This is a genomic window from Paenibacillus sp. FSL H7-0326 (assembly GCF_001955535.1).
GTDB classification, from domain to species: domain Bacteria; phylum Bacillota; class Bacilli; order Paenibacillales; family Paenibacillaceae; genus Paenibacillus; species Paenibacillus shunpengii.
Genome location: NZ_MPVN01000001.1, coordinates 1,266,845 through 1,497,530 on the forward strand (window position 1 = coordinate 1,266,845; position 230,686 = coordinate 1,497,530).

Genomic DNA, 230,686 nt, shown 5'->3' on the forward strand with positions numbered 1-230,686 from the left:
GCCGCTGGCCTGATGCTTCTATTTAACTGGACTTTTATCCTTATCACCGCCGGCAAGCTTCTGAAGCTTACTACATTTGGACAGATCAAGAGATACGGTGGCATCCTTCTCATCCTGCTTGCCATAACAGGAACATTGTTTCATAGCACAAGCCGGCCCGGTTTCTGGATCAGTTTCTTGTTCATCGCCTGTATTGGGTTGATTACCTGGTTTATGCACAGCAAGATCTGGAGTGACAAAGGAAAAAGTAATCAGAAACACAAGACGGATAAACATCTCATTGAACAGTTAAAGAAAGATCGGCATCGCTTCCCTGCCCGAGTCAGAAAAGCAAAACAAAATCGATAAAATGGGATAAGCCACAGTCAATCACGAACGACTCTATGCTTCAGATAGAACATCAAGGCTGCCCGGTCGATATCCGAAAACTGAAGAGGATTCTGTTCCATCATGGAGGCGATATTCTTTACGTTTATCCAGGCCGGGTTCAGCGATTCATCTCCTGCTTCGAGGAGCTTCCCTTCCGCCTTGCATATAAAATACATTCCTATCGAATCAATGGGGCCCTTCGTTGTTTGATGGGCACAAAAGGGCTCGACAACCTCTACTTCAAAGTCAGGATTAATACCGGTCGTGTCGATTCGCTTGGAAGCGCCCTCAATGCGAGTCACCTTAAGCCCGGTCTCCTCTTCCACTTCCCTGATCAGCGCTTGATAAATCGGTTCGTACAGCTCGATTCTGCCTCCAGGGAGTTCAAGACATTCCTGCCCGGGTTTGTTGCGGCTCTGAATAACAAGCTCAGTTCCTTGCTTGCTGTCCCGCTCAACAAAAGCTCTTGCGTTGACGTAGAACATGGTCATCCTCCTTCTCGAGATATTCTCTAAAATCATCCAGCTTCCATAACCTCGAGTCTTTATTTCGTATAAATACAGCACTCTTCTGCTTGATGGCTCGCTCGTACGAGCCCATCTCAAAGTCGCCAGCTGAACGTGACAGCTCGATATAGCGTATTGCTGTGTTATTCTGGACAAAGACAAGCAGCGTTATGGAGTCTAAATATTGAACAGCATCAGGCACTTCATCCATATTGCGAACATCAATTGACGAAGGATCTAGATAAGGACCGAATATGTACAGCTCTTCCCAAGAAAATGGGGTTAGTTCTTCTAATTCAATACGATCTCCAGCTTGAGCTCCGGTTAACCTGCTTACCATCTCAGCATCGTCGAAGGGACGCGGACTTTCAATCCAATCCCATAGGAAGATGAATAAGGTTATCAACCATAATAACATATATATCCACTTTTTCATGTAATGGTTCTCCCCTTATATGTTAAATTTTTTAGTAAAAACGCAAACACACCTGCTACCTGCTGTCTTATTGTGATGAGAAATGGAGTTTACTTATAGGACTTGTGTAACCTGAAATAAATAGCATTCATAATTTTTTCACGAGTAAGAAAATACAAAAAAAGACGGATCCCTGTTCGGATCCATCTTCTCTCATCTCAACATATTGGGTTAGATTACAGCAAGCCTGCATACTCCAGTCCTCTACGGATGCCCTTCTCGTCTACCGAGCTTGTCACATGATTGGCATAGGATTTAACCTCATCGTTCGCATTCCCCATGGCAATTCCAAGTCCGACATAAGACAGCATTTCCACATCATTCAAGCCATCGCCAAAGGCAACAACCTCTTCCTTGGATCGTCCGATATGCTTAAGGACCGCCTCAATTCCCTTAGCTTTTGAACCACCTGCCGGAATGACATCCATTGCATACTTATGCCATCTAACAAAATGAAGATCGTCATAACCCGCTTCCTTCGCCGTATACAAATGCTCTTCATGCTCCTGGCAGTACAGGAGTGCTTGGTAGATTGGAGCTTCCTTCCAGTAACCTGTCTTGTACCCCGGTACTTCAACTTGAAGCGTTTGAAAGGAAGCGGCTATGAACTCGTGAAGCTCCATATTGGAGAATCCAGCCTCAGCTCCCTGCATGACAATGGGATGATTGTACGACAGAGCGCTGTTCTCCAATCTCTCAAGTGTGTTCGTGTGTATAGGATGCGAATATATCATCTCGCCTTTATAGACAACATAAGAACCATTAAGACTAATGAAAGAATCAATACCCAGCTGGGACATATATTTCGTAAAATAGTACGGTGCTCTTCCGGTAGCAATAAAGACGTCAGTCCCTTTTGCCTTCAATTCGTTGATCGCCTCGATCGTATCTTGTGGAATTACCTTCTCATCATTGACTAATGTTCCATCGATATCAAAAAACACTACTTTATAGGTCATGGTTGTAACATCCTCCATCGCTGCTGTGTTGTTGTGTGTATTAAGTACAATTTTCGCTTGTTATCGTCAGGTGCAAGGCAAATGCAGCATGTTTATTTTCTCCCGTAATCAGCCTTAATCTCTCCCCACGCTTTGGTTTCCCACTTCAGTATTTTATTATTGTAAGTATGGGTGGCAAGCCATTTCTCGGCCCGATCAATCATATCCCAAATCTGCTGGGTGGAAGTATCCCGCTTCAGTGTCGTTGCAGCCTTCTTCTGCCTGACCCACTTCATTGCATTCACAGAATCACTATAAATAGTCTTGCTGCTGCCCTGCTGCTGTAAATACGCCAGAGCATGTACAATGGCAAGGAACTCTCCAATATTATTCGTCCCATTCGGAATAGGACCCACACTAAACAAGACAGCTCCTGTCCGGGTGTCTACACCCTTATACTCCATCGGTCCGGGATTGCCTCTTGTTCCTACGTCCACAGATATACTATCGTAATCGATTTCAGAGGCAATTGCCTCAGCAGATGCCCCCTTGCTGCTGACACTGCCTTGAGATTTGCCCGCGGTGTTCCCCCATATGCCTTTCCATCCGCTTGTATAAGCTTTTTCAGCCTCTGCCTTGGATTCAAATGCTTTATATTTTGCACCGGTCACTCCGTTCACCTGCTGCTGGCATGCTGGCCAGCTGGTATAGATCCCGGGTGTTTTTCCTTCCCATACCACATAATACTTTTGCTTCGCCATATTTTCCTCCATATCATTCCCTAACACGTTATTATCTACAATACCTTCTTACAGCCTTGGATGCAAAAAAAGAACACCTAAGTTCCAGAAGTTATTGAACTCGAGTGTCCTTATATGACCTATCACCTAGATAATTTAAGCATTTGGTTCGCTCCACGCTGAAATTCGTAAGATACATTAACTAGCTCACTCGTCCATCCTTCTCTATCTACATATGAAAGGACTTCATCTAGTAATGGATATCTCCTGCCATCCAGCTGAATAATGGGATAAATCCGAATTTCCTCTTCAGCCACTCTCATCATCTCTTGTAATGTATCTAGATGAAATTGAAGAGACAAACGCTCACCATACATGAACAAAAAATGTGCACTTAATATCAGATCAAACTGCTTATCTTGAAAGGGTAACTGAGGAAGTGCCGCCTCTATGTAATTCTCTGGATTTGCTCGCCTATCTGTTGTACTTAAGTCAAGAGCATGGGTTCGATGGTCTAAGAGATCGGCCAAATTGGAAAAATAATTCCATTTGTACTGATCCTGAGCCTTAGACATTTGCTCTATCGCATGTTTGATATCTTCTTTGCCTTTGGCATACAGGATATCCCATGAATAAGCATAGGCAATGTCCACGGATTTCGCCTTACCTCCACGTTGATTCGCAACAGCCGTAAAGGAACAAGCTCCGCCTGGACAATCCAAAATACGCTTTGATGCAATGTCATCGTTAGAAAATTGAAACATGTGTTCATATTCTTCATATGAACGCCCAATAAATATAATACGATTCAAGTCTAGGCCACTGTTCTTCATACTTCGCTCAGCTCACGATATGTTTGATGCCATTGGCAGTATTAATATCTTTCAACTCAGGAACAACAAATTCAGGCACAACCCAATGCCGCTCTAATTCATCCAGCGGAATCCATTTGTACACGTAATCTTTGTTCGCTCCTGCAAACTCGCATGTCTTTTTGAAGATCGGATGCTTAAGGGGAAGCTCTAACAGGAAAAACATTCCTGACTCATGAATTTGTATCGTCGGCGAGATCGGCAATTCAATCACATTCTCGATCAGCCATACCTGCTGTTCACTGATGACAGGTACACCAAGCCATTCATATATCATCTTACCAATCGTGTACTCCGGAGAATCATCAGCCTCTACACTGCCTCCAGGCAAAAACCAATAAGGCTGGTTTCGTTCTCTTTGCAGCAGCACTTTGCCTTCGTGAATGATTATTCCCCCTGTTGTTGTGTGATATTGAATCGATTCATGTTCATAGGATATCATCATCACTATTCCTCCTTAAATACAAAGCGACTGAATGAAAATCGGGTCCTTTTGTCCCACACCATACATAGCTTCTCTCAAACCCGTTCTATCCATGCCTACAGTAAAAGACATTCGTAAATATAATAACAAGCCTGGTCAGGGAATAGTTTGATTTTTTCAAAATTTATTTTTATTTTTTTATGAAATTGATTCAATTGCTGAGATACTAAATAAAAAGAAGCAGTGCACTATTGCATCTGCTCCTTTATCTAGGTACCATTCATTCCGGCTGTCTCAGGGTAATGTGAAATATCCGCATGAAGCATGACTTCAGGCTTGTTCTCTTCATCAAATACAATCTTGCACAGGGAAACAGGGTGAATATAAGGCAAATCCCATAACGTATCAAGCGAGCGCTGCTCGATCCATGTCATCAGCAGCTTAACCACTACCGTGTGGGTTACGATAAGAACCGTCTTTCCCTGATTTACGTTTAGAATATGCTTCAGTTCTTGCTGCGCTCTGGTCATCGTTTCGATGTAGGTTTCTCCACCGTCTGCAGCGAACACTTCCGGTTCCTCCCAAAATAGCTGGTACTTCACCGGCTCCTCCACTTTCAGCTCGTCTCCGGTTCGGCCTTCCCATAGCCCCAGATTCATTTCCCTCAAGTTATCCGTTAGATTCATAGGTATCTCGCGGCAGCCGCGGATCAGCTCTGCAGTATGAACTGCTCTGCCGCTTGAGCTTGTGTAGATTGCATCAATAGGCTGCTCAACGAGCGCTTCACCGAGCCAGCGTGCTTGACGGATTCCGAGCTCCGTTAACGGCGAGTCTTGATGTCCCTGCATTTTGCCCAGCACGTTCCATTCTGTCTGTCCGTGCCTTACGATGTATATCGTCGTAACTGACATATTGTTCCTCCATTTAGTAGGTTCTATCTTCTAATTCCTTCAGTCTGCGTTCGACGACCACAAACAGGAGCAGATTGAACATCAGCATAAGTCCGACCAGAATGCCAAAGCCCTCCATACCGCGAACAAACCTGGATACAAACAAACCGATAATAATATAGAAGATACCTATTCCGACCATCCAGACTGCACTATAACGATTGGCTTCCTTCCACATGCGTTCACTTTTCATGGAACGATTCGTCCGATAACCATAAATGTGGTTCATTCGTTTAGGAGGTCTGATTCGCATGAATAGTCCTAGAATGATAAATATAACCCCAACAAAGCTAAACACCACAAGATTCTCCACATCCATAGGCACCCTCCTTTTCACTGCTTAAGTTAGAGGAGCTCTTTGCTGAACTTTGCCGTCAATTATCTACTGGATAACTGCATAGGCGATAACTCCATTTTAGCATGAAGCTGCCATTACCAGAACCTCTGTTAATCATTTATAACGCTTGTTATATCTATATCGGGCCTGTGTATCCTAATCAAATCCAACGTTTCGTAGATGAGCTCCGACAGCAGCTCGATGGACTCTTCCATAGGCAGCTGCCACACCATATTCATCCGATGTTCCAAGTTAATTGGTTTGATGCTCATCTGCTCATAAATTTGCCGCACACTTTTCCATTTTCCCGGATGATACATTCGGTTTAATCCGCACAAAATGGACAGCAGCTTATCTTGGTTTCGAAGCTTCCCTTCTATTACGTATAAATGATCACTTCGTTCCATATAGGATGCTTTAAGCACTGGCTCGGGGAAAAAATCGAGATTTGATTTTATTAAAACAGTTGCAAGTTCCTCTGGATATTGACTCAGCCTAGCTTTCCAGCCTTTGATTAATCCCACAGGATCATATAATGTTCTAGCCTTAAGGAGGCCAGTCGCAACCGTATGAGTGTTCAAACTAATATCATAATCTTCTAGCAATGAATCCAGCTTACGACAGACAAATCTTTCAGAGAAATATACGACTTCACATTTGATCTGATGCACCCAATAATTGACGGCCAGAACTTCTTCCGTTACAGCTATGATCTTGCCCTGACAGATCTGAAGATCTTGATCTACATACTTTTTTAACTGATCAGAAATGGTGTTTTCTACATAGGCGATAATATCAATATCTGAGGAAGGATAGACAAACCCGGAAGCAACTGAACCTGTAACAGCAATCGCTTTAATATCAGGCACATGATTCTTTATGCTCTCTGACTTCTCTTGTGCTATGGCAAATAAATAACTATGCAAGTCCGATTGAATCATTCTGCACGCCTCCTGTTCAGCAGCATCATTCTACATCCGTGTCAGAAGAACGAAGAAGAACATCGTCACGCCCGGTCCAGCCCATACGAGACCAAAAAGCCTTTCCCGCCTCATTCGAGTCGAGCACCATAATATGCGCACGCTGTATGCCTGCTTCCCGCAGTAATGCTATAGCATGGCGAACTAAATTTTTGGCAATGGATTGTCCCCGAAATCCAGGCTCCACTGCTAAATGATACAGATATCCTCTTCTTCCGTCATGACCGGAGAGCAGTGTTCCAATGATCCTTCCATTGTTCACCGCTACCTGACTGAAGCCTTGATTCCGCTCGAGGTACAGCTGTATAGACTCCCTGGAATCCGCACTACTGAGTCCCATCCCTTCTGTCCTATTCCAAAGAGCGAAGCTCTCCTCATAGTCTTCTATTACCATCTTACGAAATTCAATCATATTAAGCTTCCTCCACTGTTATGCTGTCCAGGTCAACCATCTCTTTAAGTGCATACGGAAAAAGGGGTTCACATAAATTCAAAATGGCTTTGGCATACAGCTGTATTTCTTTTTGAGCATCATGCATCAGACGTTGGTTCAGGAAATGACACACGGACTGAAGAGATGCCGTCCAATACCAGCGGATGTACATTCCGTATGAAGGCAAGAACAGTCTGGCCTGCTCGGCACACACCCCTCTCTTAAGTGCTTCCTCATATTTTTGTACCCCCAGCTCTATGTAATCTATTAACTCCTGAGTCAGCTTCGTTCCTTCTTCGGTCGTTAGCGATGCTCCGCTGCCTTGCTTCGAATTCTCCGGTGCACTCCTCCACTCATGATGTTGTGGAATGTAGAATTCCGGTTCTTCCGTTATGTACCTGCGGCTGGATTCGTTCCAGGCCTCCATACTATCCCCTGTTCCTTCCATATGACTAGACCCAATAACATACTTCCACCACTGTCTGGCTACCATGAGAGGGGCATAAACCTCAAACTGAAGCATCACGTGCCGAAACGGAGAGGTATGTCCCTCTCTTGCCAGAAACTGAACAAGCCGGACATCTCGATCTGATAATGTGGTAGACTCCTTCGCATAGGATACTCTAGCCGCGTTGACAATGGTCAGGTCAGAGCCCATATGATTCACCAGCCTGACGTAGCCTTTGTCCAGCACTTGTTCAAATGACATGAATATACCTTCTTTCTCTGCTTTATCCTCACATTTTACTGGATTTCCCATTCTCGTTCCAGCTCATTTTTGAAATCAAAAACACCTCCTTTGCTTGTACAAAAGAGGTGTTCATTCCTAGTTTTTAATCAGCACCATTTTTGATTGGAATGCTAAGCCGTTACGATATCGCGTTGTCTATAAGGGTAATCCATTTGCTTTCTGATCTGCTGGACCTGTTCATCTCGAACAAAGAGACCCAGCACATACAGACCAAGATCAATGGAAGCGGCTACCCCTCCGCCGGTAATGACATGTCCATCCCGTACCAGCCGGCATTTAACGACTTCTTTGCAATAAGGAGCAAGCAGATCATAATGAAATGGATGGGTTGTCGCCCTCTTATCCGTCAAAAAGCCAGCGGCTCCAAGTAGTAATGAGCCTGTGCATGCGGACACCTTGAACTTCGTGTCTGCCGCTCCTTTAAACCAATTCATAAACTCATCATTGGATGGGAGGGTTCTTGTTCCTGATCCCCCGGGAACAAATACCATATCATAATCCTTTAAATCGGGTTTTACTTTCGTGACCTTCACCGTCATTCCATGCTCATCACTAACTTCCTGCTGAACTCCGCATATGTCCCATGTGGTGTCATTCGTTTCTGTACAAGATTTTAATCTGGAGATTACATCATAAAAACCGATAAAATCCAAAAAAGTCATGCCATTGAACACTACCATAGCTATCTTCACATCGAACACCTCTCTCAAATAATGATCTGGAAAAGGCACTACACCTTTATTATAGGTTAATTTGTATTATTTGCATCATTTCATAACTCAAAAGGTGGTTTTGAAACCTCATCAATGTACATTCACCAATGATGAGGGTCAAGAATCACCAATGGCAAAATGATCGAACCCAAGCATTCGTTGATGGAGCCTTCTACAGCAGGTCCAACTCAAAATAAAAAGGTCCGACCTCTGCTTCGCCAAGCAATGCAGTATCGGACCTATTTACTCTCCCCCACTTCCTCGGATAGGTGGGGGCACCCTTTCAAGCCGGCTCATATGCGAAGGAAACGAAATGCTCAGAGGGAGAAGCGCCAGCGTTCGTATTTGGCCTGGAATGATTACATCTTAAAATCCAATCCTATCATTCCATGCCAAGAACGATCGTACTTGAGCATTCGTTGACGAAGCACCCAAGAGCCGGCCCTCGACGCTTCCCTTGGCCTGTATTTACCTCTCCCACTTAGGCTCAAACGGATAAGGACATGTCGCCTCCAGCACCTTCGCCTTCAATGGAATGAGACAGCCGCAATATCGGCAGGTCGTTCCATACATGAAGCCGTCACAGCTCCTGCATGCAGCAAGGCGCTCTCGGTATAGCTCGCGGCTGGCTTCTTCCTTACCTGTATTGCTCTCGGTATAAGCCTCCTCCAGCTGCTCCAGTTCAGATTCACTGACATGAACGCTTGCGGTACAGCCCTTGCAGAGCTCCGTTTCAGATCTCGTCGCCATCTTAGAAGTCACCCTTTCTTAAGAAACGATCTTAATCACCGCCACGGAAGCGGCAGGAAGTGAGAATCGCACCGAGTTCTGTTCTACAGTGATTCCTTCCAATGCTTTTGGCGCTACTTGCTCTGGGCTGCCAAAGGAATTGTGAGCATCAAGCTCACTTGCTGTCAGTACTTGACCACTGATCTCTACTCCGCTTAAGCCTACCAGATCCAAATCTACCGTAAGGGAATCCGCATGGCTGAGATTACAAGCAGAGACATGAATATGTCCATTCGCATCTACCGATGAGGAGATGCTCAGCTGCGGAATCTCATCTGTTCCATTGGAATAGGAAGGGCTCACATAATGGGTTTGCAGCAGATGTGCGTCCTGATGCACCTTAAACATGTTAAACACATGATACGTCGGTGTAAGTACCATATTTGCACCTTCTGTCAGAATCATCGCCTGAAGCACGTTAACGATCTGCGCGATGTTCGTCATTTGGACACGATCAGAATGCTCATGGAACAGGTTAAGATTAATACCTGCTACAAGTGCATCGCGCAGTGTATTTTGCTGATACAGGAAGCCCGGATTGGTCCCTGGCTCAACCTCAAACCATGTGCCCCACTCATCAATGATGAGACCTACCTTTTTCTCAGGATCATATTTATCCATGATGGCAGAATGCTTAACAATGAGCTCTTCCATATATAATGTAGCTTTTAAAGTCGTAAACCAATCCTCTGCCGTAAATCCGGTTGCACTGCCCTTCTTCTCCCAGATGCCTGTGCCGGTTGTGTAATAATGAAGGCTCAGCCCATTCATAAATTTGCCCGCTTCCCGCATGAGCACTTCCGTCCAGTGGTAATCTGCTGTATTCGGTCCGCAAGCGATTTTGTAAACCGACTCAGAAGTGTAGTTACGTACATACGTCGCATAACGACGATACAGATCCGCGTAGTATTCCGGTCTCATATTACCGCCGCAGCCCCAGCTTTCATTGCCGACACCAAAGTACTTCACATTCCACGGCTCTTCTCTTCCGTTCTGTGCCCGCAGACTCGCCATCGGGGATTGACCCCCGTTATTCATGTATTCGACCCATTGCTGCATTTCATAAACGGTCCCGCTTCCCACATTGCCGCAGATGTAAGGCTCGGCTCCGATCAGCTCGCACAAACGCATAAACTCATGTGTGCCAAAATGATTATTCTCTTCTACTCCACCCCAATGTGTATTCAGCATCCGAGGACGGTTCTCATAAGGACCGATTCCGTCCTGCCAATGATATTCGTCGGCGAAGCAGCCACCCGGCCAGCGAAGCACAGGAACCTGTAATTCTTTAAGTGCTCCAATTACATCATTACGAATCCCATCCGTGTTCGGTATCGGTGAATCGTAACCCACCCAGATGCCCTCATATACGCAGCGTCCCAGATGCTCCGAGAATTGACCATAGATATTTTTGTTAATCTGACTCTTTCGAACATCCGTATGTACAACGACTTTAACCATGTAATTACCTCCGATTGAATTAATAAAATAATAAATCCATTGAATTTAATTATCCAACTATGTATCCATAATAAACCTAATTTTATTAATGTGTAAACGCTTATTTTAATGTTTATAGAAATTATATTTTCATTAATCCAATATATAGTGAGCCATACAACCTACTTGAAGACATATCCCCATTCTGAATCTGAATTTGCACAAAAGGATCCTGTTAATTAAAAACAGGAAAGAGTCAATTGACAAGTAACGATATATCGTATAAGTTAACAGCAGATCTGTATATTTAGAATAAAATAACGATTAAAACACATTGAAAGGTGAATTTTATGTCCAGACTGCTTCCATTTTTGAGGCCTTATCTTGCGGCCAGCATCCTTGCTCCGCTTCTAATGCTGCTTGAAGTATGCATGGATCTTCTCCAGCCGCGACTAATGGCGAGCATCGTTGATGAAGGCATTATGAAAAACGATCTTGCCCATATCCGGGATACGGGACTGCTGATGATTGGAGTAGCACTGATCGGGCTGATTGGCGGCGCGGGGTGCAGCATATTTTCCAGTATCGCTTCCCAGAGCTTTGGCAAGGATCTGCGAATTAAACTGTTTGAACGTATTCAATCCTTCTCCTTTCTCAATCTGGATGTACTGAAAACAGGATCACTTATTACCCGTCTGACGAATGACGTTGTTCAGCTCCAAACCTTTGTGCAGATGATTCTTCGTACTTTTGTCAGGACGCCGCTGCTGCTGGTAGGCAGCCTTGTAATGGCTATACTGCTCAGTCCAAGCTTGACCACGATATTGTTCGTATCCGTACCTGCACTCTTTCTCATCCTTTTTATATTGATGAAGCGTTCTTTCCCGCTCTTTACCAAAATGCAGGCCAAGCTGGATAGCGTTAATACGGTGCTTCAGGAGAATTTATCCGGCATTCGTGTAATCAAGGCATTTGTTCGTAAAGGTCATGAGCAGCAAAGATTCGGAAACGCAAATGAGGAATATACCGACGCGGCGATTCGCGCCAATCGACTGATGGCACTTAACATGCCGCTGATGACGCTCATTCTTAACTTCAGCATTGTTGCCGTATTATGGTTTGGCGGCTTGCAGCACTGGGGCGGCGGGCTCGAGATCGGTAAGCTGATTGCATTTATCAATTACGTGACCCAGCTCCTGATGTCCATGCTGATGCTAAGTAACATGCTCGCTTTTGTCTCGCGTGCCAAAGTATCGGCTGATCGGGTAAATGAAGTGCTGGAGACCCAATCCGAAATTATGAATCCTTCAGCTCCTGTCGATCCAGATCAAGCTAAGCGCGGCAGTGTTGAATTCAAAGATGTATCTTTTGCCTACAGCTCTAATGGCGGTGACCTGACATTAAGAAATATCAGCTTCACCGTCCAGCCAGGAGAGACTCTGGCCATACTCGGGGCTACAGGATCAGGCAAATCCTCGCTCGTCAGTCTGATTCCGCGTTTATATGAAGCTAGCAGTGGAGAAATTCTGGTGAACGGTGTGAATGTCCAGCAGCTTGATCTTAACTACCTCAGACAGGAAGTAGCCATGGTCATGCAGCAGGCTCTTCTCTTCAGCGGTACGATTCGGGATAATATCCGCTATGGAAATCCGGATGCTTCCGAAGATGATATCCTGCGGGCGGCAACGGCTGCAGAAGCTGATCCATTTATCCAGCAGCTGGAGCATGGATACGATACGCAGCTTGGACAACGGGGGATCAATTTGTCCGGCGGACAAAAGCAGCGGATATCTATAGCCAGAGCACTCCTCACCAATCCATCCATATTAATTCTGGATGACAGCACCAGTGCAGTAGATTTGAAGACGGAGGCTCGAATTCAGCAGGCTCTAGAGACCGAAATGAAGAATACGACAAGGCTGATTATTGCTCAGCGGATCTCATCCGTCATGCGGGCAGATCAGATTCTTGTGCTGGACCAAGGGGCCATCGCTGCCATGGGTACTCATGAAGAGCTGATGCTGACGAGCCAAGTCTATCAGGATATTTATCGCTCTCAGCGTAAGGAGGAATCATCTTATGTCTGATAAGCAGCAATTGAACAAACCCGCTTTTGCCATGCCCGGGCCGGGGCCACGAGGACCTGCCGGCGGACAGCCCGCCGGCTCAATTAAAGTAAGACCCAAAAATACGGCTGCAACCATCAAGCGAATATGGAATTATCTGAACAAGCAGCGGTCTGCCTTGCTTATCGTCTACCTGTTCACCATACTAAGTGCACTCATCGCTTTGGCTGGACCTTATTTAATCGGGGTGGCGATCGATGATTATATTGTTCCTGGAGATTATACAGGACTAATTCGTTTATGCATGATTATGCTGGCCTTATACTTGTTAGGCAGTATCGTTACCTGGATTCAGTCATATGTCATGACCAGTGTATCGCAAAAAACGGTACTTCATCTTAGAAATGATCTCTTCGGCAAATATCAGGACCTCCCGGTTCAATTCTTTGACACTCGGAACAATGGTGAGCTGATGAGCCGGGCGACGAATGATATCGAGAACGTGTCCAACACACTGAATCAAAGTGTCACTCAGCTGCTGAACAGTCTCGTTACCCTTATCGGGTCCTTAGTGATTATGCTCAGCCTGAACGTGCCGCTAACACTCGTCGCACTAATCAGCATTCCACTCGTCCTGATCTCAACCCGTCAGATTGTGAAGTACACCCGTATTTATTTTAAGGGACAACAGCAGCAGCTCGGCCAGTTAAACGGCATGATTGAAGAAACGATCAGCGGTCAAAAGGTCGTCAAGCTCTACCGGCGGGAAGAACAGGAAACCGTACGATTCAAGGACATTAGCGAACAGCTTAACAAGGTTGGAATTAAGGCTCAGATCGTATCAGGTATGATGGGCCCCTTCATGAATGTCATCAATAACTTAAGCTTTGCGCTTATTGCTGCTGTAGGCGGATGGATGGTGTTTCAGAATGAGATGGTGTCTGTCGGGATTGTTGTGAGCTTCCTGAACTATTCCAAGCAGTTTGGCCGACCGATCTCAGAGCTTGCCAATCAGTATAACCTGATACAATCTGCGGTAGCTGGGGCTGAGCGAGTATTTGAGATTATGGATCTGAAATCTGAGTATGAGGATGAGCAGGATCACGGCAAGACCCCTACAAATATCCAAGGCTCTGTTAAGTTTGATCAAGTAAACTTCCATTACAAACCGGAGAAGCCGATTCTAACGGACATCAGCTTTGAAGCTCATCCCGGAGAGAAGATCGCCCTTGTTGGACCGACTGGAGCAGGCAAAACGACCATCGTCAATTTGCTTACCCGCTTTTACGAAACAGCGAGCGGGGATATCTTAGTGGATGGCAGATCAATTCGTTCGCTGGATAAGAAGAATCTTCGCAAGCAGCTCGGTATGGTGCTGCAGGATGCGCATGTGTTCTCCGGAACGATTCGAGACAACATCGCCTTTGGCAGATTGGATGCAACAGATGAAGAGATCCAGCAGGCAGCCGTAATGGCAAATGCCGATCCATTTATCCGCAGATTACCGGACGGCTACGATACGAAGCTTAGTGCAGAAGGCGGCAACCTAAGTCATGGTCAGCGTCAGCTGCTCACGATCGCTCGAGCTATACTTGCGAATCCGGCTATACTGATATTGGATGAGGCCACGAGCAGTGTCGATACTAGAACCGAGATGTATATTCAAGAAGCGATGAAGACGTTGATGCAAGGCAGAACCAGCTTTGTAATTGCTCACCGTCTCAGTACGATTCAAGATGCCGACCGTATTCTTTACATGGAGAATGGATGCCTTGTTGAGCAAGGAACTCATGAGGAGCTGCTCGCAATCGGACCGGAAGGCCGTTATTACAAGCTGTTCACCAGCCAATTCCATCAAGCCATCTGACATATAAGCTCTATAATTAAGTTAGATTTATAGCGCATCACATAAAAAAGCACACGCTCTGCAGATCTTCCTTGCAGAAACGTGTGCTTCTTTAATTATCAGTTTACATTGCAAAAACCAATTATATGGTTACAGAAACACCGGAGTGATCAGAGACGATCGGGCTGTCTTTGCCATCAAGAACAACCTTGGAGGACTTAACTGCAAGCTTACGATTACTGAATACATAATCAATACGCAGCTTCTGCTTATTATTCTCCCAGCCGGCGATGGCTTTGACAACGGTATAGCCCTCATCCTTCTCTTCTGCCAGCTCGTAGCAGTCATGCCACCCGCTCTGTGTAACATAATCGTAGCCTTCGCCTTCCAGATGGGCTGCATTATTAAAATCACCCATAATGAATGCCGGCTGACCCTTCACCTTCTGCTTGAGCACATCCAGTGAATTATCCCATTGTCCTCTGAAGGATTCGTCATCATGCCACCAGCCATAATGACCATTCACAAACCAGGTTTCTTCTCCCGAGATGACCGTTTTGATCCCTAATATTTTGCGGGTACGGTAATTCTCATAGTCCCTCATTTCGGAAACATAGGCTTCAAAAGCATCAAGGATCGGAGTCTTCGATAAGAAAGCTAGCCCTTCATCATACTTCTCAAATCCTACATGGATCGGAATATACGTCCAGTAATATGCTTGACCGATCTGTTCGCGCAGTACATGTGCATAATTGTCGGCCTTCACCACCGCTTGATCGTCTGTAACATAGAACGGAGACAGATCGTCATCAGATAACGGTGCCTCACGCTGTGACTGATTCACTTCTTGCAGCGCAACGATATCAAAATCCTCTGTGCGAATGAATTCGGCCAGCTGATCAATCTTGGTCAGCTGATCCTCCTCCATCCAGGCATGCGTGTTCAACGTTAGAATCTTCAAAATGTAATCACCCTAGTCTGTCTTGAATGTCGGACTTCAGAACGTCGGCTTTTGGACCATAGATCGCTTGAATTCCGTTATCCTTCTTGATCAATCCAAGAGCCCCGAGCTTCTTCCATTCCTCTTCATTACCCACTGCATTCACATCATTAACTGTAATTCGCAAACGAGTCATGCAGGCATCCACATCGACAATGTTAGATGGGCCGCCGAGCGTGGCAATGATTTGAGCAGGGAGATCATCTCCAGCGGTTGCAGCAGCAGGAATGTTCTCTCCCGCAGCTTCTGCAGTAGCAACTGTTTTATCGGACTCTTCATCCGTATAATTCCCAAGCCGTCCTGGTGTAGCCATCTTAAATTTCCCAATCATGAAGTAAGCGATAAAGTAAGAACCTGCAAAGAATACAACCGTTGTAATGACAAAGTTAATAATATCGGCAACAAGGCCTGCATTGATCGACAGCGGAATTCTAGTAAGCAGCTCGATCATACCAAACGAATGAAGTCTCAGGTCAATAATATCAGCCATACCAAAGGCAAGGCCAGTGATGACCGCATATACACCGTAAAGTACAGGTGCAGCAAACATAAACATAAACTCAAGCGGCTCTGTAACTCCGGTCAGGAATACCGCAAGACCGGCAGACAAGAACATGGATTTGTATTTGGAACGCTTGTCCTTATCCACTCTGCGATACATTGCAAGTGCAATACCCATCAGAATACCAGCGCCTGCAATCATTTGTCCTACTTTGAAGCGTGCTGGTGTTACGGTGTCCATAAGCTGCTGATACGCCATTGGATCCGATCCATGCAGATTGGCAAGGTCACTTGCCCAAGCGAGCCATAGTGGATCTTGTCCAGCAACCGTACCGCCGGCATTGCCGCCAGTGAGTACCGTGTAAATTCCGCCAAGCTCTGTATAGTTGATTGGAATCGTCAGCATGTGGTGAAGCCCGAATGGCAGCAGCACACGCTCCAGCGTTCCGTACAGGAATGGGGCAATGAATGGAGCAGACTCACCTGAAGTCGCTAACCATTTACCGAAGCTGTTAATTCCGGTTTGAATAAACGGCCAAAATGCTGCCATCACTACCGCAACAATAACGGACCATAGAATGACAACAAACGGAACGAACCGTTTACCGTTAAAGAAGGCCAGCGCTTCTGGAAGCTTACGATAGTTATAATATTTATTGAACACAACGGCTCCAAGGAAACCAGAAATTATACCGACAAATACACCCATATTCAGTGCAGGAGCACCAAGTACAGAGGTGAAGTAACCATCTACCGTAATCATTTGACCAAACAGCGTCGTAGTGGTTGCACCTTCCTGGCTCAGCATATCATTGGATACGCCAAGTATGGTACCGGTTGTAATATTGATCAGAATGAAGGCGATAAGTGCCGCAAACGCCCCTCCTGCTCTTTCTTTAGCCCACGATCCACCGATCGCGACAGCGAACAAGATATGAAGGTTGTTAATAATCCCCCAGCCGAGGTTCTCCATGACACCACCGACAGTGACAAGGAATGCGATATTTTCCGCAAACATCGCGATCACTTTGCCAAGCGAAATCATGATCCCTGCAGCCGGCATAACGGCAACGACGACTAGCAAGGCTTTACCGAATTTTTGCCAAAACTCAAAAGACAGAAGTTTTTTCATATGCGTTACCTCTTGTGTTTTTTATTGTGCAGCATGGTCTGAACGCCTTGTTCTTTGTTGATATCGCATTCAGAAATCCCTTACAAAATCCTATGTTTATAAAGCCGGTGACACAGTGATTGATAAAAAAGCGATTACATCTTCCTTAAAAATGTGCCATGGCTTTTGAAAAGGAGTTATTGCAAGATCGTGCAACTTTAGTGCAATCGGTTGCAGTGCTATTATAAAATCATTCGCTTTCATTTTGCAACCCATTTTTTTAACTTGCCAATTTTTTTATTCCTCCTGCATTGTTTTATATGTCTAGGTGTGTGTATGATAAATACATCAGAATAACGCAAATTAAAAGGAGATTCAGCGATGGCAGTAACAATTAAAGATATTGCTAAACGAGCCAATGTTGCTACTTCCACCGTATCCCGGGTCATTCAGGACAGCCCCAAGATTAGTGAGGCTACCAAGGCACGGGTTCGCAAAGAGATGAAAGCGCTTGGATATGAACCCAATTATTCGGCGCAAAGCTTGGCCAACCGGATGACGCAGTCCCTAGGCATTATTATGCCTGAAGCGGATGTATCTATATTCCAAAATCCGTTTTTTCTTGAGAGCATTCGGGGCATCAGTGAACTATCGAATGAAAAAAACTTTACAATGGCCATTGTGACCGGCAGAGATGATACAGAGCTCTTGTCTCGTGTAAGAATGATGACGAGGGCTAACCGGGTGGACGGTTTTATCGTCCTGTACTCCAAGCCCGAAGACCCGGTTGTTGATTTTTTTCATCATGAAAAAATCCCCTACACGGTTATTGGTAAGCCCCAGCAATACGTCAGCGAAACAACCCATGTAGATAATGACAATTTCCAAGCAGGGAAAGATGTTGTTACATTCCTCTATGAGCTTGGCCATCGCCGGATAGCTTATGTTGGAGCGGATACAGCAAGGACTGTGCACAAGGAACGGGTTCGCGGATATCAAGCCGCACTTGGCGAACTGAATCTGGAGTGGGATTCCCGTTACTTGATCGGGACATCGTTCACCAATGACGATATTGCCGCCCTGTTCCAATTGGATACGCCACCTACGGCCATGATTGTCGGTGACGATATTATCGCGCTGCCATTGCAAAGGACGCTTCAGCAAATCGGGGTACGTCTTCCGGAGCAATGCTCCCTGATCAGCTTCAATAACCTAACTCTTGCCGATATGATGAATCCGCCTCTCACGTCTGTAGATATCGATATATTCAAGCTCGGTTACCAGGCCGCCAAGAGCCTCATCGAGAAGATTCAGGATCCGAAAGAAATGACCAAGCATATTATCGTGCCGCACCGAATTGTAGAGCGTGCATCATGTACAAGAATAAATGAATAGCTATCCTAAGCTGAAACACCATGAGCAAGCTGTTTGCATTCATTCATGCAGACAGCTTTTTTTCATACAGGCTGTTTTTTTAATTGACAGGGCAACCGGTTGCACTATATACTGTAATCGCAATCAAATGATAACACTTACATTTTGGGTATAAGCTTACGAACTCTGAAGTAAAATGAAGACTTACGACATATGCTGACAGAGAAGCGCCAAGTTTATAATTTCCACTTAAGTGAATCAATTTCATAATGCCTTTGGCTGCTTCAATCAAGAGTATATATAGATCAAAACGATTTTGTTTATCTATATATAGTTTCAAATTCACCTTTTTTATGATTTATGAAATTGATTCAAGTTTCATCTTATTATTTCTAAACCAACCAAATAGGTATAGCGTGCTTATACGCTGCCCAAGGAGGATTCAAATGTCATATAAACGAATTTTTGATATTGATGCCTGGAAGATCTCCACAACGGAGCTTCACAAAGAGGACCTGCGCTTGCAGGAGAGCATGACTTCCATCGGTAATGGCTATATGGGAATGCGTGGTAATTTTGAAGAAAAGTATTCCGGTGATCATCATCAAGGTACTTACATTTCCGGTGTATGGTTCCCGGATAAGACGAAGGTCGGCTGGTGGAAAAATGGCTATCCGCACTATTTCGGCAAAGTAATCAATGCCATGAATTTTATCGGGATCCGTGTTCTTATCAACGGTGCTGAAGTCGATCTGTATACAGATACAGTAACTGATTTCTATCAAGAGCTCGACATGAAGGAAGGTATTCTTCGTCGCTCATTTACGGTAAATGGACAGGTTCGAATTGAAACCGAGCGCTTCCTCAGCATATCGAAGCTGGAGCTGTGTCTGATTGATTATCGTGTCACCAATCTGACGGATCAAAACATGAATGTGGAGCTGATCCCTTATCTGGATGCAGATACAAAGAATGAAGACTCGAACTACGAGGAATCGTTCTGGGTTGAAGCGGATCGCAAAGTCGGCGAGCCCTATGTCAGCCTTGCAGCAACAACAAAAGAAAATCCATTTGGTGTAGAACGCTTCACCGTCAATTCAACCATGGGTATAGTCACAGATAACGTAACTTCCAAAAAGATAGAAGAAGCTGCCCTCTTCGCCGCAGTTCATTATGTCTATGACGTTGCTCCACAGGCTGCTGCAGCGATTCAGAAATTTGTGATTGTCACGACTTCACGTGATATGAATACAGAGCAGCTGATCCCTACTGCAGAGAGCATGATGATGGAAGCGATGAATAAGGGCTATAACCTGCTCAAAGAGGAGCATGTCAATGCTTGGGCTGAGCGCTGGGACAAGGCGGATATCGAAATCTCTGGCGATATTGAGGCTCAGCAAGGAATTCGCTTCAACATCTTCCAGCTCTTCTCGACTTACTATGGTCATGATGAGCGTCTGAATATCGGTCCTAAAGGCTTCACAGGGGAGAAATACGGTGGTGCAACGTACTGGGATACCGAAGCTTATGCCGTACCTATGTACTTGGCGCTTGCTGACAAGCGCGTAACCGAGAACCTGCTGCGTTATCGCCACAACCAGCTGGCAGGTGCACATCACAATGCACGTCAGCAAGGACTGAAAGGCGCGCTGTATCCAATGGTAACCTTCACAGGGGTAGAGTGTCATAACGAGTGGGAGATTACGTTTGAAGAAATTCATCGTAACGGTGCTATTGCTTATGCAATCTATAATTATACAAACTATACCGGAGACACCAGCTATCTGGTGAATGAAGGTATCGAAGTACTTGTTGAAATCAGCCGCTTCTGGGCAGATCGCGTTCATTACTCCAAGCGTGCCGGCAAGTATATGATACATGGCGTAACCGGACCAAATGAATATGAGAACAATGTTAACAACAACTGGTACACGAACAAGATGGCAGCTTGGGTACTGAAATATACAATGGACAGCTTGTCTAAAGTATCCGAAGCAAGATCACAAGAGCTTGGATTAACGGAGAGCGAACTGGCGAAATGGTCAGATATCGTAGAGCATATGTACTTCCCGTATGACGAAGAGCTGGGTGTATTTGTACAGCATGATACTTTCCTGGATAAGGACCTCCGTCCGGTATCCTCGCTTGCGAAGGAAGATTTGCCATTGAACCAGAAATGGTCTTGGGATAAAATTCTGCGTTCACCTTTCATTAAGCAGGCAGATGTACTTCAAGGAATTTATTTCTTCGGAGATCAGTTCACATTAGAAGAAAAAGAACGGAACTTTAGCTTCTATGAGCCGATGACAGTACACGAATCATCTCTGTCCCCTTCCATCCATGCCGTGCTTGCTGCCGAGCTGAAGATGGAAGAAAAAGCAGTAGAGATGTACAAACGCACCGCGCGTCTAGACCTGGATAACTACAATAATGATACAGAGGACGGTCTGCATATTACTTCGATGACAGGAAGCTGGCTTGCAATCGTTCAAGGATTTGCCGGGATGCGCACTTATAATGAAACACTCAGCTTCTCTCCGTTCCTTCCAAAAGGCTGGACGAAATACAAGTTCCATATTAACTACCGTGATCGTCTGCTGAATATTAGTGTAGAACAAGATGAAGTGAAGATTACACTGGTATCCGGTGAACCACTCACGATGGAATTGTATGGAGAGCAAGTTGAGATTACGAATGAATCTGCATTAGTAACAACAATCGCATCTTAAGCGAAGAAACGGGTGAATTGTAACATGAAAGCAGTTATTTTTGATCTTGATGGCGTGATCACCGATACGGCAGAGTACCACTACCTTGCCTGGAAGAGTCTTGCGGATGAGCTCGGCCTTCCTTTCGATAAAGAATATAACGAGAAACTCAAAGGCGTAAGCCGAATGGAGTCTCTTGAGCTGATCCTTGCACTTGGAAATGCTCAGTATACAGATGAACAGAAGTATCAGCTTGCCGATCAGAAGAATGAGCTGTACAAAGAAATGATCAAGAAGGTAACACCGGCAGATCTTTTGCCCGGCATTGAGAGCCTGCTCAAGGAATTAAAGGAAGCCGGCATCCTTATCGCGCTGGCCTCTGCGAGCAAGAACGCTCCATTTATTCTGGACCGGCTTGAAGTGACGCCTTACTTCGATCATGTCGTTGACGTAACACAAATTAAGAATGGCAAGCCTGACCCAGAAATCTTCTTGACTGGCGCAGCCAAGCTGGGCGTCCTCCCTTCGGATTGTGTGGGCGTAGAAGATGCTGAAGCAGGCATCGAATCTATTCGATCCGCTGGCATGTATGCCGTGGGTGTCGGTACACCTGCTCAAATGCAAAAAGCCGATCTTATTGTAGCTTCGACCTCAGAGCTAACTCTTGACTTACTGAAGTCTAGTCATGCAAATAGAGCTTAATATGGAAATAAAATAAGAGCCGCTTCCTTAATGAATTGCACCCTGTTTACTCGACAGGAAACACTCATTAGGGGAGCGGCTCTTTTTTCATCATTCAAGGGTACATTGGCTGTGCTTCAGCTTTTCGCAATTTGTTTATACTTCTTAAGCGCGTTTACAGACACATCTGGCTGAATCCCCGTCATTTTATATATTCGCTCGGCCCAATCCTCTATCTGATCAAGGGGAGATTCGGTGATGAGTTCTCGATTGTTGCTTATAAAGCTTCTTCCTCCTTCATACTCCCAGTGGACAATTTCATTCTCCATCGGAACTCTCATCTCTACAAGTGCATTACGTAGTAAGGACTGCGAATGCTCTCCTGCAGCGATCAAATCCTGAAGATCAACCGGTGTAAGATCAAAGACCTGACTGCTCGTCTTGCCATTCGGCCTAACCCAAGTGAAGGATAAGTGACTGCTTCCGTGATGATCAAGCTTTATTTTGCCTCCTGTAATATATCCGCTGAGCACCTCTCCACCGTATTCATCTGCCGTGAAGTCCATGAGAATCGGCTCAATCCATTGATCTCCCAAGTCGCAAAAATATCTACGCCCCTGCTCGTCAAGCGCACACACAGCTGCATGAGCCTCCTCTGTACCGAGGCCTTCTCCTATGGCATAAGCTTCAATCCCGGCCTGCTTGAATTCCTCAATGAGCCAGATCGCCAGATCAAAGCAATTTCCCGAGGTGCCGAATCTCTCGCGATGCTCCTTCATCTCTTCTACACTGCGCTGACGGACAGAGGACTGGTCATAATACCATGCCTTGGTCAGCGTTTCCATGGGGAAAGAATCGAATTTATGCCATACCTGAAGAATTTGAGTTGGTGCCTTCATCTTCATATACCCTCCTATAACCCAAATGGAAATGCCAAGTCTATGCTTCAAGCTGCCCCACTCCTTCATCTATAACAATTCGGAATGTCCACTTCAGCCTATTATGCGACTTACCATAGCTGTCTAGTTCGGATATAGGTCTTCCCTTCAAATGGAAACTTCAGCATAAACTGAAGATCCTTCTTGATATACTCTTTAACAGGCTCTAGCTCTTTAATGTCAGCGGATAAATTATAAGAACAGTTCAATAGAAAGGAGCTTACAAAAGTGAAAAATTTCTCACCCAGTTCCTTAGGTTCTTCGGGAAGATGGCATATCCATTCCACATCTCGAACTTCAACAGCTCCGATATAAGGCATAGTATCTGCGTATTCATATTCCTCATGTTCATAATCCTCGATCACGCTTGCTTTCAAGACTTGAATGAGCGAAGGATTTTCTTTCCTCACATCGATCAAGGTACATTTGAAGGTGAATTCATCTTTCCCGTGAATGGTCACATGTGCATAGTCTTCATTAACTCCTCGAGAGACAAGAATGATATGATCGTCTATATAACACTGGAAGCTGTACTCTCGATCCGGTCCAAAAACAGGATCGATATGATCCTTTGACGGTTTATAAGAATACTTACTCTTTTTCACAAGCTCACTTAAACTTCTGAAATGCATAGAACTGCTTTCGTAAACAACACATGCCTGCTTGATCTGCTCATCCGTCCAGTTCTCTATTTCAAACATGGCCTCATAGGCATTCCCTTTTCCTTCAAGCCCAAGAAGCATCGAAAATGCCGGTTCTGTCTTCGTTCCCTTTCTCTTCATGGATACAACTAGACTGCGAAAGTCTTCACCAGCAAACTTCAATACCCGGTCTTCAATGAGCATATGCCGATAAGCATTTTGTTCAGAAGTAGGAATCGGCTGACCAAATACCTCAATACCCCAACCCTCTAATCTAAAACTGGCCTTCATTCGTTTGATGCCGTCTACGATTTTCTCGGATATTTTAAAGCCTTCGTATTCTCCAAATTGGTCTGTGAGCCGCTGATTAAATTCGGAGAAATCATGTACCTCGCAAATGATATCCAGATCGCTTCCCTCTATGTCAACTGCAATGGGAACGGTTCCTGTAAGAATGGGATCATAGGCTTGCAATCTATCCATGATTTTGAACTGTGTTAGGACTCGATATACTTCCTGTTGCACTTCATTCCCTTCTATTAAATAACGTATGTCTTTATATAAATGTTTGTTTTGCATTGGTGGTTTAACTCCTTCCATTTATCTGTACAACAACCGGACTACACGATCAACACAGGCCAGCAGCATAGGGGGCAATTCATCGTTGTGTATTTTAATTTGTCTGGTGAGCATCGGATGATTTGATCCACCACTCTCTATCTCTGCCACCAGCATTTTTCCTGAATTATGAACAAAACTTGTTTTGTCTAATAATTCTTTGGTATAAGTAAATTCCTCGTTCTTGTATGTAAAAATAAATCTAGGAGATAATTTGATTTTGGTGCGATCTTGTAGAATATTCTCTTCATCACCATCAGGACCAATAGAACATATACTCCACTTATTACGACCTAACCAAATCATCTTATCCTGGATGGATACGCGGAAACCTGTTTGAAGATCTTCTCCGTCAACACTAATCTCAAGACTATTTATAAACCAGTTCGCAGCATCCAATCCTTTATTACGATATACACGCCTTAACGAGCCCAAGTCTTGATTGACCTCGTTTTTCAGTATAGATGGGGCCTTAGAATGTGTCATAAATGGGATTTTATAAGAGTACTTCCTCTCCATTGACTCCGCTCCCTTTTTGAGATGAATATCACACATACATCTTATGTACTCCATTAGAAGTATAATGTTGCGCAGCCCGATCTACAAATCAAAAAAACCTGCACGGAGCGCTCCATACAGGTTTTCAGACAGGTTAATGTTTACGATTCGATTACTTGTTAAAGCTGACTTGCTCAGCACCATCTCCAAGAATAATGGATGCCTGCTCGGGCTTTGTTTCTGCAATTTTACGACCTTCTTTGAAGGAATACAGAACAGCAGCCTGTTTGCGTACAGCCTCATATTCATTCTCCGCGGAGAGTACAATAAAGCTCGCCGGTTTGCCGGCTTCGATACCATATTTATCTTCAATGTGCAGTGTTTTTGCACTATTACTCGTAATAAGGTCAATCGAATTGACGATCTGATCGTAGCCAAGAAGCTGTGATGCATGAATTCCCATATGCAGCACTTGCAGCATATTGCCTGTTCCAAGCGGGTACCATGGATCAAAAATATCATCATGCCCGAAGCAGATATTGAGACCTGCCTCCTGAAGCTCCTTCACACGAGTCAGTCCTCTTCTCTTCGGATACGTATCAAAACGTCCTTGAAGGTGGATGTTCACGAGTGGATTGGACACAAAGTTCAGTCCGGCCATTTTTAACAATCTGAACAGCTTATAAGTATAAGCATCATTGTAGGAGCCCATTGCTGTCGTATGGCTCGCAGTTGTGCGTGCACCGTATCCGCGCTCATAGGCTTCCTTCGCCACAACCTCTACGAACCGGGACTGCTCATCATCGATCTCATCACAGTGGATATCTACGAGCCGGTCATATTTCTCGGCAAGATCAAACGCAATCTTCATCGACTCTACACCGTATTCTCTCGTAAATTCGAAGTGTGGAATGCCGCCAACCACATCAACGCCCATCTTCAGTGCCTCTTCCATCAGCTCGGCCCCATTCGGATACGAGAGAATGCCTTCCTGAGGGAAAGCCACCAGCTGGATATCTACATAAGGCGCCATCTCTTCCTTCACTTCGAGCATCGCTTTGACTGCAGTCAGGCTTGGATCCGTTACATCGACATGCGTACGAACATGCTGAATGCCTTGAGCAATCTGCCATTTGAGTGCAGTCTTGGAGCGTGTCTTCACATCCTCATGCGTCAAAGAAGCCTTGCGCTCCGACCAGCGCTGAATTCCTTCAAAGAGCGTACCGCTCAGGTTCCACTCCGGCTCACCTGCTGTCAAGGTTGTGTCAAGGTGAATATGCGGCTCAATAAATGGAGGCAGTAGAAGGGAACCGTTGACGTCGAGTACCTCATCGTTCGTGCTTGTTATGGATTCCTGTGTAATTTGTTCGAACTTTCCATCTGTCACGAGGATATTCCACAGGCCCTCTTTACCCCGCAATTTCGCGTTCTGTATGATCATTTGTCATCACCTTTTCATTAGATACTTTTGTTGAGAATACGGACATGAGTACGATGTATACGACGGCTGTGCCCAATAACGCATTAAGCGGCGTAATGCCTGGAGCGAGCTGTGCAAAAGCAACCCCGATCGCCCAAGCGAGCATTGCTAACCAGTTTACCTTTTTAAAGCTCATGCTGGCATATTCCTTGTATGTTCTGCGTTTGACGAAAAAGTAGTCAGCGATAATGATTGCACCGATGGATGGTACCGCAGCACCCAGCACATTCAGAAAGCCGACAAAATTGTTGTACATCCACATCGCAAACACCGTGCCGACAATACCATTTATAATAACAAAGAACTTCTTGGAAATCTTCGTAATGTTCGCAAAACCTAATCCTGATGCATACAAAGCATTGTCATTGGTCGTCCAGATATTTAAGCCAAGTACGATAATCGCTGGAATGAGCAGCCCTTGCAGGAACATGACTTCGGAAATATCGGCCAAGTTATAGGCCATGGCGCCAACCGCGCCGAACAGGAACATTAACGAGTTTCCCAGGAAAAAGGCGATGACGGTTGCAATAACGGCTTGCTTGGATGATTTGGCGAAGCGGGTGAAGTCGGGTGTAAGCGTCCCTCCGCTAATAAAGGACCCGATACAGATCGTCATGGCCGCAGCCACAGACAAGGTTTGTGTTGGTGTGTAATCAAGCAAGCCTTGCATGCCGCCAAGTGTATCGACACCCTTAAGCATCGAGTAACTACCCAATATAGCGATCGCTGGAACCGCGATATAGCCAAGGATTACCAACGATTTCATACCAAAGATTGCAGAAGCTGTCATCGCCAGACCGAAGATGAAGATGAGTAAATTCACATCCCAGTTCATCGCCTTTGCGACCGGAACCGCAAACATCGCTACACCTACGCCGAACCAGCCGACCTGTGTAAAGCCAAGCAGGAAGGAAGGCAGATAGGAGCCTTTTTCACCAAAAGAATATTTAGCCAGCAAGTGGGTTGAGAGCCCCGTCTTGGCGGCGATATGTGCGAGTGCGCCCGTGTAAATACCGAGCACCAAGTTCCCCGCCAGCACGATCAGCATAAACTCAGTGAAGCTCAGGCCAATGCCCAGCTCTCCGCCTGCCAGCATACTGGCCGAGAAGAATGTGAAACCCAGCATAACAGATAGTGTCTTCAAAAATTGATTTCTCTGCGTTTTCGGTACCGCCTGCAACGAAAACTCTTGATCGTTCTTACTCATCAGAATACCCCCAAATAAAAGTTTCCTGATACCAAAAAGAGCAGAAAAAAGAGGCTAATCGCCGTCGTTAAACTGACAATTAGCCTCATTTGTACATCATAATCCGCGCGAATATAGAGAGCATCTCTAAATAGACTATGCCCTGCTTCACGCCGATTACGAAAATCCGCTGTCCTTGCCAGCCTCTCTGGACTGATTTAAAGGTACCAGTATTTAATTATGTTCTATTATTTTAGAAAATCAACCCTATGTCAATGTAATTATTATCCATTTATAAAATTTATCAAGATAATGTTAAAACAAAGTCCCCTCGTTTAAAGGGGGTCAAAAGGTCTTTTTGCTTGTGAAATAACCCTGTTCATTCTAATCCGATTATATCTTTGCAAACAAATGGGATAGAAGTTAACAATGATATTTAAAAGAGAAGAAATATGATGTCTAGCAAACTATCCACAGAAATAATAATTCTAGATTGATACAACAAAATGACGATCGCAATGAGGACGTGCATCCTTTCACTCTTCCTGGTTCGCGTCTCAAACTGGATCAATCCGTTTATTGAATATTCGCCAATAAAATAGTTTTTGAATGGTATATCATGTCTTCTTTTCATGGCCAAAAAAAGCAAAAATTTCTTATATCGCTTTATCCCTATATGCTCATATATCTTTCCGTCGCATTCAAATCTCTTGATACGAAAGTACTTATCATTAAATATTTTATCTAATAATCTCATACTCGTATTCTTTCTCCAGCCACTCCTTTAGCCGTTTATTCCGATGCTCCAAGAATCGCTTCATATACGACTCAAGTACCCAGCGTTCTGCCATTTTCCCAAATACACCAAAGGGAGCCTCAAATATTAAAACATCCTTCATGCATCTCGTCCGTAAAATAGATCGGGCGCTTGTAGGCAGTCACTTCGGAAGTCAATTTTTGTCTGACACCAAAATGAGTGGCCTCAAAGGTTACTGTCTGTCCAGATTCAATGAAGCCGTCCGTAATGCCTGCTACAGCCTTCTCTTTGGTATGCTTCCATACCGTTACGGGATGAAGACTGATATTTCTCGCGGCATCGAAGCAATGTTCTATTGGAGCCTGGATAATGATGCTCGTGTCCAAAGTAACCATGCTGGGTTCAGCTCCTTATTTCTTGAAATATAACAGGATATCAAAGGATTGAAGCATCGCATGATGATTAACCGACTGTTTGTACTGAGGCATCATCATCGGTTCATACAGCAGAATGAGGATAACGAATCCGATCCACAAAAGTGCATGGGATAAACGAAGCTTCAACTTTCTGATGAGCAATAGATTGGCTGGTATCCACGCGAACAGCATAAGGAGTAAGGAAGCAATAACCAGCAGTGGCGGCACATATCCTTCAATCAGCCAACTAAGTAAGCGGAGCCAATAATAAGTAAGTAATGTGAGCAAGAAATTATATAACAATAAAACCGCAATCCTGCTATAAGCTTTCATTCAGAGACTCTCTCCTCCGCCTAAAACGAATAGGCATAAGTAATTCATACCTATTAGACGTCATTCGTTAACGATTTGTTTTAGTCATCCTGAAATTTGAATACATATTCATGAGTCCTTGGACTGCTTAATCAAATTACCTCTTACAACAAGCCAGCTTATGAAAGAAGTTATAAACATGCCGACAAACAGCACATAAATGTTATAAAAAACAGTATTCGTATATTGATTCAGCCAACCAAACCGATAAATGACAGATCCCGGGTCATCCGCAAAACCTCCCAGTTGAGTTTTTAAATCTGCAATTTCCATAAATGCCATAAAACTAAAAATAAGAATAAAACAGATCAGCAGGATGGGAACCCTCATCGTAGCCACATATTTATCATGAACAGAAGCGAATAGCTTCTTCATAAAGAAGAAACTGTATATAAACAAGCCGATGGAGTACAGCAATGCCGGAACTAAGATTAATAGTCCTGGATTACCATTTCCTGAAGTGGAGCCGCCGGGCTCATATTTAAAAGTGAACAAATCAACAAGAAGCACTAGCACTAAACTGATCAGTACGTTTACGCTAAATACCACCATATCCCTATAGATCACTTCATCACCCTCTTATTGGCTTATATCTCGATTTGCTGCTAGATAGACACATGCCTCCTTGGAATCACACATCTCCTAAAAAATATATCACACTTATATATGGTTTTACTTCTAATCTATGGATGATATGGTTGGAGATACACTGTTGACGTTGTACTTTTGTGTGTTAGAATCAGAATACAAAGAAAGCATAGTAGTTTACTAGTATTTAGAATGAATGCTATGAAAAATAAGGAGAGTGAGCAAGTTGTTACAAATGGTCATTACAGGACTTTTGTGCGGCGCCTTGCTGGGATTCGTTATGCAGCGCGGCCGGTTCTGTCTGACAGGCGGATTCAGAGATATGTACATTGCCAAAGACAACCGCATGTTCTATGCGCTGCTTATCGCAATATCTGTACAAAGCATCGGGGTATTCGCATTAATTCAGACAGGTGTCCTTCAATATGATGCTGGGGAATTTTCATGGGTAGCCACCATTCTTGGTTCATTTATTTTTGGTATTGGCATTATTCTGGCTGGCGGCTGTGCGACAGGCACTTGGTATCGTGCAGGTGAAGGACTGATTGGCAGCTGGATTGCCCTGTTCGGTTACATGGCGATGGCCGCAATTATGAAATCCGGTCCACTGGCTCCGGTTAACTCCAGTTTAAGTGAGGTCGCTACGACCACAAACTCTATTCCGGCAACGTTTGGACTGTCCGTATGGCCGTTTATTGTATTACTGGTAGCCATTACGGTATTCTTGGTAGTAAGACATTTGCGCAAGCCGAAAGTGTTCATTCCAACATTGAAGCCTAAACGCAAGGGTCTTGCCCATCTACTGTTCGAGAAACGCTGGCATCCATTTGTCACTGCTATTCTGATCGGACTCATTGCCCTGCTTGCATGGCCGCTCAGCGCAGCTACAGGCAGAAACTTTGGCTTGGGTGTAACTACACCTTCCGCAAACATTTTGCAGTATCTCGTAACTGGCGATGACGGATTTATCAACTGGGGCGTATTCCTCGTGCTCGGTATCTTCGTTGGTTCCTTTGCTGCTGCGAAGGCAAGCAAGGAGTTCCGTTTCCGCGCTCCGGATGCGAAGACAGCTGTAACCAGCTTCGGCGGAGGACTGCTAATGGGTTTTGGCGCAAGCTGGGCTGGAGGCTGCTCCATCGGTAACGGTCTCGTCATGACGGCAATGATGACATGGCAGGGATGGATTTCTCTGGTCTTTATGATTCTGGGTACATGGACTGCATCCTATTTTGTATTCATACGTCCACGCAAAAAAGCGAGCGCAGGTGCCGCCGCTTCAACAACTGCAACTGCTTAGGAGGAATTTAACATGCAACAAAAACTACAAGTTCTCGGAATGGTTTGCCCATTCCCACTGATCGAAGCAAAAGAAGCAATTAAAACGATAAACAGCGGCGACGAGCTCGTCATTGATTTCGATTGTACACAAGCGACGGAGAGCATTCCGCGCTGGGCTGCTGAGGATGGACACTCCATTACCAACTATGAGCAGCTGGACGATGCTTCTTGGACTATCACTGTGAAGAAAAAATAAGCTGAGCTTATATGAAAAGCGATCCTTTCAGGTTAACTGATAAGGATCGCTTTTTTTGAGAGTAAAACCCTTGAATTATTGAAGATGGTCCTGATCGTTGTTAAAACCTTGATGCTTGTCGATATAAATATCCAAAGCTTGTATGCCCCGTCTGGCCAGCTTGACAAACAGCACAATCAAGTAAATGGCGACAACAATAGAAACCAGGTAAATGAGTATTCCAAACAAGCTAAATGCCGAGTAAAGAGCCATATCTATCCCCTTCTTCTATATTCTTATTTTGTAAACTCCGATCTCCCTTAAGAAATCTCCTCTCGTGAGGCCTGACTCCCCAAGAAATTGCCGGTAGCTGTTAATGGTCCCATCGTGGGTGACGCAATATACATTGCCTTCAAATCTACTGATCCACTTTAAAAATTTATCTGCTTGAAATTCAAAGCGCTCATTGGAGAGTGTATTAATTCCTTCCTTCCATAGCTCCTGCTCGGACGGCACAACTGTATAATCAGGATAGTCAGCAGATATCTCTTCCAAAGTATAAATCTTATCACAGCCAAGGGGCTCCCACGCTGGATTTTGCGGAAACATTCTTGGTCCGAGAAGCGGCGTAACATATTTGTGTACCGCAACGTCCTTGCTCCATATATTTACCGTTTCCATGGTTCTTCTGGTAGGACTTGTTACGACGACATCTTCGGAGCATAGTGGATACAGATGACGTAATTTTTCTGCTTGTTGTATCCCACTCTCTGTTAATGCAGGATGCTGCATATGCAGCTGGTTGGGCCAGTTCAACGTATGCTCTCCTTGAGCATGTCTGATAAATACCAATTCCATGTACAATCACTCCTGCTCACAGCCTTCGTTCTCAATCCAGTACCTTTGAATTTGAATTCCCTCGATGATGACTTCTGACTCAAGGACTCCCCCATTCGAAATGATTGTCTTAGCCGAAGCGATGTTGTCTTTATCACAAGTAACCAGTACATTACGGATACCTAGTGTTTTGGCTTGTTCAAGCGCGAGTGAAAGGAGCATTGCTGCGTATCCTTTTTTTCGCTCACTTGGTCTGATGCCATACCCAATATGTCCGCCACGCCCTAATAGAAAGTCATTCAGTTCATGGCGAATATTTACAGCACCTAGCACTTTACGATCTGATCTTACAAGCCAAAAAGTGCTGCTGTTCACCGTTAAATGGTCCAGTTGGCTCCCATTTTCTAACTCGCTTAACTTAGCTAAAAAACAGTCAAAATCAGAAGGATCGTATCTCAGCACAAAAGGAATCATTCGCTCTCCGGCCTCTGTCCATTCGAGGATCATATCGAGATACTCTTCCCGATATTCGTACGAAGGCTCCACGAGAAAAACCTCCTCCACTCTCTCTCACCTCTCCTTTTACAGCCTTCGAAATAGCAGCCAATTCACCGCATCCAGCAGGTTCTCCGCTATATAATCCGGTACAACCTCCGCCCAGCTTGATCGATAGTCGGTTAGTGATCCCATTCCCCACCCTGTCTTGACAAGCACTTTCAGTGCCCTAACCGCATGTGCTGCTAGTATATCCGTATCGCCGACGTCACCAATGACAGCGCACTTTGCTAGATCGAGGTCATATACTGCTGCAGCCGTATGCAGCATGCCGGGCTTCGGCTTCCTGCAATTACAAATCTCCGTACTTCCATGCGGACAGATAAATGCATCATCAAACCCATACGATAGAAACTGCTCTCTGAACTCTTCTTCACTTGCTTGCTGCTTCGATATTCGATGCTGGTTCGTAAACGCAAACACCTTGATTCCCTTTCCCTTTAGCAAATGGATAGCATCAAGCGCTCCGTCATACAACACAAAATCGCGCGGATGGATAAAGTGCCCCGTCCCCCCAATGGTTCCATCTCGATCTATAAATACAGCCTGCAGTTCCAGTTCAAACACCTCTCACTTGATCCATCATCACAGAATCTATTTCAGTAATTCCATTCTTAATAGTCTCTCAGCAGCTGATCATAGATGATCTTGGCTATTCTTTGAATCACGGGATTGCCGATACGCTGAGCTTCTTCATATATTTCCGTTGTCATAACCTCTGTCATCACTGCCACGGCAAGCTCTCTACCTGGTATCAAGAAGTAACCTGCATCATGTGTAACATTACTCGCTTCTCCTGTCTTGTGTGCGATCAGCATGTCACCAAGCACAGCGCCAAATTTCGTATTCACCTCTTGCCTGGACATCCATAGAAGCAGCAGCCGTCGAGAATATTCAGAGAGCACCTCCCCTTGATATACAAGCTTGAGTAAATATGTGAGCTCTCGGGCATCCGCATAATTGTCCAGCTCCGGGGACTGAACAGGTGCAAACATCTTGCGTGCAAGCTGCGTCTGGTGTATCCCAAGTCCTTCCAGCATAGCTCTTACCCGCTCAAAGCCAATCATATCAATCAGGACATTCGTTGCCGTATTATCCGACTGCGCGATCATGAGTTTTGCCAGCCTTCCTATGTTAATACTAAGGGGCATAACTTCCAGCTGAAGCGATCCCGAGCCTCCTACTACATCCTTATCCCTCACGACAGCCTGATCTTCAAGACGAACTTCACCTCGATCAACCATTTGCAGCAGTGCACAGGCAATCGCCAGTTTGATCGTGCTTGCTGATCTGTACCGCTCTTCTGATCCGATCGAGAACCCTAAGTTACCAGCGGTAACGCTTAGATCAGCCACACTGACTGTTACGCGTACTCCGTTTAGATTGGCTTGTTCTATTAACGGACGAAGTGGTTTCATGATGTGATGAAGCGAACCTGCATACAGCTCCTCTGACGATAATTGCGGCATGAATAGCAGCTCCTTTACATGATCAAGTTACAGCAGCTTTCCACCATGTTACCATTGACGAAGATATTATTACCATATTTTATTTAAAAAGGGATGAGATCCCTTCCCCCTCTATTTACATGTTCTTCTCATAAAGCTTCGTTCATCTGCACAAAATAAGTTATACTTTTAAATAGATAGTTTAGACAGCCGTTACTCTGAGAATGAACACACTGGAGAGGGAAGTAATGTACCAATTATCCGAAGCATTAGCACAAGATATTGTGAACCGCATGATGAAGGACATTCCGTACAATATCAACATTATGAATGATAAAGGCATTATTATAGGCAGCGGGAATCCAAGCCGTATTGGCACAGAGCATCGTGGAGCCATTAAAGCGCTTGAGAGCGGAAAAATGGTAGAGGTATGGGAGGATCAGCGTTATGAAAAAAAGGGCACGAATGAACCCATCGTTATTAATCAAGTCCGCGTAGGCGTTATCGGGATCTCGGGCAGCCCGGAGGAGGTACGTCCCTTCTGCAGCATTGTAAGAACAACCGTGGTGCTTCTAATAGAGCAAGGGATGGCACTAGAATCGATGCAAAATGAAGCTAATCGTAAGAAGGCATTTCTAGAGGTCCTGCTAAATCATCAAGGGATTTACTCACAGAAGCTGCAAAAAAAAGCGCTCGCCTACAACATTGACCTGTTATTACCGACAACAATTCTCTACATCCATCATTCTGGGATGAATGCTGAAATTTCCAATATTCTTCTTATGTATCCTTCATTTATTATCGAGGAAGATATATGCATCGTTCTCATGCAGGATGTCAAGGAGATCAAGAAGGTAATCAAGCAGCTGCTGCAAAGTCAGCCCCTGCTTAAGATCAGTGTTTCGCGTCATGAAATCCATATTGCTGACAGCTATGATCAGGCCAAGTCTGCGATGAGGACAGCCCGGGCCCTGCATCTCCCCGAACGAATTATTCTGTATGATCAGATCGAGTTCCTTGTGAAATTAAGCGAGACAGTGCTTAACGGCTCCGAGCATCTCATCACCAAGTTGGAGGATAAAGAGTCCGTGGATCTGCTCGATACCCTGAGAGTATACATCAATAACAATTGCAGTGTATCCGACACTTCCGCAGAGCTGAGCATTCACCGGAATACACTTCAATACCGGCTCAAACGGATTTACGATCTAACAGGCAAGGACCCACGAAACACGTTTGATCTGTTTGAACTAACTTATGGACTACTTGCGCTGTATAAATAGCTGTATTCTGCATTATTGGCGTACAGATTTAGTCACGGGCGTGATCCTTACATATTCCAACCAAAGCTGGAGCTCCATAGCGATATAAACTCTTATACGCATTTCCCAAGGTATTGACTACAACCTATAACTTATAGCAAAACGAGGCAGACCCGCGAATACCATCGCTACGGACTGCCTCTATTGTTTGTTTTTCTGTCACATTAGATTAAATCTCATACTTATCATTCTCTCCATTCATCCGTAGCGACAATGAGCTGGATACACTGCTTCTTCTGAAGGAGATCGATTTATTAATTGATCATTGAGTTTGTGACAACGTCTCTGACGAACTCGGTGTAAACGTATACGTTGCGCCAGCTTCTGTGTTGAATGAAATTGGCTTTAGGCCAGGACCTTCCAACTGACAAAGCCCAGCAATTGAACTTCTTACGGTGACTTCAGTAATTTTCGATTTCGCCCAGGAAAATCCAATGGTATATCCGCCACGAGCCCTGAGCCCCTCTACACTTCCTTCACACCAATTGTCTGGTAAGGCAGGCAGAAGCCGGATCAGATCGGTGTGGCTCTGCAATAACATCTCAGCAATGCCAGAGGATCCCCCGAAGTTGCCGTCAATCTGAAACGGAGGATGATTGTCAAAAAGATTGGGCAACGTGGAGTTCTCCAGGAGAGCTCTTACATTTTCATAAGCCTTCTGCCCATCCTGAAGTCTTGCCCAAAAGTGAATGATCCAGGCCCGGCTCCATCCGGTATGCCCCCCACCATTCTCCAATCTACGTTCGAGCGTTGTACGTGCGGCTTTTGCAAGTTCCGGCGTGTATTCTGGAGTGAAGCTTTCTCCAGGGTACAAACCAAATAGATGTGAGATGTGCCGGTGTCCCGGTTCCACTTCTTCGTAATCCTCCATCCATTCCTGGATTTGTCCGTATTTGCCGATTTGAGTCTTGGGAATTCGCTTCAGAGCAGCAGCAAGTTCTTCCCTGAATGTATGGTCCCTTCCGATCAACTCGGCACTTTGAATGCAAGCAGTGAACAGAGCTTCAATAATCTGAAAATCCATCGAAGCGCCAACGCATAGAATCCCCACCTCACCACTTGGCAGCTTGTAACTGTTCTCTGGAGAAACGGAGGGACAGGTAATCAGACGGCCATCCGCATCCTCAATCAGATAGTCAAGAAGAAATTGCGCAGATTCCTTCATGGTTTCGTATGCTTCTTCCAGAAAATTGAGATCCTGACTATAGCGATAATGCTCCCATAAATGCAGGCATAACCAAGCAGCGCCCATCGGCCAGAAGGAAGCTGGCAGGTAGGTATCCTGAGGGGCCGTGTCTGCCCAAATATCCGTATTATGATGTGCGGTAAACCCCCGGCAGTCATACATCTTTTGTGCCGTAATTCGGCCAGGCTCCCGCATTCGCTCAATCAGATCGAACAAAGGCTCATGGCACTCGGCTAGATTGCAGTTTTCGGCGAGCCAGTAGTTCATTTGGGCATTAATGTTGATCGTAAATTTGCTGTCCCAAGGCGGAGTGAAACTGTCATTCCATATTCCTTGAAGATTAGCAGGCAGGGAACCTGGCCGGCTTGAGGATATTAGCAAATAACGACCAAACTGAAAATAGGTTTCGATCAATTCGGGGTCTTCTTCTCCCCTTTGGAACTGTTGTAATCTCTCATCCGTCGGACCATCATGACGATCAGAACTTTTGGACAGGTTCAACGAAACCCTGCTGAACAGTTCATTATAATCCGATGTATGCCGTACAAGCAGTGTTTCATAAGGAATTCGGCTGAGCTCTTCCATACGAAGTTTAGTGTATAATTCCGGATCTTCCTGGCGGAAAGTCGTTTCCGCAGCAAGCAGCAGTGTGACCGAGCTCGCATCCTTGAGTAGCAAATACTCGCCAAGGAGCTGACAGGTACCTCCATCTGGTATCGCTTTCAACACAGCTGCGAAGGAACTGCCGTCTTTACCACCGCATTCACCACGCATAATGAGTCCATTCTGCTCCCACTTTTTGGTTTTCTCCAGGTATCTCCAATTCTGACGATTGAATCGGGCTTTCATGGACAAGGCATTCTTCTTGTCTGTTGAGATTCGGATGATGATGGCTTGATCCGGATGGCTGGCAAACAGCTCACGAGTATAACGGACACCATTAACGTTATAGCTAACCTTGGAGATGCCCCGGTTCAAATCCAGCTCACGTACATAGTCCTCAACAGGACCATCATGATTGCCGAATGATAACTGCAGCTCACCAAGTGGCACATAATGTCTCTGGGCTTCAGGAAGCCCGGCCATCGTCATGCTGGCCATCTCTTCAGCCTCTTGGAGTTTCCCTTCCATGATTAACTTGCGGATATGGGGCAGATTGGGCAGTGCATCTTCGTTATTCCGATCCCGGGGCCCCCCATACCACATCGAGTCTTCATTTAACTTCAAACGCTCCTCCGCTACGCCTCCAAATATCATTGCCCCAAGCCGACCGTTTCCGATTGGCAAGGCCTCGTTCCATATCTCTGCCGGTTTGCTGTACCACATGCGATGATTGTTCCGATTCGATTCTTTCATTCTGAACCTCCACTATGAATTTCAATGAATGATAAGAGATTAATCTCATAATAACATCGTAACAAAGAATAAAAATAACGTATTCATGCAGATCCATACTCTTTCATGATATGAGAATCGAAAAGATCATATATTGGGAGAGTTTCTTCGATAAAAATCAATGGTGGGTGGCTGTCTGCCATAAAAGATTAAGGACCTGATTCGCAAAAATGCGAACCGGCCCGTGTTTGATAATAATGGATGAAAGTGCCGCCCAGGATGGGTATAAACCTCCCCTTTCTCCCTACTTGGAAATGGATGAAGTATCATACGCTGCCTGCATAATTTCCAGATAACGCTTGATGTTGAGGCCTTCCAGCCCTTTTACGTAATCGTCCCAATCCTTTTCCAGACTCTTTGCTCCTGTAATGAATTGCAGGGCATTCTGGTCAATATAATCCTTGAGGTTCGTCTGCATCATGCTTGTTTCGTCCGCATTTGCCGGATCGACCCATAGTGCCCAATGCGGAAAAACTTCCTCGGGTTCTTTTCCTTCCATTAGGAGTGTTGCCTCATAAAGTCGGCGCTCATAACCGTCACCTGCATAGATGTCCTTGCCTTGTACTTCGGCATCCCGATATGCTCTGTGGTGATTATACTGACTCAGTGCACCCCAGCTGTCATTACGAGGCTCCTCTCCTGTGGAGAGGGGAATGGCTTTGTAAAGCGGCTCTACCTGATCATTAAGGGCCACATCGCCTTCCTCCGGCTTGCGCCAGCTGGTGCCCTCCTCACCCAAATATGCACTCATGGCTCCCTCTTGTGTATAGAGATAATCCAGCATTTTTATGGCTGCAATCTGTGTCTCTTCACTTGCCTTGTTCGTGAGTACAAACGATGCTCCAGGGTCAATTGGATAGTTGTAGGACGCATAATTGGCATGCGGCCCTTTCAAAGGAGGAATCGGATTATAATCCTTTCCATAGGGAGCACCCTCAGCTGTATTTACAAAAAGAGATGGATGCATGGCAGCACCTGCGCCAAGAAGCTGCGCATCCGCATTATCTCCAATTTTTTTAAAGGCCCCAACATTTTGAGTGAACGCACCGGGGTCAATCAAACCTTCATCGTATAGCGACTTGATATAGGCCAGTCCTTCCTTCCACTCCGTTTTGTTCGCAACCGTATCAACCCGGCCATCCTTTGCAATGAGATAGGTTCTGTCATCGTCGTAGATAAACCCGTTCATCAAATAGGGAATGATGTGAACGCCGAAATTTTCAATGGAACCGCTCAGAGGCACTTCATCCGCTTTGCCATTGCCGTTCGGGTCCTTGGTTTTGAATGCTTTTAGCACTTCCTTAAATTCTTCCGTCGTTGTAGGCTCGGATAAGCCCAGCTGCTCTAGCCATTTCGTATTCATCCACATTTTGTTCGGATATGAGCAGTGGAAGCATTCATTCAAGCCCGTCAGTCCGTAAATATTGCCGTCCGGTGCTGTATTCATTGCTTTATAATACTCATTGCTGTCCAGTACCTTTTTGATATTCGGTGCGTATTGCTCAATTAGATCATTGAGCGGTACAATGACACCTTGCTGTCCAAATTTCAACAAGTCCGTTTGAGAGAAACGGTCAACCCATGGAATGAGAAAATATAGATCCGGGTAGTCCCCCGAAGCTAATGATATCTGTCTCTTTTCAGCTGCACCGTCAAAAGGAACCGTCGTCCAGTTTATCTTCATGTTAAACTTCTCTTCCATTTTTTTGGTAAACTTGTTCGTTTGAAGGTTGGTATCCGAACTTTGGTGCGCGAACACATTAATGGTCACGTTGTCTCCGGATGAAGGGCCGCTCCCCTCTTCTCCGCTGCCCTTTGAGGATGAACATCCCGCCAGTGCCACAGACAGGAGCAGTATAAAAGCAAGTGCGAATGACCCTGATTTTCTCAAATAGACCCTCTCCCTTACAATTAATTGTAATGAACTAGCCCTTGACGGAGCCAATCAACATGCCCTGAACGAAATATCGCTGCACAAACGGATAAATGATGAGTACCGGCAAGCTGGCCATCACAATGAGTGAGAACTTCATCAATTCGGCCATTTGCTGCTGCTTCACCATCTCTCCTACATCCATATTTCCCGTACTGTTACTCAGAATCAGAATGCTGCGGAGAATCAACTGAAGCGGATAGAGCGATTGTGTTTTTAAATAGATCAGAGCATCAAAATACGCATTCCACTGCCCAACGGCATACATCAATGACAAAACAGCCACGATGGGTTTGGCGAGAGGCAAAATGACGCTGAAAATGAAACGGATATCACTGCATCCGTCAATATCGGCTGCCTCGGACAGCTCATCCGGGATAGAATTCTGAAAAAAAGTACGTGCGATAATCACCTGCCACACCCAGATGGCATTAGGAATCAACAGAGCCCAGCGGGTATCGATCATTCCCATGGATTTAACCACTAAGTAAGTTGGAATTAATCCGCCGGAAAATAGCATGGTGAATGTAATAAACATCATGAGAGGGCTGCGCCCAACAAAGGTTTTTTTGGAAAGCGGATAAGCAATCATAATGGTCAGTGCTACACTAATGATTGTTCCTATTGTGGTGTAAAATAACGAATTGGCATAACCCATGATAACCTGATCGTTGCGCAATACAGACTTATAGCCGTCGAGTGTCATATCAACAGGCCACAGCCAGACTTTTCCGGATGTAACTGCAGCCGGGCTGCTCAGAGAAGAGCTTACGATATAAATCAGTGGATAGAGCACTGCAATCAAGACAACCGTCAGAATGAGGTAGATGATGGCTATAAACACCCGGTCCCCAAAAGATTCTCTGATGGTGCTCCTCTGACTAACCGCTGAACCGGCTTGGGACTGCAACTTGCTCATCGGATTCCTCCCTTTCCTAATGCCGCATTACCATAAGCTTGTATTGGACAAACGCTTGGCGGCAGCATTGACCGTTAACAACAGAATCAGGTTAATAAGCGAATTAAAGAGTCCAACTGCGGTAGCAAAGCTGTAATTGGCATTCAGTAAACCCATTTTGTACACATAGGTGGAGATAATCTCGGAAGCAGATAAGTTCAACGGATTTTGCAGCAAATAAATTTTTTCGAATCCGACGGCCATGATATTACCAACGCTCAGAATCAGGATAATGACTGCCGCTGGCAGCAGACCAGGCAGATCGATGTTCACCATTTTCTGAAACCGGTTAGCACCATCAACCTTGGCTGCCTCGTACAACGAAGGATCAATACCTGCGAGTGCTGCCAAATAGATGACTGCGGAATAACCCATGCTCTGCCAGACATCAGAAAATACATAGATGGAACGGAACAGCCCAGGCTCTCCAAGAAAATTGACCGCTTCGAAACCAAGCATCCCTGCAATCGTATTCACAATGCCGAGTCTCGGGGATAGGAACAGCATGATAATGGATACCATGACAACCGTTGAAATAAAGTAAGGTGCATAAGTAACCATCTGTACCGTTTTTTTGAATTTGGCATTCTTGACTTCGTTCAACGCCAGTGCCAGCAGTATCGGGACTGGAAAACCCACGACCAAACTGTAAAACGAAATATACAGTGTGTTTTTGATCAGGGTAACGAACGCAGGGTTTTGAAAAAGCAACTCAAAATATTTGGTGCCTACCCATGGACTTCCCCAGATCCCCTTAATCACGTTGTAATCCTTGAAAGCGAGCACTGCATTAACCATAGGCACATACTTGAAAATAATGAAGTAAGCGACGGGAGGAATGATCAACAGGTAGAGCTGCCAGTGCCTCCTCCAGCTTCTGGACAAGGCAAGTTTCAATGCGGACCGCCTGCCTTGTTTTACTACTGTTCTGCCATTCGAAATAGTGGTTCTCAGAGTCATCCCCCCAGAAGGTAACCTATTATGAATAAGGCCCTCTTTATTTTGGTAGCGCTTTCTTGTTTGTAATCATAAGAGGGTTCCCTTATTCACGTAAAGGTACACTTTACTCGATGAGGTACGATTCAAGGACAAGAAGGCCGAGAAGCCTGATATGGCTTTATTTTCGCAAGAATTTTTTTAATGTTTTTTCTTGGATTGATATTCATAATGGTGCCAGCTTCATTTCAATTCGTTCTCCATTTGCCGGAATGAACTAGGCAAAACCCCACGGACTCGCTTGAAGGCTCTCCGGAATGAATGTGCGCTGTTGTATCCGGTGGTCATAGCAATCTCATCGATTGTCCGCTCAGTCTCACACAGCAGTTCAGCTGCTTTGTTAATTCGTACCTTCTCCACATAATCGGAAAGGTTCTCACCGGTATACTCCTTGAATAACTGCGAGATATATTTTTCCGGTTTCCCCATTTGTTCCGCAATGCGATACACTGTTAAGGTAGCATCGGCATAGCGTTCCTGAATGTAAGCCATCGTTTCGTTGATAATTTCAGCATGCATATTGGATTTTTTGCGTTGTATGTCCAGGCAGACGTCTTTCGCCAGTTGATGAAACTTGTCCCGGAGTACGGTAACACTGTCCGTTGCCTGAATAGCCGCAATCCGATTCTTAAACTCATCGACAAGCGCTTCGTCCAGCATGATCTTCGGTTCCAGCTTCAGAAATGTTCCCTTCAATTCCACAACGAACTGCTGTGTCATGTCATAAGACAGCTCCCGCTCGGTAAAATTACGGTGGAACAACTGATCCAGAACCCGATCCGATTCTTCCATTTCACCCGCCTTCAGCGTATTGAGCAGACGCTGTTCGGACTCCATCGGATAGTAATACAATTCGGTTTCCTTGACGGTGTCCTCGAATCTCACCAGATGCTCTGTTCCCATATGAATGGCATATTCCAATGCTTGCCTTGCCTCGTTAAACGAACGGCCAACATCATTCCACACCTCATAAGAAGCACCCATTCCAACAGTGGTCGCTACCCGGTATTCCCGGTAAACTGCATCCATCTGTTTGCTCAGTTCGGAAACCGTTGTGTGCATGGCTAAATCCGAGGGTTCAACACTAAGCGGTTGTATAAAAGCAATCTGATCTGTACCCCAGTCTGTTATCAAGATCTCTGAATTCCATGTCGTCAAAGCTTCACGCACGATAAGCCTCGCGACGCTTAGTTCTTGAATAATTTCTTCGCTATCGGGACTTCCATAACCGTCTACCTTCACAATCCCTACAACCCCTCGGCTCGTATGAAGAGGTATATCGGTCTGGGAAGAGAGCGCCTCCAACTCGGGGATGGTGTAAAACTCACCTGTCAGCAGACGTTTGATAAATCCATCCCGTAACATGGGAATCTGTTCATTTAATGCATTCTTAAGTACATGGTTATTGGTAATTAAGCTAGTGATATTGCTTGCCAAAAAATCATATTCGTTGCTTGTCTTTCCGGGCAGCCCTATATCCTGTTCCCGGAACACCGACAGAAGCCGATGAATCGGTGCGCTGTGTCGGTAAGCCAGCATTAGCCCAATCAATAATCCAATACCAAGTGTTGCTAGCGTAAAGGTTAAGGTAACCCGCTTGATCTGATCGGCCTTGACCATAAGCGCACCTTCGGGGATGCCAGCCATGTAATTCCAGCCGTTTTGATTGGAGTGAATGGAAATGAGTAGCCGTCCGTCGTCCATTGGCATCACTTCATCGTTCTTGTTAGCAGGCATACCTTTCAATTTTTCAGCCTCTGCTTCATCTATACCACGCGAAAAAATAATATCCCCATTCGAATCTGTCACCAATGTCCACCCCCCATATTGCTCCACAATATGTTGAGTCAAACTCGCCATCTGATTCTCATCAATCATGACGCCAATGGTAGCCTGCGGCTTGTTGAAGCTGTTTAAAGGAATCGACTGAAGAAACGTGATAGCTGGAGCGTCCTCAAACACACCACTGAGAATCTCCTTCTTATAAATTTGTAGGGGAATGATTTCGTTTAAATGCGGCTTTTTTAATACATTCTCTTTCCACTCTGCAAACGTGATGCCTTCCAGGCGGTTGGCAGCAAAATAATGCTCAGGTCGGTAGTAAACCGTCGTAGGCGTAATAATGACATTATAGTTGGGGATATAGATGAAAAAACGAGACAAATAATCATTCGTACTGCTGTACATGGACAGGCTGCGCTGCATGCGGCTCAAACCATAGACATTATTAACGTCAGGCGGCTTGGGATCAGCTATTAGACGGTTTAAATCCTGATTAATGGCCAGTTGTCTCGTGAAATCCTCAACCAGCATCAGATTTCGTTCGATAATTTCCTTGCTCAGGTTGAGCGATTTGAGGCTGTTCTCAATCGAGCTGGTCCTCGCTGCTTCAATGGATGTTCTGTAGGAGGCATATCCGGCAATTTGAGGAATCATGAGAACAATAAGATACGAAATCATGAATCTGCGAAACAAAGGCGAGAATTTGGACCATAAGCGCTGCATATGTACCCCCTTCTTTCGTAAGCGTTTACAAAACTGTTTTGTTAATGATACACCTATCATTTGCACAAGGTGAAGGTACAACTTCTGCTTTTGGGTACAAATCCATAAATTTCGACCCAAGACCGAAATCATTATCTGAATGAGTGCACTGTATGACAAGGAAAACAAGAAATAAAGCGCTCAAAAAGGACGAAACAGCTTAGAACACTGCTTCGTCCCTTTTCTCCATATACGAAAATTAAGTTTCTTGCTTACGGACTTCAGAATTGAACCTATCCTTTTATGTCTTTTCGATGTTAGTTATTTTATACAAAAAGTAATCAAAATCAGCGTGTTTACGGGTACCGCCAAGATCCTGCACACAGAGACCAATGTAAGTTCCTGTAAATCGGATGTATTCCGGAGATTCATCGGACAGATGTGTGACATCCAGCCATCCACCTGCTGGATACCAGGATGAGTCATCATCGCATGCAAAGTAAAAGCAGGCACGGTCATACTCATACACAACCTTCAACCGAATTCGATTCTCGGATTTTAGTGGAATATCCTCCAACAGTTCGTCGTATATTCCGTATCTCGACTGAAGAATTCCCAAGCACATTCCCTTCTCTTCATGATAGGTGACCCGTAGATAGAGGTAGTCTTTGGTATCGTAGTACAGAATCAGTCCTGCCATTTGCTGCGGATGGTCCGGCGCAAATTCCAGGCAGGTTTCAACTTCACATCTGAAATCCTGAAGCCTCCGGGCGACCATGCTTTGTCTGTGTGTCGAGCTCATGGATTCCATCCCGCGCAAGCGCAAGTAACCGGGTCGTTCCGTCAGGCTGAGCCAAGATGAATCGGGTGGTATACGAAGGGTATTCCAATCGTTACGTAGCTCTGATTGATCGAAATGATCCATTTCCGGGACCGGTTCAAATGGAACTGACGAGATTTTCGGTGCAGGCACCGAAACCTCCGGATGCCGACCACCGTTAGACAGCTTCAGCCAGCCTTCATCGCTCCACGTACACGGTTGAAGAGCAGTCTCACGTCCAAGGATGCAAAATTTCTCCTGAACTGGCCTTCCGACCAGATGAGCCATATACCATTCACCCATGTGAGTTTCGACAAGACTGCCGTGACCAGCCTTCTGCAGAGTCAACTCCGGCCTGCCGTATGATGTAAGAATTGGATTCCCCGGATCAACTTCATAAGGACCTTGCAGGGAACGAGAGCGGGCTACCGTAACGGCATGTTCATAACCCGTACCGCCTTCAGCCGTAATCAAGTAATAATAGTCTTGGTATTTATATAGATGAGGCGCTTCTGTCAGCCCCAGTTCTGTTCCCTTAAAAATGTTAATGGCAGGTCCGATCAGTTTTTGCTCCTGAACAGAATATTCCTGCAGCACGACGCCTGCAAACCGATTTTTGCCCTTCCGGTGATCCCAGATCATGTTAACCAGCCACTTGCGACCATCTTCATCGTGAAACAAGGAAGGATCGAAGCCGCTGCTGTTCAGAAATACCGGTTCGGACCATGGCCCTTCGATATCTGTTGCGGTCACAAGGTAATTGTGAGTATCTTTGAAAGCCCCTACACGACTTTTGACATCTGTGTAGATCAGGTAAAATACGCCGTTGTCGTAGCTAAGGCATGGCGCCCATACCCCTCCGGAATTAATGTTCCCTTCCATGTTCAGCTGAGTGCTACGGGTCAGCGGAGAAGTTATCGGCCGCCAATGAATCAGGTCCCGGGAATGGTGAATACGTACACCCGGGAACCATTCGAAGGTGGAAGTGGCGATATAATAATCTTCCCCCGCCCTGCATATGGACGGATCGGGATGGAAACCGGGAAGAATGGGGTTGGTAATCATATTCATTATAGAAGCAACCTCCGGTATTCAAATAATGGCAGATACAACAAATGATAAAAATGCGTCACCATGCCAGCGCTTTTTTGCCGGCTTCCAGGGCAGTTATGATCCGGTCTACATCATATATATTCCCTCTCCATGTTCCGCCGCTGACAGCTTGCAGCGCAGCCCAAAGCCTGGTATCATCCGGCAAGTTTTCATCAGGACGCATATCTGGATGAAAGGTCCTTAGAGCCAGAATGAAAGCTCCTTCTTCTGGCGAAAACTCCGTATCTCCTTCTCCAATGAAGTTCACGCTGCCCTCCAGCTTGCCCCGATCCACAACGATGTCAATCAAGTCGCCGTTCCGGAGTTTGCCTATGGGCCCTCCTGCCAGCGCTTCGGGCCCAACATGGCCGATACATGCTCCGGTTGAAACCCCCGAGAAGCGAGCATCAGTGATGAGGGAAACATACTTCCCAAAAGACAAATGCTTGAGCGCAGAGGTAAGCTGATACGTTTCCTCCATCCCGGTTCCTGAAGGTCCACGACCGAGCAGTACAACAACGTCGCCAGCCAGAACCCCGCCAGTCTTAATGGCACGGATTGCCTCGCGTTCAGTTGTAAATACCTTTGCCCGTCCACGATGCCGGTACACGCCATGCTCATCCAGCACATCAGGATCAATGGATGTGGATTTGATGACAGAGCCTTCTGGCGCGATATTTCCGGTTGGAAAGGTCACCGTCGAAGAAATCCCAAGACGCTGCGAGTGCTCTCTGCTCATGATCACACTGTCCGGATCAATGCCGTCTTTCTCTTCCAATTGCTTGCGTATGAGATGACGACGTTCCGACGATTCCCACCAATCCAGCACTTCATCCAGTGATGCACCTGTTACTGTAAGTACAGATTCATCCAGCAGACCAAGCTGTCTAAGGTGAAGCATAACCTCAGGAACACCTCCGGCCTGAAAAACCCGTATGGTCGGATGAAAGATCGGTCCGTTCGGCAGAGCACTAACCAGTCTTGGAACGTTCTTGTTCACCTGTATCCAGTCCTGTACCGTTGGCACAGTTAAACCCGCTGCATGGGCAGCAGCCGGGATGTGAAGAAGCAGGTTAGTAGATCCGCCGAACGCGGCATGAACGGCCATGGCATTGCGAATTGACGCATCTGTAACAATGTCTGCCATCTTGATCCCTTGGGACTCCATGTTGATCAGTGCACGCGAAGATTGGCGCGCCATCTCGAACCAGATCGGCTGCCCTGAAGGTGCCAGAGCGGCATGCGGCACCGTCATGCCCAATGCCTCTGCTACCACCTGGGCAGTTGCCGCGGTCCCCAGAAACTGACAGCCGCCGCCGGGTGTAGCGCATGCCCGGCATCCCAGCTCCGATGCCATTTCAAGAGAGAGCTCTCCATTCGCGTACCTTGCACCAATGGTTTGAATTTTACCTGCATCCTCCCCATCGGTAGGCGGAAGCGTAACGCCGCCGGGAACAATAACTCCGGGCAGCTGCGGCATACCTGCAAGTGCAAGCATCATGGCAGGCAGCCCTTTATCACAAGTTGCAACACCGAGCACGCCTTTTCGCGTGGGCAGGGATCGAATCAATCTGCGGAATACCATCGCGGCATCGTTTCGGTATGGCAGTGAGTCGAACATGCCGGTTGTTCCTTGAGACCTTCCGTCGCATGGGTCGCTGACATAGCCAGCAAACGGGATTCCTCCGTGGCTTGATATTTCTTCTGCGGCAGCTTTCATCAGTAAACCGACTTCCCAGTGTCCTGTATGGTAGCCAAGAGCTGCGGGACTACCATCTTCATTACGGATACCGCCCTGTGTACTTAAGATTAGAAACTGTTTTCCGTTCAATTCTCCAGGCTTCCAGCCCATTCCGACATTCTGAGACATGCCGAACAAGTCGCCGCTTGGAGCGTTCCGCAGCAAATCATCGGTTAAAGGCAGACGTCCTGTTGCGCCTGGAGCATGCGCTATAATATCATAGCTGCTTGACTCCTTTTCCCCCATAATCGACACAATCTGTTCGTACATGGTAGCCTCCCACAGTTTATGACTTCACAAAGACTGTTTTGATCGCCGTAAAAAACTCGATTGCCGCTTGCCCCTGTTCTCTGGAATGCGAGCTTGACATCTTCATTCCACCGAACGGTGCCTGCAGTTCTACGCCAGCAGTTTCCGCATTAATTCTTACGAGTCCGGCATCCATATCCCGGATGAAGGAGAGCATGGCCCCGACGTTTTGTGTATAGATTGAAGCACTCAAACCATAATCGCTGTCATTTGCGAGCGCGATGGCCTCTTCCAAGGAATCCACCGGAATCAAGGCCAGGACCGGTCCGAATATTTCTTCCCGGGCAATGGACATGTGCGGTTCGACACCTTCAAATACCGTCGGCTGTACATAAAATCCTTCTGCGAGCTCAGGATTGTCCGGTCTTTTTCCTCCAGCGAGCAGAACGGCACCTTCATCCTGCCCTTTTTGAATGTAACCAAGCACGGTATTAAGCTGACCTTCACTAGCACATGGCCCCATCCAGCTTCCTGAAGACATGCCGTCCCCCAAACGGATTTCCTGGATTTGTGACAGAAGTTTTTCTTTAAAGGCATCGTATACTTTTCGTTCAATAATGACCTTACTAGTGGCTGTGCATTTTTGGCCGGTTGATTTCAAGCCGCCGCTGATGGTGGCCTCAACAGCCAAATCCAAATCAGCGTCTGCCGCGATGATAATCGGGTTTTTGCCACCCATCTCAAGCTGATACTTGGCTCCGCGAGCAAGTGCAGCGGCACCGACCCGCTTCCCAACTTCATTGGACCCTGTAAACGTTATTCCATTTACATCGGGGTGCTCAGCAAGTGCAGAGCCGATTACCGAGCCTTTTCCGCTCACGAGATTGAGAACACCAGCTGGGATGCCGGCTTCCTCAAAACATTCCAAAACCTTGGCTGCTGTAACCGCCGTTTCCTGAGCTGGCTTCAATACAACGGTGTTGCCATAGATCAATGCCGGTGCTGTTTTCCAGATGGGAATAGCCACCGGAAAGTTCCAAGGTGCAATTACACCTACTACGCCAAGCGGCACACGGGTCGTGAACATTAGTGCTTCTCTATCCGTCGAGGGAATCACATCACCCGTTTTGCGCATGCCTTCCCCTGCGTAATATCTCAAAATGGCGACGCCGCGCATCGTTTCTCCTTTGGCTTCCGGGAATGTTTTCCCCATTTCTCTGGTCATGGCTTCCGCCACCTCGTCAGCCCGGCGTTCCAGCACATTTGCGGCTTGGAAAAGATAATTTCCCCGTTCCGCACCCGTTAAGTTCCGCCAGGCCTTTGCTGCTTCTTTTGCGGATGTGACTGCATTGTTCAGGTCCTCTACACCCGAGGCGGGCACATAACCCACAATTTCTTTTCGATTCGCCGGATTAATGCTCGGTTCCGTCATTCCGGATGTTGGTTTCACCCATTCCCCGTTAATAAAATTGTTATAGGTCTGCTCTAACTGAAATGCGCTCATCGCATTCACCCTCCTTCTAAACTAGTTTGAAATGACAGGATTGATTAGTGTCCCGATATCACTTATGGATATTTCAATGCGGTCTCCTGGTTCAAGGGTGAAATCATTCGGAGGCACGATGTTAGTGCCTGTCAAAAGTACCGTACCGTCATACAAATCGTTATCCCTTGCCAAAAAGGAAACCAGTTCATCCAGCTTACGGTTTAATTCACTCGTACTCGCTTCACTTTTAACAACCACTACTTCATCGCGATAGATCTGGCAGACGATGCTGAATTCATATGGATTCTTGACCGTTTCTGCCAGTCGAATAGCAGGACCTATGGAACAGGAATTGCGCCATATTTTGGCTTGTGGCAGATACAACGGGTTTTCCCCCTCGATATCGCGGCAGCTCATGTCATTTCCGGCGATGTATCCCACAATGCTGCCATCTGCGGCAAGCACCAATCCAAGCTCAGGCTCCGGGATCTGCCAAGTAGAATCGCTGCGTAGCGTGACAGCCTCATTCGGTCCAATAGTCCTGGCTGCTGTGGATTTAAAAAAAATCTCCGGTCTCTCTGCGTCATAGACCTTATCGTAAAAAGTTTCCGCATCCAACTTTCCATCTGTAGCTTCATAATTCCGCGCTTCCCGGCTCCGCTGATAAGTAACACCCGCTGCCCACACTTCCGGAGCTTCCACTGGTGTGGTCAGGTGCAGAGAAGTCCAATCATCGGTCAGCTTGTTCAACGGTATAAGAGCGCTTTCAATCAATTGAACCGGAGTAACATCTTTCTCCTTTGCCTGATAAATTAAAGTCATAAAATCTGCTTGCGGCAAACGATACGCTTTTTCATCATCCGTAACGGCTGCCAACCACTTCTGTTGTCCATCCAAAAATCGAATAATTCTCATTACAGCTTGCCCCCAATCTCCCTACCGGGTTGATAACACTACCTTAACACCAGAGATGATTCATGACGATATACTAATCACTCCGGCAACTTATCCTTTTCACGCATTATTTTTCTGTTAAGATAAATCTATCCGCATTTGGAATACAGAGCATTACAAGGAGGTAGCTGTGACCAAAATTTCAGAAGCCGTATATTTAGGCCGTCTGCCTGATGTTCGCATGTCTTTTCAATTGTTGGGACTGCATGCAAGACAAGTAGATTCCAAATGGACGTATCCGTCTCATGAGCATTCCATGTATGAAATTCACTGGATGCTCGACGGTGAGATGAACATGGTGGTCAACGGTCAGTCGTACAGTCAATCCATTGGAGACCTTCTGTTTATCCGTCCAGGTATGACTCACTCCTGCACTGGTGCCGGACCGCAGGGTTTCACATACTTCTCCGTTCATTTCAGCGTACACGATACCTCTTTCTGCAGAGAACTCAACCGCTGCAAGGACATTTATTATCCGGCAAATTCGAGCCTCACTTTAGGATTGTCCTCTTCACTGTGTACCTTGTATGATCTGGCCAGAGAGCACTTATCCATGCCGTTGTCTTCCTCCAAACAGATGAAGGTTCATGCCGCCGTATTCGAACTGCTCGGCTCCCTGGTTGGCCAGTTATCCCAGAATGTATCCGTTACCTTATCCAGAAAAGAGACCATTGCCCACCAAATTGCCGAGCACATTGAGGACTCCGTAAGATATATCCACCTTCATGGTGACGTTCGGGAAAGCGAACGAACCTGGATCCAAGACATCGCCAAGTCGCTGAAGATTAGCCCTTCACAGATCAACCGGATCTTTCGGGAGGTATACGGTACAGCCCCGCGCAGGTTTCTGTCAGAAACACTTCTGAACGAAGCTCAGCGGCTGTTAAAACAAACAGACTTGAATATTGACCATATTGCGATGATGCTTGGATACAAGACCAACGCGCATTTCAGCCGTCAGTTCAAGCGATGGACAGGCATTACGCCAAGCGAGTTTCGTATCCATTCCCAGCGAATTGCTGCAGAGGAGCATTTCGGTGATTGAAGAACCTTTCCACAGAAATAAGCAGCTGCCGGGTTACGGCAGCTGCTTATTTCATAACAGAGTTCGAATCTGTGCAGCCCATTGCCTCATATTCTCTTGCTCTAGTCCCTGCCCTTATCCTGCTTGTCAATCAGGATTATTGCTCAAGCCAGCTTCAAGATCCGACCAATGTTCTCACAGGTTCTCTTCACATTTTGAGGTCCTTCAGCTAACAGCTTCTCAATGTCTGAAGCGCCTGGCACGATGCCAAAGATTGCGTCAATTCCTTCTTCGTACAACACCTCAACACCTTCGCCGATATACCCTGCCAGTGCAATCACTTTCTTACCTTCCAGCTTGGCCGCCTTCGCAACACCATATGGTGTCTTGCCAAATTTGGTCTGGAAGTCCATACCGCCTTCTCCGGTGAAACAGTAATCCGCCAATGCCAGCTTGCTGCGAAGCCCCGTGTACTCAATCACGATATCGATGCCACGCTGCAGGGTTGCCTGGGTAAAGATAAGCAATCCTGCTCCAAGACCGCCTGCTGCTCCTGCACCAGGGATATCACGAATATCTTTGCCGAGCTGTTCTTTGACCACAGCTGCATAATTCGCAAGATTCGCATCGAGTGTGAGTACCATTTCAGGTGTTGCTCCTTTTTGCGGTCCAAAGACATGAGAGGCTCCCGTTTCTCCACACAGTGGATTTGTCACATCACAAGCCACGATGATCTCTACATCTGCAAGGCGGGCATCAAGCTCACTTATATCGATCTTGGCAAGCTCACCAAGACTTCCTCCGCCGCGCGGCAGTGTGTGCCCCTCCGTATCCAGAAACTTCACACCAAGTGCCTCTGCCATACCTGCACCGCCATCATTGGTTGCACTGCCGCCAATACCAATAATGATCTTCTTGATGCCTTGATCCAGACATTCCTTAATCAGTTCACCTGTTCCATAGGTCGTTGTAATCAGAGGATTCTTTGTTTCCTTGGTCACAAGATGGATCCCACTCGCAGAAGCCATCTCAATCGCAGCGGTCACACCATCCCCCATGATTCCGTATTTGGCAGTAACAGCCTGGCCAAGCGGGCCTAGCACCTCTTTTTCAACAATTTTACCCCCTGTTGCATCAACGAGAGATTGAACCGTTCCTTCGCCACCGTCTGCCATAGGAACATGTACATAAGTCGCTTCTGGAAATGCTTTACGCAAACCTGCCTCCATTGCTACACAGACTTCCTTTGCCGTCATGCTTTCTTTGAAAGAATCGGGTGCAAGCAAAAATGTTGGTTGTTTCATCCCTCTCACCTCATAAATTCATTTAATAATATTCACTTCACCTTATAAGAAAAATCCGTAGAGCAATGTAGCTACAATCGTCATCGTTCCACCGACAATCGCTTCATATGGCACAAGTCCCATACGCTGCTTAATCGACATGTTCATACTTCCTGCCGTAACATGGAAATAGTTACCTTGTGGCAGGGAGTCAATAACAGTAGCACCTGTGTGGACCATTGCTGCCGCTGCGAGAGGTGCTGTACCCATATTCAGGATCGCTTCACCGAATGATCCGGTTGCCAGAATAACACCTGTTGAAGTTGAAGCGGTTGCGGCTGCCATCAAAATACCTGCAATCGGTGCAAGGAAGGTACCGGAAATACCGGAAGCTTCGATAATACTTACGACCTGTGTGGATAGATCCGAATTCGAGATTAGTCCTGCAATACCACCTGCACCCAGCAGGATAAGAACGGTTGCGGTCATTTTATTAAGCCCGGATGCGGAGTAGTCCAGAATTTTGTTTGCTTTTCCCATCGCCAGCATCCCGATGATCCCTGCGATCGGCAGGATAAACATAGCGTCTACTTTAAAGCTAGCAAGCAAATCGATGCCCAAGATGGAACCGATCGGGTTAATCATCAGCAGGATGACAGCTACGAGCGGTGCCACAATGGCCGTTTTGAGAGGTGGATATTTGGAAGCATCCACTTCTTCATCATTTACCGCTTCTTCAGCCGACACCATTGCTCCTTTATTCTTCAGCAAGGACGCTACGATAACGGTTACAGCTAGTCCAAACAGAGCAGGAATGAACCCTGCGATCATGACTTGACTCAAATCTAAATTAAATCCGTTTGCTGCTGCAATCGTATTCGGATTAGGAGAAATGATATTCCCTGCTTTACCCCCTCCTGAGAGCGCAAGCAAGAGTGCAATCTTCGAAATGCCCATTTTGTTACCCACTGACAAGGCAATGGGTGCAACGATCAGTACTGCGACTGGAATAAATACACCTACGGCTGTAATAATCATTGTGGCAAGTGCAAGTGCGAGAATCGCCTTGCCGCCGCCAAATTTTCTCACGATCGCCTGCGCGATTGTTTCGGCAGCACCGGACTCCATCATCACGCCAGCCAGTACACCTGCGGCGAGTACCCGGAGAACCGTACCCATAACACTTTGTGTTCCACCAACAAGCACATCAATCGTTTCTTGCAGATTGGCTCCACCAATCAATGACCCAATTATGGCTCCCAGAAATAATGCATACACCGGATTTAGCTTTCTCAAGATGAGGATGATCGCAATGGCAAGTCCGACGAGCGCCCCGATCCAACTGATGGTTAATCCGTCCATCTTTGTATGCCCCCTTATGTTTATTTATGAATTCGCTTTCTTGTTGAATACGCTTTCAGTATAAGATGAATTGAAGTTAAGAGATATTGATAAACGGACGATTTTTATTGTGCAAATGCACAACCACAGCTTCATTTTTCTTCCAATTAAAAAACGGAGCACTGCGCTCCGTTCTGATCATTCCCTTATAAGTAGATAATTATCTACTTAGGGAAGAATGATATATTCTCCGTCACCTAGAAAAAGAATAGGATCCGGAATCTCTTCCATCGCCTTCTTCACGACAGTCTCATAGGAAGCTGTACGATATCGGTTGCTATGAGGCAGAATTGCCGCTCGAAGCACACCGAGTCCACTAAATTCGGTCAACAGGGTCTCGTTCCATTCAGGATGAAGAATATCGGCATGCTGAATAGTGCTTCCGAATATCGCAGCCCCTGCACTTTGCCCAGATACCAGCTTACCTTCTGACAGCAGAAATGCCAGAATTTCATGCGCACCGGAATCTTTAACTCGAGCCAGCAGATATAAAGGGTTCCCCCCATTAATATGTACAACATCATAATTTAGCAATAAATTTGCAGGGTCTGTATCCAAATCCACATAATCGACCTTCGCAAAACCAATGGCGTAGAACAAATCTTTTGTTCTGACCGCGTGCTTGCTTTTATTTTTATATTGAACATCCGCCGTTGTTATAATACAAGCAGTTAGACCTGTCTTCACCTGGGGAAGCAAACTTAGAAATTGTGCCATTGTGTGCTTCGAATACAGTCCGCTCGCCGTTAGAAATAGCGGCATTAGTATAATCCCCCTATCTAGTCATATAAGAGACCTATATTCAGCTGCCAAGTCAGAACTCTTTCTCTATGTATTTCTGCCGCTCAGGCATTACTCCATTCAACTTCCATCATTTTGAGGTCCTCCATTAGTTCCGAAGGAACTGCTTTTTTATAGCTACCATTTGGGCATAGTGATGACGGCTGTGATCGGCGACATGCCATATTCCCCAACGGATCGAGGCTGTGTTTCCATTCTCAAATGGCACCTGATCTTCTAGCTGATTCTCCTTGATGTTCATACATACGTTCTCAAGCATATCTTGTATTTCCTCATATTCCTGGATTAAAGTGCTTACGGAAACACGATGAACCGCTGGAAGTTTGCCTTTCTCATCTACCATAGGACCAAGCTTCTCTACCCAATCCTTAGGAACCTCCATAGACTGCAGCCGATACACCCAGTTCAGATCGACAACGGTCAAATGACGGAGCAGCTCAGCAATGCTGTTCTGATCCCTTTCTTTACCCTTGTAGTCGATTTCTTCTTGTGTAAGTCCCTGAACCTGTCTCTTTAATCTCTCAAAGTTATAGCGCACCATGGAATGCAGGAGTCCAACTGTTCCCGTCATTTCTGGTTTGATGTTAAAATCATACTGTTTCATACGATCACCTTTCTCGGGGATGTTGATAGATAGGAGTTTCATGGCAGTCTTCATGTGGTTACCTGTGGCTACTTCTAGAAAAGGCTTAATTCTGTAGGATTACATTGTTCGAGATTACTGTGACTAATTAGATATTAGAACGGTTATTAATGTGAATGTTAACGGAATGGAGCGGGAAGCTTAAGATGTGTGGCAGGACCGAAAGGTTATAAAAAAGGTCCGATCCCGCCATGGGGAATGATCTGCAAGGTGTGTTAGGAAGCAACTCTTACTTAACCTGCTCTGGCTGGCAATCGGTCTACACGGGAATTTAAACCCCTGCTTCCTTCATGCGCTGGAGAATTCCCACAATGCGTAATCCTTCTACATCGCTGATCGTAATTCCATACTTCTCTTGAATGCGTGTGATTTTTTTGAGAAGGGCAAATTTAGAGTCACAAAAATCAAACAAGGATGCATCATCTGAAATGAACATGCCGTAGTATTCCAAGCCAAAGATCTCTTTGAAAAAAATAATGCCTTCCGGCTCCAATTCATTAATCTGGTCTACGCTTGCATATACGATGCCCGCCTTGCTTCCCGGTCTAGGAAGTTCTCCACCGCGAGCTAGATAGGCTTCAAAATTTCGTTGCAGATTCGCGCAAGCCTCTTCCTTCGTATCTCCTTCCCCTCGCATCCAGTACCAATTAAGTACTCTGGCTTGCCAAGGATACTTTTTGGAGTAGGAGTCTGACTCAGGTTGAATTTCTTGATTTATAATTTCAATCGGATAGTCACGAAGAGACCAATTTGACTTAAAGAAGGAAGCCGCCATCTTATATGCTGTTTTCCATGATTCTGTCAGTAATTGTTGTTTCATCGTTCATAACTCCCTCATTTATATGCTTGGGTGATATTATCCTCTATTATAACAAGCTCATACCTAATCTTCGAATGTTTAGGCCTGAAGATGAAGCTTGTATAGGTATTAGACAAAAAACCATCACATTTAACGAGATATTTAGAACTTTTTAATCATTTCCATTAATTTCGTAATCTATAATTTAGATGTTTATTTCTGATCTTCTTCATGCATTTTTTGCAGTTCCGCTTCTATCTCTTCATCCGAGGGCGGTGTATCTTTATCCGCAATATTAAGCTTCCGTTTGATTGCCTCCATGTCGGCTTCCATGTCTTTTAATCGGGAACGATTCGATAGCGCAACCAATAAAGTAATAAACAAAATGATGAGAATAATCACCATGTTAACTCCCTTCAAATAAACAAAGAACGCACCTCTAACAAGTTTGAACAAGTATAGTCTGGCTGCACTTCATTTCTTCTCATTTTATTCAATCGATTCAACCACACGGCAGCAATACCTGCATTCTGCGCTCCCTGGATGTCACTCTTTAGCGAATCTCCAATATGGATGACTTCATCAGCGGCCAGACCGCTAAGCGCAAGTGCCTGATAAAACATTTCGGGCCGAGGCTTATATGCTCTTACGCTTTCGCTCGTTATGATTCCATCCACTTCAATCCCGTGATAAGACGCAGCCGATTGGACGTCATATGTGTCTATATTAGACAGAATATAAGAACGAATCCCTTCTCTTCTCAGGCATTCTAGAAAAGGCACGGTATCCTCATAAAGTACGGGTTTCACCCAATGTTCGAACTGGGATGTGATCAGATCCTTCGACTTAAGAGGACAAGCATAATGTGTAAGCGTTCTCTCCAAGGACTCAATGCCGATATCCCTTTGCAGGCGGTATAATTCTCCAAAGCTCTTATCATACATAGCTGAAGCATTTGCCCACCAGAAGCTTCCGATTTCTTTATGCGAGCATTTACGTGCAGCGGTGGTCCGGATCTGTTCATAAATAACCGGCAAAATGTCGTCATCTTCATGGACCAGAGTTCCGTAAAAATCCAGAAAGAAGGCCTTGATCTTCATTATATCCGCTCCTATTCAAACAGGTACATAACCCCTATTCCTCTTCTACCTGAAAGATCGAATCAACGATAATAGGCAGATTATCACGCACCGAAACGGCTCCAAACACAGACCTTGCATGAACTCCTTTTTCCCCAAATACGTCAGACATCAAATCGGAGTAACCGTTCAATACCTTGTGATGCTCCTCAAAGCTCGGCTCAGCATTAACGAAACCCTGAACTTTAACGACTCTCTTGACACGATCCAGTGTACCAAGCGCATCCCTCACAACTGCTAGGACCTCAATCGCCGCATCGCGGGCAAAGGTATAACCCTCTTCTGTCGTAAAATCACTGCCAAGCTTCCCCTTCGGGCTGCCTGATGGACCTTTACCTGAAACAAACATCAAACCATTGACGATAACAACATTCGTATATTGCGCAGCCGGATTACTCGCCGCAGGAAGCTCGATTCCGAGATCTTGTAAACGCTCTTCCGTAGTTTGTAGTTGTGACATATAGACCGCCAGCCCTTCGATATAAGATAGATGCTTCATTGACTGCTTCTTTCGTTCGATTGGATTCCCATATTATAACTTGATTGAATTAAATCTTCATCCCGTATTTCAGCTGATACGCCAGTCAACCACCAGCTGAAGCTGCTATTTCTGATACAATGAAAATCAATGTGTATGTATCTTGAGTTATTTAATGAACGGAGGAATATCATGTCCCATTCCGAAACCAAACCTATAAAAATCGCCAAACCTAAGCTTCCTAAGCAGCTCTCATTGGTTAAGCTTGCAGATTCTACCATTCTGGATCGCGCTGAATATGGCCAGGCCATGTGTCAGGAGGAAGAGATCATGGATGTCATCGCCGAGAAAGTAACATTTGATCAGATGGTATTCGAGAACATCACCTTTAGCAGCACCTCTCTTCTGCATGCAGAATTAACAGATGTCGTCTTCAAGAACTGTGATTTATCCAATGTGAACTTCAGCGACTCTGTCCTGCATCGAGTTCAGTTTACGCATTGCAAAATTATCGGGATTGACCTTACCGCTGCAACCATGCGAAATGTATCTTTTCAAGAATGCGCCGGAGATTATGCAACGTTTCGTTTTGCCAACATGAAAAACATCTCGTTTCAGGAGTGCTCGCTCATCAAGTCGGATTTCTATCATTCCGAATTTGCCGGCATTGAGCTCATCGGCTGTATGATTGACGGTACACAGTTCACGGGTGCGAAGCTAAAAGGCATTGATCTTAGCCAAACTGAATTTTTTAACCTCGGTGTGACCATGGAGGATTTGCAGGGCTGCATTATTGCACCGGCACAGGCACTTCTGTTCTCCAAAATATTTGGTCTCGTCATTAAGGAATAACTTCACAGAAAAAATAATTTAAACGGTTTTTTATCCCTGTCAGATATGGATCAATGTTATATTATTACAATCATGGTTTTTCGCGTTTGCAAAGTAAAAGGAGTTATTCATATGATTGAATCAATAGGAAAATACAACACGGCTAAAATTTTTACAGATACGATCGATGAAAAGGCTTATGCTCAAGTCCTTGAGCTGTGTAATCAGAAGGCCTTTGAAGGTGTACAGATCCGCATCATGCCAGATACCCATGCAGGAAAGGGCTGCGTAATCGGATTTACGGCTGAGCTTGCAGGACGCGTCGTCCCTAATCTCATCGGTGTGGATATTGGCTGTGGAATGGAAGTTACTTATCTCGGTCCGATCGATATCAATTTTGAAGAGCTGGATCACTTTATACGTCATAAAGTCCCTCATGGTCATTCCATTCATCAAAAAGTCGCCCACCCTATTCATAAGCCCGTGCTGGAGCAAAAAATCGAGAACCTCGCAAGCAAAACAGGTACGATTTACGAGAAGCATCTAAGAAGTGTGGGAAGTCTGGGTGGAGGCAATCATTTTATTGAAATTAATAAGGATTCTTCAGGTAACAAAATCTTGGTGATCCATTCCGGAAGCCGCAATCTTGGACTTCAAGTCGCCAAATACCATCAGAAAAAAGCAGAGCTCTATTGTACAGACCGCATGAAAGACCTGACTCTTCAGCAAAACGAGGAGATCGGACTGCTCAAAAAATCTGGCAATCTTGATGCGATCCCTGCCGTTATTGAGAAGTATAAAGCACTCATGGAAGTGTACCAGGTTCCAAAGCCGCTTATGTACCTCGAAGGGGCTGGGGCTGACGAATATTTAGCGGACATGTACGCAGCACAGGAGTTCGCTCTCTTAAACCGCCAAGGGATGTCGAAGGCCATTGCCGAATTCTTGAACTTGGATTACCGTCAACTGGAGAAATTCACAACCATTCATAACTATATTAATCCAGAGGACAAAATCATCCGCAAAGGCGCGATCTCAGCCAAAGCAGGTGAAAAGGTCATCATACCGATCAATATGCGAGACGGTTCTATTATCGCCATTGGCAAAGGTAATCCTGATTGGAATCATTCCGCCCCCCATGGAGCAGGCCGCTTGATGAGCCGATCCAGAGCCAAGGATATTTTGCATATGAACGATTTCAAGGACACCATGCGCGGCGTATGGACCTCATCCGTAAGCACCGCTACGCTGGATGAAGCCCCAATGGCCTACAAACCAATCGAAGAAATTCTGGAGAATACGGTGGATGCATTAGAGATTGTTGAGATTATTAAGCCGCTATACAATTTCAAAGCGAGTAATTAATTTGAAAGAAGCACTCGGTTACAATCGCAGGTGGCCGAGTGCTTCTTTTTTTGTGGCTATCTATTCATTCTTTGTAAATCCTTTCCCAACAACGGTTTCCTTATCCAAGTCAACATAGACTACGAGATCTCCCGAAGTATTCGTACCGGTATGATTAAAAATCACAGCATAAACTTGGTCATGGTCGACGTTACGATTCATATAAGACTCGTTCTCCTCATTAACTCTTACTTTCTCAACGCTTGAATCCTTCGGGCTGGCAGGTATTAAAGCTTGTTCTTCATGTGTAAGACTGCTGAAGGCCACCATTTCGAGAGGTGTTTGTTCATGAGTTGAATTCAAATCACAGGCTGCTAGAGATGATAGAATCAACAATAAGACTGGAATGAATATTAACTTTTTCAGTATCAACACTCTCCTTTGACTTCCTCAAAAGTCGTTCTTCATCCATAGACCCACGCTAAATATAGCCTCGTTGATGAAGGAGCTTAAGGTAGGTCTCGTAATTGTCATTGCCTAAATGACTTTCTTCTTCTTGGAGGCCCCTTAATATGTATAATTCCTGCTGTAGCTGCTGGCTCATCCCCTGAAGTGTATATCCGGTAATGTATTGTTTATCTGCACTTTCCATAATAATGCGAAGCAATCTTCCCTGCCTGATCTTTCTCCACAACCGTTCTGCACCCGTCAAGGAATCCTCCTCAGAAGAGACTGTTGCATGAATTGCCTGCATTTCATTTATCATTTCTTGCTCTTGAGATGTAAAGATGGATGATAGAATTTGATTGTCGTTCACATGATAGATTTTTACGATATGATTGTAATGGATTAGAGGGTCTTTTTTCAGGTCGGATACTTCCAATGGGTTCACAACAACAACGCCATATTTACTTTTCAATAGGTGATCAGCTTCCTGAAGAGTATACCGCAGTGGCAAATTAGATGCCTTAAACCGCTCATGCAGCTCGCTCATTTCAATACCCACGTTTTCTATATTCAAGTAAACTCCCCCTTTGAACTACTTTATTTCTTCAAAATATTGATTATAGTCACTAATCCAGGTCCAATAACTTCAGATTATTCACAATATAATGAATGCCGGACAGAAGCGTCACCAGCGTGGCAAACCACATCATGAACTGATCAAGAATTCACATACTAACGTATTCATTTAGAAAGCGGAAGATTCCTGGCTCAGCTTCAATAGTTCATTGACAGTCTTAATCCACTGTCCTTTCGAATCTGCCAAAATGGTCTCCCAGCCCATCTCTCTTGCAGGAAGCAGATTACGCTCTTGACCATCCTTCCGGATATGATTGGTGCTCTCCAATTACTTCGGGATCACCTCAAGTTTAACGACATAAGTACCTGTCCCAGCCGGCCACTCCCCATATACCACGATGAAATAGGTCCCCGGCTCAGAAGGGGTTCGGATCGTATTATCCTTTACAGGAAGTGTGCTCCGCTCCATATCTGTCACTTGTGCGACCGAATACTCGGAAGGCTGAATAGAGAAAGAGAGAATCATGTCGGTGCTGGGAGCTACTTCATATCCCTCATATTGGTTGGCTATTTCTGTTAGTTCCGGCGCATCTGCTATCCCACTCGTCGAGACATACGAGCCTTTGTGAAAGAGAAGCTCCTGCTCATCCAAGCGCCCAATCAGATCCGGAGGCTCCGTTAGAAAGAAGGACCTGGATGTGATGTAAATGATACCAAGAAACAACAACACTCCCACAGAAATAAGCAGCCTCTTCTTCATTTTATTTTTACTCTCTCTCCTATTTGGATACAGACTCTATTAAATTCTCAATCGTCCCTACAAATCGTTTGACTTCAGGCAAATGATAGAACGTACTGGACTGCTCCGGTTCATAGACATGTTCTGATTCTGAGTATATCCATACTTCCTTTCCTGTACCCAGGGCAATACCCAGCTCAATATGACTTCCCTTGCCTGCAGGCATCATCATAATGAACACATCGGAACGGATGACTCCTTCCATTTCCGCTTCTCCAATTGCAGCGAGCTCTGCATGCGTAGCAGCTTTCCCATGTCTGGTCCAATCATAGGTATGTGTATGCCCTCTCAAAACAAGCTGTTCAGCAGTGTAATGAACATGCTCTATGTTTCTAAAGCTCGAAGCAATATAGAATCTCATAAGTTCCCCCTGATACGTTAATATCTAACCTTTAGATTATATTGAAAATATTGGATTTTATATTGTATTCTACACTATTGTACACAGCTCAAAAACCCCCGTATTCGCACGCGGGGGCATTCAAGCTGAAGCTTATATCATATTTTCGATCCTAAACATCTACAGCCGTAAAGTTACCAAAATAATAGAGCATGAATGAAGCTAACAATAGAACAGCAACAATAACTCCAACGGTAATCTTCTTCTTGCGTTTGGTTAGGTGTTCTCTATTTCCTGCCATATGAAGTCTCTCCCTTAATTGTTCATCTTGATAGATATATAAACGTTTGAAGAGAGTTATAAACGAAGGCAGGACCGAAATTCATTCCATTCTACTTTCTTTTTGGTATGGAAGCCGTAATGAAATCCTGATCTTTAAACATTTTGGCAAGGTATAGCATCTGCCCCAAATGTTCTGAAAAATGCGTTGCACACGTAAGCAGAACTTCCAGGTTACTCCGTTCCTTATTCCGAATCACCTGTGTTTTCATCCAATCTTCTTCACTCATTCGCTCAATGGTTTGTCTATTTGGTAAGATTCCTTTGTGATCTCGATAAGCTCATCTCTTGTACGGGATAACACATCGAATTCGGCGTCTCTGTCTCTCGTTACATCGGATCCCCGAATACCTCGACGAACGCGTTCATCCACATTGCCGCTGATATGCACAACCAAGTTGGCAATGCTGTTGGATGCTTCATTGCAGCGATAGTTCACCTCATCATCATTCAACTGATGAAGCACATGCAAGGTTCTTTTCTCGATATCATCGAGCTTTGTACATAGCACTTCTTTAAACAAATGAATATCCATTTGGATCATCCCTTCCTGCTCATCGATGAATTTTACTAGAGATAATAGCATCCTCCCTGTTGCAGTCCATTCCTGAGCTGAGTATATTTATCTTTAGTTATAAGAAACAACGCCATTTTCCTCTATTTGATATATAATTTCTTTTAGCAATATCATAGGCCGCACGAATAAGATATATCAGGAAAGGAGAGCTTGCTATTCGAACCTTGGTCATCAGTGATATTCATGGCTGCTACGATGAATTTAACGCATTGCTGCATACAGCAAATTACATACCAGAGCAGGACAAGCTCATACTCCTCGGCGATTATGTAGATCGCGGACCGAACAGCAAGGAAGTACTTAACCAAATCATACAGCTTCATCAGGATTATGGTGTCGTTACACTAAGGGGGAACCACGATCAGCTGTTCCTGGAGGCGATGCTGCTGCAGGAGGATGATCGCTGGCTAAAAAACGGAGGATACCAGACGGTCGAGAGCTACATCGGCCCTTCCTACTTCGAAGATCATTACTTTAACAAAAATGCCTATGCAGAAGCAAAGGCCTATATTATGGAGCATTATCCTCATCACTTGGAATTTCTTCAAGCCTTGCCTTATTACTATGAAACGGATACCCACTTGTTCGTCCACGCAGGCATTAATCCATTCTATGCAGATTTTAGAGAGCAGCCGAAGGATGATTTTATATGGATACGCGATCTCTTTCACGATCAGCCCACCAGTCTCGATAAGCCGGTTGTATTCGGTCATACGCCGACGGTGCATCTGCATGAATCTCCAGGCGTGTGGTTCCAGAAGGACAAGATCGGTATTGACGGTGCGTGCGCCTATGGCAAACAGCTGAACTGTCTCGAAATTGCAGAAGACGGAACGTATAAGACCTACGCGGTCTACAAGGGAACCAAGCTTCCTGCAAGTACATAAAGCCTTCTGTCTTGTTTAATCCTACCGTATAAGGGTACTAAAATGATGTATGTCTCATTTTGACCTTAATTAGGAGGTGGATGCAGGTGGAAGAAAAGAAGCTCTTGCCTAAAGAGGAAGGCCTGGATCACAGCTTAAGTGTGCTGCGTGAAGGCTACCTATACATAACGAATCGTGCAATCGGATTCCAATCGGATATTTTTGAAACACGTCTTCTTGGTGAACGCGCAATCAGTATGCGGGGAGAGGAAGCTGCGAAGCTGTTCTATGATAATGATAAATTTGAAAGAATTGGCGCTGCACCGAAGCGGGTCATCCATACTCTATTTGGTGAGGGAGGCGTTCAATCCTTGGACGGAGAAGAACATCATCATCGCAAAAACATGTTCATGTCCGTGATGTCCACTGAAGCCCTTGCCCAAATGAGGACGATCACTCGCAAGCATTGGGCCCTTGCCGCTCAGCGGTGGGAGACTATGCCGAAGGTACAGCTATATGAGGAGGCACAGGAGCTCCTGTGCCGGGCTGCCTGCGAATGGGCAGGCGTGCCTTTGCGAGAAGCTGAAGCACAAGAAAAAGCAGCCTGGTTTGGCGCCATGATTGAAGCCACCGCTGCGATCGGTATCAAGCACATGAAGGGGAAGAACGCCCGCTCTAAGGCGGAGAAATGGATTAGCAGCCTAGTTGAGCAAGTTCGCACAGGTGAAATTGAAGCACCCGAACAGAGCACACTGCACACGTTCGCCATGCACCGTAATCTGAAGGGAGAGCTTCTCGATTCACAAACGGCTGCCGTAGAAATCATCAACATCCTGCGCCCGATCGTCGCGATCGCTATTTATATCTGCTTCACGGCACTGCCGGTCATTCAGCAGCCTGAGGAGCGCAAGAAGCTGGCGACGGCAGAAGAGGATTATCTTCAGAATTTTGTGCAGGAGGTACGCCGTTTCTATCCCTTCTTCCCGTTTCTGCCTGCACGCCCAACCAAGGATTTTACTTGGCAAGGGTACGGATTCGAGAAAGGTGTTCTTACTCTCCTTGATCTGTACGGTACGAACCATCACCCGGATCTGTGGGATAATCCCGAGAAGTTCAGACCGGATCGCTTCCGGGATTGGAACAGAAGTCCATTCAATTTCATTCCGCAAGGCGGCGGAGATCACTATACAGGACACCGCTGTGCCGGTGAATGGATCACGATCGAAATCATGAAGGAAAGTCTCGATTATCTCGCGAACAAGATGGAGTATGACATCCCTCAGCAGGATTTGAGCTTCAGCTTTCATGAGATGCCCTCTTTGCCGCACAGCCGGATCGTCATGATCAACGTGAAGGCAGTTTAGGGGATATTTTAAGCAGTACGGTTACTGTAGAAAATAAAAAGATGGACTTAAACTTCTGCGTCCATCTTTTTATTTTCTGGCTTAATTCAACTTAATGTTGATTTATGCTCAAAAATGGGAGTTACACTTCCCAAGTTACTTTTTTCTTTAATTTTGACTCAACTATAAGAACGAAAGGGAATGCAACTATTAAAATGAGGGTGAAAAAAGTGGATTTTTCAAAAATGTCTCGAAACTTATCCTGAGACCAGCCGTCATCACCAATAATCGAGTACGCCACTTGATTTGATATTCCAATTCCATCGTTTGCTTCTGGGATTTGGCTTTGAGTATAGTTTTGAGCAAGACAAACAATAGCTACAATGGATAAAACAATAGCTAGGGCGAAACCTTTAGAATATGGATTTGAAATCCTGACTTTTCTAAACGTAAATATTGAGACAATAATAAAAATGAGAGATACAAACATAAATAACATCCTCACACCTCCGTTCTTACAATGACTGAAATGAGAAGATCCCTGCAATGACAGCAAGCACATACCCTAGAAATATCAGTAAACCGATGATGTATAGAATTCTAAACCTTTTCTTTCTTCCCTCTAATCTCGCTCTGTTTTTCATAGAGCTAACGCTCCTCTCTCCTTGATCTCCATACGCCTCCTCTACATCGCTTAAATCCACCCTCTATGTAAAATGATTCATGCTGATCTGCAAAAGTTACAGTTACTATAGGTATTCGTGCATCCTCTGCCGCATGCAGCAACGCCTGAACCAACTGCTTGCCCAGACCCTGTCTCTGAAAATCCGGATGGATCATAATATCCTCCATATAACCATGCTCGAGTCCTGTCCCGGTAATATAACCAAATGCAATAAGCCTGCCGTTCATAGCTCGTGCACTTCCCCATAACAAACATCGCTCGAACAAAATCGGATAATCCTGCTCTCTCCTGTCCCACCCGACAGACTGCCGCAAATCAGGCACTTCATGAGCTTCAATCAAATCGTTGATTAGCATTGGAAATACAACAGAATCCACAGCTGCATCCTCCTCCTTCTCCGCTCTCACCCTAAAATATGAGGGGGTCCTTCAGTTCCGACCATTGCATTAAGGGTTTTCCCAGCTTATTTAGGGTAATCGTCCCCACCATAATGTGCTGACTGGGAGGACTGGTGAGGTAGTGCTCCAGCATGAAGCTATTAATTCTGGACATGGTGAGATGAAGCAGTTCCTTTTTCGGTACCCAGATCAGCTCTCCTTCATCACAAGCTGCTAGATCTACCATATCCGTTTTACCAAAGTACACATACTGGAGTCGTATCTCGCTGTTCTTGATTCGATGTAAAATATACTTCAGCTCTAAATCTACAATGTCACTCCCTTGGATGCCGGATTCCTCATAGACCTCACGAATACACGCTTCTTTTGGGTGGGACAGCTCCTCCGGCTCGAGATGGCCGCCAAGCCCGCTCCAGAAGGCCTCGTCATGAAGCCGGCTTCCTAATCTTTTTAGCATGAGCACTTTATCCTCGTTTAACAGATACGCTGTTGCCATCTGCCGAACTTCCATAGATCTTCCTCCTAACTACTTCAACAATTTCGCAATACTGCCGTTAACACCTAATCTGCTGGCAGCTTCTATGTATACATCCGGCGCAGGCTTTCCTTTGGGCACTTCCTCTCCATAACATACTCTCTTTTGAGAATAGAATATAGCGCAGCATCTACCGCTGACTTATTCTTCATCAAGCCTTCGCGTAGAACCCCCTCTTGCTTAAATCCGGATTTATCTAGCAATTGTCTTGAAGCGCTATTATCAACATGGACTAGGGCCTCTACTCTATTTAAATCCATCTGTTCAAAGCCATAAGTCAATATTGCAGAGACGGCTTCCTTCATGAAGCCCTGACCCCAGTATTCTGGGTGAAGATCATATCCAATCTCCGCCTTTAGATGCTTCTTCTTCAAGTTATGATAACCGCATGTACCGATCAGTAGATCAGATGATTTCAACGTTATGCCCCAGCGAACCACCTCTTGCCGTTCATATCTGTCCTTCCAATTCTGAATTAATGCAAGAGCCTGATCTCGATCATCGAAGCTCTCCAGATCATAATATCTCGTTACTTCATCACGGCTGAAATAGGCAAATAAAGCTTCTACATCGGTATACTCAATCGACCTAAGAATAAGTCTATCTGTTTCAATCACAGGTAAGGTAAAAACCATAGATTTAATCCTCCCTTGCATTTGGGCATGGTTATTTCAATAGCGGCTGATACATCATCAATGCGTGATTCTCGGTAATATACTGGTCGTCTACAAGCTCCTCATGAAGATTAAAGACCCGCCTGTGCAGAACATTATGGCGCATGTAACCTCCCCAATATTCTTGAGTGATTTTATGCTCCTTCTCATAGACTTCATATTTAAATTGTTGTGGAATTACACTGTTCCAGCTGCCGACGAGCTGTTCTTCTGTCATATATAGCTTTAGCTGATAAGGAAATGTAGTGGGGTTATATATTCGCAGGTCCAAATAATTATAGGCACAGGTAGCTCCGCTTCCGAATGGCTGACTTCGGTTAGAATCCAGAAATACATCATAGCTGTGTCTGTGACGCTCGGTGACCACCAGTGGCGTGTGAAGAGTGATCCAGTAGATGAGGTTAGACAGCTGACACAGTCCGCCGCCTAGGCCGGGCTTAAATCCCCCGTTGAAGAGAACCATGCCCTCTACATATCCTTTTCTACGGGATGGGTTGCCAATCCGCTTCCAATAGGACAAGGTCTCTCCTGGATGAATAATGATCCCATCGAGCTTAGGAATCGCAATCTCCAGATTCTTAATCTTGTTGAATTGAAGCCACATCTCTACATTCTTCAGGCGGCGAAGGAGCGGGGTCTGGTGTCTCGCCAGTTCATGAGGATAAATCGTGCTGCTCTGTTCTTTAGCAAAATTAGTCCTGCCAAAGTACCACTCTGTATATCGTTTTGTTCGATAATAGGCTGTACCCAGCTTGATGCGAAGCTTCGATCTTGGAACAGGTTTCAAATGATCCCCTCCTCTAACCTCATTTAGACATCTCTTGATACAACAGAATGACAACCCTAGAAAATCGTATTCAAAAATCCTACAGTATTTACTTTATACACCGTGCCATCTTCTAAGAGCTTATATTTCATCTCACGCTTGGTGAAAATCATGCCGCTAAAGGTAGTCCCAGAATCGAGAATCATTTGTCCGTCTTTCACACAGCCAAGTCCATCCAGGTAATTATATTGATCACATGAAATACCGTGTTCCTCATGCAGCCAAGCATAATAATCTTCTTGTGTTGACCCGCTTCTAGAGTTCTTCGTACGAAACCCTTAGCGTTTTGAGCTATCCCTTTTTTAGTTACGTACGACTTCGGTTCCTGCAATAAAATCATGAAGGGAGCGCTTATCCTCTCGGATCGCTACCATCAGCACACTGACAATCGTTCCGATTCCAAACGTGATTGCATAAACCAGACCGGCAACAACATCACGCAGCAGCATCGTGCCAATCCCGGGAGGTCCTTCGTCCGATACCTTGCGAATCTTAATTCCGCAAATGTATTTCCCTATGGTATACCCTCTCCAAAATACAGGCAGAAGCAAGGAATACAGAAAGCTAACCGTATCATTCAGCCAATTCTCTTCTACGTTCCCAACAATGAAAGAGGTCACAAATGCCAAAGGAATACCCACAATAATTGCATCCAGCAAAATAGCTCCAAAGCGAATCCAAAACCCAGCCGGCTCGTTTACCATGCCATCACTCCATTCGTAAGCATCTTCTAAGATTGTATTCAGAATGATCATTCTTAATTTACAATAACGATGCGACAGAGGTATAAGTTTCGTTTGAATAAAAAAAAGCATCATCCGAATCAGATGAGCTTTTCTCATAATGATGGAGCAATCATTGTTAACCCCAACGACGGTTGGCGTACTTCTCCACGAATTGTCTAAATTCTGTTTGCTGCGCAGTGTTAGCAAATCCTCTTTTCGGAACACCAATGCCCTGCGTATCATTCACAAACACATAGAAGTATTGAGGATCTTCACGAAGATGCGCTACCTTGCTCCATGGGTAATTCGTTTGGTTAATCGAGGTTGTTTCCGTAAAGCCCTGATCGTTTACTTCAATCGTATGCTCACCGATAAGGCCTTTGTTCGTCTTCACATGTCGCTGCACCTTTAGCTTCACAGAAAAAACAACATAGAGATCCGCAAGTATCCCAATAAGCAGACCCAGTACAATCGAGACCTCCCAAGATCTGCCGAGCACTTTTAATGCAGCGCACATCAGGATTGGCAATAGGATCATGACCAGGAGGATCATATTCTTAAATTGAGGCATATGAAACATCACATACTTATTGAGCTTCCAATAATCGTCTTTTGTAAAATCTATGCTAATCTTCATCTACAGTACTCCTCTTGCCTATTCAAGATTCAAACCAGTGACAGCTCGCTTCTGCCAACTCTTACAATGATACTCTATTGTAACTGGGTAGCACCAGTATTTTAAGAGATTGCTGTGGCAATAAATTTTTCCTATGTGATCATTGGTCTATAGAGTCTTCTTGAGGTTTTCGCAATTCTTCATCTCTTTTTCTCAGATATTCATTCATCTCTCTTAATTCTCTTAAGATGAGCTTGTTATATCTGGTGTTCTTGGAATCATCAATTGCCAGCTTAATGATGAAAAAAGTAATAATAACCCCTATAATCCAAATAATAATACTCAACTTAATCCCCTTTCCCTGGTACCCTTGTTAGTTTTGATCACTTGGCATTGTACTTTTGAACTCTTCCCAAGCTTCAGTGGGCCCAAATGCATATCCGTCCATTATACTGTATTTGGTATCAAAATCATCGGATTTAATCCATATCGTGCTGAAATCCTTCGAAATATGAATGGCCCCTGCCGTCCGTGGCACTTTGTCTTCACCCCATTGCACTATGTGATGAATATAATCCGTACCATCCAGGTCTGCCGTGATGGGATATGTCAAATCCTGATCTACTGTGACACTACCGACAATTCGATGCTCGCCGGAGAGCCGTTTATACCGCACACCTTCTATATGGATCGTTGTATTCTGCTCATATGAATCTTCTGTGGAATAAATTACGCTATCGAATATTCGCTCAAACGGAGTTCCCCGATGATACAGGACAAGGCCAAGGATAAGCGCAAGACAGGCGAAGATAACATATTTCTTATGTGGGGTGACTTGATTTGCAGTAGAAATGTTTGACCCTCCTCTTTAGAATTGCACACTAAAATGGCCAAAATGATGTACCCCGGTTCCGAATTTAACAAGATCGTTCTCTTTCATGTACGTTGTCGCTCTCTTTACTTCCTCTAAAATACTAGGGTCAAGCCCTAATGTATTATGAGAACCATACACCATCTTGACACCTGGAATCTCTGCAATTCGTTCTAAGGATTGAACCAAATCAACCGGGCTTGTTGAAGGGTAAAAAGCATATACAGGGGTCTCATCATAGAGCAGATCACCGGTAAACAAATACCCATTAGCTTCGTCAAATACAGAGATGTGACCTGGGGAATGACCAGGCGTATGATATATGACTATTCTTCTGTTACCTAGCTCGATGATATCCCCATCCTCTAACAAACCTGATGGCTGTCCCTGAAAGGGTCTATATGTACTCGGATTAAAGGCAGATGGTGTGGGGAGTGTAATGTCTCTGCTCATATCCTTTCTGATCTGCTCGATGGTTAAGCCTTGAATTCCGTTTATTAACCAGTCTTCATCGGCGGGATGCACGTAGATTCGTTCAAATTCACCATGACTTCCAATATGATCTGCATGGACATGTGTTGTAATGACATCTACAGGCAAAGTCGTCAACTGGTCGATTACTCTCCTTATATTATCAATGCCAAGACCTGTATCAATCAATGCGGCCCGCTCTTCCCCCAATAATAGAAAAGAATGCACCTTCTCCCAATGCCCGTATTCACTGATTGCATAGGTACGATTGTCAATGCTCTGTACTGTAAACCATTCATCCTTAATCATCGTAGAAGCCTCCTTTTAAAAATAAATGTAAAAGGAACAGCTACCAACTGGCAACTGCTCCTGACTGTTTTAACTAACGTTTGCCATTAGATGAACAAAGGCATCCATCCTTTTCGCCAGCTGCCTTCGTGAAATCTATCTCATAGATAAATCTCTTCAGTATTGAAATTCCTCTTTCAATAACCCCAGCACAACAGTATCATGGTACTTTCCATCTACAAAAGAATGGTTCCGCATCCGTCCTTCGACAACAAAACCGCATTTTTCATAGGAACGAATAGCTCGCTCGTTTCCACTCCAAGTATCAAGCTGCACACGGTTTAAGTTCATCGTTTGAAATAAATAACGGATCAGTGTCTTAAGAGCATCAGATCCAAATCCTTTGCTCCAATACTCTTTGTCACCAATCCCCATACCAATCGTGCACCGCCGTGCAACAATATTCATTTCACGGTAGACAATGAAACCAATATGCTTTGGATTTTCCTCCTGCGTATAAATGGAGAATTCACCTTTTTCCCGTCGATCAAGTGTTCTAATTTCCTTTTCATACGTGGACTCGATCTGGTCCAAGGTAACATGACTATATCGGAATAAGTCTGTGCCTGCACTCATTTTCGCAAATTCTTCGTCGTTTCGCCATTCGAACGTCCTTTTAAAATCCTCTATCGAAACAGGGCGTAGCTGGACTTTTCTTCCCGTAATCAAGAGTGTGATCATCCTTCCATTTATTTTTTTCAATTTTTGTAGCAAAATCCATAAAATAATTACCTAACAATTATAGCAAAAAATCTTCAGATAGATTGCTCTACATTTCCCAAATATTACTTTCAAGTAACTATATGAGTTCAAAGTGCGTACTTTTCTTCAGTTCCCTTCCCACTCATAATAGCTGTTATAAGAGAAGGAGGAATACTTTATGGAACACTTTGAAATGAAAGCAGATAAAACCGCTCTTGTAGTTGGAGCTAACGGAGTCATCGGACGGAATCTTATCGACTATCTGTTAACACTCCCCGAATGGAATATCATTGGCGTTTCAAGACGTGGCGGCAAGAACGCAGATCGGTTACGATATGTAGCAGCAGATTTGCTTAATGAAGAGGATACCTTTGAGAAGCTGGGCAATCTAACCACAGTCACACATATCTTTTATGCGGCTTATCAAGATCGCCCTACATGGGCTGAACTGGTTCCTCCTAACTTAGCCATGCTTGTAAACGTGGTTAATGCAATCGAACCGATTGCCCCGAACCTTGCACATATTAGTCTTATGCAAGGCTACAAAGTGTACGGAGCACATCTCGGTCCCTTCAAAACACCGGCACGGGAGACGGATGCCAACCATATGCCTCCCGAGTTCAACATCGATCAGCAGCAATTCCTCGAAGAGCGCCAGCCAGGAACCTCATGGACCTGGTCGGCCCTTCGTCCGTCTGTCGTTAGCGGGTTTGCATTGGGAAATCCGATGAACCTCGCAATGGTTATTGCGATTTATGCTTCGATGTCCAAAGAGCTTGGCCTGCCGCTTCGTTTTCCCGGTAAGCCAGGCGCTTATAACAGCCTGCTGGAAATGACCGATGCAAACTTGCTAGCTCGCGCGACAGTCTGGGCTGCAACAGATGAACGTTGCGCGAATCAGGCATTTAATATTACGAACGGTGACTTATTTAGATGGAATGAGCTTTGGCCGAAGATCGCGAAATTTTTCGAACTCGAGACCGCCCCTCCGCTACCTATGGCATTAGAGGTTGTCATGGCTGACAAGGAAGCTCTATGGGACTCCATGGTGGAGAAATATGATTTAATGAAGAATAGCTATAAGGACGTTTCATCCTGGAAATTCGGGGACTTCGTGTTCTCTTGGGATTACGACTTTTTCGCAGACAGCTCAAAATCTCGCCGTTTCGGCTTCCATGAATTCGTCGATACGGAAAAAATGTTTATGGACATCTTTGAACAATTCCGCCAGCGCAGAGTGATTCCATAAATAACTTAGAAACTTGCCATACCGGTTCCTTATAATCAGGGACCGGTTTGTTATCTCATTCGTCCGATGGAGGCGGTTCAAATAATACCTTTCCTCTATCCCCATATACCTTATCGATGTGCGTATCTCCCCATCTGCACATGAGATGAAGGATATCTTTTAGGCTCCAACCATAGTCCGTCAACTCATATTCGACCTTTGGCGGCACTTGGTTATAAGAAATACGGAACACGACTCCATCATCTACGAGTTCCCCTAGCTGCTGAGTCAGCACTTTTTGGGTTATGGCAGGCATCAGGCGCTTCAGTTCGCCATTGCGCCTCTTTCCAAACGTGAGATGGAACAAAATAACTGGCTTCCACTTGCCACCGATTACTTCTAGAGTAGCTTCTACCGCAGTGTTATAAATTTTATCGGGCTGCTGCATAATCTGAAATTCCTCCTTCACTTCAATGGTTACCCTGATCCGGCAAAGGATCTCTGATTACTGCCGGTTTGTTGTTTAAAACTAACATTTCTACGTTAGTTGAATGCCTCAACTCTAATATTGGCTTATAACCATTCTAACGTCATTTGGAGAAATCATCCATTATTTAACTGACCTGCCCATTAACTTAAAGAAAAAAGAGCAGCTGCCAATCGGCAAACTGCTCCTTACTGTTTTGAACTAACCTAACGTTTCCGTTAATTTAAGTAATGTGTTTGGTGAAAATGGTCCCAAGAAAGATACATACAAAAAATCATTAAAATGAAAAATAAGACGGAAATTTTAGTGTTGCTTCTGTATTTGAATCCGTATGCAAAGAAAAAGATAGCCGCAGCTAATTTAGCAGCGCTTTGGTAATATTCATTATGCGAAAAAAAGGAACTGCTAAATAATATCGAAATAATCAGAGTTGAGAGGATGAGAGACTTAAACCACAGTGGTTCCCTTAAAAACTGTTTATACATAATTTTTATCCTAAACATCATAAACAAAAACACCTCCATCTCTCCATGCTACTAATTATATCTTCATTATATTCGGCGATGAGAAATGTTTCCCCTTTAACTTACAAATCACACCTTACTCTTGAAGGGAAGCAACCTGCTATTTATATCCATTAAACTGTCCTGTCCGTTCGTATTATGAGGCCAACCAGGTCATTAATCCGCTCATCTCAAATCGACTTAGAAAGTCCAGCCTTCGTAAACGGGGATGCCGCGAGCAGAAGGAAAGCCACATAAAGTAGCTTTAGTCTCATGTGCAAATAAGCTAGTTCATTGGCTTTATGTCGTCCTGAAAAGCAAAAAATCTTTCCGCACTGTCTAAATTTTTGTATAATCTTCCAAAAAGGGATAACATGACTTAAGTCCTTTTTACTGGTAATATTGACAAGCTATTAGCTGGTATAGCTTAATGAAAAAGGAGAAGCTGCCAACCGGCAAACTGCTCCTTGCTGTTTTATACTAACGTTTCCCGTCGTATTATGAGGTCAGCCAGTTTTTACTGGTTGACCACTTTTATTCTGTGGTGTATTTGTCAGTAGTCGGGGCAGATCGAACGTTTCCCTGGGTCTGTAACCCGTTGCTAAAACTGATCGCCCCCTACTTGTAGAAACCATGTTTAAGCTGGTTGAGACGAATAGATCTCGCATAACAAGCGATGTTGTGGAACTATGAGCTTTCTTAGGGGTACCGGCAATTCTTAGGAGAGGAATAGTGCTATATGATCCAGTCAATGGTCTGAATATTTCTAAAGGAAAAAGTGATGGACAAGTATTCTTAGACAAAGGTCAGCCCTTCGGTCGTTCGTTTTGCTTTCAGCATAATCAAGAGGGGCTTGGACAGCTTTTAAAGGTTATACCATGCGTTCAAAATAAAACTGGTGTGTCCCCCACCGTCATCTTGGAGTCGACAGGACACTACCATCAGGCCGTTATTCAGTTCCTAGAGGAGCACAGTATTTCGTTTTTGGTCGTTAATCCTCTTATTTCTCATCAGGCTAAAAAATCAAGTTTACGCAAAGTGAAAACTGACACGGTAGATGCCTACCGATTATGTGAACTGTATTACAAAGAGGATTTTGAGGATCACAGACAACAAGGAACGGAGCTCATTAATCTTAGAAATTTAACACGTCAGTTTGACGCGCTTACGCAAACGTATGTACAGATAAAACTGCAGTTTCAGGCTGTGTTGGATCAAGTTTTTCCGGACTACAGAGGCATCTTCGGTGATCTCTATTCAAGTGTTTCTTTGCTGCTCCTTAAACAGTTTCCAACACCGAGCGCTTTTCAATCTACAGATGAGGACAATATTGCACTGGCCATTGCTCGCCTGTGTCCAAGTCGTTCTGATCGTTGGGCTAGCGATAAAGCAAGCCTTATCGTATTGCTCTTATAGCTTGTGTGAACAAACTGCTTCACTGGATCTATGCACTATTAGTGAAGCAGGAACGCTTTGTCGATTTAGTTTAAGCCACCACATTTATCACTTAAATGAAAAACCTTCCAGCGTCCACTGAAAAGGTTATTTGGAAAGCCTATTTTTAGTATACAGCCAACTCTCATTTAATTTAAGAGACGGATTGTAATATGAAGTGCGACACCTAGTTCATAAAATATAAAAATGGCCCATGGCCTGATTCGTGTAGAATAAAGTTACCACACCAAATTCACACAGGAGAATCAGTCCATAAGCTACTCACATCTTACCATAATCGAACGAAGTAAACTAGAAGCACTCCATCAACTAGGGCTGTCTGCTCGAGCCATTGCTCGTGAATTGGACCGGCACCACTCTACGATCAGCCGAGAATTAAAACGAAATCAAAGTTCAGATGGTTATCAGGCGGTAGCTTCAGACGAGCGGTATCAGTGTTTTCGCCAAGCCCAACGTTCACGAGGAAAGTGGACGAAGGCGCTTGGTGAAGAGATAGAGAAACGACTTCATGAAACCTGGTCACCTGAGCAAATTTCAATGAGCTATGCTTCAAAAGGCAAACTCATGGTTTCGTTCAAAACGATCTATCGGTGGCTCTATAAAGGTCGCTTGGCTCGTACGACAGTTCAACAGCTAAGGCACAAAGGCAAGAGACGAAAGCCTCAAGAAAGAAGAGGTCGATTCCTCGTAGGCACTACTATCAAACAACGCCCTAAAGAGATTCGTTCCCGAGAAACCTTTGGTCACTGGGAACTGGACACGGTCGTGTCTAGCCGAGGAAAAAGCAAGGCTTGTGTGGCTACCTTTATCGAGCGAAAAACGCGGTTGTACACGCCCATTAAAATGCCAGATCGCACGGCATTATCTATGGAAATCGCTGTGGGCGTAGCTGCTGCACAGCACCCTTTGGGCACCTTCCAAACGGCTACCGTTGACCGTGGGAAGGAGTTCGCATGCTTTCATGATCTGGAAGCAATCCACGGCGTGAAGGTGTATTTTGCAGATCCTTATTCCTCATGGCAACGAGGATCCAATGAGAATGGAAACGGCCTCCTACGAGAGTTCTTCCCAAAAGGAAAGGACTTCGCAGAGGTATCTGAAGACGAGTTAGAACATGCCCTCCATCTCATTAACAACAGACCAAGAAAATGTTTAGGTTGGAAGACGGCTCACGAATCTTTTGAGAATGAAGTGTCGCACTTGGATTGACAATCTGTCGGTTTAAAAAAGTCTTAGCATCTTTTTCTGTTAAACTTCTGATAAATTCCATAGTGTTATCGTTTGAAAAATTCTCTTCCTTCGTCTCCATAACTGTACCTCCGTATCTAAGTATCTTTTTAATGCACAATATTATAATTCGTCGTTACCAAGCTAACTCCCTTGGACATAACGCTTTTTGTGAATCAAAGATCGTTTTAACCTGCGCGTTAGTAAAAAAAAGCAGCCGGTCTTTTGAGCGGTTGCTTACTTGTTCATATTGAACTATCGTTTCTACGTTAGTTGAATTATTGTTACAAAGAAAGACCGGATTTACTGTGCTCCGGTCTTTTCCTTATTACTATTTTAAACTCACCATTAATATTCGACTCTCCGTTTTATCACTACTTGTGATACGGTTCTCCGCGCTGTCTGCAACGGCAAGTTTTTAAGGCCATCCTTTTGGGGACGGCCTTTTCATTGCATCGAGTTAGCTTCTCAAGTTTTAGATTTGAAGTAATGGATCGGACGAATCTCAATACCCCATCCAAATTGCTCGCCCGCATCTAACTGTACGGCTGGATGTAAGGAGGCGATCTTAATCGCTTCCCCTATGTCACGTGCTTCTATGAGAAAAGCACTGCCTATCATCTCTTTGGATTCGATAAAGGGACCATCCATAGCCTTTACCTTCCCGTTCACATGCCGCAAGCACTTCGTTTCAGAGGAGAGGCCGGCATCAACAATCACTTGGCCGCTCTCGTACAGAGCTTCTAGGTGAGGTGGACATTCGCTCAGTATGGCATCAATCTCTTCCTTTGGGCAGGCATCCATCTTCTCAACATCCAAATAACCTAAACACAGGAATTTCATTTTCATTTCCCCCTTTTCATTAATAGAAGCATTGAAGCATTAATTCTTGCCTCTATTTAATCGACGAACGACACATATAGAAATCGACATGCCGAAAAAAATGATCTTAAAAAAATGAACGCAATTTTATTCTTCAGTGCACGCAGCAGCACGTTTCAACAGCAGTTCTTGCTCTCGGACGTTGCTCGTAAGCGCTGCAGCGCGTTTAAATTCCAACAAAGCATCGTCAAGTCGGCCCAACTTCATCAGTAAATCGCCACGGACGCTCGGTAATAAATGATAGTTTTTCAATGATGGCTCCGAAAGCAACGTATCGACGATTTTGAGTCCAACCTCCGGTCCATGCGCCATCGACAATGCCACCGCACGATTCAATTCAATGATGGGAGTTGGGACTATCTGGAAAAGCGTATCATATAGCCCGGATATCCTCACCCAATCCGTCTCCGAAGCGGATTTGGCTCTGGCATGACAAGCAGTTATAGCCGCCTGAAGTGTATACGGGCCAAGTTCGCCGCCAAGCCGCTCAGCACGCTCAAGAGCAGCCAGGCCACGATTGATACGGAGATCATCCCAGAGTTCCCTTTTTTGATCCATTAGTAGAATGGGCTCCCCAGCCGAGTCGACCCGCGCTTTAAACCTCGATGCTTGAATATCCATAAGTGCAACTAGTCCGTAGACCTCTGGCTCGTCGTGCACGATTTCCGCAAGTATACGACCGATTCGAAACGCCTCTTCACAAAGTACGGGCCGTAACCATCTGTCTCCGGCAGACGCGGAGTATCCCTCGTTAAACATGAGATAAATCACCTCAAGAACGGAGGACAGTCGAGCTTTAAGCTCGGACTCTGGAGGAACTTCGAATTCAACGCGCTTTTCCGAAAGCTTCCGCTTCGCTCTCGTTATTCGTTGTGCGACCGTAGATTCAGGAACCAAGTAAGCTTTTGCTATTTCCTCGGTCGTAAGCCCTCCGAGTAGTCGCAGCGTAAGCGCCGAACGCGCCTCTTCCGACAAAATGGGATGGCAGGTTATGAATATTAGGCGTAGAAGGTCATCGCCAATGTGATCATCAAGGGCAGAGTCAAAATCCGGTTCGTCCTGAGCATTCAACTCATAGCTAAGCTCTTCATATTTGCGTTCTCTCAATTTATTTCTACGCAGCAGATCGATAGCCCTACGTTTTGCGGTTGTCATCAACCATGCGCCGGGATTGTCGGGGATGCCTGATAACGGCCATCGCTCGAGAGCGATGAGGAGAGCATCTTGCGCAAGATCTTCGGCAAGTCCGATATCTCGTACGATACGTGTCAAACCTCCAATGATCCAAGCCGACTCGCTCTTCCAGATTGCATCGATGGAGCCATTGATCGACATGTTATCTATGAAAACTCCTCCTTCCATTGGATCCCTGTCAAAACAGCCGTTAATTGTGATACGGTTCACCGTGAATGATCTTAAACTATCCTGCTGGTTAGCTTAATGAAAAAGGAGCAGCTGCCAATCGTAAACTGCTCCTTGCTTTTTTCAACTAACGTTTCTACGTTAGCTTAATTAAGAAATCCCTCGGGCTGACCGAGGGGAAATAGCCCCTATGCTTGATATGTTGTTATCTGATCAATTCGCTTTATTATGAAACACTAATCTCTCTTTTACTTAATTTTTTAAATGCAGAGTAATCCTGCTCGGACTTAATAAAACCTAATATTTTATCAGCACATTCTGTTGGACTCAGCTCTTCCGTATTTACTTCAAGGTCATATTCATCAAAGGAATATACTTTGTCGAACTGAGAATGTGCTAGTCCAATTGCCCGATTCCCTCTAATTTGCTCTCTTCTCGTGAGTTCTTCTCTTGAACACAATACACCTACAAACAATGTAGGATGATCATACAGCAGTGCATGAAAATCATTAAAGCGCTTGTCATTGTCAATAACGGTATCAACGATGACATTCAAACCCATTTCAGAAAACAATTTAATCGTTGCATAGTACACTGAGCCTATAGGATCAAAAAGGATTTCTGCGACAACTTGATCATTCACTTCCCTTGTAGGTTCAATATCTGGATATGTATTATCAATAAAATCATTGTAGTTACCAAAAAAATTATCTATGGATAGATGATGAAACGGCATCTCTTTCTGATTTTTTAGTTCCATTGAAATACTAGTCTTTCCTGAACTTGAAGTTCCGTTCAATAACACAATAAGTCCTTGCTTCAAACGAATCACCCTCACATATTAAGATTTGAGTATTAGATAACGTTATATTCACAAATTATATAAAGTTATCCAGCTGATAAAATATTCGAGGAACGATTCAACTATCCTGCCCCCGTTAGCCTTAATGAAAAAGGAGTAGCTGCCACCGGCTAACTGCTCCTTCTATTTTGATCTAACGTTTCCCGTTAGTTAAACGATCAAATTAGAACAACTTGGCAAGTTTGATATCTTCAAAAGGTGTGTTTGTCTTTATATCAAATACCCGCACGAATGTTACATCAAAGCTTGGAAAAGAAGATAATGCTTCTCTCGCAGCCAATTTCATTTCTATAATTTCTGCTTCATTCATGCCCCATTTTGTTTGACCCAAAGTCAAATGTGGAATGAAGTTATCCAACTCTATATGCCTATCAATAAGTTCGGGCGGTGAGGAAACCGCAGCTAACAAGTTTTTGTGTAGATTATGTATTTCTTTCGATTCAACGCTAAGGAATGTAACTGCTGTTCCGAATGTTGCTGGTTCAGACAAAGTTAACTGAAAGATTGGAAATGAAGAACAAGTTTCTCTTACTTTTTCAAGCCAATTCATATCCTCCGTAAGTCCACTTTGGGCTTTAACAGTAATATGGGGCTCCACAGGATCTCTAAAGCCGTTAGTATCCCATCGATTTCGAAATGCCTTAGCCCATTTATTACGAAATACCGAAATTTGTTCTTTGTAATCTTCAGGTGGAACGATTCCTATGAAAAAATGCATTATTAACACCCCTTTATACTTTTAAACAATTCCATCCATTTACATTAAGTCGAACCAATAATATGTATTTTTCTAAGAGCATTCCTATTCATTTCGATCATCACTTTCCGAACATTTATGTTTTAGAAATCATTCCACAATATTTTCAAAATCCTAATTCAGTGTTAAACTGTCCGTTAGCTTAACGAAAAAGGAGCAGCTGCCAACCGGCAATCTGCTCTATACTGTTTCTAAACTAACGTTTCCCGTTAGCTTAGCGAAGTAAATTTTAAAACTGTGTTGCCAATTTATTGAGGTGCTTTCGTTGCAAGTAATTTTAATCCTAATCCGATAAATATAATCCCAGTTATTTTGTTTAAGTAGGTACCAATTCTTTGGTTTACATTAATCTTCATAGTGATGAAAGAGGAAAAATAAGCAATAAAAAGGCACCACATCAATCCAGTGAATGAAAATGTTATTCCTAAAATTATGAATGGCATTGGACCAGAAGACTTTGTATCAATAAATTGTGGAAGAAAGGATAGGAAAAATAAAGATACTTTGGGATTTGTAAGACTTGTCAACATCCCTTGTATGTATATTTTTCTGGGGTTAAGGTTATTTGTTTTCGATGCACTGAAATTTAAATTTGATTTATCAAGTAACATTCTAATGCCTAGATAAACTAAATACATAACTCCGACTATTTTTATGATATTGAATATTACAATGGACTTTGTAAGTATAATCGACAAACCAAAAGCAACTAACAAAGTATGTATTAACGATCCACTAATAATACCGAAAACAGAATATACTCCAGCTTTTCTACCCTGCGAAACACTTCTTCCAACAATATACATTGTATCTGCCCCAGGAATTAAATTTATAAGAATTCCTGTAGGTAAAAATATTTCGTAATTTATTATTCCAAACATTTTTTTTATTCCCCCTCTCCATTATGAAATACATAAAGAAGAAACAATACTATAGATAAAATATTAAGTCAATCATTGATTAACATGCTATCTTGTTAATATCCTGCCCGTTAGTTGAAGCATCTAAAAATCAAAATCCTATTCGTTAATTCTCCCCATTAATATAGTGCTATAGAATTTATTATCAGACAAAACTTTGTCATTTTTTAAAATCCCTTCTATTTCAAAACCATTATGTTTATATAGCTCAATAGCTTTTTTATTTATTTCTAGAACATTTAAACTAATCTTTTTAATCCCATTAGATTCAGCCCACCGAATAGATTCTCTTAATAGATTTTTACCTATCCCATACCCCCAGTACTCTTTTAATACACATACCCCAAACTCTACTTTATGAGAAAATCTTTTTAAGATATTCCCTTCACATCTAGAGAAACCAACGATTTGCTCATTAGCTTCAACTACTAAGAATAGATTATTGCTGCTCTTAGAATCGTTATCGATTAATTTTCTAAATCCTAATTCATCTATGTATCCTTCACCCTGTTCCCTGTCTAGATATTCAGTCTCTCCATCTATCTGTATTCTTACTTCAGAAAGCTTCTTTGCGTCCTCTTCCTTAGCGGATCTTATAAAGTAATGTAAATCATTCACATAATATTCCACTTGATTAATCCTCATTGGGCCCTCCCTCTTAAAAATCTAATAATATTAATAATCATACTATATATTTTGAATGCACAGTAGAACAATGAAACTATCCTGTTCGTTAGCTTAACGAAAAAGGAGCAGCTGCCAATCGAAAACTGCTCCTTGCTTTTTTCAACTAACGTTCTCCGTTAGTTTAACGTCGGTGCGTCTTAGTTCATTTGCCTTCCTCATCGGCCGTGGGACCGTAGAGGCCTGGTAATGGAATGTCGAGAAGCCGCAAATAAACTCCGAGCTGCGCCCGGTGGTGAATCATGTGGCTAAATCCGAAGGTGCGAAGCGCGATCGCCCGCGGTTGGCGCAGGATGATATGGTCACCATTCCGCAAGGTCCATTCCTCGCCGAGCATATTCTCGTCGCATTCGGCTAACAGCTTTTTAAGCTTGACGACGTTCGCGTCGAATTCCTCTAGCACGTCTTCGCGTGTTTCCAAGGGTTCCCGCCGAAGCGGAACGGTCGAAAGATTAAATTCAGGGTAAAGAAAAATAGCCATCTGCCAGTTCAGCAGGTTGATCAGGTGCGTGGCCAGCCCGCCCAACGTCATCAATTTCACGTGTGGTTTCCACGTCATATGCTCTTCAGGCAAGCGCTCCAGGATGCGGCGCGTAGGCTCAGTTCATGAACGGCGTCTCCGACGATCAGTTGTTTCACCATCGATTCTCCTCGTCTCTCTTTATTTGAAATGTACTCAATATATACTGGCATATATTGTAAGTAACCTGCCCGTTAACTTAATAAAATAGATGTAAACTTCAGTTAGATATTTATCTAATCAGTAATCGGCCCATGTTCTTGTCCTTTTCGGCAATCGGTACAAGTTCTTGTCCTTGGCTTGGGACAAGAACTTGTACCGATAAAATGAAAAAGCCGCTAAATAGCGACTTTCAATGGGAATATGTTCTTGTCCCCCGACATCTGCGGTGATCGGTGACTTGTGCTACTCATCTAGATTAATATTTTTCAAATTCAGTCTCAATATCCTCAATCAAAGTGTTAACTTCTAGCACGGCTGAATCATCATTATTAAAGAAAATAGAAGGTTTGATACCATCTTTTTTTAATTGCGGCAAGAATTCTTCAATAAATCCACTTAGATCAATAGATTCAGCATTATAATTCTTCCATTCCTCAATTGCACATGCCTCTGCAAATTCTTTCTTGGGCCAGAAAGGAAGTAATAAATCCCCGTTTGGGTCTGATGTTACAGCCCATCCGTTATCATACAGCCCCCATACTTCTTCATAGTCAGCCACTTTTTTTATAAAATATTCGTATCGAACATTTGCTGGTAACTTAATTACAGCCTCAAACTCTTTTTTATTCATTCTTATAAACCTCCAAACTTATCGTTTCCTACCATATTTATCGTGTTTATGTTGAGTACGATGGTTTTTAATTTTCTGTAGATCACTATGCTTATAACCATACCTTTTCTAGCTTCGTAACACACGTCTGTGTGCTAATTCATAACACGACTATCGAATACCGCATAGGTTTGACTAGGAACATAAAGCACGGCAAATTTATCTGGAACCTGTTTTCCTTCCGGCAGTTCCGCTCCCAACAAATAGCTTTTTGACCCATCCTCGTCAAAGTCGAAATGATAACCGTACAGCAGTGAACCCCCTGGTCTCCGGTACCAACTCGTTAATCTGATTATGAATACCATTCCTCCAAATTCCCTCCACAAACACGGGTATCTCCTTGTAGGCAACCGTAAAGATAGTAACGTTCTTACCAACTACTGTTGATTCCATTTCCTCTACGATCCGATAATTCATCTCGGTTTCCCCTGTTTAGAAATGCTCCATTTTGTCTGGAATTTAAGTACAACAACGAGAGATCTAGTAAAGCTTCAATTCCTCATCAGGCATTACCGACCAATTAATAAGCTTCTAATATCTTTGATTTATATTAACACATGTTGAAAGAGCTCTACCCAATAGGCAACTGCCGTAGGTAGTAAACTGTTCTTGGATTTTCAAAATAACCTGCCCGTTAGCTTAATAATTGAACATGATGGTCATTGATCATTATTTCCTCATATTACCAGCACTCTTCTATAGACTTCTACAAATAGTTCCAGTATCATTTCCAATGTATCTAATATGTGGGGTGGTTTAATGCAGGACATTGCAGTAGTCTATGGTTTGCTTCTTATGCCTATTTTTTTATTCATTTCTATTTACCTTTTACTTAACGAGAAGAGAACAACAGCAAACAGAATGTTTGTCTCCTTTAGTTTAACAATGGCAGCCTGGTCTTTATTTGTGGTTATCCTTATCGGAAAGTAGAGATATGGGTTCTTTTAGGGTTTATAAAGCAACCTATTTAAATTAATCAACCTTTACTTACTGATCTACCGTATATACTCAACATACCCTGGTGACTCTTAACTTACTTAAGTATATCTCATTAAACTTACCTGCCGGTTAACTTAATGAAAAAGAGCAGCTGCCAACCAGCAAGCTGCTCCATGCTATTTTGAATTAACTTTTTCCATTAGTTTAAGCATATATCAAGACAATCATTAGTATATTTCTCCTTCATCCCCTTGTACTTTTGCATTAAGTTCACTCGCAATTTCCTTCATCTTATCAATCACATCGCCTTCATCGGCTCCTGAGAGTGTAAGCTTACCATCGGATAATTGAAAAGGAATCATTCCTTCTCCAGATTTCCAATTAAAAAAATCACCGCCAATCGATATTTCTCCGAATGGACCAGATACTGAGATTTTATCAGAATACTCGAATTCATTTTTATCCGCAAAAAACGACTTCAATTCATCAATTGTAATTGGGCTTTCCGCACTCTCTGTCCAATGTTTTGCTCTCGTAATATGAATATCATAACTCATTAACTTATTCTCCTTTAGATAAACTTCACTCTAATTATAACTATATAAAGTAAGTATTCAATCAAGACTGCTGTTACGCTAACCTGCCCGTTAGCTTAGCGGAAGATGAGCAGCTGCGAACCGGCAAAACTGTTCCACGCTTTTTAATTAACGCTTCGCGGTAACTTAATGAGTTAGAGTCTTTTTGCGTTGTTAAATCTATGTATCCCATATCCTTTGAAGTCCGAAGCTAATATTGCTTCCCTAAGCGGATATAAATTTGTTGTGAATCTTAATTCAATTCCTTTTACCAGTAATCTCTCCAATAAATTCTCGTATTTTTCAACTGATTTGGGTTTCACTGTTTGGCGAGAAATGTAGTAGCCAGCTGTTTTATCAAAAAGCTCAAAACCTTCATCGTCAAAGCAATATTTAAATATGCTTTGCTTTAATATCTTCGTATACCAGTCACTTTCTACAGTAACTATTGTATTGGTAATCGAATTATTAAAAAAGAGTTGTAATTGTTGGTCTGTTGTAGCCTCATCTTTCCTACACACAATTCGAGGACAATCTCTAGGGAAATAGTACGAAAACTCGTGCTCTTCATCTATTGCCCAGACTACCGCAGGAAAATCAGGACGATTTTGCTTCTGTTTTGGTACAAAAATATTAATACTATCGTCTTCACTGAAGTGAAAAAGCATGTGTGTTCCCCCTCATCTCAATTATCCCTATATTCCATAATGTTGAACTAACCTGCCCGGTAGCCTTAATGAAATAGGAGCAGCTCCCAACCGGCTAACTGCTCCTTGCTTTTTTCAACTAGCGTTTTCTGTTAGCTCAATGGTAGTCCGTCAGAATATTGCTCGTTGCGCGTACCATTGATTCAAATCAACAGACCCTTGTACTCCTAATAAGCGGTAAAAATAGCGGTACACCTTGCGATATTTCGATATATCAGGGGGATCTAGGATGGTCGAATAACCTTTAAGGAAAGAAGCTGCAGATTTCTCATCTAATACATACTCTAGTCCCACAAAATCAAATTCTCGCGGCCCTATTGCATATGCTTCAACATCGACGACTGCAGACAGCATACCGTCTTGAATTAAGAACTGAGACGGATCCAGATCAATAAACACGGGGCAAAAGTAGTCCGGTACAGGCAGAACAAAAAGCTCGTTGATAATGGATTCGACCTGCGCCTTGATCTTGCTATCATGCTTATAATCGCGCTCAACAAGCTGCCGAATGGTTTGGGACATATGAGCATGGAAGGATTCTTTTCGATCAACTTTTCCAGAGGAAAGGTTTCCGAAGTAATCGTAACGATTTAAATGTACTTGGGCAAGCCAGGTACCTAACTGATGAAGCAGCGCATCCGATTGCCCAATGAATGCCCTACATGCCTTGCCATTCATCTTCTCGACAACGAGATATTCCTTGCTTTCGATAACCGCACGCGAATGCACCCTAGGAGCCCGAATGCCCAAGATGGAACCGAGCATGTCAGCGTTTGCTTCGAAATGCCGCATTCGTCTAGGATCGATCCCGAATAGATTGAGACACCCCCACCAAAACTCACGGGTCGGTGCTTCTGTCAATCTTGATGTACGTACGACGCACTCTTCACGAGCTGTTTTGACTAACCACACATCGCTAGCGTGCCCAGAGTAACCAGGATCTAGATATGTGATCCTTTCGATAGGTTCGTAAAAGAGGTGTTGGAGCAGAGAATCTCTAGCCATGGATTAAATTCTCCCCGTTTAAATATTTGTGCCATTTGAATTGACTAACTAGTTCAAGATATATCCACGTTATCCTCCCTGTTAGCATATTTAAATAGCTTTAAACTTCCATTAGCTCAAACATATATTCAGTTAGTGAGGTCTTCTATTCATAAAACGTTCAGTATTTTTCATAAATCCATACTTCTCGTAAAGCCCATGACCGTCTAACGTACCGAGTAAGCCCATCATTCCTTCATATTCTTCGATTATAACTTCAATTAATTTCTTCCCTAGCCCCCTACCTCTATATTCTTCATCTATGAAAACATCACATAAATAATAAACCGTTGCCCAATCAGTAATGATACGTGCAAAACCGATTTGTCTATCTCCATAATAAATTCCCTAGCAAACCGAGTTGTTTATTGACTTTTCTATTATTTCAGCTGGTCTTTTATTCGCCCAATAACTCCTAGATAAAAAGCCAAGAATAGTATCAATTTTAAGCATTGCTTTATCATTGCTTATTAGAAATTCATCATACGTTAGTTCCATATAAACACCCCAATCACTCAAGTAAATACGATTAACTTATCTTCTCCAAGTGATTTACAACTCCTGCCTGTAGATCGTGCTCAACAAAACGGCCCGTTAGCTTAACGAAAAAGGAGCATATTGCTTATTCAAAATTCATCATGAACTAACTTAGTAAGTATCACCTTATATCCATCTACACTGAAAACTTCTTCTGCTTCGTAGTAGTTATAAGCTTTTGATGCGTCGTATCGTTCTTTAATTATTCTTTCGGCTGATTCTTTACTTTCTGCCACCACTAGCTCAATATCTCGATAACCGTTGTGAAGATACAAGGCAACTTCATAAAGTTTCATTATGTTTATCACTCCCGAGAAACCCTTATAATCATCAAATATCATACCAACTTTACTTTCACTCAAATCTTACATTAATGGAACTAACCTTCCCGTTAGCTTTAATAAAGCAGCCACGTATCAGTTGGCTGCCTTCTTGTTCTGTAGCTCCCTTTTCATTATCTTCTCACACCGTAACTGATGATTTCTTTTGTATCAGCATTAAGAAATACTTGAATGGGACCTAAAATAAGATCATTGGTTGTTTTGAAAGTCACTTTGTACAGGTTATCAATTTGAGGCGGTTCACCACCGTTTTGTACTGTAGGCAGCTCACTCAACTCCACTTCTGCAACATTTGCTGATTTCCAGTCACCTTTTACTTCTTCTTTAGCACTTTCAGTTAGGCTATTCCATGCTACTTCACGAAGAACCGAAACATTGCTAATTTTGTTCTCCTCATTTGAACATCCAACAGAACTGATTATCACCAAAAGAAAAGCTAGGAACACCAAAATATTTTTCATCTATACTCCCCCATAATCTTGTTGTCATAATATAGACGAAATGAAAAGATTAGTAGTTCCGTAACTTTACAATCAAATATTATATATGTTCAACTAATCTGCCTGTTAGTTGAATGCTTTAATAGAATTAAATGCAAACATTATTTCTGCTTCACAAACCAATTCATTGTTTACCGTTGCGATGCCTGTTCCTTTGACAATCTGTCCCTTGGTTCGGATCACTTCGAATTCAAGATGGAGCTGATCCCCTGGTTTAACTTGCTTTTTGAACCGACAATGATCAATACCAGTCAGTAACCCTATCTTATGGTTATTGCTCTCTAAGTTAGACATAACGATACCACCCATCTGTGCCAATGCTTCTACAATCAAGACTCCAGGCATGACAGGATAGTCAGGAAAGTGACCAAGGAAATAAGGTTCATTGAAAGTCACATTTTTAATTCCAACAGCTTTCTTTCCCTCAACAATTTCTAAGATTCTATCGACCAAAAGAAAGGGATACCTATGGGGAATAAGCTCTTTAATTTGATTAATATCCAGCATGGATTCTCCTCCTCTAATATTGGCTTATAACCCATTCTAACGTCATTCATTTAGAAGATGGTTAGATCAATAGACGAGAAACTAGTGCGTCAGCCTCATGATTATACCCTAATAAACAAAGATTATTGGCAATCCGATCAATTAAATTTTTCACCAGAGCAAGTATGTTGAAGATGGCGAACGAGAGATAACATGGCTATAATTTCATTAGACACTGCTGGTATGAATTGTTTGATACCTACTGAATCTTGAGTATATTTACAGTTACTTGAAATGATCTTTCTAGACGAAGCTTCTTCTTTGTTAAATAAAATTAAAAGGATTGATTATGTGTTAAAGTTAGAGGAATGTTTTAAGAAAGTAATAATTTATTTTAATGAGGAGCATATGTTTATATGCCCACATCAGCCGGTACTTAATGAAGCCGGAGAGTTTCAAAATTTTTTAGATGATGGACCCGTTCTAGAATTAAAGCGTAATATTACTATTGAAGAGTTACAGAATGCGATATTCGAAACTCTTGAGAAATCCAATTTGTATATTCTCAGTCAGCGCCCTAAACGTTTAGGGATTGAAAGACATCTAAAAGTAAGGAGCTACAAAGCAGCTACAAAAGATAAGAGCTTAATTTCACTAGGTTATTCTCCTGATGAGTCTATTGAGTATAGAATAATTGCTTATAGGAAGGAAAATAGTCTCGTCTATCTCAAGGAAAAAGAACTTTTAATAAAACAAGAAGATGCAATGCAGGATAATCAACTTGCTAAAACAGTGATTGAATTTATGGAACTATTACGAAATAAATGAACATTAAAATTAATTTTTAACTGTTATCAGATTCATCTCTTTTAACTGTACATCATTGAAATTACTTAAATAATCTAATGAAATTGATTCGTAATGGGTTAAACCCAGTTTTTGAGCAATGAGATAAGCTGGTGGGTTGGAATAGTCGATTTTGTTAACTTTAAAATCAAATATTTCTTCAATGTGTTCCGTGGAGTTGCCTTGCTGTACAACTAATTCATTGATTAAATCAAGATCGAATAATCTCTTTTCAATAACTAGAGTATCTCCGGCCCAATCGGCAGCATAATCAAATACAATTTCGTCTTTGTTGTATATTTTAATTTCCCACATATGATCTTCGAGATAAACGTAATACAATAATATACCCGGGTTAAACTCACTTATTATTTCATCTACATTTCCCCCTCTATAATCAACTACAAATGTAACCCAGCCGTTATTTTCACCAAACACATACCCTGGTATTTCAACATCTGATAAAAGATTCATTACCTTTGCTTGGTCAAAAGTCCTTAGGTGAAAGCTATCAGTAAAGCCACTCATTATATTGTCCCCCAAATAATTTGATTAAACTATCTCCTTCTAGTGAATGTCGGTTATGAACCAATATTCATCTACTGTGCTTAGATGGACATGCATTTATTCCTTATGCGAACAGTGAAAGACACCTCATTTTATTTCTTTGCTTGTTTAGACGCAAAATTTAATAATTCGTTGCATTAAACTGCCCGTTTTAACGAAAGGAATAGCTGCTAAACGGCAACCTGCTCCTTCCAGTTTTTGAACTAACGCTTCACCTCGGTTTAATCATGACCTGATTTAGAAGTCACCTCTTCATTTTTCTTTCTTCCATATAGCAGTTACTACAAAAGCAAATGCATAACCAATCACTTTAAATACAGCGTTAATAATCTCCATCTTTAACCATCTCCTCTATGGAGATTATATGCGAAACCCCGCGTTAACCTGCCCGTTAGCCAACGAGAAAAGGCGCAGTTGTCTTCTTACTACAGCTAACGTTAATCTTCAAATGATATCTCTTTGTCTAAAATGAACTCTTTATTTCGAGAACGTTCCATTGGTGGAGCATATGGAATCAATCTGAGTTTTAATTCTTCTATACTTTGAGGAAGTCGTGGGGTAACTATAAAACTAATTTGGGCATGTCCACCACCGCCACCTGCACTATTTTTACTGACTCTGTATTCTTTTTCTCCACTTATATCTAGGAGTAGTTGTGGGCGGATACGGCCTGTAACTTCACTTTTGTTCGATTGGTAAATTTCTAAATATACAATGCTTCCACCTTCATGCTGCATTGAATGTGTGATTTCATATTCAAATCCATTAACTATTGCCCTTTTCATAATGGGTAGGACATTGAGTAGTTTACCAGGTCCAATGGGTAAAGTTGGAGAGGAAACCTCAGCAAGATTGTGTAGAAGTCCATTAATTTGAGGGATACTTAATCCGAACTCAACTGCCCATTCGCCAACTATTTCTTTCGGTGGGAAAAATCGTTTCCCTTTTGTAATGTCTGTACGTTCACTAATTAAACCGATGATCCTTTTATCAATAGCTTTAACCGTTTCACTGTATTCGTTAGGAATTGACTTAAACTCACTCCAATTCATAAGACGCCTCCTCTACTTATCTAACTATACTCAGTATAACAAACAACCCAGTAATCATTATAAAAACAGCAAGTATATTCAACTATCCTGCCCATTTAGATTAATGAAATAGCAATGAAAAACTGTTAGATATTTTTCTAATTGATCAAATAATCAAGTTCTTTTCTATTTTCCCCTATACTTTTTTATGAGTGATTGTTAATATATTTTAATAATTAACTATTTGATGAAGGAGCTTTGTTTTGGAAAAAGTAGCAAAGATCGTTGGCGGAGCCTTTCTATTAATTGCATTTATTGTAATTTGTTTTATAATTTATATCTTGTACTCTCTTAACACACCACCGAAGAGTAATCCGGAACTTGTCACATATACTCAGGACAGGGTTAAAGATTACTTAATTGAGCAAAAGGGATATTCCGAAAGCGAAATCTTACATGTTGAATCAAAAAAAGAGCCGAAAGACGCAGACACTACAGCTGCAGGGTATTCAATTGCAGTTGTCTTCTCGGATGAGCCTAACGGATATTATTTTTATCAACTAGTTGATGATGAAGTCAGACAATTTGGAACGAATGGCGGAGTTTATAAACATGAGGATATTGAATATTGAATATTGAGTTTTCAAAAATATAAGCTTTATTATTTACCTCCCATAAACCATCCTTCTAATTTCTTTTGTGATGATAGAAGTCCTATGTGGCATTACAACTCATGATTATGGAGCAGTGCTAGACTGCTCCATATTATTAGGGATAAAACTAAACTTCCCCCAGTAGCTGAATGAAAACCCGTACCTTGATTCACTTCCTAACGTTTATATACTGACGTTCTTTCCACACGAACTCATTCCCCAACTGAAATGTGGCTAGTTCAATCACCAGATCTAGTTCTTTTTTAGGAGCATCCAAAAATCTCTCCTGCCCGTGCGCCCAGCAGCAATACAGCTCTAAGTCTTCACCTACTTCCATATTACTGCGTATATATTCAAAAAGTTCTACTAAGCACTTTTTGCTTGTCTGGTATAAAATCGGATGAGAATGTTTAAGCTCGTCATTAATCTCGAAAGAACCACCTTCGGGATTCACTTGGTAAACATACGGATGACGGAACAGATGCGAGGGTTGTCTGGTTATGGGACCGCTTATATATAATCCTGCTGCATCCTCTTCGGTATCGTAGACCTCCATAAGTTTATCCCCTTTTGGGTATTTTTCCAGTAATATTTGCATATTGAGATGATCCTTAGCGGCAGGGTTCACATTCGTTACATAATCATTAATTGTCATAACTGTTTTTTTCAGTCCAAACGAGCCTGTCGGAAGCTCATGGCTTGCAGAAATATAGTAAAATAGAGTCACGTGTCAATCTCACCCCACTCTGGAACTATTTTTAAAGCTTTTTATACCAATTAATCTATCTAACTACTCCATTGAATATTAAATTGATGATCATCAACAAAACCATTACAAGAATCATTCCTATAACCCACGCAGTAACACCGAGGTCTTTCCACGCATTTTAATAATTTTCCATTTTACTGGAATATATCAAAGACACTAATTTTATATAAGAATCATGATTAAAGAAATCACAAATCCTTGCGCCGCAGCTATGATCAAATCATTTTTCCAGTAGGTTTTTGTGTATAGACTAAATAATCTGAAGATAATAAAACCGCAAATTGCCACTAGAAACCAGTTCATTAACATTCCAACCACTCCTTAGTGAACTTTTGGTAAAGTCCCGTCGGACCGTTATGTCATCTCATTCTATTTATGTAATATGATTCGAATTCAGTGACAGAGTCAAACTTGTTTACAGCTACACCTTCTGTTTTGAGGTGATTCTCTAGCTTTTCCATTAATTGCAGTACAGCTAAACGCAACGGTTCAAAATTTGTGGGATCTAACAACGCAATTAGATCGGGGTATCCATAACTATCATAGAATTCACGATATTCACCTTGGTCAGCAGTACTAGGCCAACGCCCTTTCTCTGCAGCATACAAAATTCGAGATAAACTGTCTTGTACACTTATTGCTACGAAAAATGCCGTTTCGTAGTGGCCTGTTTCGCATGCGGTTAGTAGTTTATTCATCATCCCTCTCTCTTCTTCGTAATATCCACTCATGTGTCCTTTATAAGAGCGCACCACTTCTTGACTATTTCGTCGCATCGATATAAGACGAAGTGTATCTGTTGTTAATTTTTCACACGCTAACATTATTTCTTCTGGAATTAAACTAAACATTAGGGTATCCAGGTGCTTGTCCAGTTGCTCCGGTTTAAGAGAAAGATTTCGGACTTGCTCACGATAGTGCCCCCACATACGTGTATAATAGGTTTGATTCAACAACCCAAGAGACTTAAAGATATTTGCCGCGATCTCTTGAGATTGGGTTCGGAAATAACTCAGATCTTTGGCATTCTCAGCAATTCGCATTTTAGCTATGCTAAAAAGACAATTGTTCAATACCGATTCGGCTTTGGTGATCATTTCAGCAGCTTTGGATTCACTTCCCATGCTTGATATGGTCTCACGTAGTTCTATAAATCTTGCAAGATCATCATCTGATCGGACATATAACAGCTCACAGTCTGCTATAATTGTCGTGCTCCACTCTTCAGCAGCTGCCATTCTCTCAGCACGCTCCCAACCAATTGGCCAGAAGTCAAAACTTATACCATCAATAATGAACTGACACTCCACTTCTCTCCCTCTGGTTGTAGCTGGAATAAAAAAGAAATCCAAATCTGATCGTTCAGTCGCATGGCCCTGCAGATATGACCCATAATATCCTACAATCGCTACATCTTGAGGGTAATGATCCTTAATATGCTTGACAATAATGTCAGCAACAGCAAATACATCAACCATAAGATAACCTCCCTGGAATCAACTACGTGGCTGTCCGAAGTACTTTATTTCTAGAGTAACTTGCAACGCTGAGGAACAAAACGGAGAGATTACATATAATTATTATCTACCTGTTGTTTTATGAAATGACAATAAGGTTTATGAATGTCAATCCCTTGATAGAGTCAACACTCCATTTTTCAAAAATCATTAGTCGGAAAGAATTTTGCATCACCTTCGAAATCCCACCACAACTCCTGGTTACAATACCCAAGCTTGCATGAGAAAGACGAAAGAGAATGCATAACATAGGATAGCGAATACACGTAATCCTTTGTTATATAGGTTTCTCCCAATAAAAAGTACAGTAAGCGCAGCCGCACAGAAAAACAGATACAGGTACTCGTCTATACCGAGCACTGTAGAAACCATGATACAGACGGCTATAACAGCCATTGCAATACATGCATACAACAGACTATTAAAAAATCGCATATTTACCTCCTGTAAATCTATTACTTTGATATAAAAAAAAACAGCCAGGTCCCTCATGGAAATGGCTGTTCATATCGTTGAAGTTTATTATGTTAACAAATTAAGAGCTTATACTTTCTGCTCGGTTAGCCTGGCTTGCATGAATCTTCTTCATTGCAAATCTTGCGATCGGCTGTGCGACAAGCAGTTCAATCCAAAAGGCAACACCAAAATTTTGAAACCATGTCGGAAAGAAGTTGTGGAAAGGTTCTAGACTGATTTGTCTCATCCCCACCCAGGTACCGATAATCGTTAACAGAACCGATAGAATCGTCACATTCATTACAATGTTCAATAACACTCTGGCGTTAAAACCATCCGTTTGACCCACAAATTTGGGTAATACCTTGCGAACCAAAGGTCCTGCCACCAGCTTCACTAACAGAATAACGATAATCCACATGAACGGGATGACCTTCAATGTTTCTACATAATTGGCTACGCTAAAGCCTCGTTCCAACCCCAATATGATGGGCCCAATGGTGTTTACTGAAATAATGGACACGATCAGCATAAAAATAATGCCTTCTCTAGCATTCTGCGGAAGTCTATCTTCCTTGAACAAAATAATCCCCTCCGAAATTAAAATTAAAATTTCAGATGGTAGACGTATCTTGCGACATATATTTTTGGCATTAAAAAGTGCCAATATCTCTACACACCCTGAATCAATTTCATATCGCGTTATAACGAACGAAATTGGTTCAACAACTGAACAATTATAACATTTTACCTTAAGTTTAGGTAAGAGCGAATTTTGAATAACTCTTAATAATGATTCATTTCTCTTCCAACTCTGCTACACTGAGCTTAGAACTAGAACTCAAAATCTTGAAGAAGGTGCCTCCATGCAGCTCGAATTTGCTTATCTCCCCCCGACCTATTATGCTAATCTGCCTAATCCAGGTGGATATTTTCCGTTCACTTTTAATCAGGAGTATGTTCCATATGTTATGGATTTCATAAGTACGAACTCAGTCTGGTTCAATGAATCCAGTGCTCCGCTATTATTGGAGTGGATGCACAATCTGAATGCTTATCCGATCTGCTTCTGTCTGAATGTCTCACGTGTTTGGCAGGAGGATATCACTCAGCTATGCACACAGCGTTCGATAGAACACGTGGTGCTTAATAAATGGTTTTCTTTATTACATGTTACAACCACGGTACAGCTTGCCAGTGCCCTGCCGCTACTTCTAAATATGGCAAGCTGTAATGAACTGGTGATCTGGTCTATTGGCACTAGCGAGCCTCCCTTTACCATTGAACCAATATTAGTGGCAAATCATGGCGGTAGTCAGACCCAGCATACGGTTGTCATTGACATGACGAAAGCCAAAACGATTTTCTGGCCGGGATACGATGGTGCTTTTATCTCTGTTCTATCGAATGAACCGCGTTTCACTAATATATCGAAGGTCAAAGCGACCTTTCCTCCAGGTGTTGAACTGATCGAGATTGAATTGTCATCTTAGCTGAAGTACCGGAATAACGATCACAGCCACCCTCTGCGATGCAGCAGTGCCTCGATTTGAGCGGTGTGATGTTTATTGTGCCAAATGAATCTTTGCAGTGCCGTATCAAGTGTGATCTTCCCCAGCACTTCGGTACGGAGCATTCGGCTAAAATCTTCATCGGACAGGCTGCTTACGAGAACATAGAAACGTTTATGCAGGATGGCAAGCAGAGTTATGGAATCATTCACTTCTGCTCTCCTATAATCTTCGAGCTCGGCCCATAAGTCCTCCCTGTAAGAGCTGGCGATCGGCACATCCTCGGTCAGAGCACGTTTAAACCGAATATAGGCATTCATATCATTATCCGCCATATGATGGACGACCTGCTGAATGCTCCATCCAGCTTCTCGATAAGGGGTAAGCAGTTGTTCTGGATTTAAAGGTTCAGTGAGTCTCTTAAGATGACGCGTTATATCCAGTAATTCATCCATTCCATTCATTCTTGCTTCTGCCGACAATAGCCCAACAGGTACAAATCGACCTATAGGATAACGTAGTGGATCCATGAAATCACCAACTCTCTCTCAACATGTTATATAAAAAATAACCCAGCCTTAAACCACGTGGATTACAGGCTGAGTTATTTTCCGAGAATATCGAGAATATCCTTTATAGCTATTGTATCTGTTATTCACTGCTCATGTAGAGTTGAAACATCCTTGGTCCGTTCCATATACCACATGTAAAAATGATCTGCTGCTTGCACCGGCACATCCTGAGCCTTATGATGAAGAACAGGCTTTGCACGATTGGTGGTTTGGATGGAAGCTAGGTCAAGACGTCGCTGAAGTATGCCTTGCGTTACTTTGACTTCGGTGATCTTGGCTCTCTTTGAAATAAACAGACTTGTAGCAAATCCTCCGCTCTTAAACTGAACAAAATGCTCTCCAATGCTGTATCTGCAGTTAAGATAATCGAGGACTCTCCATAGCACGACACAGACAAGCAAGCCAGCGGATAATACCCACCAAGCTTCATCCCAGCCAAATAGGTTCGGCTTAAAATAAACGAGTAGCGCTGTTGCAACGATCCAGATCCAGCTTGGCCTCACAAGACGCAGCCATAACGATGTACGAGGCAAACGCTGCATATCGAGGGATACTTCATAGGCCGGCAGCATCTCGGGGATCATGGCGTGAACTTTACTTACTGGTAAAAAAGGATACAGGCTGTTCACTTCATGCTCCGCTTCCCCCACACTGCCTGCCGTGACCAGCTTGACCTCTGCCAGTCCGAGCAGCCTCTTGATGAAGGATTGCGAAATTTCAATTGCCTGCACCTTTTCTTTTGCAATGGAAAACGCAGTTTGCTCCATGACTCCTTTGGCAATATAGATCCGTTCCTCATCTGAAGAAATTTCAAAGTTTCCGTACTTAAGAAATGTAGTCACGATCCCGAGAATGACAGCCAGCAGGACGATTCCGGCAATAACCAATGAGGTCATCCACCAAGAGGATAACACCGTGGACAGTATCCCCTCGGCCTGCTCCTCGATATCGATAAATTCCTGCACATTAGAGTACAGTGTCCCCACAATGGGAATAAGGACCAGGAAGCTGAGCGATGTAAAAGAAGCCTTTAATACTTCCTTCCTGGTCGGCTTGAAATGGAGCGTGCGCTGCTGTGCTTCAGGAGCTTGTTCAGAGGTAGCAGCATGGACCGTGTCGCGGATCTCCTCCGATGATTCTTGTATCTGATCTGCTGTCAATTCGATCTCGTTCTCATCATTTGGAGCGCTGTCCATTTCGTTAGATGTGTTCTTGGAATGCATAGCAGAAGCGACACGCTCTTTATTCACTTGGTCAGCGATGTACTTCTCAATGCGATCTGCTTCGGCACGAGATATCACTTGAAACTCCACAGCCGCTTCGTCCCCCGTCATCCCTGTCTCGAACCTGATGGAGGTCACCTTAAAAATTCGATGAAACAATGAAGCATGACGGTTTACATTTTGAATTTTTCTGAATGGAATCGTTCGCTTCGATTTGACGAATACCCCTTGCGCAAGATGAAAGGAGGTATCATCGAGGCGGTAACGCTCGGTGATCCAGCGCCACACAATAGTAATAAGACAACCCACGATAACCAGATAAAAAATCCATCTTCCGTATATGACCCACTTCGCTTCGGAACCCATTTGGATGACAAACAACAAAATAATAATGGAGAAAGTATTTTTGATCAGCTTCCATACCTCAAACAGAATTAGCAGTGGATGATAGCGTTTATCTTCGGTCATTCATCCACCTCTTTTATTTTGGCATAATAAGCGATTTGATCTCTCAGGTCCAGCGCAACCTGCTCAGGCAGAACTGGAATACTGTGTGAAGATCCCATCGTATCTACCGATAAAGCGTACAAATTATATTTGCGAAGCAGCGGACCCTGACGGGTAGCCACCGATTGAATCTTGGTCATGGGAATTAGCTGATGGACCTCAGTCAGCGTACCGAACTTCAGCTGGAGAAACTGCTCTGTTACATCATAGCGCCAGTGTGCGTATAGCAGCTTGGGACGGATCAAGATATCCCAGACAGCATAGAGCACCGAGATGATCGTGAGTCCGATGAGAACCCAGCCGATCCAAGCATACCAGGAGAAATAATAGTCGAGATATAACAACACCCCGAGTACTACAAACCCGATCACATTACTGATTACTGCACTGATCCACCATATTTTGACCGCATTGTCTGCTAATCGCTGCTGCGGCTCTTTCGTTTGCGAGTACAATGTACCACCTCTTATTCCGACCACCCTTATGTCTTGGTCTTCGTTTCGTCTGAATGATCGTCTAATGACAATTTTTCATATATACCTTCATCTAATTTAACAAAATAAGTGTAAAATTAATTCCTCTCTGTCTCATTTACCCTCCTTGCTCTTCAAGTGGATTCTTCGGTGTTCTTCCAGCTTTAATTTGATCTGACCGATGTATGTATCCAGCACACGGATCCGGTGACAGCTAACGAAATGAATGCAATGAAGCAACACATATAGTACGGTGAGGAAGTCCCCGTTTGCCCTAAGCTTCTCACTGCTGGAATCTACTAGCCTTTCCATATCCACCTGCCTCCTACATTACTTTATTTCACGGTCATGAATGACGCCGAACATGCCGGTCATACCTTGATGCACATTAAAACCGTATTTCTGATAAAAGCTTTCTTTGCCCTGAGCGGAAAATAGCCCTACAAATGCCTTCTCAGCCGCATGCTCACTTAAATATTGCTGGATCGCCTTCATGATCAGCTGTCCCAGCCCCTTACTCTGATGCTCCGGCTTCACGACAATATCCTGGACGTAGAAATACATGATACCATCGCCCACGATTCTGCCCATGCCGACAGCCTCTCTATTATATTCTATAACAACGCCATAGCAGGAATGCTGCAATGATTGTTCAGCTGCATCAAAATTCATGACCTCTTGCCAGCCGACTGAACTGCATAAATCAATATATTCCTTCACATTCGGCATTCTGTGAATCGTTTGATATTTATGTTCGGACATGGTCGTTCGATCTCCTATTCATTGTCTTGTTGTCTGATCACTCGTCTTAATTTGGATCTCTGTAAAGAATAGCTCTCACTGCAAATCTTGGCAAGATCAGCTGCCTTCTCCACCTTGAAGGCTGATTTATAAGTCTGTACATCCACTCCAGATTCAGCCTCTGCCAGATGCGGGGTGCTCTTTTTACTCTTCCAGCTATAATATCAAGCGTGCCACCAACACCGATAGCGATTCGTGCATTCAGTTGGTCCCTGTGCTTATGTATCCACTCTTCCGCATAAGGCGCGCCGAGTGCAACGACAAGGATATCCGGATTCGCTGAACTGATCTCCTCTAGGATTCGCCCTTCCTCGGAAGGATGGAAGAAACCATGATGCCTCCCCTTTATGATGGCACCAGGGTAGGATGTTCGTATGTTCGCTTCCGCTGCTTTGCTCGTCTCCTCATCCGCTCCTAGCAGATAGAAGGACCACTTCTTCTGATGCCCGGCGTCTAGAAGATGATAAAGAAGATCACAACCCGTTACCCGCTCAGGAAGGGGATCTCTTTTGACCCTTGAGACCATCACAATTCCTGCACCATCGGCGGTAAGCAGCCCGGCACGATCTACAATCTGACGAAGCGCAGCATTATGCTGACAGGACATCGCGATCTCCGGGTTTAAGGTAACTACATGATACAGCTCTTCTTGCCTTTTCTCTATGACCTCACTCAAGATTTGGACCGTCTCTGTCATCGTGAGCTTTGGAACTGGAATGCCCATAATTTTCGAATAGTTCTCCATGATGATAACCTCGCTTCTATACTTTATGTCCTTCGTTCGTTGCATTATTTAATCCTAACGCGTTCTCATATATCGGCACTAACTCTTGCAGGTTTCTGATCGACTTGTGTGGCTTATGCTCGAGCTGATCATCCCACACCTTGTCTCTTGCCATCCATATGGCCTGTATGCCGCATTTAACAGCACCGGCTATATCATTCTGAGGATGATCTCCAACGAACCACACATCCGCTGGGGCCATGTTTAACCTCTGTAACGTGATGGCATAGATATCCGGATGAGGCTTCTTAATCCCTGCTTCGGCGGAAATGATGATTGTATCAAAATAATCCCGAATCCGAAGCTGAACAATCTTAGCACCTTGCACCTGGACCGAACCATTCGTGATGACAGCCATGGGTACGCCTTTGGACTTAAAATAATCCAGAACCGTATATAGATGCTCCATAGGCTTGATGCAGCGTGGCAGCTCTTCTTTGAAGAAGGCAATGTACTCCTCAGCCGTGGGCGGATCAGACCAGCTGAGCTGACTTACCAGCATATCGTATACTTCTTTTTTATCACGGTAGCCATTCTGATCCGCTTCTCTAAACCGTTCAGCGATGAAGGCTTGCCTGCTTACATCCGCTTTAGGGAAGTACGTAGTAATGAATCTCGAAATATAGTCTTCAATGGAAGCCTGCCGATCGGACAGCGTATCGTCTAGGTCAAAGATCAATGCTCTTACTGGCACGAAGCTCCCTCCGCTTCTTGATTCCAATGGGTATCTGTATAGCCGCGATTTATATTCCACTCTGCCAGCAATGCTCTTTGACGCTCTTCTAAATCTGGATACGGTGCGGCGTTGAACTCAATCTGATTAAACAAATTATCATATACTGGGAGTGGACTGCCCGCATTTTTAAATCTTCTGAACGCACCAATCTCTTCATCATTGGCTGCCCACACCACTTTTCGAATCAACGACAGCACGATTGTACCTGTACACATCGGACAAGGCTCACAAGTAGTGTATAACGTCAGACCATTGTTGGGTATGAATTTACGGGTTGCTGGGTTTACGATAACCTGTCCTGCTTGTCTAATTGCGTCCACTTCAGCATGAGCTGTTGAATCAGAATCCGAAAATACCCGATTTCTTCCCCTACTGATGACTTCACCGTTCGCATCCACAATGACTGATCCAATGGGGAAGGTTCCTTCATCTCTTGCTTTCATCGCTTCTTCAAATGCCATCAGCAAGTATGTATAATCCTTGTCCATCACTACACTCCTCTGTTTTAAAGATCGGCTTTGCTGTGTGCTTGCATTGTTATGTAAAAAAAGACCCGGCCTCAGATAGCTTCTATCTTGGGCCGGGCCTCGGAAGTCATTACGAGCTTATGTACATAAAGCCCATCATTCCATTATTATACAGTTATTGATGCAGCTTGGAAACCTAATCTTGATATCCCTCTATTTCTACTGATAGTTGAATCTATTACTTAACTTATCTTGTGACTTTATCAAATGAATTCGGTTGAATAAAATATCCAATCTCCACCGCATGATCAATCAGCTTATTAAAGTACGCCTCATCTGGCTCGGCACACTGTACCCCGGTGCCTGCAAGGAACTCCATCGTTTGGGGACATGTGTACCGGAACATGGAATTCTTCGCTCCATCCCCTTCCAGCTGGGCCATCGCGAGTTCAACTCCCGCCGAATCCTTCGGTTCGTTCGGATTAAGCAGCCAGCCTTCGAACTCACTCAAGTCCATTAACGTGATGTCATAGCCTGCAGCTGTAAAGTACTCGACCATACGCTCATAAGGAATCGTAACCGGATTACATATGTGAAAGACTCTTCCTACGGTCTCATCCTGAAGCGCAAGCGCTGTTACTGCTTGTCCCGCATAGTCAATCGGAGTCATATCCACTTCCCATCTGACCCGAGGAGCTCTTCTCAGCAGCAGCATCGCCTTCAGCATGCGGTAAAAGGCGTTGTTATCGATATTATGTTGGAATACCCCGTTATCTGAGCGGCAGGATAAATTGCCGACCCGATAAACATTCACCGGCACTCCTTCTTCACCCGCCTGTATTACCAGCTTCTCCGCTTCAAGCTTGCTATTCGTATATACATTCTCGACATATGATGTCATATAGCCATTTCCTTGAACGATGTCAGTCCATTGCCCATTCTCAGCAAGCTCTTCCGGAATACCCAGTGTGGAAATAAAGTGAAACCGGATGCCGCTTCCTTCTCTTGCCAGAGACAGCAGGCGATTCGTGCTCTCTACATTCACATTAGCAAAATGCTTGGCATCTCCAAAGTGTCTCACATCCGCACCACAGTGGATGATAGAATCAATCTGCTTATCCACCAGCATTTGGTCTGCCTCACTAAGCCCCAGGTTCTCCTTCTCCAGATCTCCTTCCAATACAACAACCCGGTTCTCAATCCATTCTGCAGATTCACTGCCGAAGTAGCCCTGCATGATGTGAACCAAGCGTGCATATGGATCCATTCCCGAAGAAGAGCGGACGAGACAGTACACGATAGCATCTGAACGCTGAAGCAGCTCTGCCAGCAAATGAGAGCCTAAGTATCCGGTTGCTCCAGTTAGTAGAATGTTTTTCTGTGCAGACCTCTTTATGCTGAAGTGATCTGCAGTACCAATGACTGCCGGATGTTCTGCTAAATCCTCAACTGGACGATTTAGGATATCTATATCCCTGTCATCCTTCTCTACCGCCTGATTAAGCTCCTCAATCCGCTCAGCTAATTTTGCAATCGTTGGATACTGGAAGAAGTCATTGATTTTGAGTAGTGGATAACTTGGCTTCAGCTGAACCAGAATCTCAAGAATCTTGAGCGAGTACCCGCCAATCTCAAAGAAATCATCATGAATACTGATTCTCTCTAAGTCCAGTACCTGCTTCCAGGACGCTGCAACAGCTTGCTGGGTATCATTCTCCGGTGCTGTATATACCGAATCATTCTCATCTGCCTTAAGTTCATAGGCTGCGAGTTGTTTACGGTCAATTTTGCCAGTAGGAGATAACGGCATTTCCACTACATGCTGCATATACGTAGGAACCATATATCCCGGAACCTTCTTACTTAGATATTGCACAAGATCCTTCTTAGGTATTGCTGCCCCATCGTTCGTTGTATAAAATGCCGCTAACAATTTGTTGCCATCCTCAGTAATTGGAATGACTGCAATGTCCTTGATATTCTCGTGCTTGGCAAAACTATTTTCAATCTCACCAATTTCAATTCGGAATCCTCTGATCTTAATCTGCGAATCCCGTCTTCCTCTGTATTCAACCTGTCCATTCGGCAATAGCCGCACCAAATCACCAGAGCGATAAAATTTCTTCCCTGAACCCGGACGGATCGGATCTGAGATGAATGCTTCCTTCGTCTTCTCCGGCTGGTTCAAGTAACCTTTGGCTACACCTACAGAGCTGATTAGCAGCTCTCCTGTAACTCCGATGGGACACAGGTCATTGTTCCCGTCCACAATATACAGCTCGTAGTTGGCAAGCGGAGTCCCGATCACAATCGTGGAGACATCCTCCGGCACTGGATAATCTACCTTATGTCCGGTTGCAACAACGGTAATTTCGGTAGGACCATAGAGATTCGTCACGGGAATCTGCAGCTTTTTCTGAAACATCCTTACCGTCTCTCCCGTCAGGGCTTCTCCCCCGACAGTGATGCTCTTAATCTTCTCATATTTAACTGCTGCATCCTCCGGCAGATAGGCGGCAAGTCTGTTAAAGAATACGGTTGGCAAAATGGCAATTCGGGTCGCTTCTAGCTGCTCCACAGCTTCTGTAAAAGCATCGATCGAGAAACGTTCTTCATCGGACAGCAGATGCAGTCTGGCACCGCTCCCGATCGAACCGAAGATATCATACACGGAAGCATCGAAACTGAAGGTAGAGTATTGCAGAATCACATCCTCTTCCGTCAAGCCAAGATCCTGCTTGGTCGCCATCGCCAAATTGACAACCCCTTTATGGGCAATCAAGGCTCCCTTCGGCTTGCCGGTCGATCCCGATGTATAAATGACGTAGGCCAGATCATCCTCGTCAATGCGGATCGCTGGCGCCGTCTCGGAATAGGAACCGTCAAGCTGATCCAAACAGACGATTTCCGGTCTATGCTCGAATCCGGCAAGCAGTGAATCCAGCTTCGGAATATAGCTGCTCTCGGTCAGGATCACCTTTGATTTCGTATCTTCGATGATATATGCATTTCTCTCCTCCGGATGGGTCGGATCAAGCGGGATATAAGCTCCTCCAGCTTTCATTACACCCAGCAGGCTTACAATCGTCTCTAAGCTTCGCTCCATAAAGAGAGACACAAATTCACCCTTGCGTATCCCCTTCTCCACGAGCATGTTTGCAATTTTGTTTGACAGCAGGTCCAGCTCTTGATAAGTAAGCTCATCCTCATTCGCGGACAAGGCGGTTCGATCTGGAAACTGCGCAGCTACTGAAGTGAACATGGACACGATGGTGGCCTGCTCCGGGAGACTCATCTTCGTGTCGTTCAGCACATCGTAGACTCTCCAGTCTTCTTCTGTCAGAATGGGAAGACTAGAAATCGTCGTATCCATATCTCCATCTTCAAGCACACCGCTCATTAACCGCTCAAAGTGCTGAATGTATCGGCGAATGGTATCTTCCTTGAACAGCTGCGAATCATACGAAACATGAAGGAGCCAGGTATCCGGCCCCTCCTGCACGTACCAATTCAGTCTGCTGGCTTCATGATGAAGCTTCATGCCGTATATGGTTTGATATTGAACCGTGTATCCAGCTATATTCTCCACATCCGCATGGCTCAGCTCTGATGAATCCAGTTGTACAAGCTTATCCAGCACCTGCTCATACACACGTCTGAACGAATCTGTTCTACTTATGGAGATACGCATAGGAAGAAGCTGTTCTCTTCTGTTTTGCACACCAATCAGCATATCATTGTCCTGAGTCATTCGGTGCAGGAATACCGCGTATCCGGCAAGCATCCATGCCTTCATATCATATAGTTCACTGTAACGCTTCAGCATTACGGGCTCAAGGTTCAGTACCTGCTCTGTCCGAGCTGCTGCCTGCTTGGCATAGTTCAATGACCCATCTGTATACAAATGAAATCCGGGCAAAGGCAGCTGCAGCTCGTCAGACCAATACTGCTTGGTTTGTTCTAACAACATGGTGGTATTCAACAGATATCAGCTCCCTTTATTTATTGCACTCTAAGTTTGTCTACTAATGTCTCTAATTCGCCTGCAACCTCGTTCATTTGTTCCGCTGAATCAAAAATCTTGGCAAAAGCAGCCTGCTGCTCTTGAGCACTACGCTCAATTTGACCGGAGACTACTGAATTCTTCTCAGCCATATCCGCAAGTGATTTGATTGAAGCCGTAATTTGCTCCGTTTCTGCAACCATCTGCTGTGTAGCGGCAGATACTTCTTGAATTTGGCTTGTGACGGAATCGGTTGAAATTAGAATGCCTTTGAAGATCGAGCCGGTTTCTTTGACGATCTCAATACCTTTGGCTACATTTTGCTCTCCATCACCAATGGCCTCTACAGCGAGAGCCGTCTCATCCTGGATGTATCCGATCAATTCTGCGATCTGATCTGCTGATTTCTTAGAGGCTTCGGACAGCTTCTTCACTTCATCCGCTACGACTGCAAATCCTCGTCCCTCTTCACCAGCTCTTGCCGCTTCAATACTAGCATTCAGAGACAACAGGTTCGTCTGTGAAGCAAGCTCTGTAATCACTTGAACGATCTGGCCAATTTCGCCGGAACGCATCTGCAGCTTCTCAATAATATCTACCGAGTTCTTAACCGAACGATTGATGGAGTTCATCTGCTCAATGACCTGATCTACATTCTGATGTCCTACCTCAGACTGCTCCTTCATCTGCAAAGAAATCTCGGACAGCTCGGAAGTATTCCCGGCAATCGTGGTTACACCCGATGAGATCTCTTCGAGCGAAACGACGCTCTCTGATATCGACACACTTTGCTTCGCAACACTATTGGTCATTTCTTCAATATTTTTCGTAATATCTACCGTATTTTCGTTGTTAACTTCAACCGCACTGAACAAGAATTTGGATTGCTCCGCGGATTGCTCGGATACCTTCTTGATCGTAGTCACCAAACGACCAATGTTACTTGCTGTGGTGTTGAATTTCTCGTTGACTTGTCCAAGCTCATCATCACTCGTTCTCAGCTGTACGGTAAAGTCACCCTTACTCAATTTGTCTAGTGCTCCCATCAGCTCTTTGATCGGCTTGAAGGTCTGTCTAATGGTGATATATTGCAATGCCAGAACGACAACTAGAGTAATAAGCAGCGCAAGAAGGGTATAAGTCAGCAGCTCCTGCTTGCCCGTTGCAATCAGACTTGCATCCACATCAATTCCCATATATGCAAATACTTCGCCTGCTCCATTCACAAAGGGATACAGTACCGTAATCCATGTACCATAATCATCGTTATAAGCAGCGGTGTAGGCTATTTCCTTGCTTTCAAGCATCTCCTTCACGCCGTCTGCATGAATTTGAGGCTGTGCGTACATGTCGCCAAGTGCCATATCTTCTGCAGCGAACATCTCAAGCACTGCCGTTGGCAGTGCAATGATCGAGGTTTGCGTACCCTCTTCCAGCTCCGGTCCAAAGATATAGCCTTGTGCTACATTGGGATGGGTCTTGGATAACTCATCAAATACAGCTGTAATTTGCTGTTGAATCGGAGAATTCGGATCCGGGTTATTTTTCGCTGCTTCCGCATCTTCCACAGATACCTGGCTTCCCAGAGCCTCCATTAATTTTCCGGAATCGGATTGAAGCTGTTTGGTCAATACATTACCTTGAATAAACTGACTGCAGCCAATAACGACAGCACCTGTAATAATGATATAGAAGCTTGTGAGTATCATATTTCTAGCAACAATGCTCAGGTTTTTGAAGCTCCACTTTTTTAACTTACTCATGTCTGACAGTTCTCTCCCTACTCATCCATATGTAGTTTCTATTTCATCTTAAATTGCATGGTAAACCTTCCAGCCTTGGTCGTTGGTGTTGCTTCCTCCTTTCTCATAGTTCGCTTTAAGAAACAAAAAAATGAACCTATGGACAAAATAATGCCATGGCTCATTCAAGCAACTGGCTGACATTTCCTTACGGAAGTAGTCCCTCTAGCTTTGCGTCACTGCTTTTCAACAGCTTTGCCACGTATTCAATTTACAAGTAGTGCTTAAGAACTAGAAAATCTATATACACTAAAAGTAAACTGGTGTTCACTTTTACTAATCGGCTTTTTTTGTTAGTTTTTTAATACTATAAGACTATTTTTTGCATAAAATCTCTATTCTTAATTTAAATATGTACCCCCTCATGACCAGTTTCTAATTGCAAGGAATTATTTCACATTTCGACAAAAAAAGCCCCTATCCCTAAATGGATGGAGCCTTAAACCTATTTTATAATCCCTAAACTAAAAATTTGAAACGATCTTTGAAAGGAGATTACTCCTTCTCATATAAATTGATCTTCCAGCCGTTATCCCAGTGGAGCAGCTTCTTATGGATATATCCAGAAGTTACATAGTACTGATTTAGCCTCTCGTTATCTGCCATGCAGTCCAGCCTAATCTGCTTCTTTCCTTTCCTTCTTATGTAATCTTCTGCCCACAACAACAGCTCTCTGCCTACGCCTTGACCCAAATGTGATCTCTTGACGGCAAACCTGTGAATATATCCGGACGACACCGCATCATTCAGATCGCCCCAGACAACCGGGTCAGACCAGCAAATGTACAGCGTACCTATAATGATCCCGTCCATTTTTGCCACAAAAAGCTCCAGCTCACGATCCACAATCAATTGTTCGGTCTTCGCGAGGTTAAATTCATCAGGATGCCACTGGTTGATCCCTTTGGCCTGTATCCAGCGAGCCGCACCTGTCCACAGCTCTAATATTTCTGGACCATCCGTTAATCTTGCAGGAAGTACTTCAAGCATGAACCGATTCCTCACCTTCTGTGTCAGCGAATTGTAAAGCTCTGAATTCTCTTGCCTTGTTCGTATCTGACCGTAAGATCCTCGCCAGCGGCTTCGGAAATTACCCGATTCCAGAATGCAATTGCTGGATAGTTATTTTCCAGCTGATTTAATACCCATTTCCCTGTAACGGAACTAAATATGGCTCTGGCTGCCTGCGTGCCGACTCCGGCTCTTCTAAATTTACGTAGAATGAAAAAGTGAGCCAGCTTATGGCTTCGCTCATCCTCCAATTGCTTAACAAGTACAAAGCCGGCAATCTCCCCGTTGGCTTTAACTATGTAAGCATTATAGCCGTCATAATGTTCCCAGTATTTATGGAGATCCGATAATATGGGATAAGTACCTTGTTCACTAATTTTCTCGTTCGTAAACTCTGTAAAATCATATATATAGAACTGCACCAGATTCTTTATTACTGTTTTATCTGTCATCAGTGCCTGTAATACTTCTACTTTCACATTTGTATCGGGTTTAGCTGCTTTGTTCCCTAGAGCATTATTCTCTTTAGGCAGTTTCTTTACCATCTTATATCTTCCCGGCACCGGCTTATATCCCAGCAGGTCTCGATTAATGTGAAGCATGGGATGGTTCAGAGAGTCATTATTCGTACGCAAGTACTTGATCTTCAACTGCTTCGCAAGCTGTACAGCGCTTACCTTCAATGCAAATCCGATTCCTCTGCCGAGGTACGCTTTATCTACCCCTGTATATTCATGGTACATACTCTCCGTGGAGGTCTGATGCAGCAGATGCGCTACTCCGACGTACCGATCTCCATCCAGGGCGATCAGCACATACTCGGGCCTTGAGCCGGGCAGCTCCAATGTCCACTTCTTCCATTCTTGAAAATCAAAATAATCTCCGCTAATTCCCGGAATATCTCGGCTCGTTCCTTTATACAGCTCATAGAGCTTCTGTTCGGCCTCTGGCTCTAGCATCTCGGATAAAGGCTGAATAACAATTGAAGACTGTGAAGGCATCAATGATTCCAGGCCATCATTCGATAGCTCTAGGACAGATTCGAACTGATGTCTTTCTCGATCAAATCGACGATGCTCGGCAAATGCGATAGAGGAAGCATCATTATCATTCACTTCATAATTCAGCTTGCTTGCTCCGTTCAGGACAGCCCAATTCTCAAGCTCTCTGTACAGTGCTCGGCCAATGCCTTGCTTGCGGTAATCCGGATGAACAGCCAGAAGATGATTCAGCTCTCCTGCCTCGGTCCAAGGCGCTCTCCAGGATATTCCGTAGCCCACAACCTCTCCCTTCTCATTCACAGCGACCAAGCGATACCGGTCGAATCCGGCAAGATGTCCGTCCTCATTGATCCATAGTGATCCGGCAGCAGGAATTTTGGCATCCTCGTCAGCCAGATTCTCTGCAGATGTCGGTTCAGAGAAAACATAACCGAGAATCTCCGCGATGGAAGAATAGTCTTCTGGAGTTCTGATTTTACGAATGATATAGCTCATCATGTTCCCCCAATCTCATATTCAGCAGCATATAAAAAAAGCCCACCGTGTCTCATTTCTTCGGGTGGGTAAGGCTTGCTGCGAATAGCTCAACGACAGTATAAGATATGATCTGCCTGTCACGATATGTCGTTTGAACTGCATCTTCTCTGGAGCTCAGAATACCGCCTTGCAGAACCGCCGTGTTGAAGCCTCTTTCGATGGCACCATTATATGTGAACAAGACACAGTGTTCTGCCGCAAAACCAGAAACGATGACAAGCTCTACTCCTTTGTCTTTGAGAATCGATTCCAGCTCCGTTTGCCAAAATGCATTGGAATGGACCTTGTTAACGGTGATATCTCCAGCTTCTATATGTATCTCCGGTATAAAATCATAGGCTGCATCGTCTGGATGGTCTGCACCTTCTATATCCTTGATATGGACGACGACCTGATCATTCTCGCGAAGCCGATCCGCTACGTAATTGATATACTCACAGGCATTGTGCTTATCCTGCGGTTTAACCTGGTCCTTCAGTAATAGCTCCTGCATATCCACGATCAGTAAAGCAATCTTCAAATCGTATCCTCCATTCATTTTTCAAATCCTGTAATTCACTATACTTCATCACGGCTCATTCCGTCTTGGTAGTAAATTTCTATAACCATCTTGCCTTCTGCAGGCTAACCAATGTCTTGCTTATCTCCACTTGATCTAATTATACGCCGTACCTGCTCCACTACCTGATTCATTGTTACATTACTTGTATCTATTCGGTTAGTTTGCATATTCTTATAACCTTGGAGTCTATCTACGCTTCGCTTAATCTCTTCCTCGGTTCGCTGATCCTGCTCCATTCTCTTCCTTAAGGCAGTCTCCGAGCAAGTCAGCGTGATCGTTTCTACCTGAAACTCCAACCCGCTGAGTCTGTCCAACAGTTCATCCCTGATCTCTTCCTTATGAAGAACCCAGCTTAGGATGACGTAGTCAAATGTGGAATTCGTAAGATAATTACGAAGCAAATAGGTAATGTTGTCCATGACCATCTGAATGTTCTCTTCGCTGAACACCCAAGGATTCATCATCCAGCACCAGTCTCCATCGAGCCAGACGGATCTGTCCAGTGATTTATGGACCTCTTTACTTACCGTTGTTTTACCGACACCCATCGTTCCGTTAATAATAATTAATTTTTTCATTGATCATGTGTCCTTCATTTTCGTAAATTAGCCAAGCCGCCAGGAAGCGCACATACTCCATCGATATTTTCATTTACCATTAGAATCTTGTTGTCTTGAGTAAAAACCGGCGGATGTCCGCCTCTCCCAATAGACTAGATCAAGATATCAAGCCCTTGCTACGCAGTCTTGCAATCAATTCCTTATCTTCCCTCGCCTGCTGGATCGTCTGGATAATAAAATCCGATTTCCCTTCGGTATAGGCCACACGGTCATAGGTATGCGCTGCTTGCAGCTTCTTTTTGAGCCGATCATATTCCTGCTTGACCTCTTCATGGGATTTCAGATAATCGCGAAACAGCAACTGGTTAATCCAATGCGGACCCTTGAACTTGTATACATGCAAGTGATGGGTTCCAGCTCTCCATTTTCCCTTTCGAAAAAAGAGCCGCTCTGGAAATTCAGGCTTATGTACATATTCATATCCGATCCCTGCCAAACGTTCAATCACCGCCTCATTCACAAGACTAAGCTCTTCTACTCCGGCCATCATATCAATGGTAGGCTTGGAGTCCATACCAGGAACAGCGGTGCTGCCGATATGTTCAAGGAAGACAGGAAGACCTTCGAAGCTATATCGTATTTTCTTCTGTTCATGCTCGTAGTCCTGCATCCATTCCGCGTTGTATGAAGAAATAATGACTTGTTCCATAAATGTTTCCTTTCGTGAATACATATGTGTTCAGCTATTTGTCTGCACGGGTATGATCTCAATACTCAAATCGCTGGCTATAATGTAAAAAATATTCATGCTGTTCATCAGCATTCGAATCTCAAATAAACCTCCTTCAGTTATATCAATTTCAGGGTATAGCACGACATCATTCATAATCCCCGGGTAGTTATTAAACACCTTCACTCCGGTAAAGCATAATTGGTACTGGTGCTCAGGATATCCGACGAGGTCAAGAAGAATATCCACCTGTTGATGCTCCGTCCGTACATCTATAATACTAGCATCATGCAAGTGAAATTCCTTATCTAATCTTCGAACCTCTGCTGGCAGCTGCTCTTGTATGGAGTTATAGTGTTCCCAGTACCTGTCGCGAATCGTTTTCCATTTAAGGTCCCACTCCTTCTTCCATGTACCGATCTCTGCCTTCATTTCAGGGCTGTGAATATAGCAATCCATAATGCTCTCGTCATATACGTACTTTAACAAGTGAGCAGGCAAGAATTGCAGCATATGAGGGCGCAGCCATTCAAATCGGTCTCGTGACTCCTGATAGAAGTCCCTGCCTTCTGCAGCGAGCCATTGCATCTCCTCTTGGCGCTGTTCCTCCGATTCGAAGTAACTTCCCATGCAGCCTCTTACCTGCATTTCGTTGTATAAATCCACCGTAAAATATCTCATTTTTTCTACTCTCCGACCTCTCCTATAGCGGATATTGAAGAAGAATCTGCTCACTCTTCAGCCCTTCATGAAAAAGATAATTATGGTCTGCGCCAACGACACATAGTATTTTTCGTTGCGTATTCGCCTTGATCGCATTCTTTGCCCGCTGAATCATAATCTGATTCCTGACGATCCATCTAAAATTCACTGCTGCCGAATTAACTTCATACATCCATTCATATTTTTGCTTCGTTACTTGATCAAATTCTGCGGAGTTAAATGGAATATTGCCATATGACCAAGTATCCATCTGCATCTGGAACCATTCATCATCCTGCTTCTCAAGCACAAGACGTTTCTCTTCTGGAAAAGGCAAAAAAGGATCAAAATCATTCCATACATCCAGCTCAAACCAGTCAATCGGAACGAACTCTACCCCATGCTCCTCACAATAAGGAAAGATCAGCTCCCAGTACTCACTTGCTGGTTCGCCCCAATAGCCCTGCTCATGCTTGTTATTTAAGTACTTCTGCCAACTGTCAGGATGAACTTCACCGCAGATCAGGTCAGGCTCAAAGCGATGGATCACTTCTCGATATAGATCAAGAGAACAATGATACTGCTCTCTCAGGCTCTCATTATGAATCGTTCCCAGAATTCCAACAACGGGTCTCATAAGCAATACCCCATTCATTTTAGTGTGTTATACATCTGGATATAAGGCGGTAGATAAATATCTCTCACCTGTATCAGGGAGAATGACGACTATCAACTTCCCTTTATTCTCAGGCCTCTTTGCAAGGGTTAATGCAGCAGACACTGCTGCCCCTGAGGAAATACCAACAAGAAGCCCTTCACTTCTAGCCAGCAGCCTTGAAACTTGCATCGCTTCATCATTTCTGACTGTAACAATCTCATCAATGACAGAGCGGTTAAAGTTGTCTGGAATAAATCCGGCACCGATGCCTTGTATGGAGTGCAGTCCCTTTTGGCCGCCTGACAGTACTGGAGAATCGTAAGGCTCGACAGCAACGACTTGAATGTTCTTGTTCTTATTCTTCAGAAATTCACCTACCCCGGAGATGGTACCTCCAGTACCTACACCCGCAACGAAGATATCAATGTTGCCTTCTGTATCTCTCCATATTTCTTCTGCTGTCGTTTGTTTATGTATTGCTGGATTAGCCGGGTTCTTGAATTGCTGAGGTATATAGGAGCCTGGTATTTCTGCCGCCAGTTCCTCTGCCTTCTTGATTGCTCCTGCCATTCCCTCTTGTGCCGGTGTAAGTACTAATTCAGCTCCAAGTGCAGTGAGCAGCTTACGACGCTCTACACTAAAGCTTTCCGGGAGCGTAATTATCAATTTATATCCTAGAGCAGCCGCAGCAAATGCCAATCCCACACCAGTATTGCCGCTGGTCGGTTCGATAAGAATTGAATCCTGTGTAATAAGCCCGAGTTCCTCCGCATCTTTAATCATGGCATAGCCAATTCTATCTTTTACACTTCCTGCTGGATTAAAGTACTCTAGCTTAGCATACATAGTAGATTCAATCTGTTGGACTTTTGAAAAATGACTTAATTCTAAGAGAGGTGTATTTCCGATAAGCTCGGTAAGGTTTTTGGCGATACGGCTCAAGTTCATCCCTCCAGCTAGATAATACCAACCAACGAGGTTGGTTATACTAAAAAGCTAACATAGATGGAAAATAAATACAAACAATACTTGAATAATGAATTAGAATCGAGCATATCTGTCCCCAGCGGAAGGAAATTTGGTATACTGAAGGACAACTATACACTAGTAGACTTACTGAAAGAGGTTGGACACATGGAAAAAGCGACATTTGCAGGCGGATGCTTCTGGTGCATGGTTACTCCATTTGAGGAGCTGCCCGGCATCCACGGTATCGTATCAGGTTACACAGGGGGTTCTGTAAAGAATCCTACATATGAACAGGTCAAGACCGGAACGACAGGTCACTATGAAGTCGTCGAAATTACTTTTGATCCAGAGCTGTTTCCATACGAGAAGCTGCTGGAGTTGTTCTGGCCTCAAATTGATCCGACAGACGAAGGCGGGCAATTCCAAGATCGTGGCAGTCAGTACAAGACGGCTGTTTTTTATCATAATGAGCATCAGCGAGAGCTTGCTCTGGCTTCCAAAAAAGAGGTAGCAGAAAGCGGGCGGTTTGATAAACCGATTGTCACTGAGATCCTGCCAGCGGCTACATTCTACCCTGCGGAAGAATATCATCAGGACTACCATAAGAAGAATCAGAAGCATTATAAGGAAGACCGGGAGAAATCAGGCCGTGATGAATTTATTGCGGAAAATTGGAAGTAGAAGATTTCTGATCGTATAAACTTCAAAAAGAGAGCCAGACACTGTACAGCAAAGTGAATGCTTCGCCCTTATAGGTCTTGGCTCTTTTTTCAACACCTACATTACATTCTGCTTCTCTGACCTGACGTTATACGATTGGTCTCTGATAACGACTGTTTCCGGTTCAAAACAGATGAGACTATTCTCTTCTCCCATATGTAAAAACCTAGGATCCCATAAACTCAAATCTGGACCTAAATAACGGGCTAGCAACCGATTAGCTAATTCTTGATTATACGCTTTCACCAATGCCTTTCCTCTAAACCCTGCATGCAACACCAACCCACTTCGCGGATTAAATTCTATTATGCCTATAGCGCATTTAGGTTCTTTCTGGATTCTTACCGGAAAAGTATCGTCAGGGGTTCCGATGATCCACAAACGATCTTCTTCCCAATGAAACCACACCGGGGATTCTCTCGGCCCTAATTCTGATACAGTTGCCAGATGCGCAAACAAAGGTTTTTGAAGAAAATGATTAAGATCAAAGCTCTGATTTTTATCTCTAATGATCCGCATTATTTAACCGCCCGTCCATATTATTTTTGTGAAAGCAGTTCTTCTCTCGCTGCAACTAACCAAGGATGCACCAGCTTCAATTTGTCGCGTTGATCCCAGATATGATTTAAGTAGATCAGGATCGCTCCATCCAGTTCATCTTTATTTTGGCTCGCATGTCCTCCAAGTACAGGTGTTCTCCAGGCAAATTCCAGGAGATCTTATCGGAAATACACAGTATTTTATCAACTATGCCAGCCCCAGGTTTATGAGTTGTATGACTTTCTATCGCGGCGAGAACCTCAGGATCTGTTATCTCAAATATTTGGCAGGCCATTACCTTAGACAGCTTCTGGTGGACACTTCGATCATATCTTCGTTCCTCTACGAGAATCTCAATGCCCAGCTGCTCGCTCGTCTCCAGCATCTTCGATACAGGAATTACGTTACTGACATCATGCAGGAGTGCCGCTTGAACAGCTTTAGTCTCGTCAGCCTGATACATTCGCGCAAGTCTTTTCGCCTCAGCTGCCACGGCATAAGTATGCTCTAATGTGCTTAAGTCATCATTCAAAGTGAAAAAAGAGGATATATTGCTCTCTCCTCTAGAAGCAGATATCACACAATAACATCTGATGTCAGATACTTGTTTTCATTAAGTATGTTTCTGACCCGCTTCATCATGTCCTTTCCTTTTAAAAGATCGCTCCCTCTGCTGAGCAGCACTCCTCTGAGTGTCGCAATCGCTTCAAACAGCTCCAGCTCTTCATCCGTATAAGCGGTTGCAGATAAACAAGCGGCTCGATACACTGCTGCATTCCGTTCTCCTGCAAATATCCGCATAACAACGACAGACCAGGCGATATCATACCTTGCATCTCCCAGCTGCCCATTGGTCCAATCGATGATCTTGTATTGACCTTCCTGCTCCAAAACATTGCCGAGATTAAAATCACCGTGAATCACACTGTGATGATTGAGATTTGCACGCTCAAGCAGCGGAATCAGCAGCCGCTTGATATCCTCATGCTGATCGATAGACGGATAAAAATAAGACATAAAATCGTATTCCGGCAATAAGTCGCCAAACTCCGTATCTACCGGCAGCTTATGTATATCGGTCAACATTTTGGCGAGCTTACGAACAACCGCTGCACCCAATCGGGTAACCGGTGCTCCATCATAAGGAGTAAGCAGAACCTGATTGCCGTTCAGATCATAACCCCAGCCAAGCGGCCTGGACACGGGCATCCCATAGCTATGCAGAAGCTCAAGCAGTTTATATTGGCGCCGGATATCCGGTCTGGAATCGCGATTCCATATTTTGAGCACAAGGCTGTTTTCCTCTTCATCGGGCACGATCTGGAAGACTTGGGCTTCAAGACCCGCTTCTAACGCCGTCATCTCGGGAGAACTGCCTGGCTTAAGCAGAACATCTACCTTGTCATTCTTTTCTTCCCAACGAATATCGAGCAGATAATGACTCATCGCAATACTCCTTTTTATCCGTGTTGTAATCTATCTAATGCATACGTTGCTGCGCCAAACATTCCTGCTCTTCCACCAAGCCGGGCTGGTTCAATTCTGCAGGCTTCTCTCGACAGCTTCAACGCATGACGATGAACCGTTTCTCTCACCGTCCCCAGCAAACGCTCTCCTGCTGCAGACATACCTCCTCCAACAATAACAATCTCGGGATTAAATAGATTAATGACGTTAGCTAAACCGAACCCGAGAATTTCACCTGTCTCCTGCATTACTTCCCTGGCGGTCTGATCCTCCAGATCGTAAGCATCTGAGATCATCTTGGCTGTGATGTGGGTATAATCCCCCTGTACCCAATCCTGAATCATACTCTGCTGACCAGCAGCCAGCTTCTCAAGCAGCGTATTCACCATCCCGACTGCCGAAGCATATCTGCCAAGACACCCTGAGCTGCCGCATTTGCAAGGACGTCCTTCTCTATACATATTCATGTGTCCAATCTCACCTGCGCTGGAGGTCGTGCCATAGAGAACCTGTCCACCGCAGACAATCCCAGATCCAAGCCCTGTACCCAGTGTAATCAAGAAAATGTTCTGGTACCCTGCACCTGCCCCATGACGCCATTCACCATATAGATTTACACGTACATCATTATCCATATAGACAGGGAAATTGAAATGCTCCTTCATACGATCCACAACCGGGATGTCTGCCCAATCTGGAAAATTCGGCGAAAAAATAGAGAACCCTGCTTGAGGGTCCAGCAGCCCTGGAATTCCCATTCCCATAACCTCAATATCCGCCTGCGACAAATTTACGGAAGCGAGCAGTTTTTGCACCGTTTCTGCGATATTGGATAATACATAAGCTGGCCCTTTTGCAGCTTTCGTCGCCGCGCTCAGCTCTGTTACTGTCTCAAATTGTGTAGTGTATATCGCTGCTTTCGTATTGGTTCCGCCGAGATCAACACCGATTAAATATTTGCTCATCTGTCTGCTCCTACACTTACTTTATTATTTTTTAAGCTATAAAAAAGAGATCCCTATCCGGACCTCCTCTTCTGCATATGCTTCATTATTTTCTATAAGCCTTGAATCCAAAGTAACATAACAGAGAAACTATTGATATCCCCATTAGAAGCTCTACGTTCTCATTATAAGTGCTTGCTGGAAGGAGCTCTAATATAAAACTAAGTCCTCCGCTCCAAGTGTCGTTCAGCAAAAAAACACTCAGGATCAAGGAATACCCAAACACAAAAAGAGCTAGCTTAGACCAATACTGTCCATCTTCCGATTTGAAAATAAAAAGTAGAGATAAAATAGAACAAATAAACAATAATGCCAGCAACATGTCATCACCTGCTTCGATTAAGACTACTTGTCGATAAAATCGTTCACCTGACACAGCCATACCATGTGCACGGAGCCTGGTCCCCAATAATCCCGTACGCTAACATAAGGCTTGCCGAATTTTCGCAGCCACTTCTGCTGTGCCAGCTTATATCCGCTGTCCAGGCAAAACTGTTCGACTCCCTGTTCATTCAGTAGAGTCAGCAGCGCCTTGATCAATGCAGAGCCTATCCCCTGCCCCTGATGACTGGGGAGCACATATAAACTGCCGAGCTCACCCACATGATCCAGTGCATGCTCGGTGCACACTTTAATATCCTCTCCACAAGGCGAATACGAGATGGTGCCTACGACCATATCATCCTGCATTGCTGCGAGAAAAAGAGTATCTGCAGCATCCGATTGAAGCGCCCTTTGAAGGAGCTTTTTCTTAAGCTCAATTTCCCCGGAAAGATCCTCTTCCAGATGGGCGATGCCTTCTTTTTCAAACGTATCCGGTATGGTCTTCTCAAAAATATAATTAACCCTTTCGACATCAGCCGAACCCGCCGGTATGACCTGTACTGTGCTCAAGACATTGCTCCCTTCCTCCACATTTCAGATCTGCGATTATGAATTGCACTTGGCAGTCTATCTTTTTGGCGTGGCATGTTATACCCTGCTTAATTTCTCAACCGCCTGCTCCTCATGATCCAGGAAAAAGATATGTCGGCCCTTATTGCTCTCATATATAAAGTCCTTCAGACTCTTGCTCTCATAGATTGAAAAATCCCCCACGATCGCGATCGTCGTCTGGTAATTTACAAACTTCTGCATGATCTCACCGGCCAGCTTCGTCTTCAGATCAAAAAACGGCTCCGCTATCGCTGATTTATGCAGGACAATCCGGCTGGAGCCCGTCTCATACTTCACTGTTGCCATAAGATCCAAGGCAGATTGAACGTCTTCAATTAATACATCCATATCACGTACAATAGCAATCTCAACTCCATTGTTCTGAACAATCGATATTTCCATCTTTATTCCTCCCGACTTCAATAGGACAAGTTCCTATGCGCTTAGAGGACCAGCAGCACGCTTATCCCCACATTCTCATTAAACACGGAATATCCATTTTCCACAACCAATCTCCTCAAGCATTTAAGCTAATCGGTTGATTAATAGACGAACCTGCGCTGTGCCCAGTAGCTGAACACAAAGATGGATGCCTCCGTCAGTATCTTCGCAGCAAGCAGCGGAATAATTAATTTTTCATTGTAAAAGTACAACAGTCCATAATTCAGCAGCAATATGAGCAGGACAAGTGCAAAGTACTTGGGAAAGGATTGATAAACTCTCTTCGTATGTCCTCCCGTGAACACATATCTTCGATTCATAGAATAGTTGAATACAGAGCTGCACAGCCTTGCAACGACCACTGATAATAATAGACTGCTGCTGAAATAATGCACGATGAACAATAAGGCAAAATCAAGAAGTGCAGAGATCAGCGACGAAGTGCTGAACAGCAGAATTGGATAATAGATCCGCATCGAATCGGCAACAGGGCGAAAGTGAGAAGATTTATTTTCATCCAAATAAACCGTATCTATATATTCCTCCGTAATGGGATAGCCTGCTGTGTTCGCGGTCAGCAGCATGTTCATTTCATATTCGAATCGTTCACCAGGGAGATCTGAGAGCCAGCTCACCATGGATAAGGGAAATCCGCGCAGTCCTGTCTGTGTATCGTATACTTTGTTTCCTGTCGTCAGTGTAAAAACAGCTCTCGTGACCGTATTGCCGAACCGGCTTCGGAGAGGTACCTTGCCGCTGAAGCGCCGGCTGCCGAGCACCATGCCGGGTACTGTCTGCTTCTGCACGGCTTCATATATCCGCTGTATATCATGCGGAAGATGCTGACCGTCACTGTCGGCCGTAATGATGGGGCCCGGGAGTCCGGCTCTCTGAATATGCGCAAAGCCTGTTTTTAATGCGCGTCCTTTACCCAGATTGGCCTCATGCGTGAGGACGGTACATCGGAGAGATTTCACCAATGCAAAAATCCTGCTGTATGCCGGCCCGCTGCCATCGTCGATAACGACAATTGGGCCCAGCTCACAGTTTAGAAGCTGAATGATTAAATCAAGCAAGCGATCATCCGGTTCGTAGGCTGGAATTAGAATGGTCATCTCATTCTCCCTCCGCTACATACAGGATATCGCTGACCCCGCGTTCTTCATTTTTACCTTGAGGATTGTTCACGACCCTGCCCATGAATACCATCGTAGAGGAACCGCCGCCGTCCAGATTATAAGCCTCTGTTGCACCGAGGTCATCCATAAGCTGTGCAAGCTCGTCCAGCGTCATTCCGCGGCTGTAGCCTTTATTTCGCCCATCCACCACGACAAAGACATAATGATTCGGTTCAATCATGCCAATCGCTGTCCGCGGGTTCGCAGCCTGAATGGAACGGTTGCCGAAATTGCTGTCAATCTTGACATGACTAAAATCTCCCGTGATTTCACCGTCCTGTATGAGAATCGGTCCAAAGGAGAGCGTATGGACTGCCCCGTCAGCCAGCAGCTCAGAGGAAGAAACCTCGGTCTCGTTATACGTCTGCATAGAGCCATCCGCAAACAATGCCATCGCATCTCTCACCGGGCTGTCTCGATAGAGCGTTCCATTGCGGATAATGACTCCATCGCTTCGGAATCCATAGTAGTCTCCATTGATCGCGAAGATCGCATTTTTGCCTGAAGCAATAGCCGAGGTATTCTCGATAATATTCGTTCCAAAGCTGTCATTCGCGAATGCTGTGCGTAAGAGATCCGCATTTTTAAGTATCACATCGGCAACATAGTAAGTAATTTGGTCCTCACCCGTACCCGTTTGTACCTGGTCGATCTGAATCTGAATATCATCACTCGTATAATTCCAGTCATCATACTCCGCGTCTGTAGTAGTTGCAGAGGTATCGCTAGACTCGGCTGTACCAGCTGCTTGATTAGACTCCGCTGTCTCATCCGTGACCACGACCTCAACGTGCTCAATAAGATAGCGATCAGCAAGTCCATATAATATAACCCCCACGATAATTAGAATCATTATGGAGATGAACATCCCTTTTCTTTTCCGTATTTGACCAAGCTTCAGATCGGCTCTCATAAGAAGTCCCCTTTACATATATTCTAAGGCTGAGTATATAAAGGGTTGCTTAAATGAATCTGAAACAAAGATCCAATGCACTGACGGTTAGAACGAATCTCGCATCGATCTTCAGATACGGAAGTGCAAAAAAAAGATGGCTTTCTCTCCTTAATAGAGAACAACCATCTTGTATACTTTTCACAATCAGCTAAGCTTTTGCTGCTAAATATAAGGCAACCCTATGCTCCTTATGAATTGTACCCCCTGCTCGGTCAACGGACTCCTGGATTCGATGGAACAACTCATCTTTAACCGATTTTGGAAGCTGTCTGTGCTTGGAGTTTGTATTCAGCAAGGATACATAAGCGGAGCTGGTGAGTGTATGTATTTCCCTATACTCTTTTACACGCAGATTGTTAAAGAACCCCGACTTGTCAGTAATCACTCTTCTGTCTTCAATGATCTCCTCAGGAGTAGGCAGCGCAGCGTCATCCAAATGAGGAGCAAGTTCGCGGTAGTGAAGACGAATTTCCTGGTGGAGGTCATCATACATCGGAACATGTACCGTCCAGAAGAAAGCCATTGAGCCGTTATGTTTAAGCAGCTCCCACACTCTCCGGTATCCAAAATCAGGCTCAATGAAATGAAAGGCCGTTCCCGAAATCGCGAGGTCAAAAGGTGAACCCTCTCCATTCCAATCCTCAAACGCGGTATGAAGTACTTTTACTGAGGGATATCCTTTGAATTTCTCTGCAGTAAACTGTGCTAGTTGGTCACCAAGCTCAACACAGGTGATGTCCGTAAAACCTTTATCTACGAAGCCTCCAGTCGCTTGACCTGTTCCGCAGCCAATTTCTAGGATCTTTTGGCCTTGTTTCAGGCTGGAATAATCAGCAATATCATCGAACATTTCTTTGGGATAAGCGGGTCTGAACCTCTCATATTCACTAACGATATAATTGAAGGTTTCTTTATTCTCCATACTGCTCCGCCTCCAGTCTGAATTAACTTCTAACTATACATAGCTTGATATCGGTCGAGGTCATTGATTGCTCTTAGTCAGCTCTTCTTCGTCATTAAGATGAGTCCTGTTGACCAATTGAGCTTAGACAGATGGAAATCCTCTCTTGATTCCAGATACGATACTAGCTTGGATACCTTATCCTCATGGTCTTCAGGCCAATTCGGCTGCGGGTTCAGATCATCAATGATATACAGCCCTCCAGGCTTGACCATATCAAGCACCTCTTCCGCCAGATAAAACTTGCCCGGCCATGTATCAGCGAAGATGACATCATATTGTTCGGATTTATGTTGTTCTATGTATTCGCCGCCATCCTGAGCAAATAGATGTAACCGAGGATCATCCCCCAGCACTTCCCTCGCAATATTCGAGCATTGCTCATCCATCTCAACAGAATACAGCCTGCTCTCCTGATCCATTCCATCAAGAAGCCAAGCTGTAGAGTGACCTACACCTGTTCCTAATTCCAAAATGGTGCTCTGCTTGCGATTTGCGGCTAACATCCGAAGGAAGCTGCCTGTTAGATCATCACACGAAGCCGTGAAGCCATATTCTGCAGCACATTTACTCACTCGTTCAGCATGGATCGGGCGCTGAATACCTTGTAATTCGTCCATGGATAAGCCTCCTTGTATGAACTGCGTAGCTAACTTATCGTTATACCTTCATTCTCTTTTTGATCATTCTGATTTGTCCTCTATGATTGATTTCATCTTCAAAGACGTGGAACCACATAAAGTAATAATTTGCTTGTTTGTCATACCAGAATTGCTCCTCATGATGAAGCCAATCATCATTTACGGACTTAAAATACTCAAGTGTTCTATTTCTTACTTCTTCCAATTTGTTAAGGTAAAATGTCAGTTCATGCCCTCTGATCTGTTCTTGCCCGGTCGAACCCAACTCAAGTGCTGGACCCCAGATAGACAGTTCATCATCATTGAAAAACCTTTTTTCAAATGTCGAGACCTGATACGCATATTCAACTGCTGCAAAATGTAATAACAAAGCACCTATGGAATTGCTCTCTGCATCCAGCAGGTAATCAAGCTGTTCCTTCGATAAGCCCTTCACTTCTTCTAAGGTTGTATATCTCGCATAATTCATCATGGAAATAAGCCGACTGATCTGAGGAGTATATCCAGGGATGCTGGTGATTAGATAGATTTGATCCATATTCATCATCGTTCGCCCCTCCAAATCTTTTTATCCTATTACTGATCACAGCGTTCAACGCTGCTACCTATTAACAATCCCGAAGGAAATCTTCATGTTGGGTGCGTAGGTTAACCAGGATTGATCATTAAATTGTTTGGAGAATAACCGTTCAGCATCGTACTGCCTTCTTGCCCCTTCCGCTGTCAACCCTCTCTCTATCAGATTGATTTCAACCTGTTTATCATCACCTGGATCTTGGCCTAATCCATCTGCACTTAATGCTTCGAAGAGCTTATTCTTCATGTCTAAATCCATATGCTGATCTAAAAAGTTCACCCGATCACTGACCCGGCACTGTACATCCTGTAAACCTAGCTGGCTAAGAAGTACAGGTAATCTCATGCCGATATTTCCGTCTTTGCTCTTACTTCTTCTGTCTGCTTCAAACAATCTCTGGAGTATTCCCAGCTGTATGATATCGGATTGTTCCTGCCCTTCGAAATAATAGTTCGACATATTTGATATCCAATGAGGCTCAAAGCATATCACCCTGCCCGAATCTACTACGCTATCGATCATCCTCTGTAGAATAATAGATGGTTCAGCGATATGTAACAAAAAGGCGTGACTCATCGCAATATCATACTTGCCATCTACGGACTGTTCTTCAAGATCAGCTACGATAAATTCTGTTGTATACGGTAAGCGAGAGAATAATTCTTTTGCTTCATCAATCAAATCCTGGCCTTTATCTATTCCCGTATAAGTTGATCCTTCTGGCAATAAAGGCAGCAGCTTTAAACCGAGGTATCCATATCCGCAGCCGTAATCCACGACATTTACAGGCTTTTGAATGTTCCACACTTTTTGCACCAGAAATTCTAGATAATCATCGTTGTAGTACAGCCATCGCGTATTTCTAAGGTATTCGATTTGAGTATCCCAATAATATTCGGACATTGTGCAGCCCCTTATTCATTGTTATTTATTATATTTAACACGCAGCATTTTTCTATGGGGTTAAAATTAGACCATTAGATGTGTAATAATTGTAAATTTTGTTCAAACAAAATCTACTTGAAAACCACTTTTAATTCAACAAGTGATCCCCATAAAGCTTAAGCTCTCGAGTTCTAATTGTTCCTGTAAGGTTCGATTAGGCCTGAGAGCCTCATCCTTCTAAAAACCATTCACTATAAAAATCAAACTCATAAATAATATCAAGCCAATCGTTCCAACAGCCGCAAGGATGTTAATAATCTTGTCAGCTCTGAACTTCGTCCGGACTAGCTTTAGCAGTAAATGATACAGCCCAATTCCAATAACACCACCAAGCGTATTGTTGATTAGATCCGTTATGTCACTGGCACCAATGGCAAACAAATATTGAAGCAGTTCATATACCAGACTTATAGCTGCAATAGTCGCTGCTCTTTTGAGAAATGACCACTTCGTCAGCATGCTTAGATATATCCCAACAGGAACAAAAGCAATCATGTTATATAGCAGCTCTTGTATATCTAATTCATTGTTAACGATGACCGACTCACCAAATGGAATCAGGTTAATGTTTCTGATCTCCGGTAAATCCTGCGCTGAGAATGCCATTTTAAATACGATAATCCAGGTTAACAGCAAAATATTAACTGCAAATAGCAACCAAGTTAGCTTCATGCCTCGTTCTAGTTGTGTTGTTTTCATTTTCTCTCCCTCTCTAGACAATCATCTCACTGATGAATCAACTCTATAACGATTGAAGCTGCGAATAAGTTTGATTCTCTATATTGAAATTATTGTCAGGGGGGGATTGTTCAAATATTGTTATTATCCATAAATTCAATACAAAAAGGCTGCGTTTCGGGCTTCAAACAATACTCTATTCTTTTTCTAAAATCTTTCCATTGTACTTTCTCTAACGCTTCTTCAATGGGGAAAAATCCACATTCCAGGCTCTCCGGTGAACATGTTAATTCGCCTCCGATGGGCTTTGCTAAAAATAGTGTATTACAAATCGAGTTCCCAACATTCTGAAATATCCCGCAAAATTTAATAATTTCAATATCGATCCCTGATTCTTCCTTCGTCTCTCGTATTGCGGCCTGACTCAAAGATTCTCCTATCTCTACTTGTCCTCCAGGCATTTCCCACCCTCTTCTTGGTCCTCTGATCAGTAATATTTCGTTATTATCATTAACTACAACGGCAGCTGCCGAAACAATATGCTTTGGTGGGTGCATGACGCTACTCCTTCATTTTTGAGATTACTTATTTATATTTGCAACCATGGTTATGGATGTGCCTACCTTACCTGTCTCTTCGAAGCAAAATCGCTGGTAAAGTTTCATTGCTGCTTCATTGCGTGGATCTACACTTAATGAGATTCTTTCAATGTTCTTCTTCCTGGCTTCTTTAAAGAGTTCATTCATCAAAGCGCTTCCAATTCCGATTCCTCTGTATTCTTCTAAGATCGCCATTCCGAGCTCCGGCACGTCATTATCGACATATCCAAATCCTTTGTTACTCTCATGAAAGTATCGAGCTGTTATTGATCCAACTGGTTTGCCTTCTTCGTTGATTGCGATAAATCCAAAATCTCCCTCTCGTCCCCAGCCTTCTACATACTTCGAAAGGTGTGGGTCATTGATCATTTCTCTGCTAAACGGCTCCTGTCCCTCTGGAACATACAACGATTCGTATAACATTTCCCATAGAAATCCAATATCCTCTGCTTCAATAGGTCTGATTCTATAATTCATCGTTTGTTACCACCTTCACCTATAATAAAGTCTTTAAAATGGTCCGTTCCCTGTCTACTGTTGTTATGAAGAACTCTTGTTTAATATCCTGCAACGCTTCCTTTAGTCTATCTCTTCCAATCCCATCAAATCGTTGCTGAACCTTGCTCACATGCTCTACATCAGACTTAATCTTGCTCTCAATTTCATCATATTGCTCTAACGTATCATATTCCCACATGGCAAAGATCTCACTAGTATCTTCATTTAATGTAGTTTGCCATCTTCCAATCAATCTGGCTCCATACTTCAGCTTGCTTGGTAACAAGACATCATTAAATAAAGAATTAAACTCATCTACAATCGAATTAGCAACAATATACGTCTTCCTCCGATAGATCATTATTTTCCACACCTACTTTCGCAGTCTGTATATAAGTTCGTTTGCTGAGTTAAACTTCGAAATCTTGTATCTTACCATTTTTCGTGTAATAGATAAGCCCTTCCACTTCTTTCATTACTCTTTGAGTACCTTGCTGACTTTCCCACCAGTTCGTAGGTCTCGTGCTCTTATCTTGAGCAGGACATAATGAGTACTCAATATGTTCAGGCAAATAGGTCTTCAATGTTAAGTAGCAGCGTCGGATATGATAAAAAGTAGTGACGATCAGAATTCTTTTTATATGATTTAATCCGAAATACTCGTCCAGTACTTCTCTGGATTTCAGGACATTATCTATCGTGTTCTTGGATAGGGTCTCAACGATAATATCTTGTTCAAGTACCCCGAGCTCGATGGCTCTATTCTTCATTGATATGGCTTCGGGCACCTCGAGTGCTCCACCAGACATTAATATCTTTGCGGAGCGTCCAGATTTATATAATTCAACGGCATGTGGGACCCGATATTTATTGGCCGACACACTGCCAAATACAAAAATAACATCACCGTTCTCGCCATCATCCTCAATCCCACTGAATAGAATGCGGGTTAGCAAATCTTTATTATCCAATGAGATACGATCCAAAGACATATCCGATATTTTCATTTCCCGACCTCTCGTATTGTTATTGTCAACTTCGGCCTAACGATCCTGAATTTCTCGGCGCATTGGATTCAACAAATTTTTCCTCCGATTTTATACTAAATACCTTGATGCTACCTGCCATTATTCATACTCGACTTGATATCATATTTCATATGCGCTTATGTATGCCTGGCGCTTCATTGTTTGTCTTTAATTTCATCAATACAAAATCAATTTCTTCTTCTCCTACTCGACTTTTGAACCATTGAGACTTTACAAATCCAACCCGTTCATAGACTTTAATTGCCCGTTCGTTAAATGCAGCGACGACAAGTTGAATGTTAGATGTTTGATACTCCTCTATAATAAACTTGATAGAATCAGCCATGAAGTGTGCACCATTACCCATCCCCGTGCGTGAAGGAGCTAATCCCAGGCCAAGGTCAATACAGTTATCATCATTGTAAATCCCTACTTCATATCCTCCAGATACACGGGCTGATTCTCCAATACAAATAAATCCAAACAACTCATTATCATCATTCAAAACGTAGTAATATTCACCGTTCATTAACTCCGAGATCGTTTCCTCGCTGCCATCCATGTTATAGAAAGAGTAAGATTCTTCATATGTCCATTCAGCAATGGACGCAGCGTATTCTTCTGTCATTAAATAGTAGCGAAAGGATTGCATAACTCTTTTTGCTCCCTTCTTTTAGAATACACTTTCATAAATCTCTTTAGCTCCCTTGTTTATTTCGCTTAATATTTCGCTCGGTGTTGGATTCTGAATGATTCTCAGCAGATCTTCTCTTACTTCGTTATGGACATCCGTATTCAATTTGGGAATGAGAAAATAGATACATGAATATTGCCAGCCTTCATCGTCGCTATTTAAAACCCTGTGTATTCTAGGAAGCAGATCATCCGCTTTGAATCTTGGAAGCACCGTACATAATTCTTGTGCAACAGGCCAGTTAATATCCTGCAGCCATTCAAACAAGTCATCCATGATTGAACTAACATCCATTCTGGGATCAAGTTCTCTCAGCTTATCAATGACCTCTAAATCATGTTTATGTTTTGGAACTAGCTGTTCGAGATTATTCATTTAGCTCACCTTGACCCTTAACTTTTAACGCCAATACCATAATTTTTGATCGTCTCATCCAATGTCTGATCGCTTTTCTCATTCCATATAAAAACTCATTTCAAAAGTTCCCTCTTCAAAGAACAAAGGAAATCTTCGTTTAAACCAATCTTGCATAGGTAACTTAGGTACATCTTCAATCTCTACCCACCGTAACTCCCCTTCTGGCGGATGATCAAGCAGCTTCCCCTCAAAAGAAGTCGCCAGATAATTAAACACCATATATCTTAAGCCTTTATCCGGCTCACAGAACTCATCGAGACCTTTGTATATGATGTCTTTAACGATTAATCCGGTCTCTTCACGCACTTCACGAATTGCACCATTAACTATACTCTCTGGAAAATCCACCTTTCCCCCTGGAGCTATGTATCCTGGAAATCCAAGCTTATCAGGTCTATTCATTAATAAAACCTTCGATCCATCCTGTATCATGCACATCGTATATATTTTATGAGTTACTTCGGCTGCCAAATGGTTCAACCCTCTCTTTATATTCATTCTCTAAAATAGAAAACAAATAGGAATCATGGAATACTCCTTTAGCCCATATATGCTCCCTTAAGTGACCTTCCATTTTCATTCCTATTTTTCGCAATACCTTTTCTGATCCCGTATTCTCTGGTCGACAAGTTGCAAAGACTCTATGTATATTGAAGTTCTCAAATGCTAGTTTCAATAACACTTTAGATGCTTCGCTAGCGTAGCCATTGCCCCAATATTCAGAATTAAAACAGTAACCGATCTCTGCATTTTTCTCTCTGATATACATTCCACAGCCACCAATTAATTGGTTTGTTTCTTTTAGAATGACAGCAAATTCATAATCTGTTCGCTCATTTAATTGTTGCATTGCAATTTGATGACTTACATAAGACTTCGTCTCCTCTTCGCTATTGGGTCCCCACAGCGTATGCTCAGTTACCCGAGGGCTGGATGCATACTTATGTACATCAATCCAATCATTCATGATGAACTCACGAATATTTAATCTTGCGGTTTCTATGTGCATTTATGAATTCTCCTTAATGTAATTTAGTGTCTTCTTCAATCTCACACTCTTCCTAATATCATAAGCTGTGTAGGTTTATCTCGACTTTCTGATCATGTTTGTGCATAATTAGCACATAAGTTTGTTTATTACATTTTTATACATATCAATATGTTTCACACTTTATATATCGCAGGAGGGTTTTCCATTGAAAAAAACGTTCGCTTTTTTGCTGGTATCCACTCTATTTATTGGATCCGTTAGTTCTGCCGCTGCCAAACCTGAGGTGATTACTTACAAGAACTGTACTGAGTTAAACAAAGTCTATAAAGGCGGAGTAGCCAAATCTGCTTCTATTAAGAACAAAGGCGGGAAAACCAAATATAAGCCCTTCGTATCCAAAGAATTATATGAAGCGAATAAGAAAAGCGATCGAGATAAAGATTTCATTGCGTGTGAAAAATAATATATCACGGGACCTTCTCTATCGAAGGTCCAACTATTGTCAAAATATCAGCTCTCACTCTTCTAGGCAAGTTCGATTAGCCTTTCTTCGTTTCCCAGATTGTGCTTAAAGCACGTAATCTTTCATATTCCATACTTACTAGTAATTTCCTTCAATGTACCAGACAAAACAAGACACTGTATAACAAAAAAAGCCGCATTCAGCGGCTGATAAGCGTTCGGTGACCATGTACTGCGGCTCACCCAGTTTGAAATGAATATTGTGTTAGACAATGATTGTCTTCCTGATTCTCTTAGTTCAGGTTCTTATTCAAGAACACCAGTCTATCGATCTCTGCAAAACCAAGCTTTTTATAAAAAGCTTCAGCAGGAATACCTCGATCCGTTAACAACGTTATATTACCTACCTCATCAGACTCAAGCTTTTCTATTAAAAATCTTATAAGTGCTGATCCTACACCGGATTTCTGCTTCTGTACACTGACACACATCTCGTTGATGAAAAACTCTTTTCCACTCCACCAATGCTTTGTAGCACCAAAGATAAAGCCTATGATTTCTTCCCCATCTACAGCAACAACACCTATGAATCCAGGGGTATTCGTGAAATCTATTAAGTATCGATATGCAGTATCTGGTGACCATTCATCATTCCACGGCTCTTGATTAAAAACACTTATAAACGTATTTACACACGATAAGAGGTCATTTCTATCGAATAATCTAAGTTCCATAGCTCAGTCCACTCTTTTCATAGATTTATTATGTTCATTGATGTAACCTCATTGATGACTCCGTGTTCCCCATATGGTTCTACATAATTTATATGCTCTGATTCAAAAAGTTTCATTAGTTCATATTCTTGAGGAAAAGGCACCTAACGTTTCTCCTGTTCGTTGACTTAACTCAACAATAACTTCAAATGTCTTTGCAGAAAAAACTATACTCCGTTCTCCATTCATCCGCTTTCAATCCATAAATTATTCTATCTACAAATCTTCCATTTATATATTCGTAATCTCTTAACTCCCCTTCACGTTTAAAACCTAATTTCTCAGGAATAGCACGGCTCTTCGTATTATCTGTAGCTACTCCTATTTCAACTTTATTTAGTTTAAGTTCAAGAAATGCATAATTTATTAGTGCTTTGACCGATCTAGTTATTATACCTTTGCCCTCATATTCTTTCCCGAGCCAATATCCAATTTCTGTTTTTTTATTTTCTTGATCTAAATATACATAACCTATAGAGCCCACTAGTGTATCTCCACACCATATTCCTAACCAGTAACCTTCATCTTTAGCATATCTCATGCGTGTTCTTTCGATAAAGGTTTTTGAATCTTCCGGTGCCAAAGTCATACTGGGAAATTTCAACCACTTCCCTATATGATCCCTATTCCTATTGATCAAATCATATAATTGTTCTGCATCTTTAGTCTCCAATAATGCTAACAAAGAAGAATCGTCAATTTCGTATTTAAACATTGTCTTATCTTCTCCTTCATTTCTTTGTATTTGATGCATTCAAATGATTTCAGCAAAAGACTTCTTACCTCTTTGAGTAGGCATATAAATTATATCCATCATACTTTACATAAAATCCTTCACTTATTAATTCTTGTTCTTCAGGTCTTATCCCAAATGAAAATGATGCCTCTGGACCAGTACCTGTCTGACCCACCGAAAACTCCTTCATGTTTATATCATATAATCTCACTTTAGCTGACGGAGTAGTAAAGGTTCCATCATCATTAAAGAATCCATTATATATGAACTCCCCTGCTTTGTATTTCATATTGAAAGTAGTCTTAAAACTAAAATATATATCATTACCTCTATTCCATACATCATCCAACAATAAATTGGTGTTATAGGTCTCTAGTAACTCTATATCTTGTTCTTTTCTTTCCTCTGGATTGAATGTAATCCATTCGGGTTTTATAAATATTTCAATAGGAATTTGTTCTACTTGCAATGTGAGTGAATATCCATCTTGATTTATAACATTGCTAGTTATGCTCTCATTTGTATAATTTAAATTGTAATAATTATAAATGAATATAAAGATTATTATTGCACAACATACGAGAATTACATTTCTTCTTTTATTCATATTTATTCCCTTCTATTAGAGGTCGTTCGGTGCTTCTTCTAACTCTCATTCTTTATCCTCTTTAGGCCCGTATCTCAATGTCTCTCCAATCCAATCATTGGCATCTCTCCATTTCACTTTCTTGGAGCAAATCCAATTGACTTCAGCAAATTTATTTTCTTTATCAGGACTCCATTCATTATCGTCTGCCCAATAAAACAAGCCGTCCTTATGTAAAAATGTCGCACCGAAGATAATAGAATCGTAATTTTCTGGACTTGGATTAATATACAATTGAATCAATTCATCAAATATCAATTCAATCGCAGTTGGATTTGTATTTTGTCTTTGAATGAGTAATCTAACTCTATGGTCACGTTTTGCTGATATTGACATGGAAAGGTCTTTATTTACATAATGATCAGTCCACATATAAAGCCCTTTGATACATGAATCGTGAAACCAGCCAAACAAACTCATTAAATTCTCAATGTCTTCTTGATTATTTATTTCTTGCCATTGAGATGTTGTCATCCTTTCACCTCATTTCGATAAGAATTATTTATGTAGTGCCGAATGAATTTTATCTAACGTTTCTGTATACATGACCTCGTCCTACCGATTTAAGTCGACGAAGTCGCTGGCCGACATGCGGTTAGTCGATGCGGATGTGTCTGCCTGTTTTCGCTTCTCCCCCATATACCTCGGGCTGAGCCAGTAACTTGTAGGTTCCGATGGGTGAATATAATGTTAGATGTAGTTCATCTGCTTCTTCGTGCAATCTTACTAAATAATCTTGGTTTATAAATTTCAAAATTCTTTATCAATTCTTCTCCAAAAATACAAATTGTTTTTTCCCATGGATGACTAAGATACCCCCAACTAAAATCACTTTTTAAAAACAAATAGTACTCCCCATCTGGATAAAATCTGATTGTTTGCGCTACCCTGCTTGTTTCTAAATGAGGATTATATAAAAAAGATTCATGCTGCCAATCAAGTGCATACATGAATTCATCGATATTTGTGCTTGCTTTGAATGCTGATAAACATTTCTTTTCTAAATCATCTATATCATCTTCATTAAAGTCTGAGACGTCATAAGTTATAAAAGGAGATTTCTCAAAAAAAGTAGGCCAATCCCTTGGAGAAATGCTTGGTCTGAAATGAAACTCTCTGCCAATCCTGTCCCACACTTGGTTGTATTCCTCATCACTTAAAGGTATCCAATTCATAAATGATAACTCCCGTTTGTTATACTTTGTGTGTTGATTGATGGCCTTGGATTACCCACTAAGCTTTTCCAAGATTATAGCCACTCCATCATTATTATTAGTTTCTGTTATCTCTTTTGATCTCATTTTTAATTCATCTATTGCATTCCCCATTGCCACGGGCCAACCACAAAGATTAAATAATCCTATATCATTAAAATCATCGCCAAAAACCATGACGTTTTCGAGAGGAACATTCATCTCCTTACACAAAGCCGCTACTGCATTTTCTTTAGAAGCCTTCAGTGATGATACTTGAACAAGATTTCCATTGTCTGTGATCAGAATGTTTAATTTCATTTTAAATCTTTCTTGAAATGAGATCATATCCATTTTTCCTGTAAACATGATTTTTGATGCCTCAAGCCGTCTAAGTTCTTCCAATGGTTTTACGCTAGCTTTATCTTTCACTTATATCACAGCAGAATAATCATATTCCATCAAAGTCATCCATTCATCTTTTACTTCTAAACTTAAGTCGAGATCCGGATTACAATGAAAACAGTAATCTAAGAGCTCTGCTGTAACTTCAGATTCAATTGATATGTACTTATTAATCCCTGTATGCTTACAATCAATGTAGGCTCCATTGTAATAAACAAAAGAACCTAAGTTGAGCATCTCCTCGTTTATAAACGACCTGACTGCTCTTGGAGGACGTGCTGTTGCAAAAATAAATTTCACCCCCATATTCGAGCAATTCATAATCGCATTATAGTTTCGCTTTGATATTTCTTTTTTGGAGTTGAGAAGGGTGCCATCTAGATCTAACACTATAATTGGAAACTTCATTGAGATCTCCTCTCTGAAGATATATCTGGTTATTTCTCACACAATGCCTTCATTAAAATAAGTTACTTCAGAGTTCTTTTGTACTAGTCCACTTAAACCTTCTTTATAATAAGGCATCAATCCATTAGATTCTTCAAGACTAATCCATTGGATATCCATTATTTCATCAGGTCTTATGATCTTTTTATTTCCTCCAACAATCTCTGCATTAAACGTAATAAATAACGCATGTTCGTTACTATGGCTTATTTTCGCTTCATTGACCGCAACAATACCGTGAACATTTATGTCAAACCCCGTTTCTTCCTTTGCTTCCCTGACTGCTGCTTCATCTAAATATTCACCTTCTTCAACTGCTCCACCAGGAAGAGACCACCGATTGTTGTCTTTATTCTTCACCATTAATATGTGTGTCTTTGTCTCGTCTAAAATCAGAGAATAAACTACATTAATTCTGTTCATCATTGATCTCCCCCACATATGATTCGGAACCTAAATCATTCTCCCAGATCTTTGATTAAATACAGCAGCAGATCATCATCAACTGTCACCTGGTGCCCAGGTTTTACTTCCATATTTTTATATACAATTCCTCTACCATCCATGACATATCCGCGCTTGTTATACATCATTTGAGCGTTCCCATAATCTTTATATAGTCCTACTCCTAGACCTACTGATTTGGACTTCTTTGATGCTATTCTTTCAAGCTCATCAAACAGTACACTTGCGATTCCCTTTCTCCTAAACTCCTGAAAAACATTGAGGTCATTTATCTCCGGTATGTTTTCTCGTTTAAAATAGGGATAGTCGGATTCAAACAATAAGTGGCAGCAGCCGGCCAAGGTATCTCCATAGTAAGCTAGTAAAGTAACTCTCTTACCTTCCAAATTCTCTTCTAAACAATTAGAAAAATAATCATTCGAGGTATACCATGGATATCTCTTTGCGAATTCTATGTCCAATAGGGATACCTCATCATCATTTGAAAGTTTTCTTAATGATATTGAGTCTTTCATCTTTAGTCCCCTTTCTCTTGATTCATAGAAGGGGTGATACCCAATGGATGGATATGTTTTAAATTTGACATCACCTCTGGAATTGCATCAATAAAATATTGTATTAACTCTCTCATCTTCTCTTCAAAATCTTCACGATCTGGTGCTCCAATATTTACCGGCGTATTCTGCTCTAAATATACTTCATTGAATAAGTGAATGTCTTTATTATATTCATTCTTTACAAATTCCTTATGTAGCTCACTCATACCAATGATGATGTCATAATGAAGAAACGTATCATTATCAAATTGAGTTCGCTTAAATTCGGATGTATCGATATTCATGTCATTCATTATTTTAAAATGAAGATCCGAATATTTACTTATGTCACTATTTGCTCTTATCCCTGCAGAAGCCACTTGCACATTCGAGATCTGATTCTTCCTCAGATAATCCTTACAGATAAATTCAGCTATGATGCTGCGAGTATAATTATCTGTGCATAAAAATAGAACCTTCAATACATTCACTTCCTTTCTATTTCATGCTTCCTAACAACCTTACGAATTCAGCCTCATGTTTGTATAATATGAATTAAATCCGATCTCTTCCCAAAATCTTCTGCCTATTGGGTTACTTTCTAACACATCAATAATGAGCGTTGAATTCTGAAATAACTCGGTCCTTAATTTATCTATTCCTTGTTTTCCTAATCCTCTTCTTCGATATTGCCTGCTGATAAAATACTGTCTTATATAGAAAGTTTTATTCTTCCTATTGTTTGTGTCCTCTCTTTCCTGGTATAAGACATATCCTACAGTCTGTTCACCTAGAACAAGTAGAACTGCCTTCCAATCATTATTCAGAAAATCTGTCATTCTGTCTTTCAATTCATCTAATGTCATTTGGTTATCGCTTTTTTCGTCTTCAATAAGTTCTTTGTTCATTTGGCTTAAAATATGTACATCACCTAGTTGCGCAGGAATGATACTCAAGGTTTGCATGTTTTAAATCCCTCATTTTTATAAAATGATTCCCCTGATCAAACAGGAGCGTTAATCTAATTCCTTCAAGAAGTAATAATGTTTGTGCCCTCGAGGTGCATCATGAATTGTTGCTATTATCTGGTATCCATGTTTTTCATAAAAACCAGGTGCTTGAAAGCTAAATGTATTTAGCTTAATAAAGGTACACTGCTTCTTCGCTCGAGCAATTCGCTCGATTTCACTTAATAGACTTGATCCATGCCCATTCTTCCTATGTTTCTGATCAATCCACAGAATATCAATCTCAAGCCAACTCCAGTAAAACACGCTAAGAAGTCCCCAACGATATTTTCTTCCATATCCTTAATGTGTAAGTTAATCTCTTCATAATTGTTCTTAATGTCATCTGATAGTTGATTTGCATTAAACTCGATAAGTTTATTCCTTACATATTTGCTATCCTCATCTGTGCTCCTTAATATGCTGGTTTGATTGGACATCATAATCCTCCAAGATAAACGAAGTGTGTGTTTTATTTGAATATAAAGGAACTGACTTCGTTGAAACATTTTCACTGGCTTGTTTGACTTGAACTTAGCAATTGTTTCTTCAGTAGCATGATCTGTCCTATATGATAAGCATTATGAATACATAAATTGGATACCACTCCCCACCATGGAGCATTATAATATGACGGGATTACAGATATTAGTTTTGCATCCGAGCTTTCCTCAATTGCCCTATTCCAATCTATAAAAACAGTTTCAAGCCTCTGAAGGGTCTTCTTCCATTCAAGATCATTTATAGAATGTGGATTAACATAAAACGTATCCTCATTGTTTATGGTGCTGTCCAATTCAAATTGTCCGGCGTTATATCGTTCAAGCCATTTTTCATTCCAAAAAATAAGGTGGTTCACGATCGACCAGATCGATTGTTTACTCTCTGTCTCCCACGCAGCTTGTGCTGCATTTAAGTCGATTAGGATCTCATGAAGAGGAATAAACCAGCTCTTATCGTTATAACAAGCGTTTAATTGATCTAACAGAATAGATTTATAACTCACACTTGTACCTCTTTTCTCGAAAGATTTTCCGCTTCTGTTCAAAAACTACTGTCGATTCTTAGGAGTGGGAACGGCTGGATCATTATCCCCTCCCATTCTTCTTCTCGAGGTCTCCATTCTACCGACTGCGGGTATATGTGTTCCGGCCTTGGCCAAACCAAATTTAGGCATATTTCCATAAATACATTCATATTGTCCGGGCTGAATCATGTACGTCTCGTGATAAATTCCCACCGTTCCATTCGTTCCCACGGATTGATTGAATTTTTTCCATTCTACAAGATGAGTCCCTCCTCGTGCATATTTCTCAAGTTGCTCGTAGGTTCTCCAGTATTGTAATAAGGTAAGCCCTCGCCAATTCCAAAAAAACTCTGTACTCATAAATCCAATCTCAGGATTCTGGTATAGCTCTTTGATCATAGGCCCCATTGCTTTTGCTACAGGAACCCACTTATGAAAGGCCAATAGCCGATTTATTCTCATACCAATAATGAATACAACAAAAGGACCCTCCATTTCAGCAGTATATCTACCGTGAATTACATCCGGCACGTAGTTCTCTCCTTTTTTGGGTCTATATTGGGGTTTAATTATAAAGTATATTTATCCCTTTATATTTCCTTTCTTGTTTATATACATCATTAGAAAATCCGCGAATTTTAATTGTATTCTTATTGGCCCAAGAAGCACTAAATTCATGATCTGATATAAAAATATTGGCTGTTGTATTTTCTAATGTCGAGTTTTTCTTAATTACTGATAATTGATAGCTATAATCGGTTGTGGCCCCACAATCCCTTTTAAAGAGCACGATGTCATAAGCTCCGTCATCTGGTTGACCTTCTCTTCTAATCTCTTCATTCCCACACATTCCGGAGGCAACGTCTGAGCCAAGATCATGCAAAAAGTATATTGCGGTACCTAGTATTAGTACAGAAGAGAGGAATGCAATAATTAACGCACGCCTACTAAATCTTTTCTTATGAGATTGAACTTCTTCATCTGATAGCCATTCGTCTGTTTCGTTCATCGTAATTCTCCTAGGTAACCTGTTGCTTTGGTAACTCGTCAATAATGGATTCATTTCTACGAATATCCTTTAATAAATCTGCTAATATAGATAATTGATTACTCTCGATTTCAAAAGGGGGCTGATCCAAAAAACGGGTTACGGAACTTTCATTAGATAATGGATGAAGATTATATATTTTATGAAATTTAATTTCTTGTATACATGAGTTGCTTTTGAATCTCTTCAATGCAACCGATATCTGACCCACGGTTTTTCCATATTCCTTAATATCTGATATCCGTAATAGGTCAGGAACTTCACCTTCAATAAAGCGCATAACTGAACCGAATTGACCATTTGATAGCTGGACAAATCGATCTCCTGTCTTTGCAATTAGAAACCCTGGAAGCTTAAACGAAAGATGAAGTTGTTCAAGGAACGTTGTTAATTCAATTTCAAATTTTAATTTTTCTAGATTTTTAGAGTGGCGATCATATATTCTTGCAACATACTTTTTATTGTTAACGGTTAATACTTGAGAGTAATTCGTAAGACCGAATGGCACTGATTCCATGTTTTCCACTGTCTCACTAAAATAAGATAAAATCAGTTCTTTGATTAAATGCTCCAATATAGCTTCCTACTCTCTTTTCCATATATCGTATAACGTACATTTCTTATATTCACGAAAGAACCCCGCCTTAGATAGCTCTTATCTTAGGCGGGGTTCGTGTATTTTGTGTGGGCTAGGGCTATTCCCATTATTATACATGCAAAAACCAGAGGACGATAGATTTTAATGCGTGAGTGTAATGTTAGATGATGTTAATGACTTCTTTCAGTTTCTTAACATTAAGAAGTATGTGCCAGATCCTACAAACTTATTGATCTAATTCAATTTATCGAACAAATGCAATTATATTGTTGAACTTCTCTACATCCTTTGGACTGATCTTTAATGTTGATTTGGGAGTTCCTGTTCCCCCATATATGAATGAATATCGATTTAATTGGCGATCAATAATTGTCGATAATCCATGCCCTATTAATGGTATGGCTCCTATTGTATATCCGATAATTTGTTCTACCTCTTTAGGTTTAGCCAGCTTGAGTTCATTACATTTCAATATTGCTTTCAATTCCTCAAAATCGATTCGTCCATAATCTCCTGAAATAATTATTGCAAAATATTCCCTTTCCGATTTCAATACCAATGTCGGGGCTGTTTGACCAATCTCAATTCCAAAATAATCAGCACCTTCCTGGGCGGATTGAATAGAAAATTCATGATTAATTATTTCATACTCGATCTTATTATCTTTTAGAACCAGTTCTAATTCGCTCATAAACATGTACTCCTTTGTAAATACTTTGTAGTTCTTGTAATAGGGGAATTTCTTATAACGTAACTGTAATTACAAATTACGACGTCCGTTTGCCCTGAAAATAACTTCTCTGCTTGGCTCTTCATGGAGGGACCGAGGGCCAGACAGACACCGATGGGTGAATATTGAGTTATACAATGTATTCTACTATGAAAGGCTAGCAAGTATATCTTTAATTTCTATTAGGTTCTTAATTGATCTGCATTCATATGAAGGTCTTTCAAAAAAGTCTTCTTCCTTCCATACGCCTATAATTCCAGACTTTATACTCGCTTCAACATCGTTAACTGGATGATCCCCTACAAATATTCCTTCGTACGGCTCTATTCCCAAGCGATTTAATGCTCTCGTAAATATCTCAGTATCGGGTTTTCTCACACCTTCAATTTCTGAGATCAAAATCTCATCAAAATAATCATGAATCTTTAGACCCTTAATATTATTCATTTGAAATCGACCAAACCCGTTGGTGATGATGGCTAACTTGATATTTTCTTCCTTCAAGTAATCTAGTAATTCAATCATGCCTGGGAAACCAATACAATGATTTTGAAATGACGCAATATAATCTTCTAATAACTCTTCCCAGCTTAAGTCAAGGTTCATTTCTTCAATGAGGCTTTGATAGACCTTATCCTTCCACACATATCCCTTCTGATCCAATTCGATAAATCTTTGAATGAAAACATCCTTTTCAATATTATGTAAAGCATGAATACGATTATACTGATGGTCAAGAAAAGCAATCAATGAACGATCGCGATCAAGTAATGTGCCATCTAAATCAAATAGGATTCCTTTGATCATTGCTCTTCGTCTCTGTAAAAGCTTAGCAGCTTCTGATCTATCTCATCGATGTATCCAATATCACTTACTTCATCCCAAAATACAATATCCCCCGCCTCTTCATTCTCTTCAAATGGTCTTGGTTCAGTAATGAACGCACTAAATAATCCCCCATACTCTGTCTTTCCATTATGTAGTGAAAACCTCATTAAGCCTAAAAAGAATAAACGACTAGGTATTTGATTCGTTTCTTCCCTCAATTCACGCAGTGCACACTCACGTAATGTTTCGCCTTCTTCGAGAATGCCACCCGCAACTTCCCAATTCTTCTTCCACTTATTAAACATCAATAAAAATCCTTCAGCGCTCTTGGCCACGACTAATGCATGGGTAATCGGATATTCAAATTTCATTGAACTCATTTCTTCTTCAGAAACTTCCATGAGTTCTTCAAATACATCCCCGCGTTTATTTACACATATAGGCATCACTGAATCTCCTTTTATTTATTTGAATTGTTATTCGTAATTTTTTTATTAGGCAGCTAAGCTGACGGATCCGATCTAGGTACGGTGAATACTCTAAAGTCTCTATTTCTTTCTCCATAACGACGTCCATAAGAATGGTACTCCAAAAAGACAGCTATCCTCATCCATAGGATTCATCATTCTTAATTCTATACATTCAAAATAATCAGACATTATAAATTTTATTTTTTCTTCAGTGAATGCAAGACCACCTTTCATGCTCTTCTCTTCATATACTTCCCAATCAATCATTGTGAATTGTGGTCCACCAATTTCTCCAAACCCAGATGCAAAGCAGGTCAACCCCAAATACCCTCCTGACTTTAATCCCTTATGAATCATGTCCAAATATTGAATTCTTCGATGGGGTAAGATACCATGCATACAACCAGAATCATATATCAACTCATATTCATTAACTGGTTTCAGATCAAATACTGATTCGCACTTAAAATTAATGTCGAGCTCTAATTCACTCGCTCTTTCTTTAGCCCAATCAATAGCTACTTGTGAAATATCGTAAGCATCCACATCATAGCCATTCAATTTAAGATAGATGGCATTCCTCCCTGGACCGCAGCCCAGTTCTAACGCCCGTCCTTTATTAATCATTCCTGACTTTATATACAGATCAAGATTCTCATCTGGCTTATTAGGAAAGAATTGAATTGGTTTTTGACGATCTGAATGAAACGGATCCCAAAATTGATTGGAAGGTCGAAACTGAGTATCTAACATTTCATATAGATCATTTAGGGTTCTAATTGTTTTGTCCATCTTCGAAAACTCCTCCCTTAATCTTGAATTACTTTACCTTAATTGCATATCAAGTTCCTGAATCTAAAATGTGACCCGGCCTTAGTTAGCTCTTACCTTAGGCCGGGTCACATGTTGTCTGAATTACTACCTATGCTTTTGCTTTTGATAAACAGAAGGTCAATACCCCGAAGCATAGGCGTATTTCCCACCTTCTCAGAGTTACCTTAAAATTATCAATTCTTCATTACTGGTAGTATTTTATGGGTTATGAATCTTCCTGGACGATGTTCGTCAACAGAATAAAACATAGCAATTTCTTTTACCTGATAGCTTATTTCATTAAATTCTTCATCTAACTTGCTCTTCATCTCTGAAAGTTGATTATATTGATTGTATCCATAGGTTAATGTCGAATGGAAATGATAGGCATCCCCATCAAAGCCAGATTTCTGAATTTGAAATTTGTTCATTAAGTCACTATTCAATCTATCGTGTACAAATCTAGTCTGTATTGAATAAGTTGACTGTTCCCGCCTAAGTATTCTTCACTACCAATTCTACTAATTTCTTTGAAGCCTATTCTCTCAAGCATTTTTCTCGATCTAATATTCGAATCGTTTGTTTCTGCGTTAAAGACGGTAATCCCTAAATGCTTAGAAGCGTGGTCGATCATTGATTTTGCTGAATAAAATCCAAATCCCTTCCCCCACAGCGTACTTTCGCCAATTGCAATACCTAACTCAGCAGAATTGTCTTTAATACTGGCCAAGTCAGCATATCCAATAAGCCTTTCATTAAATTCTATTCCCATTCGGATAAAATCTTCAGCTTCGTTATTTACACATTTCCGCCACCATATATATAATTCTTGTGGACTTCGATCTTTCTCCCATCCATTTGCTGAACAGAAGGAATCATCCTTACTCCAATTCAGAACACTGTTATAATCATCTACTCTTAAATTTCTTAGTTTCACCGCTATTGGATTGTCATTTAGGTTCATTTTCTTTCTCCTAACTTACGACAGCTTGAAGCTATTATTTATCTTTGCAGTACGTATAACATGTTCCTGTATTGGGTATCCGACTCAGGCTAAATGTCCGCAGCGTGAATATTACGTTATATTGAAGGACTCTCTTCTATAGAATTATCCTAATAAATTGGTATTCAATGTCCACTCTAATCTTCTAAGCCACTCATTTTTTACATTGGGATTCGCATTCTTTGTTCGATTCAAAATATGAATTACTCTAGAAAGTGCAAATGCTTTTACAGCTTCCTCTGTTATTTGTATGGGTGAGCGTAAACGATATGCATTTAAGAAAATTTCAGATAGCTCTTCACAAATATCGGGATAATGGAGATGAACAAACCATAGCACCCATGCGATATCTTGAAGTGGATGCCCCCATCCTCCCCACTCCCAATCAATAACAACCATTGAATTCTCAGATAAAATCGTATTATGAGGTCCAAAATCACCATGAATTAAGGTACTTTCTCCCTCAACATGAATATCCAGGAGATCTCTCACCCTACCCTTTATATCACTGGAGACGAAATCGACTGAATCAATTCCTCGTTCCATAAGCCCAACGATGGGTAATTCCCATTGACTCTTTTTCTGTTTTATTGAATGTATTTCAGTGGATAAACGAACACCTAATAACTTATAGATCTCTCGAGCCTTATCCATATCACCTTGATCTAGAAAACGCTGGCCGTTGATTCCATGTATGTAATCCATAATGATGTACCCGGATGTATCATCTTCAAAATAATCATGAATTATTGGAGACACACCTGAATGGTTTAAAAGAGTCAGTGTATCCCTTTCACTCTTACCATTACTATTATTTTTATTGAAAATTTTCGCAATAACCAGAGGGTTTGATCCTTCGAGAAGAAATGAAGAATTGGTATACCCTCCTGACAATGCAGTCAATTTTATATTTGGAAACTTACGCAACAAGATGTCATTAGCCATCAACTGTAAACCTTCTTCCTCTATTTTTAAAGTCTTTCGCTTAACGTTATTGTGTTCACAACGCCCGGCAAATGTCGGTTGTGTCTAGCTGATTCTGCTCCCCTGCTCATATCTTCTACTAGATTGAGGAGTGCAAGCAACAATGCTAAAATATATTATTAATATAATATGTGAATTTAGACTCATCTTTGATAGATTACATAAAACTACTCATCCCACATTCTTATTACTTCTTTTAATTCTAGACCTTCAAAATGCATTTTATAGATATCTGGTTTCTTTAATTGATCTAAGAATTCTAAGCCATAATTTGAATCAAAATAATTTATCATCAATGTCATTACAAGACCGTGTGTTCCAATTGCAATTTTCTTCCCTTGGTGTTGTTTTAATATGGTGTTAAGTACTGAAACTGATCTATTCTGACAATCTGCGTTTGATTCGCCACCTGGTAAGGCATATTCAAAGTTGTAAAAGTGATGTCTAATATTAGACATCAAATCAATAATTTCGCCTGAAGCAAAATGGCGTTCCCTGAGATCTTCAAATGTTTCTATCTCTAAGTTTAAGTGTTCAGCCAATCCCTCAACACTCAATACTGCTCGAGAATAGGGACTTGAGATTATGATGTCTATTCCTTCACCAATAAGTATCTTTGTTACTTTATCAACATCCATTTTACCCTTTGCAGTAAGCCCTCTTGTTCTTTCATTTCCTTCATCATAAGGCGATTCAGCATGTCTAACCATATAAATAATGGTTTCCATCATATATACCTCCCTAGAGATGTCCGCAGAAATTGCTTCCCCGAAATGCACCTTTGAAGACCGAGGTTAGCAGCTGCCAGCACTTCGCGAATGTTTTATTATCCGCTGTCAACGACAGCATTGAGATTATCTTCACAGTCTCTATTTCTTTCCGAAATCATCCTAATATCTCTCAGCTATAGATCTTAATCTTTCTAGTTCAATACTCTTATGTAATTGATCATAGAATTCTAGTTCAGCGGCTTTGATATATAGAACACCAAATTCATTTAAGTTATTCGGACTACAAAAGACTTTAACTACACCCTCATTTATTTCTGTTTATAAAATCTCAATATACTCTCTTAATATGCGCTTGACATTCTTTTTTCCAATACCTTTTTTATGTCTAACATTAAATCTCTGTGAGTCTCTTCATTCCATTGGTATTGATCATCTGTCCAATTTGATTCCGGATAGGTCCATACAGGGTTTCTTCGATTGTACTCCGGTTCCCATTCATATCTCGGAAATACATGAGCATGTAAGAATGGAGCCTCATTACCATAAATTGAATAATTGATTCTCATTGGTTTACATACTTCTTTCAAAGCATCTCCTAATAGACTCATATCAAGTAAAAAATCATTACGATCTCCATACTCTAGATCTGTTAGCTCGTTCACTTTCGGTGCTCGAATAAGCAAACAATAGCCCGGTAAAAATTGTGTTAATCCGATAACAGCGTAGCCTGATTTCATCTTGGTTATGACAGTAGGATTTTCACCTCTATCTGCAAAACCTATAGGATCTGACAGAAAATTATGCTTCATAAACTCATCTCCAAGATATGATATTTTACTTGTATTTACATCACATAACGTTCGCGTATGTACGACGGCTGCGCAAATGCACTGTTAGCCTCGAATATCCGACTTAGTCCACTTCCGGAGATCCTCGGTCTGACCAATGGTCGTGAGCTCATAGCTTTTAGATAGAGTCTATCTTCACTAATTTTCCTCTAGTGTCTTATATAAATTCCTTACTAAGTATAGTTTCAACTACTTTTTTATTGTCCTTATACTGCAACTTGATAAGTGATATTTCTTGCACCTCGGCTTGTATACTCTCTAATCTTTTTGTACTGTATTGTAATGCTTCTAATAACTTCTGATCGCTTAAACGGTTTGCAATTGTACAGTGGGGTATCCATTTTTCAGGGTTGTACGTTGAATTGGAGAATACATTATATTCCTTGAAGTGATGATGATGATTGAAGTGAAGTTCTAGCAATTCCATTGTTGGATTCGGAGATAAGAATAAAGCTCCACTCTTTATGAACGTCCCTAACATGCTAAAGGTTAGACAGATCCTTGGAGTTGAATCGTAATATTCGCAGAACCTATTCTTGAAACTAGACTCTTCCAAATCTGAATAATCAGCTATGGTTAGATGTGGCTTTCTATTCTCTATTTCGTTAGCATAGCTAGATATACCTTCCTCATTCAATTCCCCCCATAGATTATTGATTTTATCATTTGTTTCTGAGTCAAAATGAAGTACTATCCCATACAAAATATAATCACTACTTTCTATTCTATTTAAGTTTTAAATTCTTGTTATATTCATTCGTTTAAGATCTCTCACGCCTTCCGAACAGCAGGCGAGTAAAATACGTCACTATGCATGTGCTGAATTCTGTCCCAATTCCCAGGATTGGTCGTGTCTTGCGTACGGTGCTCCAGAATGGCTTGATATAGGGCCGTTTTTTCTTCCAAATGGGCAACGTGCTGTTTGGCTTCTTCGAGCTTAGCGAGTGCCGCTTCCTTATGTTCCATCATGAGTTCGAAGCGTTGCGGAATGGTCGAGTCTCCTTCTAAACAGAGATCGATGTACGTTTTTATGACTCCAATCGGCATCCCGGATTGCTTAAGGCATTTGATGCCATGCAGCCAATTGATCGATTCTTCGTCGAACATCCGTATATTATTTTGATTGCGCTGTATGCTTGGCACCAAGCCTTTATCCGTGTAAAAGCGAACTGCGTGCTCGGTAAGTCCTGTTATTGAAGCAGCTTCTTTGACTGTATACATGTGAAATCCTCCTTGGAAAATAAATTAACGAAGACGCCTTGACTTCGTGTTATACGAAGGTCCTAAGCTTATTGTAATGCAGATGAACCGTATGTGGAATCCCTGCTGCTGTGCCAGACTCAGGAATACGTGCCGCTTGCTCTACTATTACATTTGAATATTAGGAGGAATTACAATGCAAACCGTAACATTAAACAATGGTGTAAAAATGCCGATCATCGGCTTTGGTGTCTACCAACTTCCGAACGCTGAAGAATGCGAGAACGCGGTATATGAAGCGCTGATGGCAGGTTACCGCCTAATCGACACCGCCGCCGGTTATCTGAACGAGGAAGCGGTCGGGCGAGCGATCAAGCGCAGCGGCGTGCCGCGTGAGGAGTTGTTCATCACGACCAAGCTTTGGGTTCAGGATGCCGGTTACGAGAGTGCCAAGCAGGCATTTACCAAATCCTTAAAGAAGCTGCAGCTCGACTATCTTGATCTGTATCTTATTCACCAGCCGTTCGGTGATTACTACGGTGCTTGGCGTGCGATGGAAGAGCTGTACCGGGAAGGCATGATCAAGGCGATCGGTGTCAGCAATTTCCTGCCCGACCGTCTGATGGACCTTATTGTGCATAACGAAATCTTGCCCGCGGTCAACCAGATCGAAACGCACCCATTCTACCACCAAATCGAGAGCGCCAATTTTATGAAAGAGCAAGGAGTGCAACACCAGTCATGGGCCCCATTTGCTGAAGGACTTAACAACCTGTTCAGCAACGAAGTGCTGGCTTCGATTGCAGAAAGACACAACAAGTCCGTGGCTCAGGTCGTGCTTCGCTGGCTTGTTCAGCGTGGAGTCGTTGTTATCCCAAAATCGGTGCACAAAGAGCGGATTGTTGAGAACTTCAACATTTTCGATTTTGAGCTGAGTGCGGACGATACTGAACAAATTTCCACTCTCGATATGCGGGAAAGTCTTTTCTTATCGTACCGTGATCCGGAAGTAGCCAAGATGATGGGGAACTGGAAAGTCGATCTGTAACGCTAGATCGATCCGTAAACTCATCATGCGTTTATCCTCATCTATGTAAGAAAGGACAAGGAGGGTTCTCCTTGTCCTTCTTCTGATTTGATTGAAATTCCAAGAATATATAACTGCATCCTGATGTTCCACAGCTTACATATGGTTTTATCGTCCCAAGACTTGATAGCTCTAACGCATCTTCAACCTTTATTCCGGCAACCTTTAAAACATCTACAGCCGTCGTAGGATATAAACAGGATGTCCCGCTGCTGATAAAAAGTTCATCATTTAGAATCTGTGCTCCTTTGTGTCGTTGCTCCCAGAGTCTTGGCGGGAACGTAATCTCGGTGAAGAAGTCGAGTATTACGTAGACCGCTGAACTGTAGACTGTCAGATCTCTGCCGAAATCGTCTCACACCCGTTGAAAATCGCAAACCTTTGGATACAGTTGTTCAGGGCTGTTCGCAACTGCGTTGTTTGCTTCACACCGTTCTCGTACCAGATGTTTTTAACAACGAGTGTTCCTGTTTTTCGCTCCACGATGATCTCGGCTCGTCCAATGAAGCTCTCTCCATATAATAGTGGCAGCACATAATATCCGTATTTTCGTTTAATTGCAGGAGTGTAAATCTCCCAGGTGTAATCGAAGCCAAATAATTCGTTGATAAGTCTTCTGTCCCATATGAAATTATCTAGAGGGGCAATAAGCTCGCAACGCAGTTTCGGCTCGTGATCTTGCAGAACGTCTTCAATTAGCAGTAAATCCTCCGTAAGGCAGTACAGCATATCCTTAATTTGTTCCACGACAACAGCAACAATGCGTTCTTCTTGTAATAGCTGGCGAAAAACTTCATTACGCTGAGCCGTTTTCAACCCCCATATATTCATCCATGCATCGGACGCACGATTCCATAAGAGGCCAACAGAGCCGATTCGACGCAGCACCCGCCACTTATAATGCTCAAGCTCATCCTCGAGCGGCTCTGATGCATTCAGCAGATTTGGCTGTATGTACTTCTTGGCTATATCGTAATACTTACGAGTTCCTTTTTTATGATGGATAATCAACTCACCCGTCGAATACATCTGTTCCAGCACCGAACGGGTTGTATTGTTTCCGCTGCTCCAGTGGATGGCCGATTGCCAAGAGAAATCTCCTTCCAATTTCAAATCATTTGAACTTAGTGCACCGTAATTTTGGATATGAGCTCTTACTTGCGCTGTCAACGCTTCCATTTCTGGATAGCGTGCTCCATGTAGCCTCGCGGCTTGTCTGAATCGCTCAAAATACGGCCAATCCTCGACAGGAATAATGGACAGATTCTTGTCAGGATAATCGACAAGACTTCTATTCTCATACAGCAGCTCGGCGAGCATTTCCTTCGTAAATCCCTTAATACGCGACTGCAGCACCAGTTCGGCGTTTTTACCGCAAACATCGATGGGGTCATATTGAATACAGCTGGCCTGCCGAGCAAAGTCCAATACGCCCTGCTTCCCACTAAATTTATATTCGCCCAAAAGCCCATGCTTCAACAACAGAAATTGCCGTGCCTGGCGTTTTGTTAATTGGATCATGTACGCACCTACCTTCTAGTTTAGTAAAGTATTACTTCACGAGTATCCAAATTGAAATCTCCTGCAATTTGCTCCTGGAAATATTTTTATAACAGTAATCCTTCTCCAATCATCGAAACCATATCTATTATCATAATATTTCAATATTAATGACAAAAGGTTTCCATGGGTAACAACAGCAATATTCTGTTAAGGTCATTCTAACAATTCTTTAATGCATACGATCCCCCGTTGCATTGCTTCTTGTGAAGATTCCCCCGAGAGGTTTAAGGCAGTTTCTGTTGCGGGTTAAAGACTTAGCCTCGCTGGATGTGTCCGTCTGAATTACTACTCTGCAACGGAATATACTCCGTAGTGATTATGCTTCTTCACGCTTCTAGCGGACCAAGGATCACTTGCGATTTGATGCGTTAATGTCATGTTAGATGATGCAGTCGCCTTCTAAGCCTTACTTTCTAAATTTAAGGTTTTTCGATTTTTTTGTAGTTTTCTCTTCTAAAGCAATCCCAACTAATCCTAGTAGCATATTTCTAATAAGTAATTTAAAAGATACATTAATAAAGAATAATAGAATTGCAAACAAAGGAACACAGTACAAGAGAAAAAAAGGAAGCCACGTGAATTTATCACTGTCTACTGCCGACTTCATTAAGATAGTAGCCACTGAAAATATAAATGAAAAAATAATTCCTATGTATTGATTATTTTTATATAGTTCAATTGCAGCTTGGTAGTTTACCTTTGCTATTTTAAGTTTTTCCTCACTAAAACTTCTGTAATGGTTTAATAATTCCTTGTCATATGACAGATCTGAGTTTTTATTGCGTTCGTTTTTTATAACTTTCTTTGTTATGTATCTTGAAATAATTTTTATCATTTATGCTTTTCCTTTCTTAAATTATTTGCAACTATTTCGCCTAACTCTTTTATCTCTGAACTTCGTAAATAACACTTCATATTGATAATTCCTAAACCTATTAATTTTCATTTTGATTATACTTTATTACCATATATTTGTAATCCTCAGTTTTTCACCCATCGCTTATCCGATCCAGTCGGCTTTGAATTTTGCGAGTATGTTTATATACTTACGTGAGTGTAGCTTTCAGTTGTCGAGGAGTTTAAGTGACCAAGCAGCTCCTGAATATATCTTAGATCCGTGCCTGCTTTAAGCAGATGGATAGCGAAGGAGTGTCTAAGTACATTTATTCCTGCTTCCTTCTTAACTCCTGACCGCTTCAATCTAGATATAATCGAATGATTTCTTTGGATTTATACAAAATACACCAGGCATGTGAGTGCCCTTGATCAAGCAAATACTGAGTATACCACTGTACATCGAGATCCCCAGAATAAACAGCTTTTTCGTTAGTCTCATCTTCGACAGAGGTTGTCTCTGGCTTATTCTTGGGGCTATCGGAATATTGGTTCTCTCGTTTATCACCCAGAGCACGATCAACATCCCTTGGTTTATTTTTATTCCGGTGGTGATTCTTGTCTTCTGGATCGCTTCTAAGAAAAGTAAAAAGTAAAAGATCTTACAGTTTCCGAAGGTATCGGCACTGACAGGCTCATGTTGAGGCTGTCTTTTTCGTGTTGCAGAAGTGTTGGAATCGATATTTCCACCTTGATTGAGAAAATGGAGAAGGGCGAGTTATAGGCCCTTTTCCACTATAAAATCCGAATACCCTACATATATAAGGAGCTCCAACATGGACATCTTAAATACAATGAGCAGAGGAGAATGTAGTCATGGAAACGTGTAGTTCTCCACGCTCACGAGCAACACCGATTGGAAGCATCTTTTCGAACATCGGATAATTATAGTCTCGAATCCCATAATCGTCGATACGCTTCTGATACTTGGGTCTACGCTCCTTTTGAAGCCCTTCCGAAAAGAGTATTTTGGCTCGTAGCGCATCAAATGAGTATCCACGACCTAAACGATTGGCGACACGTATTAGGTTGTTCAGAGACTCCGTATAAGCGTTTGTAACACGATGATCGAAGTAGGAGAATATCTCCATCTCCCAGTTCGCCATAGCTTTTGTAAGAGGCTCAAAAGCAGATTGCAATTCCGTTCGGATCTTGGCTTTCCAATCTTGATATTTAAGGTACGCCTTCTGTCTGCTGTCTGAATCCCACAAGTCAAAGAATGATTCTTTAAGTTCATAGGCAATGCCAAGAGAGGGATGATTCTTTGTCCAAATGTCAAGCGTTATCCTATCCATCTCTGTGAGCTCCTTGTTGCGCTTCAGGAGGATAAAGCGATCGTGCATAAGCCCACGCCGTTCCTTCGGTGATAAGCTCACTCTAAGCTGTTTGCGGATGGTTTCCAACGCTTGGTTTGCCATTCGGACAACATGAAACTTTATCAATAATGATAATTGCTTTGGGTAGTACTGCCTTTACAGCGTCCTTATACGGCTGCCACATATCCATTGTGACATAATGTATTCTGCCTTTGTTTGGGATGCGTGAGAGGCTGCCTATGACCGTTTCCTTGTTGCGGTTAGGCAGAATATCAAACAAGGTATGTTCTTGAATATTGGTTAAGACACAACGAGGCTTGATAATGTGAATCTCATCAATGCCAAGCCAATTAGGAGTCTCAAATCGCAACGTTTCTTCAAGGCGCTTGATGTAGTCACGAAAGATGTTCCGTATGGTCTTCTCATTCAAACCTACATCTTCCGAAACACTTGTGAATGTACGCTTGATGCTCTGCTTTTCAATGTACGATAATAACGATTAGTACAGCTTCGCTTTTCATTGATCGTGTGGTCTAAACGCTCCCAGAAGGTTTGCTTGCAATCTCTACAACGATACCTCTGACGCTTTATGAGAAGCCCTACACGCTTTCCGTGGATCGGCAAGTCCATACATAACTGTTCTCGGTTATCGTGCTTGTAAAGGTTCGCTATGCATCCACAATGAGGACAAGTTAAAGGTGGAGAGTCCGCCTCCACCCGAATTTGAAAGTCATGTTCATTCTCAGCAACATTCAATATGTTGAATTTTGAAAGGTTTAGGATATCCACTATCGGTCTTATCGCCCATTCAGTGTATCTCATTGGTCTCAGAAACCAGACTGTTAATAGGATAAGCTGCACTGGCAGGAAACTAGAAATTCAACTCAAAGACCTGCCGACAATATTTTGTCGGCAGGTTGAGCTACTACGAGGCCGGTGAGCATGCAACAAACCGTAAGTTGGCAGTCAATTAGTCATTTCGAAGGTTTGACTAATCTGCTACCCTGTTTATCATTCTTTAATCCAATACTAGCGATTAGTGCGATGATCACTGCAATGGTAACCACCAGAAATGAATCGGAATAGTTTACGGCATCTAAACTATACATTGGGTTTAACGGAAAGTTCGCATCTCTCCGTGCATGCAGAAATGCTCCAATGAGGCTAGCTCCTGTTCCTACCCCAAGATACAGTGCACCCTGAAAGAATCCCATACCTACTCCAACCATATCCTTCTGAAGAACTCCTACAGCAGAATTAGTAGCAGGTGAATTAACTAAAGCAAAAGCTATTCCCGCCCCCATGACTCCCACTGAACTCATAATGGGGGATGCCCCTGTGGCAAATGTCGACAAGAAAAAAGTGGATATTCCCATCACGATTAGTCCAGTAACAATAAGCGATTTGGTCCCAACACGATCAGATATTCGGCCAACCCATGGCGAAAGGAGTGCAACAGCCGCACCTCCTGGTAAAAGTGTTAAACCTGCTTCACCAGGAGTGAGTTGGTTAACTTCCAAATTAAGCAACGGTACGTATACAAGGACCGCAAAATAGGCAAACGCAGACAAAAATGCTACAACCACGGAGTTCACATAGAGTTTGTTTTTGAACAAGACCGGTCGTACGAATGGATTTTTTGCCGCGCCAATACGCCAAATGAATCCAATCATGGAAATAAGGGAACCCAAAAAACTTCCTAAAGTAGAAAATGAGGTAAAGCCGTTGCTTTCCCCTTGCGTTACCCCCAAAAGGAATAGTCCCACGGCAAGACCTAATAGAGCACCACCTGCCAAATCAAATCCTCGCTCGGTTCCACCTACTATTACCGGTTTAATTCCTGGCAGAGCAAAAATAGACCCGACTACAATGAAGAGTGACAGGATAAAGGTTATCCAGAATAAAGCAGGCCATCCCCAAGTTTGGCCGACAATGCCGCCGAAGATCGGTCCAAAGGCCGTTCCTATACCAATACACCCCGCAACGACTCCTAATGCGGTGCCACGTTTCCCTTCTGCAAAAACCTTCGAAACCGCCACAACAGATAAGACCGGTATGGCAGACATTCCAGCTCCTTGAACCATCCGGCCGAATACTAATACTGGCAGGCTGGGAGCAAGAACGCAGATCAAACTTCCAATGCTCAATACGGAAGTGGCAAAAGTGTACAGCTTTCTGAGTTCAATAAAATCCGACATCCGACCGTATAGAGGAATACCAATAGCAAGTAGAAGTGTAATTCCAGTCACTACCCAACTTACTTGAGCCTTCGAAGCTTGTAAGGATTCGCTAATGAGACCAAGAACAGGGTTCACCATATCCACCGTGATGGCAGCCAATAAGGAAGACAAGACAAGGACCATCATTAATAATTTTGTGGACACCTGATTTTGTACAGATTCATTTTGTTTTGTCTTTGTATTCATTTGGAAAAGCCTCCTAAAATATTTGATTGCTTATTTTAGGAGGCTTGGTCATCTGATTTCTTTACCACGTACATTCACCCTTCCTACATGTTACAAAAGTTGGAGATAAAAAATAAAAGACGTGCAGGGGCAGTCCCGAACTTTATATATATCTGACCATAGCTACCATTGTCATTTTTAGGTCAGTAAAACAACTGTTTTTTTGCGGAAACTGACGATTTAAAAATTATGATATAATTATGAAGAAACTGAACCCGACAAACAAGAGCACTAATTCATTATAATAGTTTTTTATCACCTCTTATAATTCAAATGCATGACAAATAGATTTATATATATTATCTTGATATTCAAAAATTTATAGCTGTTTCAACCATTAGATCAGAATTTATACACACATGGCAACGAACAGATTTCAACCATATTATCCGAATACCCTATATGTATAAACGTTTACAGTTCCACATATGTTGGATTCGGAATAAAAATGGATCTACCCTCTAAACTAAAAATGAATGATGCTCCCACCATAACATCTTCAGCTACATACTTTTCAGTTCATACTTTATCTGCTATATCATAGCTTTTTCATAAACAGGATCTCCAAAGGCTCATTCTCTTGCATCAAACAGCCGGCGTCCTTGTACCCCAGCTTGCGGTAGAAATGTTGAGCGTCTTCATTGGATTGGGTCGAGGTCATTACTGTAGTATAGCCTTGCTGCCTCATAAGCTGCTCCCAATGGAGTACAGTCTCTTTGCCGTACCCTTTGCCGCGGTAAGGTTCATCAAGCCAGATCAAGTTCATAAAGGGGGTGTTATCCCAAAAGTATCCATACCTCATCCAGCCCATGACCTCAGAAGAGTGCCTTAGCATCAAAATTTCTTTATCTCTAATCTTGCTGGCGATAAGCGCTTTAGCGATATGTTGATCTCGATCTGCTATGTATGTATAATCCGCCTCTGTTGCAAAATCAATCTTCATGCGATCCCCACTTTCACAAGCAAAATTCAACTCTTATACAACATAATAACTGCATGTCCTTCATTAACTTTCCATTATCCATCTCACGTTCAATAGATGCCCTAAATAACTATACTATAGAGATGACGACCCAGCCTTGAATGGTCATGTTTGAGACGGAGTCATGTATAAACTAAACAGGGGAATCTTACTTCCCCGTCCTTACGATATGGGCAAGCTTATACATTTCCGCGATATCATACCGGTTGATCGATTCAAATCTTCTTACCGCCTCATCAATATCTACGAGCTCCACCAGAGATACCTGCTCTCCATCCTCGGGATTAAGCGGCTTGGCCACAATCTTCACTTCACCATACCCTAGTAGACGAATAAAATTCGGATGCGGGATATGCGGGCGATAGGCAGCTTCAGCCATTGAGGAGCACTGAAAATGACCAAATGGCTGATAAGATACGAGCTCCGCCCCGATCTCTTCCATCAGCTCCCGCCTTAAGCCTTCCATATAGTGTTCACCGGGTTCGAGTGTACCGCCGATCAGCTCCCATCTGCCATCCTCCAGCTGCATGACAACGTACTGATTGCCAACGACAGGAATGATACTGATGTTACTGATCAGCGATTCTTCCGGTGCCTGTTCTGTATTCAGATGAGCTGTCACCACTCCCCAATGGATCGGTCCGCTCAGTGTCTTGAATTGCTGCATCATCTCGTTCAATATATATGTCACCTCTACTGGTTCATTATGTTTGCTTAAGCTTATAACAGAAGCAGAAGATTTGCATCCTCCAGACGGAGCTACATACTGGTGAAACAACATATTAGACAATATTAATGATGTTGACGCTGTACATATCTGCAGTTTTGATGGATGAAAGCATCACTTCAACATTCCCCATCATCCCTAAAAAACCTTCCCGATCAGCACCATCACCTGGCTCTCTCCTGTTCTCCGCAGCACATAATAGCCTTCTGTCGAAGCGGTTGCGATACCATCCGGACCTACGTTGCACAGCTCGCCTGGCTTGCACGATCCATCATCTCTGACCCGCAGCTTGCCCAGCATGCCGACAGCAACCCACTCGAGTCTTTGCATCCTAGGAATATACGCTTGCTTCGGATTCCAGGCAGGGTTCAGCATGGGCTGCAGCTCTGTTCGCTCAGGAGCGAGGACGGCTTCTTGTTTGTCCAATAGCGCTGGTACGGTGACCTCATGATACTTTGTTCTTCCCCACTCGTCAGTCACATATCTTCCCTGCCAGCCCATTTCACCTGAGTCTGCGAGATAAGCAGGCACAGCACTGCTCACACCCAAGATGTATCGATCTCCCGGACGTGCAGTTCTGACCCGATCCCCTTCCAGAGCAATAAAATAACCAGGCTCGATGGGCTGTCCATTTACCGTTTCGAACATTTCGGCATAATCTGCAGCCGGACTGCTGACGGTCCCGTCGATTCTTACATCTCCATTGCTCAATATCTTGGCAGCCAGCCCAGGAGCTTCAGCGCTTGTCCCATTCGCCAAATACCAAGAGTACTCCTGCTCATTGGCTGCTCCGAATCTTCCCATGATGTGGACACCTTCAAGTCCATTGGTAGTAGTACTTTGTCCTTCCGCATGAGCATAGTTGCTGTCTGCCATGGTGTTTACACCTTCTGAATGAGAAGCGAGTCCTCCAGCTGTTGTGATTGCTCCTTCGGCATGAGCCGCTTGGCCACTTGATATACTCTGATTGCCCTCGGCGTGGGACTGGTCGCCACTCGCCACCGTACGCTGTCCCTCCGCATGAGTAAAAGCACCGCTGGCGAGATTCAGGTTCCCCTCGGCGTGGGAGGATCTACCGCTGGCTGTATTGTTTTCACCCTCTGCATGGGCTGCTTGTCCCGCTGCGGTTGTCTCCATTCCTTCGGCATGGGAATTAAGTCCGCTCGCAATCGTCAATTCACCTTCCGCGTGCGCGTTAATGCCAGCTGCGATCGTGAGTCCACCTTCGGCATGAGAGTTCTGCTCAATGGCCGATGTAAGAAATCCCTCCGCATGCGAGTTATCTCCGTCTGCAATGGTGGCCTGACCTTCTGCATGAGCATAGAGCGCACGCGCCATGGTACCGCCGCCCTCCGCGTGCGAAGCCGATCCAGATGCAGATGTAAAATATCCTTCAGCATGGGCTGCCTCTGCACCCGCTACAGTCTGCTCCCCTTCCGCATGTGAGTATAGACCGGAAGCGATGGATGCTCCTCCCTCTGCATGTGAGGCATCTGCCAGCGCTTGTGTTAAGTATCCCTCGGCGTGGGCCGCAGTCTGTGTTGCTGTCGTATCCAGTCCTTCCGTATGGGATGAGCTGCCGATTGCCACCGTATTTGTCCCTTCCGCTGTGGAACAAGTTCCTATCGCCTGTGAATTGCATAACATCGATACATCTCTCCTTCAGAATCTTTGATTCTATTATTCTATGAGAGAATATGAATAATGCCTGGGACATTGCTAGACAGAAGGTCTCTTTTTAAGGAAAAGGGGGGATGACTACTTTTTTCTCACTTTCAGTAAATTTCTTTAGCCATGACCCGAAACTAATCTGCCATCCGCAACGCTATATATAATAGATTCATTTTAGAGTAGAGAACAACAAAACAATTCCATAGAAGACTGAGTATATGAACGTTTAAGAAATTTCCACTCTAGGTCTTTCATCTTATCTTAGGAGCAATGTTATGAAAAAGAAATACGATCGCATCTCCATACTGCAGCTCATATGTCTCATGGTCCTGCTTACGGGATGCGCTAACGTTGCCCCAGCTGCTTCGAGTCTCTCACCTGAACGAATAAACGAGCTTAGACAGGAGTATCCTGCCGAACAAGGATTTCCTCCAAACATCATGGCTAGAGAGATTCCCTTCCAGCAGGTACTAGAGGTGGCAGATGCCGTGATTATTGCAGAAGTCGTGCAGCCTAATCCCAACTTCCACAGTGAGTTATTTACTGAGCCCAACACGCCGGAAGGAGCTCTTGCCGAAAAAACAAATAAACAAAATCTATCACCAGCTGTCTATGAATTTTTCTCCTATCAAGTCCGTGTAGAAGAGGTCATCTATGGAGAGACTGTTGAGAACATCATAGATCTATTCTATAGCTCTGAAATGAAAGGATTTGAACCTGAATTAGAAGCCGGTATGAAGATCGTAACGGCAATCATGTCGGGAACAGGAGATGAGCAAGAGGGGAAGTACTCATACACCCGCTACGGAACCTATTACATTGTGGACGAGAATTATGTCTTATCTGCTTATGAAGGACATAGCGAGGAGCTGACCGCCTTTGCCTCACAGACCAATGGCAAGCTTCTTACGCATCTGATCCGTACAATAAAGGAATTGACCCATTGACCCAGCCATAGGGTCCGTCAAGTATTGCCTGTTCTATTCCTTGTTCTACTGCTTCCCATAGTCAATTCTATGGCCTTCTGCCTCCTCCTTTACCTCGTTTACCTCAAATTATTCAACTTAAGAGCATATCAAAAAGACCTGCGAATAAGTCATAAGGATGAACCTGTTCGCAGGTCTTGCTGATATGCTGCGTTGCTATACTCGCTGTTTACAACGTATTTTCAAAACGGATGAAAATATCAATTGTATTCATTGCTGTTTTTTTACTCTTCACTCATTGCTTCTACAACATACGAATTTCAAAGGAGGTATCCCCTTTTACAAACTTCTTACAGCCTAGATCGCCTTCGCTTCCGCACCAAGCGGCAGTGTAAAATAAACCGGCTTTTGCGCTTCATTTTGCTGATATACAACCAGCAGCAGTGTTCTGCCTTCGGCAGCAGACGGAGTACCTCCAGCCAGCACCTTCTCCAGATGGAACGGCAAAATCTCCAGTACCGCGTGCTTCTGCAGCTCTTTTTCACTCAGTGCCATGCTCTCGTATACCGAAGAAATCTCTTCAGGATGCTCGCTTAGGCGCTTGATATACCCTGACCAATCGCTCTTCTCCAGCGTAAGATCCCACCATATTTTGCGCGGCTTGTACTTATGACCAAGGAAGTAATCCAGCTTCATCAGACCAAGGATGACGTCCATGTTCGCCGTACCCCGATCCTCCAGAAATGAACGCAGACGGGTGAACAAATCCTCCAGCTGGTGGCCGATCTTCTGCCAGCCCTGTCCTTCCCAGTAATCCCCGAACGCTTGGAAGAAATCAAATGGAGAGGTGAATTCCTGCTCCATCAAGTACTTCAGTGTATGATCCATCCGGTGTGCGTTCCAGTATTTCTCCAGCACATCCTCCAGCCGTTTCAATCGGACAATATCGCTGAATGGAAGGACGTCGCTTCCCAGTATTTCATAAGGTGCATGCTCCATATACGAGTAATTATACTTGTCCGCATCGATTCGCAGACCCGTCCCCCGCAGCATTTTCAAGAATCCGAGCTGAAGCTCTTCTGGACCTAGTGCAAATACATCGTTAAAGGTCTTACGAAACGTATCGTAATCCTCCAGCGGCAAGCCGGCGATGAGATCCAAATGCTGATCGATTTTACCGCTCTCCTTGATCTTGCTTACGGTACGGCTCAGCTTCGCAAAGTTCTGACGGCGCTTCACAAGCTCATTCGTCGGATCATTCGTGGACTGAACGCCAATCTCAAACCGGAATATACCGGGCGGCGCATGCTCCGCGAGATAATCGAGCACCTCGGGACGCATAATGTCAGCCGTAATTTCGAATTGGAACACGCAGCCTCTGTGGTTCTCGATCAGGAACTGGAACATGTCGAGCGCATAATCACGCTTGATGTTAAACGTCCGATCCACGAATTTGATCAGCTTCGCCCCGTTATCAATCAGATACAGAATATCCGCCTTGGTGCGCTCAATATCATAATACCGTACACCGACCTCTATACTGGACAGACAGAACTGACAGCTGAACGGACAGCCGCGGCTCGTTTCGAAATACACGACCCTTTTACCGAGATCCGGGATATCCTCTGCAAAACGATGCGGCGAAGGCAGCTCATTCAGATTCGCCTTTGGCCGGCCCGGCATGACAATGACCTCATCACCCTTACGATAGGCAAGTCCATACACGAAGTGGTATTTCTGAGTTGTCTCGATCTCCGTCAGCAGCTGATGAAACGTCTCTTCCCCTTCGCCAACCACGATAAAATCGACGTTTGTCAGACGCTCCATCCAGTATTCCACATCATAAGACACCTCAGGTCCGCCAAGAATGATTTTGACCTCGGGCATGACCTTCTTCAATATATTAATGACCTTGATCGTCTCTTCGATATTCCAGATATAGCAGGAGAATCCGATGACATCTGCCCCGCGCTGATATAGATCGGACACGATGTTCATGACGGGATCCTTGATCGTATACTCAGCAAGCTCAATATCAAAATCCTTCTCGCTGTAAGCCTTCAAGCAGCGAATGGCAAGTGACGTATGGATATATTTCGCGTTCAGTGTCGATAAAATAACCTTCATTCTGCACAACCTTTTCCCTGTGGTTAATATATAATTAATTACTGTCTAAAAATCATAATCATCATAAGGCTCGTCCACAGAACTACCGCCCTGATTCAGGAAGAAATCGAGGAACGGCTGTCCGTATTTCTTGAATTTCACTTCCCCGACCCCTTTTATCTTCAGCATGTCACGTTCGCTCTGCGGACATACCACACTCATCTCGCGCAGTGTCGCATCATTGAAAATAATATAAGAAGGCACATGCTCCTTCTCCGCCAGCTCCCTGCGAATCAGCCTTAGCTGTTCGAATACCGTTTCATTAACCGCCGAAGGTGATGTATCCCGGCTCACACGACTGCTTCTGCTGCTGCGCGATGAGGCGGCTGACGCACTTACGCGGGCAACACGCTGCATCACTTCACGCTGTCCCTTGAGCACTTCCACTGCCAGCGGCTGCAATCTTACCACAGGGTATTGACCCTCAGATAAGGTAAGATATCCTTCGGATACCATCACGTTAATGATCTCCGATATTTCCTTCTCCGAGCGATTGGACATGACTCCATGCGTAGGCAGCTGGTCGAATCCATACTCCATCACCTTCTTGTTCCGCGACCCCTTCAGAACTTGGGATACCATCGTAATGCCAAACCGTTCACGCATCCGGTGTATGCAGGAGAAGATCTTCTGCGCGTCAACCGTCATGTCGATGAGTTCCCGGTCGTCCGTACATGAGCTGCATATGCCGCAGCCTGTTCCATCATGAACCTCACCGAAATAGTCCAGCTGTGCACTCCTAAGACATTTGGTCGTATAGCAGTAATCGATCATCTGCTGCAGCTTCCGATAATCATTTCGCTTCCGATCCTCATCCTGGAATTCGCCCTGCTCAATGAGGAATTTCTGAGTCATGATATCCTGCGCGCTAAACAGGAGAATACACTGACTCGGCTCACCGTCCCGCCCTGCACGTCCTGCTTCCTGAACGTAGGCTTCCATATTTTTCGGCATATTGTAATGAATGACATACCTTACGTTACTCTTGTCAATCCCCATGCCGAAGGCATTCGTAGCGACAACGACTCTTATATCATCGAATAGAAAAGCCTCCTGGCTCGCCGCACGTTCGTCATCCGTCATGCCGGCATGGTAACGCCCTGCTGCAATCCCCGCAGATTTGAGCCGGCTGTACAGATCATCTACATCCTTACGGGTTGCCGCATAGATAATGCCCGCCTCATCCGCATGCTCGCGTGTGTAGTCCATAATATATTCCTTCTTGTTCTCACCGCGCAGCACCTGCATCGCCAGATTATCCCGTCCGAGTCCGGTTACGAACGTTTCAGGGTCACGAAGCCGAAGCAGCTCCAGAATATCATCCATAACCGCAGGCGTTGCCGTCGCTGTGAAGGCAGCCACGATCGGGCGCTGGGGCAAATAATCCACAAATGGTGCTACCGCCAAATAGCTCGTCCGAAAATCATGTCCCCATTGGGAGACACAGTGTGCTTCATCGACAGCAACACAGGATATGGGCAGTGCGGCCATCTCGTCTCGGAACCAGTCGAGCTCAAGACGCTCCGGGGCGACATATAACAGCTTCAGCTCTCCGCGCTGTGCCGCCCGGATCCGATCATTCACTTCACGTCCAGTCAGTGTACTGTTGATATATGCAGCAGGCACGCCCATGGCAAGCAGGGCATCCACCTGATCCTTCATTAGGGAAATAAGAGGTGACACCACCAGAGTGAGACCGGAATGCAGAAGCGCCGGAATCTGATAGCATATCGACTTGCCGCCGCCTGTCGGCATGATGCCCAGGGTATCTTGTCCTCTCAATAAGCTGTCCACTATTTTCTTCTGGCCTTCCCGAAAGTCGGGATAACCGAAGTAAGTCTGAAGCAGCTCGCGTGCCTCATCCATTGTTCTTTCTTGTATACTCATTGCCGTTACTCCTCACCGTCTTTCTTGATAAGAGAACATCACCTGTTCGTATTCAGCTTACATCTATCCAGAATGAATGAACTATAGCGTTAGTTTTACGATCTCAATCTATTTAGTGTACCGAACATCCCTGCTCTACATCAAGATGCCTGATGGATTTCATTTCAGAATTGCTTCATTTATATGTAGATTGATCCTAAAACGCAAAAAAAGGAGGTCATCTCATTGAAATGACTTCCTTTTGTCGTTCTATACCCACTCAGGCTAGCTTCTGCTCATAGATTGGATTAATCTTCCATCCATTCCGGCTCATCATAGCCTGGGAAATGCTCATCCATCAGCTTCCTGAACTCGGTGGACTGAAAATGCTCCTTCAAGCTGCGGGCAAAGTTTGTCCCTTGATCCTTGCTGCGCACGACCAGCTGGTCCATGAATTGACCTGGGACATCCTCTACATCAAGTGCCTCCTGCTCTGTAAGGCCTGCATCGACAGCAATATGCAGGGGGGCAGCAATAAGTGCTTCGTTCTTGATTCGATCGGAGAGCTGATCGATGGGTGCCTTTTCGAACTTCAAATTTTTCGGATTGTCCGTGACATCTGTCTCCACAGACATCTCAGATAATGACGCGCCTTTGCGGATGCCAATCAGATTCTCGTCCTCCAGCATCATCAATGCACGGCCCTGCATTAAGGGTTCCTCCGGAATAATTACCGTCGTACCGTTTGCAATCTGGTCATCGTCCTTGAATGTATTCGAATACAGCGCAAGCGGCTCGGTCGGAACGCTTGTTAACGTCGTCAGCTGCTCCTTCCGATTATCCATGAATGTATTGATATACGCATCGATCGAACCTTCAGCAAGCTTCGTCGCTGCCTCTGATGGGTCTGTAATTTCTGTGACCTGTAAGGTGTAGCCCTGCTTCTCAAACAGATCCTTGATCGTTTTGTCGATAAATTGCTTGCCTGCACCTTCTGTCCCGGCAATCACAATTTGTTGATCCTCATCGATATTTTCCTTGCTTATGTCGTTGCTGTTCTCCTCTACCAAATGATCACCACAAGCGGCGAGCAGCAAGCTAAGTACAGCGAGAAGTGCTAGTAGATGAAACTTCTTTTTCTTCATGTTCATGATGTCTATTCTCCCTTTTCTTCATACTCTTATAAGATTTCATACTTGAGCTCATTCTATGCATCATCATTTTACCACGAACAACCTCCACGACCCCAGGCGATTCCGTGCAAACTTTACCTCTTGTGTGGTATATTAACCAGGATATCAAGAACTAAACGCTTGATGGATTTGCCGTATTTTTAACCGAACCAGGAGGCCTTAAGGCATGCGAAAAAAAACGAATTATCAAGGTACAGAGGATGACTACAGCAACCGTCCACCGTCAGCCTCGAACACCAGATCACATAAAGGCAGCAAAGGACAGGCTTCAAGCTTCAAAGGATCAGCCAAATCCACTTCGAAAAAGCCTGCTTCGATTCCATCGGCGCCGGTCAAGAGCTACATCGTCCAAGAAGACGCTGAGCTGCTCACCTACTTGCTGGCGAACTTATCCAATAAGAGCCGCAATTCAGTCAAGGCACTCTTGTCCCGCGGCCAGATTAGCGTAGATGGGAAGCCGATTACGGCATTTAATCATCCTTTGACAAAAGGGATGAGCGTCACAATTGATCAGGAGAAAAAAGAAGAAGCACCTCCCCTCATCGGCCTGACGATTCTGCATGAGGATGACGACATTATCATCGTGAATAAGGATTCTGGCTTGCTGTCTGTTGCTTCCGACAAAGAACAAGAGCTTACAGCCTATCGTCAGCTGACAGCTCATGTCCGCGTATCCCATCCGGCTAACCGAATCTTTATCGTTCATCGCCTTGATCGGGATACCTCAGGAGTGATGATGTTCGCCAAGAGCGAAGCCATTCAGCAGTCTCTCCAAAATGCTTGGCGTGATACGGTCGAAGAACGAACCTATGTTGCGCTTGTGGAAGGTAAGGTCAAGCAGGAGCAGGGCACGATTACCTCCTATCTAAAAGAGAGCAAAACACTCAAGATGTATTCCACTCCCTATGCAAATGATGGGCAGAAGGCCGTTACTCATTACAAAACACTGCAAACCAGCAACGACTATTCATTGCTTGAAATTCAGCTCGAGACCGGCCGCAAGAATCAGATCCGGGTTCATATGGAGGAACTGGGACATCCGGTTGTCGGGGACAAGAAATATGGCGCCAAGGGACGAGGCATCGGCCGACTTGCGCTGCACGCCAGAGTGCTTGCCTTCACTCATCCGGGAACCGGGAAGCAGATGCGGTTCGAAACACCGATTCCCAAAGCTTTTCTCAGACCTTTTCCACCGAAGTGATCTCAGCCGATAGCATTATATCGCCTTCGCATCCACCTTTTATGTGATGAGTGAAATGGATTCCAACACCATATTTACTTATGCTTCCTCTTTAATTCCCAGCTATTCTGGGTAAAGTATGTACAGGACTGTACATGTTACTAGCGATACTCGGGACAGGAGGCAAGCATTCATGGCACTTACACCAGAACAGCGCATTGAGCTGCATGGGTTTAACAATTTGACCAAATCCCTCAGCTTCAATATGTACGATGTATGTTATACCAAGACCAAAGAAGAACGCGAAGCTTACATCGAATATATCGATGAACAATATAATGCAGACCGATTGACTCAGATATTGACGAATGTATCCCATATTATTGGAGCGCACGTGCTTAATGTGGCAAAGCAGGATTACATCCCTCAAGGGGCAAGTGTAACCCTGCTCGTCTCGGAAGGTCCTGTAGGCGATGCTGAAGAGGAGTCGTTCGAAGAATCGCCTGGTCCGCTTCCGGATCATGTGGTGATGCATTTGGACAAGAGCCATATTACGGTTCACACCTACCCGGAGTTCCATCCCTATGAAGGAATCAGTACCTTCCGAGCTGACATCGACGTATCCACTTGTGGAGAAATTTCACCGCTGAAGGCGCTGAATTATCTCATTCATTCGTTTGATACGGATATCATGACGATCGATTATCGTGTGCGTGGATTTACCCGTGATATCGATGGTAATAAGCTGTTTATTGATCATGACATCAGCTCCATTCAGAACTACATTCCTTCCAGTATTCAGCAGCAATTCGATATGATTGACATCAATGTGTACCAGCATCATATTTTTCACACCAAATGCAAACTGAAGGAATTTGATCTCAACAACTATTTGTTCGGTTATACGAAGGACAAGCTGAGTGCAGAGGAACAACAAGAAATTACGGAACAGCTCAAAACAGAGATGGACGAAATTTATTATGGCATCAATATGGATGCCGGCGTCATAGACGAGAATGCAGAAGAGGATTTTATTTACCAGCGGGCAGTCGATATGGATTCATGACATTGAGCAAAAAAAGGACAGCATCGCCGAAAGTCTAGGATTTTCGGTGCCAGCTGTCCTTTTTATATTTTAACCACGCAAGAACTTCACAGCAAACTTGGCGGCTTCATGCACCTCTTGCACAAAAGCTCTGTTTTCCTTCTCCCACTCCTGCTCATCGTCCAAGGCAATTTCCTCTATGAATTCGTTTAACAGCTCAGCCAGCTCTTTTTTGCCAAGGGCTTTGCCAGCGCCTTTTCCTCTAAGCAGCTTGACTACAGAGCGAACGACGCCAAGACTCTCTTTAATGTAGGGATATTCGTCACGATCCCAAGCCTTCGGGTTGTCCATATCCAGAAATACAATCCATTGATCAAGTAAGTCGGCTGCTTTTTTAGATGTCATTTGTACCATAATATTCTTCATTTCTCTCCTTCAAAGTTTCCTTGTCCTAACGATAACCGTTGATTATGAAAGTAGCAAGTTCCGTTTCACAGCTCTTGCATATATCCGAGCACCGAGTGGAAGTATAAACCAAGTTGACGTATGACTCCTATTTATTTAAACTAAAGTTGTTAAGAGGTATTAATATTTAATATCTTTAAACAAAAATGCAGCAGGACTTGAGGTGAATGATTCGTGAAACACGAATTACTGTCTAAACTAATGAGCGGCTACATGACGAACTTTGTGGTGAAATATGCCAAGATTTTGGACAACGATCTCACCTCGTCGCAATACTTCATCCTCCAGACACTGGCTTGGGAAGGTCCTCAGACTTCAACCTATTTCGCAGGCCAGCTGGATGTAACGATGCCGGCAATTACGAATTTGACCAACAAGCTGGTTAGCAAAGGGTATATTGAGCGGCGAAGTGCTGAATCCGACAGACGTAAGGTTGTACTGCATATTACGGATCAAGGGATGGCCGTCGAGCAGAAAATGCTGGATAAGTACAAGGAGCTTACGGATGGATTATGGTCCGAGTTCTCAGAAGAAGAGATGGATCTGCTTATTGCTTCGTATCAGAAGATGCTTAAGCATTTGAATCAACCAAAGGACCCATCTCAGTCTGACAATTAAATTAATTTAGGAGGAACATATCATGGGAAGATTAGATAATAAAGTAGCTATTATTACAGGTGCAGCTGGCGGTATGGGTAAGGCGGACGCGCTTCTTTTTGCTAAGGAAGGGGCTAAAGTGGCTATTACGGATCTGCAGGAAGACAAAATCCAAGAGGTTGTAGCCGAAATTACAGCAGCCGGCGGTGAAGCGATCGGATTCAAGCATGATGTAACGTCTGAAGAAGGCTGGATCAACATTGTTAATGAAACCGTTACCAAGTTTGGAAAAATCGATATTCTTGTTAATAACGCTGGTGTGTCCAACGCGACTCCTTTTTTGGATCTTACGGTTGAAGGATTCGAAAAAACCATGTCCATCAATGTAACCAGCATCTTCCTTGGTCAGAAGTATGTCATTCCACATATGATCGAAGCTGGAGGCGGCTCCATCGTGAACATCTCTTCGATCGCTGGTCTGACAGGCGGCAGCGGCGCAGGTCCATATACTGCAAGTAAAGGCGCTGTACGGATGCTGACCAAGGCGACGGCAGTCGATTATGCGAAGCACAATATTCGTGCCAACTCCGTTCACCCGGGTTATATCGAAACACCGATGACTGTCGATATGTTCAAGGACGAGCGCATGACACAATGGTTCCAGTCCCAAACTCCGCTCCCTCGTCTTGGTAAAGCAGAAGATATCGCTAACGGCGTATTGTTCCTGGCATCGGATGAATCCTCCTATATTACGGGAGTAGAGCTGCCCATCGATGGAGGCTATTTCGCAAAATAATTCTGCATAAAGGGAGTGTTGATATAATGTCTAATGATAAAAAAATCGCAGTCATCACAGGTGCTGGAAGCGGAATCGGCAGAGCGAGCAGTGTCCAGCTTGCGAAGGACGGTTACACCGTTGTACTCGTCGATTATAATACGGAATCCGGAGAAGAGACGCTTCGTCTGATCAAGGAACAAGGCGGCGAAGGCATCTTCATTCAGGCCGATGTTTCCAAGAGTGAGGATGTACAGAACTATGTGAATGAAGCTGTTCAAGCCTATGGACGAATTGACTTCTTCTTCAATAACGCTGGAATTGTACAGAAATTTTCCATGTTTGATGATATCGAGGAAGCCGAATTCGACCGCATCATGTCGGTTAACGTGAAGGGCTGCTTCCTGGGGATGAAATATGTTCTGAAGGTAATGAAGGATCAGGGCAGCGGACATATTCTCAATACCGCGTCTACCGCAGGAATTCGCAGCGAGCATAGTGCAGGTGCCTATTCTGCAAGCAAGCACGCGGTTGTGGGACTCACCAAATCTGCGGCTTTGGAATATGTCAAAAAAGGAATCCGCGTGAACGCCATTTGCCCAGGTGGAGTAAACACCGCCTTGACGCAAAGTGTTGCTGCATCATTCCAGCAAGGCGGTTATGTCCCTGAAGAGCTGTCCAATATGAGAATGGGACGCCCTGCGGAGTCGAACGAAATATCCGGTGTCGTCTCGTTCATGGCCTCCCCTGCCTCCAGTTATATGACAGGCTCAATTGTAACAGTGGATGGCGGTCTTACTCTTTAATTTTGTGCATACTACTTCGGATAGATGGCTGTATCTGCATTAAGCAGGTGCAGCCTTTCTTCGTGTATGCTAAGAGATTCTGCAGCTAAAATAGACTATAATAGAATGTGTATTGTTATTACGAGAGGAGTGCTGAGTAGACATGGATTATACTTCGAACCCGAACAACTGGTTCCATGGAAATAAGGTTCGGCTTGCCGCAGCAATTCAGCAGGATGCACAAACACTTGCAGGTTATACAGAAGACTATGAATATTTGAGGAATTTGGACACGGATTATGCGGTTCCGCAAACGGTTCAGGAGAATGAACCCAAGAGTGCCCGTATGGATCACGGTGTTGAATTTATGCTGCGTACGATTGATGAAGACCGCCTTATCGGCTTTGTCGCCCTGCACAGCATCGAGTGGAACAATCAGTCCGCGAGACTTGCCATCGGTATTGGCAAGGCAAAGGACCGTAACAAAGGATACGGCAGCGATGCACTTCAGCTCATCTTGCGCTACGCTTTTCACGAACTGAATCTGAACCGGGTCAGTCTGGATGTCATTTCGTATAACGAGATTGCCTATCATGCCTATAAGAAGGCCGGCTTCGTTGAAGAGGGCCGTATGCGCCAAGCCGTTCTGCGCGGAGGTCAGAAGTACGATCGGATCATGATGGGCCTGCTGAGAGAAGAATGGGAAGCTCGCAAGCCATCCTGATCCCCCATGAGGCTCCAGCCATCATATGATTGTAAAAAAAGATAGATACAGCATATTCAGTTATATGCCATATCTATCTTTTTTGGTCGTTACTACACGTCAATTAAACCAGCACATCCTGCAGCTCCGTATGCTTATCCATCACACTGCTGGCAAAAGAACACATCGGGACAACCTTTAGCTCATTGTCTCGTGCATATTGGACGACTTGCTTCACCAGGTCAACTCCCACGCCTTCACCCCGAAGCTCCTCTGACACAAAGGTATGGGTAATCATAATGACGCCCGGCCCTTCCCCGCCTTCACTGCCTGGCTCAAATTCAATTGTCGCCGCCTTCTCGCCATCATGCTCTACGTAGAACTCATTAGCTCCCTGCAATATTTCGCTCATCATATGCATCTCCTCTCTATGTTCGTCTCTCAGATGATCGTGCCTCTAAACATTCCTACTTACTCTTACACCGCAGCATCCAAGGATGACGCACGATCTGATGATTTGACTCTTGATGTGGTTGTAAATGCATGAGCTTGCCTAACCTATCTAACTTAGCTTGCCAAGATCCTATGAAATTTATAACAAATTTGCGCTCATTCGAACTCGCTTCGCTTAATTCTCCATCCCATTCGGATAAACTATGATCTTGAGACTGCCGCTCTTATTATGAATAGCCCGCTCCATCGCCTCCTGAGTCTCTTCCAAGGCATAACGGTCGGTAATGAGTGTGTCTACTGGAATATTACCTGAAGCAAGGAACTTGATCCCATCCGGATAAGTGTTCGCATAACGGAATACACCGTAGATGTCGATCTCATTATCTGCGATGAATGGAACGTTCAGCGGAATTTCATCCTGAGCTGGAAGGCCGACAATGACAAGTCTGCCCCCGCGGCGCAGTGCAGACAGCGCTGAACTCAGTGCCCGCGGACTCCCTGCAGTCTCCCAAGCCGTATCTACACCGATTCCGCCGGTAAGCTCTTTGATCTTGGCATTGGCATCCACTTGCGTTACGTTAATGGCATGCGTAGCCCCCAGCTCAAGTGCTGCCTGAAGCCGAATATCCTCTAGATCAGTAACGATAATCTGGCTCGCACCGAAGGATTTGGCGGCAGCTACCGCCATCAGGCCGACGGGGCCCATCCCCATAATGGCAACCGTCCCGCCAGGCTTAAGCTGACAGCGATTCGCAGCATGAATTCCTACTGAGAATGGCTCGACAAGTGCCGCTGCTTCATAAGATAGCTGATCTGGAATGGGAAATACGAAATCCTCCCGAATCGCTAAGTATTGAACGAACGCACCGTCAACAGGAGGAGTAGCTAGAAATTCAACATCGGGACACAGGTTATATCTGCCTTCTTTACAATAACGGCATCTACCGCAGGTTACCCCGGGCTCAATTGCTACGCGATCTCCTGTCTTCACACGCTTCACACGATCTCCAGTCTCTACGATAATGCCTGCACACTCGTGCCCCAATATAATGGGTTTCTCTACTACGAATCGCCCAATTCTGCCATGCTCATAATAATGCACATCTGAACCGCATACCCCAACCGCCATAATTTTGATAAGCACCTCGTCGGGCTTAACCTCTGGTATAGGCAGCTCCTTGATCTCAATGTGACCTGGTTTATCCATAATTGCTGCTTTCATTAACTTTACGTTCTCCATATCAGGCACGCTCCTTGGTCATATAAATTTGAAAGGAATTAAAATGAACACGGTTACATCATTACGAATCCGTACCCCCAATGATCAGGTAATACAGCTAAATGTCATAGCTCTTCTAACCTGACACAATACTCATTTCCAGATTTTCAGTGACAAAAAAGAGATCTTTCTCTTTCATACTACCATACTTGTATGGTAGTATGGTGAAGAAATGAGGTGAAATTTTAAATGGATTTACATATTCGTCCTCAGCCGACTTCTACAAGAGAAGCCGTGTACGATGCTTTGAAGGACCAAATCTTGAATTTTGACCTCATTCCGGGAACAAGCATATCCGAGAAAGAAATTGCATTACATTTTAATGTCAGCCGTACACCTGTACGAGAGAGCTTTCTCAGACTAGCTGGAGAAGGACTGCTTGATGTGTATCCTCAGCGCGGTACGATGGTATCTCTCATTGACCTATCTCTCGTTGAGGAGGCCCGCTTCATGAGAGAGCAGCTGGAATGCGCCGTCATACGCCTTGCGTGTCATCAATTCTCGGAAGTGGACATTGCTGAGCTTGAGCTGCTGCTTGTTAGACAGCGTGCTTCCATGGAATCACAAGATAACAAATCGATGTTCGAGCTTGATGAAGCCTTTCATCGCACCTTATTTACAAGATGCAGCAAGAGTAATACTTGGGCAGCAATGCAGCAAATGAACGTCCATATGAATCGTATCCGCAAGCTGCGTCTTGCAGCAGATCATGACTGGCAGCATATTTATGATCAGCATCAGCAGATGGTCGATTCCATTTCCAGACAGGATGAGGAGCGTGCGGTAAATCTCATGAAGGACCATATGAACCTGGCGATTCATGATGAACGCTTCTTAAGAGAGAAATTTCCAACTTATTTTAAACCTTGACCAATGAAAGGTGGCTGCTAACATGAAAATGGTATTCCGCTGGTTTGGCGAAGGCAACGATACGGTCACTCTGAATCAAATCAGGCAAATCCCAGGTGTCGAAGGCATCGTATGGGCGCTGCATGATGTTCCTGCGGGTGAAGAATGGCCGATGGACAAAATTCTCGAGATCAAGTCTCAGGCTGATCAGGCCGGGCTTCATCTTGATGTTGTTGAAAGCGTGAACATCCATGAGGATATCAAGCTTGGCCTTCCCTCCAGAGATAAGTACATTGAGAATTATAAGAGAACGATCGAGAAGCTCGCTCAGGTCGGCGTTAAAGTCATCTGCTACAATTTTATGCCGATCTTCGACTGGCTGCGGACAGACTTATATAAGGAAGGACCTGACGGATCCACTGCTCTTTTCTATGAGAAAGCCCGAATTCACAATATGGATCCCTTTGATCTGGTTCATCAGATCAATCAGGATTCACAGCTCACAATGCCCGGCTGGGAGCCTGAGCGGCTGAAGCATCTGACCACTCTATTTGAGGCCTACAAGAATGTTACAGAAGAAGACCTGTGGGCCAATCTGGCATATTTCCTGAATGAGATCATTCCCGTTGCGGAGGCCCATGACATAAGAATGGCCATTCACCCGGACGATCCGCCATGGTCCATTTTTGGTCTGCCGCGGATTATTACGAGTCAGGACAACGTCCGTCGTTTCCTCTCTATATATAACAGTCCGAGCAACAGCATTACGCTCTGCAGCGGCTCACTCGGCGCAAACCCAGGGAATGATATCGTCTCCATGATTCACGAATTCAAGGACCGAATTCCATTTGCCCATATCCGTAACGTCAAAGTATTTGATAACGGTGATTTCATTGAGACATCCCACCGTACACAAGATGGAACGGTCGATATTACGGGAATCGTTCAGGCATACCACGACACCGGATTTACCGGATATGCCCGTCCAGATCATGGGCGGCACATATGGGATGAGAAATGCAGACCCGGCTACGGACTCTATGATCGAGCGCTTGGCATTATGTATTTGTGGGGACTATGGGACGCCTACGCCAGAATTAAAGAAGGAAATACGCTGGAAGAGCAGGTGAAGAGCATATGAGCAGCCTAAGATCACAGCCACACCACGCAAGTCTTGCCGGAAAAGTAGCTGTTATTACGGGAGGCTCTGGTGTGCTCTGCCGAGTGATGGCGGAAGAGCTGGCAAGACAAGGAGCCAAAGTCGCGATCTTAAACCGAACGGTGGAGAAGGGAGCCGCAGTCGCTGATAAGATTAATCAAAATGGCGGTACCTCCATTGCGGTAGCCTGCGATGTAACGGACGAACAGAGCGTGATGAATGCTGCGGACACCGTCGTACAAGAGCTTGGCCTCTGTGACATTCTCATCAATGGCGCTGGAGGAAATCGCCCAACGGCTATAACTACGAATGAAATTTTTCAGACAGAGGATCTAACCAGAGAGGATACTGTCTCCTTCTATGATCTGAAAGTCGAAGGCTTTCGTGGCGTCTTTGATCTGAATATCGTAGGCACGCTGATTCCGACGCAAATATTCTCCAAACAAATGCTCGGCAGGGAAGGCACAACTATTATCAATATCTCATCTATGAGTGCATACTCCCCCATGACGAAGGTTCCTGCCTACAGTGCAGCAAAAGCGGCGATTAGCAATTTCACGGAATGGCTGGCTGTTCACCTTGCTGAGGCCGGCATCCGTGTTAATGCGATTGCACCGGGCTTCTATCTCACCGAACAAAATGAGAAGCTGCTGTTAAATGGAGATGGAAGCTTGACTGAACGTTCGAATAAGATTATCTCGCACACTCCAATGCGCAGGTTCGGCAAGCCTGAGGATCTACTGGGCACGCTGCTATGGCTGGCTGATGATCATGCTTCCGGCTTTGTTACAGGTACGGTCATCCCGGTTGATGGAGGCTTTAACGCCTACTCGGGTGTGTAATTCACGGAATAGAACTTATAATTTTAATACTGTCACAGGTCTGCGTAGTGTACGCAGGCCTTTTTTTTCATTCCATTCGTGCAGAATATCATCTATGGTCTCGAAAATATCTCTCCCCGTCAAATTAGTCCAAGCTCTCAAGCCTCCGATCCTTCTCTGCATCTCATGCATGCATAGGTATTCACCTAATTCTGTAATGTCACATAGGCTAGAAGAAAAACGGAGGTATCTCAAATATGCGCTTCCCCGAACATACATCTTCTCACTACCACCCGCAGCGTTTTCGGCCAAATCCATATTATCCCCATCCTTCACCGTGCTTCCCTGCACCTTGTATGATGCCTGTACCACTCTCCTATACTAGAAATCAATTTACTTCCTACTCAATGTCCTCACATTACGGGCTTCGCACGCCGTTCGATCAGCATTCTTCTCCGATTACAGCTGATTATACGGGAGACGGTATTCAGGATACGGCCATGCTCGCCTGGAACTACAATGCTGAGGACAGTCCATTTGCGACAGATATTACACTTATTATCCAAAATGGTGCCGGTGGTCCTGCCTTCCAGTATCAGCTTCCCGAAAGCTCGGGTTATAGTCCAACCCTATTTGCCGGAGATTTTAACGGAGACGGTGTTTCGGATCTGTTCATTGCCATTCAATCCGGCGGCTCCGGTGCTCTAACTTATAACTTTCTATATTCGTACAACGGCGGTGTACTGAAGGAGCTGTTCAACTCGGACCGATATAACAGTGAATATAACTATCGCGTAGATTATTTAGATAACTACAGGCTTCAAGTGATAAGTGAGAATAACGGGAAAAGATATCTGATCGATATATCAGATCGCGGGGCTGAGTATTTATCTGCGATTTATAACGAGAATGGAACACTGAAGCAGCCGCTCCAAGGCGATGTGCTGCCTGTAAGTGGCGTATACCCTGTAGATTTCGATCAGGACGGCATATATGAGCTTCTCACTTTTCAGGGGATTATGGGACAGTATAATGCAGATCGATTCGGCTATGTGCAGAATGCGCTGAAGTACCAGAACGGCCGCTGGACCCTGATGAATCAGTGGGTTGCCATCTATGGAGCGGATGTAAACCAAGACCGTTAAACTGTCTTATTCATGGGAAAAGCAAAAACAGCTAACCATTAGAATGAAATGCTCCATCATGGTAGAAGTAGAGTTTGTTAAATTAACTGTCTACTATGATGGGAGCATATCAGAAGCGTGGTTAGCTGTTCTGCTATTGAATATTCTTTAGTTATTATTTTATTTTAGTGAAGGGTAAAGTTAAACCTTGAATCATCTTTATCGTAAAAGCCATCATTCTCTCGAATCATGATTAATAGCTCGGCCAACCATTCGGCCAATTCAGATCATTGATTAATAGCTTAGGAGCCCCGTTATCATCTGCGTCATAGGCATGTCTCACAATAACATTCGTACTGTAGATGTCTTGTCCGCCTGGTCCCTTCCACTTGACATTACCCGAATCAAGCACAGTACCCCCGCCATTCAGCATATTAACACCATTCTTGTCCACATACGGTCCAGTAATGCTGGTTGAGCGGCCATAGACGATTTTGTAAGTACTGTTGACACCCTGGCAGCAAGTATCAATTGAAGCGAATAAGTAGTAGTAGCCATTACGGTAAACAATGCTTGGTCCTTCAATAGCTCCGTTGTTCGACGGTCTGGCTGCGATGGAATGGATGCTGCCTGTCGGCTTCATCGTGTTCTTATCCAGCTTCGTGAGCTTGATGCCGCTCCAATAAGAGCCGAAGGCAAGCCATGGTTCGCCGTTCGCATCAATGACGAGATTCGGATCAATCGCATTATAGTTGTTAGACGTCGTAGTTCGGAGCACCAAGCCGTCATCTCTCCACTGCCCTGCACCTACACTGGAAGCGGATGCAAGACCGATCGCAGACTGGTTGGAGCCGAATGTCGAGATGGAGTAATACAGCCATACTCTTCCGTTGTATTCTTGAATATCCGGAGCCCATACATCGTTATGAGTTTGATTCGGTACATAAGTGCTCCACCAGGAAGGAGGACTCAGGAAGATCTGTGGGACCCGGTACCAGTTGGTGCCATTGTCCGATTTCAGCACCTGAATGCCCTGCCCTGTGGAGAACGTATACCAGCTGTTCCCTTCCTTGATGATGCTTGGATCATGCACCCCAATATCTCCTGTCAAATTCCAAAAAGCTGCAAAACCAGGTGAACTGAGTCCGAACACGGACACCGATGTAGCGAGCGCTGCCGTAAGCAGCCACTTCTTTAGCTTTTTCACTGAATATCACCGCCATGAATGGATTAGAGTCGTTCAATTTAATTTAAATAAACTTAAACTATTTTAGACTCGTCAAGATTATAAAAGCGTTTACATTTTTCCGCAACTAAAATTTTACATTTTGTTCATATTTTTTAGTCGTGCCGCATCCTGTTCTTCCCTTTTGTCATTCTTTGATGTTGTTCGCATGGCAAAAATAGCTTAGAATGCAATTATCATCTATATTACATTATTCCCATGGTCTTCTATTTTAGCTGGACTTCTAACGCTGCCTCCCTACATCATCTACAAAACTCTCATTTTTTCGTGGAAAGGAATTCTATATATGATATACATAAAAGATTTAATGTCCGGCATTCATATATTTAAGGCACTCAGCTCGGATGTCAGAATACAAATTATAGATATGCTGTCCAAGCATCAAAGTTTGAACCTAAATGACATTGCAACTAGGCTAAACCTGACAAACGGTGCAATTACGATGCACATCAAGAAGCTCGAGGAGAGCGGCCTGATCAATATCAACACCGCTGTCGGCAAGCATGGGATCCAGAAGATCTGCTATCTGAATGATGATAAGCTGATGGTCGATATACGAAGTCAGGATATACATAACCGATATGAAGCCGAAATTAAAGTGGGACACTACAGTAATTATAAGGCTTTACCTACCTGCGGCCTTGCTACCAAGGACAGCATCGTTGGCGATTTTGATGAACCGAGGTATTTTGCTGATCCGATGCGGATTGATGCTGAGCTGATCTGGCTGTCGGAAGGCTTCCTTGAATACCGGATTCCCAATTACCTCAAATCCAATGAATCGTTCAAGGAGATCCAATTCTCGATGGAGCTGGGTTCAGAAGCACCTGGATTTAATAACAACTATCCTTCCGATATCTATTTCTATTTGAACGGAATTGAGCTGGGCTGCTGGACAAGTCCGGGGGATTTCGGAGATAAGCGAGGAGCATTTAACCCGGAATGGTGGCCGCCGCATCTGAACCAGTATGGCATGCTGAAGCTGATTCGAATCAATGAGGAAGGCAGCTACGTTGACGGATGCCGAATTTCAGATGTCACCCTGAAGGATATTGCGCTTGACTACAAGAGTGATATTCGATTCCGTATCGCGGTAACCGATCATCCCGTCAACAAAGGCGGCCTTACTGTATACGGCAAGCATTTCGGCAATTACAGCCAGGACATTCTGGCACGCGTATTGTATCATGTCGAAGGCGAGTAAAGATTGAGTAATCGCATAAAGCTTCATAACGCCATAGAGGTCTGCAGCATTCGCGATGCTCATCATATCCAAGTCGCGAAGCTGGCAGGCTTTTATTACTTGTATAAAGAGAATCCCCGTAGTCTGCATTATAGTGCATATGGAAATAATGGAAAATATGATAGAATGGAAGTTCTGATTTGTCAGGAAAATGAATGATAAAGGATGCGTAAATAGATGGAACCATCGATAACAACAGATAAGAACAGCATAACGATGGAGATTATCGAGGTATGTCTGCTTGCCGGAAAAATCATGCTTCAGAGCGGTGCCGAAACCTATCGTGTCGAAGACACGATGATGCGGATCGCTTCTGCCTATGGAATGCCTAACTCTCACAGCTATGTCACACCAACAGGTATTATTTTCTCCACGGACGGTTTGCAGCCAGCCAAGCTGATCCGCATCTCGGAGCGGACGACCGATCTGCATAAGGTAGCTGCCGTCAACAATGTTTCTCGTGCAATTGGAAGAGACGAGCTGAATCCTAGCGAAGCTTATCATCAGCTGACGGATATTGAGAAGGAGTCGGTTCTGTACCGAGTTATCGCACGGACCTGCGCCGCTGCGCTAGCCAGTGGCTGCTTCACCATCATGTTTCAAGGCGGATGGACAGACTTTCTGCCCGCCGTATTATGCGGTGGTGTCGGGTACGCCGCAGTGAGCCTTTTTCAAAGGCTGTCACAGGTTCGCTTCTTCGCGGAATTCACCGCTTCATTTATTATCGGCCTTCTGGCTCTCGTCATGGTACTCATAGAGGTCGGCAGCGAGCTGGATAAGATTATTATCGGCTCTGTCATGCCGCTCGTACCTGGGCTGGCCATTACGAATGCAGTAAGGGATCTGATGGCAGGGCATCTCGTGTCCGGGCTTTCCAAGGGGGCCGATGCTTTTCTGACGGCGTTTGCGATCGGTGCTGGAATTGCCGTCGTCTTCACTATTATGTAAATGAAAGCTGAGGTACGAACATCATGTTTATTCATATCGTGGAACAAGCTGTAACCAGCTTCATCGCTTCCCTTGCCTTTGGCATTATTTTTAACGCACCTCGCAAAATGCTCTTCCCCTGCGGAATTGTCGGTATGCTCGGCTGGATCATTTACGATATTATGGAACCTGGATATGAGGCGGTCTCCGCTACCCTAATGGCAACACTGGTCATTGGTGTATTAAGTCAGGTCTTTGCAAGACTCTACAAGCATCCGGTCATTATCTTCAGCGTAGCCGGCATTATCCCGCTCGTTCCAGGAGGGATGGCATACAATGCCATGCGTTATTTTGTACAGAACGATTATACGACTGCCGTAGAGCTTGCTGCCAAAGCGCTCATGATTGCAGGAAGCATCGCTGTCGGCCTCATCTTATCCGAGGTGCTCAATCAGGCCTTCCGCAGGAAACAAGCTTAGCAATATAAAAAAGAACTCGTTTGTCCTTCTAAGGTGTATACATCCGTACACCTCTGGACCCGAGTTCTTTTTATATGTGCAGCCACAGCCGATCAATTTATATTAGACTTAACAAGTAACAAATAGAGTAGGGTGAAATGATTTAGTCCAATTTTTTGCCAAGAATGGCTAGATCACGCCTTACACCGTCCAGAACAGCGATCTCGGGATAGTAGCCCCACTGTTCAAAGCCGTATTTCTTCAATAAACGAAGACTCGGTTCATTGTGACCGAATACGAAGCCAAGTAAGGTTGTAACCCCCAGCCGCGGACTATCCTCAATCACTTTCTCGATGAGCCGGCTTCCTGCTCCTGTTCCTCTGAAGGCTTCGTCAACATAGACGCTCACCTCTGCGGTACCGTCGTAAGCAGGTCTTCCGTAGAAGGAGCTTAAGCTGACCCAGCCTGCGATCTGTTCATCATACTTCATCACCCATAATGGACGCTTGTCCGGTGTATGCTCCTCAAACCAAGGTATACGGCTCTCAACAGTGACCGGTTCAAGGTCAGCTGTGACCATTCTCCCGGCAACGGTTGAATTGTAGATCGCAACAATAGCGGGCAAGTCCTCTGGTTGTGCATAGCTGAATGTAATGTTCGGTTCCTTCACAGCTGTTATCCCCCACTAATATCATTTTTTAATGACTAGATTAACAGAGAAGACCCAGAATGATCAATAGAAAAATTCCAGAAGAGTTCAGCGAAAACGATAAACTTTTTTCGAAGTCATGCGTCTAAATATGATAAGTCCCTTAGGAAGGATGAAAGAAGTGAAGATAAAAAAGAAGTGGCTTATACTGTCGGGTAGTCTTGTTTTGGCACTGGCGCTTGGTATTTGGTACGTTCTAAGTTCTGATATTTTGCTGGGATGGTCATCTCCATCTAAGCAACAGGAATATTACGCAGGTATCGTTGTTGAAATAATTGAGGAAAATTCCACAATTGATGGAGATAAAGTACTTCATTCTATAAAACTTAACACTGGAGATGTGCTGACAGTAACCAAAAATACGACGTTCTTTGCTCAAACAAGCGATGTCAAACGAACAGAATCCGATTTTGGTATAATACAAGAAGGTGTTGAAGTCGAAGCATGGAGTAGACAAGTCAATAATCATATGTTTGAAGCATTTGAAATAACGGCAAAATAAGATCAATATAAAAAACAAGCCTTGTGAAGGCTTGTTTTTTATATTGTCTCAAATTAGTTTTTATTCAGTTCCAGATCATAAGGCAGCCCTGTCTGCTCTGCACTCCAGTTCCACAGGAACTGGGATGTCGCCTCATCCATGGCATGAGGCTTCAGCTCCTGAATCTTCTCCTCATAAAAATACTCACCTGTAATTCCTTTCACTTCTGGCCGAATCGCTAGATAGATTGCAGTCCTGGCCCCTTCTTCCGGCGAGAGGAAAAAAGGAGTTTTCGCCAAAAAGGCCATGATCTTCGTACCGAAGCCCGTATTGCGATTAACACCGATGCTAGTGCCTACCGCCCCGGGATGGAGTGCATTAACGGTAACGCTTGTTCCTTCCAGCCGGTAAGCCAGTTCTCTAGTGAACAGCACGTTTGCCAGCTTGGACTGGCCGTAACTCTTCACCACGTTAAACCCCTTTGTGAGATGCGGATCTTCCTGATGGATTTTGCCAAATTTATAAGCACCTGATGCCACGTTAACGACTCTTCCTTCAGGTGCATGTAATAGACTTGGAAGCAGCAGTCTTGTCAGTAAATAATGGCCTAGATGATTGACGCCAATCGCCATTTCAAACCCGTCCGATGTTTCCTCTCTCTTCAGAGAAACCACACCTGCATTATTAATAAGCACATCCAGCTTCTCATGAACTGATTGGAATTGTTCAGCAAACTGGCGGATGCTGCTCAAGGAACCCAGATCAAGTAACATCAGCTCAATCTGCTTTGAGCCTGTTGCGGCTATTGCTTCATTCAGCGCTTTACGTCCTCGCTCTTCGCTTCGGCATGCCATGATGACATGATACCCTTGCAGTGCTAATTCAATGGTTGTCGCAAGGCCCATACCGGAATTGGCGCCAGTTACGATAGCTGTTTTTGATTTCATTGGATAATCATCCTTTCAGCAGGAAACATGCAGCTGTTGTTCTAGTTACAGGCTTATATAATGAGGTCGATGATCGATGGATAACAATTGATTCATACTTCCTATATCATACCTTATAAATATTTCAAAATAAAATAGAGGGATATGCCATCACTTGGCAGGCCTCAGTGCAATGATTCGATCATCCTCTTCGGCTGGATCTCCTCTGCCATCCCGATTGCTCGTCAGCAGGTAGAGTGTTCCATCTGGACCCTCACTCACACTACGAATCCGGCCCCATTCGCTCTGGAACAGCACTTCTAGTGATGGCTCTTCACTTGCTCCGCCTTCTCCATCCAGCTCAAATTTAAGCAGCGCCTCTCCCCGAAGCCCCCCTGCAATGAGGGAGTTCTGCCAAGGACCTTGCGTTATGAACGTCATTCCCGAGGGGGCCCACGTATCGGTTCCACTGTGAATGAGCGGCGAAGTCATTCCCTCCTCCTGCTCATCTCCTTCAATCAGCGGCCATCCGTAATTCGATCCCTTCACTATGACATTCAGCTCATCATGGTTCGATTGTCCGTGCTCTGAGCTGTACAGCTGCCCTGTATCTGGATGCCAGGCAAGTCCCTGTGCATTACGATGTCCAAGACTATATACAGCTGAATCGTTTATAGGATTATCATCAGGTATTGAACCATCGCGGTGGATACGGAGGATTTTGCCCCCAAGGATTGTTTCATCCTGAGCCATGTCAGGCTCATATCGTTCCCCGGTCGTAATATATAGCATACCGTCCGGTCCTATCTTCAAACGTCCCCCGTTATGATTCACACCGCCCGGTATGTCAGCGAGCAGCACCTTGTCAATTGAGGCCTCTTGACCCGTCAGCTTAAGTCTGAGCACCCGGTTTAGGATGTCTTGTCCCTCACGGTAAGAGTGATATACATATACATAATGATTCGACTCAAAATCAGGATCCACTGCGAGCCCTAACAGACCGCCTTCCCCTTCATCTGCAAAAGGAGCCTCAAAGGCCAGCACCGGCTCCTCCAGCACCTGTCCGTTCTCAATCATACGCAGCGTGCCGGGTCTTTCCGTAAACAGCATTCGGCCATCCGGTAAAAAATCAAGCTCCCAAGGTACATTAAGTCCGGCAGCCAAGGTCGTTATTTCATAAGGAAGTGTATTCCCTTCTTCCTTTTGCTCTTCGGAAGCAGGCTGTTCCGTCTGATTGTCCGGAGTGCCCGGTACAGGAGTATCTGGGCCAGGCTCTTGAGCGGTCGGATTGGAACAAGCAATGAGTGCCAGTGTCAAGAGACTGATTCCTGTCATCATCAAGTACTTCTTGTTCATATTTTTACTCTCCCTATTCTCCAATATTTTCAAATATTACCCTCTTGGATACTTCACCAATCCACAGCGCAGAAGATAGACTTTTCTAAGACATTATAGGTGCCATTGTTTGTTTTTGGGTTTTTGCTTCATAAGCTTTATAATATATAGCGATAATGAAACTAAAGGATTTTTTATAATCCTAATATAAAGGCGGGGAATATCATGACAAATCAACCTATTACTTTACTAGAGCAGGCCATTTCGGAGCAAGGATACGACTGTGTGCTGATTACAGATCCTAAGCATGTCTATTATTTGACCGGATTCGCAAGCAATCCACATGAACGCTTTCTCGGACTGCTGCTGGTAAGAGGAGAAGAACCAACTCTGATCGTACCAAGCCTCGATGAAGAAGCGGCGGCTGCAGCTTCCTCTGTGAAGAAGATTGCGACCCATCAAGACACAGACAACCCGTATCACATCCTGCAGAAGTATCTTCCTCAGCATATTGACACGATGGGCGTTGAAAAAGAAAACCTGTCAATCGCTCGTTACGAGGAGCTCGTTCAATATGCCAATGCCAAGAGCTATGCCGATGCAGGTCCACTGCTGCGCAAGCTGCGTGTTCGCAAGGCGCCGCATGAAGTGGACCGGATGAAGTTCGCTGCCCAAATGATTGAGGAAGTGCTGAAAAGAGGTCTTTCCCATGTGAAGGAAGGCGTAACGGAAATCGAGCTCGTAGCGGAGATGGAATATCAAATGAAGAAGCTCGGTGCTTCTGGTCCTTCTTTTGACACGTTGGTGCTGTCAGGACCTAATACGGCCCTTCCTCATGGCGTTCCAGGCACTCGCAAGCTGCAATACGGCGATCTGCTCATGCTTGATATGGGCGTATATGCGAATGGATATGCTTCTGATATTACCCGTACGTTCGCTTTTGGCGAGCTGTCACCTGAGCTCACGAACATATATAATACGGTTCTTGAAGCCAATCTGAAGGGAATTGAAGCCGTTAAGCCAGGGGCAACCCTCGCTTCTGTAGATCTGGCCGCAAGACAAGTGACCATTGATGCAGGATACGGCGATCGCTTCCTCCATCGCCTCGGTCATGGACTGGGTATCGATGTGCATGAATATCCATCCGTGCATGGAGCGAATCAGGAGCTCTTGACCGAAGGACTGACCTTCACCATTGAACCCGGCATCTATGTACCCAATCTCGGGGGAGTACGCATTGAGGATGAAGTCCTCGTAACAGCAGATGGGGTGAAACTGCTAACCAGCTACCCGAAAGAGCTGCAAATACTGGGCTAAGCTTCGTGCTTCGCTACATAGAAATCAAACTGGCATAGATATCTTCGTACTATTTGTGCAGGTTGAGACTCTATTGTAACCCAAAAATAAAGAGTGCGAGTCCCTCGGTTTTAGCCAAGGGCCCGCACTCTTTATTTATTTTATGCTTCTGTTGGTGCATCTAATTCCGTGTTCGGACGATTGAAGGTATCCCGATCATTCTCATTCAGGAGCTTGCTCGTAATGAGACCGGAGGTCATTGAACCATTAACGTTCAGCGCTGTACGTCCCATATCAATCAGCGGCTCCACAGAGATCAGAAGTCCGACCAGTGCAACAGGCAGGTTCATGGTGGAGAGTACGATCAGTGAAGCAAACGTCGCTCCGCCACCTACACCAGCTACACCGAAGGAGCTGATCATGACAACCAGGATGAGTGTAATGATGAAATCCCAGCTGAGCGGATCAATGCCCACTGTAGGAGCGATCATCACCGCAACCATCGCTGGATAGATTCCTGCACAGCCGTTCTGGCCAATCGTTGCGCCAAAGGAAGCCGACAGATTCGCGATACCTGCGGATACACCCAGCTTCTTCGTTTGCGTCTCCACGTTTAATGGAATGGTTGCCGCACTCGAACGGGACGTAAACGCGAAGACCAGGGTGGTCATTACTTTTCTAAGGTACGCTACCGGGTTAAAACCAAATGCGGTAACGAGAATAAGATGAACCACGAACATCAGCAGCAAGGCAACATAAGAAGCGATAACAAACTCACCAAGCTTCAAGATCTCCTGTGCATTAGTTGTTGCAGTAACCTTCGTAATCAGCGCCAGGATACCGTATGGTGTCAATCGCAGCACCAGAGTTACGATGCGCATGACGACAGCATAAAGTGCGTTAATCATTTTACGAAAAGTATCCGCATGCTCTGGCTTCTTGCGATCCAGTCCAAGAACGGCAATACCGACAAAAGCAGAGAAGATAACGACCGCAATGGTAGAGGTACTGCGAGCACCGGTCATATCCTCGAATGGATTGCTGGGAATGAATTCAAGCACTTGCTGAGGAATGGTCATATCCTCTACATCAACAAGCTGCTCTTCGAGCCTTTGGGTTCTCGCTGTTTCTGCTTCACCGCTCTCCACGTTAATACCTTCCAGGTCAAAGGCAAGTGTAACCCCTATACCAATACTTGCTGCAATGGCTGTGGTAATCAGCAATGTACCAATAATCGAGAAGCTCATCTTCCCGATATTCTGATTACCCTTCAAGTTCATAATGGCAGATATGATAGACACCACGATCAGTGGAATGACGATCATCTGCAAGAGGCTTACATAACCGGAACCGACGATACTGAACCAGTCAACACTCGTCTCTATGGTTCCCGATCCTGCCCCGTAAATCAGTTGCAGCAGTATTCCGAATACAAGACCCAAGCCAAGACCCGTAAATACACGCTTCGTAAAAGATATATGCTTCTTCTGCATCCAATACAGAAGGCCAATTAACACAAGCATCACTGCTACGTTAATAATTACCTGTAATGTTTCCATCCAACTAACTCCCTTCAACTTTCTATATATATGCTGATCCCTTTATGTAACGAATTATATATAAATTATCTAAAGGGTCGGTAACTACCTTACAGCATATGTTACTATAGCATAAACCCGACTATTCGGGTAGACTTTTTTTGAATAAATTTTAAAGCGACTTACTTATTCTCATAACTCATCCTAAATCAGTGTCTGCCGGGAGCTATGCTTAGGATGGATTATTCAGATTTGGGTTATACCTTCTTCTTCAAAAATCGCACAATTATCTATAACCAACAAAGGCTGTAATCCTAACTTTTTTATAATTATGTCCACAACAAAAAAGCCGAAGCTGCTCATAATTGACAGCTCCGGATTCTTTTTCTCTTATCTAGGTATTCATTTAAGAGTTCAATATCTGATAAATTTTCTCCATATCCAAGTTCGTTCTTACCACATCCGCTACCCGATCAAATTCCTCAACTTTTCGCTCCTTCGCCGAGAAGGTCGAAATAACAGGAGAGAGTCCCTTCCGGATTCGAACCTGATCCAGCCAGGACCTGCGCAGAGCATCGTTCTCAAATAATCCATGTAAATAGGTTCCCCACACCATACCATCCGATCTAACTAGACCTTCTGAATGAGATGAAGCATACGTACAAGAGTCGAAGGAAGCCTGCAGATCACTTGCAGCAGTGTCCGTTTCGGTTAGTCTGAACAACTCGTCATAGCTATAATTAACTTGATCTTGGTCCAGTCGCTCAGAAACTCCCATATGAATTTCATAAGCCTCAATCGGAGCTTCATTGCTGGTTGGGTCCGTACTTGCCAGTGGCAGTCTCTGTCCATCCGTCAGCATTCCAATCACTCTGATCGTTCGCTTTTCCTTCAAAAATGAAGTCCTGATGGGCAGCAGTCCAAGCCCTGCTTCTTCCTGTACACCACTCTCTACCGCATAAGGATCGGAGAGCGAGTAACCCAGCATTTGATAACCGCCGCAAATCCCGACGATCTGGGTATGATGCTTTTCCAATAGCCTGTATAAGGCATGATCCAGTCCTCTCTGCTTCAGGAACTGAAGATCACTGATTGTATCCTTCGTGCCTGGCAGAATGACAATATCCGGTGTGCCCAGCTCTTCGGCAGAATTCACATAACGAAGGGTAATATCCGGCTCCCAGCGCAGCGGATCAAAATCTGTGAAGTTTGAGATGCGCGGGTAACGAATGACGACGATATCCACTTCCTTCTCCTGCTGCTTCTTATACTGCAGCTCGTCGAGCACAACCGAATCCTCAGCTTCAATCCGCAGATCCTGAATATAGGGAAGCACGCCCAGTACCGGAATACCTGTACGAGCCTCGAGCCAGTCCAGCCCAGGCTTCAGGAGAGCAAGGTCTCCGCGGAATTTGTTAATGATAAAGCCTTTGATCCGCTGGACCTCATGAGGTTCAAGCAGCTCAAGTGTACCTACGATGGACGCGAATACCCCTCCCCGATCAATATCGGAAATGAGGATCACCGGTGCATCTGCCCAGCCTGCAAGATTCATATTGACGATGTCACGATCCTTCAGATTGATCTCTGCCGGACTTCCCGCCCCTTCCATCAGGACGATGTCATACTCTGCACGTAATCGATCTAGCGCCTCCAGCACGATTCTTTTCGCTGTGGGAAGGAACTTCATGCGGTAATCCATCGCACTCATCTGCATAGCAGGCACGCCGTGAACGACGATCTGAGAATGCATATCCTTGACTGGCTTAATAAGAATCGGGTTCATGTCTGTTGTGGCCGGAATCTCACACGCCTCTGCCTGTACTCCCTGGGCTCTTCCGATCTCCTTACCGTCCAGCGTTACATAGGAATTAAGCGCCATATTTTGCGATTTGTACGGAGCAGGCTGGTATCCATCCTGCAGGAATATACGGCATAGCGCTGTTGTTACGATGCTTTTTCCAACGTCTGAAGCCGTGCCCTGCAGCATGAGAACAGCTCCATTTTTCGGCTTATGCTCATCATTACTTTGTTCAAGTTCCGTGTTCATGTCTGTCATAACGATATGTCTCCCCCTAACCTGCGATATGCATAACGATAGTCAGCATCAGCAGACCGACTGTCTCCAGCCCTTCATTCAGTGCTCCATATGTATCCCCGGTTAATCCCCCAAGACGTGCGCTCATTCGATCAGCGGCCAGCCTTCCGATCACCCACATGACAATCGGAACGGCGATGAAGGCCATCAGCACCGAAGCCTGTGTAACGTATAACACATTCGACGAATGAACAATTAAGCTAAGAATCCCCAATAAAACAATAGATATCACGGTTGCACATCCCAGCGATTGCTTATAATAACGGGCAAGGATGTTGCCAAACATCGCTGCAAGCCCTTCTCCCGCCCGGGCAGAAGGATATCTCAATATCGCATACACCATGAAGAACCTGCTCCATATGAGAGGCAGGATGGCGAGTCCCATCATCATAGGCTGATGAATAATGCTGACAAGCAAGGAGGCTTTAAGCATCAGCAGCAGCACACAGGCGATGACACCCATCGCTCCAACCCGGCTGTCCTTCATAATCTCCAGCATGCGCTCTCTTGAACGGTAGCTGAGAAGCGCATCTGCTGAATCCATCCATCCGTCCAAATGCAGTCCACCGGTAAGCCATACCCAGACGACCAGCGTCACAATGGAAGCAGGCAGGGCCGGCAGCAAGAACCCTGACACGATAGCTGCCACCCATACGGTAAGTCCAATGCAAACGCCAACGAATGGATAATAAACCGTACTTTTTTGCATCAGTTCAGGTGTAAAATCAAGATTCATCCTCACTGGAAAACGGGATAAAAATTGAAAAGCGGCTGCCGCCGCCTTTACTTCATCCTTCATACTTTGTACTCCTTGCTCTTCAGTTCAATGGCAATGCCTGCAGTGACCAGAAACACCTCTTCACTCACCGCTGCCATTCGCTGATTCAATATTCCGGCCATATCCCGGTACAACCGTCCCAGCGGATATTCCGGCACTATGCCGTCTCCTACTTCATTGGTGACAAGAATGATAAGACCCGGATAAGTTCGAACACTGCTTACCAGCCTGTCCATTTCCTGCAGTATAGCATCATGGCCCTCGGCTTCCTTCAGCAATATCATATTGGACAGCCACAAGGTCAGGCAGTCCAGTAGTATCGTTGGTGCCGGGTAAGTCGCTTGTCCAATGCTCTCCAGTGTATCCGCAACTTCGATCGGCTCTTCAATAGTATGCCACAGGTAGGCTTCGTCAGAGCGCTGAAGACGGTGTGCTGTGATACGCTGCTCCATCTCTTCATCAAAGGCCTGTGCTGTTGCCAGATAGATCGCTTCCGATGAACGGCTCATACAGAGCTTCTCCGCAAATGTGCTCTTCCCGCTGCGCGCGCCACCAGTTACAAGTATGATCATGGCTTGCTCTCCTCGGGATCCAGATCCGCATGACTACCGGAAATGCCTGCACTTGTGAATGTCGCCATCTCCTTCATGATTCGGGATGCAGCTTCAATAATATGCAGACAGAGTACACCGCCTGTGCCTTCGCCGAGACGCATGTCCAGATGAATCATAGGTGATAGGTTCAGCTCCTCCAGCAGACCTGCATGTCCCCGCTCCTCCGACTTATGTGAGGCAATCATATAATGTATGGACAGAGGGGCGAGTCTTGCAGCTATCAGCGCCGCGGTTGTAGAAATGTAGCCGTCAATAACCACAGGACATTTTAATGCACTCGCAGCAAGGATAACACCGGTTAGCCCAGCAATATCAAGTCCACCCACCTTCGCGAGTACATCCAGCGGATCGTTTGAATCGGGACGGTTCAGCTCAATTGCCTTCTTTATTACTTGCTCTTTGTGCTTCAGACGCGTATCGTCAATTCCTGTTCCCCTGCCTGTAGCAGCTTCCACTTGAATTCCAGTCAGTACGCTGGTTACTGCGGCGCTCGGCGTCGTGTTTCCAATCCCCATTTCACCTGTGACAAAGAGTCGAATCCCTCTGTCATACGCATCCTTTACGACCTCAATTCCTGCAAGAATGGCTGTCACGGCTTCCTCTCTGCTCATAGCAGGACCATGCGCCATATTTGATGTTCCTTTACGAACAGATCGCTGAACCAGCTCAGGATGCTCAATGTCTCCATTGATCCCGATGTTTACGCATATAACGTCTGCAGCGGCCTGACGGGCAAGAACGTTCACCGCGGCTCCGCCGGCAAGAAAATTATGTACCATCTGCTGAGTTACGACGGCCGGAAATGCACTGACTCCTTCTTCCACCACACCATGATCTGCTGCCATGACTATGACCGCTTTACGGTCATAGGAGACATGGGTCTCTCCCGTAATTCCTGCCAGCCGAACAACCAGCTCTTCTATTTTGCCCAGGCTTCCCGGCGGCTTGGTCAGCTGATCCAAATGCGCAGCTGCGGCCTGCTCAGCTGATGAGTCAAGCGGCCGAATTTGCTGTATCCAATCCATCAATATTTGTTCTCTCTCCATCTCCACGCACTTCCTTTATGCTGAATCCTCTTTTTTAATAGATTATAACGAAAAAAGGGCATCCACTTCAAAAGGATTTAACTAGAAACCCTTCTTATTGAAATGCTGCCCTTGTAGCGATGCCGCTCTTATATAGAGCCTAGTCTTTTTTCTTAAGCAAGAATTGAGGAAGCTCATGTTGTGGATGACGAATCATGACGGGATCAACCTGAAACAGACTTCTTAAATGCTCTTCTGTGACACATTCATCCGGGCTCCCTTGCATGAAGCTCTCCCCTGCCCGAAGTCCATAAATACTGTCGCAAAAAAGTGAAGCCAGATTGAGGTCGTGCAATACAGCGACAATGGTAATACCGGTTCTTCGGCGCCAATCTGCAAGCAGTTCCATGAACTGGAGCTGATAATGGATATCGAGATAGGTTGTCGGCTCATCCAGCAGCAATATTTCCGGCTCCTGAGCCATTACCTTGGCGAGTGCCACCCTCTGTCTCTGACCTCCGCTTAATTCCGTAAGCAGACGATCGGCAAAAGGAGACAGCTCAAGCTGCTCAAGTACGCGATCCACTACTTCTTCTCCATCGGATTGATCCCGTCCCAGCCAGTCCTGATAAGGATACCTGCCCATGGCTACAACATCTCGTACAGAATAATCAATTTCAGGCAGCCCGTCCTGCTGCAATACAGCAATAAGCCGGGATAACGCCCGCCTGCTGTATTCTTTAACCGGCTTGCCTTTGATCAGAATAGAGCCGGAGCTCGGAGCTAGGACACCGGACAGCAAGTGAAGCAGTGTCGATTTGCCGCTGCCATTGGGCCCTACGATACCCCACCATTCTCCTGAATGAACCGTAAAATCGATATTGCGAAGTGCCATATGGTCTCCATAGGCTTTGGCCGCAGACTTCACTTCCAGCACCGGAGCGGAGGTACGAGCTGACGCGGTCAAGTCCTGTGAAGATTTCTGCTGCTCTGCCTGAATCCGTGAGTTCATCTCATTCCTCCCCTTCGCAGTTTCTTGCTTCGGTGCAGCAGGTAAGCGAAGAACGGTGCTCCTACAAATGCAGTGACGACTCCGAGCGGGATCTCTACCGGTGCAAGAATCGTTCTCGCCCCCATATCAGCCCATGCCAGGAAGATGCCTCCCATGATCGCGGATAACGGAATAAGGAGACGATAATCCGGCCCAACTAATAAACGAAGCATATGCGGAATCACAAGCCCGACAAATCCAATGACTCCAGCTACCGATACAGCAGCAGCCGTCAACAAGGTAGCAACAATTAGAACAGAGAGCTTAAGCCACTCTACCTTGACTCCCAAATGTGCTGCCTGCCGCTCACCCAGCGCAAGCAGATTAAGCGCCCTTCCCCGGCTCCATAGAAACACAATCCCAATGATCAAGTACGGAAAAAGGATGGCCGTATATGACCATCCTCGTAAGCTGAGGCTGCCCATGGTCCAGAATAGTATCTGATTCACTGTATCCTTGGACATGGCTGTTAAGAAGGACACAAACGCTCCGAGGAAGGACTGCATAATTACACCGGATAGAATCAGGCTGTGCGTCGGAATCCTGCCGCCTTCACTGGCAAGCGCGAGCACCGCCCACAACGTAATGATCCCTGTGACAAAGGCAACCAGAGGCAGCATCCATTCTCCAAGAATCGCATACTGCAATCCAAAATAGATCATGACTGCTGCTCCAACCGATGCACCGGAGGATACACCGAGTGTATACGGATCTGCCAGCGGATTGCGCAGCACGCCCTGGAAGGCAGCTCCTGCCGTGGCCAGTGCTGCCCCCACCAGCATACCGAGCAGTACTCGGGGAAGCCGAACCTTCATAATAATTTGCTCCGAGGAAGGATTCCAGATCGGATCAATCGGTTCTGAAACCCAAGGCAAATGATTGACCAGGATTCCCACAATATGGCGAACAGGCAGATCTACTGCCCCGATCGCCAGACACAGGAGCAGAGTCAGCACAAGCAGGAGACCGCCGGCAATTCCGTATCCTGCTAGTTTTGTTTTCATTGAAAGAGGTCCGGATAGATCGCTTCCGCTACCACTTTCAGGCCTTCGGTTACACGCGGACCTGGACGGCTGAGCAGATTGGCGTCAATGGAGATAACGGCATCTTCTTTAATAGCCGTAATTTCGTTCCAGCCATCACGAGCTGTGATGATTTGATCCAGTGTTTGATTGTTATCATCGATAACATCGCTTGCGTACAGAATCACGTCAGGATTGGCTTGAATGATCTTCTCTTCACTGATTTCATTCCAGCCCTCTGTATCTCCTGCTACATTGACTCCACCAGCAAGAGTAATCACTTCATCCATAAATTCGCCTTTGCCTACCGTCCAGCCTGGAGAGAATTCAACGTACACTTGCTTCTTCTCTTCATCTGACAGTGCAGCTACTTTATCCGACACTTCCTGAATATCAGCTTTCATTTGATCTACCACTTCTGCAGCTTCGGCTTGGCGATCTGTAATCTGACCGTAGACTTCGATATTCTTCATAACATCATCGATGGTTTTAGGATCTGTTTTGAAGATGACGATGCCAAGATCGCGCAATTTTTGCACTGCTGCTTCATCCATGGAGATTCCTGAAAACACGATATCCGGCTCAGCCGCGATAATCGCTTCAGCATTGGGTTCATACAAGCTTCCCATTTTGGGCTTGGAGGCTGCAGCTTCGGGATAATCGTCAAAATCAGATACACCTACAATTTGCTCCTCAAGTCCAATGGCGAAGAGGGACTCTGTTTCTGCGGGTGATACGGACACGATTTTGGCCGGCGCTTGTTCAAATGTAAAGGATTCTCCAGTCGCATCTGTTAAGGTCAGCGGATATTCGGTCTTACTCGAAGCTTCCTCGCTGTCATTATTCGTCTCTGATCCTTGATCGGCTGCTTGTCCTGCTTCCTGCTGCGCAGCTTGTCCCGTCCCTTCAGACGTTTCCGTTTCGGTGCCGCATGCAGCAAGCATCATTGCCATCATTAATGTAAGCAGTAAGGATAATACGCTTTTTTTCATTTTGTTCATGACTCTCTCCCTTTCAGATCTGGTTAACCCGTAATAAATTGTTTCAAAGCTTAGCCCATAACCTATCCACCTGACTTCCAATCCATAGCAAAAAAACCTTGGTCCTTAAGCCAGGATCAAGGTTTACGTCTCGCACTGCCCCTTAAAAATGGGCATAGAACATCGCAAAACGTATCCTTTCCTCGAAGGATCGCACGCTTCATTCCGACAAGGCAGGTCTCCTGACTCACCAGGTTTGATATAGCTGGACAGCTGCCCTTCCCATTTCTCACATAAGAAACAGTGGATATAACGCTGTCTGCCCCTGGTATACAGTGGCGGGACCGTGCCGGATTTGCACCGGCTTCCCTTTTAACCTGAGCAGCTCTATTAACGTCATTCGCTGCCAGGACCTTGTCGGCTATTATTCGTTTGTTAATGTATAAATCTTTATCGATTCATGATTATACATACTTGTTCAAGTGTATGGAGGCCTTAACTTCTGTTGTTGATTATAGGGGAAAGGCTGTATTTCTACAACCCAAGTTTTCCCTTGAAAATAAGGAACGCCAACTCTGAATTACTTAATTCAGAATTTCTCCACTCAGCTGTCCTGCTTGAAGTCGGAGCCGCAGTACCTGCATTTCTCCTGGACCAGGCATGGCGGAGTTGAAATCTCTGTCTTGTACATAGGCTGATACAAGCTGTCTGATGACGCCGCCATGCGTAATGATAAGCACCTTCGGATAGGCCATCTTCATACTTATTTGGGTGCCGCCGGATGAAAGATCCACCCCATCCTTGTTCTCCAGAATCGGCAGCAGCCTGCTCTCGACAAATTGAGATATTCGCCCCTCGAAGGCAGTAAAAGGCTCTGCACCCGGCGGCGTAATCCGCTCCGGATGATCGATCCAGCTTCGATATGTAGGGTTGTCCTTAAGCATGTCATAGGTAGATCCTTCCCAATCACCAAAGTGATACTCGCGGATCCGGTGATCCCTCACAGCCTTACTGACGAGATGCGGCGCAATGATCTGAAGGGATTGCATTGCACGAACTAGATCACTGATGTACACATACTGAAATGCCAGCTCCTCTTGCTTAATCTTGAGCTGGAGCGCCTTCAATTCAGCTGCGGCATTACGATGAAGAGGCACATCGGTATGCCCCAAATATCTTTTTTCCATATTCCATAACGTTCTTCCGTGTCTGACGAGATATAGGTCAAGCCCAGAATTCATCTCCACCACATCCATTCGATACCGATGATGGATAGAACAGATATAATGGCACAGAGGATCAATACAAACAAACTGGATGACACAAACATCATTGTAATGCTTGTCTTGATATGTGCAGCCTCAAGCGTATGATATGGCTTGCCCATATAAGCTCGAAACGATTCCACACCGTGATATACGTTAACCCCCCCGAGCCGTATTCCGATAGCACCTGCGACCGCCGATTCAGGGTATCCACCGTTCGGACTGGGGTGCTTGCTTGCATCCTCCTTCACTGTTCGAATGCTATTCTCAACATGCAGCCCTAGTATACGAGCCGAAGCAAACAGCAGCAGTGCGGAAATACGAGCAGGCAAATAGTTAGCTGCATCATCAAGCCGGGCGGAGGCTTTGCCAAGGTAGAAATATTTCTCGTTCTTGTACCCTACCATCGAATCCAGTGTATTGACTGCACGGTACGCCATCGCTAGAGGAGCACCGCCGATCAGAGCATAGAATAAGGGAGATATAATGGCATCCACAATATTTTCCGCAATCGTCTCTACCGTTCCGCGGACAATTTCCGGTTCATCCAGATGGTGAGTGTCCCGGCCTACAATCATGCCAAGTGACCTCCTGGCTTCCGGGAGCTGTCGGTTTCTTAAATGCTTATATACCTCCATTCCCGCCTCCTTCAGCCCCTTGGCTGCAATCGTGCTTGCGATCAGAACGATCTCGGCGGCAATGGCAAGATAAGGATGAACGAACGAAAGCAGCTTGAGCACCGCCCAAGTGATGAGAAAAGAACCGCCTACGATGACAATCGGAAACAGGAAGCCTGCAAACAGTAATCCCTTATTTGAAGTCACTTTGGAGCGGATTGATTTCTCAAGTAGTGATATCGCTTTGCCCATGCCAATCACCGGATGGGGAATCCATTTCGGATCACCGATGATCCGGTCAAGAATATAAGCGCAGAAAAGAATGAGAGCCAGGGTCATCCTGCCGCCTCCTCTCCAGCGAGCAGACTCTCGGTAACCGTCGCATATACGAGCCGTCCGATGCAGGAGCCAAGCTCTGTAGCTGTGCCTGCATAAGCATGAATTTTGTCCGGCGTGCTTCCATCTGGTTCAAATCCGCTGACACCAAGAACAACGGCATCTGTTGTTGTCCCCGTCGCGATCATTCCGTTCTCAGCATCCCTGACTCCGAGATCCTGCAGGGCGCAAGCCTTTGCTTCGACTGCAGTTTGCAGCGCATTGACCATGGCATAGGAAGTCAGCTCACCGGCAATAAACAGCATCGTATTAATCGTGCCTGGAGAATAGGCTGCGGGAAAAACAGTCCTTGGAGACGCCGCTCTGGCTGCATTGCCGGCTCCCGCTGTCGTGCAGCAGAAGACGACGGCATGGTCGGTACTTTCCTCTATAACAGAAACATGTGCTAGCTTCACTGCTGTCAGCAGACCGGCGGTGCCTGATGCAGGAAGCTTCCATTTTTTTAAACGCGCTTCAATCTCTGCTGCAGGATGATCTGACGTAAAATGCTTATCTACATATATATTGACTGCACGATCAATCCGGCTCATGCCTCCACCGTAAACACTGCTCGACAGCGATTGAACCGTCTGAGGTGATTCCACAAGCAAATACGCATTGTCGTACTTCGTTAGCTTGAGGCCAGGCCAGAGTGTGGAGGAATAAATATCTGGAATAGCCTGGTTAGAAGCGAACTTGTGCAAAAAAGGTGTTGTCATTATCTATTGCTCCCCCAATAATAATCGCAGCACTTCAAGAAACCGGCTATTGTCCTGCCGCCCCTTCACCGCAATCCGAACGGATTTGTCGCCCAGCCCTGTATACATGGCACAGTTTCGAATAAGAATACCCTGCTTTCCCATCGCCTCTTGCAGAGACTCGGCGTTCCAGCCGTCCGGTGTCTCCAGCAGCAAGTAATTGGCCACACCCGGATAGACCTGAAAGCCAAGGGCAGGCAATTCGGACATTAGCCGGTTTCGCTCCTCTTTAATGCAAGCCTGGGTCTGCTCTTCGTATGCGCTATTTTCCATAAGACAAGCCTCACCTGCGAGCAGAGCCAGTCCGTTTACACTCCAGGTTACCTGTTTTCTCGACATCGCCGATATTATATCAGGGTGGCCTATCGCGTACCCAAGACGAAGTCCCGGGATTGCATAAAATTTCGTCATGGAATGAATGACAATGACGTTCGGGTACGGCTCCAAGGAGTCCGTCAGTGTCTCACGCTCATGCTCGGGTATGAAATCGATAAAGGCTTCGTCAATTACAACCTTGACATCCCGGTCTCTAGCATAAACAGCAATCGCTTCCAGCTCGCTTCGGGCATATTGCACTCCGTTCGGATTGTTTGGCTGACCGATAAATAGCAGCTCTACCCTATCGAGAAGCTCCAAGATTGCTGACAGCTCGGCTCGATAATTCAGCTCTTTATGTCCATATATGTATTCTATCCGGCTGCCGTACTGTGCTGCCAGCTGCCGATACTCCGAAAATCCCGGTTCAATGGTGCCTACTGCTGCAGGTGTAAATGCCTGAATAATAAGCGCCATACACTCCGCAGCCCCGTTGCCGATCAGAAGCTGGTCATCCGACAACTTCAGCTTGGCTGCAAGCTTGTGTTTAAGACTGCGGTGCCCCGGATCGGGATAGCGAAGGATGTGATGCATCCCTTCTGTGAGTGCTCGTGTGACCGCAGGAGGCGGGCCAAGCGGATTGATATTGGCACTGTAGTCGAGGAAGTCCGCTGGTAACCGTCCGTATTTCACTGCTGCGGTCTCTACGTCACCGCCATGTCCATAAACCTCTATCACAGGTGTTCCTTCCTTTCTGCTCATGCTTGTTATCTGTAATCGTGCAAAATTTTACGAGTTATTTTTTGCATATCGTATCCAATATAATGCAAATGTTCCGAGACCGTCCGCGTAACGTATCTAATATAATGCAAATGACCCGAGACCATGTCGGCGTATCGTATCAAATATAACGCAACCGTTACGCGTCATCTTTTCCAATTATAATGGAAATGCTCCGAGTCATCTTTTACGCGTAACGTATCCAATTTAATGCAAAATATCCGCGACCATGTCCGCGTATCTTTTCCATTATGAAGCTACAAAAATCACCCGTCAACGGCAATTCCTTTTGTGTCGCACACCCAATTCGTTTACAATAGGGATGGAGTGTTTCAAGACACCAAGGCCTCAGGCTTACAGGCCTGTCCTTGCCTACATATTTGAACTACTTAAATTGGAGGAATAGACCATGCTGTTTATTGACAACCAAGGGATTACAGACCCGCGCATTAATCTCGCCATCGAGGAATATGCCCTCAAGCATTTATCCCTGGATGAGAGCTACCTGTTGTTCTACATTAACGCGCCATCCATCATCATCGGCAAGCACCAGAACACCATTGAAGAAATTAATCAGGAATATGTGCAGGAGCATGGCGTACAGGTCGTCAGAAGACTGTCTGGCGGCGGTGCGGTGTACCACGACCTTGGCAACCTGAACTTCAGCTTCATCACCAAGGATGACGGCAACTCGTTCCACAACTTCCGCAAATTCACGCAGCCGGTGGTTGAGGCACTGCACAGCCTTGGCGTGAATGCAGAGCTTACAGGACGTAACGATCTTCAAGTCGGCGAGCAAAAAATATCCGGCAATGCACAGTTTGCCACTCGCGGCCGCATGTTCAGCCACGGTACCCTGATGTTTGACCTTAACTTGGAGAACGTTGCCGCTTCCCTCAAGGTCAATCCAGAGAAGTTCAAATCCAAGAGCACCAAGTCTGTTCGCAGCCGTGTAGCTAACATCAGCTCCCTGATGGATCGAGAGATGACCATTGTAGAATTCCGCGAGGAATTGCTTCGACATATTTTTGGCATGGAAGCAAATGAAGTTCCTGAGTACAAGCTGACCGAGCAGGACTGGGAGAAGATCCACGAAATTTCCAAGGAACGCTACCAGAACTGGGATTGGAACTATGGCTTGTCTCCCGAGAGCAATGTGAAGCATTCCAAGAAGTTCCCGGTCGGCATTATCGATCTGCGTATGAATATTAAGGAAGGCCGTATCGAGGACATCAAGATCTACGGTGATTTCTTCGGGGTAGGCGATGTGGCTGATATCGAGAATCTGCTCCGCGGCAAGCGTTATGAAGAACAAGAAGTACGTGAAGCACTTAAGGATACAGATATTAAACATTACTTCGGCAATCTGGAATTCGATGATTTCATTGGTCTGGTATTCCTGGAGGAGTAGACCTGCCTAACTGCCCCACTAAATATAGATATAACTGAGGAGAGAGAAGCCATGACTTACAAGCTGATTGCCATCGATATCGATGACACACTCATTAATGACGAGAAGGAAGTTACGAATCCCACACAAAAAGCACTTGAGGCTGCGGTGGCCAAGGATGTCGTGGTTACACTCGCAACAGGACGCGCTTACGCTTCTGCACAAGCAATTGCCCGTCAGACTGGGCTTAATGTACCGATCATTACGTACCAGGGAGCTCTAATCAAGAATCTGATGGACGAAAAAGTACTGTATGAGCGCTATGTTCCAATGGAAGCTGCTCGTAAGCTCTATGAGTACTGCCTGGAGCACAACCTGCACCTGCAGACTTATATTGACGACAAGCTGTATTCCCGTGAAGAGAATGAGAAGCTGGTTGATTACTGCAAACTGAACAAAACGCCGTACTACATTGAAGCTGATTTTATAAAAATGATTGAACAACCAGCACCTAAGCTGCTGATCATTGATGATCCTGATTATCTGGACAAAGTGGCTGTAGATCTGCGCGAGCTGCTCGGTCCTGAAGTGCATATTACCAAGTCCAAGCCGCATTTCCTTGAAATCATGCATCATGAAGGAACCAAGGGACATGCGCTGACTTTCCTCGCGGATCATTTTAACGTTGATCTTAAGGATACCATTGCAGTAGGCGATTCCTGGAATGATCATGAGATGCTTGAAGCGGCGGGCCTTGGTGTAGCGATGGGGAATGCCATTCCTGCGCTGAAAGAAATTGCGGGCTATGTTACGCTGAGCAACAATGAGGATGGCGTGAAGCATGTCATTGAGAAGTTCATTCTAGAGGCTTAGATCCATATAGACAACAAATAACCCGGCTGCTTACAAGCATAGTCCTGTACTATGCAGTAAGGCATCCGGGTATTTTATTTTCCATACCTCACTCTATACATTGGTTTATCTATTAATCACCTTATCCACCAAACCGTAGGCTACAGCTTCTTCTGCTGTCATAAAATGATCACGATCGGTATCCTTCTCAATGCGCTCGATCGGCTGTCCTGTGGACTCGGCAAGAATCCGGTTAAGCAGCTCTCGATGCCTGAGGATTCGATCAGCTTGAATCCGAATGTCAGAGGCCTGACCTCGGCTGCCGCCATGCGGCTGGTGAATCATGATCTCGCTGTTCGGCAAAGCGAAGCGCTTCCCCTTGGTTCCAGCGGTTAGCAGCATTGCGCCAAAGCTTGCCGCCATCCCTGTGCATATAGTCGATACATCAGGTTCAATAAATTTCATTGTGTCGTAGATAGAGAATCCTGCGGTTACGGAGCCCCCAGGGCTGTTAATATAGAGTTGTATGTCCTTCTTCGGATCTTCTGCTGTCAAGAATAGCAGCTGGGCCACGATCAAATTTGCCATTTGATCTTCAATCTCACCCGAGACCATAATAATCCGGTCCTTAAGGAGCCTGGAGTAAATATCGTAGCTGCGCTCCCCCCGGCTTGTTTGCTCCACTACATAAGGAATGGTTGGCATTTACGCTTCTCTCCTTTTTTCTATGCCACCATCTCTATCCGTGAGATTAGCTGCAGGCTGTCACACCATGCAGTTGTAAGCTGAGGAGCTGTGCCGCTGTGCATCTTCAGCCCAAGTACTTGACTCGTCACCATCACCACATCTGCTGCGCCGCCAAGTCCCAGCTGTATGATACCCTCCGTGTCACCTGCACGAAAAGCACCAAGGTAATCTCTTAGAAGCTCTGCATCCTCTTCCGACACGGGGTTCATCAAGACGCCAGGTTCATCCGCTTCTAGCTGTCGCTGTCTCTCTTCTGCGATGACCTCTCTTGCCCGGCGAAGTGCAGCCTTTACCGCTCCTTCCGTAGAATCGAGCAAATCAGCGGTCTCTCTCGCCTTATAGCTGAATAGCTCACAGAGAATGTATATTGTCCGCTGCCAGTCCGTCAGCTGTGTCAAGAGCACCTGAAAAGCCTCTTCTACAGCCAGGCCATCACCAAGCTCTTGATGAGAGCAGACATACTGCTCCTGTATCTCACCCAGCAGCTCTCTCCGCCTTGCTTCCTTACGCAAGCTATCAACCCATACATTATGCGCTGAACGGATCAGATAACCCTCCATCGAATAACCTTCACTTTTACTCAAATCCGCGGCATGCGGCAGTATTCTGACATAAACCTCCTGGCACAAATCCTCAGCATCCTCTTTTGATCCGGTTAGAGACAGGCAGTATTTATACAGGGATAACATCATGCTTCTCGTTAATAACGAAGTTTGTAAATGGTCGTCACCATCTGCACACTTCAGATACATCCTGTAGGGTTCGGATCTGACAAAGGCCATCATTCGGGGCCCCCCTTTGTTTAGTCCTTATAAGTACTTATACTGTGAAGACGTCTGAGACCGCCAGAAAGATACGCAAAAAACATATCTAAAAAAACAAAATACATGAATGCCTGTCGGTATATTAGGCTGCATGCGTAATCGTAGCATATTTGCATTCTAATACTTTATCAGATGTCTCTAATTGTCATTCGTATTTATGTTGTCACACTGCTTCTGTCTGCTTCGTTTTTCCGCTGACTTCTAAGCTGGATCCACTCTGTTAATGTATGCCAATTCGCCATTATTAGGCCGCCAATGATGATCATCGACCCGATTGCCGTCAGTAGGGTTACATGCTCTCCATAAAATATCATTCCGACACCAAGGGCAATCATGGGAGAGATATAGAGCCAAGTCGAGGGAAACAGCGGTCCTGTCTTGGTCACCAGGAAATAAAACAGACTGTGTCCAATCATAGAGCCAAATATCGTCAAATAGAGAACAGAGCCCGCTGCCCCAGACGACAATAGCACATGCGGATCAGGCTGTTCTGTGATAAAGGATATGATCAGCAGCATAAGTCCGCCATACAGCATTTGAGCGGCGTTTACGGCAAGGGACGAATATTCGCTCAGTTTGGACCTCGTTGCTCCGGAATATACAGAGCCTGATGCATAGAACACCTCACCAATCAGCACCGCGCAGGCACCTGCAAGCCACATTCCCCCCGCCTGTATCGTCAGTTCGGGAACCAGGATAAGAATAACGCCGACAAACGCCGTTAAACAGCCGAGTAAAGAGAGCGCTGAGGCTTTCTTCTTGAGAACCCATGTCTGAATTCCGATGATCATGATTGGTCCGGTAGCAGACAATACGGCAGCCACGCCTGAACTGATATATTGTTCTCCATAGTATAGCCCTGCAAAGGTCATAAAGGTTAAACAGCTGCCAATAATCATCACTTCTTTACGCAGCAGCAGCTTGATGCTTGTTTTTCGTCTCCATAGACACCATATGAACAAGAGTGCGCCTGCGAGACAGAATCTCACCCCTGCCGCAAAAAACGGTGGGACCCCTGCATCATTTCCTATTTTGATCGCCAGAAAGGTCGTACCAAAAATTAAACACATGCTCATGTAAGCAATTAATAATCGCATTCTACTCCAGCCTCCTCGTCTATTGCCACATTGTAATCGAAGTGGAATAGAACAGAAGGCACAGAATAGAACAGTTGATGGTCATAATATCGTACAATGGAAGAAAGGCATGAGTGGATGAGGTGGATAAGATGAAAAATAAACGCTCGGAGTTTCTCACAAAGGAACCTTTATCACAGCAAGTATACGACTATGTTCATCTGAGAATTGAGCGGGGAGATTATGCTCCGAATGACCGGCTTCCTTCTGTGCGCTCGCTCGCAGAGCAGTTTGGCGTGCATCGACTGACCGTATTTAAGTCGTATCAGCAGCTCGTTAAGGAACAATTTATATATGCTAAAGATCGATCAGGTTATTATGTGTGCCCGCGTCCTGCAGTGAAATTGACTTCACCACCGGATAAGGTGTTTACGAATGCTATAGATTCAGCAGATGTACTCCATTTACATCAGAAGAGGAATCAAGAACAGATACATACAGCTCAGCCCCTGCACTCAGCCGCAAGCCAGCTGACACAAGTGGACTCGCTGCCTTTTCTGTCACTGACCCGGCGGACTCATGTGTTATCAGCGCTGCATCAGCAGGACGTGCAGTATCAGTTCTCCAAGGCCCTGATTGACCCCTCTCTGCTTCCCAATACGTATATGTCGGAGTATGTCAAACAGGTGTTTGATATGTATCCCAAGCTGCTCGGCACCTATTCCACGGTTCAAGGGGACTTCCAGCTCCGTGAGGTCATGGCAGAGTACTTTAACGCACGGCACCATATGTCCTTGTCACCAGAGGATATTCTCGTCACGTCCGGAGCCACGCAGGCCATTGATCTGGCAGCACGGATGCTGATTAAGCCAGGCGATGTCGTTCTCGTCGAGAGACCCACTTACAGTACGGCAATTGATATTTTTCGGCAGGCTGGTGCACGCATCGTCACTGTAGAGATGCGGCCAGACGGATATGATATGGAGCAGCTTGAGCATACCATTGTAGAATCACGCCCGCGGCTTATGTATGTGAACCCGACTTATCATAACCCGACGGGATATGTTCTCCCAGAGGAGAAGCGTAAACTGCTCATAGAGCTTGCTGAACAGTACCAGTTCATTATTGCAGAAGATGATACGACGTATGATATGTATTTTGCAGATGAGCCTCCTCCTCCGATCTACAGCTATGATACGGAAGGGGTCGTCATGTACATTCGCAGCTTCAGCAAGTATGTAGCCCCAGGTCTTCGCATTGCCTTCGTGTTATGCAAGCCATGGCTCATGAAGGAAGCGCTGACTCTCAAATCCCTGACAGACGGCGGTTCTCCGCTGCTCGGCCAGAAAATTTTTGAGCACTACTTCACTTCCTCCCGTATGCAGACCCATATGGAGAAGCTGCGAATTGCGCTTAGCTTGCGAAAAGAGAAGATGGAGCAAATGCTGACAGCGGCCGACTGGCAGTGGATCAGCCCGGAAGGGGGACTCGACCTGTGGGTTCAGCTTCCTGCTCATATGAATGCAATCGCCCTGCTTGAGAAGAGCCTTGAACAGTCAGTTGCCTTTGTCCCAGGTCCCTTCTGCGATCCACTTCCGCAAGGCTCAGAAGCTTATATCCGGCTCAGCTATTGTTATACGAGCGAGAAACAGATTGAAGAGGGAATGGAGCGACTGCTGATCGCATACGCGAATCTTCTCTAGCAGCAGGGTTACTATACCGAATCGTAAGCGCGGTGGCTGGATCGAGCTTCTTCACGATAAAATATGTGTCATTCCTGTCTCGGCAAGTGTGATGTCCGGCATAAGATCATACTTCTGCCGGAGATCCACATCATGAGACATATGAGTGAAGATGGTTTGCTTCGGTTTTATCTGCCGAAGCAGCTCCTGTGCTTCCAGCATGTCATATACAGAACGAGTATGGAACTCCGCCAGCTCATGATAAAAGCTTGTCCCGAGCACTAACAGATCCAGATGATAGAGCTGCTGCCTTTCCTGTTCATTCAGATTGATGGAATCCGAGCAATAAACCCAGCGGTAACCATCCTTCTCGAGGCGGTATGCGTAGGAATAACCATTCTTTCCATGGTTGACCTTCCAGGTCCGGATCTGATAGCCGGCGAGCTCAACACCTGAATCGCAGGGCTGCATTTTGATATGCCGAGACAGCCAGGGAAACTGTGACTGGATCGTTTCAAGTACCTCCTGCGGGGCGTACATCTCCCCTTTTTCCCCGAGCCACCTGCAGGCATCTGCCCATTCAGGCAGTCCACCGATATGATCAAAGTGAGGATGCGTAACCAGCATCGTTCGCAGCTGACGCTTGCCCAGCAGCTCCATCTGGTGCACGAAATCCGGACCACCGTCAATCATGAACTCTCCATCTGATCCATGCACCAGCACTGAGGAACGGTATCTGCGGTTGATTCCCGTTGTCCTCGCCTCCATACATACCTCACAGTCACAGTATAGCCTTGGAACTCCCATCGCATCTCCTGTGCCCAGGAACGTTAGTTTATCTGGTATCGTCATATACTGTCATGTCCTTTCTGCCGATGCATAAGCTTTATCTCTTATCACATTCCCCGGAGCCTTAAAGTCAGCTCTTTATGACCGTCTGCCGTATCTTTCTCATCTGCTATATGCCAATTGGACGCAAGCGCTTTTCTAAGCTTTTCTGCCTGCTCTCCAGTAAGGATAAGCCCGTCTACAAGACCCTCCGCTGCATTAAAATCAATTCCTGGCTTCAGATCAAATGTAATCGCAATCCAATTTTTAAGTCCATTGTTGGTATTGAACGTGATGCGATACCCTTCCTGAACGGCCCGCTCAAGCTCCTCCCCGTGCTCCTTCGCATACGAGAGAAAAGTCTCGTAAGTATAATGTTCACGTTCTGCTTGGCTAAAAGCCGCCAGATCCCCGGTGCGTATCGCTGCTAGTACGTCTTCGTCTGTAACGCCGTAATGACGCGCATTCTCCAATAGGATTGCGGAATATTGAGACAATTTAACTTGATCTGTCATGGTTGATGCACCCCTGAATTATGTCGTAAATGATGCCGTACATTTAATTTATTGCATACTGATTTCTATCCTATTATAAAATGACTGAGGGCTAATTATAAAGCTTCAGCCATGACTTCCAGCATTCTTGAATAAAAAGCAAAGACGAATCGTTGCCAATTGAACAAAATAAAACCCTGTACGCATCATACGTCAGGGTATAAGAACAGCTTGCTATCTGATTGATATCCTAGCAGAGTGATGTCTAGATCGTTATCGGCATTGGATCACGCTTCAAACTATTTTCCACCATCCAGTTGTCCTGATCATTAAACAGATATGCTCGATGCACAAGCATACGAACCTCCTGGCCAACGGAGAGGGTCTCTTTCTCAAGAGAACGATAAGTAATCAGCCGATGCTTGCCTACCGTGACTTCGACAAGCCACTCGCTCCCACGGAAATGAAGTGCTCTTACAACGCCTTTCTCCGTGGCAGATAGAAGTGTGAACTCATTCTCTTTGCCCACTTCGATATATTCAGGACGAATGAGAGCCTTCGCGTCATTCGAAACAGCCTCGATATCAAACCCTTTCAGTTCACGCGCATGCTCGACAATAGTGGACTCTCCGATAAACGAAGCGACGAATGGTGTTTCCGGGCGCTTGTAAATATCCCAAGGTGTTCCCTTCTGCTCCAATGCCCCTTGATTAATGATCATGATCTCATCCGCTACTTCTATAGCCTCATCCTGGTCGTGAGTAACGAAGATCGAAGTGATTCCAACCCGCTCAATCAATTCACGCAGCCATGAACGGAGCTCCTGTCTGATCTTCGCATCAATCGCCGCAAAAGGCTCATCAAGCAGCAGCAGCTGCGGCTCAGGCGCCAGCGCTCTTGCAAAGGCAACACGCTGTCTCTGTCCCCCGGATAATTGATGAGGATAACGCTTCTCAAAGCCGCTTAGGCCTGTAAGCTCTACAAGCTCCATCACCCGATCATGAATCTGTGCCTTCGATTGCTTTTTGACCTTAAGTCCAAACGCAATATTCTCAAACACGGTCATATGTTTAAACAGCGCATAGCTCTGAAAAACAAAGCCGATTCCCCGTTCCTGTGGAGGAAGGTCGTTAACGAGCTGTCCATGGAAACGGATTTCACCTGCGTCCGGATGCTCAAGACCGGCTAATATGCGCAAGATCGAAGTTTTACCTCCACCACTCGGTCCAAGCAAACCGATAAGATGACCTTTTTCAATATCAAAGGAAACATCCTTAACCGCATGGAAATTCCCAAAATGTTTGTTCAACCCACGGACTTCAACGTGCATATTTCCCCATCCCCCAATATATTCCCTAGAAAATCGCTAGGAATTACTTTATTTGATACTTTACCAAATATAAGGGGATTACGTCAATCATTTAAAGTTGATAATTAGGCGAGACAAGCACTTTCACCTTTTACCGTTATGACAATGCAACGTTATGACATTTCACCGCTCTGAAGTGTGTAAGCGTGAATAGGCCTTATTATTTTATTTATTGACTTATTTCACAGATAGTGAGGCGGCTCAACTGTATAATATAGATTGCATAACGGCTGCCTTTGCCACAATGATGATCACCATGACTAAATTCTGTTGCACATAATTTTAACGTGGGAAATGGCTTCTTGTCTTACGTCCTCGAATGGAGAACGATCTTGAATATAATAAGAAATGAAACCGTGAATTGATAAAAACATACTGTGAGGTAATTTCAGCTTTTGTTCCGGCGTATATTCCTGATCATTCATATGATAGCGGATAATGGTTGCGAATAACTCATAACATCGGTTCTGTTCTGCTCGGCAATAGGCCAGCAGCTCTTCATCCCGAATCATAAACATAATTTCGTACTGATAAGGATTCTCCAGTCCAAACCGGATAAATTCCATCATGACATGCTCAGGCTTAGACAATCCTTCACTTGATTCTCTAGCCATGGCTTGCAGCAGCATCTGCCCCAGATGATTGAAATCCTCAATCACAATCGCGTAAAACAGTTCTGCTTTTTCCTTGAAGTGATAATATAAAGAACCATGACTGTACCCTAGATGCTGTCCTATACTACGCATGGATATTGAACGATAGCCCTTTGTCACGAATAGATGCCTCGCCGCTTCCAATATTCGTTCCCTTGACAACTCCTGTTCCACTGCTCTTCTAGCCATATCTTATTCCCCTTCAATAAAATAAAGCTGCTGTCCCTCCGTGATTACAGATTGACCTTGTGTTAAATCGATCACAAAATCTTTAAAATGCTCTGCTTCACTATCGACCGGAAGACATGTCAGCCTGACTTTGTCAGTAAATGTTGTTTCACCCATCCGAGTCTCTCTGCCTCTAAGCTCGTTCTCCACTTTTCCTAGCCACGTGTAATCAATCTCTACAAACACTTCGCGATGCAGCACCTTCGTAATGGCTTCACCGGCTTCAATGGCAGCAACCGCACCGTCTGTATAAGCACGAATAAGGCCGCCTGCACCAAGCATGATTCCGCCAAAATATCGAGTCACAACGATGGCGACATTCTTAAGCCCCTGGTTCTTGATCACCTCCAGTATAGGTTTACCTGCCGTTCCGCTTGGTTCGCCGTCATCGGACTGCTTCTGAATCTCATCACGCTCACCGATCATATAAGCAGAACAGTTATGCGTGGCATTCCAATGCTTTTTCTTGATCTCTTCGATAAATGAAACTGCTTCCTCCTCGGTCTCCACCGGCTTGATATGGCCAATGAACCGCGATTTCTTGATCACAATTTCCTTATCTCCCGGCATTCGAACCGTACGGTAACGCTCAATCATCATTTCTACTACCTTTCTGCTAGCACAACTAGATTTATATTTTTAAGAAAGCAGCTCATCCAAATGCGGGTGAACTGCTTTCTTAGTTAAACACGTAAATTACATATATGTCTGATACGCTTAATTATTCAGACAGTCTTGCTTCAAGCTTCGCTTTTTCTTCTTCATATCCAGGCTTGCCAAGCAGAGCAAACATGTTCTTCTTGTAAGCTTCAACCCCTGGCTGATCAAATGGATTTACGCCAAGCAGGTAACCGCTGATGCCGCAAGCTTTTTCAAAGAAGTATACCAGATATCCGAACGAATATGGAGTCATATCTGGAATATTTACGATAAGATTCGGTACTTGTCCGTCTGTATGCGCAAGAAGTGTTCCTTGGAACGCTTTTTTGTTAACGAAGTCCATCGTTTTGCCTTCCAGGAAGTTCAGTCCATCCAGATCATCCGGATCGGATTCAATTGTAATATGGCTCGGAACCTCTTCGACTTGAATAACCGTTTCGAAGATATTACGGCTTCCTTCCTGGATAAATTGGCCCATGGAGTGAAGATCTGTAGAGAAGTCAACAGAAGCAGGATAGATTCCTTTGAAATCCTTCCCTTCGCTCTCGCCGTACAGCTGTTTCCACCACTCGGATACGAAATGCAGGGACGGCTCGTAGTTGACGAGAATCTCTGTGCCTTTACCTTTACGGTACAGTGCATTACGAACAGCAGCATATTGATAGCTTTGGTTCTCGGCAACGTTCGGATTGCTGTACTCTTTCGAAGCGTCTGCAGCACCTTGCATCATTTCTTCAATATTAATACCCGCTGTAGCAATCGGAAGAAGTCCTACCGCAGTAAGAACCGAGTAACGGCCGCCTACATCGTCTGGAATGATAAAGGACTCATAGCCTTCCTCAGTTGCGAGCTTCTTGAGTGCACCCTTCGCTTGGTCTGTCGTTGCATAGATCCGTTTGCGAGCTTCTTCTTTGCCATATTTCTTCTCAAGCGCTGCGCGGAAGATACGGAAAGCGATTGCCGGTTCCGTTGTCGTACCGGATTTGGAAATGACGTTCACGGAGAAGTCTTTGCCTTCGATAAGCTCAAGCAAATGGTTGACATATGTAGAGCTGATATTGTTACCTGCGAAATAAATCTCAGGAGTTTTGCGTTTCTCTTTTGGCAGCTCATTATAGAAGGAATGGGACAGCATTTCGATTGCTGCGCGTGCACCCAGGTAAGAACCGCCTATTCCGATAACGATCAGCACCTCAGAGTCGCTTTGAATCTTCGCAGCTGCTTTTTGAATACGAGAGAATTCCTCTTTATCATAATTGGTTGGCAGGTCGATCCAGCCAAGATAATCGGACCCTGCACCTGTCCCGTTATGAAGCTGTTCATGTGCAAGACGAATTGGCTCGGCGAAATAATCCACCTCATGCTGCCCAACAAATTCAAGTGCTTTACTGTAATCAAACGTTACTTTTTTTGCCATGATTATAATTACCTCCCTATAAAGTTGATTCCTCAGTAAACCATGAAATCTAAGCCAAGGAACAACTTATGACTTAGAATACTGTAAATTGTATAAGCTGGCAAGTTAACAGGCATCCAGCATTCTGCAACGAATGAAGCCTATGACAGGGCTGGAGCTGTGACGCCTACATGACAATAGTCACGTTATTTTAAAAAGGGTAAAGCTGCCGAATGGGCAGCTTTACCTATTTACTTAAGCTCTTGTTGTGTCAGCTTGTTGTCAATTACAGCAACGCTTTGATGCGGCTGACTACATTCTCAACAGTGAAGCCATATTCTTTAATTACGCGATCGCCAGGCGCAGATGCACCGAATGTAGAGATTCCGAGGATATCCCCAGCGTCGCCAACATATTTCTCCCAGCCCATTGGATGAGCCATTTCAATTGCAAGACGAGCTTTAACATCCGGAAGAATAACGGATTCTTTGTAAGCTTTGTCTTGTTTCTCGAACAGATCCCAGCTAGGCATACTGATAACACGTACGGAAATGCCTTCTTCGGCAAGTGCTTCTTGTGCTTTCACTGCAAGCTGAACTTCGGAACCTGTAGCAATGATTTGTGCAACAGCTTTACCGTCTTTTGCCTCGGATACAACGTACGCTCCGCGTTTGATTCCTTCACGAGCAGCGTCTGCTGTTCCAGCAAGGATCGGCAGGTTTTGACGAGTCAATACCAGAGCTACCGGATTTTTCTTGTTCTCTACAGCATAAGCCCAAGCTGCAGAAGTTTCGTTTCCGTCAGCAGGACGAATCACAGTCAGGTTAGGGATAATACGCAGGGAAGCAAGCTGCTCGATCGGCTCATGCGTAGGACCATCTTCACCAACAGCGATACTGTCATGTGTCAGAACATAAGTTACAGGCAGATTCATAATTGCAGACAAGCGTACAGCTGGACGCAGGTAGTCTGTAAATACGAAGAACGTACCTCCGAACACTTTAACGCCGCCATGCAGTGCCATACCGTTCATTGCTGCTGCCATACCGAACTCACGTACACCGAAGTAGATGTTGCGGCCGGAGTAGTCTGCAGGTGTGAACTGTGCAATGTTGTTCAGGTGTGTCATTGTAGAGCTCTCCAGGTCAGCAGATCCGCCTGTGAGGTTAAGAACATTTGGAGCCAGTCCGTTCAGTGCATTACCGGAAGCAACGCGAGTGGACACTGCCTTGTCTTCAGCACTGTATTTAGGAAGGTCGCGATCCCATCCTTCTGGAAGCTCGCCAGCTACTGCTGTTTCGAACTGAGCTGCAAGCTCAGGGTATGCTTTTTTGTACTCAGCGAACTTCGCATCCCATGCTTTGTTCGTTTCAATACCGCGCTCTTTAACTTGTGCGAAATGAGCACGAACTTCGTCTGGAACGAAGAAATCTTCTTCGTATACCCATTTGTAGAAATCTTTAGTCAGCTTCGCTTCCTCAGCTCCAAGTGGAGAACCGTGAGTACCGCCATGACCGCCTTTACCTTGTTTGTTCGGGCTGCCGTAACCGATAACCGTCTTCACTTCAATCAGCGTTGGACGGCTGAGATCCGCTTGAGCTTCCTTGATTGCTTTTTCTACCGCAGGCAGATCGTTTCCGTCTTCTACGCGAAGAACTTGCCAGCCGTATCCTTCAAAGCGTTTTTGTACGCTTTCTGAGAAGGAAAGGTTCAGTTCACCATCAAGGGAGATGTCGTTGGAATCGTACAAGACTACAAGCTTGCCGAGCTTCAGGTGAGACGCCAGGGATGCTGCTTCATGAGAAACGCCTTCCATGAGGTCGCCGTCGCCGCAGATCGCATAAGTAAAGTGGTCTACGATATCAAATTTATCTTTGTTATAAGTCGCACCCAGCTGAGCTTCAGCCATTGCCATACCTACTGCCATTGCAATACCTTGTCCAAGTGGACCTGTAGTCGCGTCAACACCCGCAGTGTGACCAAACTCAGGGTGACCTGGAGTCAGGCTTCCCCATTGACGGAATTGCTTGATTTCTTCCATCGGAAGATCATATCCGCTCAGGTGCAGCAGGCTGTATAGAAGCATGGAGCCGTGTCCAGCAGACAGCACAAAACGGTCACGGTTGATCCAAGTCGGATTCTCCGGGTTATGATTCATTGTTTTTGCAAACAATTGATAACCCATAGGGGCAGAACCCATTGGCATACCCGGATGACCGGATTTGGCTTTCTCGATTGCGTCAATCGCTAGAGTACGTACTGTAGTAATAGACAAGTTATCGATTGTCGAATTTTCATCCTTGTGAATGCTTTGTTCTTTGGTTTGTTGATCAGTCATTTTTTGTCCTCCTCATAATCTCAAAAAAGATGTCAGGATAAGCAAACGGACTTACGCTCAGGCGACTTAAAACTTAACTTAAAATGACAAACGAGTTGATTTAAAGCAAGTTAATCCGCTTGAATGTTTCAATTTGACTTATTCGTTTGCTATTGTATCACTTCACGTCCTGTTTTTCCATACCGTTCTTCACATCCAATAAATTTCATCTTCCACACATCGACAAAAGTATCTCCTTTTTGGAGAAAAGCATACCTGATTGAATGGATTACAGCGGATAAAAGAATAGGCAATCAAGAATAACAAACTTTTAGATAAGCATTAGGCATAAGCTCTTATTAAGAGACTTCACTTCTACATTATCTGACTTTTATTAAATCAAGACAAACTCCGCGTAAAAGAATCCATTTCATGACCTTTAATCAGCTGAAACAAGACAAAAATCTCTGGGGCACAAACCGTTTTGGTTCGCAAACACAAACCGTTTCGGGTCACATAGCAAAAAAATCGCCGCGGCTCACGACACCGGGCGATTCTCTATACCATTTCGATCTATATACTCTTATTTGAAAAATTCAAGGCATTATGAATTCGGTTCAACTTCATTAAAATACAACTGTCTTGTTCTCATGAACGAGAATACGATCCTCTACATGCCATTTTACAGCTCTCGCAAGGACAACTCGCTCAATATTGCGGCCGATTCGCTTCAGTTCAGGAACATCATCCCGATGGCTCACACGTTCAACGTCCTGTTCAATGATCGGTCCTCCATCCAGCTCTTCCGTTACGTAATGCGCTGTAGCACCGATCAGCTTAACTCCCCGTTTGTAAGCTTGGGCATAGGGCTTGCCGCCGACAAATGCAGGCAGGAAGGAATGATGAATATTGATGATGCGATTGCGGAAATGCTCGATAAATGTTGGCGAAATGATCTGCATATAACGGGCAAGAATAATGACATCGATGTCGGCGCCGATCACTTCAAGCTGGCGTTGTTCGGCTTCTTTTTTGGTATCCGGTGTGACCGGAATATGATGATAAGGAATACCGAAGGATTCCACATAATCCTTCATATCTAAATGATTGCTTACAACCAGCGCAATGTCAGCATCCAGATCACCGGCTTGCCATTGCCAGAGAAGCTCTACCAGACAATGATCCTCTTTGGACACGAAGATCGCCAGCTTTTTCCTGCGGCTCACGCTGGAGATTTTCCATTCCATTTTGAACTGGGAAGCAATGGCTCCAAAGTCAGACTCTAGCTGCGGAAGACGATCCTTCAGCTCAGACAGATCGAATTCTACGCGCATGAAGAACATGCCGCCATCCGGGTCCATTGAATATTGATCAGATTGAACGATGTTTGCTCCATGCTCGAATAGAAATTTGGAGACTGCTGCCACGATTCCCGGAGCATCCGGACAAGAAATCAGCATTCGAGCACGATCCGGGTGTTCGTGTGCCGGGTGTGCTGGTACGTTTTTAGTATGAATATCCATTGTAGAAAAATTCTCCCCCTTGATATAAGTGACTCCTATGCTTTGACCATAGCTTCCTTGCCTGCGAGCCAGGCAATCAGGCGATGATTGAGTGCCTCTTCAGACAGCTCAGGGAACAGATCCGCACCTGCAGCAAGATCATATAGACGCTCCAGCGGTTCCCGCGGGTCAGCCTTCTTGGCTTTGGCATCATTCTTAAGCACAGTCCATGTGTCTAGAATAAAGCTGCGTGAATGAATGTCCTGTCCGCTGAAGAAATGCTCCAGCTTCTCCACATCTCCCCAAAAAGCTTCGCCAAATCGTTCTGTTACATTGCCGCGAAGCAGTGCAATTTCCGCTTCATACATCGGACGCTGCGTCTTCGCATCTTTACCGATCCACGGCGTTTCAAGAATGAACGGACGGCCAGCAAGCAGCTCATGATGCACGATACGATGAATAGTATCATAGCCAATCCAGCCAGAGCCGATCGGAGCATGCCTGTCCTTCCGCGCACCTGTAGGGTTCTTGCTGTCGTTGATGTGCACTACAGCGATTCGATCTAATCCTACTGTGCGGTCAAACTGCTCAAGCACACCATCCAGATCATTCACGATATCATAGCCTGCATCATGAATATGGCAAGTATCCATACATATGGTCAACCGCTCGTTATGCTCAACTTTGTCAATAATTTGTGCAATCTCTTCGAAGCTGCGGCCCATCTCTGTGCCTTTGCCCGCCATCGTTTCCAGGGCAATGTTGACATCCGTTTCACGCACGCCGTTCAGCACCTCGTTCAAGCCTTCGGCAATACGCTGAATACCATATTCTGCATCCTTGTCTGTAAAAGCACCCGGGTGAAGAACAATGTTCTTTACCCCGATCGCGTGGGTACGACGAATCTCTTCCTGCAGAAAGCTGACCGCAAGCTCATAAGTATTGTCCTTGTATGAGCCCAGGTTAATAATGTATGGTGCATGGACTACAATTTCCTCGAAGCCTCCGCTAAGCATGGCTTGCTTGCCTTCTTCGATAAACATTGTCTCCATTGGTTTACGGCGTGTATTTTGCGGAGCTCCTGTATATATCATGAACGATGAAGAACCGTAGCTAGCCGCTTCTTCCGTTGCTGTCAGCAGACCCTTGCCAGAAAAGGAAACATGGGAACCTATTTTAAGCATCGTAATTTACTTCCCCCTATAATTTAGGATTTAGGATGATCGTGCACTATTTCAGTTAATAGAATGAACACAAGTTGTGTATCCACAGATTATTGCTTATTGTAACTTGATTAAGGAGGTCAAGCAATATCATCAAGAATGGAAAGTGCTCGAAGAAGCTATCGAAAAAGAGTCCTATGTGCGCTATAATTTCTATAACAGGTCATTTTTTACAATAAATCTTCGGTATTGTCTCATGAAAAGTTCATTTACCTGAATCTATTTCACAATACTTTGACTGCTCTTATGTAGAATTGATATCTGCATTTTTTGATGAGTTATGAAATGGATTCACATATTTATGTCATTTTAAACCTGCTAGCTTTATTTTATATCGTGTTCGTTCTCATTTCTGCGGCCTGTCTCTTATTCTATTAAAAGTTAGAGGTGAAGCATATGGACATTCTCTTGTTAAATAATTTGTTAACACGGTCTGCCCCCAGCAACTGGTTCATGAACTCCATTGCATTTTGGACCTTTGTCCTGTTAGGTTCTATGGTTATTGGCGGATTTTTTATGTTTCGCAAATTTCTGAAGGTGCTTCCAAAGGCCGACGGTAAATCTAAGCTGGACTGGCAGAACCACTGGGTCGAGTCAAGCCGGCACTTGTGGACAGAGGATGCCAAGGCATTCTTGGACGAGCTGGTACAGCCGGTTCCTGGCCCCTTCCGGGATATCGCGAAGCACTCGATTGCCGCCGAGATTGGAAAGATCGCTTTGGAGAGCGGTGCTTCCGAAGTTACTCGTGATCACTGCATCAAGGGATATATTGTGGCGACACCTTCCAGAGACAATAAATTTCTGGTTCATTTTCTCGACAAGAAGCAGATCGATTATCAGCCATACAAACATTTAATGAATAAATAAAGTGTGAGCAATAATTATGGAGATTACATGAAATTTTCAATCATCTACACGCTTGTTGGTTCTCATTTTAATGGAATAAGGTAATATTTCTTAAACAACCGTCAGCCTCTGTATAAGGTTGTCTTGGGTTTATTAGCAATGAGTCCAAGGGAACCCTGATGCAGAGGTTTGTCTTTTTTCTATGTCAGGGGGACGAAAGGCCATGAAGTATGCAATCAGTGGAGGAACAGGATTCATAGGAAGCCATCTCGCCAATCTATGGCAAGAACAAGGCCATCAGGTTATGATCATTACCCGTAATGCTGATAAGGCAAGAGATTCTGCGAACCGTGGAATTTCTTATGTCACTTGGGAGCAGATCAAAAAGGACCCCAGCACACTGGAGTCCTTGGACGGAGTCGTTAATTTGGCCGGAGAAAGTCTGAACCAGCGCTGGACCGACAAAGCCAAGCAGAGGATTCTTCAGTCTCGACTGGATTCGGTTCACCAATTGGCTGATGTGTTAGATCGATTGGAATACAAGCCGAAGGTTATCGTGCAATCCTCCGCGATCGGCATATATGGAACCTCAGATACAGAAATATATACGGAAGCCTCCTTAATTGAGCCTGTAGATTTCTTATCTGAGGTGTGCGTTCAATGGGAGAATGCAGCCAAACAGAGATTGAACTATTCCAGATTAGTTATTGTAAGAACCGGTCTTGTGTTAGGCAGTAAAGGCGCCTTTCCACTCATGCAGCTTCCGTATAAGCTAGGCGTAGGCGGACCGATTGGCAGTGGAAGACAGTACATGTCCTGGATTCATATTGCGGATATGGTGCGATTGATTGATTTTGCGGTTCAGCAGGAGCAAGTTTCCGGCCCACTGAATGCTACCACTCCTCATCCGGTCAACAATGATGAGTTCGGCAAAATGATCGGGCAAGTTCTCCATCGGCCCCACTGGTTCCCTGTGCCTTCCTTTGTACTAAAGACAGTCCTGGGTGAAATGTCTGTCCTTATACTTAAAGGACAGAAAGTCCTGCCAGAGAAGGCACAGAATTACCAGTTTACATTCAAATATCCCGAGCTCTCTGAGGCCATTACGCATGAGTTACGAGGTTAACTTAGCTGGAATTTTTATGATGCGACATCCTCAGATGAAAAGTATACTTTGCCCTGGCTATTACGAAGCTGTCTCCATCTTGGAGAATGTATTCTTTGTAGGGGACCATTGCTTCATCCTGAAAAAGAGTCCCGTTCACTGAATTTAAATCTTTGAGGACGTAACCTGAATCCGATCTGCTAATCTCTACATGAGCACGGGAAGCACCTGTTCCTGCTTCGACATAGCTTGCGACGTCATTAGACCTTCCGATAATGAAGCTGCCTCTGCCAACAGGGATTGTGTCTACATTCCCTTCTGGTGAGCAGCGTTCCAGATAAGCTATACTTTCATTCGACGTACTTGAGCCTGCCGCCTCCTGCCCCATCTCAGATAAAAGTACCGTGGCTTGTACTTTTGCGGCAGAGAGGATCTGGGTGTTATGCTTCAGCGAATCATAGTAGCTGGTATCAGAGCCTTCACTAGCTTCTTCTACAGCTACATTTAAATGATCCATCGCGGTTTGATGCACATTGAATTGGCTATGAATTGTGTCTTTCGAAGTTTCAAATAATGCCGGCTCATTCGCTAATGCATTCACAGGCCCGAGGCCGGCATCCGCTACCAGACTTCCCCCCTTATTCCATCGCCACCACTCGCGAGAGTCCCCCTTCTTCTTAACGGCAAACCAGTCCTTTGATGCTGATCTTGTGGACGAAGGATCTCCTGTATCGACCTCTGAAGATTTTACTGTAAATGGCAGACGAATCCCTTTAGCAAATAAATAAGCCAGAAGGATGAATACGATGGTAATCAACGTACATAGGATTAATCCCGTAGAAGTGGGCCGATCCATGTAAATAAACCTCCAAACAACCGATGAAGCGAGCAGACAACCAAGCCAGTAGTACATTGGATTCACAGGCTTCTTCACCTCATCCACGTCTGATATTGAGAACGGATCGTTATCCTTCTCTTCATAGGCTGGCGTATCAAATGCTGCAAAAATAGAGCCACCTGCAGCTAGCGAACCATCCAAAGGCAGCCTCATATCCTGCTCATTTGAACTAGCAGACTTATGTGCCTGCATCTTCTCCCGCTGCTCAAATGCATGGTCCTGTGGATCATGTGACTGTTTAGGCAGTGCAAAAGCATGATCAGTATGTTGAAATAGAGCATTAAGATGCTCTGATTGAGAATTTCCTTGATGTGACACTATAGTGTGTGACATTGGACGTATTTCTCGCAGGCTCTGTGCTTGTGGGGCTTGCCCTTTAGCGCTCCGTGTATGTGAGCCGTGTGTCGACTCTAGTCTGCTTGCTTCAGAGCCCTGACCTTGGTAGCCGCTTGCTTGTCGTACTGAAGAAATGCTTGCTCTTGCCGAATAATGATCAGCTGCTTGAAAGCTCTGTAAATTACGCATGTCATGCACTTGAGATGTGCCGCCTAACGAATGCTCTGTCATCAATTCAAGCAGCAGCTCGTTTAATGCAGACAGGCTAAAATGATCAGCGGCACATAATTGCAGCACATTTTGCAGTCCGTTCCCCTTTAATTCTGTAACATAAGGCATTAATCTAACGATCAGCTGGTACAGCTGTTCGGAGACCTTCTCCTGATCAGGCTGTGCTTGAAAGGGCACATAGCAAATCTTGATCTTCCCCTCTTCCAGTTCACCTTCCATAAACATATAATCCTCATGCAGCAGGAATTGACGTTCATCCAGCATGTACAAACGACTGTCGATCAAAGTATGCGTGATCTGTAACAGCAAATGATAAAATGCAGAAAGTGTTACCCTTTCACTTTTCACCAAGTGAGAGAGCATTTTACGTCCTGTAATATCATAGCTGAATGTGATCGTGCCATCGATATCTCTAATCTGCATTCTCAAGTGACCTGGAATCTCGTTATGCATGATCATGTTTACTTGAACCTGGCTCAAGTCGCTGCTTGCCATGCCTCCCTGCTTCTCTACGATCATTAACACTCTATCATTATGTATAAAATCTCTGGATAGCCCCTTCATGGCACCTCTCCTTCATTTCCGCTGAGCATTTTGATGTGTATACCCTTTATTTAAGAGCTAAAGGTATGATGAAATTAATTCTAGTAATGAAAACTTTGTATATAAGCAATGATTGCGCCGGGAAGTACAGCAAGCATAAAGGGAAATCGAAGCGATGCCTCCGCCCTGTTGGTCTTTATAACGCCAGCGTTTTCCGTCTTGCCGTCATAAACGGACCGCTTATATTTCTGTCCGAACATTAAGAAGTCGAGGCTTCTTCTCATTCTGATTACAAATTCTCTTCTCCACATCAAGATCAGAAAACCAATAGCGCCAGATATAAGGATGGAATACAGCATGACTTGCATTGTGAACAAGACCCCCGTCCATGCTCCTATACCTCCAAAAATCTTAACATCTCCTGCCCCTACCGCACCTAGAACGTACAATATCATCATGAGTCCGAAGCCCGCTCCAAAGCCAATAGCCGCCGTGCTAAAGCCTGCAAGGCCTCCCATGATTATATGTACGATCAAGCCGCTCAGTATTGAAGATATCGTCAATATATTAGGTATCCGCATTGACCGAATATCCGTTATAAACGCCGCAATAACAAAACCTCCGCAAGCGATGTAAGCGATCTCCATTGCTAATCCTCTCTTATCATGATCTCTTGACAACATCAAACATAACTTCAATTCTTGCACCGTCACTAGTTTCGATCACAAATGGCCATGTCCCAGGTGTTGTTCTCGTTCCTACAAACCATGTCCATTCCACGTATCCATTCTCGTCCGCTGTAGCCCAGCCCACATGCTGCGCTGTACTTTCTCCTGTCTTGTAAAAGACAGATAGGTTGGCTGAGGCGCCCGGTGTTATTTTGGCACGTATCGTCGCTTGACCGGCTACATAAGCGGGATTCGGCTTGGCAATAATCTCTACACTGCCTTTAGTACCGCTATCCCCATTCGTCCCCTTATTCTCTTCGTCTGTAGCTCCAATCCAGACCCTTTCCGTTGCACCTGCTTGAACCCTCAAGCTCTTATTCAGAAAAGGAACTTTGATCGGTAATTCGTAGGTAAGCTCTATACCAAAATAAGGATTGGACTTGTCCTGAAGATTAGGAATATCTACTCCATTCACATGCAGAGAATCGTATTCCAGTATCGTATTCTCAATTACCGGTTGAATTAATGGTTTAATAACTGGATCTAGAACTGCCTCCGATATGGAAGTCTGGAGATGATCCAGCGGCTCTTGTCCACTGGAAGCGGCCATGGAAGCCCATGATCCGATCGGGTCAGGCAGCGTGGCTGCATATTCAGTCACCCAATCCGTCAATGACAGCTTGGGCATGAGTCCTTCGGTAGTTGAGTCTCCGGGCAGAACCTCTCCTAAGCCTGAATCTACTGAGCCTGCAGATTCGATGGCAATGGCTACAGGATAGATATGTGATGATATTTTTTTGACAGTCTCGGAAGCTGCTGTCTGCAATGCGGTTGAGAACAATGTCATCTGAACAAAGTAGATCAAGAACACAATAAAAAATATAAAAACAGGTAGAACTAAAGAAGCTTCAACAACAATGCTGCCTCGGTCATTTCTGTCTTGATCATCACTGACATGATCCTTTCCAACACGCTGGACAATATCATCCTCGGGTTTCAGCTTAGACCCTCGACTCTTCCATGCATTTATCATAATCGTCAAACCCCTAATTCCTATGGTTATGAAGCAGTTATGAAGCAGCGATTAAGTTAATAAGCATAGTCTGACTGGAGTGAAACGTAAATGTGTCCATCCTCTATTCGATCGGCGCTGCCACTCACGGTTCCTAGTGCGCTCATTATGCCAGGCAGAAACCACAGCCTCATTTTCATTTCAGCCTGGCTAGCTGCATACGTGTAAGTCTTGTTAAGGTCGATCTTGGTGTTCAGACGAATAATCGCACTCATACGAGACAGCTTCTTATCGTTATTGCTGTGTGCCAATAAAAACAATCGAAGATGATCTCTATATGTAATGGAGATCTGCTTCGCATACTTGGACAGCTCTACTCGACCATCGTCCGCCATCTTTTGCATATCAGCGAGGGCTTCCGTCAGACCATGCAGAATAGCTTTGGATAATACGAGCAGTGGATTTCCAAGCTTGCTGTTCTCCACCAGTCCCTCCATTGTTCTAATCGCTAGCCGAATCGTAAATACCTCGGTATAAGCAGCGACTATATTCCCGTATGCATTGTGAAATCCATAAATGATGTACTCCAGCTCCTGACTTTCCGGAAGAAAAAACGTTTCTGGGCTCATCGTGCTATTATTCATATTACTGCCAGCAATCAACGATAAATTGACTGATTTGAAGTAATGCATAGCGTACTCATTCTGATAAAGCTCATCACTTATTACATCAAGGAGATTCGACATTCCTCCGAATAATTGATCCATATCTGCCATCGCTTCACCTCCGGCATCATAGGGATCCGTTGCAATTTGCTTCTCTGAAGAATCTGCGCCGCTTGCCTGGTTCTGATTAAAGCTAATGTTTTCGTTATAATATCCTTCCAGCTGCTTGAATTGCTCTGTCGCCTTCTCAATTCCGGCTGTAGCCACCAGAAGCTTGATTCTGTTCTGTGCTTCCTTCAGTTTCTGTTCTGACTGCTTGTCCACCTTCGCTCTTTCCTTGTCTGCGGAATGGTAATCGTCGATCTGCTTCGCTGCCTGATCAATCACATTTCCTCCGCCGGCTGCAGTATACCTCGTGATATATTGCTGGATTTGACGGTTCGCAGTCAGGACATACTGTCTTTTACGATGAGATTCTCCATCGCTCAGTTGACTAATTGAGGTGGCGGAGGTAGAAATCGCTTGGTGAGCCGTCTTATAATCTCCTAGCTGGTCGGCATGACTACTTATAAACTCAGTGAACTCCGAGTCCTTCCGGACTAACTGGTCCGTCTGCTTACGAAGATCATCACCGAAGCTGCCAACACCGGAGGGTGAAGCTCCTGCTCCCGGTGTCTTGGCCTTGCCAACTTTATCGTAAGCGGCATTAGCGGCTCTCATCTCACCTTCTTTAATGACCTGCTTCATCTGTTCATTTATACTCTTGGCTTCTTCGATTCGATCATTCGCTTGACTTAACGCCTGCTCATGTTTATTGAGAGCTTCCTGATTCTCACGATTAATACTTGTCACAATCCGATTCACATCTGATCGATATTCGCTGAGCTCAAATATATAGATTCGGTCAAGCGGTTCTCTGGCCTCATCTTCCATGTATTTTGAGTAATAATCACGGTATTTTGCTGCGGCATCCGCTGCGCTTCTCATAGTCCCTCCCAGCGGACTGTCACTAAAGTAAGTACTTGGCGGATCCATCACCAATTCGGCCAAGGTTAGAGCCGTTTTTGCGGCTTCCCTCCGTTTATGGATAGCCTCTTCAAGCAGACGTTCACGCTTGTCATACAGCTTCTGGAGCTTCCGCAGGACATCCACCGAATGCGCAGCCTGCTTCATTTCAGCTGATAACGGTTTGAATCTGGACACGGCCTCCACCATGAAGTCTACCGGTGCCTTATATTTCATCTCCTCTTGAATTTGCTGATTGAAGTTCTCGAATTGTCCAAGCTCCCGCTCAAGAGAAAGTCCAGATTGAACCACCTCCATACCGATTAAAGGAAACCCTTCCGCATGCGGTGTAGGCTTCGTACTGTCATTTAATACTTTCGCAAGAACATAGTCCCCCTGCTCCCCCTCATGTGCGAACAGTCCGTATCTTTGCTGAAGCTCTGGAATATAAGAGGACATCACGGACCGAGCCGCAGCATGTGCTAGTCTCTCAGCCTGTACTTTCATCGCAGCAATCCGGGCATAATCAACAAATACAGCAACAAACAAGAACACGACGGCAAGAACCATTGCCAAAAATATAGTCACCGCTCCGGACTCAGATTCACCTCGTCTAAACAACATGTTCACATCCCAGCAAATTTTTGCAAAACCTGTGCGATCTCCGAAGGATCACCTGGTGTACCCATCCCTGAAAATCTCGCTCCGTAATACCGCATAAGCTCGACATTTCGAATGAATTCATCAGGTTCTACAACCGTGGATTTGCCTGAATGTTGTATCCGTGGATCACCTGAGAATAAAAAATCGAGCATAGGCAGCCTCACATTTTGGTTCAGCTTGGTCCACACTTGACGGTCGAGCATCTGATTCGCGTATTCCATCTGACCACTGTACAACACAGGCAGAGCTGCACCGGATTGACTCAGCTTCTTCATTGGCAGCTCTTCACTTTCAGCTCCTCCAGGGAGCTCCATTGTTGTAATTTGACCACCGCTGGCTGAACCGAATAGCGCGCCAATCATATGATCGTCAGCAAAACGCCAATACAGAGGATCGGTTTCCCCTTCCGGGTAGGATCCAGTCTTAGCGTCCTTATGACTGTTATCCCAGCTGTATGAGGCACGTTCTGACGCTGCTGAAGCATACTGCAGAAGTGCTGATTTCTGGTACAGCAGCACACAAAAAAACATGAGTACACATAACGACAACAGAATGACGGGAAATACGAGAGAAGCTTCAATCGTGAAGCTCCCCTCCTCTCCTTTCAGATGGCCGCAGCCTTTAGAAGAATTCATTACTTTTGCTCGTAACACTCTCAAGCAAATTCTCAACCAAAGCCTGAATCTGATCCTTAAAAATAAGAGCTACGATCAAGATCACACCTATAATGAGGATCATCTCAAGTGTCCCTAGCCCATCCTCTTCGTTCCAAAAATCTGTCAGTTTGCGCTTGAATAATGCTAACATTATCGTATCCCCCTATAAATTCATCATCATAAATGACGGAGCTCCAACCATAACAACAATGACCAAAAAGATCACCACCATTGGAAATACAAGCTTGGAAGAAGCTTGTTCACCACGTGTTCTGCTGAGTGATTTACGCTTGTCCCACAGCACTCTGGATAGATCACGGAGCGAGAGGACAAAATCTCCCCCGCCTCGTCTAAAATTGAGAAGTACGGTCGTGGTAAATATGGAAACCTCCTGCACTCCACAACGTTTGCTAAACTGCTCAAATGCCTGTTGAAAAGAGTACCCGTTGTTCCACTCTCCCACCATCTGACCCAGCTCGATATAGAGCGGGTGAGCAGATCCTTTCTTTCGTTCCGTGCAATGTAAAATCGCTCTTTGCACCGTTTCGCCGGCGCTAACGAGCAGGACAATTTTGTTCAGAAATTCTGGAAGCTCCATTAAGATATCCTGCTCCCGCAGCTTAACCTTGTGATGCAGATCCTTCATTTGGGCAAACGGAATTACGCCTGCAAGCAATGCTCCGGCGATGAGACCCAAAGGATCTCCCTCCAGCACTAGAGTGAGGAGAGCCCCAGCGATCAGAGACAGCCAGCTATAAACGAGCATTTCAGCAATGAACAGTAAGGTCTTCTCATTGCTATGCTTCAGTCCATAGACTCTTTGTACCGAGTGCTGTATCCGGTACACCAGCATGGGCAGCTTTCTGGTTAACTGCAGCTTCTCTATCAACTCTAGAAAAGGAGCATGAAGTCTTCGAAACCGCATACCTTGCATTTCAATAGAATCCAATACGCGGTATCTCGAGCCTGCCCGTTTGTTAAAGATAATCCAGCCTAGAGCGAGTACAACGACAGTAAGAACACTGCATACAATAATCATGGTTCAATCTCCCTACACTCTTACATCCATAATTCGCTGAACCCAGATGAAGCAGCCAAATAGAATAAGAAGTGCAATACTCGATATGATATATCCAGCCCCGGTATAGAGTGGTGTCAGGAAATCAGGTGAAGTCAGACTTAAAAAAATCAAAAATAAGAAGGGTGCTGCAAACATGGCCTTGGATTCAAACTTCTTCTGCGAAATAGTTACAGCGATTTCCTGCTTGATATCCAGCTTCTCTCCGATGACGGATGAGGTTCGGCGCACAACTTCAACCAAGTCACCGCCCGTACGTTTGCAAGTAACAAATACATCTGCGAAATTCGTGATATCCTCCATCTGGGCCCGGTCAGCGAAGTCTCTTAACGCATCTTCAATAGGCTCGCCGTATTCCATTCTAGTACATATGATCATCAGCTCTTTAATGAGATCGTGGTCTGCTTGAGGGTCCAGCATTCGTAGATCATGCACCGCCTCGCGAAAGGCATTCTCAACTGACTTCCCTGCGGCAAGAGATGAGGATAAGGAATACAGCGCCTGTTTAAAATGAAGACTAAGCGCCTCTCTTCTCTTGTTGAGCAGATAGACATTATAGTATTTCGGTGTGAGAAGAGCTGCGGATGACAGGAGCAAACCGAGAGCCCAGTGATGGTAAAACAGATAGCCTATCCCGAAAAACAGAACTGCACTTGCCGCGATACAGCCAGCTCTCTGTCGATAGGACAGATTGTGCTCCATATAGCGCGGAAGCTTCTGATGAGCCGAAGCATTCGCCGTCTTCGCTGTCACCCTCGCGGCTCCCATTTGATGATTCAAGCGTTCCTCACCTCATTCTCTGCCTCAAGAGAAGGTTCTTGAATTCCTGCTGCCTTGAGTTTATCTTGATGGACAAGAACTCCAGCCGAACGTGCAAGCTGGCCTATAATATGTCCATCTACTTCATTCTGCTCCTGGAAACGGTACAAACAATTCAGCTGTATTTCCCCATCCTTCAAGCCAACAACCTCACTAATCTCTGTCACTCGTCTAGAGCGGTCCCTGAGACGTGATAGATGAATAACAATATCAATGGCAGATGCGATCTGCTGTCTAACAACTGCAACGGGTAAGTCAGCTCCGCTGAGCACCATCGTTTCCAGTCGTGAGATCATATCCGGAATACTGTTTGCATGGCCCGTGGACAGTGATCCTTCATGCCCGGTGTTCATGGCCTGCAGCATATCCAGCGCCTCACTTCCCCGAACCTCACCGACAATGATTCGGTTAGGACGCATTCGCAGAGAGGAGCGGATTAAATCCCGAATGGAAATTTCTCCTTTTCCCTCCGTATTTGCATTTCGGGTCTCCAGCGATACCAGATTCGGAACAGTAACGATCTGAAGCTCTGCTGAATCTTCAATCGTAATGATTCTTTCATCCGGAGGGATGAACTGAGACAATGCATTAAGAAAGGTTGTCTTCCCTGAGCCCGTGCCTCCACTGATAAACATGTTGTATTTGCTTCGAACAAGCTTGCGGAGCAGCTCCGCCGCTTCATCGCTAATGGCTCTTATTCGAACAAGATCCTCCATTGTCATTGGCTTGTCCGGAAATTTACGGATTGTCATCGTGGGTCCCTTTAACGCAACTGGCGGCAGCACGATATTCACCCTTGAGCCGTCCTTTAGCCTGGCATCCACTATGGGTGAGGATTCATTCACGATTCTGTTGACTCCGGAGACGATCGTCTGGATGATATCCTGCAGCCTCTCTTCCGATTCAAACGTGACAGGTGCCTGGCGCACTTCCCCCCTTTCTTCAATGAATATCTCCGTATGACCGTTAATCATAATTTCTGTAATATGGGGATTATCGATCAGCGGCTGAAGCACATCAAGTCCGCGAAAGGAATCATACAGCCTTCGGATGAGAGCATGTTTCTCACCGGAGGTTAGATGAAGGAGCCCGGAATGGCGGAATACCCTTGCCTCAATATGCTCCATCAGCTCCGAGTCACCTGCCGCAGAAGTAACATCAAGCGTCGAACGAATAGAATTCCTAAGTTCTCTAAACGAAGTATCCATCATGGCGAATATTCCTTCTGCAGCATTCCGGCAGCATCGCATAATCTTCGCATTTCTTTTTGATAAATCGGTGACCCGAGCAGCAATTCCGGCTCTTTCATCTGCTTCCACGATGGAATATATGGCAAATATAAGCCGGTATGCATATATTCATCAGGCATCGTATTTACAACCGTTCCCGTATACCGATTAATGACATAAGTGGACTTCTCCTGAATCTGCCCCGTCCTTATCGGATCAAGCTGCTCTTGATATTTCATCCACGCCGAAGCCTTAGCCAGCGTATGGATATCATCAGACAGAAGCCAGATCAACAGATGGGATCTATCCATTAAGGCCTCTGCTCTCTCATCCCATACCGAGTCATGGTCAGTAATGATATATTGATAATGCTCTGATGCAATCAGCACTTCTAATAGTGCGTGCACATCCGACTTTGTGAGCTGGCGCAGCTCATTCCGATTCCTGGCCGGGTAGAAATAATGGGATTTAATCTGTTCATTCCACATGACATAGGATCTGACATCAATTCTCTGTTCCGAAGCCTTTCCTCCTGAACGCCGTGCTCTGATAAGATACATAAGTCTGGAAAAGGCTTCTCCCAGCTCTTCCTCGCTTCCCGCCTGAAGGCTTGTCTGAAGAAACGGCTTGGTGCTGTCGAGTGTTTCCAGGTTCAAATAAAATACCGAATACCCCGCACGGCCTAGCTGCTTCGCAAGGTTTAAAGCAACTGTCGTTTTGCCGCAGCCCCCGGAAGCCGACGTGACCCCAATCACCAATGACTCCTCTCCGGATCTGCTGACTAAACGAACGTTGCCTGAGCTTGAAACAGCTTCTTCCAAGGCTCCAAGCAGAGCAGATAAGGGCTGGTACTTCATCACGAGGGGCAGATCTCCGTCAGGTGAATCCTGCTCTGCCAGCAATAGGATCGGGACACGCGCTTGATCTAATCCATCCCGCATTAGCTCTATAAATTCCAATTCACCAACGATTAAATCCGGCATCGATGCACGAGTCTGTTCATTCATATATCTCATCATCGCTTCCGGTTGCGAGAAGGCCGTTACATGAAACTTCCTTGAATATTCACTTCCTTGCACGTAATCGAGCACCGCATCTACGTACTCACGCGTTCTGCTTGCCAGTACAATCTTCCTTATGATCAGATGCATCTCTCCCTTCCAGCACAACGAAAAAAAAGCACCGTCCATTTCCCGTATCTCCTACGGTATAATGGACGGTGCTTCCGTCACGTGCTGTTTAATTTAATGCTAGATTAGCATAATATTCCATGCTGAGCAAGCACATTTTATGATTATTTATTACGGAATCAAACATCCGTTCCCTTTTCTCATCTTATATAGTACACTATTGAAATGCCTGCTGCCTACATAACAACACCTTAGAATGGAGTGATCAATGTGTCGAAGAAGTGGGCAATCTTAAGCATTCTATGCCTCTTTGTAATTATGATAGGCTGTACGCAGCAAGATGAGCATGAATTTCCCAGGGTACCCGTTACACTGGATCGAGCCGTAGATGGAGATACATTCAAAGTCATCTACGAAGGCAAGAGCCAATCTGTTCGTATGCTGCTCGTGGATACCCCGGAGACCTCTCATCCGAAGCTCGGTGTTCAGCCTCTCGGCATTGAAGCGAAAGAGTATACCAAACAGGTACTTGAACAAGCTGACAAGATCGAGCTGGAGTTTGACATTGGGCAGAACCGGGACAAATATTCTAGACTGCTTGCTTATGTATACGTCGATGGTGTCATGCTTCAGGAATCATTGCTTGAAAAAGGCTATGCAAGAGTCGCCTATATTTATCCGCCAAATGTGCGATATGTGGATCAGTTCGAAGCCATACAGAAAGAAAGTCAGCGTGCAGCCATCGGTATATGGGAATACGAAAATTACGTCCAGGAGGACGGTTTCCACAAGGACGAATATGAATCTGAGACGGTACCAGGTACGAAAGACAACATTGCAGCTAATGGCAATTCTAGTCAACAGCCGGATCGTTCCTGTACCATCAAGGGCAATATCAACTCCAGTGGAGAAAAAATATATCACACCAAGGAATCCCCTCAATATACTAAAACCATACCCGAGGAATGGTTCTGTACAGAGGAAGAGGCTGAACTGGCCGGTTTTCGTGCACCCAAAAAATAATCCTGTGGATACGCCGGCTGGAGCATCCAGCCTCTTTGGCAGCATTCACAGCTCTAGCAATATACGCATTCAAAAAGCCGCCTTTCCATTATACTGAAAGGCGGCTAAAATCATATTTTATGCTTATTACTTATAAGAAACGTTCCCGAATCTCCGGTGTCGGCAGCATACAGGCATCTTCCCCATCTCGTCCGAACCAGCGATAGCGATTGCGGGCAATGAAATTATACATAATGTCTCGAATAAAATTTGGTACAACTATGAAGCCATAAGCCAAGTAATATGGAAACTTCAATCTTCGAGCTACCTTCAGCGCAGCTGTTGAGCGCGTGTGATATACTCCTTTTTCAATATATACAAAGGTATCCATGGCATCCACGGATAATCCGCCCTGCTCCAGTAAACGTCTTCCGACTTCAGATTGAAGCGAAGCAAAGTAGAATACACCTTCCGAATCCCGCTGAATAATCCATTTCGTTATACCCTGGCACAAATGACACACACCATCAATGAGGACGATATGCTTGTCGCTATAATTCTGCATCCTTCATCTCTCCCGGATTATAATGAATGCATATCACATATATAGAAAAAAAGCGCTAGGATGCTCTTCCTAGTCGCTCATCATCGAATCTGCTTCTTACTTCGTCGCTTGTTCGATCAATTGATTATCCTGAATTTGCTCATGAATCTCGCCTGCAAACTTCTCCATGCACTTGCAGATAAAGTCTTTGCGGCATACCGGACAAGGTGTCTTCTGAAGACGGCTGATGCTTGTCATTTTCCATTCCGGATCACGGGAATAGAATACACGGCACAGTGTTCCGTCCGCGAGCTTCATTGTAAACTCGTAAAGTCCGGCTTCTTCATTTCGGCTGGCAGTTGTTAAGTCTACAATCTGTGGTCTATAAGACATGTAATCACCTGTGATTTCAAATTTATTCATGCCACGTAGCGCATTAGTACTTAGTCATATTAAAGAATTTTAACCCTGATGTCAAATCCCTATACACGAAAAATGAATAAACCTTCCTATTATCTGAAAATTTTCAGAAATATAATCATTAAAAAAGCCGGGAACTCCAGCGTTTATGCAAGAGCCCGGCATTTTAAACGAGATCAGATCGACCTTAAATTACATTAAGCTCAACCGGAATATTACCACGTGTCGCTTTGGAGTAAGGACAGAACTCATGCGCTTTTTTCGCCAGTTCCTCTGCCTGTGCGCGGTCTATACCCGGAATTTTGACATCCAGACGAACCGCGAGCTGGAATCCGTCATCCTGCGGGTCCTTACCGATCATAACGTTGCTGGTTACTTCAACATCACTGAGCTTCACGCCTTCTTTGCGGGCGATGTTGGAAAGGGCGCTCTCATAGCATGCTCCATATCCAGCTGCGAACAGCTGCTCCGGATTCGTTGCGTTACCGCCTGCACCTCCGAGCTCCTTCGGAGTTGACAAGTCATGACGCAATACACCATCCGATGTTTCGAATTTACCGTCTCTGCCACCACGTACTGTCGCTGTTGCTGTATACAATGCTTCCATTATAATCGCTCCTTCTCATCTGTAATCTTGGATTATCGTGCACTGCTCTTTGCTCTGTTATTCATAACAGGAAGGCAAGAGCGAACCATAGCAAGCTGCATATCCTCTTGATGCAATATCATATGCTGTATCTGATGCAGCACCTGTTGCAGCATCCGCTTGCCTATGCTTTTTTCTTAACCTTGTTCCGCAGAAATTAAACATACGAGCATGCACGATAACTCTTGATCACACCCGCTTAGCAGACGCTCCTTTCACCAAAGTTACGTATATCCGCTCATTCTCCACCATATCTCCGGAGAGCAGCTTAAGGAGCTGCTCCGCAGCGAGAGCTCCCCATTTTTGCTTAGAGTAGTTAATAGTAGATAATCGTGGCTGCATATAGCCTGCCAGCTCAATATTATCAAACCCGATCAGATGGATATGCTCACCGATCTTCAGATCCGTTTCCGAAATTCGATTCCATAATCCGATGGCCATCTCATCATTTAGACAGAACACAGCAACCGGCTCTTTGTATTCAGCAATAATTTGTTCAGCGGCCTTCTCTCCTCCGGTCTTCTCGAAGTTGCCGCTGATCTCGATACATTCCACATCATGAGAGCGCTCCGAGACCATACGCACTGCTTTCATCCGCTGCATGGAATCGTAAGAGCCTTCCGGACCGGTCACGACATATATTTTCTTATGTCCGAGTTCGATCAGATGCTCCATCGCCAGGGTAGCGCCTGCTTTGTTATCCAGGAGCACCTGGTTAATGTTCGGATGATCGAGCTCGCGGTCCAGCACAACGATCTTATGACCCAAATCCGCATATTTCAGCAGTTCCTCGCTGGCAAACATCTGATCCAATATAATCGCACCATCGATCATGCGCTCTGGCAGCATTTTGTGAGATTGTTCGCCGCTGCATACAATCAGATCATATCCCTGTAAGTTACTGATTTCCTTCATCCCATGAAGAAGATCACCATATACGTCTCCACGGAAGTCCGTTAGAAATACACCAACGATTTTTGTCTCCCGCTTTTTCAAATTACGTGCTGCCGCATTCGGCACATAATTCAATTCTTTGGCAATGGCCAGAATTTTAGAGCTTGTTTCGTCCGTCACCTTGTTGCTCCCATTAAGGGCATAAGAGACCGTAGAAATAGAAACCCCGGCTTTTTTGGCAATGTCCTTAATACTGACCAATA

General features: G+C 44.3%; 252 protein-coding genes, 6 pseudogenes and 2 riboswitches (1 of these 260 only partly in view). Of the genes and pseudogenes, 46 read left to right on the forward strand and 212 right to left on the reverse strand.

What is annotated here, in order from left to right; all coding sequences use genetic code 11:
- On the forward strand, positions 1-348 hold the 3' end of the coding sequence (locus tag BK126_RS06090; protein WP_076311744.1) for an amino acid permease. Its footprint begins 1,095 nt before the window's first position; only the last 348 of its 1,443 coding nucleotides appear in the window; its start codon lies off the left edge, out of view; it ends in the stop codon at positions 346-348.
- 17 nt (positions 349-365) lie between these two features.
- On the opposite strand, the gene BK126_RS06095 is transcribed toward BK126_RS06090, so the two are convergent.
- The 14 genes from BK126_RS06095 to BK126_RS06160 form a co-directional block, all read right to left on the reverse strand.
- Positions 366-854, reverse strand: coding sequence for an NUDIX hydrolase (locus BK126_RS06095; protein ID WP_076311745.1), 489 nt, complete (start codon positions 852-854; stop codon positions 366-368).
- Positions 823-1,311, reverse strand: a complete 489-nt coding sequence (locus tag BK126_RS06100; RefSeq protein ID WP_076311746.1) for a hypothetical protein — start codon at positions 1,309-1,311, stop codon at positions 823-825. The genes BK126_RS06095 and BK126_RS06100 overlap by 32 nt, the downstream gene beginning before the upstream one ends.
- Positions 1,312-1,526: 215 nt before the next feature.
- Positions 1,527-2,309, reverse strand: a complete 783-nt coding sequence (locus tag BK126_RS06105) for a Cof-type HAD-IIB family hydrolase (protein ID WP_076311747.1) — start codon at positions 2,307-2,309, stop codon at positions 1,527-1,529.
- Between the two features lie 92 nt (positions 2,310-2,401).
- Positions 2,402-3,049 (reverse strand): ribonuclease H, encoded by a 648-nt coding sequence (gene rnhA, locus BK126_RS06110; protein WP_076311748.1) that lies wholly within the window; start codon positions 3,047-3,049, stop codon positions 2,402-2,404.
- A 122-nt stretch (positions 3,050-3,171) separates the two neighbouring features.
- Positions 3,172-3,792, reverse strand: a complete 621-nt coding sequence (locus BK126_RS06115) for a class I SAM-dependent methyltransferase (protein WP_256702718.1) — start codon at positions 3,790-3,792, stop codon at positions 3,172-3,174.
- A gap of 76 nt (positions 3,793-3,868) precedes the next feature.
- On the reverse strand, positions 3,869-4,345 hold the full coding sequence (locus BK126_RS06120) for an NUDIX domain-containing protein (protein ID WP_076311750.1): 477 nt from the start codon (positions 4,343-4,345) through the stop codon (positions 3,869-3,871).
- Between the two features lie 248 nt (positions 4,346-4,593).
- Complete coding sequence (locus BK126_RS06125; RefSeq protein WP_076311751.1) at positions 4,594-5,235, reverse strand: histidine phosphatase family protein; 642 nt, start codon at positions 5,233-5,235, stop codon at positions 4,594-4,596.
- Between the two features lie 13 nt (positions 5,236-5,248).
- Positions 5,249-5,593, reverse strand: coding sequence for an SdpI family protein (locus BK126_RS06130; RefSeq protein WP_076311752.1), 345 nt, complete (start codon positions 5,591-5,593; stop codon positions 5,249-5,251).
- Positions 5,594-5,721: 128 nt separating this feature from the next.
- Positions 5,722-6,552, reverse strand: a complete 831-nt coding sequence (locus BK126_RS06135) for a nucleotidyltransferase domain-containing protein (protein WP_076311753.1) — start codon at positions 6,550-6,552, stop codon at positions 5,722-5,724.
- Between the two features lie 25 nt (positions 6,553-6,577).
- Positions 6,578-7,003 (reverse strand): GNAT family N-acetyltransferase, encoded by a 426-nt coding sequence (locus BK126_RS06140; protein WP_076311754.1) that lies wholly within the window; start codon positions 7,001-7,003, stop codon positions 6,578-6,580.
- Between the two features lies 1 nt (position 7,004).
- Positions 7,005-7,733 (reverse strand): FAD-dependent thymidylate synthase, encoded by a 729-nt coding sequence (gene thyX / locus BK126_RS06145; RefSeq protein WP_076312566.1) that lies wholly within the window; start codon positions 7,731-7,733, stop codon positions 7,005-7,007.
- A gap of 152 nt (positions 7,734-7,885) precedes the next feature.
- Positions 7,886-8,467, reverse strand: a complete 582-nt coding sequence (locus tag BK126_RS06150; protein ID WP_076311755.1) for a DJ-1/PfpI family protein — start codon at positions 8,465-8,467, stop codon at positions 7,886-7,888.
- A 489-nt stretch (positions 8,468-8,956) separates the two neighbouring features.
- A complete protein-coding gene (locus tag BK126_RS06155; protein WP_076311756.1) occupies positions 8,957-9,238 on the reverse strand; it encodes a DUF6171 family protein in 282 nt (93 codons plus the stop codon).
- Between the two features lie 18 nt (positions 9,239-9,256).
- Positions 9,257-10,738 carry an alpha-N-arabinofuranosidase gene (locus BK126_RS06160; protein ID WP_076311757.1) on the reverse strand — a complete coding sequence of 494 codons (1,482 nt, stop codon included), beginning with the start codon at positions 10,736-10,738 and terminating at the stop codon, positions 9,257-9,259.
- A 329-nt stretch (positions 10,739-11,067) separates the two neighbouring features.
- On the opposite strand from BK126_RS06160, the gene BK126_RS06165 reads away from it, so the two are divergent.
- Positions 11,068-12,804 carry an ABC transporter ATP-binding protein gene (locus BK126_RS06165; protein ID WP_076311758.1) on the forward strand — a complete coding sequence of 579 codons (1,737 nt, stop codon included), beginning with the start codon at positions 11,068-11,070 and terminating at the stop codon, positions 12,802-12,804.
- Positions 12,797-14,650, forward strand: a complete 1,854-nt coding sequence (locus tag BK126_RS06170) for an ABC transporter ATP-binding protein (RefSeq protein WP_076311759.1) — start codon at positions 12,797-12,799, stop codon at positions 14,648-14,650. The genes BK126_RS06165 and BK126_RS06170 overlap by 8 nt, the downstream gene beginning before the upstream one ends.
- Positions 14,651-14,771: 121 nt before the next feature.
- Here the strand turns inward: BK126_RS06170 and BK126_RS06175 are convergent, their stop codons facing one another.
- Together BK126_RS06175 and BK126_RS06180 are read right to left on the reverse strand one after the other, a co-directional pair.
- Positions 14,772-15,590 carry an endonuclease/exonuclease/phosphatase family protein gene (locus tag BK126_RS06175; RefSeq protein WP_076311760.1) on the reverse strand — a complete coding sequence of 273 codons (819 nt, stop codon included), beginning with the start codon at positions 15,588-15,590 and terminating at the stop codon, positions 14,772-14,774.
- Positions 15,591-15,597: 7 nt separating this feature from the next.
- Positions 15,598-17,262 (reverse strand): PTS transporter subunit IIBC, encoded by a 1,665-nt coding sequence (locus BK126_RS06180; RefSeq protein WP_076311761.1) that lies wholly within the window; start codon positions 17,260-17,262, stop codon positions 15,598-15,600.
- 360 nt (positions 17,263-17,622) lie between these two features.
- On the opposite strand from BK126_RS06180, the gene BK126_RS06185 reads away from it, so the two are divergent.
- From BK126_RS06185 to pgmB, 3 genes are all read left to right on the forward strand, one after another.
- Complete coding sequence (locus tag BK126_RS06185; protein ID WP_076311762.1) at positions 17,623-18,636, forward strand: LacI family DNA-binding transcriptional regulator; 1,014 nt, start codon at positions 17,623-17,625, stop codon at positions 18,634-18,636.
- A gap of 425 nt (positions 18,637-19,061) precedes the next feature.
- The gene (locus BK126_RS06190; protein ID WP_076311763.1) at positions 19,062-21,344 is read left to right on the forward strand and encodes a glycoside hydrolase family 65 protein; all 2,283 of its coding nucleotides are present in this window, start codon (positions 19,062-19,064) and stop codon (positions 21,342-21,344) included.
- A gap of 24 nt (positions 21,345-21,368) precedes the next feature.
- Positions 21,369-22,025, forward strand: coding sequence for a beta-phosphoglucomutase (gene pgmB, locus BK126_RS06195; protein ID WP_076311764.1), 657 nt, complete (start codon positions 21,369-21,371; stop codon positions 22,023-22,025).
- 116 nt (positions 22,026-22,141) lie between these two features.
- Here the strand turns inward: pgmB and BK126_RS06200 are convergent, their stop codons facing one another.
- From BK126_RS06200 to BK126_RS06240, 10 genes are all read right to left on the reverse strand, one after another.
- Entirely contained in the window at positions 22,142-22,903 is a 762-nt protein-coding gene (locus BK126_RS06200; RefSeq protein WP_076311765.1) for a hypothetical protein, read from the reverse strand.
- 110 nt (positions 22,904-23,013) lie between these two features.
- Positions 23,014-24,162, reverse strand: a complete 1,149-nt coding sequence (locus BK126_RS06205) for a DUF4269 domain-containing protein (RefSeq protein ID WP_076311766.1) — start codon at positions 24,160-24,162, stop codon at positions 23,014-23,016.
- A 21-nt stretch (positions 24,163-24,183) separates the two neighbouring features.
- The gene (locus tag BK126_RS06210) at positions 24,184-24,720 is read right to left on the reverse strand and encodes a tubby C-terminal domain-like protein (RefSeq protein WP_143757682.1); all 537 of its coding nucleotides are present in this window, start codon (positions 24,718-24,720) and stop codon (positions 24,184-24,186) included.
- A 151-nt stretch (positions 24,721-24,871) separates the two neighbouring features.
- The gene (locus BK126_RS06215; RefSeq protein ID WP_076311768.1) at positions 24,872-26,140 is read right to left on the reverse strand and encodes a cytosine deaminase; all 1,269 of its coding nucleotides are present in this window, start codon (positions 26,138-26,140) and stop codon (positions 24,872-24,874) included.
- Positions 26,109-27,386 carry a cytosine permease gene (gene codB / locus BK126_RS06220; RefSeq protein WP_076311769.1) on the reverse strand — a complete coding sequence of 426 codons (1,278 nt, stop codon included), beginning with the start codon at positions 27,384-27,386 and terminating at the stop codon, positions 26,109-26,111. Before codB ends, BK126_RS06215 begins: the two co-directional genes overlap by 32 nt.
- 314 nt (positions 27,387-27,700) lie before the next feature.
- On the reverse strand, positions 27,701-27,817 hold the full coding sequence (locus BK126_RS30210) for a glycosyl-4,4'-diaponeurosporenoate acyltransferase CrtO family protein (RefSeq protein ID WP_368665070.1): 117 nt from the start codon (positions 27,815-27,817) through the stop codon (positions 27,701-27,703).
- Positions 27,802-28,122 carry a glycosyl-4,4'-diaponeurosporenoate acyltransferase CrtO family protein gene (locus BK126_RS30215; protein WP_076311770.1) on the reverse strand — a complete coding sequence of 107 codons (321 nt, stop codon included), beginning with the start codon at positions 28,120-28,122 and terminating at the stop codon, positions 27,802-27,804. Before BK126_RS30215 ends, BK126_RS30210 begins: the two co-directional genes overlap by 16 nt.
- Before the next feature lie 119 nt (positions 28,123-28,241).
- Positions 28,242-28,517 (reverse strand): SRPBCC family protein, encoded by a 276-nt coding sequence (locus BK126_RS06230; protein ID WP_305954027.1) that lies wholly within the window; start codon positions 28,515-28,517, stop codon positions 28,242-28,244.
- A 15-nt stretch (positions 28,518-28,532) separates the two neighbouring features.
- Complete coding sequence (locus BK126_RS06235) at positions 28,533-28,871, reverse strand: hypothetical protein (RefSeq protein WP_076311771.1); 339 nt, start codon at positions 28,869-28,871, stop codon at positions 28,533-28,535.
- A gap of 108 nt (positions 28,872-28,979) precedes the next feature.
- Complete coding sequence (locus BK126_RS06240) at positions 28,980-29,477, reverse strand: hypothetical protein (RefSeq protein ID WP_076311772.1); 498 nt, start codon at positions 29,475-29,477, stop codon at positions 28,980-28,982.
- Between the two features lie 256 nt (positions 29,478-29,733).
- Between BK126_RS06240 and BK126_RS06245 the strand changes: the two genes are divergently transcribed.
- Complete coding sequence (locus BK126_RS06245) at positions 29,734-30,795, forward strand: YeeE/YedE family protein (RefSeq protein WP_047910250.1); 1,062 nt, start codon at positions 29,734-29,736, stop codon at positions 30,793-30,795.
- A 12-nt stretch (positions 30,796-30,807) separates the two neighbouring features.
- On the forward strand, positions 30,808-31,032 hold the full coding sequence (locus BK126_RS06250) for a sulfurtransferase TusA family protein (protein WP_047910094.1): 225 nt from the start codon (positions 30,808-30,810) through the stop codon (positions 31,030-31,032).
- A gap of 75 nt (positions 31,033-31,107) precedes the next feature.
- On the opposite strand, the gene BK126_RS29325 is transcribed toward BK126_RS06250, so the two are convergent.
- Genes BK126_RS29325 through BK126_RS06270 form a run of 5 tightly spaced genes read right to left on the reverse strand, consistent with a single transcriptional unit; the run spans position 31,108 to position 33,872 of the window.
- Positions 31,108-31,284 (reverse strand): hypothetical protein, encoded by a 177-nt coding sequence (locus tag BK126_RS29325; RefSeq protein ID WP_177178647.1) that lies wholly within the window; start codon positions 31,282-31,284, stop codon positions 31,108-31,110.
- A 15-nt stretch (positions 31,285-31,299) separates the two neighbouring features.
- Positions 31,300-31,869, reverse strand: a complete 570-nt coding sequence (locus BK126_RS06255) for a histidine phosphatase family protein (protein ID WP_076311773.1) — start codon at positions 31,867-31,869, stop codon at positions 31,300-31,302.
- A 6-nt stretch (positions 31,870-31,875) separates the two neighbouring features.
- On the reverse strand, positions 31,876-32,394 hold the full coding sequence (locus tag BK126_RS06260) for a GNAT family N-acetyltransferase (protein ID WP_256209580.1): 519 nt from the start codon (positions 32,392-32,394) through the stop codon (positions 31,876-31,878).
- Positions 32,395-32,430: 36 nt separating this feature from the next.
- Positions 32,431-32,970 carry an HAD-IIIA family hydrolase gene (locus tag BK126_RS06265; protein WP_083655736.1) on the reverse strand — a complete coding sequence of 180 codons (540 nt, stop codon included), beginning with the start codon at positions 32,968-32,970 and terminating at the stop codon, positions 32,431-32,433.
- Positions 32,971-33,017: 47 nt separating this feature from the next.
- The gene (locus BK126_RS06270; protein WP_076311774.1) at positions 33,018-33,872 is read right to left on the reverse strand and encodes a serine hydrolase; all 855 of its coding nucleotides are present in this window, start codon (positions 33,870-33,872) and stop codon (positions 33,018-33,020) included.
- 227 nt (positions 33,873-34,099) lie between these two features.
- Between BK126_RS06270 and BK126_RS06275 the strand changes: the two genes are divergently transcribed.
- A complete protein-coding gene (locus tag BK126_RS06275) occupies positions 34,100-35,134 on the forward strand; it encodes a CdaR family transcriptional regulator (RefSeq protein ID WP_076311775.1) in 1,035 nt (344 codons plus the stop codon).
- A gap of 301 nt (positions 35,135-35,435) precedes the next feature.
- Here the strand turns inward: BK126_RS06275 and BK126_RS06280 are convergent, their stop codons facing one another.
- From BK126_RS06280 to BK126_RS06320, 9 genes are all read right to left on the reverse strand, one after another.
- Positions 35,436-37,715 carry a glycoside hydrolase family 95 protein gene (locus tag BK126_RS06280; RefSeq protein ID WP_076311776.1) on the reverse strand — a complete coding sequence of 760 codons (2,280 nt, stop codon included), beginning with the start codon at positions 37,713-37,715 and terminating at the stop codon, positions 35,436-35,438.
- Between the two features lie 283 nt (positions 37,716-37,998).
- Positions 37,999-39,645 carry an ABC transporter substrate-binding protein gene (locus BK126_RS06285; protein WP_076311777.1) on the reverse strand — a complete coding sequence of 549 codons (1,647 nt, stop codon included), beginning with the start codon at positions 39,643-39,645 and terminating at the stop codon, positions 37,999-38,001.
- A 34-nt stretch (positions 39,646-39,679) separates the two neighbouring features.
- The gene (locus BK126_RS06290; protein ID WP_076311778.1) at positions 39,680-40,606 is read right to left on the reverse strand and encodes a carbohydrate ABC transporter permease; all 927 of its coding nucleotides are present in this window, start codon (positions 40,604-40,606) and stop codon (positions 39,680-39,682) included.
- Positions 40,607-40,633: 27 nt separating this feature from the next.
- On the reverse strand, positions 40,634-41,488 hold the full coding sequence (locus BK126_RS06295; RefSeq protein WP_047910252.1) for an ABC transporter permease: 855 nt from the start codon (positions 41,486-41,488) through the stop codon (positions 40,634-40,636).
- Between the two features lie 336 nt (positions 41,489-41,824).
- A complete protein-coding gene (locus tag BK126_RS06300) occupies positions 41,825-44,146 on the reverse strand; it encodes a helix-turn-helix domain-containing protein (RefSeq protein ID WP_076311779.1) in 2,322 nt (773 codons plus the stop codon).
- 280 nt (positions 44,147-44,426) lie between these two features.
- The gene (locus BK126_RS06305; RefSeq protein WP_076311780.1) at positions 44,427-46,016 is read right to left on the reverse strand and encodes a glycoside hydrolase family 43 protein; all 1,590 of its coding nucleotides are present in this window, start codon (positions 46,014-46,016) and stop codon (positions 44,427-44,429) included.
- Between the two features lie 58 nt (positions 46,017-46,074).
- The gene (locus tag BK126_RS06310) at positions 46,075-48,048 is read right to left on the reverse strand and encodes a YjhG/YagF family D-xylonate dehydratase (protein WP_076311781.1); all 1,974 of its coding nucleotides are present in this window, start codon (positions 48,046-48,048) and stop codon (positions 46,075-46,077) included.
- A 16-nt stretch (positions 48,049-48,064) separates the two neighbouring features.
- On the reverse strand, positions 48,065-49,531 hold the full coding sequence (gene gucD / locus BK126_RS06315; RefSeq protein ID WP_076311782.1) for an alpha-ketoglutaric semialdehyde dehydrogenase GucD: 1,467 nt from the start codon (positions 49,529-49,531) through the stop codon (positions 48,065-48,067).
- Positions 49,532-49,552: 21 nt separating this feature from the next.
- Positions 49,553-50,428, reverse strand: a complete 876-nt coding sequence (locus BK126_RS06320; protein ID WP_076311783.1) for a fumarylacetoacetate hydrolase family protein — start codon at positions 50,426-50,428, stop codon at positions 49,553-49,555.
- 169 nt (positions 50,429-50,597) lie between these two features.
- Between BK126_RS06320 and BK126_RS06325 the strand changes: the two genes are divergently transcribed.
- A complete protein-coding gene (locus BK126_RS06325) occupies positions 50,598-51,512 on the forward strand; it encodes an AraC family transcriptional regulator (protein ID WP_047910105.1) in 915 nt (304 codons plus the stop codon).
- A 143-nt stretch (positions 51,513-51,655) separates the two neighbouring features.
- Here the strand turns inward: BK126_RS06325 and BK126_RS06330 are convergent, their stop codons facing one another.
- The 8 genes from BK126_RS06330 to BK126_RS06365 form a co-directional block, all read right to left on the reverse strand.
- Positions 51,656-52,795: a glycerate kinase family protein gene (locus BK126_RS06330; protein ID WP_076311784.1), complete on the reverse strand. Its 1,140-nt coding sequence runs from the start codon at positions 52,793-52,795 to the stop codon at positions 51,656-51,658.
- Positions 52,796-52,837: 42 nt separating this feature from the next.
- Positions 52,838-54,136, reverse strand: coding sequence for a GntP family permease (locus BK126_RS06335; protein ID WP_076311785.1), 1,299 nt, complete (start codon positions 54,134-54,136; stop codon positions 52,838-52,840).
- A gap of 207 nt (positions 54,137-54,343) precedes the next feature.
- Complete coding sequence (locus BK126_RS06340; protein WP_076311786.1) at positions 54,344-54,937, reverse strand: Type 1 glutamine amidotransferase-like domain-containing protein; 594 nt, start codon at positions 54,935-54,937, stop codon at positions 54,344-54,346.
- Positions 54,938-55,064: 127 nt separating this feature from the next.
- On the reverse strand, positions 55,065-55,580 hold the full coding sequence (locus BK126_RS06345) for a DinB family protein (protein WP_076312569.1): 516 nt from the start codon (positions 55,578-55,580) through the stop codon (positions 55,065-55,067).
- A 310-nt stretch (positions 55,581-55,890) separates the two neighbouring features.
- Entirely contained in the window at positions 55,891-56,439 is a 549-nt protein-coding gene (locus BK126_RS06350; RefSeq protein ID WP_047910109.1) for a hypothetical protein, read from the reverse strand.
- 192 nt (positions 56,440-56,631) lie between these two features.
- On the reverse strand, positions 56,632-56,823 hold the full coding sequence (locus BK126_RS06355; protein ID WP_076311787.1) for a hypothetical protein: 192 nt from the start codon (positions 56,821-56,823) through the stop codon (positions 56,632-56,634).
- Between the two features lie 11 nt (positions 56,824-56,834).
- Entirely contained in the window at positions 56,835-57,518 is a 684-nt protein-coding gene (locus tag BK126_RS06360) for an HAD family hydrolase (protein WP_076311788.1), read from the reverse strand.
- A 34-nt stretch (positions 57,519-57,552) separates the two neighbouring features.
- Entirely contained in the window at positions 57,553-58,056 is a 504-nt protein-coding gene (locus BK126_RS06365; RefSeq protein WP_238546269.1) for a RidA family protein, read from the reverse strand.
- Positions 58,057-58,227: 171 nt separating this feature from the next.
- Here BK126_RS06365 and BK126_RS06370 point away from each other — a divergent pair, with 171 nt between their 5' ends.
- The gene (locus BK126_RS06370; protein ID WP_076311789.1) at positions 58,228-58,887 is read left to right on the forward strand and encodes a pentapeptide repeat-containing protein; all 660 of its coding nucleotides are present in this window, start codon (positions 58,228-58,230) and stop codon (positions 58,885-58,887) included.
- 111 nt (positions 58,888-58,998) lie between these two features.
- A complete protein-coding gene (locus tag BK126_RS06375; RefSeq protein WP_076311790.1) occupies positions 58,999-60,231 on the forward strand; it encodes an RtcB family protein in 1,233 nt (410 codons plus the stop codon).
- Positions 60,232-60,291: 60 nt separating this feature from the next.
- Here the strand turns inward: BK126_RS06375 and BK126_RS06380 are convergent, their stop codons facing one another.
- The 8 genes from BK126_RS06380 to BK126_RS28755 all read right to left on the reverse strand — a co-directional run bounded on the left by BK126_RS06380 (position 60,292) and on the right by BK126_RS28755 (position 63,297).
- A complete protein-coding gene (locus BK126_RS06380; RefSeq protein WP_256702720.1) occupies positions 60,292-60,573 on the reverse strand; it encodes a hypothetical protein in 282 nt (93 codons plus the stop codon).
- A 118-nt stretch (positions 60,574-60,691) separates the two neighbouring features.
- Positions 60,692-61,231 carry a hypothetical protein gene (locus tag BK126_RS06385; protein ID WP_083655737.1) on the reverse strand — a complete coding sequence of 180 codons (540 nt, stop codon included), beginning with the start codon at positions 61,229-61,231 and terminating at the stop codon, positions 60,692-60,694.
- 171 nt (positions 61,232-61,402) lie between these two features.
- Complete coding sequence (locus BK126_RS29330; protein ID WP_179085520.1) at positions 61,403-61,561, reverse strand: hypothetical protein; 159 nt, start codon at positions 61,559-61,561, stop codon at positions 61,403-61,405.
- Positions 61,562-61,993, reverse strand: a complete 432-nt coding sequence (locus BK126_RS06390) for a hypothetical protein (RefSeq protein WP_076311791.1) — start codon at positions 61,991-61,993, stop codon at positions 61,562-61,564.
- Positions 61,994-62,012: 19 nt separating this feature from the next.
- Positions 62,013-62,393 (reverse strand): nucleoside 2-deoxyribosyltransferase, encoded by a 381-nt coding sequence (locus tag BK126_RS06395; RefSeq protein ID WP_076311792.1) that lies wholly within the window; start codon positions 62,391-62,393, stop codon positions 62,013-62,015.
- A 151-nt stretch (positions 62,394-62,544) separates the two neighbouring features.
- Positions 62,545-62,673, reverse strand: a complete 129-nt coding sequence (locus BK126_RS29750; protein WP_256702721.1) for a hypothetical protein — start codon at positions 62,671-62,673, stop codon at positions 62,545-62,547.
- 91 nt (positions 62,674-62,764) lie between these two features.
- Positions 62,765-62,941 carry a DUF1572 family protein gene (locus BK126_RS30220; protein ID WP_083655738.1) on the reverse strand — a complete coding sequence of 59 codons (177 nt, stop codon included), beginning with the start codon at positions 62,939-62,941 and terminating at the stop codon, positions 62,765-62,767.
- Positions 62,938-63,297 (reverse strand): DUF1572 family protein, encoded by a 360-nt coding sequence (locus tag BK126_RS28755; protein ID WP_083655739.1) that lies wholly within the window; start codon positions 63,295-63,297, stop codon positions 62,938-62,940. Before BK126_RS28755 ends, BK126_RS30220 begins: the two co-directional genes overlap by 4 nt.
- 155 nt (positions 63,298-63,452) lie before the next feature.
- Here BK126_RS28755 and BK126_RS06405 point away from each other — a divergent pair, with 155 nt between their 5' ends.
- The gene (locus BK126_RS06405; protein ID WP_305954028.1) at positions 63,453-64,175 is read left to right on the forward strand and encodes a metallophosphoesterase family protein; all 723 of its coding nucleotides are present in this window, start codon (positions 63,453-63,455) and stop codon (positions 64,173-64,175) included.
- 80 nt (positions 64,176-64,255) lie between these two features.
- Positions 64,256-65,518, forward strand: a complete 1,263-nt coding sequence (cypC, locus tag BK126_RS06410; protein ID WP_076311794.1) for a CYP152 family fatty-acid peroxygenase CypC — start codon at positions 64,256-64,258, stop codon at positions 65,516-65,518.
- Positions 65,519-65,639: 121 nt separating this feature from the next.
- Here cypC and BK126_RS06415 read toward each other — a convergent pair whose 3' ends face one another.
- The 12 genes from BK126_RS06415 to BK126_RS06465 form a co-directional block, all read right to left on the reverse strand.
- The gene (locus tag BK126_RS06415) at positions 65,640-65,996 is read right to left on the reverse strand and encodes a hypothetical protein (protein WP_083655740.1); all 357 of its coding nucleotides are present in this window, start codon (positions 65,994-65,996) and stop codon (positions 65,640-65,642) included.
- 16 nt (positions 65,997-66,012) lie between these two features.
- Positions 66,013-66,141 carry a hypothetical protein gene (locus BK126_RS29755; protein WP_256702722.1) on the reverse strand — a complete coding sequence of 43 codons (129 nt, stop codon included), beginning with the start codon at positions 66,139-66,141 and terminating at the stop codon, positions 66,013-66,015.
- Positions 66,142-66,145: 4 nt separating this feature from the next.
- Positions 66,146-66,559, reverse strand: coding sequence for a GNAT family N-acetyltransferase (locus BK126_RS06420; RefSeq protein ID WP_256702723.1), 414 nt, complete (start codon positions 66,557-66,559; stop codon positions 66,146-66,148).
- 31 nt (positions 66,560-66,590) lie between these two features.
- Positions 66,591-67,091, reverse strand: a complete 501-nt coding sequence (locus BK126_RS06425; RefSeq protein ID WP_076311795.1) for an NUDIX domain-containing protein — start codon at positions 67,089-67,091, stop codon at positions 66,591-66,593.
- A 68-nt stretch (positions 67,092-67,159) separates the two neighbouring features.
- The gene (locus BK126_RS06430) at positions 67,160-67,750 is read right to left on the reverse strand and encodes a GNAT family N-acetyltransferase (RefSeq protein WP_076311796.1); all 591 of its coding nucleotides are present in this window, start codon (positions 67,748-67,750) and stop codon (positions 67,160-67,162) included.
- 31 nt (positions 67,751-67,781) lie between these two features.
- The gene (locus BK126_RS06435; protein WP_083655741.1) at positions 67,782-68,576 is read right to left on the reverse strand and encodes a VanW family protein; all 795 of its coding nucleotides are present in this window, start codon (positions 68,574-68,576) and stop codon (positions 67,782-67,784) included.
- A 341-nt stretch (positions 68,577-68,917) separates the two neighbouring features.
- Complete coding sequence (locus BK126_RS06440) at positions 68,918-69,319, reverse strand: RDD family protein (RefSeq protein ID WP_076312575.1); 402 nt, start codon at positions 69,317-69,319, stop codon at positions 68,918-68,920.
- A 157-nt stretch (positions 69,320-69,476) separates the two neighbouring features.
- Entirely contained in the window at positions 69,477-69,977 is a 501-nt protein-coding gene (locus BK126_RS06445) for a YcxB family protein (protein ID WP_076311797.1), read from the reverse strand.
- Positions 69,978-70,116: 139 nt separating this feature from the next.
- On the reverse strand, positions 70,117-70,302 hold the full coding sequence (locus BK126_RS06450) for a hypothetical protein (RefSeq protein ID WP_076311798.1): 186 nt from the start codon (positions 70,300-70,302) through the stop codon (positions 70,117-70,119).
- A 27-nt stretch (positions 70,303-70,329) separates the two neighbouring features.
- Complete coding sequence (locus BK126_RS06455) at positions 70,330-70,632, reverse strand: hypothetical protein (protein WP_076311799.1); 303 nt, start codon at positions 70,630-70,632, stop codon at positions 70,330-70,332.
- Between the two features lie 192 nt (positions 70,633-70,824).
- The gene (locus tag BK126_RS06460) at positions 70,825-71,607 is read right to left on the reverse strand and encodes an MBL fold metallo-hydrolase (protein WP_076311800.1); all 783 of its coding nucleotides are present in this window, start codon (positions 71,605-71,607) and stop codon (positions 70,825-70,827) included.
- A 156-nt stretch (positions 71,608-71,763) separates the two neighbouring features.
- The gene (locus BK126_RS06465) at positions 71,764-72,315 is read right to left on the reverse strand and encodes a GNAT family N-acetyltransferase (protein WP_076311801.1); all 552 of its coding nucleotides are present in this window, start codon (positions 72,313-72,315) and stop codon (positions 71,764-71,766) included.
- Between the two features lie 211 nt (positions 72,316-72,526).
- Here BK126_RS06465 and BK126_RS06470 point away from each other — a divergent pair, with 211 nt between their 5' ends.
- Positions 72,527-73,597, forward strand: a complete 1,071-nt coding sequence (locus BK126_RS06470; protein ID WP_076311802.1) for an SDR family oxidoreductase — start codon at positions 72,527-72,529, stop codon at positions 73,595-73,597.
- A gap of 55 nt (positions 73,598-73,652) precedes the next feature.
- Here BK126_RS06470 and BK126_RS06475 read toward each other — a convergent pair whose 3' ends face one another.
- On the reverse strand, positions 73,653-74,024 hold the full coding sequence (locus BK126_RS06475; RefSeq protein WP_076311803.1) for a winged helix-turn-helix transcriptional regulator: 372 nt from the start codon (positions 74,022-74,024) through the stop codon (positions 73,653-73,655).
- Between the two features lie 1,274 nt (positions 74,025-75,298).
- Between BK126_RS06475 and BK126_RS06485 the strand changes: the two genes are divergently transcribed.
- Both BK126_RS06485 and BK126_RS06490 read left to right on the forward strand, forming a co-directional pair.
- The gene (locus tag BK126_RS06485; protein ID WP_076311805.1) at positions 75,299-75,982 is read left to right on the forward strand and encodes an IS110 family transposase; all 684 of its coding nucleotides are present in this window, start codon (positions 75,299-75,301) and stop codon (positions 75,980-75,982) included.
- A 291-nt stretch (positions 75,983-76,273) separates the two neighbouring features.
- The gene (locus BK126_RS06490) at positions 76,274-77,230 is read left to right on the forward strand and encodes an IS30 family transposase (protein ID WP_076311806.1); all 957 of its coding nucleotides are present in this window, start codon (positions 76,274-76,276) and stop codon (positions 77,228-77,230) included.
- A gap of 486 nt (positions 77,231-77,716) precedes the next feature.
- On the opposite strand, the gene BK126_RS06495 is transcribed toward BK126_RS06490, so the two are convergent.
- The 17 genes and pseudogenes from BK126_RS06495 to fabZ all read right to left on the reverse strand — a co-directional run bounded on the left by BK126_RS06495 (position 77,717) and on the right by fabZ (position 89,217).
- Positions 77,717-78,091 (reverse strand): YciI family protein, encoded by a 375-nt coding sequence (locus BK126_RS06495; protein WP_076311807.1) that lies wholly within the window; start codon positions 78,089-78,091, stop codon positions 77,717-77,719.
- Between the two features lie 126 nt (positions 78,092-78,217).
- The gene (locus BK126_RS06500) at positions 78,218-79,465 is read right to left on the reverse strand and encodes an RNA polymerase sigma factor (RefSeq protein WP_076311808.1); all 1,248 of its coding nucleotides are present in this window, start codon (positions 79,463-79,465) and stop codon (positions 78,218-78,220) included.
- Between the two features lie 253 nt (positions 79,466-79,718).
- The gene (locus BK126_RS06505; protein ID WP_076311809.1) at positions 79,719-80,315 is read right to left on the reverse strand and encodes a chloramphenicol phosphotransferase CPT family protein; all 597 of its coding nucleotides are present in this window, start codon (positions 80,313-80,315) and stop codon (positions 79,719-79,721) included.
- Positions 80,316-80,517: 202 nt separating this feature from the next.
- Positions 80,518-81,072, reverse strand: coding sequence for a 2'-5' RNA ligase family protein (locus BK126_RS06510; RefSeq protein ID WP_076311810.1), 555 nt, complete (start codon positions 81,070-81,072; stop codon positions 80,518-80,520).
- 287 nt (positions 81,073-81,359) lie between these two features.
- Positions 81,360-81,992, reverse strand: coding sequence for a LysE family translocator (locus BK126_RS06515; protein ID WP_076311811.1), 633 nt, complete (start codon positions 81,990-81,992; stop codon positions 81,360-81,362).
- Positions 81,993-82,130: 138 nt separating this feature from the next.
- The gene (locus BK126_RS06520; RefSeq protein ID WP_076311812.1) at positions 82,131-82,676 is read right to left on the reverse strand and encodes a GNAT family N-acetyltransferase; all 546 of its coding nucleotides are present in this window, start codon (positions 82,674-82,676) and stop codon (positions 82,131-82,133) included.
- Between the two features lie 184 nt (positions 82,677-82,860).
- Positions 82,861-83,357: pseudogene (locus BK126_RS06525) on the reverse strand (DinB family protein).
- Positions 83,358-83,653: 296 nt separating this feature from the next.
- On the reverse strand, positions 83,654-84,028 hold the full coding sequence (locus tag BK126_RS06530) for a DUF2750 domain-containing protein (RefSeq protein ID WP_076311813.1): 375 nt from the start codon (positions 84,026-84,028) through the stop codon (positions 83,654-83,656).
- Positions 84,029-84,046: 18 nt separating this feature from the next.
- A pseudogene (locus BK126_RS30225) lies at positions 84,047-84,130 on the reverse strand (polymorphic toxin type 8 domain-containing protein); the annotation flags it as partial.
- A gap of 162 nt (positions 84,131-84,292) precedes the next feature.
- Complete coding sequence (locus tag BK126_RS29030; RefSeq protein WP_143757684.1) at positions 84,293-84,484, reverse strand: hypothetical protein; 192 nt, start codon at positions 84,482-84,484, stop codon at positions 84,293-84,295.
- Between the two features lie 749 nt (positions 84,485-85,233).
- Positions 85,234-85,563: a hypothetical protein gene (locus tag BK126_RS06540; RefSeq protein WP_076311815.1), complete on the reverse strand. Its 330-nt coding sequence runs from the start codon at positions 85,561-85,563 to the stop codon at positions 85,234-85,236.
- Positions 85,564-85,736: 173 nt separating this feature from the next.
- The gene (locus tag BK126_RS06545) at positions 85,737-86,249 is read right to left on the reverse strand and encodes a DUF6886 family protein (RefSeq protein WP_076311816.1); all 513 of its coding nucleotides are present in this window, start codon (positions 86,247-86,249) and stop codon (positions 85,737-85,739) included.
- 150 nt (positions 86,250-86,399) lie between these two features.
- Entirely contained in the window at positions 86,400-87,293 is an 894-nt protein-coding gene (locus tag BK126_RS06550) for a phosphotransferase (RefSeq protein ID WP_083655743.1), read from the reverse strand.
- Positions 87,294-87,425: 132 nt separating this feature from the next.
- Positions 87,426-87,677 carry a GNAT family N-acetyltransferase gene (locus tag BK126_RS30095; protein ID WP_305954039.1) on the reverse strand — a complete coding sequence of 84 codons (252 nt, stop codon included), beginning with the start codon at positions 87,675-87,677 and terminating at the stop codon, positions 87,426-87,428.
- A 281-nt stretch (positions 87,678-87,958) separates the two neighbouring features.
- Positions 87,959-88,165 (reverse strand): hypothetical protein, encoded by a 207-nt coding sequence (locus BK126_RS06560; protein ID WP_076311817.1) that lies wholly within the window; start codon positions 88,163-88,165, stop codon positions 87,959-87,961.
- A gap of 158 nt (positions 88,166-88,323) precedes the next feature.
- Entirely contained in the window at positions 88,324-88,671 is a 348-nt protein-coding gene (locus BK126_RS06565; protein WP_076311818.1) for a hypothetical protein, read from the reverse strand.
- Between the two features lie 105 nt (positions 88,672-88,776).
- Positions 88,777-89,217, reverse strand: coding sequence for a 3-hydroxyacyl-ACP dehydratase FabZ (gene fabZ, locus BK126_RS06570; RefSeq protein WP_076311819.1), 441 nt, complete (start codon positions 89,215-89,217; stop codon positions 88,777-88,779).
- A gap of 330 nt (positions 89,218-89,547) precedes the next feature.
- Between fabZ and BK126_RS06575 the strand changes: the two genes are divergently transcribed.
- Positions 89,548-90,024 carry a hypothetical protein gene (locus tag BK126_RS06575; RefSeq protein WP_076311820.1) on the forward strand — a complete coding sequence of 159 codons (477 nt, stop codon included), beginning with the start codon at positions 89,548-89,550 and terminating at the stop codon, positions 90,022-90,024.
- 9 nt (positions 90,025-90,033) lie between these two features.
- On the opposite strand, the gene BK126_RS06580 is transcribed toward BK126_RS06575, so the two are convergent.
- Positions 90,034-90,570, reverse strand: a complete 537-nt coding sequence (locus tag BK126_RS06580; RefSeq protein ID WP_076311821.1) for a hypothetical protein — start codon at positions 90,568-90,570, stop codon at positions 90,034-90,036.
- 476 nt (positions 90,571-91,046) lie between these two features.
- Positions 91,047-91,661, reverse strand: coding sequence for a hypothetical protein (locus BK126_RS06585; protein ID WP_076311822.1), 615 nt, complete (start codon positions 91,659-91,661; stop codon positions 91,047-91,049).
- Between the two features lie 242 nt (positions 91,662-91,903).
- Here BK126_RS06585 and BK126_RS06590 point away from each other — a divergent pair, with 242 nt between their 5' ends.
- The gene (locus BK126_RS06590; protein WP_076311823.1) at positions 91,904-92,272 is read left to right on the forward strand and encodes a DUF3139 domain-containing protein; all 369 of its coding nucleotides are present in this window, start codon (positions 91,904-91,906) and stop codon (positions 92,270-92,272) included.
- A gap of 190 nt (positions 92,273-92,462) precedes the next feature.
- Here BK126_RS06590 and BK126_RS06595 read toward each other — a convergent pair whose 3' ends face one another.
- The 3 genes from BK126_RS06595 to BK126_RS06610 all read right to left on the reverse strand — a co-directional run bounded on the left by BK126_RS06595 (position 92,463) and on the right by BK126_RS06610 (position 95,618).
- Positions 92,463-93,020, reverse strand: a complete 558-nt coding sequence (locus BK126_RS06595) for a hypothetical protein (protein ID WP_076311824.1) — start codon at positions 93,018-93,020, stop codon at positions 92,463-92,465.
- A gap of 401 nt (positions 93,021-93,421) precedes the next feature.
- The gene (locus BK126_RS06600) at positions 93,422-94,540 is read right to left on the reverse strand and encodes a hypothetical protein (RefSeq protein WP_076311825.1); all 1,119 of its coding nucleotides are present in this window, start codon (positions 94,538-94,540) and stop codon (positions 93,422-93,424) included.
- 574 nt (positions 94,541-95,114) lie between these two features.
- Positions 95,115-95,618, reverse strand: a complete 504-nt coding sequence (locus BK126_RS06610; protein ID WP_143757685.1) for a hypothetical protein — start codon at positions 95,616-95,618, stop codon at positions 95,115-95,117.
- A gap of 283 nt (positions 95,619-95,901) precedes the next feature.
- Between BK126_RS06610 and BK126_RS06615 the strand changes: the two genes are divergently transcribed.
- Positions 95,902-96,528 (forward strand): hypothetical protein, encoded by a 627-nt coding sequence (locus tag BK126_RS06615; RefSeq protein WP_076311827.1) that lies wholly within the window; start codon positions 95,902-95,904, stop codon positions 96,526-96,528.
- 20 nt (positions 96,529-96,548) lie between these two features.
- Here the strand turns inward: BK126_RS06615 and BK126_RS06620 are convergent, their stop codons facing one another.
- The 18 genes from BK126_RS06620 to cysK all read right to left on the reverse strand — a co-directional run bounded on the left by BK126_RS06620 (position 96,549) and on the right by cysK (position 114,617).
- On the reverse strand, positions 96,549-97,076 hold the full coding sequence (locus tag BK126_RS06620; RefSeq protein ID WP_076311828.1) for a YfiT family bacillithiol transferase: 528 nt from the start codon (positions 97,074-97,076) through the stop codon (positions 96,549-96,551).
- A gap of 125 nt (positions 97,077-97,201) precedes the next feature.
- Complete coding sequence (locus BK126_RS06625) at positions 97,202-98,809, reverse strand: PH domain-containing protein (RefSeq protein WP_076311829.1); 1,608 nt, start codon at positions 98,807-98,809, stop codon at positions 97,202-97,204.
- Positions 98,806-99,303, reverse strand: coding sequence for a PH domain-containing protein (locus BK126_RS06630; RefSeq protein ID WP_076311830.1), 498 nt, complete (start codon positions 99,301-99,303; stop codon positions 98,806-98,808). Before BK126_RS06630 ends, BK126_RS06625 begins: the two co-directional genes overlap by 4 nt.
- A gap of 132 nt (positions 99,304-99,435) precedes the next feature.
- Complete coding sequence (locus tag BK126_RS06635) at positions 99,436-99,633, reverse strand: hypothetical protein (protein ID WP_076311831.1); 198 nt, start codon at positions 99,631-99,633, stop codon at positions 99,436-99,438.
- A gap of 18 nt (positions 99,634-99,651) precedes the next feature.
- Positions 99,652-100,083, reverse strand: a complete 432-nt coding sequence (locus BK126_RS06640; protein WP_076311832.1) for a GNAT family N-acetyltransferase — start codon at positions 100,081-100,083, stop codon at positions 99,652-99,654.
- Positions 100,084-100,129: 46 nt separating this feature from the next.
- Positions 100,130-100,867 (reverse strand): WecB/TagA/CpsF family glycosyltransferase, encoded by a 738-nt coding sequence (locus tag BK126_RS06645; protein ID WP_076311833.1) that lies wholly within the window; start codon positions 100,865-100,867, stop codon positions 100,130-100,132.
- A 16-nt stretch (positions 100,868-100,883) separates the two neighbouring features.
- Complete coding sequence (locus tag BK126_RS06650) at positions 100,884-101,600, reverse strand: HAD family hydrolase (RefSeq protein ID WP_076311834.1); 717 nt, start codon at positions 101,598-101,600, stop codon at positions 100,884-100,886.
- Positions 101,591-102,130, reverse strand: a complete 540-nt coding sequence (locus tag BK126_RS06655) for a nucleoside deaminase (protein WP_076311835.1) — start codon at positions 102,128-102,130, stop codon at positions 101,591-101,593. The genes BK126_RS06650 and BK126_RS06655 overlap by 10 nt, the downstream gene beginning before the upstream one ends.
- Positions 102,131-102,356: 226 nt before the next feature.
- A complete protein-coding gene (locus BK126_RS06660) occupies positions 102,357-106,091 on the reverse strand; it encodes a non-ribosomal peptide synthetase family protein (RefSeq protein WP_076311836.1) in 3,735 nt (1,244 codons plus the stop codon).
- Positions 106,092-106,111: 20 nt separating this feature from the next.
- Entirely contained in the window at positions 106,112-107,875 is a 1,764-nt protein-coding gene (locus BK126_RS06665) for a methyl-accepting chemotaxis protein (protein ID WP_076311837.1), read from the reverse strand.
- A gap of 164 nt (positions 107,876-108,039) precedes the next feature.
- Positions 108,040-108,124: riboswitch (cyclic di-GMP riboswitch) on the reverse strand.
- Positions 108,125-108,409: 285 nt separating this feature from the next.
- Complete coding sequence (locus BK126_RS06670) at positions 108,410-108,904, reverse strand: GNAT family N-acetyltransferase (protein ID WP_076311838.1); 495 nt, start codon at positions 108,902-108,904, stop codon at positions 108,410-108,412.
- 23 nt (positions 108,905-108,927) lie between these two features.
- Complete coding sequence (locus BK126_RS28760) at positions 108,928-110,424, reverse strand: GNAT family N-acetyltransferase (protein WP_143757687.1); 1,497 nt, start codon at positions 110,422-110,424, stop codon at positions 108,928-108,930.
- A 49-nt stretch (positions 110,425-110,473) separates the two neighbouring features.
- Entirely contained in the window at positions 110,474-110,983 is a 510-nt protein-coding gene (locus BK126_RS06690; protein WP_076311839.1) for a cysteine hydrolase family protein, read from the reverse strand.
- A 104-nt stretch (positions 110,984-111,087) separates the two neighbouring features.
- Positions 111,088-111,603 (reverse strand): AAA family ATPase, encoded by a 516-nt coding sequence (locus BK126_RS06695; RefSeq protein ID WP_076311840.1) that lies wholly within the window; start codon positions 111,601-111,603, stop codon positions 111,088-111,090.
- 139 nt (positions 111,604-111,742) lie between these two features.
- Positions 111,743-112,294: a GrpB family protein gene (locus BK126_RS06700; protein ID WP_076311841.1), complete on the reverse strand. Its 552-nt coding sequence runs from the start codon at positions 112,292-112,294 to the stop codon at positions 111,743-111,745.
- Between the two features lie 30 nt (positions 112,295-112,324).
- On the reverse strand, positions 112,325-112,996 hold the full coding sequence (locus tag BK126_RS06705; RefSeq protein WP_076311842.1) for a DUF4085 family protein: 672 nt from the start codon (positions 112,994-112,996) through the stop codon (positions 112,325-112,327).
- A 22-nt stretch (positions 112,997-113,018) separates the two neighbouring features.
- A complete protein-coding gene (locus BK126_RS06710; RefSeq protein WP_076311843.1) occupies positions 113,019-113,654 on the reverse strand; it encodes a hypothetical protein in 636 nt (211 codons plus the stop codon).
- Positions 113,655-113,681: 27 nt separating this feature from the next.
- Positions 113,682-114,617 (reverse strand): cysteine synthase A, encoded by a 936-nt coding sequence (gene cysK, locus BK126_RS06715; protein WP_076311844.1) that lies wholly within the window; start codon positions 114,615-114,617, stop codon positions 113,682-113,684.
- 192 nt (positions 114,618-114,809) lie between these two features.
- On the opposite strand from cysK, the gene msrA reads away from it, so the two are divergent.
- Positions 114,810-115,325 carry a peptide-methionine (S)-S-oxide reductase MsrA gene (gene msrA, locus BK126_RS06720; protein ID WP_076311845.1) on the forward strand — a complete coding sequence of 172 codons (516 nt, stop codon included), beginning with the start codon at positions 114,810-114,812 and terminating at the stop codon, positions 115,323-115,325.
- Between the two features lie 96 nt (positions 115,326-115,421).
- On the opposite strand, the gene BK126_RS06725 is transcribed toward msrA, so the two are convergent.
- The 21 genes and pseudogenes from BK126_RS06725 to BK126_RS06830 all read right to left on the reverse strand — a co-directional run bounded on the left by BK126_RS06725 (position 115,422) and on the right by BK126_RS06830 (position 129,932).
- On the reverse strand, positions 115,422-115,883 hold the full coding sequence (locus BK126_RS06725; RefSeq protein ID WP_076311846.1) for a pyridoxamine 5'-phosphate oxidase family protein: 462 nt from the start codon (positions 115,881-115,883) through the stop codon (positions 115,422-115,424).
- Between the two features lie 115 nt (positions 115,884-115,998).
- Entirely contained in the window at positions 115,999-116,397 is a 399-nt protein-coding gene (locus BK126_RS06730; RefSeq protein WP_256702725.1) for an HD domain-containing protein, read from the reverse strand.
- Positions 116,398-116,480: 83 nt separating this feature from the next.
- A complete protein-coding gene (locus BK126_RS06735; RefSeq protein WP_083655746.1) occupies positions 116,481-117,350 on the reverse strand; it encodes a phosphotransferase family protein in 870 nt (289 codons plus the stop codon).
- A gap of 14 nt (positions 117,351-117,364) precedes the next feature.
- Entirely contained in the window at positions 117,365-118,336 is a 972-nt protein-coding gene (locus BK126_RS06740) for an ROK family protein (RefSeq protein ID WP_076311848.1), read from the reverse strand.
- A 384-nt stretch (positions 118,337-118,720) separates the two neighbouring features.
- Positions 118,721-119,269 (reverse strand): GNAT family N-acetyltransferase, encoded by a 549-nt coding sequence (locus BK126_RS06750; RefSeq protein ID WP_076311850.1) that lies wholly within the window; start codon positions 119,267-119,269, stop codon positions 118,721-118,723.
- A 78-nt stretch (positions 119,270-119,347) separates the two neighbouring features.
- A complete protein-coding gene (locus BK126_RS06755; RefSeq protein WP_076311851.1) occupies positions 119,348-119,713 on the reverse strand; it encodes a DUF4180 domain-containing protein in 366 nt (121 codons plus the stop codon).
- 140 nt (positions 119,714-119,853) lie between these two features.
- Positions 119,854-120,867, reverse strand: a complete 1,014-nt coding sequence (locus BK126_RS06760) for a GtrA family protein (protein WP_076311852.1) — start codon at positions 120,865-120,867, stop codon at positions 119,854-119,856.
- Position 120,868: 1 nt separating this feature from the next.
- On the reverse strand, positions 120,869-121,843 hold the full coding sequence (locus BK126_RS06765) for a phosphodiester glycosidase family protein (RefSeq protein ID WP_076311853.1): 975 nt from the start codon (positions 121,841-121,843) through the stop codon (positions 120,869-120,871).
- Between the two features lie 190 nt (positions 121,844-122,033).
- Positions 122,034-122,807, reverse strand: coding sequence for a class I SAM-dependent methyltransferase (locus tag BK126_RS06770; RefSeq protein WP_076311854.1), 774 nt, complete (start codon positions 122,805-122,807; stop codon positions 122,034-122,036).
- Positions 122,808-122,884: 77 nt separating this feature from the next.
- Positions 122,885-123,466, reverse strand: coding sequence for an O-methyltransferase (locus BK126_RS06775; RefSeq protein ID WP_076311855.1), 582 nt, complete (start codon positions 123,464-123,466; stop codon positions 122,885-122,887).
- 40 nt (positions 123,467-123,506) lie between these two features.
- Positions 123,507-124,034, reverse strand: coding sequence for a DinB family protein (locus BK126_RS06780; protein ID WP_076311856.1), 528 nt, complete (start codon positions 124,032-124,034; stop codon positions 123,507-123,509).
- Between the two features lie 54 nt (positions 124,035-124,088).
- On the reverse strand, positions 124,089-124,967 hold the full coding sequence (locus BK126_RS06785; protein WP_076311857.1) for a class I SAM-dependent methyltransferase: 879 nt from the start codon (positions 124,965-124,967) through the stop codon (positions 124,089-124,091).
- Positions 124,968-125,186: 219 nt separating this feature from the next.
- A complete protein-coding gene (locus BK126_RS06790; protein ID WP_076311858.1) occupies positions 125,187-125,708 on the reverse strand; it encodes a VanZ family protein in 522 nt (173 codons plus the stop codon).
- A 110-nt stretch (positions 125,709-125,818) separates the two neighbouring features.
- Positions 125,819-126,244, reverse strand: coding sequence for an NUDIX hydrolase (locus BK126_RS06795; protein WP_076311859.1), 426 nt, complete (start codon positions 126,242-126,244; stop codon positions 125,819-125,821).
- A gap of 24 nt (positions 126,245-126,268) precedes the next feature.
- Complete coding sequence (locus BK126_RS06800) at positions 126,269-126,763, reverse strand: GNAT family N-acetyltransferase (protein WP_076311860.1); 495 nt, start codon at positions 126,761-126,763, stop codon at positions 126,269-126,271.
- A 19-nt stretch (positions 126,764-126,782) separates the two neighbouring features.
- Complete coding sequence (locus tag BK126_RS06805) at positions 126,783-127,145, reverse strand: NIPSNAP family protein (RefSeq protein ID WP_076311861.1); 363 nt, start codon at positions 127,143-127,145, stop codon at positions 126,783-126,785.
- A gap of 49 nt (positions 127,146-127,194) precedes the next feature.
- Complete coding sequence (locus BK126_RS06810; protein WP_076311862.1) at positions 127,195-127,791, reverse strand: YdcF family protein; 597 nt, start codon at positions 127,789-127,791, stop codon at positions 127,195-127,197.
- Positions 127,792-127,939: 148 nt separating this feature from the next.
- A complete protein-coding gene (locus tag BK126_RS06815) occupies positions 127,940-128,464 on the reverse strand; it encodes a GNAT family N-acetyltransferase (RefSeq protein ID WP_076311863.1) in 525 nt (174 codons plus the stop codon).
- Positions 128,465-128,485: 21 nt separating this feature from the next.
- Positions 128,486-128,881: a DUF5071 domain-containing protein gene (locus BK126_RS06820; RefSeq protein WP_076311864.1), complete on the reverse strand. Its 396-nt coding sequence runs from the start codon at positions 128,879-128,881 to the stop codon at positions 128,486-128,488.
- Between the two features lie 17 nt (positions 128,882-128,898).
- A pseudogene (locus tag BK126_RS06825) lies at positions 128,899-129,421 on the reverse strand (NUDIX domain-containing protein).
- Entirely contained in the window at positions 129,372-129,932 is a 561-nt protein-coding gene (locus tag BK126_RS06830) for a GNAT family N-acetyltransferase (protein ID WP_076311865.1), read from the reverse strand. The pseudogene BK126_RS06825 and the gene BK126_RS06830 overlap by 50 nt, the downstream one beginning before the upstream one ends.
- A 187-nt stretch (positions 129,933-130,119) precedes the next feature.
- On the opposite strand from BK126_RS06830, the gene BK126_RS06835 reads away from it, so the two are divergent.
- Positions 130,120-130,377 carry an excalibur calcium-binding domain-containing protein gene (locus BK126_RS06835; protein ID WP_047912038.1) on the forward strand — a complete coding sequence of 86 codons (258 nt, stop codon included), beginning with the start codon at positions 130,120-130,122 and terminating at the stop codon, positions 130,375-130,377.
- Positions 130,378-130,669: 292 nt separating this feature from the next.
- Here BK126_RS06835 and BK126_RS06840 read toward each other — a convergent pair whose 3' ends face one another.
- The 26 genes and pseudogenes from BK126_RS06840 to BK126_RS06965 form a co-directional block, all read right to left on the reverse strand.
- Positions 130,670-131,110, reverse strand: a complete 441-nt coding sequence (locus tag BK126_RS06840; RefSeq protein WP_076311866.1) for a GNAT family N-acetyltransferase — start codon at positions 131,108-131,110, stop codon at positions 130,670-130,672.
- A gap of 184 nt (positions 131,111-131,294) precedes the next feature.
- Complete coding sequence (locus BK126_RS06845; RefSeq protein ID WP_076311867.1) at positions 131,295-131,864, reverse strand: GNAT family N-acetyltransferase; 570 nt, start codon at positions 131,862-131,864, stop codon at positions 131,295-131,297.
- A 64-nt stretch (positions 131,865-131,928) separates the two neighbouring features.
- Positions 131,929-132,492, reverse strand: coding sequence for a hypothetical protein (locus BK126_RS06850; RefSeq protein ID WP_076311868.1), 564 nt, complete (start codon positions 132,490-132,492; stop codon positions 131,929-131,931).
- Positions 132,493-132,537: 45 nt separating this feature from the next.
- Positions 132,538-133,005, reverse strand: a complete 468-nt coding sequence (locus BK126_RS06855; RefSeq protein WP_076311869.1) for a hypothetical protein — start codon at positions 133,003-133,005, stop codon at positions 132,538-132,540.
- Positions 133,006-133,232: 227 nt separating this feature from the next.
- Positions 133,233-133,706, reverse strand: coding sequence for a DUF2716 domain-containing protein (locus BK126_RS06860; protein ID WP_076311870.1), 474 nt, complete (start codon positions 133,704-133,706; stop codon positions 133,233-133,235).
- Between the two features lie 51 nt (positions 133,707-133,757).
- Positions 133,758-134,537: pseudogene (locus BK126_RS29760) on the reverse strand (Cof-type HAD-IIB family hydrolase).
- Between the two features lie 36 nt (positions 134,538-134,573).
- Entirely contained in the window at positions 134,574-135,002 is a 429-nt protein-coding gene (locus BK126_RS06870) for an NUDIX hydrolase (protein ID WP_305954029.1), read from the reverse strand.
- A gap of 32 nt (positions 135,003-135,034) precedes the next feature.
- Complete coding sequence (locus tag BK126_RS06875) at positions 135,035-135,556, reverse strand: GNAT family N-acetyltransferase (RefSeq protein WP_076311871.1); 522 nt, start codon at positions 135,554-135,556, stop codon at positions 135,035-135,037.
- A 2-nt stretch (positions 135,557-135,558) separates the two neighbouring features.
- Complete coding sequence (locus BK126_RS06880) at positions 135,559-136,059, reverse strand: arsenate reductase/protein-tyrosine-phosphatase family protein (protein ID WP_076311872.1); 501 nt, start codon at positions 136,057-136,059, stop codon at positions 135,559-135,561.
- Between the two features lie 39 nt (positions 136,060-136,098).
- Positions 136,099-136,542 carry a GNAT family N-acetyltransferase gene (locus BK126_RS06885; protein ID WP_076311873.1) on the reverse strand — a complete coding sequence of 148 codons (444 nt, stop codon included), beginning with the start codon at positions 136,540-136,542 and terminating at the stop codon, positions 136,099-136,101.
- A gap of 51 nt (positions 136,543-136,593) precedes the next feature.
- A pseudogene (locus tag BK126_RS30345) lies at positions 136,594-137,024 on the reverse strand (GNAT family N-acetyltransferase).
- A 71-nt stretch (positions 137,025-137,095) separates the two neighbouring features.
- A complete protein-coding gene (locus BK126_RS06895) occupies positions 137,096-137,590 on the reverse strand; it encodes a DinB family protein (RefSeq protein WP_076311874.1) in 495 nt (164 codons plus the stop codon).
- 45 nt (positions 137,591-137,635) lie between these two features.
- Entirely contained in the window at positions 137,636-138,106 is a 471-nt protein-coding gene (locus tag BK126_RS06900) for a DUF4188 domain-containing protein (RefSeq protein ID WP_076312580.1), read from the reverse strand.
- A 70-nt stretch (positions 138,107-138,176) separates the two neighbouring features.
- On the reverse strand, positions 138,177-138,620 hold the full coding sequence (locus tag BK126_RS06905; protein WP_076311875.1) for a DUF5412 family protein: 444 nt from the start codon (positions 138,618-138,620) through the stop codon (positions 138,177-138,179).
- 10 nt (positions 138,621-138,630) lie between these two features.
- On the reverse strand, positions 138,631-139,233 hold the full coding sequence (locus BK126_RS06910; RefSeq protein ID WP_179085522.1) for an aminoglycoside phosphotransferase/kinase family protein: 603 nt from the start codon (positions 139,231-139,233) through the stop codon (positions 138,631-138,633).
- Between the two features lie 268 nt (positions 139,234-139,501).
- Positions 139,502-139,948, reverse strand: a complete 447-nt coding sequence (locus BK126_RS06915) for an aminoacyl-tRNA deacylase (protein WP_076311876.1) — start codon at positions 139,946-139,948, stop codon at positions 139,502-139,504.
- Positions 139,949-140,134: 186 nt separating this feature from the next.
- Entirely contained in the window at positions 140,135-140,794 is a 660-nt protein-coding gene (locus BK126_RS06920; RefSeq protein WP_076311877.1) for an HAD family hydrolase, read from the reverse strand.
- Entirely contained in the window at positions 140,791-141,261 is a 471-nt protein-coding gene (locus BK126_RS06925; RefSeq protein WP_076311878.1) for an NUDIX domain-containing protein, read from the reverse strand. Before BK126_RS06925 ends, BK126_RS06920 begins: the two co-directional genes overlap by 4 nt.
- 102 nt (positions 141,262-141,363) lie before the next feature.
- On the reverse strand, positions 141,364-142,077 hold the full coding sequence (locus BK126_RS06930) for a class I SAM-dependent methyltransferase (RefSeq protein ID WP_076311879.1): 714 nt from the start codon (positions 142,075-142,077) through the stop codon (positions 141,364-141,366).
- Between the two features lie 215 nt (positions 142,078-142,292).
- Positions 142,293-142,529 (reverse strand): hypothetical protein, encoded by a 237-nt coding sequence (locus tag BK126_RS06935; RefSeq protein WP_076311880.1) that lies wholly within the window; start codon positions 142,527-142,529, stop codon positions 142,293-142,295.
- Between the two features lie 11 nt (positions 142,530-142,540).
- Positions 142,541-143,062: a GNAT family N-acetyltransferase gene (locus BK126_RS06940; RefSeq protein ID WP_076311881.1), complete on the reverse strand. Its 522-nt coding sequence runs from the start codon at positions 143,060-143,062 to the stop codon at positions 142,541-142,543.
- Between the two features lie 144 nt (positions 143,063-143,206).
- Positions 143,207-144,046, reverse strand: a complete 840-nt coding sequence (locus BK126_RS06945; RefSeq protein WP_076311882.1) for a phosphotransferase family protein — start codon at positions 144,044-144,046, stop codon at positions 143,207-143,209.
- 206 nt (positions 144,047-144,252) lie between these two features.
- Positions 144,253-144,813, reverse strand: coding sequence for a histidine phosphatase family protein (locus BK126_RS06950; RefSeq protein ID WP_076311883.1), 561 nt, complete (start codon positions 144,811-144,813; stop codon positions 144,253-144,255).
- A gap of 344 nt (positions 144,814-145,157) precedes the next feature.
- Entirely contained in the window at positions 145,158-145,625 is a 468-nt protein-coding gene (locus BK126_RS06955) for an HIT family protein (protein WP_076311884.1), read from the reverse strand.
- A gap of 196 nt (positions 145,626-145,821) precedes the next feature.
- Positions 145,822-146,301, reverse strand: coding sequence for a 2'-5' RNA ligase family protein (locus tag BK126_RS06960; RefSeq protein WP_218639241.1), 480 nt, complete (start codon positions 146,299-146,301; stop codon positions 145,822-145,824).
- Positions 146,302-146,435: 134 nt separating this feature from the next.
- On the reverse strand, positions 146,436-146,885 hold the full coding sequence (locus tag BK126_RS06965; protein ID WP_076311886.1) for a MerR family transcriptional regulator: 450 nt from the start codon (positions 146,883-146,885) through the stop codon (positions 146,436-146,438).
- A gap of 175 nt (positions 146,886-147,060) precedes the next feature.
- Here BK126_RS06965 and BK126_RS06970 point away from each other — a divergent pair, with 175 nt between their 5' ends.
- A complete protein-coding gene (locus tag BK126_RS06970) occupies positions 147,061-147,912 on the forward strand; it encodes an aldo/keto reductase (protein ID WP_076311887.1) in 852 nt (283 codons plus the stop codon).
- 372 nt (positions 147,913-148,284) lie between these two features.
- Here BK126_RS06970 and BK126_RS06975 read toward each other — a convergent pair whose 3' ends face one another.
- The 8 genes and pseudogenes from BK126_RS06975 to BK126_RS07015 all read right to left on the reverse strand — a co-directional run bounded on the left by BK126_RS06975 (position 148,285) and on the right by BK126_RS07015 (position 157,545).
- Complete coding sequence (locus BK126_RS06975; protein ID WP_076311888.1) at positions 148,285-149,472, reverse strand: winged helix-turn-helix domain-containing protein; 1,188 nt, start codon at positions 149,470-149,472, stop codon at positions 148,285-148,287.
- A 448-nt stretch (positions 149,473-149,920) separates the two neighbouring features.
- Positions 149,921-150,349, reverse strand: coding sequence for a hypothetical protein (locus BK126_RS06980; RefSeq protein ID WP_076311889.1), 429 nt, complete (start codon positions 150,347-150,349; stop codon positions 149,921-149,923).
- A gap of 203 nt (positions 150,350-150,552) precedes the next feature.
- Positions 150,553-150,714, reverse strand: a complete 162-nt coding sequence (locus tag BK126_RS29765) for a tyrosine-type recombinase/integrase (RefSeq protein ID WP_305954031.1) — start codon at positions 150,712-150,714, stop codon at positions 150,553-150,555.
- A gap of 479 nt (positions 150,715-151,193) precedes the next feature.
- Positions 151,194-152,513: pseudogene (locus tag BK126_RS30350) on the reverse strand (ISL3 family transposase).
- A 185-nt stretch (positions 152,514-152,698) separates the two neighbouring features.
- A complete protein-coding gene (locus BK126_RS07000) occupies positions 152,699-154,150 on the reverse strand; it encodes an MFS transporter (RefSeq protein WP_076311891.1) in 1,452 nt (483 codons plus the stop codon).
- 577 nt (positions 154,151-154,727) lie between these two features.
- On the reverse strand, positions 154,728-155,132 hold the full coding sequence (locus tag BK126_RS07005; RefSeq protein ID WP_076311892.1) for a GNAT family N-acetyltransferase: 405 nt from the start codon (positions 155,130-155,132) through the stop codon (positions 154,728-154,730).
- A 187-nt stretch (positions 155,133-155,319) separates the two neighbouring features.
- On the reverse strand, positions 155,320-155,841 hold the full coding sequence (locus tag BK126_RS07010; RefSeq protein ID WP_143757715.1) for an NUDIX hydrolase: 522 nt from the start codon (positions 155,839-155,841) through the stop codon (positions 155,320-155,322).
- Between the two features lie 195 nt (positions 155,842-156,036).
- Entirely contained in the window at positions 156,037-157,545 is a 1,509-nt protein-coding gene (locus BK126_RS07015) for a peptidase G2 autoproteolytic cleavage domain-containing protein (RefSeq protein ID WP_076311893.1), read from the reverse strand.
- 299 nt (positions 157,546-157,844) lie between these two features.
- Here BK126_RS07015 and BK126_RS07020 point away from each other — a divergent pair, with 299 nt between their 5' ends.
- Positions 157,845-158,516: a hypothetical protein gene (locus BK126_RS07020; protein ID WP_076311894.1), complete on the forward strand. Its 672-nt coding sequence runs from the start codon at positions 157,845-157,847 to the stop codon at positions 158,514-158,516.
- A 336-nt stretch (positions 158,517-158,852) separates the two neighbouring features.
- Here BK126_RS07020 and BK126_RS07025 read toward each other — a convergent pair whose 3' ends face one another.
- The 3 genes from BK126_RS07025 to BK126_RS07035 all read right to left on the reverse strand — a co-directional run bounded on the left by BK126_RS07025 (position 158,853) and on the right by BK126_RS07035 (position 163,678).
- On the reverse strand, positions 158,853-160,622 hold the full coding sequence (locus tag BK126_RS07025) for a B12-binding domain-containing radical SAM protein (protein WP_076311895.1): 1,770 nt from the start codon (positions 160,620-160,622) through the stop codon (positions 158,853-158,855).
- A 45-nt stretch (positions 160,623-160,667) separates the two neighbouring features.
- Complete coding sequence (gene recQ / locus BK126_RS07030) at positions 160,668-162,548, reverse strand: DNA helicase RecQ (protein ID WP_076311896.1); 1,881 nt, start codon at positions 162,546-162,548, stop codon at positions 160,668-160,670.
- Between the two features lie 287 nt (positions 162,549-162,835).
- Positions 162,836-163,678, reverse strand: coding sequence for a MetQ/NlpA family ABC transporter substrate-binding protein (locus BK126_RS07035; RefSeq protein ID WP_076311897.1), 843 nt, complete (start codon positions 163,676-163,678; stop codon positions 162,836-162,838).
- Positions 163,679-163,886: 208 nt separating this feature from the next.
- Between BK126_RS07035 and BK126_RS07040 the strand changes: the two genes are divergently transcribed.
- Positions 163,887-164,921, forward strand: a complete 1,035-nt coding sequence (locus tag BK126_RS07040) for an RluA family pseudouridine synthase (RefSeq protein WP_076311898.1) — start codon at positions 163,887-163,889, stop codon at positions 164,919-164,921.
- 172 nt (positions 164,922-165,093) lie between these two features.
- Positions 165,094-165,966 carry an adenosylmethionine decarboxylase gene (speD, locus tag BK126_RS07045; protein ID WP_076311899.1) on the forward strand — a complete coding sequence of 291 codons (873 nt, stop codon included), beginning with the start codon at positions 165,094-165,096 and terminating at the stop codon, positions 165,964-165,966.
- A 69-nt stretch (positions 165,967-166,035) separates the two neighbouring features.
- Here speD and BK126_RS07050 read toward each other — a convergent pair whose 3' ends face one another.
- Positions 166,036-166,371, reverse strand: coding sequence for a hypothetical protein (locus tag BK126_RS07050; protein WP_076311900.1), 336 nt, complete (start codon positions 166,369-166,371; stop codon positions 166,036-166,038).
- Between the two features lie 213 nt (positions 166,372-166,584).
- Between BK126_RS07050 and BK126_RS07055 the strand changes: the two genes are divergently transcribed.
- The 4 genes from BK126_RS07055 to BK126_RS07070 all read left to right on the forward strand — a co-directional run bounded on the left by BK126_RS07055 (position 166,585) and on the right by BK126_RS07070 (position 169,291).
- The gene (locus BK126_RS07055; RefSeq protein ID WP_256702730.1) at positions 166,585-167,028 is read left to right on the forward strand and encodes a MarR family winged helix-turn-helix transcriptional regulator; all 444 of its coding nucleotides are present in this window, start codon (positions 166,585-166,587) and stop codon (positions 167,026-167,028) included.
- A 22-nt stretch (positions 167,029-167,050) separates the two neighbouring features.
- Positions 167,051-167,803, forward strand: a complete 753-nt coding sequence (locus BK126_RS07060; RefSeq protein WP_047912066.1) for an SDR family NAD(P)-dependent oxidoreductase — start codon at positions 167,051-167,053, stop codon at positions 167,801-167,803.
- Positions 167,804-167,829: 26 nt separating this feature from the next.
- Positions 167,830-168,588, forward strand: a complete 759-nt coding sequence (locus BK126_RS07065; protein WP_076311902.1) for an SDR family NAD(P)-dependent oxidoreductase — start codon at positions 167,830-167,832, stop codon at positions 168,586-168,588.
- Positions 168,589-168,730: 142 nt separating this feature from the next.
- Positions 168,731-169,291 carry a GNAT family N-acetyltransferase gene (locus BK126_RS07070; protein ID WP_076311903.1) on the forward strand — a complete coding sequence of 187 codons (561 nt, stop codon included), beginning with the start codon at positions 168,731-168,733 and terminating at the stop codon, positions 169,289-169,291.
- Between the two features lie 103 nt (positions 169,292-169,394).
- Here BK126_RS07070 and BK126_RS07075 read toward each other — a convergent pair whose 3' ends face one another.
- Together BK126_RS07075 and BK126_RS07080 are read right to left on the reverse strand one after the other, a co-directional pair.
- Complete coding sequence (locus BK126_RS07075) at positions 169,395-169,685, reverse strand: GNAT family N-acetyltransferase (protein ID WP_256209602.1); 291 nt, start codon at positions 169,683-169,685, stop codon at positions 169,395-169,397.
- A 213-nt stretch (positions 169,686-169,898) separates the two neighbouring features.
- Positions 169,899-170,963 (reverse strand): NAD(P)-dependent alcohol dehydrogenase, encoded by a 1,065-nt coding sequence (locus BK126_RS07080; RefSeq protein ID WP_076311905.1) that lies wholly within the window; start codon positions 170,961-170,963, stop codon positions 169,899-169,901.
- 228 nt (positions 170,964-171,191) lie between these two features.
- Here BK126_RS07080 and BK126_RS07085 point away from each other — a divergent pair, with 228 nt between their 5' ends.
- The 4 genes from BK126_RS07085 to BK126_RS07105 all read left to right on the forward strand — a co-directional run bounded on the left by BK126_RS07085 (position 171,192) and on the right by BK126_RS07105 (position 174,976).
- Positions 171,192-171,872, forward strand: coding sequence for a GntR family transcriptional regulator (locus tag BK126_RS07085; RefSeq protein ID WP_076311906.1), 681 nt, complete (start codon positions 171,192-171,194; stop codon positions 171,870-171,872).
- A gap of 22 nt (positions 171,873-171,894) precedes the next feature.
- Positions 171,895-172,992 carry a mannonate dehydratase gene (gene uxuA, locus BK126_RS07090; protein ID WP_076311907.1) on the forward strand — a complete coding sequence of 366 codons (1,098 nt, stop codon included), beginning with the start codon at positions 171,895-171,897 and terminating at the stop codon, positions 172,990-172,992.
- Positions 172,989-173,852, forward strand: a complete 864-nt coding sequence (locus BK126_RS07095; protein WP_076311908.1) for an SDR family oxidoreductase — start codon at positions 172,989-172,991, stop codon at positions 173,850-173,852. The genes uxuA and BK126_RS07095 overlap by 4 nt, the downstream gene beginning before the upstream one ends.
- Positions 173,853-174,088: 236 nt before the next feature.
- Positions 174,089-174,976, forward strand: coding sequence for an FG-GAP repeat domain-containing protein (locus BK126_RS07105; RefSeq protein ID WP_143757690.1), 888 nt, complete (start codon positions 174,089-174,091; stop codon positions 174,974-174,976).
- Positions 174,977-175,208: 232 nt separating this feature from the next.
- Here BK126_RS07105 and abnA read toward each other — a convergent pair whose 3' ends face one another.
- Positions 175,209-176,162, reverse strand: coding sequence for an arabinan endo-1,5-alpha-L-arabinosidase AbnA (abnA, locus tag BK126_RS07110; protein WP_076311910.1), 954 nt, complete (start codon positions 176,160-176,162; stop codon positions 175,209-175,211).
- A gap of 325 nt (positions 176,163-176,487) precedes the next feature.
- Between abnA and BK126_RS07115 the strand changes: the two genes are divergently transcribed.
- The 4 genes from BK126_RS07115 to BK126_RS07130 are packed head-to-tail and all read left to right on the forward strand — an operon-like array spanning position 176,488 to position 178,850.
- The gene (locus tag BK126_RS07115) at positions 176,488-177,405 is read left to right on the forward strand and encodes an ArsR/SmtB family transcription factor (protein WP_047912075.1); all 918 of its coding nucleotides are present in this window, start codon (positions 176,488-176,490) and stop codon (positions 177,403-177,405) included.
- A gap of 3 nt (positions 177,406-177,408) precedes the next feature.
- The gene (locus BK126_RS29625) at positions 177,409-177,603 is read left to right on the forward strand and encodes a hypothetical protein (protein WP_076311911.1); all 195 of its coding nucleotides are present in this window, start codon (positions 177,409-177,411) and stop codon (positions 177,601-177,603) included.
- 18 nt (positions 177,604-177,621) lie between these two features.
- The gene (locus BK126_RS07125; RefSeq protein ID WP_076311912.1) at positions 177,622-178,392 is read left to right on the forward strand and encodes a threonine/serine exporter family protein; all 771 of its coding nucleotides are present in this window, start codon (positions 177,622-177,624) and stop codon (positions 178,390-178,392) included.
- Between the two features lie 23 nt (positions 178,393-178,415).
- Positions 178,416-178,850 carry a threonine/serine exporter family protein gene (locus BK126_RS07130; protein WP_177178656.1) on the forward strand — a complete coding sequence of 145 codons (435 nt, stop codon included), beginning with the start codon at positions 178,416-178,418 and terminating at the stop codon, positions 178,848-178,850.
- Between the two features lie 142 nt (positions 178,851-178,992).
- Here the strand turns inward: BK126_RS07130 and BK126_RS07135 are convergent, their stop codons facing one another.
- Positions 178,993-179,499, reverse strand: a complete 507-nt coding sequence (locus BK126_RS07135; protein WP_076311913.1) for a GNAT family N-acetyltransferase — start codon at positions 179,497-179,499, stop codon at positions 178,993-178,995.
- Positions 179,500-179,650: 151 nt separating this feature from the next.
- On the opposite strand from BK126_RS07135, the gene BK126_RS07140 reads away from it, so the two are divergent.
- Positions 179,651-180,040, forward strand: coding sequence for a hypothetical protein (locus BK126_RS07140; RefSeq protein ID WP_076311914.1), 390 nt, complete (start codon positions 179,651-179,653; stop codon positions 180,038-180,040).
- A 53-nt stretch (positions 180,041-180,093) separates the two neighbouring features.
- Here the strand turns inward: BK126_RS07140 and BK126_RS07145 are convergent, their stop codons facing one another.
- Positions 180,094-180,966, reverse strand: a complete 873-nt coding sequence (locus tag BK126_RS07145; RefSeq protein ID WP_076311915.1) for an SDR family oxidoreductase — start codon at positions 180,964-180,966, stop codon at positions 180,094-180,096.
- Between the two features lie 150 nt (positions 180,967-181,116).
- Positions 181,117-182,301 (reverse strand): PQQ-dependent sugar dehydrogenase, encoded by a 1,185-nt coding sequence (locus BK126_RS07150; protein WP_256702731.1) that lies wholly within the window; start codon positions 182,299-182,301, stop codon positions 181,117-181,119.
- A gap of 204 nt (positions 182,302-182,505) precedes the next feature.
- Here BK126_RS07150 and BK126_RS07155 point away from each other — a divergent pair, with 204 nt between their 5' ends.
- Positions 182,506-183,597, forward strand: coding sequence for a M24 family metallopeptidase (locus tag BK126_RS07155; RefSeq protein WP_076311916.1), 1,092 nt, complete (start codon positions 182,506-182,508; stop codon positions 183,595-183,597).
- A gap of 140 nt (positions 183,598-183,737) precedes the next feature.
- Here BK126_RS07155 and BK126_RS07160 read toward each other — a convergent pair whose 3' ends face one another.
- The 12 genes from BK126_RS07160 to cobD form a co-directional block, all read right to left on the reverse strand.
- Positions 183,738-185,135, reverse strand: a complete 1,398-nt coding sequence (locus BK126_RS07160; protein WP_076311917.1) for an L-cystine transporter — start codon at positions 185,133-185,135, stop codon at positions 183,738-183,740.
- A 385-nt stretch (positions 185,136-185,520) separates the two neighbouring features.
- Complete coding sequence (locus BK126_RS07165) at positions 185,521-187,164, reverse strand: cobyric acid synthase (protein ID WP_076312584.1); 1,644 nt, start codon at positions 187,162-187,164, stop codon at positions 185,521-185,523.
- Positions 187,165-187,189: 25 nt separating this feature from the next.
- Entirely contained in the window at positions 187,190-188,011 is an 822-nt protein-coding gene (gene cobS, locus BK126_RS07170) for an adenosylcobinamide-GDP ribazoletransferase (RefSeq protein ID WP_076311918.1), read from the reverse strand.
- Positions 188,008-188,562, reverse strand: a complete 555-nt coding sequence (cobU, locus tag BK126_RS07175) for a bifunctional adenosylcobinamide kinase/adenosylcobinamide-phosphate guanylyltransferase (RefSeq protein ID WP_076311919.1) — start codon at positions 188,560-188,562, stop codon at positions 188,008-188,010. The genes cobS and cobU overlap by 4 nt, the downstream gene beginning before the upstream one ends.
- Entirely contained in the window at positions 188,559-189,650 is a 1,092-nt protein-coding gene (gene cobT, locus BK126_RS07180) for a nicotinate-nucleotide--dimethylbenzimidazole phosphoribosyltransferase (RefSeq protein ID WP_083655753.1), read from the reverse strand. The genes cobU and cobT overlap by 4 nt, the downstream gene beginning before the upstream one ends.
- 139 nt (positions 189,651-189,789) lie before the next feature.
- A complete protein-coding gene (locus BK126_RS07185; RefSeq protein WP_083655754.1) occupies positions 189,790-190,641 on the reverse strand; it encodes an ABC transporter ATP-binding protein in 852 nt (283 codons plus the stop codon).
- Positions 190,638-191,684, reverse strand: coding sequence for a FecCD family ABC transporter permease (locus tag BK126_RS07190; protein WP_076311920.1), 1,047 nt, complete (start codon positions 191,682-191,684; stop codon positions 190,638-190,640). The genes BK126_RS07185 and BK126_RS07190 overlap by 4 nt, the downstream gene beginning before the upstream one ends.
- The gene (locus BK126_RS07195; RefSeq protein WP_076311921.1) at positions 191,681-192,703 is read right to left on the reverse strand and encodes an ABC transporter substrate-binding protein; all 1,023 of its coding nucleotides are present in this window, start codon (positions 192,701-192,703) and stop codon (positions 191,681-191,683) included. Before BK126_RS07195 ends, BK126_RS07190 begins: the two co-directional genes overlap by 4 nt.
- A gap of 194 nt (positions 192,704-192,897) precedes the next feature.
- Positions 192,898-193,114: riboswitch (cobalamin riboswitch) on the reverse strand.
- A gap of 152 nt (positions 193,115-193,266) precedes the next feature.
- Positions 193,267-193,923 (reverse strand): histidine phosphatase family protein, encoded by a 657-nt coding sequence (locus BK126_RS07200; RefSeq protein WP_076311922.1) that lies wholly within the window; start codon positions 193,921-193,923, stop codon positions 193,267-193,269.
- Complete coding sequence (gene cbiB, locus BK126_RS07205; RefSeq protein ID WP_076311923.1) at positions 193,920-194,903, reverse strand: adenosylcobinamide-phosphate synthase CbiB; 984 nt, start codon at positions 194,901-194,903, stop codon at positions 193,920-193,922. Before cbiB ends, BK126_RS07200 begins: the two co-directional genes overlap by 4 nt.
- Positions 194,900-195,658, reverse strand: coding sequence for an adenosylcobinamide amidohydrolase (locus BK126_RS07210; protein ID WP_076311924.1), 759 nt, complete (start codon positions 195,656-195,658; stop codon positions 194,900-194,902). Before BK126_RS07210 ends, cbiB begins: the two co-directional genes overlap by 4 nt.
- A gap of 3 nt (positions 195,659-195,661) precedes the next feature.
- Positions 195,662-196,750: a threonine-phosphate decarboxylase CobD gene (cobD, locus tag BK126_RS07215; RefSeq protein WP_256702735.1), complete on the reverse strand. Its 1,089-nt coding sequence runs from the start codon at positions 196,748-196,750 to the stop codon at positions 195,662-195,664.
- A 451-nt stretch (positions 196,751-197,201) separates the two neighbouring features.
- Between cobD and lplA the strand changes: the two genes are divergently transcribed.
- The gene (gene lplA, locus BK126_RS07220) at positions 197,202-198,203 is read left to right on the forward strand and encodes a lipoate--protein ligase (RefSeq protein WP_076311926.1); all 1,002 of its coding nucleotides are present in this window, start codon (positions 197,202-197,204) and stop codon (positions 198,201-198,203) included.
- Positions 198,204-198,254: 51 nt separating this feature from the next.
- On the forward strand, positions 198,255-199,055 hold the full coding sequence (locus BK126_RS07225) for a Cof-type HAD-IIB family hydrolase (RefSeq protein ID WP_076311927.1): 801 nt from the start codon (positions 198,255-198,257) through the stop codon (positions 199,053-199,055).
- A 105-nt stretch (positions 199,056-199,160) separates the two neighbouring features.
- On the opposite strand, the gene clpP is transcribed toward BK126_RS07225, so the two are convergent.
- The 3 genes from clpP to BK126_RS07240 all read right to left on the reverse strand — a co-directional run bounded on the left by clpP (position 199,161) and on the right by BK126_RS07240 (position 201,702).
- The gene (gene clpP, locus BK126_RS07230) at positions 199,161-199,739 is read right to left on the reverse strand and encodes an ATP-dependent Clp endopeptidase proteolytic subunit ClpP (RefSeq protein ID WP_076311928.1); all 579 of its coding nucleotides are present in this window, start codon (positions 199,737-199,739) and stop codon (positions 199,161-199,163) included.
- 20 nt (positions 199,740-199,759) lie between these two features.
- The gene (locus BK126_RS07235; RefSeq protein ID WP_076311929.1) at positions 199,760-200,566 is read right to left on the reverse strand and encodes an RNA polymerase sigma factor; all 807 of its coding nucleotides are present in this window, start codon (positions 200,564-200,566) and stop codon (positions 199,760-199,762) included.
- Positions 200,567-200,760: 194 nt separating this feature from the next.
- Complete coding sequence (locus tag BK126_RS07240) at positions 200,761-201,702, reverse strand: DMT family transporter (protein WP_076311930.1); 942 nt, start codon at positions 201,700-201,702, stop codon at positions 200,761-200,763.
- 131 nt (positions 201,703-201,833) lie between these two features.
- Here BK126_RS07240 and BK126_RS07245 point away from each other — a divergent pair, with 131 nt between their 5' ends.
- Positions 201,834-203,384 (forward strand): aminotransferase-like domain-containing protein, encoded by a 1,551-nt coding sequence (locus BK126_RS07245; RefSeq protein WP_143757691.1) that lies wholly within the window; start codon positions 201,834-201,836, stop codon positions 203,382-203,384.
- A 51-nt stretch (positions 203,385-203,435) separates the two neighbouring features.
- On the opposite strand, the gene BK126_RS07250 is transcribed toward BK126_RS07245, so the two are convergent.
- The 9 genes from BK126_RS07250 to BK126_RS07290 form a co-directional block, all read right to left on the reverse strand.
- Positions 203,436-204,215, reverse strand: a complete 780-nt coding sequence (locus BK126_RS07250) for an MBL fold metallo-hydrolase (protein ID WP_076311932.1) — start codon at positions 204,213-204,215, stop codon at positions 203,436-203,438.
- Positions 204,216-204,259: 44 nt separating this feature from the next.
- Positions 204,260-204,706, reverse strand: a complete 447-nt coding sequence (locus BK126_RS07255) for a hypothetical protein (RefSeq protein ID WP_076311933.1) — start codon at positions 204,704-204,706, stop codon at positions 204,260-204,262.
- A gap of 244 nt (positions 204,707-204,950) precedes the next feature.
- Entirely contained in the window at positions 204,951-206,015 is a 1,065-nt protein-coding gene (locus BK126_RS07260) for a sulfate/molybdate ABC transporter ATP-binding protein (protein WP_076311934.1), read from the reverse strand.
- A 299-nt stretch (positions 206,016-206,314) separates the two neighbouring features.
- Positions 206,315-206,896, reverse strand: coding sequence for a TetR/AcrR family transcriptional regulator (locus BK126_RS07265; protein WP_047912100.1), 582 nt, complete (start codon positions 206,894-206,896; stop codon positions 206,315-206,317).
- Between the two features lie 3 nt (positions 206,897-206,899).
- Positions 206,900-207,532, reverse strand: a complete 633-nt coding sequence (locus tag BK126_RS07270) for a YigZ family protein (protein WP_076311935.1) — start codon at positions 207,530-207,532, stop codon at positions 206,900-206,902.
- A gap of 124 nt (positions 207,533-207,656) precedes the next feature.
- The gene (locus tag BK126_RS07275) at positions 207,657-209,012 is read right to left on the reverse strand and encodes a glucose-6-phosphate isomerase (RefSeq protein ID WP_076311936.1); all 1,356 of its coding nucleotides are present in this window, start codon (positions 209,010-209,012) and stop codon (positions 207,657-207,659) included.
- Positions 209,013-209,277: 265 nt separating this feature from the next.
- Positions 209,278-211,329 (reverse strand): transketolase, encoded by a 2,052-nt coding sequence (tkt, locus tag BK126_RS07280; protein ID WP_076311937.1) that lies wholly within the window; start codon positions 211,327-211,329, stop codon positions 209,278-209,280.
- A gap of 605 nt (positions 211,330-211,934) precedes the next feature.
- Positions 211,935-212,831, reverse strand: a complete 897-nt coding sequence (purU, locus tag BK126_RS07285) for a formyltetrahydrofolate deformylase (protein ID WP_076311938.1) — start codon at positions 212,829-212,831, stop codon at positions 211,935-211,937.
- Between the two features lie 35 nt (positions 212,832-212,866).
- On the reverse strand, positions 212,867-213,994 hold the full coding sequence (locus tag BK126_RS07290) for a deoxyribonuclease IV (protein ID WP_076311939.1): 1,128 nt from the start codon (positions 213,992-213,994) through the stop codon (positions 212,867-212,869).
- Between the two features lie 435 nt (positions 213,995-214,429).
- Here BK126_RS07290 and BK126_RS07295 point away from each other — a divergent pair, with 435 nt between their 5' ends.
- Both BK126_RS07295 and BK126_RS07300 read left to right on the forward strand, forming a co-directional pair.
- Positions 214,430-214,900, forward strand: a complete 471-nt coding sequence (locus tag BK126_RS07295; protein ID WP_076311940.1) for a DUF2621 domain-containing protein — start codon at positions 214,430-214,432, stop codon at positions 214,898-214,900.
- Positions 214,901-215,102: 202 nt separating this feature from the next.
- The gene (locus BK126_RS07300) at positions 215,103-216,005 is read left to right on the forward strand and encodes a TIGR01777 family oxidoreductase (RefSeq protein ID WP_076311941.1); all 903 of its coding nucleotides are present in this window, start codon (positions 215,103-215,105) and stop codon (positions 216,003-216,005) included.
- A gap of 1 nt (position 216,006) precedes the next feature.
- Here the strand turns inward: BK126_RS07300 and BK126_RS07305 are convergent, their stop codons facing one another.
- The 10 genes from BK126_RS07305 to BK126_RS07350 form a co-directional block, all read right to left on the reverse strand.
- Positions 216,007-218,013, reverse strand: a complete 2,007-nt coding sequence (locus tag BK126_RS07305) for a DUF6382 and FHA domain-containing protein (protein ID WP_076311942.1) — start codon at positions 218,011-218,013, stop codon at positions 216,007-216,009.
- A gap of 80 nt (positions 218,014-218,093) precedes the next feature.
- A complete protein-coding gene (locus BK126_RS07310; RefSeq protein ID WP_076311943.1) occupies positions 218,094-218,639 on the reverse strand; it encodes an A24 family peptidase in 546 nt (181 codons plus the stop codon).
- A 16-nt stretch (positions 218,640-218,655) separates the two neighbouring features.
- Entirely contained in the window at positions 218,656-219,693 is a 1,038-nt protein-coding gene (locus tag BK126_RS07315) for a TadE/TadG family type IV pilus assembly protein (protein ID WP_083655756.1), read from the reverse strand.
- Positions 219,694-219,749: 56 nt separating this feature from the next.
- Positions 219,750-221,966, reverse strand: coding sequence for a hypothetical protein (locus BK126_RS07320; protein ID WP_076311944.1), 2,217 nt, complete (start codon positions 221,964-221,966; stop codon positions 219,750-219,752).
- 2 nt (positions 221,967-221,968) lie between these two features.
- Positions 221,969-222,640, reverse strand: coding sequence for a TadE family protein (locus BK126_RS07325; protein WP_076311945.1), 672 nt, complete (start codon positions 222,638-222,640; stop codon positions 221,969-221,971).
- Entirely contained in the window at positions 222,627-222,812 is a 186-nt protein-coding gene (locus BK126_RS07330; RefSeq protein ID WP_076311946.1) for a Flp1 family type IVb pilin, read from the reverse strand. Before BK126_RS07330 ends, BK126_RS07325 begins: the two co-directional genes overlap by 14 nt.
- Before the next feature lie 12 nt (positions 222,813-222,824).
- Positions 222,825-223,700 carry a type II secretion system F family protein gene (locus tag BK126_RS07335; protein WP_076311947.1) on the reverse strand — a complete coding sequence of 292 codons (876 nt, stop codon included), beginning with the start codon at positions 223,698-223,700 and terminating at the stop codon, positions 222,825-222,827.
- Positions 223,701-223,712: 12 nt separating this feature from the next.
- Entirely contained in the window at positions 223,713-224,507 is a 795-nt protein-coding gene (locus tag BK126_RS07340) for a type II secretion system F family protein (RefSeq protein ID WP_076312588.1), read from the reverse strand.
- 8 nt (positions 224,508-224,515) lie between these two features.
- Positions 224,516-225,769, reverse strand: coding sequence for a TadA family conjugal transfer-associated ATPase (locus BK126_RS07345; RefSeq protein ID WP_076311948.1), 1,254 nt, complete (start codon positions 225,767-225,769; stop codon positions 224,516-224,518).
- On the reverse strand, positions 225,766-226,977 hold the full coding sequence (locus BK126_RS07350) for a nucleotide-binding protein (RefSeq protein ID WP_083655757.1): 1,212 nt from the start codon (positions 226,975-226,977) through the stop codon (positions 225,766-225,768). Before BK126_RS07350 ends, BK126_RS07345 begins: the two co-directional genes overlap by 4 nt.
- A 258-nt stretch (positions 226,978-227,235) precedes the next feature.
- Here BK126_RS07350 and BK126_RS07355 point away from each other — a divergent pair, with 258 nt between their 5' ends.
- Positions 227,236-227,940: a thermonuclease family protein gene (locus tag BK126_RS07355; protein WP_076312590.1), complete on the forward strand. Its 705-nt coding sequence runs from the start codon at positions 227,236-227,238 to the stop codon at positions 227,938-227,940.
- 130 nt (positions 227,941-228,070) lie between these two features.
- On the opposite strand, the gene BK126_RS07360 is transcribed toward BK126_RS07355, so the two are convergent.
- From BK126_RS07360 to BK126_RS07375, 4 genes are all read right to left on the reverse strand, one after another.
- Positions 228,071-228,484, reverse strand: a complete 414-nt coding sequence (locus tag BK126_RS07360; protein WP_076311949.1) for a thiol-disulfide oxidoreductase DCC family protein — start codon at positions 228,482-228,484, stop codon at positions 228,071-228,073.
- A gap of 96 nt (positions 228,485-228,580) precedes the next feature.
- The gene (locus tag BK126_RS07365) at positions 228,581-228,856 is read right to left on the reverse strand and encodes a hypothetical protein (RefSeq protein ID WP_047912116.1); all 276 of its coding nucleotides are present in this window, start codon (positions 228,854-228,856) and stop codon (positions 228,581-228,583) included.
- A 214-nt stretch (positions 228,857-229,070) separates the two neighbouring features.
- A complete protein-coding gene (locus tag BK126_RS07370; protein WP_076311951.1) occupies positions 229,071-229,490 on the reverse strand; it encodes an organic hydroperoxide resistance protein in 420 nt (139 codons plus the stop codon).
- Positions 229,491-229,718: 228 nt separating this feature from the next.
- Positions 229,719-230,684 (reverse strand): LacI family DNA-binding transcriptional regulator, encoded by a 966-nt coding sequence (locus BK126_RS07375; protein ID WP_076311952.1) that lies wholly within the window; start codon positions 230,682-230,684, stop codon positions 229,719-229,721.
- Positions 230,685-230,686: the final 2 nt, after the last annotated feature.

Coding starts and splice junctions, on each gene's coding strand:
- thyX (WP_076312566.1), bottom strand. CDS start 7,733: ATGTCATTTGAACAAGTGCTGGACAAAGGCTACGTCAGGCTGGTGAAT.
- BK126_RS06655 (WP_076311835.1), bottom strand. CDS start 102,130: ATGGACAAGGATTATACATACTTGCTGATGGCATTTGAAGAAGCGATG.
- BK126_RS06445 (WP_076311797.1), bottom strand. CDS start 69,977: ATGAAGATTAGCATAGATTTTACAAAAGACGATTATTGGAAGCTCAAT.
- gucD (WP_076311782.1), bottom strand. CDS start 49,531: ATGAGCGCATTTCAGTTAGAGCAGACCTATAACAATTTTATTAACGGG.
- BK126_RS07105 (WP_143757690.1), top strand. CDS start 174,089: ATGCGCTTCCCCGAACATACATCTTCTCACTACCACCCGCAGCGTTTT.
- BK126_RS07040 (WP_076311898.1), top strand. CDS start 163,887: ATGCGAAAAAAAACGAATTATCAAGGTACAGAGGATGACTACAGCAAC.
- BK126_RS06810 (WP_076311862.1), bottom strand. CDS start 127,791: ATGAAAATATCGGATATGTCTTTGGATCGTATCTCATTGGATAATAAA.
- BK126_RS28760 (WP_143757687.1), bottom strand. CDS start 110,424: ATGATGAGCTATATCATTCGTAAAATCAGAACTCCAGAAGACTATTCT.
- BK126_RS07095 (WP_076311908.1), top strand. CDS start 172,989: ATGAGCAGCCTAAGATCACAGCCACACCACGCAAGTCTTGCCGGAAAA.
- BK126_RS06585 (WP_076311822.1), bottom strand. CDS start 91,661: ATGAATTGGAGTGAGTTTAAGTCAATTCCTAACGAATACAGTGAAACG.
- BK126_RS07050 (WP_076311900.1), bottom strand. CDS start 166,371: ATGAAGAATATTATGGTACAAATGACATCTAAAAAAGCAGCCGACTTA.
- BK126_RS07250 (WP_076311932.1), bottom strand. CDS start 204,215: ATGACGATACCAGATAAACTAACGTTCCTGGGCACAGGAGATGCGATG.
- BK126_RS06905 (WP_076311875.1), bottom strand. CDS start 138,620: ATGAACGAAACAGACGAATGGCTATCAGATGAAGAAGTTCAATCTCAT.
- BK126_RS06460 (WP_076311800.1), bottom strand. CDS start 71,607: ATGATTAAGGATGAATGGTTTACAGTACAGAGCATTGACAATCGTACC.
- BK126_RS06770 (WP_076311854.1), bottom strand. CDS start 122,807: ATGGAGAATAAAGAAACCTTCAATTATATCGTTAGTGAATATGAGAGG.
- BK126_RS06580 (WP_076311821.1), bottom strand. CDS start 90,570: ATGAGTGGCTTTACTGATAGCTTTCACCTAAGGACTTTTGACCAAGCA.
- BK126_RS07075 (WP_256209602.1), bottom strand. CDS start 169,685: ATGATGAGCGAAATATTGCAGGGAGCTAATGAGTTCTACGTAGAGCAT.
- BK126_RS29325 (WP_177178647.1), bottom strand. CDS start 31,284: ATGGCTCTTTACTCGGCATTTAGCTTGTTTGGAATACTCATTTACCTG.
- BK126_RS06615 (WP_076311827.1), top strand. CDS start 95,902: ATGCAGCTCGAATTTGCTTATCTCCCCCCGACCTATTATGCTAATCTG.
- BK126_RS06800 (WP_076311860.1), bottom strand. CDS start 126,763: ATGAATTATAGAATCAGACCTATTGAAGCAGAGGATATTGGATTTCTA.
- BK126_RS06530 (WP_076311813.1), bottom strand. CDS start 84,028: ATGAATAAAAAAGAGTTTGAGGCTGTAATTAAGTTACCAGCAAATGTT.
- BK126_RS06275 (WP_076311775.1), top strand. CDS start 34,100: ATGTACCAATTATCCGAAGCATTAGCACAAGATATTGTGAACCGCATG.
- BK126_RS07200 (WP_076311922.1), bottom strand. CDS start 193,923: ATGAATTCTGGGCTTGACCTATATCTCGTCAGACACGGAAGAACGTTA.
- BK126_RS06700 (WP_076311841.1), bottom strand. CDS start 112,294: ATGGAACAAGTCATTATTTCTTCATACAACGCGGAATGGATGCAGGAC.
- uxuA (WP_076311907.1), top strand. CDS start 171,895: ATGAAAATGGTATTCCGCTGGTTTGGCGAAGGCAACGATACGGTCACT.
- BK126_RS07355 (WP_076312590.1), top strand. CDS start 227,236: ATGATAGGCTGTACGCAGCAAGATGAGCATGAATTTCCCAGGGTACCC.
- cypC (WP_076311794.1), top strand. CDS start 64,256: ATGCAGGTGGAAGAAAAGAAGCTCTTGCCTAAAGAGGAAGGCCTGGAT.
- BK126_RS07115 (WP_047912075.1), top strand. CDS start 176,488: ATGATATACATAAAAGATTTAATGTCCGGCATTCATATATTTAAGGCA.
- BK126_RS06805 (WP_076311861.1), bottom strand. CDS start 127,145: ATGATCTATCGGAGGAAGACGTATATTGTTGCTAATTCGATTGTAGAT.
- BK126_RS07260 (WP_076311934.1), bottom strand. CDS start 206,015: ATGCACGTTGAAGTCCGTGGGTTGAACAAACATTTTGGGAATTTCCAT.
- BK126_RS07325 (WP_076311945.1), bottom strand. CDS start 222,640: ATGAATTCTTCTAAAGGCTGCGGCCATCTGAAAGGAGAGGAGGGGAGC.
- cbiB (WP_076311923.1), bottom strand. CDS start 194,903: ATGACCCTGGCTCTCATTCTTTTCTGCGCTTATATTCTTGACCGGATC.
- BK126_RS06475 (WP_076311803.1), bottom strand. CDS start 74,024: ATGCAGCAGCCCGATAAAATTTATAACACTGCGGTAGAAGCTACTCTA.
- BK126_RS06370 (WP_076311789.1), top strand. CDS start 58,228: ATGTCCCATTCCGAAACCAAACCTATAAAAATCGCCAAACCTAAGCTT.
- BK126_RS07160 (WP_076311917.1), bottom strand. CDS start 185,135: ATGGAAACATTACAGGTAATTATTAACGTAGCAGTGATGCTTGTGTTA.
- BK126_RS06355 (WP_076311787.1), bottom strand. CDS start 56,823: ATGGTGATTATTCTCATCATTTTGTTTATTACTTTATTGGTTGCGCTA.
- BK126_RS07270 (WP_076311935.1), bottom strand. CDS start 207,532: ATGATTGAGCGTTACCGTACGGTTCGAATGCCGGGAGATAAGGAAATT.
- BK126_RS06980 (WP_076311889.1), bottom strand. CDS start 150,349: ATGATAAAAATTATTTCAAGATACATAACAAAGAAAGTTATAAAAAAC.
- BK126_RS06695 (WP_076311840.1), bottom strand. CDS start 111,603: ATGAAAAAATTAATTATTATTAACGGAACGATGGGTGTCGGTAAAACA.
- BK126_RS07350 (WP_083655757.1), bottom strand. CDS start 226,977: ATGGACGGTGCTTTTTTTTCGTTGTGCTGGAAGGGAGAGATGCATCTG.
- BK126_RS06755 (WP_076311851.1), bottom strand. CDS start 119,713: ATGGAAATATCGATTGTTCAGAACAATGGAGTTGAGATTGCTATTGTA.
- BK126_RS07025 (WP_076311895.1), bottom strand. CDS start 160,622: ATGAAGGTTATTTTATCGACACTGAACGCGAAATATATCCATACGTCA.
- cobT (WP_083655753.1), bottom strand. CDS start 189,650: ATGGAGAGAGAACAAATATTGATGGATTGGATACAGCAAATTCGGCCG.
- BK126_RS06215 (WP_076311768.1), bottom strand. CDS start 26,140: ATGATCATACAGAACGCGAAATTGCGGGGTAAAGAGGGCCTGTGGAAT.
- BK126_RS06105 (WP_076311747.1), bottom strand. CDS start 2,309: ATGACCTATAAAGTAGTGTTTTTTGATATCGATGGAACATTAGTCAAT.
- BK126_RS07235 (WP_076311929.1), bottom strand. CDS start 200,566: ATGATGGCCTTTGTCAGATCCGAACCCTACAGGATGTATCTGAAGTGT.
- BK126_RS07365 (WP_047912116.1), bottom strand. CDS start 228,856: ATGTCTTATAGACCACAGATTGTAGACTTAACAACTGCCAGCCGAAAT.
- BK126_RS06120 (WP_076311750.1), bottom strand. CDS start 4,345: ATGATGATATCCTATGAACATGAATCGATTCAATATCACACAACAACA.
- BK126_RS06330 (WP_076311784.1), bottom strand. CDS start 52,795: ATGAAACAACCAACATTTTTGCTTGCACCCGATTCTTTCAAAGAAAGC.
- BK126_RS07130 (WP_177178656.1), top strand. CDS start 178,416: ATGTTTATTCATATCGTGGAACAAGCTGTAACCAGCTTCATCGCTTCC.
- BK126_RS06710 (WP_076311843.1), bottom strand. CDS start 113,654: ATGAGACCCGTTGTTGGAATTCTGGGAACGATTCATAATGAGAGCCTG.
- BK126_RS06290 (WP_076311778.1), bottom strand. CDS start 40,606: ATGAGCAAGTTGCAGTCCCAAGCCGGTTCAGCGGTTAGTCAGAGGAGC.
- BK126_RS06545 (WP_076311816.1), bottom strand. CDS start 86,249: ATGCTTTTTCACTTCAGTGAAGACGATAGTATTAATATTTTTGTACCA.
- BK126_RS06235 (WP_076311771.1), bottom strand. CDS start 28,871: ATGAAAGCTTATAGCAGGATTGCGGTTTTATTGTTATATAATTTCTTG.
- BK126_RS06095 (WP_076311745.1), bottom strand. CDS start 854: ATGTTCTACGTCAACGCAAGAGCTTTTGTTGAGCGGGACAGCAAGCAA.
- BK126_RS06765 (WP_076311853.1), bottom strand. CDS start 121,843: ATGAGAGCCGATCTGAAGCTTGGTCAAATACGGAAAAGAAAAGGGATG.
- BK126_RS07015 (WP_076311893.1), bottom strand. CDS start 157,545: ATGTTATGCAATTCACAGGCGATAGGAACTTGTTCCACAGCGGAAGGG.
- BK126_RS06300 (WP_076311779.1), bottom strand. CDS start 44,146: ATGCAGCGCTTATGGTCCAAATTCTCGCCTTTGTTTCGCAGATTCATG.
- BK126_RS06975 (WP_076311888.1), bottom strand. CDS start 149,472: ATGATCCAATTAACAAAACGCCAGGCACGGCAATTTCTGTTGTTGAAG.
- BK126_RS06395 (WP_076311792.1), bottom strand. CDS start 62,393: ATGAGATTCTATATTGCTTCGAGCTTTAGAAACATAGAGCATGTTCAT.
- BK126_RS06125 (WP_076311751.1), bottom strand. CDS start 5,235: ATGTCAGTTACGACGATATACATCGTAAGGCACGGACAGACAGAATGG.
- BK126_RS06500 (WP_076311808.1), bottom strand. CDS start 79,465: ATGTCGATCAATGGCTCCATCGATGCAATCTGGAAGAGCGAGTCGGCT.
- BK126_RS06430 (WP_076311796.1), bottom strand. CDS start 67,750: ATGGTTTTTACCTTACCTGTGATTGAAACAGATAGACTTATTCTTAGG.
- BK126_RS29755 (WP_256702722.1), bottom strand. CDS start 66,141: ATGAAAAACAGAGCGAGATTAGAGGGAAGAAAGAAAAGGTTTAGAATT.
- BK126_RS06900 (WP_076312580.1), bottom strand. CDS start 138,106: ATGGAGGGTCCTTTTGTTGTATTCATTATTGGTATGAGAATAAATCGG.
- BK126_RS06925 (WP_076311878.1), bottom strand. CDS start 141,261: ATGCCTATATGTGTAAATAAACGCGGGGATGTATTTGAAGAACTCATG.
- BK126_RS06760 (WP_076311852.1), bottom strand. CDS start 120,867: ATGACCATTCTAATTCCAGCCTACGAACCGGATGATCGCTTGCTTGAT.
- BK126_RS06560 (WP_076311817.1), bottom strand. CDS start 88,165: ATGAAACTTTATGAAGTTGCCTTGTATCTTCACAACGGTTATCGAGAT.
- BK126_RS07145 (WP_076311915.1), bottom strand. CDS start 180,966: ATGAAATCAAAAACAGCTATCGTAACTGGCGCCAATTCCGGTATGGGC.
- BK126_RS06915 (WP_076311876.1), bottom strand. CDS start 139,948: ATGAGCGAATTAGAACTGGTTCTAAAAGATAATAAGATCGAGTATGAA.
- BK126_RS06725 (WP_076311846.1), bottom strand. CDS start 115,883: ATGCGGATCATTAGAGATAAAAATCAGAGCTTTGATCTTAATCATTTT.
- BK126_RS06740 (WP_076311848.1), bottom strand. CDS start 118,336: ATGAGCAAATATTTAATCGGTGTTGATCTCGGCGGAACCAATACGAAA.
- BK126_RS07255 (WP_076311933.1), bottom strand. CDS start 204,706: ATGACAGATCAAGTTAAATTGTCTCAATATTCCGCAATCCTATTGGAG.
- BK126_RS06785 (WP_076311857.1), bottom strand. CDS start 124,967: ATGTCCGAATATTATTGGGATACTCAAATCGAATACCTTAGAAATACG.
- BK126_RS07035 (WP_076311897.1), bottom strand. CDS start 163,678: ATGAACATGAAGAAAAAGAAGTTTCATCTACTAGCACTTCTCGCTGTA.
- BK126_RS07020 (WP_076311894.1), top strand. CDS start 157,845: ATGAAAAAGAAATACGATCGCATCTCCATACTGCAGCTCATATGTCTC.
- codB (WP_076311769.1), bottom strand. CDS start 27,386: ATGAGTAAGAACGATCAAGAGTTTTCGTTGCAGGCGGTACCGAAAACG.
- clpP (WP_076311928.1), bottom strand. CDS start 199,739: ATGCCAACCATTCCTTATGTAGTGGAGCAAACAAGCCGGGGGGAGCGC.
- BK126_RS06340 (WP_076311786.1), bottom strand. CDS start 54,937: ATGCCGCTATTTCTAACGGCGAGCGGACTGTATTCGAAGCACACAATG.
- BK126_RS06185 (WP_076311762.1), top strand. CDS start 17,623: ATGGCAGTAACAATTAAAGATATTGCTAAACGAGCCAATGTTGCTACT.
- BK126_RS06955 (WP_076311884.1), bottom strand. CDS start 145,625: ATGAAGCATAATTTTCTGTCAGATCCTATAGGTTTTGCAGATAGAGGT.
- BK126_RS06415 (WP_083655740.1), bottom strand. CDS start 65,996: ATGTTATTTATGTTTGTATCTCTCATTTTTATTATTGTCTCAATATTT.
- BK126_RS06795 (WP_076311859.1), bottom strand. CDS start 126,244: ATGCACCCACCAAAGCATATTGTTTCGGCAGCTGCCGTTGTAGTTAAT.
- BK126_RS06365 (WP_238546269.1), bottom strand. CDS start 58,056: ATGAAGCATCTATCTTATATCGAAGGGCTGGCGGTCTATATGTCACAA.
- BK126_RS07165 (WP_076312584.1), bottom strand. CDS start 187,164: ATGAACACGGAACTTGAACAAAGTAATGATGAGCATAAGCCGAAAAAT.
- BK126_RS06940 (WP_076311881.1), bottom strand. CDS start 143,062: ATGAACCTAAATGACAATCCAATAGCGGTGAAACTAAGAAATTTAAGA.
- BK126_RS07315 (WP_083655756.1), bottom strand. CDS start 219,693: ATGATAAATGCATGGAAGAGTCGAGGGTCTAAGCTGAAACCCGAGGAT.
- BK126_RS06190 (WP_076311763.1), top strand. CDS start 19,062: ATGTCATATAAACGAATTTTTGATATTGATGCCTGGAAGATCTCCACA.
- BK126_RS07225 (WP_076311927.1), top strand. CDS start 198,255: ATGACTTACAAGCTGATTGCCATCGATATCGATGACACACTCATTAAT.
- BK126_RS06850 (WP_076311868.1), bottom strand. CDS start 132,492: ATGAATAAAAGAAGAAATGTAATTCTCGTATGTTGTGCAATAATAATC.
- tkt (WP_076311937.1), bottom strand. CDS start 211,329: ATGACTGATCAACAAACCAAAGAACAAAGCATTCACAAGGATGAAAAT.
- cobU (WP_076311919.1), bottom strand. CDS start 188,562: ATGATCATACTTGTAACTGGTGGCGCGCGCAGCGGGAAGAGCACATTT.
- BK126_RS06345 (WP_076312569.1), bottom strand. CDS start 55,580: ATGAAACAGTATGATTTTAACATCAAACCAGAAATGACGGGAACAGTT.
- BK126_RS06970 (WP_076311887.1), top strand. CDS start 147,061: ATGCAAACCGTAACATTAAACAATGGTGTAAAAATGCCGATCATCGGC.
- BK126_RS29750 (WP_256702721.1), bottom strand. CDS start 62,673: ATGGCAGGAAATAGAGAACACCTAACCAAACGCAAGAAGAAGATTACC.
- BK126_RS06210 (WP_143757682.1), bottom strand. CDS start 24,720: ATGGAGAGGAAGTACTCTTATAAAATCCCATTTATGACACATTCTAAG.
- BK126_RS06845 (WP_076311867.1), bottom strand. CDS start 131,864: ATGTTTAAATACGAAATTGACGATTCTTCTTTGTTAGCATTATTGGAG.
- BK126_RS06540 (WP_076311815.1), bottom strand. CDS start 85,563: ATGAGTTATGATATTCATATTACGAGAGCAAAACATTGGACAGAGAGT.
- BK126_RS06950 (WP_076311883.1), bottom strand. CDS start 144,813: ATGGAAACCATTATTTATATGGTTAGACATGCTGAATCGCCTTATGAT.
- BK126_RS29030 (WP_143757684.1), bottom strand. CDS start 84,484: ATGAATTATCGGATCGTAGAGGAAATGGAATCAACAGTAGTTGGTAAG.
- BK126_RS07360 (WP_076311949.1), bottom strand. CDS start 228,484: ATGCAGAATTATAGCGACAAGCATATCGTCCTCATTGATGGTGTGTGT.
- BK126_RS07300 (WP_076311941.1), top strand. CDS start 215,103: ATGAAGTATGCAATCAGTGGAGGAACAGGATTCATAGGAAGCCATCTC.
- BK126_RS07245 (WP_143757691.1), top strand. CDS start 201,834: ATGAAAAATAAACGCTCGGAGTTTCTCACAAAGGAACCTTTATCACAG.
- BK126_RS06930 (WP_076311879.1), bottom strand. CDS start 142,077: ATGGACAAAACAATTAGAACCCTAAATGATCTATATGAAATGTTAGAT.
- BK126_RS28755 (WP_083655739.1), bottom strand. CDS start 63,297: ATGCTATTATCTCTAGTAAAATTCATCGATGAGCAGGAAGGGATGATC.
- BK126_RS07330 (WP_076311946.1), bottom strand. CDS start 222,812: ATGTTAGCATTATTCAAGCGCAAACTGACAGATTTTTGGAACGAAGAG.
- speD (WP_076311899.1), top strand. CDS start 165,094: ATGGCACTTACACCAGAACAGCGCATTGAGCTGCATGGGTTTAACAAT.
- BK126_RS06135 (WP_076311753.1), bottom strand. CDS start 6,552: ATGATTCAATCGGACTTGCATAGTTATTTATTTGCCATAGCACAAGAG.
- BK126_RS07340 (WP_076312588.1), bottom strand. CDS start 224,507: ATGGGAGCCGCGAGGGTGACAGCGAAGACGGCGAATGCTTCGGCTCAT.
- BK126_RS06390 (WP_076311791.1), bottom strand. CDS start 61,993: ATGAAGAAGAGGCTGCTTATTTCTGTGGGAGTGTTGTTGTTTCTTGGT.
- BK126_RS07265 (WP_047912100.1), bottom strand. CDS start 206,896: ATGGCTAGAAGAGCAGTGGAACAGGAGTTGTCAAGGGAACGAATATTG.
- BK126_RS07370 (WP_076311951.1), bottom strand. CDS start 229,490: ATGGAAGCATTGTATACAGCAACAGCGACAGTACGTGGTGGCAGAGAC.
- BK126_RS07065 (WP_076311902.1), top strand. CDS start 167,830: ATGTCTAATGATAAAAAAATCGCAGTCATCACAGGTGCTGGAAGCGGA.
- BK126_RS06965 (WP_076311886.1), bottom strand. CDS start 146,885: ATGTATACAGTCAAAGAAGCTGCTTCAATAACAGGACTTACCGAGCAC.
- BK126_RS07210 (WP_076311924.1), bottom strand. CDS start 195,658: ATGACAACACCTTTTTTGCACAAGTTCGCTTCTAACCAGGCTATTCCA.
- BK126_RS07155 (WP_076311916.1), top strand. CDS start 182,506: ATGACAAATCAACCTATTACTTTACTAGAGCAGGCCATTTCGGAGCAA.
- BK126_RS06470 (WP_076311802.1), top strand. CDS start 72,527: ATGGAACACTTTGAAATGAAAGCAGATAAAACCGCTCTTGTAGTTGGA.
- BK126_RS06100 (WP_076311746.1), bottom strand. CDS start 1,311: ATGAAAAAGTGGATATATATGTTATTATGGTTGATAACCTTATTCATC.
- BK126_RS06335 (WP_076311785.1), bottom strand. CDS start 54,136: ATGGACGGATTAACCATCAGTTGGATCGGGGCGCTCGTCGGACTTGCC.
- BK126_RS06670 (WP_076311838.1), bottom strand. CDS start 108,904: ATGCTTGAAGTACTTCCTGCAAGATTAACGGATGGTCCAGAAATATTA.
- BK126_RS06875 (WP_076311871.1), bottom strand. CDS start 135,556: ATGAAAGACTCAATATCATTAAGAAAACTTTCAAATGATGATGAGGTA.
- BK126_RS07295 (WP_076311940.1), top strand. CDS start 214,430: ATGGACATTCTCTTGTTAAATAATTTGTTAACACGGTCTGCCCCCAGC.
- BK126_RS06360 (WP_076311788.1), bottom strand. CDS start 57,518: ATGAAGATCAAGGCCTTCTTTCTGGATTTTTACGGAACTCTGGTCCAT.
- BK126_RS06550 (WP_083655743.1), bottom strand. CDS start 87,293: ATGGCTAGAGATTCTCTGCTCCAACACCTCTTTTACGAACCTATCGAA.
- BK126_RS06130 (WP_076311752.1), bottom strand. CDS start 5,593: ATGGATGTGGAGAATCTTGTGGTGTTTAGCTTTGTTGGGGTTATATTT.
- BK126_RS06855 (WP_076311869.1), bottom strand. CDS start 133,005: ATGACAACATCTCAATGGCAAGAAATAAATAATCAAGAAGACATTGAG.
- BK126_RS07005 (WP_076311892.1), bottom strand. CDS start 155,132: ATGAAGATTGATTTTGCAACAGAGGCGGATTATACATACATAGCAGAT.
- BK126_RS06635 (WP_076311831.1), bottom strand. CDS start 99,633: ATGGAAAGGCTAGTAGATTCCAGCAGTGAGAAGCTTAGGGCAAACGGG.
- fabZ (WP_076311819.1), bottom strand. CDS start 89,217: ATGCTGGATATTAATCAAATTAAAGAGCTTATTCCCCATAGGTATCCC.
- BK126_RS06115 (WP_256702718.1), bottom strand. CDS start 3,792: ATGTTTCAATTTTCTAACGATGACATTGCATCAAAGCGTATTTTGGAT.
- recQ (WP_076311896.1), bottom strand. CDS start 162,548: ATGAGTATACAAGAAAGAACAATGGATGAGGCACGCGAGCTGCTTCAG.
- BK126_RS07190 (WP_076311920.1), bottom strand. CDS start 191,684: ATGAAAACAAAACTAGCAGGATACGGAATTGCCGGCGGTCTCCTGCTT.
- BK126_RS06270 (WP_076311774.1), bottom strand. CDS start 33,872: ATGCCGCAATTATCGTCAGAGGAGCTGTATGCAGGTTCGCTTCATCAC.
- BK126_RS06155 (WP_076311756.1), bottom strand. CDS start 9,238: ATGGCGACGAGATCTGAAACGGAGCTCTGCAAGGGCTGTACCGCAAGC.
- BK126_RS06870 (WP_305954029.1), bottom strand. CDS start 135,002: ATGATGAACAGAATTAATGTAGTTTATTCTCTGATTTTAGACGAGACA.
- BK126_RS06945 (WP_076311882.1), bottom strand. CDS start 144,046: ATGGCTAATGACATCTTGTTGCGTAAGTTTCCAAATATAAAATTGACT.
- BK126_RS07080 (WP_076311905.1), bottom strand. CDS start 170,963: ATGGAGAACGTAAAGTTAATGAAAGCAGCAATTATGGATAAACCAGGT.
- BK126_RS07060 (WP_047912066.1), top strand. CDS start 167,051: ATGGGAAGATTAGATAATAAAGTAGCTATTATTACAGGTGCAGCTGGC.
- msrA (WP_076311845.1), top strand. CDS start 114,810: ATGGAAAAAGCGACATTTGCAGGCGGATGCTTCTGGTGCATGGTTACT.
- BK126_RS06820 (WP_076311864.1), bottom strand. CDS start 128,881: ATGAATAATCTCGAACAGCTAGTTCCAAAACATAAACATGATTTAGAG.
- BK126_RS06230 (WP_305954027.1), bottom strand. CDS start 28,517: ATGGTTACTTTGGACACGAGCATCATTATCCAGGCTCCAATAGAACAT.
- pgmB (WP_076311764.1), top strand. CDS start 21,369: ATGAAAGCAGTTATTTTTGATCTTGATGGCGTGATCACCGATACGGCA.
- BK126_RS06350 (WP_047910109.1), bottom strand. CDS start 56,439: ATGAAACAACAATTACTGACAGAATCATGGAAAACAGCATATAAGATG.
- BK126_RS30215 (WP_076311770.1), bottom strand. CDS start 28,122: ATGAGATTATTAGATAAAATATTTAATGATAAGTACTTTCGTATCAAG.
- BK126_RS06310 (WP_076311781.1), bottom strand. CDS start 48,048: ATGTACGAACAGATTGTGTCGATTATGGGGGAAAAGGAGTCAAGCAGC.
- BK126_RS06160 (WP_076311757.1), bottom strand. CDS start 10,738: ATGGTTAAAGTCGTTGTACATACGGATGTTCGAAAGAGTCAGATTAAC.
- BK126_RS06250 (WP_047910094.1), top strand. CDS start 30,808: ATGCAACAAAAACTACAAGTTCTCGGAATGGTTTGCCCATTCCCACTG.
- BK126_RS07125 (WP_076311912.1), top strand. CDS start 177,622: ATGGAACCATCGATAACAACAGATAAGAACAGCATAACGATGGAGATT.
- BK126_RS06790 (WP_076311858.1), bottom strand. CDS start 125,708: ATGAAAACAACACAACTAGAACGAGGCATGAAGCTAACTTGGTTGCTA.
- BK126_RS06200 (WP_076311765.1), bottom strand. CDS start 22,903: ATGAAGGCACCAACTCAAATTCTTCAGGTATGGCATAAATTCGATTCT.
- lplA (WP_076311926.1), top strand. CDS start 197,202: ATGCTGTTTATTGACAACCAAGGGATTACAGACCCGCGCATTAATCTC.
- BK126_RS07305 (WP_076311942.1), bottom strand. CDS start 218,013: ATGAAGGGGCTATCCAGAGATTTTATACATAATGATAGAGTGTTAATG.
- BK126_RS06705 (WP_076311842.1), bottom strand. CDS start 112,996: ATGAGATATTTTACGGTGGATTTATACAACGAAATGCAGGTAAGAGGC.
- BK126_RS06620 (WP_076311828.1), bottom strand. CDS start 97,076: ATGGATCCACTACGTTATCCTATAGGTCGATTTGTACCTGTTGGGCTA.
- BK126_RS06140 (WP_076311754.1), bottom strand. CDS start 7,003: ATGATTGAATTTCGTAAGATGGTAATAGAAGACTATGAGGAGAGCTTC.
- BK126_RS07310 (WP_076311943.1), bottom strand. CDS start 218,639: ATGGAGATCGCTTACATCGCTTGCGGAGGTTTTGTTATTGCGGCGTTT.
- BK126_RS07345 (WP_076311948.1), bottom strand. CDS start 225,769: ATGATGGATACTTCGTTTAGAGAACTTAGGAATTCTATTCGTTCGACG.
- BK126_RS06520 (WP_076311812.1), bottom strand. CDS start 82,676: ATGAGGATTAATCAAGTGGAATATTATGTGAATGATTTACATTACTTT.
- BK126_RS06280 (WP_076311776.1), bottom strand. CDS start 37,715: ATGAAAGAATCGAATCGGAACAATCATCGCATGTGGTACAGCAAACCG.
- BK126_RS07000 (WP_076311891.1), bottom strand. CDS start 154,150: ATGAATACAAAGACAAAACAAAATGAATCTGTACAAAATCAGGTGTCC.
- BK126_RS06565 (WP_076311818.1), bottom strand. CDS start 88,671: ATGAAAAATATTTTGGTGTTCCTAGCTTTTCTTTTGGTGATAATCAGT.
- BK126_RS06440 (WP_076312575.1), bottom strand. CDS start 69,319: ATGGTAAACGAGCCGGCTGGGTTTTGGATTCGCTTTGGAGCTATTTTG.
- BK126_RS07070 (WP_076311903.1), top strand. CDS start 168,731: ATGGATTATACTTCGAACCCGAACAACTGGTTCCATGGAAATAAGGTT.
- BK126_RS07275 (WP_076311936.1), bottom strand. CDS start 209,012: ATGGCAAAAAAAGTAACGTTTGATTACAGTAAAGCACTTGAATTTGTT.
- BK126_RS06320 (WP_076311783.1), bottom strand. CDS start 50,428: ATGAGAATTATTCGATTTTTGGATGGACAACAGAAGTGGTTGGCAGCC.
- BK126_RS06375 (WP_076311790.1), top strand. CDS start 58,999: ATGATTGAATCAATAGGAAAATACAACACGGCTAAAATTTTTACAGAT.
- purU (WP_076311938.1), bottom strand. CDS start 212,831: ATGGATATTCATACTAAAAACGTACCAGCACACCCGGCACACGAACAC.
- BK126_RS06665 (WP_076311837.1), bottom strand. CDS start 107,875: ATGAGTAAGTTAAAAAAGTGGAGCTTCAAAAACCTGAGCATTGTTGCT.
- BK126_RS06885 (WP_076311873.1), bottom strand. CDS start 136,542: ATGCAAACCTTGAGTATCATTCCTGCGCAACTAGGTGATGTACATATT.
- BK126_RS07240 (WP_076311930.1), bottom strand. CDS start 201,702: ATGCGATTATTAATTGCTTACATGAGCATGTGTTTAATTTTTGGTACG.
- rnhA (WP_076311748.1), bottom strand. CDS start 3,049: ATGGCGAAGCAAAAGTATTATGTGGTATGGGAAGGAAAAACACCCGGG.
- BK126_RS07335 (WP_076311947.1), bottom strand. CDS start 223,700: ATGATTATTGTATGCAGTGTTCTTACTGTCGTTGTACTCGCTCTAGGC.
- BK126_RS06640 (WP_076311832.1), bottom strand. CDS start 100,083: ATGTCCGAACATAAATATCAAACGATTCACAGAATGCCGAATGTGAAG.
- BK126_RS06255 (WP_076311773.1), bottom strand. CDS start 31,869: ATGGAATTGGTATTTATCAGACATGCTCAAGGAGAGCATACGTTGAAC.
- BK126_RS30220 (WP_083655738.1), bottom strand. CDS start 62,941: ATGAGTGAAGAAGATTGGATGAAAACACAGGTGATTCGGAATAAGGAA.
- BK126_RS06170 (WP_076311759.1), top strand. CDS start 12,797: ATGTCTGATAAGCAGCAATTGAACAAACCCGCTTTTGCCATGCCCGGG.
- BK126_RS06305 (WP_076311780.1), bottom strand. CDS start 46,016: ATGAATATGATTACCAACCCCATTCTTCCCGGTTTCCATCCCGATCCG.
- BK126_RS06205 (WP_076311766.1), bottom strand. CDS start 24,162: ATGCAAAACAAACATTTATATAAAGACATACGTTATTTAATAGAAGGG.
- BK126_RS06425 (WP_076311795.1), bottom strand. CDS start 67,091: ATGGAAGTTCGGCAGATGGCAACAGCGTATCTGTTAAACGAGGATAAA.
- BK126_RS06815 (WP_076311863.1), bottom strand. CDS start 128,464: ATGCAATCCTTTCGCTACTATTTAATGACAGAAGAATACGCTGCGTCC.
- BK126_RS06510 (WP_076311810.1), bottom strand. CDS start 81,072: ATGCATTTTTTCATAGGAATCGTTCCACCTGAAGATTACAAAGAACAA.
- BK126_RS06600 (WP_076311825.1), bottom strand. CDS start 94,540: ATGGTTGATGTATTTGCTGTTGCTGACATTATTGTCAAGCATATTAAG.
- BK126_RS06840 (WP_076311866.1), bottom strand. CDS start 131,110: ATGGAACTTAGATTATTCGATAGAAATGACCTCTTATCGTGTGTAAAT.
- BK126_RS06830 (WP_076311865.1), bottom strand. CDS start 129,932: ATGCACATAGAAACCGCAAGATTAAATATTCGTGAGTTCATCATGAAT.
- BK126_RS06920 (WP_076311877.1), bottom strand. CDS start 140,794: ATGATCAAAGGAATCCTATTTGATTTAGATGGCACATTACTTGATCGC.
- BK126_RS06735 (WP_083655746.1), bottom strand. CDS start 117,350: ATGAGTCATTATCTGCTCGATATTCGTTGGGAAGAAAAGAATGACAAG.
- BK126_RS07320 (WP_076311944.1), bottom strand. CDS start 221,966: ATGTTGTTTAGACGAGGTGAATCTGAGTCCGGAGCGGTGACTATATTT.
- BK126_RS07290 (WP_076311939.1), bottom strand. CDS start 213,994: ATGCTTAAAATAGGTTCCCATGTTTCCTTTTCTGGCAAGGGTCTGCTG.
- BK126_RS06780 (WP_076311856.1), bottom strand. CDS start 124,034: ATGATGAATATGGATCAAATCTATCTAATCACCAGCATCCCTGGATAT.
- BK126_RS06495 (WP_076311807.1), bottom strand. CDS start 78,091: ATGAAATTCCTGTGTTTAGGTTATTTGGATGTTGAGAAGATGGATGCC.
- BK126_RS07010 (WP_143757715.1), bottom strand. CDS start 155,841: ATGATGCAGCAATTCAAGACACTGAGCGGACCGATCCATTGGGGAGTG.
- BK126_RS06245 (WP_047910250.1), top strand. CDS start 29,734: ATGGTCATTACAGGACTTTTGTGCGGCGCCTTGCTGGGATTCGTTATG.
- BK126_RS07195 (WP_076311921.1), bottom strand. CDS start 192,703: ATGAACAAAATGAAAAAAAGCGTATTATCCTTACTGCTTACATTAATG.
- cobS (WP_076311918.1), bottom strand. CDS start 188,011: ATGAAGGATGAAGTAAAGGCGGCGGCAGCCGCTTTTCAATTTTTATCC.
- BK126_RS06775 (WP_076311855.1), bottom strand. CDS start 123,466: ATGGACGAATTACAAGGTATTCAGCGCCCGATCCATGCTGAACGAGTG.
- BK126_RS07140 (WP_076311914.1), top strand. CDS start 179,651: ATGAAAGAAGTGAAGATAAAAAAGAAGTGGCTTATACTGTCGGGTAGT.
- BK126_RS07085 (WP_076311906.1), top strand. CDS start 171,192: ATGGATTTACATATTCGTCCTCAGCCGACTTCTACAAGAGAAGCCGTG.
- BK126_RS06860 (WP_076311870.1), bottom strand. CDS start 133,706: ATGAATTGGATACCTTTAAGTGATGAGGAATACAACCAAGTGTGGGAC.
- BK126_RS07150 (WP_256702731.1), bottom strand. CDS start 182,301: ATGAACAAGAAGTACTTGATGATGACAGGAATCAGTCTCTTGACACTG.
- BK126_RS06625 (WP_076311829.1), bottom strand. CDS start 98,809: ATGACCGAAGATAAACGCTATCATCCACTGCTAATTCTGTTTGAGGTA.
- BK126_RS06165 (WP_076311758.1), top strand. CDS start 11,068: ATGTCCAGACTGCTTCCATTTTTGAGGCCTTATCTTGCGGCCAGCATC.
- BK126_RS06180 (WP_076311761.1), bottom strand. CDS start 17,262: ATGAAAAAACTTCTGTCTTTTGAGTTTTGGCAAAAATTCGGTAAAGCC.
- BK126_RS06645 (WP_076311833.1), bottom strand. CDS start 100,867: ATGGAGAACTATTCGAAAATTATGGGCATTCCAGTTCCAAAGCTCACG.
- BK126_RS06935 (WP_076311880.1), bottom strand. CDS start 142,529: ATGAACAAATTTCAAATTCAGAAATCTGGCTTTGATGGGGATGCCTAT.
- BK126_RS06515 (WP_076311811.1), bottom strand. CDS start 81,992: ATGTTTGGAATAATAAATTACGAAATATTTTTACCTACAGGAATTCTT.
- BK126_RS07185 (WP_083655754.1), bottom strand. CDS start 190,641: ATGAACTCACGGATTCAGGCAGAGCAGCAGAAATCTTCACAGGACTTG.